Genomic DNA, 230,686 nt, shown 5'->3' with positions numbered 1-230,686 from the left:
TGACCGGCCAGCGGATGGTTGAAGTCCACGGTGATTGAATCGCCGGAGACTTCGCGGATCACGCCGGGCATTTCACTGCCGCCCATGCCGCTGAATAGCATAATCGCCCCGACTTCCGGCTCACCGGCGTCGATGAAATCACGGCGCGAGAAGTACTGAATCAGGTCTGGGCTACTGGCACCAAACGCATCTTCTGGCGCCAGGGTAAAGGTATGCTTATCGCCGGCCTGGCGACCGAGTAATTCCTGCTCAAGCGCGGCTGACAGGCTGCCATCTCCCAGACGGAACAGCGCTGGTTTGCCGTTGGCGCGCGTGGATTCGGCCGTTGAGCCATCTTCCAGCTTGAGAATAAAATGCACCAGCAACGCGCTGTCGCGCTGAACTAAGTCTGTCATTGATTACCCTTTCTCTTTAAACCTTGGGAGTGGCCTGTTTGCTTTTAGGGCTCAGGAAACCTTCCAGCACGATGAGCGCGGCCCCAATGCAAATGCCGCAGTCGGCGATGTTAAAGGTGGCAAAGTGCCAATTACCGACGTAGAAGTCGATAAAGTCCACCACAAAGCCGTGATAAGCGCGATCGAACAAATTGCCCAGCGCCCCGCCAATGATCAGCGCATAAGCGATATTGGTGAGCTTGTGACGCGCATCGTTGCGGTACATCATCGCCAGCAGCGACACCACAATCGCTACTGCTATGCCCGCAAAGAACCAGCGCTGCCAGCCGCCTTTGTCCGCCAGAAAGCTGAACGCTGCACCGTAGTTGTGCGCATAGAACAGATTCAGGAACGGCATCAGCGGCTGCGTTTCGTGCAGCTGCATATTGTTCATGACCCACTGCTTGCTGGCGAAATCGATGGCGATCACCACCAGCACCAGCCATATCCAGCGCAAGCCGGTTGAAAACAGTTTATTCATCAGGCAAATTTCCGCGTTTCACCGTCGCCGGCGACGTTGGTATAGCACCGTCCACACACCGCTGCGTGCTCCGGGTTCTGCCCCACATCGGTGGTGTAGTGCCAGCAGCGCGGGCACTTCTCACCGGCGGCTTTATGCAGCGCCACTTTCAGCCCTTTCAACAGCTCGCTTTGCTGCGCCTCTTCGCTGGCCAGCGCGTAATCCGCCACGCTGGCGCCGGAAGTCAGCAGAACGAAGCGCAGTTCATCGCCAAGGGCCTGCAGCTTCGCCGCCAGCTCTGCGTCGGCGTAGAGGGTGACGTTGGCCTCAAGTGCACCGCCGATGCGCTTGTCGCTGCGCGCCTGCTCGATCACTTTGTTCACTTCGCCACGCACTTTCAGCAGCGTTTCCCAGTAAGCATCATTCAGCGCTTCGTTGTCGGCAAGACCGAACAGGCCGGTGTACCACTCTTCGGTGAACACATACTTGGCGCGGTCGCCCGGCAGGTAGCCCCAAATTTCATCAGCGGTAAAGGACATGATCGGCGCCATCCAGCGAACCAGCGCTTCTGCAATGTGCCACAGCGCGGTCTGGCAGCTGCGACGCGCCAGGCTATCGCCTTTTGCCGTGTACTGACGATCTTTGATCACATCCAGATAGAACGAGCCCATCTCAATGGAGCAGAAGTGCATCAGGCGCTGCACCACTTCGTGGAAGTCGTAGTGCTCGTAAGAGGTAATGATATCTTGCTGCGCCGCCAGCGCACGCCCGACTGCCCAGCGGTCCACCACCACCATGTCATCCGGCTGAACGCAATCGGTGGCCGGGTTGAAGCCCGCCAGGTTTGCCAGCAAGAAACGCGCGGTGTTGCGGATGCGACGATAGCTGTCCGCTGCGCGTTTGAGAATTTCATCCGACACCGCCATCTCGCCGGAATAGTCAGTTGAGGCCACCCACAGGCGCAGAATGTCGGCGCCCAGTTTGTCCATCACATCCTGCGGTGCCACGGTATTGCCGATGGATTTCGACATTTTGCGGCCCTGACCGTCCACGGTGAAGCCATGGGTCAGTACCTGACGATAAGGCGCTTTGCCCTTCATCGCGGTAGAGATCATCAGCGAGGACATAAACCAGCCGCGGTGCTGATCCGAACCTTCCAGATACATATCCGGCGCGTGCCCGGCAAACTCAGGGCGGGCATCGACCACGGCGTAGCTGGTTGAGCCGGAATCGAACCATACATCAAGCGTATCGGGCACTTTGACATAGCGATCGGCGTCGTCGCCCATCAGATCGCGCGGGTCAAGATCCCACCACGCCTGAATGCCGTCCTGCTCGACGCGCTGCGCGACTTTCTCCATCAGTTCCAGCGTATCGGGATGCAGCTGCTCGGTCTCTTTATGGACGAACAGCGCCATCGGTACGCCCCAGGTACGCTGACGCGAAATGCACCAGTCTGGACGGTTAGCGACCATGGATTCAATGCGCGCCTGGCCCCAGTCTGGGATCCACTGCACGCCTTTGATCTCTTTCAGCGACTGCGCGCGCAGTCCCTTTTGGTCCATGCTGATGAACCACTGTGGCGTGGCACGGAAGATAATTGGCGTCTTGTGGCGCCAGCAGTGCGGATAGCTGTGCAGCAGCTTTTCAACGTGCAGCAGCGCGCCCTTTTCTTTCAGCAGCTCAACGACCTTGTCGTTGGCTTTGAATACGTTTACGCCATCCAGCGTGGGGTACGTCCCCGGCAGGTAAGCGCCGTCTGGCCCCACCGGATTGGCGGTTTCCAGACCGTACTTTTGGCCGATCACATAATCGTCCGGACCGTGGCCAGGCGCCGTGTGCACCGCACCGGTACCGGCATCGAGGGTCACGTGCTCGCCCAACACCACTTTGGACTGAATCTGCTCGAGGAAAGGATGCTGGAACAGCTGCAGCTCAAGCGCTGCGCCTTTGCACTCACCGAGCACGGTCCAGTCGCTAACACCGGCGCGCTTCATCACGCTCTCAACCAGATCTTTCGCGAGGATCACGCTGCGCCCGTCGAGTTGCAGCAGCTGATAGTCAAACTCGGGGTGAAGTGAGATGCCCCGGTTGGCCGGCAGGGTCCACGGCGTGGTGGTCCAGATGACCAGCGCCACCGGCCCTTCTGAGGACGCAACGCCAAATTTCGCGCGCACGGCATCCGCATCCACCGCATTGAACATCACATCAATGGAGGGCGAGGTTTTGTCGTAATATTCAACTTCCGCTTCGGCCAGCGCCGAACGGCAGTCCATGCACCAGTGCACGGGCTTGGCGCCTTTGTGCAGGTGCCCATTGCCAATGATTTTCCCCAGCGCGCGAATGATGTTGGCTTCGGTGGTGAAATCCATGGTGAGGTAGGGACGCTGCCAGTCACCCAGCACGCCCAAGCGGATAAAGTCCTTTTTCTGGCCTTCAACCTGCTCTGCCGCGTAGTTACGGCATGCCTCGCGGAACTCCGCGGCGCTCACTTTCTCGCCGGGCTTACCGATCATCTGCTCAACTTTGTGTTCGATCGGCAAGCCATGGCAGTCCCAACCCGGCACATAAGGCGAGTCAAAGCCCGCCATGCCTTTCGACTTAACGATAATGTCTTTCAGAATTTTATTAACGGAGTGACCAATATGAATGCTGCCGTTCGCATAGGGAGGGCCATCATGCAAAATAAAGGTTTTTTTCCCTTTTTTGGCTTCGCGGATGATGCCGTACAGGTTGTCATCATACCAACGTTGCAGCATTCCCGGTTCGCGTTTGGCCAGGTCGCCACGCATTGGGAACCCCGTTTCCGGCAAATTCAGGGTAGATTTATAGTCACTCATCAGATTATCGGTTCCGTATTTCGGTCATTACACCGGTGTTTTAAGCCCAAAAAATTGGCGGGCCGTTACCACATCTTTCGCAATTTGTTCTTTCAAGGCATCCAGCGACGCAAAACGCTGTTCGTCGCGGATCTTTTGCTTCAGCACCACATCAATGTGGCGCCCGTAGAGATTCATATGTGTGTCGAGCAGGTGGACTTCAAGCTGCTGACGCAAACCTTTCACCGTGGGCCGCGTGCCAATGTTGGCGACGCCAGGAACAGGCGTATCGCCTAGCCCCATGACCTCAACCGCGAAAACGCCTTTAACGGGCGTCACGGTGCGTCGCAGAGGAATATTCGCGGTAGGAAAACCAATGGTGCGCCCCAGGGCATCACCGTGCACCACGCGCCCTGAAATGCTGAACGGATGGCCCAGCAGCGCCTGCGCGTGCGCAAAATCGTCGTTTGCCAGCGCCTGGCGTACCGCCGTGCTGCTGATACGCTTACCACCGTCGCAATACGTTTGGGTGCTGATCACATCAAAGCCGTACTCCGCACCGGCCTTCTGTAATAGCAGGAAATCCCCGATGCGACCAGCGCCGAAGCGGAAATCATCCCCGACGGCCAGGAACTTCACATTGAGTTTCTTCACCAGCAAATCGGAGATAAAACCTTGCGCGGTATAGGCGGCGAAGCGGCGGTCAAAACGCACGCACAGCACCGCATCCACCCCCGCCTGCTCCAGCAGCTTCAGCTTCTCGCGCAAGCGCGTCAGGCGAGCCGGTGCTTTTTCACCGGCGAACAGCTCAAGCGGCTGCGGCTCGAACAACATCACGACCACCGGCAGATTGCGTTTGCGCCCTTCTGCAATCAATTCGGCCATCAGCGCCTGGTGCCCGCGATGTACGCCATCAAAATTACCAATGGTCAAGACGCAGCCACGATGCTGCTCGGTCAAATTATAAATACCGCGGATAAACTTCATGGCTGACTCAAACCGGTGGAAATCGGCGGATTATACCCTCGAATAGACCTGAGGTTAACCCGTCATGGCGTCTTTCCTGCCCCAGACGGGCAGTATTCTACGTCCCAGTCGCCGCCGGGGTCAGTTTGTAAGATTTTTATTGCGAAATACTGTATTCGAATCGGTGTTGCTGGTAGAATCTTGCGCCATCAATTACGTAAGCGGGTGTCGTGGTTAAAACGACGCTTATTTGCACAAATCCATTGACAAAAGAAGGCGCAAAAGGCATAGTCCTCGGCCTTTGATTTGTCCATATAGAACACATTTGGGAGTTGGACCTTGGCTAATATCAAATCAGCTAAGAAACGCGCCGTAACATCTGAGAAACGTCGCAAGCATAACGCGAGCAACCGTTCTATGATGCGTACTTTCATCAAGAAAGTATACGCGGCTATCGCAACCGGCGATAAAGCTGCTGCGCAGAACGCATTCAATGAAATGCAACCAATCGTGGACCGTCAGGCTGCTAAAGGTCTGATCCACAAAAACAAAGCTGCACGCCATAAAGCAAACTTGGTTGCACAGATCAACAAACTGGCTTAATTGCCTGTCTGTTTATCGCTTTGTTAAAAGAACCGGCGCTTAGCCGGTTTTTTTATGGGCGTTGTTCGGGATCGCTATCCCCTCTTCAGCCTAACGTGAAAAAGGAGGCCTTTGCCTCCTTTGTCGTTCTTGCTGGAACGTGAGTATTACCGCAGTTTAATGCGCAACAGCGTATAACCCAGCACGGCTGACAGCAGCGAACCGCTGAGGATCCCCAGCTTGGAGAACGTCACCAGCTGCTCGTGAGCGGCATCAAACGCCAGCGAGCTGATGAAGATCGACATGGTGAAGCCAATACCACACAGCACGCCAATCGCCATAATGTCCCGCAGCGTGGTGCCGCCAGGCAATGCTGCCAGCCTGAGTTTGACCGCCAGCCAGCAAAACAGCGTAATACCGAGCGGTTTACCGATCAGCAGGCCAAGAATAATGCCCAACGGCTCTGGCGATAAGACGTCACCGAAGGTGATGCCACTCAAAGAAATCCCGGCATTGGCAAAGGCGAACAGCGGCAGAATCAGCCAGTTTACCCACGGCATCAAACCGTGCGCCAAATGCTCCGCAGGTGAGTGCCCGTCTTTTTCTTCTAACGGTACGAAGAACCCCACAATCACGCCCGCCAGCGTTGCGTGCACGCCCGATTTCAGCACCGCTGTCCACAGCACTATGCCGACCAACATATACACAGCGATGTTACGTACGCCACAGCGATTCAGTATTGCCAACAGGACAATCGCGCCCGCCGCTACGCTGAGCGAAAGCAGCGACAGATCGCTGGTATAGAACAGCGCAATGATAACGATAGCGCCAAGGTCATCAATGATCGCCAGCGCCATCAGGAACACCTTCAGGGCCGCTGGCACGCGACTTCCGAGCAGCGCGAGTACGCCCAAGGCAAACGCGATATCCGTGGCGGTCGGGATCGCCCAACCGCTGCTGGCGATCGGATCGCCATGATTAAACAGCAGGAAAATCACCGCGGGGGCGGCCATGCCACCGAGCGCCGCAATAACCGGGAAAATGGCGCGATCGCGGCTCGCTAATTCACCGGTGATCAGCTCACGTTTCACTTCCAGACCAATCAGCAAAAAGAACAGCGCCATCATTGCGTCGTTGATCCACAGCAGCAGATTTTTACTGATGTCCAGTGCACCAAAACGGATCTGTACCGGTTCAGCCAACAGCGACTGATAGCCCTGCGCCGTCGTGGCACTGTTAGCCAAAATCATGGCTGCCACGGCCGCCAAAATCAGCACAACGCCGTTGCTGGCATCGCTGGCAATAAAGCTTTTAAGCAGACTCCGAATGTTACGAGGTTTCGTCATTACTCCTCCTGAGCAGAAAATCAAAGAGAGCAGTGTAACGGTACGGGCAGAGGGTGAGTAGCCGTTAATGTCTCGATCACGTCATAAAACGCGGCGCAGGCATCATGCCCGGAAGAGGTGCGGATGCAAATAGAAGTAGAGCATGTACCATGCCGCATACGCCGCCAGCAAAAACAGCGCCAGGGTGGTCACAAAGGCCAGGGTGCTGCCCCACGCTGTACGGCACAGCGGTACACGCCGCGGCACCAGCAGAATTGCTGTTAAGGGCACGATAAACAGAAAGTGGCCGATGAAATCGATCATACCAAAGGGGATCACCGCGCCGATGACAAAGAATGCCATCAGTCCGATTCCGGCATAGCCCGCAGCACGCCCGCTGAAAATGTGCCAGGCGCAGCAGAACTCGACAAAACCGGAAGCGCGGATAAAAAAGTCGGAATTCAATCCCATCGTCAGGTAGGGATAGTCCTTCAAAAGCTGATGAAATAGCGCTGGCTGCATGAATTTTTCAATGGCGCCCCATAAAAAAGAGTAGGCCAGTGTGAATCGCACCACTTCCATCGGCAAACCGCGAACCCGATTGCCGCAGAGCGTTTGTGAAATGAGATGAACGCCGACGCCAATAAACACCAGATAGTCCAGCATATGAAACGTGCCGTAGAGCTGCGTAGCGTAACTGTAGAGAAATAAAATCCCGGCGCCGGCAATTAAACTGGTTCGACGGTGTAAGGCCATCACGGCAATAATCGCATGAACATAGCGCATAGCCGGATTAGGGATCACTAACTCTGGCGTTAAAATAATATGCGGGAACCCGAGCGTGAGCGTGAGGAAAAAAAAGGCGGTGCCGTAACGTAACACCCCAGGCGCAAAGCGTTCTAACCTGATCAGTGCAGGCTGCCAGGCGCTGACATCCACGGGCGAGGGCAATTTTCTGTCGAGTATCGACGTAAAAAAAATCACGCCTGTCGCCAGCATCACCAGCGCCATAAAATCACCCGACTGCACTAAATGGAGCAGCGCCGCCGGGCGATGCTCCATGTTGTAATCCACAAACCATTTCACATGCGCGGCGGCGGCAAACGGCAATGACAGCATTCCCATGGCAAGAAATCGACGAACAAACATAATGCGACAACGCTCCACGCTTTCTCATGATATTTTTATTTATTGACGTCAGCGCGCAAAAAACGCGCAACATACATCCTTCGCTGTCAATATCCAGCAAAGGCGTATTATTCGGCGTCAAAAGAAAAAGTGAAGGCGATTAAAGAAGCATTAATGTTTTAAAGACAGGCGTAAGAAAAAAGCAAAAAAAAGCGGAGAATCAGGCTCTCCGCTTAGCATTAATAACGCACGATTAACGCGTTAGGTCGTCAAAGAATTTCTTCACACCGTCGAAGAAGCTCTTGGATCGAGGGCTGTTTTTCTCACCGCTGGGCCCACCGAAGCTCTCTTCCAGTTCACGCAGCAGCGATTTCTGTTTCTCGCTCAGGCTCACCGGCGTTTCGACCACCACGCGACAGAGCAGGTCGCCCACTGCGCCACCGCGCACGGACTTCACGCCCTTTCCGCGCATGCGGAACAGTTTGCCGGTCTGGGTTTCTGCAGGCACCTTAAGCTTCACACGGCCATCAAGGGTTGGCACTTCAATTTCGCCACCCAATGCAGCCATTGCAAAGTTGATCGGCACTTCACAGTACAGGTTATTGTCCTCACGCTCGAAGATCGGGTGCTTTTTCACCGACACTTGAACATAGAGATCGCCCGCCGGTGCGCCGTGCTCGCCCGCTTCACCCTCACCGCTCAGGCGAATACGATCGCCGGTATCCACGCCCGCCGGGATTTTCACCGACAGCGTTTTCTGACGCTCTACGCGGCCGTGTCCATGACAGGCATTGCACGGATCTTTGATCACCGAGCCACGCCCGTGACAGGTTGGACACGCCTGCTGCACGGTAAAGAACCCCTGCCGCATCTGTACCTGACCCGCACCGTGACAGGTTGGGCACGTTTGCGGCTGCGTGCCTGCTTTCGCCCCGCTGCCGTGGCAAACATCACACTCTTCTAACGTAGGAATGCGGATCTCTTTGGTCACGCCGCGAACCGCTTCTTCCAGCGTTAGCTCCATGTTGTAGCGTAAATCGGCACCGCGGGCAGCGCGCTGACGGCGGCCGCCTCCAAAAATATCGCCGAATACGTCGCCAAAGATATCGCTGAAGTCAGCACCGCCGCCGCCGAAGCCGCCGCCAAACCCACCGCCGCCGCCGCCTTGTTCAAAGGCTGCATGACCGTACTGATCGTAGGCCGCACGCTTTTGCGCATCGGTCAGAATCTCGTAGGCTTCCTTGACCTCTTTGAATTTGGCTTCCGCTTCTTTATCACCGGGATTACGGTCCGGGTGATATTTCATTGCAAGGCGCTTGTAGGCCTTTTTAATTTCGCGCTCATCTGCGGATTTTGAGACGCCTAAGATCTCGTAAAAATCACTCTTAGCCATTTTTCTCTGCCCTTAACATGATCGCACGGGCGTGGAGGAAACTCCTACGCCCGTGCTGGTTTCAACGGCTGTCAGGCCAGCCGTCGCGCCCGGTCAGGGGCAATTATTTTTTATCTTTAACTTCTTCGAATTCAGCGTCGACAACATCGTCCTCTTTCTTCGCAGAAGCGTCACCGGCATCGGCTGCGCCGCCTGCCTGAGCCTGCTGCTGCGCCAGCTCCATCAGTTTGCTTGACACTTCCATCAGCGCCTGCATTTTGGCTTCGATAGCGGCTTTGTCTTCGCCTTTCAGCGCTGTGTTCAGCTCGGTAAGTGCGGCTTCAATCGGTGCTTTATCCTCAGCGGAGAGTTTGTCACCGGCTTCATCCAGCTGCTTACGCGTGCTGTGCGCAATCTGGTCGCCTTGGTTACGCGTCTGCACCAGCTCTTCGAACTTACGGTCAGATTCAGCGTTTGCTTCTGCGTCACGCACCATTTTTTCGATCTCTTCCTCATTCAGGCCTGAAGAAGCTTTGATGGTGATTTTCTGCTCTTTACCGCTGTTCTTGTCTTTCGCAGACACGTGCAGGATACCGTCAGCATCGATATCGAAGGTAACTTCGATCTGCGGCATACCGCGCGGTGCCGGCTGAATACCGTCCAGGTTGAACTGACCCAGCGATTTGTTATCGCCAGCGCGTTTACGTTCACCCTGCAGAACGTGAATGGTCACGGCAGACTGATTGTCTTCAGCCGTTGAGAACACCTGGCTGTGCTTGGTTGGGATGGTGGTGTTCTTGGAAATCAGTGATGTCATGACACCGCCCATGGTTTCGATACCCAGCGACAGCGGGGTAACGTCCAGCAGCAGAACGTCTTTTACATCACCGGCCAACACACCGCCCTGCACCGCAGCGCCCACGGCAACCGCTTCGTCCGGGTTAACGTCTTTACGCGGCTCTTTGCCGAAGAACTCAGACACTTTCGCCTGCACCATTGGCATGCGCGTCTGTCCACCCACCAGAATCACGTCGTTGATGTCAGAAACAGACAGGCCTGCGTCCTGCAGTGCGACTTTCAGCGGCTCAATGGAGCGCGTAACCAGATCCTCAACCAGCGACTCCAGTTTTGCACGGGTCACTTTGATGTTCAGGTGTTTTGGACCGGTAGCGTCTGCTGTGATGTACGGCAGATTAACGTCGGTCTGCTGAGCAGAAGAGAGCTCAATTTTCGCTTTTTCTGCGGCTTCTTTCAGACGCTGCATCGCCAGCGGATCGTTGTGCAGATCGATGCCCTGGTCTTTCTTAAATTCCGCAACCAGATAGTTAATCAGACGGCTGTCGAAGTCTTCACCACCCAAGTGGGTGTCACCGTTGGTCGCCAGTACTTCGAAGGTTTTTTCGCCATCAACATCATCAATTTCGATGATTGAGATATCGAAGGTACCGCCACCCAGGTCATAGACGGCGATGGTGCGGTTGCCCTGACCTTTATCCAGACCGTAAGCCAGCGCGGCGGCGGTCGGTTCGTTGATGATACGCTTAACGTCCAGACCTGCGATACGACCGGCATCTTTGGTTGCCTGACGCTGTGCATCGTTGAAGTAGGCAGGCACGGTAATAACCGCTTCCGTCACCGGCTCACCCAAGTAATCTTCGGCAGTTTTCTTCATTTTTTTCAGCACTTCCGCAGAGATCTGCGGAGGCGCCATTTTCTGGCCTTTCACGTCCAGCCATGCGTCACCGTTGTCTGAGCCGATGATTTTGTAAGGCATGATTTTAATATCACGCTGAACTTCTTCATCCTGGAAACGGCGGCCAATCAGGCGCTTAATCGCGAACAGGGTGTTCTGCGGGTTCGTCACCGCCTGACGTTTAGCCGGTTGACCAACCAGAGTTTCGCCATCTTGCGTGTACGCAATGATTGACGGCGTGGTGCGATCGCCTTCGGCGTTTTCCAGCACGCGTGCTTTACCGCCATCCATGATTGCAACACAAGAGTTGGTTGTACCCAAGTCAATACCAATAATCTTACCCATCTAAACGTCTCCCACGTAAATTCTTTGCCAAGGTTGGTTGTGAAGCAGAAATGCGGTCAATCTGACGCTTTTCAACAGCCTTTGCAGGCTTTTTTTGCTGCCTCACAACGCTCGATGACAACTAGATGGGGCCGCTTCGCAGCGCATCAAGGGTTAAAACTAAAAAAAATTTCAATCTTTTCACGCTAGCGAGAACGAAGCGGCATTCTATACGGTTATGCGGCACCCGCAGCCCGTCAGGATGAGTGCAGCGAGACGTCGTACACGGCTTGCGGCTGGCGGCTATCGCGCCAGAGCACAAGGCCCACCAGCAGGCCCATTGCCGCCAGCGCCAGCACATACCAGGCGGGCGCCATCGGCGTCAGCTGCAGCATGAGCGTGACGGTAATCGGCGTTAGGCCGCCAAAAATGGCGTAGGCGACGTTGTAGGAAAAGGAGATGCCGGTAAACCGCACGGCGGCCGGAAAAGCGCGAACCATCACGCACGGCACCACGCCGACCACCCCGACGCATAACCCCGCGAGGGCATACCCGATAACGATCTCGCTGGTTGAGCCATCGAGCTGATGGAAAAAACGCCAGCTGAAAAACGCCAGCGGCACCGCGCCGCCCATTAGCACCCGCGCCGCGCCAACGCGATCCACCAACCAGCCTGCGCCCACGCAGCCAATCAGCAGCATCACGGTAGCCACACTGTTCGCCTGCAGGCTGATCGCGGCGGAAATGCCGTGCTGTTTTTGCATCAACGTGGGTGCCATTAAGATCACAACCACAATGCAGGCTGACAGTAGCCACGTCAGGAGCATCGACACCGCAATGGCGCGCTTGTGGTTGGCAAGAATCGTCCGTAACGGCATCTTGCCGGACAGCGCTTTGTGCTGCTGCATCTGCTGAAAAACGGGCGTTTCATGTAACCAGCGGCGCAGATACATGGCGAACAAGCCAAATACGCCGCCAAGGAAAAACGGAATACGCCAGCCGTAATCGCGGATGGCCGCCGGTGAAAGCGTGGTGTTCAACACCGTTGCCACCAGCGATCCCAGTAAAATCCCTGCGGTTAGACCTGCGGTGAGCGTGCCGCAGGCGAAGCCCACACGCTTGTGCGGGACGTGTTCGGCCACAAAGACCCACGCGCCCGGCACTTCCCCCCCAATCGCCGCCCCTTGCAGAACGCGCAGCAGCAGCATTAACAGCGGCGCGGCGATCCCCAACGTGGCATAGGTGGGCAGCATGCCCATTGCCAGCGTGGGTAAAGCCATAAGCAGAATGCTCAAGCTGAACATCTTTTTGCGGCCGACTTTGTCGCCAAAATGCGCCATCACGATGCCGCCAAGCGGCCGTGCCAAATACCCTGCCGCGAAGATGCCGAATGTTTGTACCTGACGCAGCCACTCGGGCATCTCCGCCGGGAAAAACAGCTCACCTATTGCTGCTGCAAAAAAAACGAAAATAATGAAGTCATAAAACTCCAGCGCGCCCCCCAGGGCGGCCAGAGAAAGGGTTTTATAATCTTGTCGCGTGAGGCGAGAGGCGGGCTGTGCGTCCATCATGAGGCAATATCCGGCGGCAAAAGGTACGGTTGTAAAGTTTGAATTACTATACCGTCAATAATTTGCCACACCAGCAGGGCTGGATTTTATGCCTGAAGTGTCAATTTTCAGGAGTTTGTCTCACGCCGCGCGCTTTTCGGGCGAAATGCTGCTACGACACTGCTGTGCGTCTCAATATACGGGCCTTCCAGCAGCTGAATACAATAAGGCACCGCGGCAAAAATTCCCGGCACGCTGACGGAGCCGTCTGCGTGCTTCACCCCTTCAAGCGTCTCTTTAATCGATTTGGGCTGCCCCGGCAGGTTTAGCACCAGCGACTGTTTGCGAATCACCCCGACCTGGCGCGATAGAATCGCCGTTGGCACAAACTGCAGGCTGATTTGACGCATCTGTTCACCGAAACCGGGCATTTCACGATCGGCGACCGCCAGCGTGGCATCCGGCGTCACATCGCGGCGCGCGGGGCCGGTGCCGCCGGTGGTGAGCACGAGGTGGCAAAACCGCTCATCCACCAGCTCACAAATGGCCTGCTCGATCAGCGGCTGTTCGTCGGGCACTAACCGGGTTTCAATCGAGAAGGGGGTGGCAAGCGCCGTGGTCAACCACGCTTCCAGCGCCGGAATGCCTAAATCCTGATAAAGGCCGTTGGCCGCACGATCCGAGACCGAAATAAGTCCAATACGCAAAGTATCCATGAAATTGTCACTGTGATTGCAGGCTATAAAGCGGGAATGCAAAAAGGATAATACAAACTGAGAGGGAAAAGTGAAACGCGTGGCAACGGGTGTCGCCACGCGGGGTGTGATTACAGCAACTCGGCAATCATCTTCTCAAGTTTGCCCTGGTCAACGGCAAAGTTACGAATGCCTTCGGCCAGTTTGGTCACGGCCATGGGATCCTGATTATGCTGCCACAGGAACTCGGCTTCCGTCATTTTTGCGGGGCGCGCTTTCACGTCACCGCTGTAGCTCAGCTTGCGCTCAACGCTGCCTTCGCTCTCCGCCAGCTCTTTCAGCAGCGCAGGTGAAATGGTCAGGCGATCGCAGCCCGCCAGCTCAATGATTTCGCCCACGTTACGGAAGCTTGCGCCCATGACCACGGTTTCATAACCGTGCTGCTTGTAGTAGTTGTAGATTTCAGACACGGAAACCACGCCTGGATCTTCGTGCGCCGCATACTCTTTTTTGTCGGTGTTCTGCTTGTACCAGTCCAGAATACGGCCAACAAACGGCGAAATCAGGAACACGCCCGCTTCAGCACACGCACGCGCCTGCGCGAAGGAGAACAGCAGCGTCAGGTTACAGTTGATGCCCTCTTTTTCCAGCTGTTCGGCGGCACGGATGCCCTGCCACGTGGAAGCCAGCTTGATCAAGATACGGTCATTGCTGATACCCGCATCGTTGTACAGTTTAATCAGGCTACGCGCTTTCGCGATGCTGGCTTCGGTGTCGTAAGAGAGACGCGCGTCGACTTCGGTAGAGATGCGGCCCGGGATCAGCTTAAGAATTTCCAGACCAATATTGACGGCGAGCTTGTCTGACACCAGAGCCAGCTGCTCTTCCTTGTTGCTGCTCTGCTGACGCGCCCACGTAATCGCTTCGTCGATCAGCTTACGGTATTCAGGAATTTGGGCAGCGTTGAGGATCAGAGAAGGGTTAGTGGTAGCATCTTGCGGCTGATAGAGTTTCATTGCCGCGATATCACCGGTGTCGGCAACCACGGTAGTCAGCTGACGCAAGGAAGTAAGTTTGTCCGTCATGGTTCTCTTTTCTCTTAAGTTGACTGTCAGGGTAAAAAAGGCTGGAGCGATAATATCACGCAGCCTCCGCTGCGCAACATCACCGGATGCGCTTAACGATAGCGCTAACAAATGGCAGTGATTTGCCGAAGCGTGCCGCTTTTTTGCTACACTCAGCGCGAAAATTTACGCCCTATTGCCCGTTTGAACGGGTGGCTCAACGAGGACCTAAAACGATGCTGATGGTTATTTCGCCCGCCAAGACGCTGGACTACGAAAGCCCGCTGGCAACTCAGCGCTTCACGCAGCCCGAACTGTTAGACCAGTCACAGAAGTTGATTGATGTGGCACGCGATCTGTCACCGGCGCAAATTGCCTCGCTCATGAGCATCAGCGATAAACTCGCCCACCTGAACGCCGAGCGGTTCAATCAATGGCAGCCGCCCTTCTCGCTCGACAATGCGCGTCAGGCGATTTTGGCCTTTAAAGGTGACGTGTATACCGGTCTGCAGGCCGAAACGCTGGATGAGGCCGATTTCGACTATGCGCAACAGCATTTGCGCATGCTCTCCGGTCTGTACGGCCTGCTGCGCCCGCTGGATTTAATGCAGCCTTATCGTCTTGAAATGGGCACCAAACTCACTCACCCGGCGGGTAAAGACCTCTACAGTTTCTGGGGCGATCTCCTCACCGAGAAACTCAACGAGGCGCTCGCGGAGCAAGGCGATGACGTCCTCATCAATCTGGCGTCGGATGAATATTTTAAGGCTATCAAGCCCAAGAAATTGCGCGGGGAGATCGTGAAGCCGGTGTTTCTTGACGAGAAAAACGGCACGTTCAAAGTGATCAGCTTTTACGCGAAAAAAGCGCGCGGTTTGATGAGTCGCTACGTGATTCAGCATCGCCTGCGCGATCCCGAGCAGCTTAAACGCTTCGACAGTGACGGCTACGTGTTCGCTGCCGCGGAAAGCAAAGGCAACGAGCTGGTGTTTAAACGTCGCGAGCAGAAGTAATGCGGGCCGCCCAGGGCGGCCCGTTTTTTTCCCGTTTACTTCAGCAGGAACTGACGCAGCGCGGCGAAATCCGCCGGCATAGTATGCGAAAGCAGCGGCAGTTCGGCCCGCTCAGCCAGTGCCGTCGGCAGCGGCAGCGTCTGTCCCAGAATTGACTCCACGCTCTCTTTAAACTTCGCCGGATGCGCAGTGCCCAGGAACAGACCGTACTCGCCGTCCTGCAGCTGATCGCGCAGCAGTCGGTAGGCGATCGCGGCATGCGGTTCCGATACGTAACCGATCTCTGCGAGTTCACGCATCGTGGACTCGGTGGTGGTATCCGACACTGCGCCATAAGCGAGGTCTGTCAGACGCCAGGTTTTACGGCGGAACAGCTCTTCCACGCGCGGCCAGTTGTTGGGCTGGCTTACGTCCATAGCATTCGATAACGTCGCCACGGTGAGGTTAGGCTGCCACTCTCCTTTTTCCAGGAAGCGCGGCACCGTATCGTTGGCATTGGTGGCCGCGATAAAACGTTTTACCGGCAGCCCCAGTGACTTAGCCAGCAGACCCGCCGTCAAATCGCCAAAGTTACCGCTGGGTACGGAGATCACCAGCTGATTACGTTTTTCCTGCGGCAGCTGAGCCACCGCTTCGAAGTAGTAGCAGATCTGTGCCAGTAAACGGCTAATGTTGATAGAGTTCGCCGAGTTCAGACCAATTTTTTTCTTCAGGTCTTCGTCGTCAAACGCCTGCTTTACCAGCGCCTGACAGGCATCAAAATCGCCGTCAATGGCCAGCGTTTCAATGTTGCCGCCCAAGGTGCAGAACAGCTTTTCCTGCAGCGGGCTGATTTTGCCCTGCGGATAGAGAATCACCACGCGCACGTTTTCCATGCCGTAGAAGGCGTGGGCAACCGCCGCACCGGTGTCACCTGAGGTCGCGGTGAGAATCGTGACCTGCTCATCGGCCCCCGATACGTACGCCAGCATTTGCGCCATAAAGCGCCCGCCAAAATCCTTAAACGCCAGCGTAGGCCCGTGGAACAGCTCCAGACAGGCCACATCCGCGCTCACGGACTGCACCGGCGCCGGGAAGGCAAACGCATTTTTTACCCGCTCATTTAGCTGATGCGGCGCGATTTCGTCGCCAATATATGCCGAGAGGATTTTGCTGCTGCGCGTGACAAAATCCATCTCCAGCATGGCGTCGATTTCAGTGAGTTCAAACTCAGGCAGTTCCAGCGGAAAAAACAGTCCCTGCTGCGAGCCAAGGCCCTGCTTGACCGCCTGCGCGAAGCTGACCTGTTCGTTGTGATCCTTGAGGTTGTAGAGTTTCATGCGTTATCCCAATTTACGTGCGCCAGCCGTGTCAAGACGGCAAATGTGGACGAAACCTTCATCGTTCTGCAGATAGTGCTGGCTCAGCCAGTCTGCCATCCGCTGTGCCGTTGCCATTTCATTGCACACGGCGAAAAGCGTGGGGCCGGAGCCCGAAATACCGCAGGCCAGTGCGCCAATATCCACCGCCGCCTGCCGGGCTTCAGCAAAGCCTGGCAGCAGTTTTGTCCGGTAGGGTTCGGCGATCACATCTTGCATCAGTTTAGCGGCCAGCTGCGGCTGGCGCGTGTGGCAGGCGTGTATGAAGCCCGCCAGTAAACGACCATGTTTGATCGCATCCTGCTTGCGGTACTGCGCTGGCAAAATAGCGCGCGCTTCCGCGGTGGACACCTTAATGCCCGGATAAGCCATCACCCACAGCCACTCATCAAAGCAAGGCACATGCTGGCTGATGATGCCATTTTCTTCAATCATCAACTGCACGCCCCCCAGGAAGCAGGGAGCCACGTTATCGTAATGCACGCTGCCGGAAATTCGCCCTTCCAGTTCCCCCATCAGCGCCAGCAATTCGGTGTCGCTGAGCGGCTTGCCACAAAATTCGTTCATGGCCATTAAGCCGGCGACAACCGAGCAGGCGCTGGAGCCGAGACCGGAGCCAATCGGCATATTTTTTTCCAGCGTCATTGCCACGGGTACCGACTTACCGATCGCCTGGCAGAAGCGCTCCCAGCACTGATAGACAATGTTTTCCTGCGGGTCAGTCGGCAGCTTGCTCACAAAGCGCCCTTTGTTTTGCAGGCTAAAGCTATCGGCGGCTTCCACCGAGACGCAATCGCCCAGCAGTGAACCGTCTATCGGCGAAACCGCCGCCCCCAGCACATCAAATCCAACGCTGACGTTGCCAATGGAGGCTGGCGCATAAATTTTTACCATCATTAAACTCCCAACTTCCATGACAGCGTGCGCAGCAGATCGGCAAATACGCCTGCCGCCGTCACATCATTTCCCGCGCCGTACCCACGCAGCACCAGCGGAATAGGCTGATAATAACGGCTGTAAAACGCCAGCGCATTCTCGCCGTTTTTCACTTTGTAGAGCGGATCGTTGCCGTCCACCGCCGCGATGCTTACTTTGCAGACGCCACCCTCTTCGATCGCGCCCACGAAGCGCAATACTTTACCTTGGTCCCGCGCACTGGCAACGCGCGTTGCCATCGCATCATCCAGCTCAGGCAAGCGGGCCATAAATTGCTCAACGTCATCGATCGCCGTCAGGCTTTCCGGCAGCAGAGGCTCAATGTCAATGTCGGCCATTTCAAGCTGATATCCCGCTTCACGCGCCAGAATCAACAGCTTGCGTGCCACATCGGTGCCAGCCAGATCCTCGCGCGGATCCGGTTCGGTAAAGCCCATATCGCGCGCCATGCGGGTGGCTTCTGATAGAGAGACGCCTTCGTCGAGCTTGCCAAAAATAAAGGAGAGCGAGCCGGAAAGGATGCCGGAGAATTTGATCAGCTCATCACCCGCATTCAGCAAATTTTGCAGGTTTTCAATCACCGGCAAACCGGCGCCGACGTTGGTGTCATAAAGGAATTTACGGCGCGATTTCACCGCGGCTGCACGCATCTGCTGATAATAGTTCCACGACGAGGTGTTGGCCTTCTTATTGGGCGTCACGACATGGAAGCCTTCGGCGAGAAAATCGGCATACTGGTCAGCCACAGCCTGGCTGGAGGTACAGTCTACGATCACCGGATTGAGCAAATGGTACTCTTTCACCAGGCGGATCAGCCGCCCAAGATTAAACGGCTCTTTTGCCTCGCCCAGCGCAGCTTTCCACTGATTAAGATCGATGCCGTGTACGTTGGTCAACAGCGCGCGCGAATTGGCGATACCGCACACGCGGAGATCGATATGCTTCTCTTTTAGCCACGCCTGCTGGCGATGAAGCTGATCCAGCAGTGCGCCGCCCACGCCGCCCACGCCTACCACAAATACCTCAATCACCTGGTCGGTGGCGAACAGCATCTGGTGCACCACGCGTACCCCAGTGGTGGCGTCATCGTTGCTCACCACCACTGAAATGGAACGCTCAGACGAGCCTTGCGCAATGGCGACAATATTGATGTTGGCGCGTGCCAGCGCCGAGAAGAATTTGGCTGAAATGCCGCGCAGAGTCCGCATGCCATCGCCCACGACGGAGATCACCGCCAGCTGCTCCAGCACATCCAGCGGATCAAGCAGGCCATCTTTCAGTTCAAGATAGAACTCTTCCTCGAGCACGCGGCGCGCGCGCGCCTGATCGCTCTGCGGTACGCAAAAGCTGATGCTGTATTCGGACGAGGATTGCGTGATCAATACCACGGAAATACCGCTGCGTGACATGGCGGCAAACACCCGCGCCGCCATCCCCACCATGCCTTTCATGCCAGGGCCGGAGACGTTAAACATCGCCATGTTATTAAGGTTAGTGATGCCTTTTACCGGATTTTCGTCGGGTTCGCCTTCGCCACCGATCAGCGTGCCGGGCGCCTGCGGGTTAGCGGTGTTTTTGATAAGGCAAGGAATTTGAAATTGGGCAATCGGAGAAATAGTACGGGGATGCAGCACTTTGGCGCCGAAGTAGGAGAGCTCCATCGCTTCCTGATAAGACATCGACTTCAGCAGCCGCGCGTCGGGTACTTGACGCGGATCGCAGGTGTAAACCCCGTCCACATCGGTCCAGATTTCACAGCAGTCCGCGCGCAAACACGCCGCCAGCACGGCAGCGGAGTAGTCGGAGCCGTTGCGGCCCAGCACCACCAGCTCGCCTTTTTCATTGCCGGCGGTAAAGCCCGCCATGAGAATCATATGATCGCCGGGAATTTGGCTGGCCGCAATGCGACGCGTAGACTCCGCAATATCCACAGTGGATTCCAGGTAATGACCAATCGCCAGCAGTTTCTCAACCGGATCAATCACTGTGACCTTGTGGCCGCGCGCCTGCAGCAGCGCATCCATGATCGCAATAGAGAGTTTTTCGCCGCGGCAGATGATACCGGCGTTGACCGCATCCGGGCACTGTCCCAGCAGGCTGATACCGTGCAACACCTGTTTAAGATGCGCAAATTCCAACGCCACGCGGGTCTTCATCCCGTCAAAATCGAAACCAGGCTGTGCGTCTTTCAGCCCTTGCAGCAGTTCGGCAAAAATACGCTCGGCATCGCTGATGTTTGGCAACGCATCCTGACCGCTGATGGTTTTTTCAATCATCGCCACCAAATGATTGGTGATTTTCGCTGGCGCAGAGAGCACGGTGGCAACCTGTCCCTGTTGCGCATTGCTTTCCAGAATATCCGCTACGCGGAGAAATCGTTCCGCATTAGCGACCGAGGTTCCACCGAATTTCAGCACTCGCATAATTAAAGCTCTCCTGAATTTTTGCCGAAAAAAAAGCCCGCACTGTCAAGGTGCGGGCTTTTTTCTTTGTTTTTCCTGTATGCGTCAGCCCGCACCGTTACCTGGGGTAATGGTGGTGGTAATAATAATTGTGTTGTTCAGGCTGTGTTTACGCATTGAGATTTTTTCTGTCTGTCTTTGTCTTGTCCGTCTGCTTTCCAGAAGTAAAGCAAAGCGCACGTTAAGTCAACGAATTTGTCCAGCGCAACCGCAAGCGGCGGCTGCGTGGTGCTGCGCTTCACATCTGAAAATCATATTGGGATCGTTCAACACCACGCCATAATGAACGATCAGTCACTACAAATCCGGCTATTTGCCGATTATTTATCTATAAGTTTTTTTTCTATGTCATGCAGCAATCGGTGCAACATGGCGCTGTCGCGCTGTTCCAACAGGCCAATGCGTTGATTGATCCAGTCTGCCATTTTGGCGTCGTCGCTGACCTCAAGTTTAATTAACAGCTGGTGCAAACGCTCGCGTAGCGCCTGAAGCTGATGCGCATTCGCCGTGTCCTGTCCCGCAGCAACCACCTGATTCAACGCCGAAAGCTGGTAGCAATACACCATGACCGCCTGCCCCAAATTCAGCGAGGGATAGTCGTTCGCCATAGGGATCCCGGTGAGCAAATCCACCTGCTCCAGCTCCTCATTGGTTAACCCGCTGTCTTCGCGACCAAATACCAGTGCGATGCGCCCAAGCCACTGGCGCTTTTCCTGCAAAATGGTTTCAACCTGCTGCGGCGTGGCGTAGTAGCGAAACTTCGCGCGGCTGCGCGCGGTGGTGGCGACGGAAAAATCGACGTCTGCCAGCGCCTGCTGCAGCGTGTCATAGGTTTTTACGCTGTCCAGAATCTCACCCGCGCCGTGCGCCACGCGCCGGGCTGCGGGGTCTTGCCAGGCATCGCTGGCGACGATGCGCAGTTCGCTAAATCCCATGGTTTTCATGGCGCGCGCCGCAGCGCCAATATTTTCAGGTCGGGCGGGTGAAACGAGAATCAAAGGAAAATGCATGTTTATTCCATCGAACGATTAACATCACGCGTATGTTGACATGCGCCCTTCAAAATACCAACCATTGCCGCCTCGTGATGGCAAGCTTGATCGTGTTAAAGGTGTTAAATAGCCGTCATCACGCTTAATGTTTTATATAAGGGAAATTTTGGCGCCTATTTAATTTAAAATCATTAAATTTCATAGTGATAAAATATCTTTATGCGACGATAGATAACGCGCTAACCTGCAGCATAAATGTAGCAAAAATGCTGCTTTATGTGAGCTAAGCTGGCAATCCTGGACAAGTTTTTAATAAAAAGGTTAACGTGCTACAATTGCATTTGATATAAGTCAACGAAGCGTTGTTTTTGTGCTTCTCGGTTGTTGTTGGTGCTGTTAGGTTGCTGTTAATACGGTTAGGATAAATGCCAGTCCGATATCCACAGGGCATACAAATATTCATCCTGCCTGGCTGAGCGAACACTGACGTTGACGTAGATGGATAGTGTATTCCTAAAAATATTTCGTGCATCGGTGCGCAGTCATCGCATTTTGGCGAAAAAATCCGCAACCGGCGCACGCCCTGTTTTCGATTTGTTGGCAAATTTTAGGTAGCGAAACATGCAGACCCCGCACATTCTTATCGTTGAAGACGAACTGGTCACGCGCAATACCCTCAAAAGTATTTTTGAAGCAGAGGGTTATGTGGTCTATGAGGCCACCGACGGTGCCGAAATGCATCAGGTATTGACAGAAAACGACGTCAACCTGGTGATCATGGATATCAACCTGCCAGGGAAAAATGGTTTGTTGCTGGCGCGTGAACTGCGCGAACAGGCGAACGTGGCGCTGATGTTTCTGACCGGACGCGATAACGAAGTGGATAAGATCCTCGGCCTGGAAATTGGGGCGGATGATTACATCACCAAGCCTTTCAATCCTCGCGAGCTGACGATCCGTGCGCGCAATCTCCTGTCACGCACCATGAATCTGGCGATGCCTACCGAAGAACGCCGCCAGGTTGAGCGCTATCGCTTCAACGGCTGGGAGTTGGACATCAATAGCCGCTCGCTGATCAGTCCGCAAGGCGATCAGTACAAGCTGCCGCGCAGTGAATTTCGCGCCATGCTCCACTTTTGTGAAAATCCCGGCAAAATTCAGACCCGTGCCGACCTGCTGAAGAAGATGACCGGCCGCGAACTGAAACCCCACGATCGCACCGTGGATGTGACCATTCGCCGCATCCGCAAACATTTCGAGTCCACCCCCGACACGCCGGAAATTATTGCCACCATTCATGGCGAAGGCTACCGTTTTTGCGGCGATCTCGCCGACTAAGCTTCGGTTGTGATAGGAAAGAAAAGGAGAGCCTGGCGTGCTCTCCTTTTTACATTGTGCGTCGCGGGCTTTTACACGCAAAAAACCGGGACACTGTCCCGGTTTGGTCTTCGTGGCGCAATCGGCCACCGTGATAAATTGAACTCAGGCCTCTTAAGAATTTTTCTCTTTATAACGTGATAGCGTCGTGTCATTACTCAAACGGCAGCAGGCTGCCGTTACGGCGTAGCAGGCGCGGTGTTCCACGGCATGATCGGCACCGCGCTCAGCGCGTTTTTCGGTGAGCCGTTGACCACTTTGTCGGAGTAGCTCAGGTAAACCAGCGCGTGGCGTTTCTGGTCGAAGAAACGCACTACCTGTAATTTTTTAAACACCAGCGAAGTGCGTTTACGGAATACCACCTCCCCCTGCGCCTTGCCTTGTGCAATTTTATCGCTAAGCTCTACGGGCCCCACCTGCTGGCAGGAAATGGCGGCGTCGGACGTATCTTCCGCTAGCCCCAATCCACCTTTGATCCCACCGGTTTTTGCTCGGCTGATGTAGCAGGTGACATTTTTGACGTCGGGATCGTCAAACGCTTCCACCACGATCTTGTGGTCAGGACCGAATATTTTGAATACCGTATCCACCGAACCGATCTCTTCAGCCTGCGCGCTGGCGCAGAAGGTGAAAGTTGCGAGCGTGATTATAAGAATGCGAGCTATTGTCATCGAGTTACCATTGCCAATTGAATAGATGAGAATGTAATGTATTGTCTATCAAATCAGGCACGCAACCTGACGTGACAGACCCTACCTTGATTAGCATAGCCGATGCCGTACCGCTCCCACGATTTTGTGCATTAAGTGCTATTATTCGACGACGCCGTCGTTGCGCCACCAGAGAGTTATGAGGATGTTTTATGGACCAAGCCGGTATCATTCGCGATTTGCTTGTCTGGCTGGAGAGCCATCTGGATCAGCCGCTTTCATTAGATAACGTTGCGCTGAAAGCAGGCTACTCCAAATGGCATTTGCAGCGTATGTTCAAAGAAGTGACAAGCCATGCGATCGGCGCCTATATTCGCGCCCGTCGGCTCTCAAAAGCGGCCGTCGCGCTGCGTCTGACCAGCCGCCCCATTCTCGATATTGCCCTGCAATACCGGTTTGACTCGCAGCAGACGTTTACCCGCGCGTTTAAAAAACAGTTTAATCAAACGCCCGCGTGGTATCGCCGCGCATCAGAATGGAACTCCTACGGGATCCGTCCGCCGATCCGCCTTGACGATCAGCCGCTGCCGCAGGCCGAGTTTGTTACGCTGCCTGAAACCGTGCTGGTAGGGCAAACGCAAAGCTATACCTGCACGCTGGAACAGATTTCGCGCTACCGCGACGAGATGCGCCTGCACTTCTGGAAGCAGTTCCTGCTGGAGACCGATACCGTACCGCCGGTGCTCTATGGCCTGCACCAGGTGCGCCCCAGTCAGGAAAAAGAGGATGAGCAGGAGATTCTCTATACCACGGCGGTGCCTGCCGATCAGCTGGCGAAAAGCATGCAGTCGAATCAAAGCGTGATTTTAGAAGCGGGCGAGTACGTGCAGTTTACTTACAACGGTCCGCGTAGCGCACTGCAGGACTTTATCCTGCTGCTCTACGGCACCTGTATGCCCACGCTGGGTCTGGTGCGACGCCAGGGCCAGGATATTGAGCGGTTCTACACGCACGGCGGCAAGAAGCGCAGCGAACCGCCGACGGAAATTCGCTGTGAATACCTGATTCCGATTCGCCCGGTGTAATCCGCACGAATAAAAATGCCGTCAGCAAGACGGCATTTTTTTTAGCGGTTTAGCGCTGCAACTCATCCAGCGCTGGCGCATCAAGGTGCGAGATATCCCCGGCCATTTCAACGATCCAGCCCGGTGCCAGCCAGGCGCTCTGTTGATAATCCACGCGCGACAGCGAGCAGTTACGCAAACGCAGGCGACGCTCAGCGTGTGCCGGCAGTCCCAGTAGGGTGCTGACCAGCGCGCCCAGCGCCATGCCGTGACTCACCAGCAGCGGACGGCTTCCTTCTGGCAGCGCCAGCAGCGCGTTCAGCGCGGCGTGCATGCGCGTCGCCAGCTCTTGCATGGATTCGCCGCCGGGGATACGCCCCCCTTCGGTGCCATCCACCAGCGCTTTACGCCAGCTCTCCTCTTCCGCGGTCAGTTTATCGAGCTCGCGCTGCTCCAGGCAGCCCATATCGAGTTCGCGCAGCCGCGCATCCAGCGTCACCTCGCAGCCACAGGCATCGGCGATGATTTCCGCCGTGCGGCGCGTGCGTCCCAAATCGCTGGCAATCACGTGGGTGATGCCCAGCGATTTAACCCGCTCGCCCACCTGATGGGCTTGCTGCTCACCTTTTTCCGTCAGCGGACTGTCGGACTGCCCCTGAATGCGTCGGGCCGCATTCCAAACCGTTTCACCGTGACGAACAAGATAGACCTGTAGCATGCTGAGTTTCCGTTATACTGCGACAAATTTGCCTTGAGGGTTCAAACAATTATGTACCAAGTTGTCGCAGCCACCATTAATCCGGCAAAAATTCGTGCCATTAGCCAGGCGTTCAACGACGTTTTCGGCGACGGATCCTGCCATATTCAAGGGGTCGAGGTCGAGAGCGGCGTGGCCGCACAGCCGTTAAGCGACAGCGAGACGCGTACCGGCGCACGCCAGCGCGTGGCGCATGCGCGCCAGCTGCGCCCGGCAGCGGATTTTTGGGTGGCGATTGAAGCGGGAATCGAGGGCGACAGTGCGTTTGCGTGGATGGTGATTGAGAATACCGCCCAGCGCGGTGAATCGCGCTCTGCCAGTTTCACGCTGCCGCCGGTGGTGATGGCTGGGCTTTCCGCGGGACGCGAGCTGGGGGACGAGATGGCGCGCCTGACTGGCGTCGACAATATCAAGCACAAAGGCGGGGCCATCGGCGCGTTTACGCAAGGCCGGCTCACCCGCGCCAGCGTCTATCATCAGGCGCTGATTCTGGCTTTATGCCCGTTTACGCATCCGCTCTATCACTCGTGATTGTCCGCCTGACCAAGCTGTGCCGTCAGCCAGCGTTTAAGCTCTGGCGGCGCCTCTTTGAGGCTGTTTGACCCGCGCGTGATGGTGGCAATGCCCACGCCCAGCGCATTTTTCAACTCCCGCTGGCTCATTTCGCCGTGCATTAGTTCCTCAATAATGCGCAAGCGCGTGCCAAATGCCTCCCGCTCGTCGGGCGTCATCATCAGCTGCAGCAGCGGCAGCGCAACGTCGTCGGCGAAGGCGTTTTGCATTAAGCGAACAAAACGTGGCCAGTTATCGTCACCGGACGAGTCCGACGCAATAGGGGCAGAAAGGGGATGCGGCATGAAGGGGCTTCCGTACTCATTAACGAGTACGGAAGCATAGCACAGCTAGTAGCGGCGATTCCACTCGCCGTCGGTCAGAATCTTATCCGGCTGGTCCATGAAATAGCGGTAGTAGGCATCATACGCCAACACGTTTTTCACGTAGCCGCGCGTTTCTGAGAACGGAATGGTTTCAATAAACGCCACCGGATCGAGCTTGCCCGCGCTGTTATTCAGCCAGCTGCGTACACGACCCGGCCCGGCATTATAGGCCGCTGACGAGAAGATACGGTTTTGGCCAAACTGCTGGAAGACATACTCCAGATACTGCGTACCGATCTGGATATTGGTCTGCGGATCCAGCAGTTGGCTACTGTTCACATAGCCGGGAATGTTGTACATCTTCACGGTATGCGTCGCCGTGGCAGGCATCACCTGCATCAGGCCGCTGGCTCCCACTGGCGAACGCGCTTTCGGGTTCCAGGCGCTCTCCTGGCGCGAAATCGCCATCGCGTAGCTGGGCGGGATGCTTTTATCACGCGTGTACTGCTGATAGAGGTTCTGCCACGCCAGCGGGAAGCGCTCTTTCAGGCTGTCCCACATTTTCGCGGTGATGGTGGCCTGCACGCTGAGATCCCACCAGTCTTGCTCATTGGCGTAACGCGCCAGCATCTGCTGCTGCGACAGGTTTTTACTGGCGATCAGATTGGCCCACTCGCTGCGCGCCAGGTTGTCCATGCCCCAGTACATCAGCTCGCGCACCCGCGCCATCTCCGGCCCTTGCACCACGCTGTTGTCCGCCGCAGGCGCCTTATCCACTTTCAGCGGATAGTCTACGCCCAGGCGCTGCGCGGCGACCATCGGATAAAAACCGCGCGCCTGCATCAGCTTCCGCAGCATCTCCTCGCCTTCTTCTTTACGCCCCTGCGACAGCAACAGGTCGGCCTGCCAGTATTGCCATTCATCTTTCTCTTTGGCTTCCACCGGCAACCGCGCGATCCAGGTATTCAACCCGCGGCGGTCGTTCTCACTGAGCGCCAGCCGCACGCGGCGCTCGACCAGCGCCGTAGAGTCGCTGTTCATGACGACCGCGTCACGCCAGCGCGCCTGCTCGGAAGTGAGATCGGCCCCCATCATGCGCCACACCACAATCTCTTTGAGATCCTGCTCTTCGGCCTGGCTCATTTTCTGCGCCTTCACCAGCTGCGGGATCATCATGCGCGCGTTGTCCATATCCTCCCGCGCCACGCGAGCGAACGCGTAGTTTGTCGCCATACGCGTAAAGTCCGTGGGGCCCAGCGTGCTGGCAAAGGTGGTCACGGTTTGCGGGTTTTGCTGCAAGGCAATCAGCGCGCTCGCGGTCGTTTGATAATCGGCTGGCAGCATCTTCGCCAGATAGTTCACCAGGCTGTCGTTGCCCGCCTTCATCGCCAGGCGAATACGCTCAAGGATGGTGATGGGCGAAAGTTGGCCGCTGGCCTGCCATACCGAAAACAGCCTGTCGCAATCGTTAGGCAACGCGGTGCCGCGCAGCCAAATCTGTTTGGCGCCGTCAAACGCCGCCTGCTGCTGCCCGGTGGCCCACTTCGCGTAATACCAGTTACAGCGCGCCTGCACCGGTTTGGGTTCCTGTTGGCTAAAGCTGATGATCCCTTGCCAATCCTGACGATGCGCCAGCACGTTCACAAACCGGGTGGAGAGCGAACGCGCAGGCGGCAGCGTCGGGTATTGCTGAATAAAGTTATTCACCGCCAGCGGCGTCTCTTGATCGAGATCCTGCGCCAGCAAGCGATATTGCAAATAAGGATAGAGCGGATAGTCCTGCAGGGTCGGCATGAGCTGCGCCACCTGGTCCATCTGATTGTTATCCCAGGCCTGCTTAATTTGCGCATAGCGCTGCCGCTGCTGATCCAGCGAGTCGGCCCATACGCTGCTGGCCGTGCTGACCAGGCAAACACCTATCATCCAGTTACGCCACTTCTCCACTACGCTCTCCTCTCAGTGCTGCGATCCGCTTATGCCAAACCCCTTTCATGCTAACCAGGGCCGCTCAGTGTTGCCATGTTCTTCACAAAATTTACCCAAACGCACCGCGATAGCACACGCTCTGCGCCGCACGTGTGCACGGAAACATAACAAAAACGTATTACTCATCATGGAGTTAAATCTAATCAGTGCGTTAGCGATTTGGCACGCGCTTTGCTCTGTTGAATGCCATCTTGTATACCAGCTGGAATTTTTTTATGGCACCCACCTTCGGTTACACCCTTCAGGCGTGGCAGCAGCGTTATCAACAGGACCCGCAGCAACTTCGTACGCTGCTGACCGCCCATCTCGACGCGCTTAACGCGCAAGACAATGCCTGGATCTACCTCGCGACACCCGCTCAGCTTGAGGCACAGATCGCCCCGCTGCTGGATCGCTACCAGCAGGATCCCACGGCGCTGCCGCTGTTCGGCGTGCCCTTTGCGGTCAAGGACAACATTGATGTGGCGGGTTGGCCCACCTCGGCCGCCTGCCCGGCGTTCACGTATACCGCGCAAGCCGATGCCACCGTAGTGGCGCGCCTGAAAGCGGCGGGCGCCGTGGTCGTGGGCAAAACCAATCTCGATCAATACGCCACCGGCCTGGTGGGAACCCGATCGCCGTTTGGCGCGGTGAGCAACACCTTTAACCCCGATTACGTGAGCGGCGGCTCCAGCTCCGGCTCGGCGTCGGTGCTGGCACGCGGGCTGGTGGCGTTCTCGCTCGGCACCGACACCGCAGGCTCCGGTCGCGTCCCGGCAGGGTTTAACAATATCATTGGGCTCAAACCCACCAAAGGCTGGCTCTCTGCGCGCGGCGTGGTGCCAGCCTGCCGCCTGAACGATACCGTGTCGGTATTTGCCTTAACGGTGGAGGATGCGTTCACCGTGGCCAACCTCGCCGCCGGGTATGACAAGGAAGATGCCTACTCGCGCATCTCGCCGCGCACTGCACCCGCCAGCCTCAATGCGCGTCCCCGCTTCGCCATTCCCGCTGCGGTGGAGTTTTTTGGCGATCGCCAGGCCGAGGACGCGTGGCTTGCCGCGCTGGCGCAACTTGAGGCGGAAGGAGCCACGCTGCATCCCATCGACTTTACCCCGTTCCACCAGCTTGCCGAGCAGCTCTATTACGGCCCGTGGGTAGCCGAACGCACCGTGGCGGTGGGCGAGATGATTCACCGCCCGCAGGAGATGGATCCGGTGGTGCACGGTATCGTCAGCAGCGGCCTGAAATACAGCGCGGTGGAGGCCTTCCAGGCAGAGTACCTGCGGGCAGAATACACGCGCCAGATTGCCGAGGCGCTGGCACCGTTCGACGCGCTGGTGGTGCCCACGTCGCCCACCATTCACACGCTGGACGAGATGAAACAGGAGCCGGTGCGCTACAACTCGCAGTTTGGCACTTACACCAACTTCACTAACCTCGCCGATTTAAGCGCGCTGGCGCTGCCCGGTCCCTTCCGCGCCGACGGCCTGCCCGCTGGCATTACGCTGATTGCTCCCGCCTGGCACGATCGCGCCCTCGCGGCGTTTGGTCTGCGCTGGCAGCACCGCCTGGCGCTGCCGCTGGGGGCCACCGGTGAGGCGCTGCCCGCCCAGCCTGCCGTGCTGCCGCCCTCAACGGCGCACGTGCGCGTGGCGGTGGTCGGCGCGCACCTCACCGGCATGCCGCTTAACCATCAGCTCACCTCGCGCGACGCGGTGCTGGTCACCGAGACGCACACCGCCGATAGCTACCGCCTGTTCGCCCTGCTGGACGGCCCCATCAAGAAACCGGGGCTGCTGCGCAGCGACCGCGGCGCCGCCATTACCGTTGAGCTGTGGGATATCCCGCTGGCGCGCTTTGGCGAGTTTGTCGCGGAGATCCCGGCCCCGCTGGGAATCGGATCGCTGACGCTGGCCGACGGCAGCAGCGTTAAAGGCTTTATTTGCGAGCCTGCGGCACTGACGCAGGCGCTGGAGATTACTGAATTTGGCGGCTGGCGTAACTGGCTCGCTGCGCAGGGGAGCAACTGATCATGTTCACAACTGTCCTGATTGCCAATCGTGGCGAGATTGCCTGTCGCGCCATTCGCACCCTCAAGCGCCTCGGCGTAAAAAGCGTGGCGGTCTATGCCGACGTCGATCGCAATGCCCAGCACGTTCGGGAGGCCGATATCGCCGTGGCGCTGGGCGGCGATAAAGCCAGCGACAGCTATCTGCGCATCGATAAAATTCTTGCGGCAGCGGAGGCAAGCGGCGCGCAGGCGATCTGGCCTGGCTACGGCTTCCTGTCGGAAAGCCTGCCCTTTGCCCACGCCTGCGAGCAGGCGGGCATGACGTTTATCGGCCCCACCGCCCAGCAGATCGGTGAGTTTGGTCTAAAACACCGCGCGCGCGAACTGGCGGCCGAAGCGGGCGTGCCGATGACGCCCGGCACGCCGCTGCTTGATACGCTGGATCAGGCGTTACAGGCGGCCGAGCGCATCGGCTATCCGGTGATGTTGAAAAGCACGGCGGGCGGTGGCGGCATCGGCCTGACGCGCTGCGCCGACGCTGCGGCACTGACCAGCGCCTGGGCGAGCGTGCGCCGCCTCGGCGAACAGTTCTTTAGCGATGCCGGGGTATTTCTGGAGCGCTGCATCGATCGCGCGCGCCACATTGAAGTGCAGATTTTTGGCGACGGGCGCGGCACCGTGGTGGCGCTGGGCGAGCGCGACTGTACATTGCAGCGCCGCAATCAAAAAGTGGTTGAAGAGACGCCCGCCCCCAACCTGCCGCAGGCCACGCGCGACGCCATGCTGGCGGCAGCGGTGCGCCTGGGCGAACGCGTAAACTACCGCAGCGCGGGCACGGTGGAGTACATCTACGATGCCGCGCAGGACGCCTTTTACTTTCTGGAGGTGAACACCCGCCTGCAGGTCGAGCATCCGATCACCGAGTGCGTCACCGGGCTGGATTTGGTGGAGTGCATGCTGAAGGTGGCCGCTGGCGAGGCGCTCGACTGGGCGCGCCTACAGCAGCCGCCACGGGGTGCCGCCATAGAAGTGCGGCTGTATGCCGAAGACCCGCTGAAAAACTTTCAGCCCAGCCCCGGCGTCCTCACCCACGTTGCGTTCCCGGGAGGCGTGCGCGTCGACAGCGGCGTCACCACCGGTAGCGAGGTCTCCGCCTTTTACGATCCGATGGTCGCCAAGCTGATCGTCCACGCCGAGACGCGCGACGCCGCGCTGGCCAACATGCAGCAGGCGCTGGCCGCAACGCAGCTGCACGGCATTGCCACCAACCTCGACTACCTGCGTCAGATTGTCGCCACCGAGGCGTTTCGCCACGCCGAGATGTGGACGCGCTTTCTGGACAGCTTTACTCCCGCCGCCAGCGCCATCGAAGTGCTGCAGCCCGGCACGTTTAGCAGCGTACAGGATTACCCTGGCCGTTTGGGCTATTGGGACATTGGCGTTCCGCCGTCCGGGCCGATGGACGATTACGCCTTTCGCCTGGCGAACCGCATAGTGGGCAACCACGACAGCGCCGCCGGGCTGGAATTCACGCTGCAAGGCCCGACGCTGCGCTTTCATGCCGCCGCCACGGTCGCACTGACCGGGGCAGACTGCCCGGCCGATCTGGATGGTGTACCGGTGGATTACTGGCAGCCCATTATGATCCGCGCCGGACAAACCCTGACGCTGGGCCGCGCGCGCAGCGGCTGCCGCACCTATCTGGCGGTGCGCAACGGCCTGGATGTGCCGGAATACCTCGGCAGCCGCGCCACCTTTACGCTGGGTCAGTTTGGCGGACACGCCGGGCGCACCCTGCGCGTGGCGGATATGCTGCCGATTGCGCAACCGGCGCTCGCTGCCTGCACCACGCCGGCGCCCGTCGATACCCCTTGCCCGCTCGACCCGGCGCGGGTGCCGCACTACGGCAGCGAATGGCGCATCGGCGTGCTCTATGGGCCGCACGGCGCGCCCGACTTCTTCACGCAAGCGGCCATCGACGAATTTTTTGCCAGCGACTGGCAGGTGCACTACAACTCCAACCGCCTTGGCGTGCGCCTGGTCGGCCCCAAACCGAGCTGGACCCGCGCCAACGGCGGCGAGGCCGGCTTGCATCCCTCTAACGTGCACGACTGCGAATACGCCATTGGCGCCGTGAACTTTACCGGCGATTTCCCGGTGATCCTGACGCACGACGGCCCGAGCCTGGGCGGTTTTGTCTGTCCGGTGACCATCGCCAAAGCCGAACTGTGGAAGGTGGGCCAGGTGAAGCCGGGCGATCGCATCCGCTTCTATCCCATCAGCGCGGAGGACGCGGTAGCGCGCGAGAAAGCGCAGACGCACAGCATCGCCACGCTGCGCCCAAGCCACGCGCCAGAGGCTGCGATGCCGTCGCTGGCCGCCACCGCCATGGGCTCCGCCACGCTGCTGGCCGCCCTGCCCGCCAGCGATACCACGCCAGCGGTGGCCTACCGCCAGGCGGGTGACAAATACGTCCTGATTGAATACGGCGACAACGTGCTGGACTTGGCGCTGCGCCTGCGCGTACACCTGCTGATGCAGGCGCTGCGCGCGCGTGCGGTGCCGGGGATTGCGGAGCTGTCACCGGGGGTGCGCTCGCTGCAGGTGCGCTATGACAGCCAGATACTGAGCCAGCCGCAGCTGATCGCGCTGCTGCTGGAACTGGAGGCGGAACTTGGCGATGTTAGCCAGCTAAAAGTGCCGTCGCGCACGGTATGGCTGCCGATGGCGTTCGAAGACAGCGCCACACTTGGCGCGGTGACGCGCTATCAAGAAACGGTGCGCGCCACCGCGCCGTGGCTGCCCAATAATGTCGACTTTATTCAACGCATCAACGGCCTGCCGAGCCGCGAGGCGGTGCGCGAGACGATTTTTTCCGCCAGCTATCTGATTCTGGGACTCGGCGACGTTTACCTCGGTGCGCCCTGCGCCGTGCCGATCGATCCCCGCCATCGCCTGCTGAGCTCCAAATACAGCCCGGCGCGCACCTTTACCGCCGAAGGCACGGTGGGTATCGGCGGCATGTACATGTGCATCTACGGCATGGATTCTCCCGGCGGCTACCAGCTGGTGGGTCGTACGCTGCCGATCTGGAACACGTTCTTGAAAAATGAGCAGTTTGCGGCGGGCCAGCCGTGGCTGTTGAAATTCTTTGATCAGGTGCGCTTCTATCCGGTGAGCGAAGCGGAGCTGACGCAGCTGCGCGACGATTTCCGCGAGGGGCGCGCCGCCATCCGCATTGAACACACCGAGTTTGATTTCGCCGCCCACCAGCACTTCCTCACCGAGCACGCCGCGTCCATTGCCGACTTCCGTCAGCGTCAGGCGGCAGCCTTTGAACAGGAGGTGGCCCACTGGGCGCACGAAGAGGAGAGCGCGCCGCCGATGCCGGAAGCCGCACCTGACGTGGGCGCGGAGGCGAGCGACGGCCACGCCGTGTGCGCCGACATGAACGGCAATATCTGGAAAGTGCTGGTGCAGCCTGGCGACGCGGTCGAGGCGGGCCAGACGCTGATCATCGTCGAAGCCATGAAAATGGAGCTGGCGATTGTGGCGCCGCAGTCGGGGGTGGTCGCACGCATTGCCTGTCAGGCGGGTCGCCCGGTCAGTCCCGGCGATACCCTGCTATGGCTGGCATAAACGGAGGCGCTATGGCGCAAAGCAGAAGTAAGCCGGAAGCGCTGGCGGAGAAAGTCTACCAGGCGCTCAAGCAGGATATTTTCGCCTTTCGCCTGATGCCGGGCGACCGCTTCAGCGAAAACGAAATCGCCGAGCGCCTCGGCGTGAGCCGCACGCCGGTCCGTCAGGCGCTGTTCTGGCTGGCCCGTGAGAACTACGTCGAGGTGTGGTTCCGCAGCGGCTGGCAGGTGCGTCCCTTTGATTTTGCCTATTTTGAGGAGCTGTACGATCTGCGCACCGTGCTGGAGCGCGAGGCAGTCAGGCGTCTGTGTGCGCTACCGCCGCTGGCCTGCGCCACCCAGCTCAACGCCCTGAAAGCGTTCTGGATGGACGCCGCCCCGCTCGATGAAGGCAAAGCGGTTTCTACCCACGATGAGGCGTTTCACATCGCACTGGTTGAGGCTGCGGGCAATCAGGAGATGACGCGCATTCACACGGAAATCACCGAGAAGATCCGCATTATCCGGCACCTCGATTTCACGCGGGAAGACCGCATTGCGGCCACCTATCGCGAACACGCGCTGATCCTGCGGGCCATTTTTCAGCAGCACACCGAGGAGGCGCAGCGCATTTTGACCGATCACATCGCCGTCAGTAAGGCGGAGGTCAGAAAGATCACCGTGCATATGTTACAGCAGGCTCGACTTCAACCAATTGAATGACAACATCCACACAGGCAGGGGTTTACTGATGAAGAGACGTTCATTGCTTAAGGTTTTTGCACTTTCCGCCACCGTGGTCGGCATGGGCCTCGCGTTTAGCGCGCAGGCCGCGGACACCATCAAAGTGGGCATCATGCATTCGCTCTCCGGCACCATGGCCATCTCTGAAACGCCGCTGAAGAACGTGGCGCTGATGACCATTGACGATATCAACGCCCACGGCGGTGTGCTGGGCAAAAAGCTGGAGCCGGTGGTGGTCGATCCCGCCTCTAACTGGCCGCTGTTCGCTGAGAAAGCGCGCCAGCTGCTGACGCAGGATAAGGTGGCGGTGGTGTTTGGCTGCTGGACGTCGGTGTCGCGTAAATCGGTGCTGCCGGTGTTTGAGGAGCTGAACGGCCTGCTGTTTTATCCGGTGCAGTACGAAGGCGAAGAGATGTCGCCCAACGTGTTTTATACCGGCGCGGCGCCGAATCAGCAGGCTATTCCGGCGGTGCAGTACCTGATGAGCGAAGACGGTGGCGCCGCCAAGCGCTTCTTCCTGCTGGGCACCGATTATGTCTATCCGCGCACCACCAATAAGATCCTGCGCGCCTTCCTGCACAGCAAAGGCGTGCAGGACAAGGATATCGAAGAGGTTTATACCCCGTTTGGCTACAGCGATTATCAAACCATTGTCGCCAACATCAAGAAGTTCTCCGCGGGCGGCAAAACCGCGGTGGTCTCCACCATTAACGGTGACTCCAACGTGCCGTTCTACAAAGAGCTGGCGAACCAGGGCATCACGGCCACCGATATTCCCGTCGTGGCGTTCTCGGTGGGCGAAGAAGAGCTGCGCGGCATCGATACCAAACCGCTGGTGGGGCAACTGGCGGCGTGGAACTACTTTGAGTCGGTGGACAACCCCACCAACGCCAAGTTTGTGGCGGATTACCGCGCCTGGGCTAAAGCGCATAACCTGCCGAAAGCCAACACCGTGGTCACCAACGATCCGATGGAAGCCACGTGGGTCGGCCTGCATATGTGGGCGCAGGCCGTGGAGAAAGCGGGCACCACCGACGTGGATAAAGTACGGGCGGCCATGGCGGGCCAGACCTTCAAGGCGCCGGACGGCTTCACGCTCACTATGGACCAAACCAACCACCATCTGCATAAGCCGGTGATGATTGGCGAAGTGGAAGACAACGGCCAATTTAACGTGGTGTGGCAAACCGATCAGCCGATTCGCGCGCAGCCGTGGAGCCCGTATATCGCCGGTAACGATAAAAAACCGGATCACCCGGTGAAGTCAGCGCCGTAACGCGGCGGCCCGCGCTATCGTCATCCCCGCACGACGGACGCGCCCGCTGGCGCCCCGTCGTGCCTACCTTTACAAGGTTCGAATCATGCGTGTGTATCACTCTTTTTTCAGCCTGCTGCTGGTGCTGCTGCCGTGGCTGGCGCAGGCGGGCGATGCCGCCGATTTCGTGGCCGCCAGCCGCAGCAACCAAGCCACGCTGCTGCAACAGTGGGCCGCCGCGCCGCAACCTGCTCGTCTGCCGCTGTTGCAGGCGCTGCGTGATGAAACGGTGGTGGTGGATACCCAGCACCAGCCGTTCAGCCGCCAGGCGGACCGTCTGGTGCCGCTTGACCAGGCGCAACAGCCCAGCGGCGACAGCAAAAAGCTGTTTATGAATAACCGCCTGCGCGTGTTGGTTGCCCGCGCCCTTGCCGCCCACCAGCTGGTGAGTGACCAGGCCGACGTGCGCCTGCACGCCGCGCAGCAGTTGCAAAACGCGGACAGCAGCGATCTGCTGCCGCTGCTGGAACAGCGGCTGGCCGTAGAAAAAGAGGCGACGGTCCACGCCGCGCTGGCGATGGCCGTCGCCACTGTGCAACTCAGTAGCCCCGAGCCCGCCGCGCGCCTGCGTGCCGTCACCCTGCTGGGCACCTCAGACGATCCGCTGATGCAGGCCAGCCTGACGCGCCTGACGCAGGCCAGCAATGAGCCGGACGCGCAGGTGCGTGCCGCCGCCGCCGCCAGTTTGCAGCAGATCAAACAGCGCCTGATGTGGGGCGATCTGCTCGGCCAAGCCTTTAGCGGCCTGTCTCTGGGGTCGATTCTGCTGCTGGCCGCGCTGGGCCTGGCGATCACCTACGGGCTGCTCGGGGTGATCAACATGGCGCACGGCGAAATGCTGATGCTGGGCGCCTATGCCACCTGGCTGGTGCAAAACCTGTTTCAGCAGTATGCCCCGCAGTGGCTGGCGTGGTATCCGCTGCTGGCGCTGCCGGTGGCGTTTTGCCTCACGGCCGCGATGGGCATGCTGCTGGAGCGCACCGTGATCCGCCACCTGTATGGCCGCCCGCTGGAGACGCTGCTGGCCACGTGGGGCATTAGCCTAATGCTGATTCAGCTGGTGCGCATGCTGTTTGGCACGCAGAACCTCGAGGTCGCCAACCCAAGCTGGCTCTCCGGCGGCTGGCAGATCCTGCCGAATCTTGTGCTGCCGTATAACCGGCTGGCGGTGATCCTGTTTGTGGTGGCCATTTTGGTGCTCACCTGGCTACTGCTGAACAAAACGCGGCTGGGCCTGAGCGTGCGCGCCGTGACGCAAAACCGCGCCATGGCGGACTGCTGCGGTGTGCCCACCGGGCGTATCGATATGCTGGCGTTTGGCCTGGGCTCTGGCATTGCCGGTCTCGGCGGCGTAGCGCTGTCGCAGTTGGGCAATGTCGGCCCAGAGCTGGGCCAGGGCTACATCATCGACTCGTTTTTGGTGGTGGTGCTGGGCGGCGTGGGCCAGCTGGCGGGCACCGTGGTCGCCGCGCTGGGGTTAGGCATTCTCAACAAGCTGCTGGAGCCGCAAATTGGCGCGGTGCTGGGCAAAATCTTGATTCTGGGACTGATTGTGTTGTTTATCCAAAAACGGCCGCAGGGGCTGTTTGCCGTGAAAGGGAGGGTGATTGACTGATGAGCTTACCCCTGACGTTACGCGCGGTGCGCCATGCGCCCCGCCTCTCGCTTGGCGCAGGCGCCATCGCCACCGCCCTGCTGCTGCTGCTGCCGTTCTGCGCGCTGCTGCCTGCCACGCACCCGCTGGCGGTATCAACCTATACGCTCACGCTGGTGGGCAAGATCCTCTGCTACGCCACCGTGGCGGTGGCGCTGGATTTGGTGTGGGGCTACGCCGGTTTACTGTCGCTGGGGCACGGTCTGTTTTTTGCGCTGGGCGGGTATGCCATGGGCATGTACCTGATGCGCCAGGCCGCCGGAGACGGGCTGCCGGCGTTTATGTCGTTTCTGTCGTGGCGCGCGCTGCCGTGGTTCTGGACCGGAACACAGCACTTTATGTGGGCACTGTGCCTGATTGTACTGGTGCCCGGCCTGCTGGCGCTGGTGTTTGGCTTCTTTGCCTTTCGTTCGAAAATCAAAGGCGTTTACTTCTCCATCATGACGCAGGCGTTAACCTGGGCAGGCATGCTGCTGTTCTTCCGCAATGAAACCGGCTTTGGCGGCAACAACGGCTTCACCGGCTTTACCACGCTGCTGGGCTTCAACGTGACCGCCACCGGCACGCGCATTGGGCTGTTTATCGCCACCGTGCTGCTGCTGCTGTTCAGCCTCGCGCTGGGGTTTGCGCTGGCGCGCAGCAAGTTTGGTCGCGTGCTTACCGCCGTGCGCGATGCGGAGAATCGCCTGCTGTTCATCGGCTACGATCCGCGCGGGTTTAAGCTGTTCGTCTGGACGCTTTCGGCGGTGCTGTGTGGCCTGGCCGGCGCGCTCTATGTGCCGCAGGTGGGCATCATCAATCCCAGCGAGATGTCCCCGACCAATTCCATTGAGGCGGCGATCTGGGTGGCGCTGGGCGGGCGCGGCACGCTGATTGGACCGCTACTGGGGGCCGGCATTGTCAACGGGGCCAAAAGCTGGTTTACCGTGGCCTTCCCGGAGTACTGGCTCTTTTTCCTCGGCCTGATGTTTATCCTCGTTACGCTGTTTTTGCCGCGCGGCGTAATCGGCTTATTACGCGGGAGGCGCCATGACTGACGCACTGTTTACCCAACCGCAAGCGGCCGATCGCCACCGCGTTCAAACCGATCCGGTGCTGCAACTGGAGGCGATCAGCGTTGCGTTCGACGGCTTTCGCGCCTTGACCGATCTGTCGTTACAGATAGGCGTCGGCGAACTGCGCTGTGTCATCGGCCCCAACGGCGCGGGAAAAACCACATTAATGGATGTGATCACTGGCAAAACCCGCCCTGACGCGGGCCGCGTTTTCTACGATCAGGACACCGATCTTACCGCGCTGTCGCCGGTGGCGATCGCCCGTGCCGGCATTGGCCGCAAGTTTCAAAAGCCCACGGTATTTGAAGCCCTCACGGTGTTTGAGAATCTGGAGATCGCCCTGAAAAATGACAAATCGGTGTGGGCCAGCCTGCGCGCGCGCTTAACCAGCGCGCAGCGCGATCGCATCGACGAAACCCTCACGCTGCTGCGGCTGGGCGGGGAACGCCAGCGCCCGGCCGGGCTGCTGTCGCACGGGCAAAAGCAGTTTTTGGAGATCGGCATGCTGCTGGTGCAAGACCCGCATTTGCTGCTACTGGACGAACCCGCAGCGGGCATGACCGACGCCGAGACCGCGTATACCGCCGAGCTGTTTCGCGGCCTCGCGGGCAAACACTCGTTGATGGTGGTGGAGCACGACATGGGCTTTGTGGAGAGCATCGCCGATCGCGTGACGGTACTGCACCAGGGCCAGGTGCTGGCGGAAGGATCGCTGCGCGAGGTGCAGGCCAACGAGCAGGTTATTGAGGTTTACTTGGGGCGCTAACATGTTACAGGTATCGGATCTGAATCAATATTATGGCGGCAGCCACATCTTGCGCGGCCTGTCGTTCGAGGCGCAGCCAGGGGAAATCACCTGTCTGCTGGGGCGTAACGGCGTTGGCAAGACCACGCTGTTAAAGTGCCTGATGGGCTTGATTCCGGCGAAGTCCGGCGAGATCCGCTGGCAGGGCCACCTGATCAACGGCCGACGGCCACACCAGCGCGTACAGGCGGGTATTGCCTATGTGCCGCAGGGGCGCGAAATTTTCCCCCGGCTCACCGTGGAAGAGAATCTGCTGCTGGGGCTGTCGCGCTTTCCCGCCGCGCAGGCTAACCGCGTCCCTGACGAGATTTACCAACTGTTTCCCGTGTTGCACCAGATGCGCACGCGACGCGGCGGCGATCTCTCCGGCGGCCAACAGCAGCAGTTGGCCATTGGCCGCGCGCTGGCGTGTCGGCCGCAGCTGCTGATTCTGGATGAGCCCACCGAAGGGATCCAACCCTCGGTGATCAAAGAGATCGGCGCGGTGATCCACCAGCTGGCACAGCGCGGTGACATGGCGATCCTGCTGGTAGAGCAGTTTTATGATTTCGCCGCCGAGCTGGCAGACCGCTATCTGGTGATGTCACGCGGCGAGATTGTGCAGCGCGGCGCGGGCAGCGACATGGAGACCGACGGCGTGCGTGGGCTTGTGGCGATTTGAGAGGCAAACGGACGGCAATTTAAGGTAAGATGACGTCCGCCCAGCGCAGGCGTGCTCAATCCCTTCATTTTTGTGAAGTTTGTCATGATCGCGCGCGTAAAGCGGCTGCACCGCTGCCGCCAGGGGCGACGTCAACATACCGCGGATGACACACCACAGAGAGACGCATGGAAACCCGGCGCGAAGAACGTATCAACAAGCTGGCGCAGGCGCTGAAACGCACCGATAAGCTGCACTTAAAAGAGGCGGCCCAGCTGCTGGGCGTCTCGGAGATGACGGTGCGCCGCGATCTCGCCGAGCCCGCCTCCACGGTGGTGCTGCTCGGCGGCTATATCGTGAGCGATCCGAAACACCACGCCGGGCGCTACTTTATCTCCGACCAGTACGGACAAAACGCCGTGCGCAAGCAGCGGCTGGCGCAGGCGGCCGTGACGCTTATCGACGAAAATGACACGGTGTTTTTCGACTGCGGCACCACCCTGCCCTACGTGATTGACGCACTGCCGGACACGCTGCGGTTTACCGCTATTTGCTGCGCCATGAATACTTTTCTGGCGCTGAAAGAGAAACCGGCGTGCACCGTGATTCTAAGCGGCGGCGAGTTTCATGCCGACAACGCGCTGTTTACGCCGGTGGGCGAACACGCCATCCTTGACCATCTCTGCCCGACGCTGGCGTTTATCTCGGCGGCGGGTATTGATGCCCAGCAGGGCGCCACCTGTTACAACCTCAACGAGGTTGCGATCAAGCACTACGCCATGCGGCGATCGCGCCGGCGCGTGCTGGTGGCCGACAGCAGTAAATATGGCAAGGTGCTGCCCGCGCGCATTGGGCCGTTGACCCAGTTCGATCTGCTGGTGAGCGACAGCGCGCCCGACGATGCGCTGCGCAGCTGGCTCCAGCAGCAAGCGCTGCCGCTGTGCCTGCCGTCCCCCTGACTGCTCTTGCCTTCGCTTGCTGAGGGCGTTTGCTGAATAAGAATCAGGCGGTTACTCACCGGCGTGCACGGCATCGCACGTTTCCCCGAGGAAGCGGCTGTGATTGCCGGGTGAAAACCGCTAAACTTCTGCCTTTGACGTTCCACCACTCACAGACCAAGAGGCTCATTCCAACGTGGCTCAATTCGTCTATAGCATGCATCGCGTCGGCAAAGTGGTTCCGCCGAAGCGTCACATTCTGAAGAACATCTCCCTTAGCTTCTTCCCCGGCGCCAAAATTGGCGTGCTCGGCCTGAACGGCGCGGGTAAATCTACCCTGCTGCGCATCATGGCGGGCATCGATAAAGATATCGAAGGGGAAGCACGCCCGCAGCCGGGCATTAAAGTGGGTTATCTGCCGCAGGAGCCGCAGCTCAATCCTGAACACACCGTGCGTGAATCGGTTGAAGAAGCCGTCTCCGAAGTGGTTGGCGCGCTGAAGCGCCTGGACGAGGTGTACGCGCTGTACGCCGATCCCGATGCCGACTTCGACAAACTGGCCGCTGAGCAAGGCCGTCTGGAAGAGGTTATCCAGGCGCACGACGGTCACAACCTGGAAACCCAGCTGAACCGCGCCGCCGACGCCATGCGTCTGCCGGAGTGGGATGCCAAGATCGGCACGCTGTCGGGCGGTGAACGCCGTCGCGTCGCGCTGTGTCGTCTGCTGCTGGAAAAGCCGGACATGCTGCTGCTCGACGAACCCACCAACCACCTGGATGCAGAATCCGTGGCGTGGCTGGAGCGCTTCCTGCATGACTTCGAAGGCACCGTGGTGGCGATCACCCACGACCGTTACTTCCTGGATAACGTCGCCGGCTGGATTCTGGAGCTGGACCGCGGTGAAGGTATTCCGTGGGAAGGCAACTACTCCTCGTGGCTGGAGCAGAAAGATCAGCGTCTGGCGCAGGAAGCGTCTCAGGAAGCGGCACGCCGTAAATCCATTGAGAAAGAGCTGGAGTGGGTGCGTCAGGGCACCAAAGGCCGTCAGTCCAAGGGCAAAGCCCGTCTGGCGCGCTTTGAAGAGCTGAACAACAGCGATTACCAGAAGCGTAACGAAACCAACGAACTGTTCATTCCACCTGGCGCGCGCCTCGGCGATAAAGTGCTGGAAGTGAAAAACCTGAGCAAGTCGTACGGCGATCGCGTGCTGATCGACGATCTCTCCTTCTCGCTGCCGAAAGGCGCGATCGTCGGCATCATCGGCCCCAACGGTGCGGGTAAATCCACGCTGTTCCGCATGATGTCGGGTCAGGAGCAGCCGGATTCCGGCACCATTGAGCTGGGTGAAACCGTTAAGCTGGCGTCGGTGGATCAGTTCCGTGACGCCATGGATAACGCGAAAACCGTGTGGGAAGAAGTATCCGGTGGTCAGGACATTATGCGCATCGGCAACACCGAGATGCCGAGCCGCGCCTATGTCGGCCGCTTTAACTTCAAAGGCACCGATCAGGGCAAACGCGTCGGCGAACTGTCGGGCGGTGAGCGCGGTCGTCTGCACCTGGCAAAACTGCTGCAGGTGGGCGGCAACTTGCTGCTGCTGGATGAACCGACCAACGACCTGGATATCGAAACCCTGCGCGCGCTGGAAAACGCCCTGCTGGAGTTCCCAGGCTGCGCGATGGTGATCTCGCACGACCGCTGGTTCCTCGACCGCATCGCCACCCACATCATCGATTATCAGGATGAGGGCAAGGTGGAGTTCTTCGAAGGTAACTTCACCGAATACGAAGAGTACAAAAAACGCACGCTGGGCGCGGAAGCGCTGGAGCCGAAGCGTATCAAGTACAAGCGTATGGCGAAGTAATCGCTACGATGAAAAAAGGCGCCGCAAGGCGCCTTTTTTATGTCGCGTTAGCTGCCCAGCATCTGCCGGACCAGCTCGACGCAGCGCAGGAAGCGCGTGTCATAGTCATCTTCTTTGACATGCACAAACGCGATGTTGTTTTCACGCAGCATGGTGATCAGCATCGACTGAAACTCACGGCGATCCATTGAACTGCCCAGGCTGCGTAAGCCGTCGGCCACCCACGGCACATTGTTCTCCAGCAGGATCACCAGATCGAAGCGATACTCATCCACCAGCGCCTGCACGAACGGGTGCTCGCGCCCCTCGTACTTCAGGCAAAACGCCTGCGTGGTAATAAAGTCGGTGTCGATAAACGCCACTTTATTGGCATATTTCACTGCAAAATCAATGTACTGCGCTTGGCCGAGCGCAATCTTGTCATAGTCAGAATATTGCAGCGCCATCTCATCGCCACCGAGGTGGGAAAACACATAATCGCGGCCATACTCCCAGGCGCTGGTGGTGTTGAAGATGTTGGCCAGCTTATTCACCAGCGTGGATTTGCCGCTGGATTCGCCGCCGAGCACCGCCACGGTGCGCACAAAGAACGGTTTCACTTCCGTGGGAATGTACTCCCAATAGCGGAAAGGATCTTCGCGGATCTGACTGCCGCTGATATTCATAAACGAGCGGCTGGGATCGATCACCACCGCCGGGATCCCCAGATGCTGTTGATACATCGGCGCATCCGGCGCCTCGCTGGTGTAGACGCAGTCCGGCTCAATGCCCTGATTGGCAAGGAACGCTTTTACCCCATTGCTCCACACATCCCAGCCGTGGGGATACGGCTCAATGCCCTCTTCATTGAAGGAGTGGATGCGGATATTTTTCTGATACTTAAACGTTTGCAGCAGCCAACGCAGACGATCGCTGACGGTGGGCTGCCGTGACATCGCGCTCTGCTCAAACAGCTCGCGGTCGCGCGGCTCATCATGGCCCATGATGATGTGCAGCTCGTCCACCTGGCTGCAGGCGCGCTGAATTAAGTAAATATGCCCGGTGTGCAGCGGGTAAAACTTACCGAACACCACGCCCACGGTTTTCTCACGGCGAGGAAACTCCAGCCCGAGGAAGCGGTGCAGCGCTTCGAGCTTTTGCGCGCTCGGGCTTTTGATCTTGGCGTTCAGCAGTTGGCTCAGATAGCCTTTGGTCATGCCGCTGGCGTCAGCCACCTGCTGCAACGTGTGTCCCTGCTGGCGAATGGCGGTTTTTAGGTAGTCGAACGAGGACATGATGAGCCTCCTGCGTAAAAAAGAAAGCGGCGAGCCAAACGCTTACAGCTCGTCCAGAATGGCCAGCGCATCCGCCAGTTTTTTGGCACTAAACACCTGCATGCCATCCATCGCTTTTTTGGGCGCGTTGCCCGCGGGCACGATCGCGCGTTTAAAGCCGTGCTTGGCCGCCTCAGAAATACGCTCCTGACCGCTGGGCACCGGACGGATCTCGCCTGCCAGCCCCACTTCGCCGAAGATCACCAGATCCTGCGGCAGCGGGCGATCGCGCAGGCTGGAGACCATCGCCAGCAGCAGCGCCAGATCGGCGCTGGTCTCGGTGACTTTCACCCCGCCGACCACATTCACGAACACGTCCTGATCCGCCATTTGTAAGCCGCCGTGACGGTGCAGCACCGCCAGCAGGATCGCCAGGCGGTTCTGCTCAAGCCCTACTGCCACGCGGCGCGGATTGCCCATCATGGAGTGATCCACCAGCGCCTGAATCTCCACAAGCAGCGGGCGCGTGCCTTCCCACACCACCATCACCGAGCTGCCGGCGGTGATTTCGTCGCCGCGCGACAGGAAAATCGCTGAGGGATTGCTGACTTCGCGCATGCCCTGCTCGGTCATGGCGAACACGCCTAACTCGTTGACTGCGCCAAAGCGGTTTTTGTGGCTGCGCAGGGTGCGGAAACGCGAATCGGCATCGCCGTCCAGCATCACCGAGCAGTCAATGCAGTGCTCCAGCACCTTTGGCCCCGCCAGCGAGCCATCTTTGGTGACGTGGCCGACCATCACGATGGCCACGCCGCGCGTTTTGGCGAAGCGCGTCAGGTAGGCGGCGGTTTCGCGCACCTGCGCCACGCTGCCCGGCGACGACTGGATATCCGCCATGTGCATCACCTGGATCGAGTCAATCACCATCAGCTTTGGCTGCTCTTGTTCGGCGATCTGGCAGATCTGCTCAATGCTGGTTTCCGACAGCATATTGAGATTGTCCGCAGGCAGCCCGAGGCGGTGCGCGCGCATCGCCACCTGCTGCAAAGACTCTTCGCCGGTGACGTAGAGGGTTTTCATGTCCTGCGCCAGCTTGCACATCACTTGCAGCAGCAGCGTAGATTTCCCCGCGCCCGGATTGCCGCCAATCAGAATGGCGCTGCCCGGGACGACACCGCCGCCCAGCACGCGGTCGAACTCTTTAAACCCGGTGGAGAAACGCGGCAGCGCTTCAAGGCTGATTTCCGACAGCTTCTGCACCCGGCTCGGGCCAGCGCTGCCGGCGTAGCCGCTCAGACGCTCGTTGCGCGCCACGGTTGGCGAGGCGGCAATGCGCACCTCGGTAATGGTGTTCCATGCGTGGCAGGCGCTGCATTGCCCCTGCCAGCGCGGATAATCTGCGCCACATTCGTTACAAACGAAGGCGCGTTTTGCCGCTTTGGCCAAATCAACTCCTCAGTTAACGCTCTTCGTGAATCAGACTGCCGGTGAGAATGCAGAACACGCCCATCAGGTCCGCATGGCGGATAGTGATGGCCGCCTGCTCGTTCACTTTAGGTTTAGCATGGTAGGCGATACCCAGCGCGGCGGCTTTGATCATCGGCAGATCGTTGGCGCCGTCGCCAATCGCCACGGTTTGCTCCGGGGCGATGTCAAAACGCTGGGCCAGCGCCGTCAGGGTATCGGCTTTATATTGCGCATCGACGATCTGGCCGATCACTTCGCCGGTCAGCTTGCCGTCGCGCATCGCTAATTCGTTGGCCACCGCTGCCGCCAGATGCAGCGTTTGCCGCAGGTGATCCGCGTAGTAGGTGAAGCCGCCGGAGGCGATGGCCACCTGCCAGCCCAGCGCCTGTAACTTATGCACCAGCGTGGTCAGGCCGGGCATCAGCGGCAGCGCATCACGCACCTGCTTCAGAATGTTGGCATCGGCGCCCGCCAGCTTGCTGACGCGCTCGCGCAGGCTGGCTTTGAAATCCAGCTCGCCGCGCATCGCGCGCTCCGTGACGTCAGCCACTTCGTCACCGCAGCCCGCCAGTTTGGCGATTTCATCAATACATTCGATCTGAATGGCGGTGGAGTCCATGTCCATCACCAGCAAGCCCGGCGTTTTGAGGTGCGGGATCTTGCCCAGCGGCGCGACGTCAAAGCCTGCCGCATGCGCCAACTTGGTGGCGCGCGGCGTGAGGGAGCCCGCCAGCCGAATCACGTGATAGTCATCGACGTTCCAGGCGCTGACGATCACCATCGCGGCGCCCAGCTGATGCTGGTAATCGGTGAGTTTCTGCTTGTCGAGTCCGCGCCCATACAGCAGCCAGCCCGTACGGCCAGCACGGTAGTCCAGCGGCATCACTTCATCCCCGCTGAGAGAAAGAGGTAAACCCGGCCAGAGAGAGACATCGGTGGGCAGGTCGCACCAGGTAAGACGATTTGGCATTACAGCTCCTGTAGGGACAACAAAACCACGCAAGAGGCTACCTTGTCTGCGTCGGTTCTGGCAACATAATTGCCAGCCTTTCTGCTGTTACGTCACACGGGTCTCTGATGGTCAAAACCGCACTGAAATTCCGCCTGCATCGCACGGTGATCGTTCTCATCTCAATGGCCCTGCTGGTGGTTCTGATGCAAGGCGCATCCTGGTTTAGCCTCGGCCATCAAATGGCGCGATCGGAACAGGTGGAAGAGCTGGCCCATACGCTGACGCGCCAGGTGGCGTTCAGCTTAAAGCCGCTAATGGACAACAGCGATGATAACCGCGCGCAGATCGGCGCCATTCTTAATCAGCTCACCGACAACAGCCGGATTTTGGATGCCTCTGTGTATGCCGATGATGGCAGCCTGGTGGCGCACAGCGGTGAAAGCATTAACGTGCGCGATCGCCTGGCGCTGGACGGCAAACGGGCGGGCAGCTACTTCAATCATCAAATCGTCCAGCCGCTGGAAGGCAAAGAGGGGCCGCAGGGATTTTTGCGCGTCACGCTGGACACGCACGTTCTGGTGACGGAGTCGCGCCAGGTGGATAACACCACCAACATTCTGCGCTTGATGATGCTGCTGGCGCTGGCCATCGGCATTATTCTGACCCGAACGCTGTTGCGTCACCGCCGCACCCGCTGGCAGCAGTCGCCGTTCTTGCTCACCGCGAGCCGCACGGTACAGGAAGATCGGGACGAGGACGCCAGCGCCGCGGAGCGCGAGGAAAAGCGCTAAGCGCGAATCAGCCCTGCGTGAGCAACGCGTGCAGCTCGGCGAGGTTTTTCACCTGCCAGTCGGGTTTGATCGCGTCGGGCAGTGGCCGCGTACCGTGATCGATCCAGCACGTTTTCACCCCGGCATTCATTCCGCCTAAAATATCGGACTCCGGCGTGTCGCCCACCATCAGCACCCGGCGGCGATCCGGGTTGCCCAGCCGCGCCAGCGTATGATCAAAAATGGCCGCGTCTGGCTTGGGCACACCCACCTGCTCGGAGATCACCACCGCGTCAAACACGTCGCGGAAACCGGTGCGTTCGAGGCGCGCCTGCTGCAGCGCGGTGAAGCCATTGGTGATAATGGCGAGCTTGACCTGCCCTTTCAACATCGCCAGCAGTTCGGCGGCGCCGTCCAGCGGCAGGCAGATCTCTGCCATGGCGTTCAGAAAATCGCTGTTAAGCGCTTCCGGCGCCACGCTGAGTTTTTCTCCCCACAGCGTAAAACGGCGCGTTTGCAATTGCAGCGCCGAGATGGTGCCGTTTTGGTAATCCACCCACAGCGGTTTGTTCACCGCCTGATAGTCGGCGTAGTCGCTGTCGGTAAAGTGCACGTCGTAGCGGGCAAATACGCGCTGCAACCCCGCATAGGCGTCGAAATGGAAAAGGGTATCGTCCGCATCAAACAGAATGCAGTCCCAATCGTTTAACATGATTATCCTCAGCGTTGATTACAGCGTGAGCGCCATGATAATGGCATCTTCACGCCCATGGGCGGTAGGGTAATAGTTGGGCCGGCGGCTGACCTGATGAAAATCCAGCTGCTCATACAGGGCGATGGCGGGCTGATTCGAGGCGCGCACTTCCAGCCACAGCGTCATGACGTCGCGTTTTTCCAACTCGGCGATCACCTGCTGCAACAGCTGGCGTCCGTAGCCGCGGCGCTGGAAGTCGGGATCGATAGCAATATTGAACAGGGACGCTTCATCCAGCACCACCTGCGTAATGGCAAAACCGGCGAGGCGGCCTTCCGCCTCCAGGCGGTAATTCATAAAGCGCTCACCCTGATTGCTGACGAACGTCTGTTCACTCCACGGAAAGGCGTGGGCGCGGCGTTCAATCGCCAGCAGCTGCGGCAGATCGTCAGGGGTGATGAAAGAGAAGGTTGTCATGGTCACACATCTGTTGCCACAGCGCGCGTTTTGCCGCGCCGCTGCTGATTAATTCATTGAAAACGGCGGTATGCAGCGCCACGCCGCTGAAGGGATGCGGGCTGTCGATGCCCAGTAACCATCCGACGCATTCAACCTTTTCGGGCAGCATCGGCAGCTGCTCTGGCGTCAGCGTCATCACCTGCTCCGGTTGAATCTGCAATACGCGCAGCACATCGCCAATTAGCGGTTCCTGTAACGCTGGCGCATGTTCAGCCACCATCACCAGACGCGTGCCGGGCGCCAGCGTCACGGCGATTTCCCCTTGCAGCACCCGCGGACGCCGCAGCTGGTACTGCGTAATCCCCATTTGCTGTAGAAGCCAGTCACGCCTTGTGCTCATGCCATTACCCGTTAAGCCATCTGAATGCGACGCTATGCTAGCAAACCCATCGAACATGCGCCAACAAAGCACTATAATCGCCGCTCTGATTTAACAGGAGCGTTCCATGTCTGCTTTTACCCCGGCCAGCGAAGTGATTCTGCGCCACAGTGATGAATTTACCGCCCGCCACGTACTGTTTGCTGGCGATCTGCAGGATGACCTGCCCGCCCAGCTAGAGACGGCATCCAGTCGCGTGCACACCCAGCAGTACCATCACTGGCAGAACCTGAGCCGTCGCCTCGGTGAACAGGCGACGTTTAGCCTGATTGCCCGCGCTGAAGATGTTGCCGGTTGCGATACGCTGGTTTACTACTGGCCCAAAAACAAACCCGAAGCGCAGTTCCAGCTGCAAAACGTGCTGTCGCTGCTGCCCGTGGGCTGCGATATTTTTGTCGTGGGTGAAAACCGCAGCGGCGTGCGCAGTGCGGAAGGCATGCTGGACGCGTGGGCGACGCTGGAGAAAATCGACAGCGCCCGGCGCTGTGGCCTGTACCACGGTCGCCTCGACACGCAGCCGAGTTTCGATCCCAGCCGCTTTGGCCACACCTATCCGCTGGACGATCTCACCATTCACACGCTGCCGGGCGTATTTAGCCGTGACGGCCTGGATATGGGGAGCGATTTACTGCTTTCAACGCTCACCCCCCACACCAAAGGCAAAGTGCTGGACGTCGGCTGCGGCAGCGGCGTGCTCGCCACCGTGCTGGCGCAGCACTCGCCAAAAGTGCGCCTGTGGCTGTGCGACGTGCACGCGGCGGCGCTGGAAGCCAGTAAAGCCACGCTGGCCGCCAACGGCCTGGAAGGGGAAGTGTTTGCCAGTAACGTCTTCTCGGATGTCACCGGGCGCTTTGATCTGATCCTCTCGAATCCGCCGTTCCACGATGGCATGCAAACCAGTCTGGATGCCGCTCAGGCCCTGATTCGCGGCGCGCTCAAGCACCTGAACAGCGGCGGCGAACTGCGTATCGTGGCCAACGCCTTCCTGCCGTATCCGCAAATCCTTGATGAGGCGTTCGGCAATCACGAAGTCCTGGCGCAGACCGGACGGTTCAAAGTCTATCGCGCGGTGTATGGCCGCGGTGCCAAAGCGCGCTAATCGCCCCGTCTGACGCGTCGCGGCGGTGAAACGTTGCTTTTTGCAGCGATCGTTTCACCGTCGTGAAATATGTGTTGACGCAATGAGTAAAATCTCTAAAATGCGCCTCCGTGGTTAGCAATACTGTGAAGTATTGTCGGTATGCGAAGGTGGCGGAATTGGTAGACGCGCTAGCTTCAGGTGTTAGTGTCCTTACGGACGTGAGGGTTCAAGTCCCTCTCTTCGCACCACTCTAATCACAAGGTTTATATCGCGTGCACTGCGCGAAGGTGGCGGAATTGGTAGACGCGCTAGCTTCAGGTGTTAGTGTTCTTACGGACGTGAGGGTTCAAGTCCCTCTCTTCGCACCATGCGGTGATATAAACAGACAACGACGATGCGAAGGTGGCGGAATTGGTAGACGCGCTAGCTTCAGGTGTTAGTGTTCTTACGGACGTGAGGGTTCAAGTCCCTCTCTTCGCACCACTGTTGTCTTCCCTCTCTTTGAGCGTTCCTTCCCGACCGTTTTACGCCACCACACGCACACTGCGTGATTTTTGCGTTTCTGCCATCTATTAAACCGCGTCACAGCAGCGGAAATTTCACCACAACCGCCGCCGCACCGCCCGCCAGCGCCAGGCACGAGGGCAGCAACAGATAGTGACGCAAGCGATGATGAAACAGCATCACCAGCGTAAGCAGCAGCGCCACGACCATCACGGCGCGCCACTGGCTGAAACTCGGCTCCCACAGAGCAAAAACAGGCAGGGCCGCGCAAGGCAGCAGGATGCCCCATCCGCTATCCAGCCGTTTCCCCCTCACCCAGCTTACGCCCCATAGCCCGCAGGCAACCCATATGGCCATCACCATCGCCAACCCCACATACAAATGAGAATCACTCAAATTATCATATGTTAATCATTCTCATTTTGCAGCGACTTTTTTCATCACTTGTTGCAGGGGTGCCAGATGACAGATTTACTGGAAAATGCTAAATTGCCGCCGATAACAACGTTAATAACACAGCAATAATATGCTCACTATCCGGTTAGAGGAGTTATTTCCTTCGGGTAGCGCTTTGATATTTCAGGGCTGTCACGAGTAATAATAATGAAATTACAATCTTATGATGCATTGAAACACAGTAAATATCGGCTTTCGCTGATGCTGTTTTTGTTTTTAAATGTTGCCGTTGCCCTTTTTTGCCTGTTGCCTTTTACGGGTTCCGATATTGCTAACCGCTCGCTGCCTGCGCTGCTGGTGATGGTGCTCAGCGCCACGCTGCTCTTCTTGCTGTTAAGCATGCCTAAAAAGCAATTACCGCTATTAAATCCTGTCTCTTTTCTATTAGGTGGATTATGGGCCTGGCATATTAACTATCGCTATCAGCAAATTTTTTTTTACGACGGCAGTTTCCTGATAATTAGTTTGTTGAGTGTCTTTTTTATCAGCGCCATTGCCCTCAGCGATTATTTGCCTGCCTTTTGCTTACACATCACGCCGCCGGTGCTCACGGTCCTGCTGCTGGATGATGGTCAGCATTTGCTGATGATCCTTTTCACCATCACCTTGCCGCTGATTGGCTTCTCGCTGCACCACCTGATGCGCCGTCGCTTCGATCACTTCACGCGCCGTCTGGTGAGTCAACTCTACGAAGAGCGAGAAAATTTTAGCGATCTGAGCATGCTCGATCCGCTCACCGGCCTGTATAACCGCCGCGGGCTGAAAAATCGGCTGGATGCCATTCTGGAAAATCACGCGGGCAGCCACTTTGTGCTGCTGCTGGATATCGACCACTTCAAGGCGTACAACGACCATTACGGTCATGCCATGGGCGACCAGGCGCTGGCGCGCGTCTCAGCGGCGATCCGTGATGCCGTGCGCTCGCGCGATGTGGTAACGCGCTACGGCGGCGAAGAGTTCCTGGTGTTAATGACCAATGTCAACGCGTCGATTGCCATGAAGCTGGCAGAGCGCATCCGTCAGTACGTGGTGAACCTCGATATCCCTCACCGCTTTAATGAAGAGGTTTCCACCCACGTCACCATCAGCGCCGGTATCGCGCCCATTTTTGCTGATGACTTCGACCAGGCGGTAGCCAATGCGGACCGCGCGCTCTACGTGGCGAAAAACCGGGGCAGAAACACCATTCTCGCCTGGGAAGATCTCCCTACCCTGCCGCAGGTCAGTCACGATTTAGCCTGAACCTTGTGCACCTGCTTGCTCACTTGAGTGTTAACGATTATCATTTGGTTTTGATAATCGTTATCACTCAAGGAATGGCATGGCAACGTTTTCGCAGCAGCACCCGCGTTCAAACACCCTTCCGCTGATCTTTATGCAGCACGATCGTAGCCTTGCGCGCGTGCTGGACGATCTGCTGCGCGATCAGCAGCCTGCCATGCTGGATTACTTTACGCTGACCCAACCGGCGCCCGCTCACGCGATGACCCTTGCGCAGTGGTCAACGCCCGCCACCTTCCAACGCGTCACGCAGCGCTATTGTGACTACCTCTATCGCCATCACCCTGACGTCGCGCCAGAAGCCAAGCCGGTGCAGTCGCTGTGGGCGCAGTGGTATTTTGGGCTGCTGCTGGCACCGCTGCTGCAAATGCTGCTGTGCGAGCCGCGCGCGCTTAAGTGCGATCCCCATCTGATTCACGTCGTCTTTCATGAAAACGGGCACCCGTGCGCGTTCTGGATGGACGTTGAAGAGGACGAAGCGGCACGCCATATGAACGCCCAGCAGCGCATTGAGCGCCTGATTCAACGCTGCCTTATTCCTGCGGTTCAGGGCATCACCCAGCACGGTGATATCAACGCCAGGCTGATTTGGAACAATATGGGTTTCTCGTTTTACTGGTTCCTCGGTGAGTTAAAAAAACAGCTGCCCGCCTTCACCGTACTGCAGCTGGAACAGGCGATTTTTTTCCGTAAAACCCTGTTAGATGGCAGCGACAATCCGCTGTATCGCACCATGATCCCGCGCGAAGGCGAGATGGTGCGCCGCAGCTGCTGCCAGCGCTATCGCATTCCCGATGTCGCGCGCTGCGGCAACTGCACGCTGAGTGCGGCCCCGCCCGCAGACAATCTGTAACAGATTGCGCCTTTCTCTCGTTTACACTTTTTTTGCCGTATGGCAGCTTTAGGCTCCTTTTTTTTCGGAGACGATTATGAGCCTGGAGTCGGTACGGCACTTCTTTGCCGAACATGCACCGGATATCGCCATCATTGAGATGCCGCAGAGCACTGCCACCGTGGAGCAGGCCGCGCGCGTACACGGCGTGACGCCGGGGCAAATCGCTAAAACGCTGTCGCTAAAAGTGAAAGGTAGCGTCGTGCTTATTGTTACGCGCGGCGACGCACGCCTCGATAACCGCAAGCTGAAAGCCGCGCTGGGCAGCAAAGCGCGGATGTTAAGCGTGGATGAGGTGGTGAATTGGACCGGGCATCCGGTCGGCGGCGTCTGCCCGTTTGGGTTGGAAACGCCGCTGACCGTCTACTGTGATGTTTCGCTGCGCCAGTTTGATGAAGTGCTGCCCGCCGCCGGCTCCATCTTCAGTGCGGTGCGCATTACGCCGCAGCGCATGGCCGACCTTACGGCGGCCACGTGGATTGACGTCTGTGAAACGCCTTAGCGCGTCTCGCGCGCGGCGGTACCGGTAAGGGTGATGCCGCGCGTCTCCCGCCCAAAGGCCACAAACACACTGATCAGCACCGCCACCGTGCCCGCCACGATGGCCATGCCCAAGCCGTAGTTCCCCCCATGCGCTTCGGCAATGCGTGACTGCAGAGTGGCGTTCACCGACGCCAGCAAATTCCCCAGCTGGTACACAAAGCCCGGCAGCACCGCGCGCGCATTGGCGGGCACCAGTTCGGTGAGATAGGTTGGCACCACGCCCCACGCGCCCTGCACCATGAACTGCATTAAAAAGGCGCCCAGGCCAATCATCCAGGAACCGCTGGAGAACGCCCACAGCGGCAGCACCGGCAGCGCCAACAGCGATGCCAGTATAATCGCGCGCTTGCGGCCAATGCGCTCCGACAGCGTGCCAAAGGTGATGCCCCCCAGCATGGCGGCGATGTTGTAGCTGATGGCGATAATGCTCACCGTGTGCGGGTCAAATTGATGCTGCACTTTCAAGAACGTGGGATAGAGATCCTGCGTGCCGTGGCTGAAGAAGTTAAAGCAGGCCATCAGCAGCACCATGTAAATGCATAATTTCCAGTGCTGTTTGATGATCGGCAGCAGCGCGCTGCTCTCTTTGCGCTCGCGCGCCGCCAGCCACACCGGTGACTCCGGCACTTTGAACCAGATAAACGGCAGCAGCAGGATCGGCAGCGCCCCAATCAAGAACATGCCGCGCCACCCGACGTGGGAGAAGAACAGCCCAAACACCACCGAGGCCAGCAGGTACCCGCAGGGATAGCCCGCCTGAAAAATACCGGACATCAGCCCGCGCGAGCGATCGGGAATGGTTTCCATCGCCAGCGAAGAGGCCACGCCCCAGATGCCGCCCATCGCCACGCCGTAAATGATGCGAAACGCGAGAAACGCGCTGAACGTCGGCGACCACGCCGACAGCAGCTCAAACAGCGAAAACATCACGATATTGAGCATTAAGATCGGGCGGCGACCGTATTTTTCGGCCAGCCGACCAAACAGCAGCGCGCCCAGCGGCCTGACCGCCAGCGTCAGCATAATCGCCACCGAGACGTCGGACACGCTGGTGGAGAAGTAGGTCGCTAAGTCACTGAGTACAAACACCAAAATAAAGAAGTCGAACGCATCCAGCGTCCAACTGGCGAAGCTGGCAAACGCCACGTTGCGCTGGGTTGAAGTCCAGTTGAGCATGGGGGGTTTCCTGTCTGAGGTGTCGGCGAGGATCCGGCACAAAGGGAACATTACCCAGCGAATGGTTACGCTGGTTATTATTTTGTTAACTCTTTGTATATAGCACGTTAGCGTCGGGAAGCGCGGCGGGAATTGTCAGCGAGTGATTCGGGCTGTAAGCAGGCGTGTCGCGGCACACGCCCGCAAGCGCAGGGTTAGCCCGTATAGTCGTTCAGCGCCTGTTCGATCAGCGACAGCAGCAGGGGATTATTGACGCATTGCATCACGTGTACCAGCGCGCCCGCGTCCGGGGGAATGCCCACGTCAAGGCGCAGCGGTGGACGATAGCGCCAACTTTTGCCGCGCGTGGCGCCAGGGCGCAGTTCAATATCGACACAGTAATCCACACCGTCTGCCACGCGCTGATTCAGCAGCCAGGCCACCACCAGCGCATCGTGGATCCAGCATCCCGGCAGATGGCGCGTGCGGATTGAATAGTCGATCCACGGTCGCAGCGTGTCGCGCACAAACTGCGACAGCGGATGATCGCTGACCGTCAGGCGCTGCAGGTCCTGATGCGTCATCAGCGTCTGCGTCGTGGCATCCATGGGCACCAGCGTAATGGTGGCGCCGCTGTGCAACACCTGATGCGCTGCCTCCGGATCCAGGCCAAAGTTGGTGTCTTTGATGTAATCATCCAGCGCAAACACACCGCCCATGATGACGATCTCCGCCACGGCGTCCGCCATCTGCGGATAGCGCTGCAGCGCCAGCGCCACGTTGGTCAGCGGGCCAATCGCCACCAGCGTAAACTCGCCGGGATGATCGCAAATGAGCTGCCCCATCGCGCCGGCCGCATCGTAGCCGTCCGCCGCCACGGGTTCAGGCTCACGCACCCCGCGCCACAGCGCGCTAAGCGAATCGTCAAGTACGCCATCGAGCCGCGCGCGCCAGGGGGCCGGATCTTCGCGCAGCGCCTGTAACGCGCCCTGCACCACCGGCACCGTGCAGCCAAGACGGCGAAACAGATCTTTTACCACCCGCACGCCCACGGCGCTCGGCGTATTGCCCGTCACGGTGGTGACCAGCTCGACGTTAAGTGAAGGCGCGGCCAGTGCCAGCGCCAACGCCAGGCCGTCATCGGTGTTCGCGCCGGGTATACCGTTGCCGGGATCGCAATCAATAATCAGTCTTTTCATTGTGTTATCGTTTTATTTTCGGCAGGCCGGCAGCCGCACGACTCGCCGATTTCCAGCTGATGCGGAAATTCAGCGACACGGGCGTCGCCACCGCTGTTTTTCAACATGTGGATCGCGCAGCGCGCCATGTCACGCAGCGGCTGACGCACGGTGGTGAGCCTCGGCACGTGAAAGCTCGACTGGTCGGTCCCGTTAAAACACACCAGCGCCACATCCTGCGGCACGCGTAAACCGTGTTCAGCCAGCGCCCGAATACAGCCAATCGCCTGCCCTTCATTGCTGGTAAACAGCGCGCGCGGCATGCGTCCGCTGGCGATCATGCGCTGGGCGGCATCGAAGCCGCCCTGACGCGAATAGCTGGCGGGGAAAATCAGCGCCTCATCCACCAGCAATCCGTACGCTGCCATGGCATCGCGCCAGCCGTGAATACGATCCTGCGCGTTGAACATGTGTGACGGTCCACTGATCATCCCCACCTGCTGATAGCCGTGGCTGAGCAAATGCGCGGTGACCTGCCGCGCCGCGTCGCGTTCATTCACCCGCAGCATACTGACGCCGGGACGCGGCTCCACGCGATCCAGCATCACCAGCGGCGTACCGCTGGCCTGAATCAGATCGATGTACGGGTGGCGATCCACGCTGGTATAGAACAGCCCGTCAACCTGACGGTTCAAAAGCCCTTGAATCAGCTCCAGCTCGCGCTGGCGGTCGTCGCCCGCATCGCCCAGCAGCATCACGTGACCGTGATTCAGTGACTCCTGCAGCAGCATATGGGCCATTGAGGCGACAAACGGATTGTTGATGTTCGGCACCACTAAGCCAAAGGTCTTGGTGCTGCCGGAAGCCAGGGCGCGCGCCACGGCGTTAGGCCGATAGCCGGTCTCTTTGATCGCCTCCAGCACACGCTGACGCGTGGCTTCTGCCACCGGGCGCGGGCCATTGTTGATCACATAGCTCACCACGGCCACTGACGTGCCAGCGAGCCTGGCAACATCGCTGCGCGTGACATTGCCGCTGGGGGATTTCGCCAATGCCTTTGCCTCCTGCTTGTGCATGGGGCCACCGGTCGAGCTGCGACCCGGTGGCGAGAATAAGTGTGGGCGCTGTGGCTTAAATCGCGTCTTCCGGCAGGTTTAAATCGCGCCCGCGCGTTTCCGGTGCCACAAATGTGGTCAAAAAACCGATGCTGGCCATCAGCGTGAAGTACACGGCGATAGCCCACCAGTGCCCGGTGTAGGCCAGGAGCGCCGAGGCCACCAGCGGTGCCGTGCCGCCAGAGAGGATCGATCCCAGCTCTTTCGCCACCGCCATTTTGGTGTAGCGGTGCTTCACGCCAAACATCTCTACGCCCCAGGCCGCCTGCACGCCAAAAATCCCCAGCGAGGCCAGCGCCATGCCGACCACCATCACGGCGATAACCGTGGTGGGATCGCGGCTGTCCATGAGCGAGAAGGCAGGCCAGGCGTAGATCATCAGCAGCAGGCAGAATCCCCGGTAGGTCACGCGGCGGCCGATACGGTCGGAGAGCCAACCGGCAAAAGGAATGATCAAAAAGCCCAGCAGCGAGGCAATAAATACCGCCGTGGTGGGCACCGACTTATCGATCATCAGCACCTTGGCGACATAACCCACAATAAAGCCCTGTGCCAAATAAGAGGGGCCATTTTCGCCAATGCGCAGGCCGACCATGGTCCAGAACGCGCGGCTGCGCTGCCAGAAACCGCGCGTGTCGTGCGCGCGCTGCGCCTCTTGCAGCGTGGCGCTGCGCGCCGCCTGCAATTCAGCCTGCTGACGCTCAAACACCGGCGTTTCGCGCAGATGACGGCGGATCCACAGCGCAACGGCCGCGATCAGCACGCTGCTGAGAAACGGGATGCGCCAGCCCCAGGCCAGCAGCGTGGTTTTATCCATCTGGATCACCGCGAGCCACACCAGCGAGGCGATCAGCGTGCCGCTGTTAGAACCGAGCGCAATCACCGAGGAAACCAGCCCGCGCCGTGCTACTGGCGCATATTCGCCCAGCATCACCGTGCCGCCGGAGAGTTCCGCCCCCGCGCCCAGCCCTTGGGTAAAGCGCAGCAGCACCAGGCACGCGGGTGCCCACACGCCGATTGTCGCGTAGGAAGGAATCAGGCCGATAAGCGTAGTGGAGGCGCCCATCAGGATGATGGTGCTGATCATCACCACTTTCCGCCCCTTGCGATCGCCGATCCAGCCAAACAGCAGCGCGCCGATTGGCCGCGCAATAAAGCCCACAGACCAGGTGGCAAAGCTGGAGAGCAGCGCCATTGCGGGAGTTGCATTGGGGAAAAAGACATCGCCGAAGATAATGCCTGCGGCCAGACCATAGAGGGCAAAATCCGCGTATTCCATCGCGGTACCGAGCCAGCAGGAGAAGGTGGCACGCCAAAAATCCTGGCGTCCGGCAGGTGTTTCGAGCCGCGCGTCGGCGGCGGAGGTGGCTGCAGCGTGTTGCGTAACGGAGCGTTGAACCGTCATAACCGTGTCCCTGAGAGAAGTAAATACAGTAAACGCCCATCCGTGGGTCGGTTCCCTCACAACAAGCGGAACTCCCCGGTGGCGACGTTCGTAAGGCAAACTGGATGAAGTTAATGAATTCCCTGGTGTTGGAATTCGCTGCTTTGCCGCTGTTTGTCGATGTTAAATTCATCGATCGCATTAACACGGCAAATGAAACTACGCCATCGCATGCCCGGTAACGTCTGTGGCACCGTGAGTTATCACTGTCCCTACAGTCTATCTACGCGCGTAGATAAATCAAGCAGGCGAGGCAAAATAATGCCTAATTTTTATGCGCAAATTACGCAGTTAAAAATAAAGACTTATTAATCAGTAGCCTAAATGAAATACACTGTTGATGGCGATTAGATGCGGGGTGTGACTAAGCAATAATACTTATCATTACCCCTTTCTGATGCGCAATCGCATCGCGCTTTTTTTGCCACACTGTGGTTAAGTTTTTATGACACGTGGACAACGCTGCGCCGGGTGGCCGGGCGCGACGCAGCGCAAAACGCCCGCGTCAGTGCAGGCTAAAGTAGCTCAGTGCGTCGCAGCCCGCGCCCGCCTGCGGTACCGCGATCACCTTCATCAGAGCGAGATCGACAACGCTCAGCGCGCCCGCCTCTTCATGGGCGATCAGCAGCGTGCGGTTGTCTTCACTGAAACAGCCTTCGCTGGGCGGGTTTGCCACCTCAACGTCGCCCAGCGGATTGAGCAGGTCGTCGAAGAGTGTGACCACGGGTTCACCGGCGCCGATCGCTACCAGCCGATCGCCGTTCGCGCTAAAGCGTACTTGGTGGCAGGGCTGCTGATGCCCCTTCAGCAAAATACGCTGGCGCACGCGGTGGCTTTGACGATCCACCACGTAGAGCTGCGGCGCATCTGCCGCACACGCCACCAAATAGGGATGCTTGGGCGAGGCGGCGATCCCGGCGATCGGCCCCGCCAGCAGAATGTTATCGATAATGCGCCCTTCCGCTTCGCACAGATCCAGCACCGTGATGCTGGCGTCTGCGTGATTTTCAGTAAACAGTTTGCGTCCGCTGGGCGAGAGGCTTAGCCGGTGCGCATGATGCGCGGGCAGCGGAATGATTTTTTCCAGCCGATCGGTCAGCGGATCGATCACGGCCACCGCTGCGCTGCCTTCACAGCAGAAATAGACTTTACCGTCGCGGCCTAGCTGGCCGCTGTGCGGCCCGCGCAGCGGCGTTAAATCGACAAATCCCACCACATCACGCGCGCGCAAATCGATAATGGCCAGACCGTGGCGCCCGGACGACGCGGCATGATGCGGATCATCATGCGTTAAGGTGACATAGGCCTTCTCCATCGCGGGCAGCATTAGCAACTGCTGCGGGCGCGGCGGCAGCGCGTTAAGCACCTGCTGAATAGCAAAGGTTTCTGGATGCAGAAACAAGACGCGATTGCCCTGCCGGTCTACCGCCAGTAAGCCACGATGAGGGTGCGACATAGTGCCTCCTTTTTCTGAATACGCAGGTTTAAGCGTAGCTAACCGCTGACAATGCGGCACGATCGGCTATCAGGCCAGCAAAAATTGCAGGATTGATTACGTCTGGCCGCCGCGGATTTTGCCGCGTAATACGCGTGCATACGCCGCTGTTAATCGTTTTATTAGGATTAATCCTGGCGGCTTAAAATAAAAACGTTAGCCGAATAACACGTTATTCCCATTTATTTTTATTCATAACGGTATCTTCATTATCCGGTTTATCTGAAAGCAACAAAAAGACATAGCCATGATGCACAGAATACATTATTAAGCTGTTGTCAGTCTGTATTACACACAGCCGCAAGGACAGACCCGGCGCGTTTGACGCCAGCATCAGGGAATTTGCCACCCTAATTACAATAATCAGGTGCAACATGAATAAAAATCGCCTCGAACCCGCGCGTGCGCTCTGGCACGGTTGGAAACGTCTCGCGTTTACAAGTCAGACCTTATTCCAAAGAAAGCAATATGTTACATGCTGTGCGCCCGAGTATGAGCCGGGCGAGGACGAGACCCTGGTGTTGTTCTGCGCGGAAAAAGCGCTGCCGCCAATCCCGCAGAAAATCTGGATGTATTGGGATAATGAATATTTGCCGATTTCGCTGCGATTAAATATTGAGAAGCTTCGCAAAGATAATGCCGACCACGACGTACACGTAATAAATCGCAGAACGGTAAAAGAAGTTCTGCCCGATTTTATTTTTACATCAAGCCAATTAACGCCGCAGCAAAAAAGTGAAGTGATTCGTCTGGAATTGTTATTGCGCTACGGCGGTATTGCGATTGACTGCCATACCTTATTGTTTGAAGACCTCGCGTGGGTGCATCGCGCGCACGCAGCTCGCGCCATGGATGTGATTGGTTATTACCACGCGCCTTTCACCGTAAATTATTTGGCGCCGGTAATGGAGAGTGGGTTTATTGCCGCCGCGCCGAATAATCCTTTTATTCGTGAATGGCAAAAGCACTACGCGCCCATTAAGCATCTGGGGGCGAAAAACTATTATCACGAACTGACCAAGCGCGACGACTTTGCCCTGCTAACGCAGCAGATCGCCGATCCGCAACGGCACCTTGGCGCGCTGGCGCAGCAGGTCGCCATGCGGGAATATCGCCGGGTGAATCTTTCTCTACGCAAAGGGGAAGCCAACGTCTGGCTTCATGCGCAGCAGAGCGGCGGGCACAGTGAAACGCTGGCCCGCGCCGTGCTGTTCAACCTGCGACCGGCCACACCGCCGTCGGCGATCGCGCTCAGCGGCGAGGATCGGCGTTATCTCGATTTCAACCTGCGCATCGGCAACTACAGCCGCCATAGCCTGCTAGGGGCGATGATGCAGGCGCAGCGCAACGCCATTAAAACCGGGATTACCCCTCCGCAAAGCGCGCGCGTAACCAGTGGATAAAGGTGGTCACCGCGCGGGGAACCTGCGCGGCGTAAGGCCGGATCACCCACAGCCGATCGGCAAAGGCATCCACCGCCTGCCACTGCGGCAGCACGCGCTGCAGCGTGCCTGCCGCCAGCGCCGCCTGGGCGCTGAAATCAGGCAGCATGGCGATGCCGATGCCCTGTAGCGCCGCATCGCGGATCGATTCGCTGTTGTTGGTGGCGAAGTTACCGGCGATGCGCACCTGCACGGTTTCACTGCTGCCGTTCACCCGGCTAAAACGCCACTGCGGCGCCTCCAGCCCGCGCGGGTAATACAGGCAGTTGTGCTGCGCCAGCGCCTCGGGCGTCTCCGGCATGCCGCACTGCGTAAGGTAAGCGGGTGACGCCACCAGCAGCGCGCGCGTCTCGCACAGCGGCAGCGCGACGTAGGTTTCGGGGAGATTCTGGCTGTGACGGATGGCAAGGTCGAAGCCCTCGCTGGCGGGCGACACCAGCCTGTCGGTGACGTCCAGCTGCAGCCGCACCTGCGGGTAGTCGCGCAGGAAATCGCCCAGCATCGGCACCAGCTGCTGCCGGGCAAAGGCCACCGGCGCGGTGACGCGCACCAGACCGCGCACCGGCCCGGCCTCGTCACGCACGCTGAAAAAACTCTGCGCGATGCGGGCGAACGGCTCGCGCAACTCTTCCACCAGTTTTTCGCCCGCCGAGGTCAACCGCACGCTGCGCGTGGTGCGTTGCACCAGCGACACGCCGGCCATCTCCTCCAGCTCTTTAATCTTTTGGCTCATTGCCGCCTTGCTCACGTCCAGGCGCTCTGCCGCGCGGGTAAAACTGCCCGCTTCGGCCAGTACGGTGAGCCAATGCAGATGCACCCACAGGGTATCGGTTTTCATCGTCGTCATCGCAATTGTTCAAAATAATAAATAATCAATTCAGCCTGCGCGCTTTTTCTTTATGGTCACAGGCGGCAGCATAGCGACATTGCACAGCACCCTACGAGGAAATGTCATGCCACTGCTCACGTTTGATCTTATCGAAGGGCGTTCGCCCGACCAGATCCGCACGCTGCTGGACGCCGCGCACCGCGCCGTCTTAACCGCCTTTAACGTCCCGGCACGCGATCGTTACCAAATTGTTCACGAAAACAAAGCTTACCAGATGGTGTTTCAGGATACAGGGCTGGGTTTCACGCGCAGTACCAATCTGGTGATGGTGCGGGTTTACACCAGCCCGCGCAGTGAGGCGCAGAAAACGCGCTTTATGGCCGAACTGGCGCGCGAACTGCACACGCACTGCGGCGTAGCGGGCAGCGATGTCATGATCAGCTTTATCACCAACGACAAAGGCGACTGGAGCTTTGCCGACGGTGAAGCGCAGTATCTGACCGGCGCGCTGTAAGCGCCGTTTCGCTCACGGGGCCGCGCCAGCAGGCGGTTGCGGCCAGGCAAAACGGGACTTTCCGCCAACGCGCAGGGTGCGCCGCGCGGGGTATCCGCACAAATGTGATCGGCTGTATTGCAGCCGTGTGACACTCCAGATAGATTGGCGCCAAAGAGGGCCGACGGCATCAGGACCGTGTCACCGCTAACTGTGAGGATCAACGTTGGAATTGCTTTCGGTTGTACTTTTTTTAGCCGCTATCGTGGTCTATTCCTGCAAAGCCGGGCGCAATACGTTCTGGTTTATCCTGATGCTGCTGCTGCTCACCCTGTTTATCGTGCTGAACGCCACGCTGTTTGCCAGCAACTACTTCACCGGCGACGGCATTAACGATGCGGTGCTGTATACCCTGACCAATAGCCTGACCGGCGCGGGCGTCAGTAAATATGTGGTACCCGCCATTGGCTTACTCCTCGGCTTGTTTCTGCTGTTTTGTCTGCTCTCGTGGCTGTTGCGTCGCCATAAGCGGCCGCATCACGTCGGCTGGAGCCTGCTGGCGGTGGCCTGCGCAGCGGGTTCAGTGCAGACCGCCCCCGCATTTCGTCAGGTACAGGCGCTGATTGCCTCGCATACGCAGCCGGGCGATGCCGATTTTGCACGCTACTTTAAGACGCCGCGCACGGCGATCGACCATCCCACACTCAACGTGGTGTGGATTTATGGCGAGAGCCTGGAGCGCACCTACTTTGACGAGCAAGCCTTTCCCGGCCTCGCGCCCGAGCTGAGCCGCGAAAAAGAGCAGAGCCTGGATTTCAGCGACACCGAACAGCTGCCCGGCACCGACTACACCATTGCGGGGATGGTGGCGTCACAGTGCGGTATTCCGCTGTTCGCGCCGTTTGACGGCAATGCGTCGGGCTCGCTCTCCAGCTTCTACCCGCAGAACGTTTGCCTCGGCGATATCCTCAAGCATTCCGGCTATGAAAACTGGTTTATACAGGGCGCCGATTTGCGCTTCGCCGGCAAAGACACCTTTTTGCTGTCGCACGGTTTTCAGGCCGAGCACATGTTCGGCTCGCAGGAGCTGAAAAACCGCGTCGCCGATCCCAACTACCGCAATAACTGGGGCTTTTACGACGACACGGTGATGGACGCGGTCTATGACCAGTTCGACACGCTGTCGCGCCAGAACAAGCGCTTTGCGCTGTTCACCCTGACGGTAGACACCCACCATCCGGATGGCTTTATCTCGCGCAGCTGCCAGCGCAAGCGCTACAGCTATGACGGCAAACCCAATCAGTCATTTAGCGCCGTGGCCTGCTCGCAGGAGCACGTGGCGCGGCTGATTACGCGCATTAAAGCCTCGCCGTGGTTTAAAAACACGGTAATTGTGGTGAGTTCGGATCACCTGGCGATGAACAACACCGCGCATCCCTACCTGATCAAACACCCGCGTCGCGATCTGTTTATGGTGATCCGCGGCGATCGGCCGCAGGCGGAGGTGATCGACGGCAAACGCAGCACGCTGGATAACGGCGCAACCCTGCTCGATCTGCTCGGCGGCGATAACGCCATCGGGCTGGGACGCAGCGGGCTGTCGTCCACTTCGCTGTCGAGCCTGTTTCCCGATATGGCGCAGAAGGTCAACGCGTGGAAGCCTGACATCATCCAGCTGTGGAAATTCCCCACCCGGCTAGAGACCTTTACCGTGGATCAGACGCAAAATACCCTTAGCTTCTCGGGCTCGACGTTTAAGCTGCCGATTCTGTTCCGCATCGCGAAAGATCGCGTTGAGCCGCTGCCGGAAGGGGAATACGCCGCCCCGCTGCGCTATCAGCTGGCGGATTTCACCGCCGGAGAGAAGTTTGTCTGGGTGGATCGCTGCTTTAAGCAGGGCCGCGTGTGGCAGCCCGCGCTGGCGCTCTCGACCGATCTCTGCGTGGCGATGGGTCAGCTGGGTGCGCAGCCCACGGTAACGCACATTGATAAACCGGTATGGAAAGGCCAGGCGCGCTTCCCACACGCCGCGATCAGCGCGGCGACCTATCAGCAGACGGTGCAGCAGATGCGCATTGAGGATAACGCGATTCGCTATCCCGCCGACCGCTTCCTGTTGACCGTGCCCGGCGCGCCGCAGAGCGTGAAGCAATTCAGCGGTATCTCACGCCCGGAACCCTGGGGACGCTGGTCGAATGCCAACCTGGCACCGGAAGTGAAGATTGAATATGTCGATCCGCTGCCTACGCGCTTTGCGCTGGTGATCACCGCGCGCGCCTATGGCCCTAACGCCCACCGTCCCATTCCGGTGCGGGTCGGCGATCAGGTGCAGTCGCTTAATCTGAGTGACGCGTTCTCGACCACCACGCTGCATTTCACCAATCCCACGGGCAGCCACACCCTGATTATTGCGCCGCCGGAGCCTCAGCTCTCGAACGTCGGCAATATCACCGGACAGGATCCGCGTAAGCTTGGCATTGGCATGGTGGATATTACGATTGTGCCGCAGGAGTAGCGGGCGGGAAGAGACGCAGGCGCAGCGGGTGCGCCTGCGGGTAGGCGGTTAGCCTTTGAAGAAGATGTCGCCGGATTTGCCCATCACGATTTTGCCGCTGTCGTCGGTAATCAGGATGTAGTTGGCATTGATGTAAGCCCAGTGTGCGCCGTCCTGCGGGGCAGGCAGATGACGCGCCTTCCAATCTACGATGGTGTACTGCTTTTTACGGTACTCATCCGGCACCACGTCGCCCACTTTGTACTCTTTGTAGTCGATGATGATGGGATTGAGATCGTAATTGTTTGCCGCTGAAGGGGCCGTCGCCGAGTTATCGGGGGCCGGACGCACGGGCGCCACATCGCCGCTGGACTCGGCTGGCTCACTGCTGGCCGGCGCATCCGCTGCGGGCGCATCCGGCGCGGCTTGCTGCACCTGCGGCGGCGTGGGAACGGTGTTGGCGGCTTCCCCTTCGGCCATCGCGGCAGAAGTCAGACTTAACGCGCCCAGAAAAATACCTGCTGAAACAAGAGAGATGTGTGTCCTGCGCATGGATGATGTCCACTCCAGTGAATTATTTATTGTCCATCTTACTGACAAGCGCAGCGCGCGGAAGGTTCCCGGCCCGCCTGAAAGCAACGTCGTCGCACAGCATACCGCAGCTTGTTGCCATCGCGGTGCAGCAAAATTGCAAAGATCCGTTAGCGTCATGCGCGCGCCCGCCCCCTATGCTTCGGCACGCCGAGGCGTTGCGTGTTCGACGGCGTGGAAAAAACCGCAAAACCCGATGCATCCCGCTATAATCGCGCCCATTACGTTTACTGAGCCCACACCGCAGGAGATGCCGCATGAATCAAGGCCCGTTAACCGAAAAAGAGCTGAACTGGCTGGACGATATGCTGGAGAAACACGGCAACGATGCCTCCGTGGTCGATACCTCCGAGCTGGACGGCATGCTCACGGCGCTGCTCTCAGGGCCGAACGACATCGAACTCAGCAGCTGGATGGTGGCGATTTGGGGCGGCGAGAAGCAGATCCCTAAGTGGGAGAACGCGCGCGAGCGGGATCGCTTTATGGCGCTGGTGATCCAGCATTTTAACGACATCGCCGAGCGCCTGGCCTCCTACCCCGAGCAGTTCGATCCGCTGTTTGGCTGGCAGGAGATGGAAGGCCAGGAGTTCAGCGTGGTGGAAGACTGGTGCTACGGCTATCTGCGCGGCATGGCGCTGGACGCCGACTGGTCGCTGCTGCCGCCGGAACAGCAGCCCGCGCTGGACGCCATTACCTTACACGGCAGCGAGGCGCACCTCGCCACGCGGGAAGCGTTTTCGCCCGACGCGTTTGAAGCGAGCATCGAGGCGATTCGCCCCGCCGCGCTGGCGCTGCATGACTATTGGCAGGAACAGCGTATGGCGCAGCCCGATCCTGAGCCCTACCGCGCCGGAGACAAAGTGGGCCGTAACGATCCCTGCCCGTGCGGCAGCGGTAAAAAGTTCAAGCAGTGCTGCGGTAAGTAAGATTGCACAGGGCGCCAGGCGGCGCCCTGTTTGGCCGAGTCAGGCGGCGGGTTTGACGTTCGTGACCAGCGTCGGCAGCGGCCATGCGCCGCCGGCGCGGATCGCCCGGCACATGCCGGTGGTGGCATCGCTACTTTGTACAAAGGTTTTGCCGTCCCACACCCACTCGGCGGTGCTCCAGCAGTCGCCGATGCCGCGCCCTTTCTGCGCTTCGGTGATCACCCCTTCGCTGTAGTCGGTGCCCGAGTCGGTGATCAGCGTCGGTTTTTCTTTGAACTGCGGGTCCGTTAACCAGAAGCCATACCCTTCGTTATAGGCCCCGCGCCAGCACAGCGCGGCGATCAGCACGTGGTTGGCATCCACCGGCGTCAGGGTGGGCGGCTCCGCCCCCTCTTCCGGCTGGTCGTCGGACGGCGCTAAGTTGTCGCAGCTGTCATCGTCCGTGAGCGCCGCAATCAGCCTCGGTTTGAGCAGCGTCAGTTCGCTCTCCGTCAGCGGGCGCGCGTCGGCTTTGGCCACGCGCACCTGATGAATCACCGGCATCGCCACTGCGGGCGGTACGCTGCTCTCAGGCTGATTGCCTTTGCGCACCAGCGCACCGGGCGTGTTGATGCGGCCCTGCGCGTCATCCATTTTCAGCAGCGTGGCGAACGCGCCGTTGCTGGAGAGCTCGAAAGGCTCCTCACCGCCGCGAAATTCCACTTTGCCGCTGCCTTTAATGGCGGCAACCAGCGCCAGGGTTTGAGCATCGGTTAGCGTCCACTCGTCGTTGTCCGCTTTCACCGCCTCCCCTTGCGCGTGGTCATCGATCCACAGCGCGAGGTGATCCACCTGCTTGGAGTCATCATCGCCGGTGTCCGCCAGCACCACGCGACCGTGCACCGGCGCGTTTGGGCCGCCCGCGCGCGTGATCAGCACCGAGCCGCCCGCGCCCTCTTCGGCGCTGTAGCCCGCCGCGCGGCAGGTTAAGGTGTTGTCGCAGGCGAGCTCCCAATCTTTGTGGCTAAACGAGACGCCATCCTCAGCCATCGCCGTTGCACTCAAGGTTGCGCACAGCGCCAGCGCGTGCAGCAATCGGGTATTCATGCCCTCTCTCCATCATGATGTAAGGCGGCTAGTGTGCTGACTTTTTGCCCGCGCGAGAAGTGAATTTTTTGTCACTTCGCGGACGGATAAGGCGGGCGCTATTCGTAGAGCCAGCGCCCCGCCTCTGCCGAGGCGATCAGCATCGCCAGCGTGAAATCCGGCACGATCGGCACGTCACGCTTGGCAAAGGGATTGAGGATGTTGAACAGCGACGGTTCGGTGGGATAGTAGGTTTCAATGGCGAATGCGCCGCGATCCACGTCGAACTCGGCGAAAAACTCCTCCATCAGCGCAGCGGCCTCTTCACGTTCGAAGTTGAGATCGCTGTCGATATCAATCTGCGGCGTCAGCGTTTTCTGCTTAAACAAGTAGACGCCGTCATAGCGCCGCACCAGCTCATAGATCCGCTGTTCAAGGGAGTGCGTCATGAAAAGTATCCGTAAAATTGACCGGCGCATAGTTTGCCACGTTACGCCGCCAGGCGGAACTACGGCGGCCTGGCGCGCGGGCATCGTGCTCTGCTTTTGCTGCTGTCATGCCGGTTCGGTTAGCGCGGGCTTTATTTCTCATTTATCGCGGAAATACGCGCTACAAAAAAATGGAGGCAGTCACAATAAAGGATTTGTGGTTTAATTGAAGATTAGGATTTTTCCGCTTTTCATATTCTGGCAAATTTGGCTTAGGGATGCTTTATGAAAGAGAAAATAGACCGCGCGATAAAAAAAGGGGAGCTGTTCTTTTTAGGCACCAAATTGCCAGAGGATTTTTACTGCGGCTTTTTAGAGTGGCAGGCATTAGCCGAGGCGAATCAAGATCCTAAAGCCTATTACAATATGGGTTATTGCTATCGCTATGGCGAAGGCATCGATAAAGATATGAGCGCCTCGGTTAAATGTTACCGCTCCGCATTAGATGGCGGCATCGAACGGGCCGCTGAGAAATTGTATGAGTGCTTTGGCACCGATCCGTTAAGTAAAGAGATAAAGCTATTTGATGCCGAGTCCTCATTAGAGGAAGCGGAGCAGTATCACAAATCCGCCGTGAACTTCCTGAAGCTGCTTAACGTGCTGGTGGAGAAAGGCTACAGCGACTTTCGCAGCAAGATCAAGGCGGCGCAGACGGTAGTGGATGTTATCGAGCTGCACATCGGCTTTCTGACCGATAAAGCGGATTTTGAAGACTGTGCTGAGCGTCTGCGTAAGAAAGGCCACGAGTGGGCGGTAGACCTCATGCACTTTATGGATTGCCACCTGCTCTATGTGTATAAATACACCGAAGAGCGAGAGCAGCATCGGGTGGTGCGCGACGGTAATTCTTCGTATGTGCCGGGCAAGAAATTCCACACGCTGGCCATCGATAAATATCTGGTGAATAGCAGCAAAAAAACCTGTAAGCGTTATTATCCGAAGCCCACCGAGATCCCGGCGAACAACAGTCTGCTTATTCACGAAGATAAAAACCCGTGGAAGGCCGCCATCAATTATGATTTCAGTCAAAATATCCAGGCCGACGACGTCGCGTTTATTGAATTAAGCGATATCAATGAGGAGTTGGGCATCGCCACGCCGATTAACCTCATCAAACCCAAATTACCCATTAAATATGAGATCAAAGAGAAAGCGCTGGGCATGCGACCGGGCAATATCGCTATGTTGATCGGTGCCGTCACGTTGGCGGGCCTGTGTTTTTATTTTGCGGTGCGTTGATATTATCAGGGCCGTTTAGGGCGGCCTTTGTTGTGCATTCTTTATTGACACAAAACGAGTGAGGTATACAACAGTCTTCTGCTTAAATGAAGCATACGTTTTGGTGCCGATTACATGTTAACCAGTGAATTCATTGCACGCCCTTGTAAATCCCTAATCCGATGAAACGATGAATAATATCATCCCAGCTGAAGTAGGATTTAACCCAGCCGATAACGTTTTAGTGTGAATGTGGTGAAGTCTACAAAAAGGATTTGAGATGCTGAATGCCATTCTACAAGGGAAGTCAGGCCGCGTTGTAAAAGATGGGATTTCGCAAAGCTGGCGCTCCGTTTTCAAGCACTATGAAGATATGCTCACCGCCGCCTTCTGGACGCGTATCAACTATTTATCTTCGGACGCGATGGATCGCTTTTTGGACTCACTGCTAGGGATCAACCGAGATGATTGGGGTGAATTTGAGTGCATGTTGTTTTGGCCCAAATACGACTTTCCACAAATCATACCGAACAATATCAAGTTGGCGCTTGACGGCGAAGCGCGTTATGCAGAGCCCGATGTGGTGATGAACTTTGAGCATGCGGCGCTCATCGTGGAAGTGAAACATCCCGGCGGTGGCTGGCAGACCCAGGATCAGTGGCACCGAGAACTCTATACCTATGCAAAGGATGATGGTGCGAAATCCCAGGTACATTTTATGGCGCTTGGAAATGTTCCCCAAGCCGCTGGTCAATGGTTCAGTGAATTAGCACAAGAGTTTTCCAGCGTTTATTTTTATAGCAAAGAGTGGGACGACGTTCGTCAGCAGCTGCAGCATGCGGAATGGGATACGCCGCAAGATAAGCGCATCGTTGCCGATTGTTTGAACGCGTTATCTCTTTATGGGATTCGCGAGCCGCTGCTTCCCTGGAAAGATTTTTACCCGTTTATCGCCCAGCATCCTTTATCCACCGATTTCTCTTTTGTTAAGGCACAATCATGACCCACGATCCTTTTGCGCAAGTTCGTCAGGCGCACCGCATCTGCGCAGCCTTTTATCAACAGATACTGCCGATGATTAATAGGGCCGCCCAGAACGTGGGTACCAACTTCCTTGTCTGGGACGCGTGGAGCTTTTGTAAGCCACCGGGCCGTAGGGTAAATCCTTTGGAGACGTGGGCATGGGATTATCTGCCGATGATGGATGTATCTTTTGTCTTCGCAACGCCGCAACAACCCGGCTCCGCGCTTACTACCGCCGATTTCGTCCTGGATTTTAAGTTAGTGACAGACAGCGAACTTGAAGCTGACCAGCGCGTGGCACACTACGGTAAAGAGCAAGAACCGTTGGCAACGCAGTTAAAAACCGCTGTCGAGTCATCACAAACTTACCTCAACATTTATCTCTTTGCGCCGGTCAGTAAGGATACCTATTCAGCAGCAGAACAGATGTGGAAGTGCTATGACGGCTACCCCGTTACTGACGGGATAGTCCATTTATCTAAAGATAAAACGATAAAGAGCATTGGGTTTTCCATGCCCATCGTGGACATCGCGCATGATGATGGGGTGAAGGTACTGGTTGAGAAGATTGAAGGGCTGAAAGGTATTTTGGTAGATGTGGATGCTAATAGTGAAAAACCGACGGTGCTCGCGGCTGAGTAATTAAAAGAGCCGTTAGATAGTCATTCAAAGCAGTTAATACAGACATACTCCCCGTTGATTAACACACCACGATGTTAGTCATGTCTTCATAAGCCACGTGAGAACACCTTCATAGTGACTGGCGAATGAGCGGCTTCCGCTTCTTCGCCCAGATGCGCCGAATCTGACATGGTCGATGGATTTTGTCATGGATGCACTTGCCAGCGGCCGCCGGATTAAGTGCCTGACTTGTTTGGATGATTTCACGAAGGCGTGTCTGACGATCACCGTTGCTTTCGGTATTTCAGGCGTTCAGGTCACGCGTATTCTGGAAAGCATCGCGCTCTTTCGGGGCTATCCGGCGACAATAAGAACCGATCAGGGTCCGGAATTCACCTGCCGCGCGCTCGATCAATGGGCCTTTGAGCATGGTATGGAGTTGCGACTTATCCAGCCAGTTAAGCCAATGCAGAATGGATTTGTTGAGAGTTTCAACGGTCGCTTTTAGGATGAATGCCTGAATGAACACGGCTTCAGCGATATTCATCATGCACGGAAAATCATTTATGACTGGCAGCAGGACTATAACGAGTCCAGACCTCATTCATCGCTGAATTTCTAGACGCTGGCTGAATATGCAGCAACCTGGAGAGATGAAAAATTAGAACGTAAACAAGCCGACATTACTAACTGAGCGTTGTATCTAATACTGGGGCAGGTCAATCGGTATTGATGATAGTATGGAATTGGTAGTTTCTTAACGAGTTAACGGCACCAAAATCTTCGAAAAGGTGTTATTGAAACTTGAGGAAAATCGCTTTAGCCTAAAAAGCGGGAGTATCAGTCGTTGGAACAGTTTGTGAAATGGCACCGTTGATAGGTTTTTAGGTCATAATAGTTAGTATTCAAAATTTTCACTCATGTTCGCATTCACACAAACATAAAAGGACGTGTTACATATGGCGAAAATGATTCCTTCTTTTGGGCCACAGGAAACACAAAGTTACGGAGAGCGGACGGTATATAGTTTACTGGCCGAAGGTTTATCTGATGAATTCACTATCATCCATAGCCTTCCCTGGCTAAGTGCTGCAGTCAGTGAGTTAGGTACGTTCACCCCTCCAACAGGAGAAATCGATTTTCTTATACTTCATAAAGAACTGGGCGTGTTAGCACTTGAAGTAAAAAGCGGAGCCTATAGTGTAAATGGTCATATCTTTGTATATTTGAAATCTAAGAAACCTGTAGATGTCATTCGCCAAACGAGAAATAACGTTCATGGACTGGCACGCTGGTTAGGTGGGGCAACAAAATTACGTTTAAGAATAGGTTATGGATTTATTTTCCCTGATAGCCTTTTTCATAATGAATTTATAAACACAGCAATGATGGACACATCTGTGGATCCGTGGCGTCGTATATTCATTGATAAAAAAGATATACCTTCTATTTCTGAACATATTATTGACATTATGCACTATTGGAAAGAATCGCTTAACAATGGTGAACTTGGAGAGCACAAATTAGATATTATAAAAAAAACGATATGCGCAGATTATGATGGAACACCAAGTTGGGGATCTAGAGTTATATTTGATAACAAATTGTGGTTAAGGCTCACGAGAGAGCAAACTAGCGTTATAGACCTGCTATCAAATAATCGCCGCTTTGTAGTGACAGGATGGCCGGGAACGGGGAAAACATTAATTGGCATCGAATATTCACGGCGACTTGGTTCGGTCGGACTGAAAACATTGATCATAACTTTCAATAGCCGACTATCAGAATATATCTCTCAACAGATAGATAAATCCTCATGTGATGTTTTTACTTGGCATAAATTATGTCATAAAGCTAGAAGTAAATTACGTTTAAATCCGAATGTACCTGATAACTGGTTCAATACTGGATGTTGTGAAGATCTTGTTGAAGCTCTTAAACAAGAAATGTTAGGTCAATACGATGCTTTAATTATTGATGAAGCCCAAGCTTTACAACCTCAGTGGTTAATCATTCTAAGCCAATGGTTTAACGAAAAAATAATTTTGACGTTTTGTGATGAATCGCAAATTTTCACTTATGAAAAAGGCACCAGTCATCATGAATTATGCCAAATAATTAATGCCCCAACCCCATTTAATTTAACAATTGTAATTAGAACGCCCAAGGCTGTGACAGATTATCTCATTGCCGTACGACCTTCAACATACCAGCTAATTTCTCCGCGAGCGGAAGAAGCTGATACACTAAGAGAACTTATCGTTAGCGATCCGATTGAAATATTAACTGGTGAAATAACCAAACTAAAAAGTAAAAACATAAGTTCAAGCGACATTTGTATACTGCTACCTTCTGATAAATTTAAATATGATTTAGAAGACGATCTTGATAAATTTGGCGTGCAGTTTGAAACTGTTTCCAGATTTAGAGGGTTAGAATCTCCAATTATTATAGCGCTATATGCATCCAATATGGATGATTCACAACTTTTCTGTGCTTACTCTCGCGCTACGACTGCATTTATCGCGATTTACGATTCAGAAGAACTGGCTTGGAATAATGATAATAAATTTACCCGCTTATTAATTAATGTAGAGAATAATAAAAAAACCATACATTTAGCGAAAGAAAAATCCATGACACAATCGTTAATGGCAAAACATTTTAATTCGGGGGTTATCTTAGATCTAAAAACAGTACATCTAACGTGGTCTAAAAAATTCTCAGCATGGTTAATGGAATTTAAAAACAAAAACCCTCCAGAAATAACATGGCTGGACTATTTATGCTCAAGTTATTCATGGCCAGCTTTATATTGGAGTGAATCATCACGCAGAGAGTTATCATTAATAAAGAAAACCAAAAAAGACAATGATAATTTCGGTGCTGGAATGATACTCAGAGTCGGACAATGTATGAGTTGCAAAGACATTTCACCTATTTATAAGAATCAAATATGCATATGCTGCAACCCTATATATCCCACTACCAACCAGACTCCTTTGCAAGATGAAATTGAAAAAATAAAACTATATGATGAAATTATTCATTCACATCAAAAAAACAAAGAAAAAATAAAAATATTACCCGTTGCTTTAGCTGCTGCTGGCGCGAGACAGTATGGTTTCATGCATGCAAAAAGAAATAGTATAATATCTGATGAACTTCCTAATGGAAGGCTATTGTACCGTTCAGCACTAGCATTTGTTCATTCTCGAATTGCATTTTTGAAGCCAGGAAGTATCATTGAACTTGATAAATTGACTGATGAACTTAGAGAGCGTTATATCCACATTAATGAAATAGACAGAAAAGTTTGGCGACATGCATTGGCTTGTGCATTTTCAACCTGTATCGGCAAAAATTACATTACAAAGGAAGATAAAGGCAAATATTCTATAATTGATAAATGAAAATATTCATATGATTATAAAAATGAAAATAAATAATTAATGAAAACTTATCTGACAACCGCCATTTTATTTATAGAAATGGCTACCACATAAAGGAGATACTTATTCTGATATATTCAAAATAATTCATATATTTTTGAGGTGATTTTATCAAGTGAATCGCCACAGGTTAACGGACACCTTTATTTAATTCATCTTAAATGACTCTGAGGTGTCTTTTAAATCCATGTAGATTCATTGATATAGATTGGATCAGGTTGATTTGCACCGAGTGGAGAGCGAGGAGAACCCTGCAGATACTAAACGCCAGACACAAAAAAAGCCGCTCTTGAGCGACTTATTTGCATCACGTGGTGCGAAGGCCGGAATCGAAAAGAAAAGCAAACACTTGAAATTAAAGAATTAAAAAAAACAATAAACCAGAAGATGCCCCCTTTTGTGCCCCCATGTTACTTTGCACACATCTGTTAAAAACCTCACACAATTGGATAAATTTCAATCTATTCTGAACCGGTTAGGCTCCGAATAGCGTATCCTGACTGGGTGTTTGCGTTCACTTTACTATCCATTTGCATTTCTCTTAATCATATCTAACTAAAAGTGCAGACAAAACCCTATTAAGTTGACAACCAGCTTTAAGCAGAAATCGGAAGTACGAGATTATTCAAACCACAGAGGACGCATTACAAAAATCGCAGTATTTTAATTATCGGGAGGCAGGTCATAATGGTGAAAGATAATGACCATTCTAAAAATAGCATCATGTCAAGTTTATTGAAAGCCAACAGTTGTTCATGCCTTGGACTTTATTATATTTTTCATAAATTTCTTAAGTGTATTTCTGTGGTATCTATGATCTTTCAATTTCAACAAAAACCGCGAATCATCATATTCCTTGTTGATAATTGACCTTTCAATTAATCTCTCTCCCCAGTAATCTATTCTCCAGTCTTTATTCCAATGCGTAGAACCACCTGAATAGAATCTAACGTGAGAACCCATTATTTTAGAACTCACCTCTTCAATTTTTTTTATGTTGAATTCTATTGCATCATCAACCTTACCTAGCCTATAGGCATATTTTGCATCTCGTATATGTAACATTGTGGAAATTTCATCTGAGTTCAACGGCAAAGCCTGCATTGCCCCTTCAAATCCAAATAAAAATCGATCATCTAGAGCATTTATGCAAAAAATGCAGTTCCGAAGAGAAATATAGAGCACATCACAGAGCCAGTAATATCCATGCAGGCTATTTGGAAACCAAATTATTTCATTTATAAATTTAATGGTGTCTATAAGTGTCATTTCTATAAGGTTTTTAGAGGGCCTATACCCACTAAAAACGCCTATAAGCTCTGAATCGCCCTCTAGATACTTGGAATCAACATCCAAATGAGTTAAGAAAAGCGATCCTTTATCTTTCATTCTTTTAATGCAACTCAAGGAATAGAATGATGTTTCACCATAATTTTTATTTATACTGTCATAAGGTGGTTTCTCACCATGCCATATGCATAAAACATCTCTATCACTATTATTGTTAGCATCACCTCGCGCTACTGATCCACATTCCAAAATTACATATGTCATTATTTAACAATCCGTTTGACAATAATTGCCGTAACCACTGCACACCACGCCATAGACAACAACAAAAAAAGTATTGTTATCAACATTGGAATAAATTCCAGCTCTGGAGATAAATCCCCATAGCCAACAGTTGTAAATGAAACAGCAGAGAAATACAAAGCATTAAAAAAATCATGATTCCCGAACTTCAAATGCCCTTTGATAAGAAAAGCGAAGGTTGATATAATAACAATGGTGACTGACAATGTATTTTTAATACCGTAACCATACCCTAACAAATAGTCATATAAAAAGCTTAATATAAACTTACCCAACTGAGGTTTTTGCCCTCGTAAATATTCATACCTCTTGTAAAATTGAAATCTCTTATCAGCAGTCATTGCAAACTTTTCTTGATGCATATCTTTTGAGTTTCTATACAACGTCTGGAAAAACCAGACATTTACATTCGGCCAATACCAGTACCACAATGAAGAAAACTTAAACGACGCTGGATCGATGTAGGTTCTGGTTATTTTTGCTTTATTAAAGCTACATTCTATAAATGTACACTTGTGGAACTCACAATCACTAATCTGCGCACCATTGAAAATGCAATCAACAAATGAACATTTATTAAAAGTGTATTTCTGAATAGTGGCTTTAGAAAAAATACACTTTGTAAATTCGATCCCTTCTATTTTTAATTTATCAAGATAACCTGTGTTTTCAGGGAAGTAAATGCGAGAGAGTGACACGCTACCACTCATTTTTTTTGTTAATTGCACTACATTCGTGATCTGCTCTTTTATAGTGGGAAGTGGAAGGTTATCACGCTTCTTCCAGTTCCAAGCCCGCGTCAAATTTTCTTTAATTTTTTTTAATATCATTTTTGTTTTGTTTTTCATTTTTATTTAGCTGACCCCGATCAATTTATTTTGATGAGCAAGATACAAATACCATAAGTCACGCTGGGATACATATAGTATCATAAACAGCTATGACCTATCTCTCGGCTCATTAACAGAGACTGTTATATCAAAGTCCGCTCCTGGTAAATAGCAGACGCTAAGACGAAACCCTTTCACCTTCAACCCTATACGGCCAGATTTTGTCATCGGTGATCAAGTAAAATGCAAATGGGTCGGCAAGACAGGTGTAATTAAGCATCTAACCAATGAAGCATTGGCGTAAAAAAAGATTTTATGGAAGATCCTTCACACTGTTCACCCTTCATTTTTATGCATATTTAACAGTTTGTTAGGTGGTGATGAATGGGTGACTGATGACGAATATCCTTCACCACTGGTGAAGCATGGGCGTAAAAAAACCGGCTTTCGCCGGTTCGGATGGTCAGGCTACTGCAGGGTCATCGCACTTTGGCAGCCAGTCGGTGCTGCTTTCTTCCGTCAAGTCAAGGTTGGTCTGCATCCCCAGTTTTGTCCGGCGTTTCATGTAGTGTTGTCCGTATTCCCGCATGATGCTCTCCAGCGACAGGCCAAACATCTTCATGCTGAGCGGATTCTTGTAGCCGTTGGCCTCCATATAGGCCAGATAGGCATGGTAAAGGTAACGCCTGGGCTGAAGCGGCCTGATGCTGGCGTTCCCCATGTAAAGCGCGTTTGGCTCCGGCGTGGTGAACAGGTAGCCGCAGAAGTCCACCATCGGGTCCGCATCACGCTTGATGCGCATCGCCTCGTCAGAGTTCTGCTGCGACTGAAGCAGCGATCGGGCCTGCTGCGGCTGGCTGAACTGCTGCATCAGCTGGCGCACGATAACGGCCAGCTCACCGCCGATTTTTTCCTTCAGCTGCGGGTTGCGCTCGTCTGCAGGGATGATCTCCGGGAAATGCAGTATCACCCGGCGGCGTGATACGCCCCCGCTGCGGTCGGTGAAGCGCATCGGATTATTGTTCACCGCCAGAATCACCGCCGGAATGTGCGTTGAATAGGCGTCGCGGTACTTCGGGTCCACGGATACCGCATCGCCGCCGGTAATCGCCTTGATGCCCGCGCCGTCGCCGCTCCATTTTTCCTGGTCGGGCAGGATAATCAGCGAATACCCAATCACCGCCGCGCGTTCGCGCGATGACTCCAGCGTTTCGATGGTTGCTGAAGTGGTGTTGTCCGTTCCGGCCAGCATGGTGGCGATTTCCGCCATGATGCTCTTGCCGCTGCCGCCGGGGCCGGTGACCTCCAGAAACAGCTGCCAGTCATAGCGGTTCGCCAGCACCATAAACAGCGCGGCCAGAATGATGTCACGTTTGGCCGGGTCACGTCCGGCGGCGCGGTCGAGCCACTGCCAGAAGTGCGGCGCATGGTCTGCCAGCGTTTCACCCTGAACGGGCTTTGTGTAGTCCACCTCGCTGACCGTGCGCAGCCAGAAGTCTTTACTGTGCGGGCTGAAGCCGCCGGTGCGGGTGTCCAGCACGCCGTTACGGAAGCCAATCAGGCGGCGCGCCGGGTCGGCCTGCTGCGGCAGCATCAGCTTCAGCGTCTCCACCACGCCCGAAATCTTGCCCGCCGAAAACGGCGCGCGCAGGCGCTGGAACAGCTTCGCCACGTCCCGCTCGAACTGCTTCCCGGAAATCACCTTCCACGCGCCGGAGCGGTAGCGGGACAGAATTTCTCCGCTGGCGTCCACGGCCAGCGCGCTGCGGTAGTGCTCCGCAACCCGCTCCGCCTTTTCACTGGCGCTCATGGCTGAAAACTCCGCCTCGCTCATCACGTCGAACGGACTGGCGACGGGCGGCGTGGCGGCTTCGGCCAGCGCCCGCCGGGTGGTTTCCTCACCGTGCTGCATAAAGGCGTCATTCCAGTCACCGAATACCGGCGGCAGGGCCACGGCGGCGCGGCTGGCTTCGGCTGCCTGCTTTGCTTTCTTCTGGCCGTCGCCGTTCAGGTCGCGGTCGGCGGCAATCAGCAGCGGCAGCGTGGCGTGCTTTTCACGGGCAAGGCCAGCCAGAGAAAGGAGGTTAACGGACGACAGGGCTATCCACACCTCGTCACCGGTCAGATTATGCACGGTCAGGCCGGTGGCGTAGCCCTCCGTCAGCCAGATGCGCGCTGCCGGTTTACCGGTGCTGAGAACGTGGCATGCGCCTTTTACCTGTCCGCCCTTCAGCGTGCGCTTTTCGCCCGCGGCGTTAATCAGCTGCACGTTCACCAGCTGGCCGCCCGTATCGTGCAGGGGAACGAGCAAATCACCGGCACGATAGACAGTGAGCGCGACTTTCAGCGGCTTTGCCAGCGTCAGGCAGGACTGCTCCGGCCAGCCTTTGCGGGACAGGTAGGCGTTGCCGGTTGTCTGCTGCGCGGTGCTGACCAGCTGCTGTGCCTGCTTCACGGCGGCGGCACGGGCTGCTTCGTCATCTTCGCCTGCGCTGGCGGCAGGCGTGTTGTCCACCTGTGGCAGGCTGCCGGTCAGGCCGCTTACCCGCGCAGCGGCTTCGGTCAGGCTCAGTGAGAGGGCCTTTTTCACCAGGTCCATGCCGTCACCGGCACCGCACTGATTACAAATCCACGTGCCGCGTCCCTCCTGGTCGTCAAAGCGGAAGCGGTCGGTTCCGCCGCACACAGGGCAGGAGGTATGGCGGTTCTTTACCACCTTCACGCCCAGCGCGGGCAGGATGCGGGGCCACTGGCCTCGCGCGGCCTTTGCCGCGTCTGATACGGTCATTTTCATTGTTCTTTTCTCCCTCAGTGCAGCACCGGCGCGTCTTTCAGACGCCCGCAGAGTTCATCCATCACCACCTGTCCCAGAAAGCTCAGGCACGGGGCCGACTTGAGCGGCCCGGCGGCAAGCAGGTCGTCGAGCAGCGCGCAGGCAATTTCCTGACCGCGCTGGCGTCCGTGCTGGCGCAGATAGAAGCCTTCCAGCTCGGTTTCAATGGCGTGTTCAAGGCGCGCCAGCGTCAGGCCGGGATAGCGATTCTGTTCGCGGCAGACGGTCAGCCAGGCGCAGGCCACCGCGCGGCGTGAAAGCGCGGAATGCAGTTCGGGGGAAAGGGTACGTGTGCTCATGGCTCAACCTCCCCATTCATCCAGCCGTCCTGACAGCGGTTTACCACTCCGTCCAGCTGCTCGGTGATGAGGAAAATCAGCGAGTTCAGCTGCGCCTGCTGTGTGGCCGGTGGCTGTTCGTGGCACTCCTGAAGCAGGGTCATGTCGCTGATAAAGCGCCCGGCGTTGCGCAGGTGTTCAAGGCGTAACAGGTCTGCGTGGGAAATGGTGGCGTGAGTCATGCGCACACCTCTCGTACCGGCAGGCGGGCGGCAAGTGACAGCACGTAATCGCGGGCCAGCGGCAGGCGGGCGGCGCGTTCGTCAGCGGCAACGGTGCGGAGCATGTGGATACGCTGCTGGCGTTCAGTACGGCGCACGGCGGCAAAGACGAAAACAAACTGAGGGCATGGGGAATTAAGGACGGTAACCATGATGGCAGTCTCCCTGAAGTAGCGGTTATCGCCACCACCGGAGTTCCTACGCTCACTGGTGGTGACCCGAACGGGGGTAGGAATACCGGCCTTCAAGGAAACCGGCCAGCCCGAAGGCTGCCCCGCCCGGGCCACCATTACACAGACGGCACAACGGATACAGAACCGTTGCCCGAGTAACGGGTGCACAGAGGCAAAGACACAAAAAAAGACGCATGGCGCGTCTGGTGTCGCCTTGAAGTAACTCGGGTTCCTACGCCCGGCTGCCGATTTTGCGACAGCAGAAAGACTGTACCAGGGAATGCCCCCGGCGCGCAAGCCGGGGGACACAGGAAAATGCAGCATGGCGTAAAATCTCAAGAGTTGGTGGAGATCATGCTGCACGTTCCTGACCGCGTGCTGCGATGCGTGCATTCATCCAGGCGCTGACCTCGCTGGCAAGCCACGCGACGTTCTTGCCGCCAAGCGATACCTGCGCCGGAAAAGCACTGCGGCTGATGAGGTCATAGATGGTTGAGCGGGACAGGCCGCAGACGTGGATCACTTCCGGCAGGCGCATAAAGCGCTCCTGAACCGGGAATGATACCGGCATGGCTGGTGCCGCCGGGGCGGATGAATGAGCGTTTAAAGTCGTGTGCATGAGCTACCTCTTATGTGTCCGTGAAGCGCCGCACAGGTGTGTACGGCATCGGGTAGCTCTTTATTTTGCGAATATTTTTGTCGGTGACAACAATAGAAATCTGCCTGACCGGTCGCACTAAAACCACATAAAGCATGGGTGTACGAGAATAGTGCTAAATAGTACTAAAGAGGGATAGTAAGGTTTTATCCAATAACTTTAAGTTTGCTTCAGTCGAATTTTAAAAACTACTCATTCTAAAGGGCGAATAAGGCCGGAATCCCGGCAATGAACAATGGTGAACAGAGGGTGAAGGATTACTTTTTCATTCTTCACCTCTTAATTTACTGTATTTACTATTTTTTTCTCTCTGGTGAAGAATAGTGAAGGATTTATATAAAACTGAAAGCTGATAACAGGCTTCAGTGAGACCTTTTCCTGGCTCGCCAGAAGTAATGCTTTTGTCTGGTCCGTCATACAACGCCCTCCGGTAGAAGCCCCTGTGCCAGACCCGGCACAATTGACTTACTGAAACCAGCCGACAGGAAACGAGATGGCCCTGAAATGTCCCGAATGTGGTCAGGTAGCCCACACCCGCACCAGCTCTTATGAAGCGCCCTCCGTAAAGCGTACCTGGTACCAGTGCCAGAACCTCGACTGCTCCTGCACCTTCACCGCGCTGGAAAGCGTCGAGAAAATCATCATGAAGCCGCAGAAGCCTGCGGAGTCAGAACCCGCAGCTGAACCACTGAGCACGGCGCGTCAGCCGCAGACGCTGGGCCGTTATGGCGACGCCTGCACCCGCCGCGACCGCCACGCACAGCCCTGACAGAGAGAAAAAAGCATGACACAGCAGAACATGACAGAAGAAGAGATGAAGACAATCGCTGAATTCGTTGGCTCGCTCGTGGCAAAAAGCCAGAAACCGCTGCAGGATGCGGGGTGGCTTCTGAAGCTGCCCGAGGCCGACGTTATCAGCCATACAACCAGGCTCGTGAAGGACCTTCCCGCAGGCTGGCAACCCCGCGTACAGGACCTCCAGTGCAAAATGCTGGCCTGGCTAGAGGCAAAACAGGCAGAAGCCGCCGCTGAGGACAGCATCAGCGCACTGCGCCAGCGTAAGGCCGAAACGGAGCAGACCAGCCAGGACAACCGGGCGCGCTTTCGTGAATTGCTTGAGCAGAACGGCGGCACCGTCACGCCGGAGATGAAGGCGCTGCGCGCAGAATATCTGGAGCAGCAGGAAACGGCATCTGACCTTGCCGGACTGATTGCAGAAAGGGAAAAACAGCTGCCCACGCTGGCCGACGCCACCGGACGCAAGGCAAATGCCTATGTGTTCTGCCATGAGGGAATCATGGAAGAGCGTATCGACACGCTTATTGATGAATTTTTTATCGTCCATGGTGTTGAACTTGGCAGTCTGCTCAGGATGAAGTACAGCCAGTTTGAGCGGAATGGCTCAGTCTATGCGCCGGGCGTTATCGAAGGTGCAAACGACGCGGACACGCTGTATCGAAAATTTGCAGTGAACCTTATTGAAGAGTGGACGCATAAAAAACTGCCGCTGATGTTCCGGGATAACGTCATCAGCCTGGCTGGCGCTTACCCATTCAGAGGGGCAAGAACCGACCGGCGCAAGCGCAAAATTTTCTGAGTCTCTGTTTAAAATCCCACAGATGCCCGGCAATGTGCCGGGCTTTTTTATGCCTGCTCACACCAGCGTGAGCGTGCATGTCTATGCTGCATGAAAACGCATGAGTCTCAGGCACCCAAAAGCGGTAGCAAAGGCCAGCAGCGGCGCGGCCCGAAGCCGATCATGCAGGTGCATGAAAACCGTTGCATAAAGCGGGCAGGCGTGGCGGGGCTACGAGCGCGCGCTGACTATCATAAGCGTGTAATGAATATCTCTATTGTTTAGAACTCTTAATGTAGTAAATTTATGTTCTTCAGTTCAATAAATCTTCAAAGGACAATGACTATGGCTACAACTCCAGATGGGCATATCTCATTTTTAAAGCCAGGTAGTAATGAATGGAAAGCATTAAATAACGTCTCATATATTTATTGGCGCGATGGTAAAGCTGATAGCGTGCTAAAAGAAGCTGGTGCCCCACTCCTTCCGCCGGAACCTTTATCAGACGCTGAAAAAAAAGAGTTGAAAGATAATCAGGTATATTTTCATGAACTATTACTAAAATCATTGCAGTTTCCGAATCTCTCCTTCTTTGCAGGTAGTGGCACTTCTCTTGGCGATGTTGGAGGCCCGAGCATGTGGGATCTATGGAGATGTGCAATGTGGGAAGATCCAACATTGATGGATGAAGGAAGGATTAAACCTGAAGCGCAAAAAGTTTGTGAAAAAGTAAAATACTTAGAAAGAACCAACCCCAATATTGAGCACTTCCTTTCAAATTGCGAAGCATATTTAGCGTTTCATGAAGAAGAAGATGTTAAGTTATTTTTAAATGAAGTAAAAGCAATTATTTTAGATAAATGCAGCTCATTTCTTAAAAGTGATAATAGTGACTTATCTGCCTATGTCAATCTACTGCAAAAGATGGGAAGAAGAAGAGTTAGAGATCCAAGGTTGAAGGTATTCACAACGAATTATGATTTAACGTTTGAGACCGCCGCCTCAGAGTTAGGTATGATGGTTGTTGACGGCCTTTCATATACAGGAACTAGACGGTTTGATGGTAAGTACTTCAATTACGATGTTGTGAATAGAGACGAGAACGAACATGAGTTTATAGAAGGGGTTTTCCACTTATTCAAGCTTCATGGTTCAGTCAGCTGGATGAGAAAAGACGGGCAAATATACGAAAATGAAAGCCCATCAGCAACAGATGCTTGTCTAATATACCCAGCAAAAGGTAAGTACCAACAATCCTTCATCCAGCCACATTTAGAATTGCTATCAAGACTTCTAGACTTTTTACGCAAGCAAAATAGTTGCCTAGTTATTTCAGGGTTTGGATTTAATGACGATCATTTAGCTGAACCTATTTACTCCGCAATAAAGTCTAATCCCAGCATGAGACTAATTATTGTAGATTTTAAATGCGAAGATCATTTAAAAGACAACAAAACTAGTAACTCCAGCAAATACTGGAGATTACTTAAAGAACTTTCTTTAGCAGGCTATGATATACATTTCTTAAATGCGTCCTTCAAAGATTTTATAAATTTAATCCCTAACCTTAGGGCTTTAACACCTGCTGAGCAATTAGCTAAGGCTATTAAAAGTGTGGGAGGTAATTCTTTAAAATGATTAACTCTATTTTGAAAACTGGAATTTTAAGAAACACTTTAAAGGTTGGCATGATCTCATCAGTTTTTGCTCAGACGGTTAGAGCTAACTTGATCTATGCTGGTGAGGTTAGTGGTTCATATTTAGAGGGCAATCGTTATGGAAAAGGCGAAGTTGGCGAAATACTATTAATTGAAGGACAACAATCTATTGTTTTAGGGCGCTTAATTGAAGTTAAGTTACCCGAAAGAGAACGTGGAGAAGTATCAAGAGAATCGCAGGGAAGCAGGAAGATTGATGCAATAGGGACTATACAACTTTTAGGTACAATTGATTCATCAAATTTGCGTATTGATTCTGGTATAAAATCTTACCCTCGATTGGGCGATAGGGTTTATTCCGCCCCATTAGATTTTATCTCAATGATTCCAGAACTAATTAATAAAAGTCTGGATGAAAATACCGAGAACAGGATAGGGATAGTATTAGGTAATATATCAGGTGGTTCTACCAGCATTGTTACTGTAGAACCAGATAAATTGTTTGGCAGGCATTGTGCGATACTAGGTGCAACTGGCGGCGGTAAGAGTTGGACAACAGCTAAAATTCTAGAAGAATGTTCAAATTATAAAAACTCTAAGACTATAATTATCGATGCAACAAGCGAATACAGATCATTCAACTCAGAACATTGCTCCCACTACCATCTAGGCTCCCCAATTAACAAGTCCAATGGTTCTCAAGAGTTTAGAATCCCTCCAACTGACTTTATGGAATCTGATTTTATTGCTATGTTCGATCCTTCTGGTAAAGTTCAGGGGCCTAAATTAAAAGAAGCCATTAAAAGCTTAAGATTAGTAGCTATCGATTCAACCATAGCTACAAATGGTGTTTTAAGAAAAATCAAACAGCCTAAAACTGATTATAGACGCGCTATGAACACAGGAGGCAACTCAAAACTAGTTGACAACCCATCACAACCTTTCGATGTAACTAAACTAATACCACAAATTGTACAAGAATGCTGTTTTGATAATGGTGACGATTCATGGGGTAATGCAGCCACTCAGGATCTTAGCTATTGCTCTTCTCTATTAACGAGAATCCAAGCAGTAACATATGCCAGTTCTCTGAAGCCAGTCTTCCATGGGGATGATAATCTATTGAAGCTAGGCGATATATTAGAGTCGTTCTTAAACTCAGAGAAAAGAGTTCTTCGTTTATGCCTTGGAGATGTCAGCTATGAATTTTTCGCAAGGGAAATATTAGCAAATGTTATTGGAAGAAAATTATTAACATTAGCAAGGCTCGAGAAGTTTAGGGAAAAGCCCTTATTAGTTATCGTCGATGAAGCACATAACTTCTTGGGAAAAAGAGTAGGCTCTGAAGACCATTCAGTAAAGCTTGATGCATTTGAAATGATTGCTAAAGAAGGAAGAAAGTATGGCCTAAATATTTGCTTAACAACCCAGAGGCCAAGAGATATAACTGAAGGAGTTCTTAGCCAAATAGGAACCTTATTAGTCCATAGATTGACTAATGATAGAGACCGTGATGTGGTAGAGAGGGCATGTGGCGAAATAGACAAGTCAGCAGCATCATTTCTCCCAAGTTTAAAACAAGGTGAAGTAGCGCTTGTCGGCGTAGATTTCCCTATTCCTATGACAATACAAATATCTCAACCCATATATCCACCAGAATCAGACTCTCCTGGATATCGCACAGTCTGGAAAAAGTAGAAAGCGGGGTCATTTAGACCCTGCTAATATTTTTTTAACCTAGCAAAATCATATGGTGCTAAATATTCATTGGAATTTGCAATTAAATAATCTGCCCACCACTGAACCATTAATCGACGCTCATCTAGGTGTTCGGATGTATGGATATAAGCTGCACGAACATTATTGCGTTCTGTATGGCTAAGCTGCCGTTCAATAGCATCATCACTCCATAATCCTGACTCCCCTAGAGCTCCCCGAGCCATTGTCCTAAAACCATGCCCGCAAACTTCGGTCTTCGTGTCATACCCCATAGCACGAAGGGCATTGTTAACTGTATTTTCGCTCATGACTTTTTTAGGATCGTGATCGCCGGGAAATAGCCTCTCATTGTCTCCACTTAACTGCTTCAGCTTCTCCAGGAGTGCTAAAACCTGGCGGCTTAGCGGTACAAGATGCTCCTCTTTCATCTTCATGCCACGATGAGAGTAACGAACCCCTTCTATCTCTTTGCGTTGTGCAGGGATCCGCCATAAGGCTCTTTCAAAATCGAACTCATCCCACCGGGCAAAGCGCAACTCACTGGAACGGACAAAAGTCAGTAGTGAAAGCTCTACAGCAATACGCGTCATAATTCGTCCACGATATGCGGCAAGACGTGTAAGAAACTCAGGAAAACGGCTGAAAGGTAATGCGGGGTAATGGCGAGCCTTTACCGTTGAAAGTGCCCCGGCCATATCAACAGCGGGATTAGATTCAATGTAATCGTTCTGCACGGCATAGCGCATTATTGCCGTAACGCGCTGCTGAAGGCGCTGAGCGACGTCATGCCTGCCACTGGCATCAACGGCCTTAATGGGGGCTAACAGCTGGCTGGTTTTCAGCTTACGAATATCTGCCAATCCAATATTAGGAAAGATATACAGCTCAAGGTAGCGCAGGATCCGTGAGCGATGATCATTACTCCATCGCTTGTTACTGGCATGCCATTCGCGGGCGATCCTTTCAAAAGTGTAGGCTCCCGCATTTTCAGCCTGGGCTTCTTTGTGTTCAGCTTTGGGGTCAATCCCCTGCCCTAACATCTTTTTGGCTTCGTCCCGCTTAGCACGTGCCTCAGCAAGCGTTACTGTCGGCCAGACGCCAAACGCAAGCCGGTCTTCTTTTCTATCGGCTGGCCGCCTGTACTTCATACGCCAGTACTTTGATCCTTTGGTCGTGACCTCAAGATACAAACCGCCACCATCAGCCATTTTATAGGTTTTTTCTTTAGGCTTTGCAGTGTCGACTTGGCGGGCATTCAGTTTCATTTTGGGGGCACATTTCTTATCGAAGTGGGAATGCCCCCAATTATGCCCCCAGCATGGTCTGGATTGCAACGGATGCGCCCGGACTATACAGGATGATAAAATCAGACTGAATGTTGATTTTAAAGGTTTTTTTGGACTTCCCCGGACGGGGATGGACAGGATACTGGTGCCGAAGGCCGGACTCGAACCGGCACGTATTTCTACGGTTGATTTTGAATCAACTGCGTCTACCGATTTCGCCACTTCGGCACTGAAGAGGATGCGGAAAACGTTGGCGATTATACCGTTACACACCGCCTGCGCAACTGGAATCAGCGGGGATGCGTGCTAAGCGTTGAAAAAAACAGCACTACTCTAACAACACGCGACGCTTCCCTCAAAAAACAGCGATTGAATCCATGCGCATCAGTGCCAGAATCCCCCCACAAAAATCCCAGCCCACTGACAAAATGCATACGCTTAAGCATAGCGGAGCGCAAATCAGCGCCGCCTCAATTTCACGAGCCTCTTAAGCGTTCAGGACGGCACTTGCTGCAGCCATACCCCTCCCAACGCCCCCGCCCCAAGACATCCCCCCAGAACACTCCCAAACTTTACCTTCCCGCCCTCGCCTTCGGAACTTTCTGTCTTATGGCCTCTCTTAACCAGCACAACGCGCATCAGACGCAGAATGACAACGAGGTCGAAATGAACAAAATAACGCAACGGGCTATGTGCGCCGGTGCCGTGGCAGTGATGCTGGCGGCGGGCAGTGCGTCGGCGGCGAGCTGGCAGGATCAGTTGAGCAGCGCGGCATCCCAGCTGTCGCAGCAGCAAAACAGCGGCAGTAATACGTCCACCAGCACGCAGCAGAACGGCGGCATGTCGATTGCATCGCTGGCGGGGCTGCTCAACGGCGGCGACAAAGCGGTGAGCGCCAACAGCATGACCAATGCGGCGGGCGTGATGGAGTACTGCGTGCAGCACAACGTGGTAGACAATAACGTCAAGTCGGTGAAAGAACAGGTGCTGAACAAACTGGGCCTGAGCAGCCCGACGGCGCAGACGCAAAAAACCGATTATCAGCAGGGGCTAATGGGCCTGCTGAACACTGGCAATGGCCAGCAGCTTAATCTGCAAAGCCTGAGCAACTCGCCGATGGGCGAGAAGCTGAAAACCAAAGCCTGCGACGTGGTGCTCAAGCAGGGCAAGAAATACGTCGGCATGTAAGGTTCAATCGGCGCGCGCTGTCCCGCGCGCCGTTTTCTGCACGCACACAGGCCCACTCTGATCCCTGCTCCCCGCCGCTCTCCTCCGCCACAATAAACCGTGCCCCTACGGATCGTGCTGATTTTTGCGCGTTTTTTACGCCAGCGCCGCAGGCTGCGGGCATAGTCATGTTCATCTGCGCTGCCTAACGCTATAGTGAGATTTTGCACTACACAGGACTGCGCGCATGAAAGGCACCCGCATTGCGATTTACTTCGATCCCGACCTGATCCGCCTTTGCGTCCATCAGGAGGATGACAGCTATCTCAGCCAGACCTTCAACTACGATGACAGCGTCATTGAGGAAGTTTATCAATGGCTTGAGCAATTTACGCCGAATCGCACGCACATCTGCCTGATCGAACACGACACCGCGGATCTCCTCGCCGATGAGCTGGTTGATAACGGCTACCACGTGCATCAGGTAAATCAGCACGCCCTGCTAAGCTGGTTCGCCAGCGAGCCGCCGTCAAAGCCGGATGGCTCACCGGTGCGCGCGCTGCTGCGCTATATGGAGACCGAAAGCCCGCCTGAATACCAGTCGCGCACGCCGCAGATTGAAGCGCTGATGGAGCTGCTGGACGAGCTGGACGATCTTGAAGGCGCCGAAGAGATCGATGACGAAGATAACCTGCCGGACGACGTGCTGCGCCTGATGAAAAAGAAAAAAATCAGCGCCAAAGCGGCGGCGGAAACGCTGCTGCCCGACGTCAACGAGCGCATCCGCGAGCACCTGATCAGCTATCCCGAGCTGATGACGCCAGAGCTGCTGGAAGACTTCTTCCCCGAGCTACTGGAAGCGCTGGATACGCCCAAGCATTAATCTCAAGGCCGCCTGCGCGGCCTTCTTTTTTGGGGACGCACGATGCTGGAACTGCTTAAAGCCGTGGGGCTGGGATTGGTGGTGATCCTGCCGCTGGCGAACCCGTTGACCACCGTGGCGCTGTTTTTAGGCCTGGCGGGCGACATGAATTTTCAGGAGCGCAACCGCCAGGCCCTGCAGGCGTCGCTGTATGTGTTTTTGATCATGATGGTGGCGTGGTACGCCGGCAACGCGGTGCTGCATACTTTTGGCATCTCGATTCCCGGCCTGCGCATGGCGGGTGGGTTGATCGTGGCGTTTATCGGCTTCCGCATGCTGTTTCCGGCCAAACCGGTGGGCCATTCGGTGGAAGCGGAACACAAGCAGGATGAGCTGGCCGCCAGCGATACGCCGCGAGAAAGCGTCAATATTGCCTTTGTGCCGCTGGCGATGCCGAGCACCGCCGGTCCGGGGACGATCGCGATGATCATCAGTTCTGCCTCTACCGTTAAAGCGGGCGTGGATTTTCCGGCATGGGTGGTGGCGATCGCACCGGTGCTCACCTTCTTCGTGGTGGCGCTGATCCTGTGGATCGCCCTGCGCAGTTCGGGCGCGATCATGAAATTGGTCGGCAAAAGCGGCATTGAGGCCATCTCAAGGCTAATGGGCTTTTTGCTGGTGTGCATGGGCGTGCAGTTTGTGATCAACGGCGTGCTGGAAGTGATCCGCACCTTCCATTAAACAGGGTGACCGACGGGTCACCCTGCCCTGTTCTTACTCTGGCTTGAGCGTTTTACGCACCTCCGTCACCTGATCGCCGGTGACGGCGGGCGCGTTATTGCTCCAGCCCTGGCGAATAAAGGTCGCCAGCTTGGCTACCTCGTCATCAGACAAGCGTTGATCAAAGCCCGGCATCGCCAGCGTTGACGGCGCCTTCGCGGTAGACGGCTGCTGCGCCCCCGCGAGGATCGTGTGGATCAGCCCGGTGGGATCCTGCGCGTTGACAATGCTCGCCTGATCCAGCGCCGGGAACACGCCTGGCGCCCCTTTACCGGTGACAAAATGGCACGCGCCGCAGTTATCAAGATAGAGCCGCTCGCCTTCCGAGAGGTTTTTCGCGGCGGTGAGCGTCGCTTCCGTGGCCTGCTGCTTCTGCACATTGGCCACCTGCAGCGGCGGATTACCGCCGAGGAACTTCAGGTACGCCGCGATGGCGTGCAGATCGGCGTCGGTCATGTGTGAACTGGAGTGTTCCACCACCGACGTCATCTCACCGCCCACCGCCGCCTGGTCGTTGCGCCCGGTTTGCAGGTAATCCACGATCTCCTGCGTGCTCCAGCGCGGCAGCCCGCGCAACGACGGCACATCCCAGTGATTGAGGCTGCCGCCCGCGAGGAACTGCGCATCGCTGCTGTCCAGCGCCTTCTCGTTCATGCCAAAGCCGCGCGGCGTGTGGCAGCTGCCGCAGTGCCCAAGACTCTCCACAATGTAGGCCCCGCGGTTGATCTCCGCTGAAGCACCGCCAATCGGCTGGAACGGCTTCTCATCGGTAAACGCCCAGTTCCAAAGACGCATGCCCCAGCGCTGGCTAAACGGGAAGCGCAGGTCGGTCTTCTGCGGCTGTGCGCTGCTGGGCTGCACGCCTTTCATGAAATAGACATACAGCGCGTGCAGATCGGCGTCGCTGATTTTGGCGTAGTCCGGGTACGGCATCGCCGGATAAAGGCGTGAACCGTCGGGCAGCACGCCTTTACGCACCGCGTCAGAGAACTGCTGTTCGCTGTAGCGCCCGATGCCATGCTCCACGTCCGGCGTAATGTTGGTGGAGTAAATGGTGCCGAGATTCGATTCAATGGCCAGCCCACCCGCGTAATCGGGTTTGCCCGCCACCGAGTGGCATGCCATGCAGTCGCCCAGGCGCGACAAATACTCCCCGCGCTTGATCAGCTGCGCGTCATCTTCCGCATGAGCCTGCAAGGCCAGGCTTCCCAGCATCAGCGCGGGGGCGATTAACAAAGGTTTGATGTTCATCGAGTTATGCCTGTACCAGTGGGCCGGGGTTTTTCACGTACTGTTCTTTGATCGCCTGCGCCGCCATCAGCGTGATCGCCCCGATGGTGTCGGTGGGGTTCGCCTGGAAGTTCTGCGGGAAGGCGTTGCCACCCGGCACAAACACGTTATGCACGTCCCAGCTTTGCAGGTACTTGTTCAGCGCCGAGGTTTTCGGGTTATCGCCCATCACCGCGCCGCCCACGTTGTGGGTCGAGACGTATTTGGTGAGATCAAAATCCGCGCCCATCGGCAGGAAGCTCATGCTCATGCTGTCCGGGTTGAGCTCTTTGGCGATATCACCGACGATGCCTTTAAGATGCTGCTGTAACTTCAGTTCGTTGGCTTTCCAGTTAAACGTCATGCGCAGCAGCGGCTGGCCGCGATGGTCGGTGTAGTGCGGATCGAGGTCCAGATAAATGTCGCGGTACGACTGGCACGTGGTGGTGATGCTGATCTTCATCGAATGGTTGTACCACTGCTCCAGCCCCTCTTTATAGCCCATGCCCCAGCTGGGCGTGCCTTTCGGCAGCGCTGTGGCAATCGGCGTACCGGTGGCCTGCGAACTGTGGATCTTCGCGCCGCCGAGGAAGCCGAGGCCAGGGCCATCGAAGTTGCCCGGCGAGATATCGTTAAACATCTGGCCGGTAGCGCCCGCGGTAGCAAAAGAGTTGAAGTTTTTGTCTTTGAAAAACAGCGTCGCGCCGCCGTTGGACAGGAACGCATAGTTACGCCCGACCACGCCCTCTTCGGTAATCGGGTTATACGGCTTGCCAATGCCGGAAAGCAGCATCAAGCGCACGTTATAAAGCTGGAAGCTCGACAGCACCACGATCTTCGCCGGCTGGAACACTTCATTACCGTCCGCATCGTAATAGAGCACGCCTTTGGCGGTTTTTTGATCGTCGTGTAACACCACTTTGAATACTTCCGCATTCACTTCATAGGAGAAGTTGGGCAGGCGTTTCAGCGCATCCATCACCGCCGTTTGCGGTGAGGCTTTGGAGTAGTTCAGGCACGGATACTTCGAGCAGTAACCGCAGTAGTTACACGGCGCGATCTGGTTGCCGTAGGGGTTTTTCCACGCGCGCGAGACGCAGGCGGAGGGATTGGGGAACGGATGGTAGCCCAGCTTTTTCGCCGCCTCTTTGAACATCACGTTGTTCAGCGTGTCGTCAAGCGCGGGCAGCGGATAAGGTTCGGAGCGCGGCCCTTCAAAGGGATCGCCGCCTTCCAGAATCTGACCGCGCAGGTTGCCGGTGTTACCGGACTGACCGCAGATCAGCTCAAACTTATAAAAATAGGGTTCGATTTCATCCCAGGTGAACGGGAAGTCCATCACGCGCATGTCGTCTTGCAAAATGCCGGGTTGGTACGCCTGGTCAACGTAGGTTTTCAGCTTGATGTCGGTGGGCGTTGGACGAATCAACACCGCCGTCCAGTGCATGCCCGCGCCGCCGACGCCGGTGCCCGGCGCAAACGCGCCCCATTTGCGGGTAGGCAGCGCCGTCTGGTCCATGTTGTAGCGCACGGTAACCGCCACTTCTTTGGGCGTGGCGAAGACTTTGTTACGCACGTTATAGGCGTATTCATCCGCCGGTTTCGGGTAGGCGAAATCGGGGTAGTCGCGCTCGCCGCCGCGCTCCAGCGCGCGCACTTCCAGCCCGGCCAGCGCCAGTTCGATGCTCATCAGCGAGCCGGCCCAGCCGAGGCCGCACACAACGACATCGACGTCTTTCTTAGTGATCTGTGCCATGTTTTTCCTGCGTTAAATTGCCGATACGGGGGATCAGGCGCGCTCGCCTGACAGGCTAACCGGACCCAGCGGATACGGGACGTTGTGCTGCTTCACCCACTCGGTAAAACTGGCGCGCGCGCCGGGGAAGCCGATGGCAATCCAGGCTTTCATGCCTTTGTTGCCGCCGTACATGGGATCGGCGAGGTAGCCGTGTTTGGTATCGGAAAGCAGTTGGCTAAAGAACTGCGACGCTTTGAGGTTCGGTTCGCCCAGCGCGGCAAAATCGATGCCGTCATTTTTATTCACTTTGGTGAGCACGGCATCTTTCTGCTCCACCGTTAGCGCATGGAAAGGCTTTTGGTAGGTCGCCTGCGTCCACTGCTCCACCAGCCGGATGCCGGTTTGATACATCTGCTGCGGCGTAAACGGAACTTGGTAACCCATGGTAGCGGGTGCGTGTACGTCAAACGGGCCCTGCAGATAGATCTCTGCGCCAAACTCCGGGCTGTGCAGCTGCTGATCGATAAAAATCGGCACGTTGGTTTCCAACGCGCCCGGCGCTTTGCCGCTGCCGCCCGCCGGGATCAGGCGATCGGTGGCGGCCAAAATAAATTGCCACTCTGACGCGCTGAAAAAGATCGGCTGATAGGCGGCCAAATCAGGGGCGGCCATTTCTGCCGCCTGCGCCGCAGTTAATCCCCTGAGCACCAGGTCACTTAACGGCAAAGCCAGTAACGACCCCAGTAAAAATTTACGTCGGGTTGTGGGTTTTTGTAGAAGCATGGCGCGGCGGCTCTCACTTTCCAGGAAAGATAATTGTGTGGGATGGCTTAATTAATCGGTAAATACCCCGGCGATGTTAGGGATATAAATGTGTCTGGATGTAAAAATTAAATTAAAGATGTATTTATTTCACGCCGCATTATTTCTTTGAAGCGCGAAAGAGGAATGAAAGCAGCGGATTACATTGTTAATTTCACATTAACCGTGAGATAACGCTGAGGGATGGCGGGCAGCATGGTGTAAGCGTTGGTTATTGATCGCAAGCGGAAATTGTCGCGCCGTGGAATCAAGAAAAATAAATCATCAGTTCTATGAGCGCATCGCTTCATTTTATATCACCTTATTTCGTCACTCACCGCGAGGTTACCCAGGTTTATTTCTTGCGTGTGACAAAACGCGCAAAAAATCGGCTAAATAGTCTCTCACGGTGCGTAATGGTTATTTCCGGCACAGCTCAGAACAAAGCGGCATTTTGACTTTGACGTTTCAACGATAAATTTATCTCTCCCGATTTCAGAGAGAAAAATAATGCGACTGTGGATATTACTCGTGGCGCTGTGCAGCAGCGTCCTGACGGCGCAGGCCGCCACGCCCAAAGATACCTTGGTAGTGGCCGTGCCGCTGGACGGCATTATCAGCTTTGATCCCGCCGAAAGTTTCGAGACCGTCAGCAACAGCGTGCAGCGTAATCTTTATCAAACGCTGGTCGAGGCAGACCGCAACACGCCGCAGCGGCTCGCCCCGCTGCTGGCCAGCGCGTGGCGCCCCGGCTCGTCCCCCCACAGTCTGGTGTTTACCCTCAATCCGGCGGCGCGCTTTGTCAGCGGCAATCCCGTGACGGCGCAGGATGTGATCTTCTCGCTGACGCGCGCGGTCAAACTCAATAAAGCCCCCGCCTTTATTCTCGCGGAGTTTGGTTGGACGGCAGATAACATCGCCGCACAGTTTACCGCGCACAGTGACACCGAGCTGGAGATCCGCTGGCCCGCCGCCATTGGCGCGGATCTCGCGCTGCGGTTGCTGAGCGCGCCGGTGGCGTCGGTTGTGGACAGCCAAACCGTGCAGCAGCACGCCGTGAATAACGATCTTGGCAACGGCTGGCTGCATACGCAATCGGCGGGCAGCGGCGCGTTTCGTATCCAGCAGTATGTGCCGCAGCAGGCCTTGGTGCTGAGCGCCAACCCCCATGCAACGCCGCAGCCGCATCTCACCCGCATCCTGCTCAAGGGCGTGGCGGATGCCGCCACCCGCCGCCTGCTGATTCAGCAAGGTGATGTGGATATCGCTTATCAGCTTGGCCCGGATCAAATCGATGCCCTGAAGCAGGACAGCCGCGTGCGCATTGCGGCGTTTCCCTCAAGCCTGATCTACTACCTCGGCTTCAACACCCAAAGCCAGGCGCAGCCCGCGCTGGGCAATCCCGCCTTTTGGCACGCCGCGCGCTGGCTGGTCAACTACCAGGCCATTTCGCAGCAGCTGCTGAAAGGGCAGTATCAGATCCACCAAAGTTTTCTGCCGCAGGGATTTGATGGTGCGCTGAGGGATCAACCGTTTCACTACGACGTTGAGAAAGCGAAAACCCTGCTGGCGGCGGGGGGCATCAAGCCCGGCACGCGCGTGGTGCTGACGGTCGTGAATCAGCCGCCTTACAGTGATATTGCGCAGGCGCTGCAGGCGGGCTTTGCCCAGGCCGGCATCGACATTGTCTTGCAGCCAGTGGCGGAGTCAGAGCTGTGGAGCAAAATGCGCGGCCGTGATTTCCAGGCGATTCTCAGCTACTGGGGCGCGGATTACGTCGATCCCAACAGCAACGCCAGCGCCTTTGCGCTAAACGTGCCGGGCGGCGCCAAAACGTTGGCGTGGCGCGTGGGTTGGTCGATCCCCGAACTGAGCGCCAAGACGCGGGCCGCCGCCGGCGAGAGCGATGCGGCAGCGCGCCGGGCGCTCTACGGCGAATTACAGAAAACGATCCAGCATGATTCGCCGTTTGTGGTGATGCTGCAGGGCGCACAGCAGGTAGCGATACGCAGCAACGTGAGCCACGTGCAGCAGGGCATCGGCGTCAGCCTGCTGTTTTTTGATGCGGTAGAGAAGCATTAACGGCGCAGGTGGCCTCGCGCCTTGGCGAGGCCACCACGCAGGCAGAGAGCCTCGCACGCGGCTGGGTGGTCGCCGGGCATCCGCCTCCTCTGCTAACATAAGTAAATGGACAAATATCAACAACTCAAACGTACCAAACGGCTGGCGCTGGCGCTGCTGCTGATCGCTGCCGGCACCTTTCTTGTGACGCTGTTTTTACCGCCCAACATCTGGGTGCTGGGCGTGAAAGCCATTGCCGAAGCGGCCATGGTCGGTGCGCTCGCCGATTGGTTTGCCGTGGTGGCGCTGTTCCGCCGCGTGCCGCTGCCGTTTATCTCGCGCCATACGGCGATCATTCCGCGCAATAAAGATCGTATCGGGGATAATCTCGGGCGCTTTGTGCAGGAGAAATTTCTCGATACCGACTCGCTGCTGGCGCTGATTCGCCGTCACGATCCGTCGCAGATGCTGGCGCAGTGGCTGAATACGCCGGGCAACGCCGACCGCATTGGTCGTCATCTTTTACAGGTGATGCGCGGCTTTCTCGATCTCACCGACGACGCGCGCATTCAGCGCTTTCTGCGCAGCGCCGTGCACCGCGCGCTCGACAAGGTGGATCTCACCCAGTCCAGCGCGCTGATCCTCGACAGCCTGACCAAAGATAACCGCCATCAGGCGCTGTTGGATGCCGCAGTGGAGCAGCTGCTGCGCCTGCTGCATAAACCCAGCACGCGTGATTTCATCGCCATGCAGATTGTGCGCTGGCTCAAGCGCGAGCATCCCATCAAGGCCAAAGTGTTGCCCACCGAGTGGCTGGGTGAACACAGCGCAGAGCTGGTCTCCAACGCGGTTAACTCGCTGCTGGATGACGTGGCGCGCGATCAAGGCCATGAGTTTCGTCAGGGGTTTAATCGCGCGGTACAGCGCCTGATTGAACGGCTGAAAACCGATCCGGAGATGGCGCAGCGGGCGGAAAACATCAAAAGCTGGATCAAAGAAGACGCATCGCTGAATCGCTATATCGGTGAGCTGTGGCATGACATGCGCACCTGGCTGAAAACCGATCTGGCCAGCGAGGACTCACGCGTGCAGGAGCGGGTACGCCAGGCCGCGCTGTGGTTCGGCGAAACGCTGCTGGCGGATGAAGCGCTGCGCAGCTCAATGAATCAGCACCTTGAAGATGCCGCGCGCAGCGTGGCGCCGGAGTTTGCCCACTTTCTCACGCGTCACATCAGCGACACGGTCAAAAGCTGGGATGCACGGGATATGTCGCAGCAAATAGAACTGAATATCGGCCGCGACCTGCAGTTCATTCGCATCAACGGCACGCTGGTCGGCGGTTCGATTGGGCTGGTGCTGTATCTGCTTTCACAGCTGCCGCTGCTGCTGGAGACCCTGCACTAAAACAAAAAGGGCGGTCATGGTGACCGCCCTTCGCCATTGCTACGTTTGACGCGCAGCTAGCTGCGTTTGACCAGCAAATAGAGGCTGATGGCAAAGAACGCGGCGCTGGGCAGAATCGCCCCCAGCACCGGCGGAATGCCATAGACAAGACTCAGCGGACCGAAGATCTGATCCAGCACGTAGAACAGGAAGCCAAAGCTGATGCCGGTCACCACGCGCACGCCCATCGACACGCTGCGCAGCGGTCCAAAGATAAAGGAGAGCGCCATCAGCATCATCACCGCCACCGACACCGGCTGGAAAATTTTGCTCCACATGTTCAGCTGATAGCGGCCGGAGACCTGCCCGCTCTGCTTGAGGTACTTACTGTAGTTATACAGGCCGCTGATCGAGAGCGCGTCGGGATCCAGCGCCACCACGCCAAGCTTATCGGGCGTGAGGTTGGTTTTCCACTCGCCGCTCAGGCTCTGCGAACCGGTGATTTGCTTGGGATCGGTCAGGTTCGATTCATCGATCTGCGACAGCGCCCACGCCTTTTTCTCCGCGTTCCAGGTGGCCGTTGCGGCGTAACGGACGCTTACCAGGCGGCGCGCATCGTCAAACTTATAGATGCTGACGCCATCGATGACGTTATCGCCTTTTAAGCGCTCAATGAAGATAAAGTTGTTGCCGTCTTTCGCCCACAGGCCGCCTTGGGTGGACATCAGCGAGCCACCGTACAGCTGCTGCGCACGGAAGTTACGCGCCATCTGCTCACCCTGCGGCGCGACAAACTCGCCCACGGCCATGGTCAACAGCACCAGCGGAATCGCGGTTTTCATTACCGCCAACGCCACCTGCATGCGGGTAAAGCCCGACGCCTGCATCACCACCAGCTCGCTGCGCTGCGCCAGCGTGCCCAGACCGAGCAGGGCACCCAACAGGGCGGCCATCGGGAAGAAGATCTCGATATCTTTCGGCACGCTCAGCAGGGTGTAGTAGCCCGCATCCAGCGCGGTATACGCGCCCTGCCCGGTTTTACGCAGCTGATCAACGAACTTGATGATGCCCGAGAGCGACACCAGCATAAACAGCGTGGTCATGATGGTGTTAAAGATGGTTTTGCCGATATAGCGGTCAAGGACCTTAAACATCACAGCGATCCTCCACGGCTAAAACGTCCACGTAGGCGCCGCATCGGCACCGTATCCCACAGGTTGAGCAGCACGGCCAGCCCCAGATAGGCCACGTTCACCGCCCACATCCACAGCGCAGGATCGAGCCGCCCTTTCGCACCGTTGGAGCGCAGCGAGCTTTGCAGCAGGAAAAAGATTAAATACAGCAGCATCGCCGGCAGCATCGACAGCACGCGGCCCTGACGCGGGTTCACCACGCTAAGCGGCACCACCATCAGCGCCATGATCAGCACCGAGAAGATCAGCGTCAGACGCCAGTGGAACTCAGCCTGGAAGGTCGGCGTCTTGTTCTGATAAAGGGTGCTGATGTCCGCCTGATCCGCATCGTTGGGATCGAGCGTGGCCTCTTTGTATCCCACAATCGCCTGATAATTTACAAAATCAGTGATGCGGAAATCGCGCAGCAGCGCGGTGCCTTCAAAGCGGGTGCCTTTATCCAGCGTGACCACCTGCGAACCGTCCTGGCGCTGCTCCATATGACCGCTGTCGGCCACGACCACGGACGGACGCGCGTTGCCTTTTGGACGCAGCTGCGCAAGGAACACGTGGCCGAACTGGTTGCCTTTCACGTTCTCAACGAACAGCACGGTGTTGCCGTCGCTGGAGGTCTTGAACTGGCCGGCCGCCAGCGCAGCGGCGCCGGGGTTGGCTTTGGCGTTTTGCGTGACTTCATCCTGATAGCGGGATGACCACGGGCCAAGCCAGATGACATTGACCGCCGCCACCGCGGAGGTCAGCAACATCAAAATCATCGCGGCTTTCACCAGCACGCTTTTGCCCAGCCCACAGGCGTGCATCACCGTAATCTCGCTTTCGGTGTACAGCCGTCCCAGGGTCATCAAAATCGCCAGAAACAAGCTTAGGGGCAGGATAAGTTGTGCCATTTCGGGCACGCCGAGTCCTAACAGGGTCAGAACAAGATTTGTTGGGATTTCGCCATCCACCGCGGCACCTAAAATCCGTACTAACTTCTGGCAAAAGAAGATCAGTAGCAGGATAAAGAGGATAGCCAGCTGGCTTTTGAGCGTTTCCCGAACCAGATATCTAATGATGATCACGCTTAGTACGCCTGTGATAACTTGTCTTTTTGCAGGAAAATCGCTAGTTTCAACGCTTATCGACCATTTTTCTTCATCAATGGCCGTTAGCGTAGCTAAAATTGTATGACGAACGCGTTAGGGTGGTGGAAAAACAACACATTGCCACCCCCATCTCATTATGACTGTCGGCGATGAAATGTCATCCACCGCAACAAATTAATGGGTAACGAACGCGCTACATTCTAACGACAGCAAAGGCCGTTGTCTTTAAGATTCAGGAGAGTGCATGGAGTTCAGTGTAAAAAGCGGTAGCCCGGAAAAACAGCGCAGCGCGTGCATTGTTGTCGGTGTTTTTGAGCCGCGCCGTTTATCCCCGATTGCTGAGCAGTTAGACAAAATCAGCGACGGCTACATCAGCGCCCTGCTGCGCCGCGGTGAGCTGGAAGGTAAAGTGGGCCAGACCCTGCTGCTGCACCATGTGCCTAATATTCTCTCTGAACGCATTCTGCTGATTGGCTGCGGTAAAGAACGGGAATTGGATGAGCGCCAGTATAAGCAGGTGATCCAAAAAACCATCAATACCCTCAATGACACGGGCTCGATGGAGGCCGTCTGCTTCCTGACCGAACTGCACGTTAAAGGGCGGAATACCTACTGGAAAGTGCGCCAGGCGGTGGAAACCTCAAAAGAGGCGCTCTACAACTTCGATCAGCTGAAAAGCAATAAAGTGGAGCCGCGTCGTCCGCTGCGCAAGCTGGTGTTTAACGTGCCGACGCGCCGTGAGCTGACCAGCGGCGAGCGCGCCATTCAGCACGGCCTCGCCGTGGCCGCCGGTGTCAAAGCCGCGAAAGATCTCGGCAATATGCCACCTAATATCTGTAATGCCGCTTACCTCGCCTCGCAGGCGCGTCAGCTCGCCGATGCCTACAGCAAAAGCGTCACCACGCGCGTGATTGGCGAACAGCAAATGAAAGAGTTAGGGATGAACGCTTACCTGGCAGTAGGCGCGGGTTCGCACAATGAATCGCTGATGTCGGTGATTGAGTACAAAGGCAGCAGCGATCCGGAAGCGCGCCCGATTGTGCTGGTCGGCAAAGGCCTGACCTTCGATTCCGGCGGTATCTCCATCAAGCCGGCGGAAAGCATGGATGAGATGAAGTACGACATGTGCGGCGCCGCATCGGTGTACGGCGTCATGCGCATGGTGGCGGAATTGAATCTGCCGCTCAACGTGGTCGGCGTGCTGGTGGGCTGCGAAAACATGCCGGATGGCCGCGCGATGCGTCCCGGCGATGTGCTGACCACCATGTCCGGGCAAACCGTAGAAGTGCTTAACACCGATGCCGAAGGCCGTTTGGTGCTGTGCGACGCGCTGACGTACGTTGAACGCTTCGAGCCGGAAGTGGTGATTGACGTTGCCACGCTGACCGGTGCCTGCGTGATTGCGCTGGGTCATCACGTGAGCGGCTTGCTCTCTAACCACAATCCGCTGGCGCACGAGCTGATCAGCGCCTCTGAGCAGTCTGGCGATCGCGCCTGGCGCTTGCCGATGGCCGATGAGTATCAGGAGCAGCTGGAGTCGAACTTCGCCGATATGGCGAATATCGGCGGCCGTCCCGGTGGGGCCATCACCGCCGCGTGCTTCCTGGCACGCTTCGCGCGTAAATATAACTGGGCGCACCTGGACATCGCGGGCACCGCATGGCGCTCCGGCAAAGCCAAAGGCGCCACCGGCCGTCCGGTGCCGCTGCTGTCGCAGTTCCTGTTGAACCGCGCGGGCCTGAACGGCGACGATTAATCGCCGTTCAAAATAGACACACGTACTCATGGGGCGCACAATGCGCCCCACTGTCATTGATGGAAACCACTCAGCCATGAAAAATGCCACGTTCTACGTCATGGAATCGGCAAGCGCCAGCGACGGCCTGACGGCCATTGAAGCGCTGGTGTGCGATTTAGCGGAAACGCGCTGGCGTGAAGGCAAACGCATTTTGATCGCCTGCGAAGATGAAGCGCAGGCCAACCGCCTTGATGAAGCCCTGTGGCAGCGACCGGCTAACGCCTTTGTGCCGCATAATCTGGCGGGCGAAGGTCCGCGCTACGGCGCCCCGGTAGAGCTGGCCTGGCCGCAGCGTCGCGGCAGCGCGCCGCGCGATCTGCTGATCAGTCTGCTGCCCCACTTCGCAGATTTTGCTACTGGTTTCCATGAAGTGATAGACTTCGTTCCTTACGAAGAATCCCTGAAACAACTGGCGCGCGACCGCTATAAAGCGTACCGCAGCGTTGGTTTCCAATTGAATACGGCGACGCCTCCGCCGCCGCAAACGACATAGCAGACATGGAAAAGACATATAACCCGCAAGATATCGAGCAGCCGCTCTACGAGCACTGGGAACAGCAGGGCTACTTCAAACCGAATGGCGATACCAGCCAGGAAAGCTTTTGCATCATGATCCCGCCGCCGAACGTCACCGGCAGCTTGCATATGGGTCACGCCTTCCAGCAAACCATCATGGATACCCTGATTCGCTACCAGCGCATGCAGGGGAAAAATACCCTGTGGCAGGCGGGTACCGACCACGCGGGCATCGCCACCCAGATGGTCGTTGAGCGTAAAATCGCCGCAGAAGAAGGCAAAACGCGCCAGGATTACGGCCGTGAAGCGTTTATCGACAAAATCTGGCAGTGGAAGGCGGAATCGGGCGGCACCATTACCCGCCAGATGCGCCGTCTCGGCAACTCCGTGGACTGGGAGCGCGAACGCTTCACCATGGATGAAGGCCTGTCCAATGCGGTGCGCGAAGTGTTCGTGCGCCTCTACAAAGAGAACCTGATTTACCGCGGCAAGCGCCTGGTGAACTGGGATCCCAAGCTGCGCACGGCGATCTCCGACCTGGAAGTTGAAAACCGCGAGAGCAAAGGCTCGATGTGGCACATCCGCTATCCGCTGGCCGATGGCGTGAAGACCGCAGAAGGTCACGATTATCTGGTGGTCGCGACCACGCGTCCGGAAACCCTGCTGGGCGATACCGGCGTGGCGGTGAACCCGAACGATCCACGCTACAAAGATCTGATCGGCAAAGACGTGATCCTGCCGCTGGTGAACCGCCGCATTCCGATCGTGGGTGATGAACACGCCGACATGGAAAAAGGCACTGGCTGCGTGAAGATCACCCCCGCGCACGACTTCAACGACTATGAAGTCGGACGCCGCCACAAGCTGCCGATGATCAACATTCTGACCTTTGATGGCGACATCCGCGAGCGTGCGGAAGTGTTCGACACCAACGGTGAAGCAAGCAGCGCCTGCGCCGATGACATCCCGGCCGCGTTCCAGAAGCTGGAGCGTTTCGCCGCGCGTAAAGCCATTGTCGCCGCGGTGGACGCGCTCGGACTGCTGGAGGAGATCAAACCGCACGATCTGACCGTGCCTTACGGCGATCGCGGCGGCGTGGTCATTGAACCGATGCTGACGGACCAATGGTACGTGCGCACCGCACCGCTGGCGAAAGTGGCGGTAGAAGCGGTGGAAAACGGCGATATCCAGTTTGTGCCTAAGCAGTACGAAAACATGTACTTCTCCTGGATGCGCGATATTCAAGACTGGTGTATTTCACGCCAGCTGTGGTGGGGACACCGCATTCCGGCCTGGTACGACGACGCGGGCAACGTGTACGTGGGCCGCAGCGAAGATGAAGTGCGTCAGGAAAACAACCTCGCCGCTGATGTCGCACTGCGCCAGGACGATGACGTGCTGGATACCTGGTTCTCATCAGGCCTGTGGACCTTCTCCACGCTGGGCTGGCCTGAGAACACCGAGGCGCTGCGCACCTTCCACCCGACCAGCGTGCTGGTGAGTGGCTTCGACATCATCTTCTTCTGGATTGCGCGCATGATCATGCTGACCATGCACTTCATCAAAGATGAAAACGGCAAGCCGCAGGTGCCGTTTAAAACCGTTTATATGACCGGTTTGATTCGCGATGAAGAAGGCCAGAAGATGTCAAAATCTAAAGGTAACGTCATCGATCCGCTGGATATGGTCGACGGTATTTCGCTGGAAGACCTGCTGGAGAAGCGCACCGGTAACATGATGCAGCCGCAGCTGGCGGAAAAAATCCGCAAGCGCACCGAGAAGCAATTCCCGGACGGTATCGTGCCTTCTGGTACCGACGCGCTGCGCTTCACGCTAGCGGCGCTGGCCTCCACCGGACGCGATATCAACTGGGATATGAAGCGTCTGGAAGGCTATCGCAACTTCTGTAACAAGCTGTGGAACGCCAGCCGCTTTGTGCTGATGAACACCGAAGATCAGGATTGCGGCCAGAACGGCGGCGAGATGAAGCTGTCGCTGGCCGACCGCTGGATCCTCACGGAATTCAACGGCACGGTCAAAGCCTACCGCGAGGCGCTCGATAGCTATCGCTTTGATATCGCTGCTAACATTCTGTATGACTTCACCTGGAACCAGTTCTGTGACTGGTATCTGGAGCTGACCAAGCCGGTGATGAACAGCGGCAGTGAAGCGGAGCTGCGCGGCACGCGCCATACGCTGGTGACGGTGCTGGAAGCGCTGCTGCGTCTGGCGCACCCAATCATTCCGTTTATCACGGAAACCATCTGGCAGCGCGTGAAAGTCCTGAAAAACATCAGCGACGACACCATCATGCTGCAGCCTTTCCCGCAGTTTGACGCCGCGAAAGAAGATGCCGCCGCGCAGGCGGATATCGAGTGGATGAAGCAGGCGATCATTGCGGTGCGTAACATCCGCGCCGAAATGAACATCTCGCCGGCGAAGCCGCTGGATGTGCTGCTGCGTGACTGCTCGCCGGCCGCACAGCGTCGCGTTGAGGAGAACCGCAACTTCCTGTCGCGCCTCGCGCGTCTGGAAAGCCTGACCATTCTGCCTGCGGGCGAGAAAGGTCCAGTGTCGGTCACCAAGATTGTGGAAGGCGCCGAGCTGCTGATCCCGATGGCCGATCTGGTCAACAAAGACGCCGAGCTGGAGCGTCTGGCCAAAGAGCTGGCGAAGCTGGAAATCGAGATCGAGAAAATTCAGGTCAAACTGGCGAACGAAGGCTTTGTGGCACGCGCACCGGAAGCGGTGGTGGCCAAAGAGCGCGAGCGCGTGGTGGAGCTTGAGCAGTCGAAAGCAAAACTGATTGAACAGCAGGGCGTGATTGCGGCATTGTAAGCGCTGACGTCGACCTGCTTAACCAAGCCGGGCACTGCCCGGCTTTTTTACACCGGAAATTTACCATGCGTACCCTCATGCCACGCGATTTGCAGCTTCGGCCCATTGCGGCTGCCGATAACCCGCTGATTGCCAAGGTCATTCGCGATGTGTCCGCCGAATTTGGCCTGACGGCCGATAAAGGCTATACCGTCTCCGATCCCCAGCTCGATCAGCTGTTTGCCCTTTATAGCCAGCCGAACAGCGCTTACTGGATTGTGGAACACGGCGGTGAGGTGGTCGGCGGCGGCGGGATCGCGCCCCTTGCCTGCGGCGCGCCGGACGTATGTGAACTGCAAAAAATGTATTTTCTGCCGCAGGTGCGCGGAATGGGGCTGGCGCGCGAGTTAGCCCTGCGCGCGCTGGACTTCGCGCGTCAGCAGGGGTTTGCGCGCTGCTATCTGGAAACCACCGGCAGCCTGAGCCGCGCCATTACGCTCTATGAATCGCTGGGGTTCACGCGCATTGACCATGCGATGGGCTGCACCGGCCACGGCGATTGTGAAGTGCGTATGCTAAAAGCGCTGTAAGCACCGGTTTAGGCCGCCGGGACGCCGCTGTGAAAACGCAGCGACGTGTCCGGCTCGCTGATTAACCGCGCTTCAGCCGCCCCGATCGCCTGCACGCGTGGCGTAATGTCTTTGGCGGAAATCTGCTGCGCCAGCGTCAGGTAATCCTGATAGTGGCGCGCTTCGGAACGCAACAGCGAGAGATAAAACTTCTGCAGCGGTTCGTCGAGAAACGGTGCCAAGCTGGCAAAGCGTTCGCACGAGCGCGCTTCGATGTAAGCGCCGCAAATCAGCTTATCCACCAGCGCATCCGGCTCAAAGGTGCTGATCTCACGAATCAGCCCTTTGGCGTAGCGGCTGGCGGTGATCTTACGGTACGGCAAACCGCGCGCCTGCATGATTTCCCACACCTGATAAAAATGGTGCAGCTCCTCTTTGATCAGCAGCACCATCATCTCCACCAGATCGTCAGCCCACGGCAGCGCGTTGCGCACGACAATGCTTTTGCTGAGGTGCTTATGGGCACGGATAAAATCGCTGTCCGGCTGCTCGCGGTAGATAAAATCTTCGTAGGGCTTCAACCAGGTTAAGATTGCCTGGCCGCTGGGTTTGTCCGCCACGTATTTACGAATGATCAACACGGCCGTTTGCGCCGCTTTCAGTTCGCACACCAGGTGGTCGGTCAGCAGCAGCGTGAGGTTTTCCGGCTTGCGCGCCTCCTCAATCCACGCCTGGGGCGTGCGGCAGTGCAAAAAATGGTGGATGGGTTCTAACAATGCAGCGTAATTCATGGATGTTCTTGCTTGCGGAGAAAGGGAATGCAGGACGGCGAGCGCCGTCCCTCAGAACTCAGTGACGGACGCCCGTGTCGTCTTCGTCGTCGATGATATCGCCGTCGTCGTCTTCATCGTCATCTTGCGCGTCCGGATCTTCAAAGTAGGTGCCCCAGCCATCGTAATCCACATTGAATTTACCGGCCAGATTCACCAGCTGCTCAACCTGCGCATCAATCAGCTCGGCCTTGAGTGCGCCTTCGCTCAGGATATCGACGCACATCACGGTGCCGCCCTCTTCCAGCTCCAGCTCTTCCGGCTCACTGACTTCATAACCCAGCTTGAATGCCTCAACCGCCACCTTTTCCAGCGAGTCAAAGTTGTTGCAGGAAAGGTGGTGTTCGATGGTGTAAAGCGCGTCCGGATCGCTGCCGTCTTCCAGCAGTTCTTCGATGATCAGGCGTGTTTCTTCGCGCTGCTCTTCCAGCAATGCTTCGTATGCCATGGTCGGGTCCTCAAATAATGGGCTGTCAATGCCAGTATTTTCCCATACTGCCCCGCGCGCCACTACACAAAACACAAAGTTTATTCTCGTCAGGGTTGAAAATGAATATTCATACCGTTAAATTGAATTTTAATTCAATTAACACCTTATCTGGAGCGCGCCATGCGTCAGCTTAATTCGAGACATTTCCTGAGATTGCTGGATTTCACGCCAGCCGAGATCGCCCATTTATTGCATTTGGCCGGTGAATTAAAACTCGCCAGGAAAAACGGCACTGAAACCCAACACCTGAAAGGCAAAAACATCGCGCTCATCTTCGAAAAAGACTCGACTCGCACCCGATGCTCTTTCGAAGTTGCCGCTTACGATCAGGGTGCCAACGTCACCTACCTTGGCCCGAGTGGCAGCCAGATTGGCCATAAAGAGTCAATCAAAGACACCGCGCGCGTACTGGGCCGTCTGTATGACGGCATTCAGTACCGCGGCTACGGCCAGGCGCTGGTGGAGACGCTGGCAGAGCATGCCGGCGTGCCGGTGTGGAACGGCTTAACCACCGAGTTCCATCCCACCCAGCTGCTGGCTGACCTGCTCACCATGCAGGAGCATTTACCGGGCAAATCCCTGCATGAGATGACGCTGGTGTACGTCGGCGACGCGCGCAACAACATGGGTAATACCATGCTGGAAGCTGCCGCGCAGGTCGGACTGGATTTGCGCCTTGTGGCGCCGAAAAGCTGCTGGCCTGAGGCCCAGCTGGTCGAAACCTGCCGCGCCGCCGCGCAGCAAACCGGCGGCAAAATCACCCTGACCGAAGAGATTGCGGAGGGCGTGCAGGGTGCCGATTTCATCTACACCGATGTCTGGGTCTCCATGGGGGAAGACAAAGCGGTGTGGGAAGAGCGCATTGCCCTGCTGCGGCCGTATCAAGTTAACCACGCCATGCTGGCGCTGACCGGCAATCCGCAGGTGAAGTTTCTGCACTGCCTGCCGGCCTTCCATGACGATGAAACGGTGTTAGGCCGTCAGATGGCGGAGCAGTATGGCCTGCACGACGGCATGGAAGTGAGCGACGCGGTGTTCGAATCGGCGCACAGCATCGTTTTCGATCAGGCGGAAAACCGCATGCATACCATCAAAGCGGTGATGGTCGCCACGCTGGGCACGCCGTAATACGCAGCGCAAACGATTACGCAGCGCGCGATTTCTCCTTGCCCGAATGCGCTGAGTGCGTATAATGCGCCACAATTTGCCGGAGGAAACATGCTACAGCGCAGCGCACAATTTGCCGCTCTCCCTCGCCTGAACGCAGGCGACGCGCCCGTTTCTTTCCGTCATCCCCGATCGCAAAACAAGCCCCTTAAGCAGGGGCTTTTTTTTGTCCGCTAGCCGGCAGCGCCCAGGAGAGAACTATGGCTAATCCGCTTTATCATCGACATATTATTTCCATCAACGATCTCAACCGCGATGAGCTGGAGCGGGTGCTGCACACCGCAGCCCAGTTAAAAGCCCAGCCGCAGCCCGAGCTGTTGAAGCACAAAGTGATTGCCAGCTGCTTCTTCGAAGCCTCCACCCGCACGCGCCTGTCGTTTGAGACGGCGATGCACCGCCTGGGCGCATCCGTGGTGGGATTTGCCGACGGCGGCAATACGTCGCTGGGCAAAAAAGGCGAGACGCTGGCGGATACCGTTTCGGTGATTGGCACCTATGTCGATGCCATCGTGATGCGCCATCCGCAGGAAGGCGCCGCGCGCCTCGCCACCGAATTTTCCGGCGGCGTACCGATCCTCAACGCGGGCGACGGCGCTAACCAGCATCCTACGCAGACGCTGCTGGATCTCTTCACATTGCATGAAACGCAGGGGCGCCTCGACAACCTCAACGTCGCGATGGTGGGCGATTTGAAATATGGCCGCACCGTGCACTCACTGACGCAGGCGCTGGCGAAATTCAGCGGCAACCGCTTTTACTTTATCGCTCCGGACGCGCTGGCCATGCCGAGCTACATCACGGACATGCTCGACGAGCGCCAGTTGGCCTGGTCGCGGCATAGCAGCATTGAAGAGGTGATGCCGGAGTTGGATATCCTGTACATGACGCGCGTGCAGAAAGAGCGCCTCGATCCTTCAGAGTATGCCAACGTTAAAGCGCAGTTTATTCTACGTGCCGCCGATCTGATCGGGGCGCGTGCGAACATGAAGGTGCTGCATCCGCTGCCGCGCGTGGACGAGATCGCTACCGATGTCGACAGCACGCCACACGCCTGGTACTTCCAGCAGGCGGGCAACGGTATTTATGCGCGCCAGGCGCTGCTGGCGCTGGTCCTGAATCGCGAACTGGTACTGTAAGGAGCCCCCCTCATGACGCATGACAATAAACTGCAGGTTGAAGCCATTAAGCGCGGCACCGTGATTGACCATATCCCGGCGCAGGTCGGCTTTAAACTGTTGTCCCTGTTCCGCCTGACCGAAACGGACCAGCGCATCACGATTGGGCTGAACCTGCCTTCCGGCGAGATGGGCCGCAAGGATCTGATCAAGATTGAAAATACCTTTCTCACCGACGATCAAATCAATCAGCTGGCCGTTTACGCCCCGCTGGCAACGGTGAACCGCATTGATAATTATGACGTGGTCGCCAAGATCGCCCCCGCGCTGCCCGAACGTATCGAGCGCGTTCTGACCTGCCCTAACAGCAACTGCATCAGCCGCAGCGAGCCGGTGTTTTCCAGCTTTGCCGTCCGCCAGCGGGCGGACGACGTGCAGCTCACCTGCAAATATTGTGAGAAGACGTTTGCGCGCCACGTGGTGCTGGGTCACTGGTAATACACGCCCTCACCCCTATAATGTGGCGACCATTTTGCGGTAAACCGCCGTTTGCCGCGCATTTTTAAGGAGAAAGCATGTCTCGCGAAATCAGTACCACAAACGCACCTGCCGCGATTGGCCCTTACGTTCAGGGCGTGGATCTGGGCAGCATGATCATTACCTCCGGCCAGATCCCCGTCGATCCAGCAACGGGCGCCGTGGCGGACGATGTGGCCGCGCAGGCGCGCCAGTCGCTGGAAAACGTCAAGGCCATCGTCGAAGCGGCGGGCTTGAAAGTGGGCGACATCGTTAAAACCACCGTGTTCGTTAAAGATCTCAACGATTTCGCCACCGTAAACGCCACTTACGAAGCGTTTTTCACCGAGCATCAGGCCAGCTTCCCCGCACGCTCCTGCGTGGAAGTGGCGCGACTGCCTAAAGACGTGAAAATTGAAATCGAGGCGATTGCCGTTCGTCGTTAACCCCATGACGAGGGCGGCGCGGCTAACGTTCCAGTGCGCGCCGCCGTTGATTCCCCCTCTCCCTCTCTATCTCGTCACTTCACCTGCCGATGCCTTCCTTGCGGCATATCAACATACCCGCGATTAATCCTCAGCAAAACGCAATATATAGCGCTTACAATTCACTCAACACCTATATGTAGATAATGAGGATGATATGGCACCGGTAGTAACGAAGCGCGATGGCAGCCGCGTCGCGTTTGATGCGCAGCGCATTAAAGCGGCGGTGGCGGCAGCGGCCAGGGCGGCGAAGGTAGAGGATGCCCCCTGGTGTGACGAGGTGGCGGCGCGGGTCAGTGCGCGGTTTGCAGCACAGGCAAGCGTAGATATTCACGAGATTCAGTGCGCGGTAGAAGAGGTGCTGATGCGAGGCCGTTGGCCCCAGCTGGCGCGCCGCTATATTGAATACCGCCATGACCGCGATCGCGCCCGCGAAGCGCGGAGCGCACTGCACCAGGCCATTCGCGGACTGGTTGAGCAAACCGACATGGCGTTGATGCACGAGAACGCCAACAAAGACGGTAAAGTGATCCCCACCCAGCGCGACCTGCTGGCGGGCATTGTCGCCAAACACTATGCACAGCAGATGCTGCCGCCCGACATCATGCAGGCCCACCAGCGCGGTGAGATCCATTATCACGATCTCGACTACGCCCCGTTTTTCCCCATGTTTAACTGCATGCTGATCGATCTGCGCGGCATGCTGAGCAAAGGGTTCAGGATGGGCAATGCCGAGATTGAACCCCCGAAATCCATTGCGACGGCAACTGCCGTCACGGCGCAAATCATCGCGCAGGTTGCCAGCCATATTTACGGCGGCACCACGCTGGATCGCCTTGATGAAGTGCTGGCCCCTTACGTGATGGCAAGCTACGAGAAAGCGCGCGCCGACGCGCAGCGCTGGCAGATCCCGGCGGCGGACGCATGGGCGCGGGCCCACACCGAAAAAGCCTGCTACGACGCTTTTCAGTCGCTGGAGTACGAGGTCAATACGCTGCACACTGCCAACGGACAGACGCCGTTTGTGACCTTTGGGTTTGGCTTGGGCACCAGTTGGGCGGCGCGACTTATCCAGCAGTCTATCCTGCGTAACCGCCTGGCGGGCTTGGGAAAAAACCACAGAACCGCCGTGTTTCCTAAATTGGTGTTTGCCATTCGCGAGGGCATTAACCGGCGTCCGGGCGACGTGAATTATGACATTAAACAACTGGCCCTGCGCTGCGCCAGTCAGCGCATGTATCCCGATATTCTCAACTATGACCAGGTGGTGGCTGTCACTGGCTCGTTTAAAACGCCGATGGGCTGCCGCAGTTTTCTCGACCTTTTCGAGGAGAATGGCGAGCCGGTGCACGACGGGCGCTGCAATCTGGGCGTCGTCAGCCTCAACTTGCCGCGTATTGCGCTGGAGGCGCGGGGCGATGAGGCGCGCTTCTGGTCCCTGCTGGATGCGCGGCTGGTGGTGGCGAAGCAGGCGCTGATGACGCGCATTGCGCGGCTGGAAAAGACGCCCGCCCGCGTCGCGCCGATTCTCTACATAGCGGGTGCCTGCGGCGTGCGGCTCAATGCGGACGAGGAAATAGGCAGGATTTTCCGCCTGGGCCGCGCCTCGATTTCGCTCGGTTTTATTGGGCTGCATGAAACGTTAATGGCGCTCAGCCCCCAGCAGGTTCACCCGTTTGATTCGCCAAGGTTACAGGCGAAAGGCGTGGCGATCGTGCAACATCTGCGCCGCGCCGTAGACGCGTGGAAAGCGGAAACCGGCTATGGATTTAGCCTTTACAGCACCCCCAGCGAAAACCTGTGCGATCGGTTTTGTCGCCTTGATGCGGCGGCGTTTGGGGTAGTGCCAGGCGTGACCGACAAAGGTTATTACACCAACAGCTTCCATCTGGACGTGGCGAAAAAAGCCAATCCCTACGAGAAAATTGATTTCGAAGCGCCCTATCCGCCCCTCACCCGCGGCGGTTTCATCTGCTACGGTGAATACCCCAACATGCAGCACAACCTGCGGGCACTGGAAGACGTGTGGGATTACAGCTATGACCGCGTGCCCTATTACGGCACCAATACGCCCATTGATGAGTGCTACGCCTGCGGCTACACCGGCGAGTTCAGCTGCACCAGCAAAGGCTTTACCTGCCCGCACTGTGGCAACCACGATCCGGCGCGCGTCTCGGTGACGCGCCGCGTGTGCGGCTATCTTGGCAGTCCGGATGCGCGTCCCTTCAACGCCGGAAAGCAAGCAGAAGTGCAGCGGCGCGTGAAGCATTTGCCCGGCGGACCGCTGGCATGATGCGCATTCACGCTTATTATCCCGTGGATGTGGTCAACGGGCCGGGTACGCGCTGCACGCTGTTTGTGGCGGGCTGCGAGCACCAGTGCTGCGGCTGCTATAACCAGCGCACCTGGCGGCTGGATTCCGGCGTGCCTTTCACACTGGCGATGGAGGAGCAGCTGCTGGCCGATCTTAACGACACGCGTGTTCCGCGTCAGGGATTGTCGCTGAGCGGCGGCGATCCGCTGCATCCACACAACGTGCCGCATATCCGTCGGCTGGTGAAGCGCGTACGCCAAGCGTGCCCGGATAAAGACATCTGGCTGTGGACCGGCTATGAGATGGCTACGCTGACTTCCGCCCAGCGCGCCGTGGTGGCGGAACTGGATGTGTTAATCGACGGGCGTTTTATTGAGGCGGAAAAAACCTCGACGCTGCCGTGGCGCGGCAGCCGCAATCAAACCCTGTGGTGGATACGGCCACCCCGGCCAGCGCCGCGGTAAAAATTCCGAGAGTCGTCGCGCTTGCGCCGACTGGCTTGCTTTCTCCGTGACGTCGACCAGGCTTGAAAGGGTAAAGATGTGACACCCCAAGCAAGGAGGAACCCCATGAGCAAGAAGATAGCGGTACTGATTACCGATGATTTTGAGGACTCAGAGTTTACCTCGCCCGCCGAGGCCTACGCCAAAGCTGGCCACGACGTGGTCACCATTGAGATGCAAGCGGGCAAAACGGTCAAGGGGAAACAGGGCAAGGCGGAAGTGAAGATCGACAAAGATATCGATCACGTCAGCGCAGCAGAATTTGATGCCCTGCTGCTGCCCGGCGGCCATTCACCTGATGCCCTGCGCGGTGACGATCGCTTTGTGAATTTCACTAAAGAGTTCGTGGCCAGCGGCAAGCCTATCTTCGCCATCTGTCACGGTCCGCAACTGCTGATCAGCGCCAACGGCGTGCGCGGTCGCAAGATGACCTGCGTGAAAGCCATTGCGATCGATCTGCGCAACGCCGGTGCGGATTTCTACGATAAAGAAGTGGTGGTTGACGACGATAAGTTGGTCACCAGCCGTACGCCAGAGGATCTGCCCGCGTTCAATCGGGAATCGCTGCGCATTCTCAGCGCCGCCTGAGTGCGGTGCTGCTGCGGACGCCTTTAGGGGCGTCCCAGCTCTTCCTGCTCTTCACGCCGCCACACAATCTTGTGGCCGAAACCCAGCGCGTTATCCGTCATTTTTAGCTCATCTAACGCGATTTCCCACAGCGGTGCGCTCACTTTTTTTGCCACCGGAAAACGTTTTTGATAGGCCTGTAGCGCTTCCGCCGCGCGCGCCTCGCTAAGACGGTGAATGCGGCCACGGTATTGCACGCCCTTGATCAACAGTATGCTTTTCGGCTGACCACTGATGGTGCCCGCGACGTGCGTTTGCATGAGCATCAACGTGCCGTGGCGCGTGTCGGTCTCGGTCATCAGCCAAAAAGCCATACGCGCCTCGTTGAACACGTAATAGCAGTTGGCGCACCAGAGATCCTCGCCCGAGCCGGTACACACCGACAGCACATGTTGCTTTTTGAGGTAGCGAATCAAATGGTCACGATCGGACACCGGTAAAACTCCCTGAGAGTATTCGCGGCAGCGCATCAAGCGCGTTACACTGCCTGCCTTGACGATGGGGGAAGCTGTATGGAACAGCGCTGGCAACTGTATATGCTGCAAACCGCGGCTGGCATGCTTTATACCGGTATTACTACCGACGTTCAACGGCGGCTGCACCAGCATGCGTCTGGACGTGGCGCGCGCGCGCTGCGCGGCAAAGGGCCGCTGACGCTGGTGTATCACTGTGAAGCAGGCGATCGCGCCGACGCCTCACGCCTTGAGTATCAGGTCAAGCAGCTGAGCCGCCCGCAGAAGCTGCTGCTGGTGGCCCAGCAGCCGCCTTGCCTGCGCGGGTGGTTTAGTCAAAGCGCGTAAACGGCGGGGCGAAATCAATCAGGCCCTCGGCACCGACAAAAGCATCGTCTGCCAGCTTATAGACCTGAAACGTCGCTTCGCTGCCGGTCCAGCGACAGTGCAATCCGTGTCCTGCCGCCGGTACGAAGCCCAGTGGTGTGAAAAAGGTCGGCTCGCCCAGCACCACGACCGCGCTGTAGCCGAACTCATTCAGCGCGTCGAGCCCTTCATAGACCAGCTGTTTGGCAATCCCCTGCTTACGCACCGATGCATCCACCGCCAGCGGTGCCAGCGCGACCCAGTTGCGGTCCTCTCCTTGCAGCGTCACCGGGCTGAAGGCGGCATAGCCGAGCACCTGCCCCTCCTCATCCGTTGCGACGACACCCAGCGTAAGCAGACCATCTTCGCGCAGCTGTTGCACCAGCTCCGCTTCCGCTGCAGTCGCGAAACTGCGCTTTAACAAACTGTCGATGCCCGCCGCATCCACACCAATTTCAGTACGAATCAACATGAGTTCTCCGCGCGCGCCATACCGGCCTTCGCGTTCTGGGTCATTCCAGCCTTCATGCAGGCAGCAAGCCGCTGCACTCCCCTGCGAAAGGTTCCAGGCATGGCGTCAAGTTCAATGGCATCCATCACGTGCTTCACTTCTCGGCTTCGCGCCGCGGGCCGTCAATCATTGGCTGGCGCTGAAAACCGCTATCAGGTCCGACGTGGAGGCGTGCCATCGGCAATCATTCATTCGCTTCGCCGCGCAACATAACATCCGCTGTCGCGTGAGGCGAAATGCTCAGGCGCGCCTGCTCCAACGTGGTTGCCCTGCGAAGATTGATGTCGAGAACGTCAATCTCAGGGCGCGCCCTTGCAGAAAGTCTAACTCACCTTGCACCAAAGTATGACGAAATTGCCAGTTTAGGCGTTATTGCAGCCTGGATTTCACCCTTACCCACGGCGATAAGATAAGGGATAATGAAATGATTAATGGTGCTTTTTCACCGATAAAGCGGCATATCCGCGTAAATATCGCGCATTTTTCCTTGAGAAAATTTTATCTATCTTGCTGGCCGACGTCTGGCCGCTGGTCAAGGTTTGTGAACAGGTGCGGCCGTTGGGACTGGTTACGAGCACCGACTCCCCCGGTGAGCATGACTCGCCGCCCGCAGTAGATAGCGGATGCGTGAGACGCGGCGATGAGGCGATACGCCAGCGCAATGAACAAAGGCACATTCCGGCTATATTCCTGCCCTTATTAGCAGTTTTAATATGGGCAGTGATAGGTAATACTGGTCTGCGCAGATGCCGTCCCTCTGCGCCGTTCACCTCTGGAGTACCTCATGTCTGAGAAAAAAACTGTTCGCCTGTCCGTGCTGGATCTGGCACCTGTCCCGCAGGGATCAACGCCGCGCGATGCGTTCCACAATTCGCTGGCGCTGGCACGTCAGGCGGAAGCGCTGGGTTTTCATCGCTATTGGCTGGCCGAGCACCATAACATGACCGGCATTGCCAGTGCGGCAACCGCGGTGCTGATTGGCTATTTGGCCGCCAATACCCAAACGCTGCGCCTGGGCTCTGGCGGCATCATGCTGCCTAACCATGCTCCGCTGGTGATCGCCGAACAGTTTGGCACGCTGGATGCCCTTTATCCTGGCCGCATTGACTTGGGATTGGGCCGCGCGCCGGGCTCCGATCAGCGCACCATGATGGCGCTGCGCCGCAACCTCTCGGGCATTCAGGCGGACACGTTCCCCGACGATGTCGCCGAGCTTATCCGCTGGTTCGACGCGCAAGAAGACGACTGCCCACCGGTGCAGCCGGTGCCCGGTTTAGGATCGAATATTCCCGTGTGGCTGCTGGGTTCCAGCCTCTATAGCGCCCAGCTGGCGGCACAGATGGGTCTGCCGTTTGCCTTTGCCTCGCATTTTGCACCCGATCTGCTGTTCCAGGCGCTGCAGGTGTACCGTGAGAAATTCAAACCGTCAGCGCGTCTCGATAAACCTTATGCCATGGTTTGCGTCAACGTGGTGGCGGCAGACACGGAGCGTGACGCACGTTTCCTGTTTACTTCCATGCAGCAGCAGTTTATTAATCTGCGCCGCGGTAAACCCGGCCCGCTGCCTGCACCCGTGGAGAATATGGATGCGCTGTGGTCGCCTTCCGAGCAGTACGGCGTGCAGCAGGCGTTGAGCATGTCGGTGGTGGGTGACAGCGAAAAAGTGCGTCAGGGGCTGGCCGCGTTGCAGCGTGAGACGCAGGCGGATGAGATCATGGTTAACGGCCAAATCTTCGATCCCCAGGCGCGCCTGCGTTCGTTTGCCCTGGCCATGGAGGCTGCGCGTTCACTGTAAATCATGCTGCGGTGGCGGGAGCCGCTCTTGCCCCGCTGCCATACGCCTGACGTCCCGCGCCGGTGAGCGTCCCCAAAAACGGCTGTATTCGCGGCTGAACTGCGAGGCGCTCTGATAACCTACCCGATATCCCGCCGTTCCGGCATCCAACTGCTCCATCACCATTAGCCGCCGTGCTTCATTTAGCCGCAGCTGTTTTTGATACTGCATCGGCGTCATGGCGGTGACCGCTTTGAAGTGATGGTGGAGCGACGAGATGCTCATGCCGACCGTGCTAGCCAACTGATCCATTTTTAGCGGCTGCTGGAAATTCTCCCGCAGCCAGCGTGCCGCGCGGGCCACTTTGTTGCCGGGCCGCTCACTCAGCGCCATGTTAAGAATACGCGGCCCTTCTGGCCCGGTGAGCAGCCGGTAGAAAATCTCTTGTTCAATCAGCGGCGCAATGGCGGGGATATCCTGCGGCTGATCCAGCAAGTGCACCAGCCTGATGACGGCATCCACCAGCGTCGGCGCCACGCTGTGTACCGTGATGCCACGCTGGCTGGTGCCGGTGGCACCCAGCAGCGCTTGGGGAAAATGCTCCAGATAGCGCATCAGACGGACTTCATCAATGGTGATCCCCACGCCCAGATTGGGTTTCTCTGGTGTGGCTTCGACCACGCAGGATTGCACCGCCATATCCAGCGTCACTAACAGCAAATCTCCGGGTCCGTAATGCAGGACGTCATCGCCCATGCGCAGCGATTTTTTCCCCTGCGCCACCAGCGCAAAGCTCGCCCAGGTGGTGACGTGCGTCAGCGAGGTGGGCGTTGCGCTGCGGCCAAACGAGAGAAAATCAATCGCACTGCGGTGGCGTCCATCGGTCGCCGCGTGGCGATCGATCATGGCCACTAGCTGCTGCCACTGTGCTTGATGAATCATGTGTGACGGCACTCCAGAATGATAAAACAACGGTGACGCTATTCTCACCTACCGCACGTTTTCCGCACAGAGGGGCAGCGCGACATTTGCAGGATTGTGCAAAAAGCTTGCAGGATTGCGCTACCGCCTGCCAGCTGGCACGGCGCATGCTTTATGCTCCCAACAGCTCAGGTGGAGAGACGTGATGAAAGCACTTGAAGGTAAGATTGCGTTGGTGACGGGCGCTTCGAAAGGCATTGGTGCCGCTATTGCCATGACTTTCGCGGCGGCCGGTGCCCGCGTGATAGTGAATTATTGTCAGGACGAAGCGGGCGCCGCAGATGTGGTGACCGATATTTGCGCATTGGGCAGCGATGCGATTGCCGTACAGGCTGATATCGCGCGCGCAGGTGACGTAGAGCGCCTGTTCGCGCGCAGCATTGAGCAGTTTGGCCGACCCGATATCGTGGTTAACAATGCAGGGCGTTTTCATCATGGTGCCTTTGAGGCACTCAGCCTGCCCGAGATGCAGCAGCAGCTCAATGTTAATGTGCTGGGCACGCTGCTGATCTGCCAGCAGGCGGTGAAGCACTTTCCCCAGCAGGGCGGCGTCATCATCAACCTGAGCGCGCTCGATAGTCAGCAGAGTACTCCCGGCTCCGTGCTATGGGCGGCGACCAAAGGCGCTATTGATACCCTGACTCAGGGCCTGGCGCGTGAACTGGGGCCGCGCAACATTCGCGTCAACGCGCTGGCGCCCGGCATCATTTTGACGGAAGGGTTGCTGGCAGCGAAAAAAATGAGTCCGGACGTCAAAGCTAGCCTGATTGCCGCGACGCCGCTGGGGCGCTTTGGTTTACCGGAAGATGTCGCGCAGGTAGCGCTGTTTCTGGCCTCCGACGAGGCGGCCTACGTGAGCGGTGAACGCGTGTTGATCGCCGGTGGCGCCTGATTTTACCGGGCGACAGGCAAAAAAAAGGGACGCTTGCGCGTCCCTGTTTTAGTTTACTGATGCTCTCGCTTACGCGTCACGACGACGGGGTGCTGAAGCACCGTCTTCACGACGAGGGCCGCGACCGCCTTCACGGCTAAAGCGCCCAGCGCCGCCTTCACGACGCTCAGAGAAGCGACGACCGCCTTCAGCACCGCGTGGTGCACCGGTACCGCGACCGCCAGGGCGACGCTCACCGCGCTCGCTTGGCTGTGCATCACCCAACAGCTGCATGTTCATCGGCTTGTTCAGGATGCGCGTGCGCGTGAAGTGCTGCAGCACTTCACCCGGCATGCCTTTTGGCAGCTCAATGGTGGAGTGCGTACCGAACAGCTTGATGTTACCAATGTAGCGGCTGCTGATATCGCCTTCGTTGGCAATGGCGCCCACGATGTGACGCACTTCAACACCGTCATCACGGCCTACTTCAATGCGGTACAGCTGCATTTCACCGACGTCACGACGCTCACGGCGTGGACGATCGCCATCACGGCTGTCACGCGGCGCACGGCTGTCACGACGGTCATCACGCTCGCGGAACTCACGACGCGGTGGACGCGGTGCTTCCGGTGGCAGAATCAGCGGACGTTCGCCCTGCGCCATTTTCAGCAGTGCAGCGGCCAGCGTTTCGAGATCCAGATCTTCACCCGGCTGCAGTTTGCTCAGCAGCGCGCGATACATATCCAGATCGCTGCTTTCCAGCTGCTGCTGTACTTTCGCGGCGAACTTAGCCAGACGACGCTCGCTCAGCAGTTCAGCATTCGGCAGCTCAACTTCTGGGATGGTCAGCTTCATGGTGCGCTCGATGTTACGCAGCAGGCGACGCTCACGGTTCTCAACGAACAGCAGCGCACGACCAGCACGACCCGCACGACCGGTACGGCCAATGCGGTGCACGTAAGATTCAGCATCCATAGGGATGTCGTAGTTGACGACCAGGCTGATACGCTCAACGTCAAGGCCGCGGGCCGCAACGTCAGTGGCAATCAGGATATCCAGACGGCCATCTTTTAAACGCTCCAGCGTCTGCTCACGCAGCGCCTGGTTCATGTCACCGTTCAGTGCTGCGCTGTTGTAACCGCTACGCTCCAGCGCTTCGGCCACTTCCAGCGTGGCATTTTTGGTGCGCACGAAGATAATAGCGGCATCAAAATCTTCCGCTTCCAGGAAGCGCACCAGCGCGTCTGTTTTACGGCCGTAAGCGGTCCAGTAAGACTGTGAAATATCCGGACGCGTAGTCAGGCTAGACTGGATGCGCACTTCCTGCGGATCTTTCATGAAACGCTTCGTGATGCGACGGATGGCTTCAGGCATGGTCGCAGAGAACAGCGCTGTCTGATGACCTTCCGGGATCTGCGCCATAATGGTTTCAACGTCTTCGATGAAGCCCATACGCAGCATTTCATCCGCTTCGTCCAGCACCAGGCCGCGCAGATTAGAGAGATCCAGCGTGCCGCGCTTCAGGTGGTCCAGCAGACGACCTGGCGTACCGACAACAACCTGAGGTCCCTGACGCAGTGCACGCAGCTGCACGTCGTAACGCTGGCCGCCGTACAGGGCCACCACGTTCACGCCGCGCATATGTTTGGAGAATTCCGTCATGGCTTCAGCAACCTGAACAGCGAGTTCGCGGGTTGGCGCCAGCACCAGGATTTGCGGTGCGCGGACAGTTGTATCAATGTTGTGTAACAGGGGCAGCGAGAATGCCGCCGTTTTACCACTCCCGGTCTGTGCCATACCCAGCACGTCACGGCCCGCCAGCAGGTGAGGAATACACTCAGCCTGGATTGGGGATGGCTTAACATAGCCCATGCCGTTCAGTGATTCGAGGATGTCAGCGTTCAGGCCAAGGTCAGAAAAAGTGGTTTGAATATCAGTCATGTAGTACACGTGCCTCTTAGATTGCGGCGGCCAGTCTACATAACTCGTCGTGAAAACTTTCAGTCATTTTCATCAAAAAGTGTGAACCGGCTCAAATTAGAAGTTTTGACGAACAACAAAGCCCTCATCCGGAAGATGATGACTTTACAGAAATTCAGGCAATGAAAATTCGTCAGCTATTGCTGGTCAGATTCTGATAAATCGTCTTGTGTCTGGCCGAGTTGCGCCAGTTCCAACAATGCGTATCGGTGCTCAACAAAGTTGTTAACGTTGTTGGCCACCGCCAGTTTGAACAACGCTTTCGCGTCGTCCTTCTCCCCCAGACTTAGGTAGTACTTACCTAAATAGAAGTTGGTTTCACTGAGATGTTCAGCGAGCGAGGTGTTATCCGTTGCGTCCGCCTTGAGACGTTCCATCAGCGTTTTTTCACTGATGTCGCCAAGGTAGAACTCGACAATGTTCCATCCCCATTGGTCCCGGACCGCTTTGTCATGGCGCTGTTGTAGCGCAACTTTTGCCTTGTCGGCGTCCATTTCGCGTTCCACGAGATAGAGCCAAAGGCTGCGGAAAGGATCGTTAGGATCGTCTTGATAAAACGCCAGCAGATCATCTTGCGCTAACTTGTATCGACCACCGTAATAGAGGGCGATACCACGATTTAAATGCGCATAGTTGTAAGTTGGATCAAGCTCAAGTACAGAATCAAACGCTTCATAGGCAGCATCAAAATTGCCTGCCTGAGTTAAATATATGCCGAGATAGTTAAACACTTCCGGCATATCTGGTCTTATAGACAGCGCTTGCGAAAAATCGTTCCGCGCTAATGCCCTCAGACCCAAACTATCATACAACACTCCGCGCTCATATAACAGCTGTGCGCGTTCATCATCGGTCAGGGCTCGACTGGCAAGAATTTGTTCCATTCGCGCCAGAATCACCTCTTGCTGCAGTGTGGGCTGCAAAGGTACCGCCAGAACTTCGTTCTTACGCCAATTGGAGTTGCTGCATCCTGCCAGCGTGAGAGCTGTCGCAACAAAACACCAGCGCAAAAAAGGCTTCATTTCCCACTCCCGAATACAAACATTGGGACAACCATCCTGTCATCCGCCTGCTGTGCACAAGGATTCCCGCCCTCGCGATGATCCATATACCTCTCCCCGCAAAGCAGGGAGAGGCCAATCGGTAAACGCTTACTCGGCGTCAGATGCATTCGTTGCAGCAGCGGCTTCTTCTGCTGGTTTCTGCTCTGTCGCTTCTTTGATGCTCAGACGGACGCGGCCTTGACGATCCACTTCCATGACCTTCACAGGTACTTCCTGGCCCATCTGCAGATAGTCCGTCACTTTCTCAACGCGCTTATCCGCGATTTGTGAAATGTGCACCAGACCTTCTTTTCCGCCGCCGATAGCAACAAAGGCACCGAAATCAACGATACGCGTGACTTTACCTGCGTAGACGCGGCCCACTTCGATTTCAGCGGTGATCTCTTCGATACGGCGAATCGCTTCTTTGGCTTTCAGGCCGTCTGTCGCTGCGATTTTCACGGTACCATCATCTTCGATTTCGATGGTGGTGCCGGTCTCTTCCGTCAGCGCACGGATAACCGAGCCGCCTTTACCGATCACATCTTTGATCTTGTCAGAATTGATCTTGATGGTGTAAATGCGCGGTGCAAACTCAGAGATTTCCTGACGTGGCGTGCTGATCGCCTGCTCCATCACGCTCAGGATGTGCAAACGCGCACCTTTCGCCTGATTCAGCGCAACCTGCATGATCTCACGGGTGATGCCTTCAATTTTGATATCCATCTGCAGCGCAGTGATACCGTCGCGGCTTCCCGCTACTTTGAAGTCCATGTCGCCGAGGTGATCTTCGTCGCCCAGAATGTCAGACAGAACCACAAAGTTCTCTTCTTCTTTGACCAGACCCATCGCGATACCGGCTACGGCAGCTTTGATCGGTACGCCCGCATCCATCAGCGCCAGAGAAGCGCCACAGACGGAAGCCATTGAAGATGAGCCGTTAGATTCGGTGATTTCTGACACCACACGCACGGTGTACGGGAAGGCGTCTTGCTTAGGCATAACCGCCATCACACCGCGCTTCGCCAGGCGACCGTGACCGATTTCACGACGCTTCGGTGAGCCAACCATACCGGTTTCGCCCACGGAGTACGGAGGGAAGTTATAGTGGAACAGGAAACTGTCGGTGCGCTCGCCCATCAGCTCATCCAGGTTCTGTGCATCACGTGCGGTACCCAGCGTGGCCGCAACCAGCGCCTGCGTTTCACCGCGGGTGAACAGCGCAGAACCGTGGGTACGAGGCAGCACGCCAGTGCGCACATCCAGCCCACGAACCATGTCTTTTTCGCGCCCGTCAATGCGTGGCTCACCACGGATGATGCGGCTACGCACAACGCTTTTCTCGAGATCGTGAACGATGTCAGCGATTTCATTGGCGTCCAGCGTTTCGTCTTCCGCCTGCAGCGCAGCAATGGTGGCATCTTTCACAGCGCCAACCTGCGTGTAACGCTCTTGCTTATCCGTGATGCGGTACGCATCGCTGATGCCCGCTTCAGCCAGCGCAGCAACGCGCGCAATCAGCGCTTCGTTTGCGGGCTCTGGCTGCCAATCCCAGCGCGGTTTGCCTGCTTCAGCCACCAGAGAATTGATGTTCTCAATAACAACCTGCTGCTGATCGTGGCCGAATACCACCGCGCCCAGCATTTGATCTTCGGTCAGGATATCCGCTTCGGACTCTACCATCAGGACAGCATTCTGCGTACCGGCTACCACCAGATCAAGGCGAGACTGTTTGACTTCGTCCGCCGTGGGGTTCAGCACATACTGGTCGTTGATGTAACCCACGCGTGCCGCGCCGATTGGGCCATTGAACGGCATGCCGGACAGTGACAGCGCCGCTGAGGCACCGATCATGGCCACGATATCCGGGTTAACCTGCGGGTTAACGGAAACCACAGTGGCGATGACCTGAACTTCGTTAACAAAACCTTCTGGGAACAGCGGACGTACCGGACGGTCAATCAGACGAGAAATCAGCGTTTCGCCTTCGCTTGGGCGGCCTTCACGACGGAAGAAGCTGCCTGGGATACGGCCTGCTGCGTAGGTACGTTCTTGATAGTTAACGGTCAGCGGGAAGAAATCCTGGCCTGGCTTCGCTTTTTTCTGGCCAACAACGGTCACGAATACGGCCGTGTCATCCATGCTTACCATAACTGCGGCAGTGGCCTGGCGCGCCATCATGCCGGTTTCCAGCGTGACGGTATGCTGACCATATTGGAATTTGCGTACGATCGGGTTCAGCAAAATTTACAATCCTTAATTTCGTGGCAGGGCGTCATCTCGCCTGCCTGGGGTTACCGATCTCTCGTTGCATCCTCGCGACTAATGACAACCTTTAACCGTCTTTGCGGTAAAGCCTCTCATTAGCCGCGCGAACCTCTGCAAACAGAGATCATTCATAGCAACAATACATGAGTTTGGTCCGGATTGCTGCGCATTGCTCGAAAAAAGGGGCCGTAAAGGCCCCCTTTTCGCGAAACTCGCACAAATCTGATCGTCAGACGCAGTTTTTTGCATAATGCCTGCGCTACATCCTTGATCAGATTCTTCAGACTTAGCGACGCAGACCCAGGCTTTCGATCAGGCTGGTGTAGCGCGCAACGTCTTTACGCTTCAGGTAGTCCAGCAGCTTACGACGCTGAGATACCATGCGCAGCAGACCGCGACGGCTGTGGTGATCTTTTTTGTGCTCAGAGAAGTGACCCTGCAGGTGATTGATCTGAGCAGTCAGCAGAGCAACCTGAACTTCAGTTGAACCGCTGTCGTTAGCACCACGACCGTATTTAGCAACGATCTCTGCTTTAGCTTCTACGCTTAGAGACATAATAAACTCCAATATAAAATGAATGTATGGGTGCCGATCTCTAATTCAGCAGCCCGCTTTTAAAGCCGCACTATTCTACTCTTCGCCTGAAAGCAACGCAAACGCGCCGTAACAGAGAGTGGTGCTTTTACGTCAGACGGGAAACTCCACCACCAAACGACGCGGTGCCACGCGCCCATCAGTGGCAATTTCCGCCATGCCGATAAATTTATGCGCTTCTCCTTCGGTCACGCGCACCAACCCATTTTCTGGCGCGTTCGCCACCTGTACCGGCATGCCCTGTTTGAAATAGGCTGCCACCGCAGGCAACAGATTGACGACAGGGAAGGCCTCTGCCGGGCTGTCCATCGGCAGAAGCAGGGCATCGAGCGCCGCGTAATCGGCCGTCTCTGTAGCATTAGCTTCCGCAGCGAGGGTATGCAGCTGCTCAAGCGTCAGCATGCGCGCAACGGGATAGCGAGCCACCTGCAAGCGGCGCAGCATGATAACGTGCGCTCCGCAGCCGAGTTTTTCGCCTAAATCATCAATAATGGTACGAATGTAGGTGCCTTTGGAAACGTGAATTTCCAGTTCCAGCTCATTACCTTCCCAGCGAATAAACTGTAATTCATACACCGTCACCGGTCGGGCTTCACGCGGGACGGTAATGCCTTCACGCGCATATTCGTACAGTTTACGTCCCTGATATTTCAGCGCGGAGAACATGGTCGGCACCTGCATGATGTCGCCACGGAACTGCGCCAGCGCCTCATCCAGCATCGCTTGGGTAAAGGTGACGGGCCGCGTCTCGATAACATTGCCATCCGCATCCGAAGTATCGGTACGCTCTCCGAGCCGGGCAATGACGCGATAGCGTTTGTCGGCATCAAGCAAAAATTGCGAGAATTTCGTGGCTTCACCGAGGCAGATAGGCAACATGCCGGTCGCCAGAGGATCCAGTGCGCCGGTGTGGCCCGCTTTGTTGGCGTTGAAAAGGCGCTTAACTTTTTGCAGCACATCGTTGGAGGAGGCTCCCTGCTGCTTATCCAGCAGGAACACACCGTGGACGTCGCGACCGCGACGACGAGGACGACTCATCAGTCCTCCTTGTCGTCTTCCGCCGGGTCATCACCGCGACGCTCGGCATCATTGCGAATCACGTTGCTGACCAGATTCGACATGCGCATGCCTTCAATAAGGGAATTGTCATAGAAGAACGTCAGGTCCGGCACGATACGCAGACGCATTGCTTTACCCAGCAGGATGCGGATATAGCCTGACGCTTCTTTCAGGGCTTTGAGGCCGTTTTTAACGGCTTCTTCATCCTGATCGTTCAGGAAGGTCACGAACACTTTGGCGTAAGCCAGGTCGCGTGAAACTTCGACGCCCGATACTGTCACCATCATGCCCAAGCGCGGATCTTTGATTTCGCGCTGCAGGATGATAGCAATCTCTTTTTGTAGCTCCTGCGCTACGCGCTGTGGGCGGCCAAATTCTTTTGCCATTATGCTTTCTCCCAAATAATTCGGGAGGCCAGTGGCCTCCCAAATTGCAACACATCAGATGATGATCACTCGATGGTGCGTTTAATTTCAATAACTTCGAACACTTCGATCATGTCGCCAACGCGAACGTCGTTGTAGTTCTTCACGCCGATACCACATTCCATACCGTTACGCACTTCGTTAACGTCATCTTTAAAGCGACGCAGAGATTCCAGCTCGCCTTCATAGATAACCACGTTGTCGCGCAGTACGCGGATTGGGTTGTGACGCTTGATGTTGCCTTCCGTCACCATACAGCCAGCGATCGCGCCAAACTTCGGTGATTTGAACACATCACGGACTTCGGCCAGACCAATGATCTGCTGTTTGAACTCCGGTGCCAGCATCCCGCTCATTGCTGCTTTAACTTCGTCGATCAGATTATAGATGACGGAGTAGTAGCGCAGGTCAACGTTTTCAGCATCGATGACGCGGCGTGCAGAAGCATCCGCACGTACGTTGAAGCCAAGGATGATGGCGTTAGAAGCCGCAGCCAGCGTCGCGTCGGTTTCGGTAATCCCGCCCACGCCAGAACCGATGATCTTCACCTTCACTTCGTCGGTGGAGAGCTTCAGCAGCGAGTCGGAGATCGCTTCCACAGAACCCTGTACGTCGGACTTCAGCACGATATTAAGCTCGGACACTTCGCCTTCGGTCATGTTGGCAAACATGTTCTCCAGCTTCGACTTCTGCTGACGCGCCAGTTTCACTTCGCGGAATTTACCCTGACGATACAGCGCAACTTCACGGGCTTTCTTCTCGTCACGCACCACGGTCGCTTCATCACCCGCTGCCGGTACGCCGGACAGACCGAGGATTTCCACCGGAATGGATGGACCCGCTTCCTGAACTTCGCGACCCAGTTCGTCACGCATTGCACGCACGCGGCCGTATTCAAAGCCGCACAGCACGATATCGCCTTTGTTCAGCGTACCTTCACGTACCAGCACGGTGGCAACTGGACCACGACCTTTGTCGAGGAAGGATTCGATCACGACGCCGCTTGCCATACCTTCACGAATCGCCGTCAGCTCCAGCACTTCCGCCTGCAGCAGAATCGCATTCAGCAGATCGTCGATACCGGTACCGGCTTTTGCAGAGACGCTAACGAACATGTTCTCGCCGCCCCACTCTTCCGGAATGATACCGTACTGAGTGAGTTCATTTTTAACGCGATCGGCATCCGCTTCTGGCTTATCGATTTTGTTCACGGCAACCACAACCGGCACACCTGCAGCTTTCGCATGCTGGATCGCTTCGATAGTCTGAGGCATCACGCCGTCGTCAGCAGCCACGACCAGAATAACGATGTCTGTCGCCTGTGCACCACGCGCACGCATCGCGGTAAACGCGGCGTGGCCCGGGGTATCCAGGAAGGTGATCATACCGTTGTCGGTTTCGACGTGATAAGCACCGATGTGCTGCGTAATACCGCCGGCTTCGCCCGAAGCGACTTTCGTCGAGCGGATATAATCCAGCAGTGACGTTTTACCGTGGTCAACGTGACCCATGATGGTTACCACTGGCGCACGTGCTTCTTGCGCAGCATCGGTATCGCGATCGACCATTACCGCTTCTTCCAGCTCGTTCTCACGGCGCAGGATCACTTTGTGACCCATCTCTTCCGCAACCAGCTGGGCAGTTTCCTGGTCAATAACCTGGTTAATGGTCGCCATGGCGCCCATTTTCATCATCGCTTTGATAACCAGCGAGCCTTTTACCGCCATTTTGTTTGCCAGTTCGGCAACGGTAATGGTTTCGCCAATAATGACGTCACGGTTAACGGCTTGAGCAGGTTTGTTGAAGCCCTGCTGCAGTGTGCTCGGCTTACGGTGTTTACCACCTTTGCCGCCGCGGAACTGCGCACGCGCTTCTTCGCGATCGGTTTTCGCTTCTGAATGCTTATTGCCTTTCTTCGCTGGACGCGCTGCTTTGGTGGTACGCGCGCGTCCACGTCCGCCTTCGACCTGACGATCGTTCTCGTCTTCAGCCTGGCGAGCGTGCGTAGACGTGGTGACGTGATAGTCGCCCTTGTCTTCTTCTTCGGGTTTTTCCCATTCAGCTGATTTTTCTTCAGCAAGACGGCGAGCTTCTTCCGCAACACGGCGAGCGTCTTCTTCAAGCTTACGGCGCGCTTCTTCTTCGGCTTTACGCTTCAGTTCTGCTGCTTCGGCTTCACGACGGGCTTTGTCAGATTGCGCAGCCTTGGTTACTTCGTCGGTAGGTTGATTTGTCACTTTATCTTTTTCCGCTGCTTCACGCTTAGCCTTTTCAGCGGCTTCGCGCTTGGCTTTCTCTTCGGCTTCACGTTGCGCTTTTTGTTCAGCTTCGCGACGGGCTTGATCTTCCGCCTCGCGACGCGCCTGCTCTTCCGCTTCACGCTGCGCCTCAGCTTCCGCTTCTGTCTGAGCTTGCTCAGAATCAGCGTCACCTTTCACGTATGTGCGTTTTTTGCGGACTTCGATTTGCACCGATTTACTTTTACCCCCGGTGCCTGGAATATTCAAGGTGCTGCGCGTTTTGCGCTGCAGTGTCAGTTTACCCGAACCGGTCTGACCGTGTTCACGATTCAGGTGGGACAGTAATGTCTCTTTTTCTTGCTGGGATACCGCGTCGTTTTCAGATTTGCGGATACCGGCGTCAGCAAATTGCTGTACCAGACGATCGACCGGAGTCTGAATTTCGGCGGCCAGCGATTTTACGGTTACATCTGTCATGCTGTTCCTTCCTGTTATTACGCGTCATCGCCGAACCAGCAGATATTACGTGCAGCCATAATCAGCGCACCGGCTTTCTCATCATCCAGCCCTTCAATATCTGTCAGATCGTCAACACCTTGCTCAGCGAGATCTTCCAGCGTACAAACGCCTCGAGACGCCAGGCGATATGCCAGCGCACGATCCAAGCCTTCGAGATTCAACAGGTCCTCTGCGGGCTCCTGATTACCAAGGCTCTCTTCTTTCGCTAATGCCAGGGTGGTTAACGCATTTTTTGCTCGTTCACGCAGGGCTTCGATCGTCTCTTCATCGAGGCCGTCGATTTCCAGCAGCTCGTTGATTGGCACATATGCCAACTCTTCAAGCGAAGAGAAGCCCTCTTCCACCAGAACGGTGGCGAACTCTTCGTCGATATCGAGATGTTTAGTGAACATATCGATTGCTGCATGCGCTTCAGCCTGATGCTTCGCCTGCAGATCATCGACAGTCATCACGTTAAGCTCCCAACCACTTAGCTGGGAAGCCAGACGCACGTTTTGGCCATTACGGCCGATCGCCTGTGCCAGGTTTCCGGCTTCAACGGCGATATCCATGGTGTGGTTGTCTTCATCCACCACAATTGACGCCACATCGGCAGGCGCCATGGCGTTAATAACAAACTGCGCAGGGTTATCATCCCACAGCACAATATCGATACGCTCACCGCCCAGCTCACTGGAAACGGCCTGAACGCGTGCACCACGCATGCCGACGCAGGCACCCACTGGATCGATACGCTTATCGTTGGTTTTCACCGCGATTTTAGCGCGTGAACCCGGATCGCGTGCAGCAGCTTTGATCTCAATCACTTCTTCGCCAATTTCTGGCACCTCAATGCGGAACAGTTCGATCAGCATTTCTGGTTTAGAGCGCGTGACAAACAGTTGCGCGCCACGCGCTTCTGGACGCACGGCGTACAGCACGCCGCGAATGCGGTCGCCCGGACGGAAGTTTTCACGCGGCAGCATATCTTCACGCACAATGACGGCTTCAGCATTGTTGCCTAAATCAAGCGTGATATTGTCGCGATTCACTTTTTTAACCACGCCGGTGATGATCTCACCTTCTTGCTCGCGGAACTGATCGACCACCATCGCACGCTCAGCTTCACGTACTTTCTGCACGATAACCTGCTTCGCGGTTTGGGTGGTGATGCGGTCAAAGGTGACCGATTCGATCTGATCTTCAACGTAATCGCCCAGATTGAGCGTTTCATCTTCGAAACGTGCGGCGTCCAGCGTGATCTCGCGCGTCGGCTGTGTGACTTCATCGACAATCACCCAGCGACGGAACGTATCGAAATCACCGCTACGGCGATCGATACTGACGCGTACGTCAATTTCCTGTTCGTACTTCTTCTTGGTCGCAGTGGCCAAAGCGCTCTCCAGCGCTTCGAAGATTTTCTCACGCGGCAGGGCTTTTTCGTTAGAAACGGCTTCTACAACAGCTAAGATCTCTTTATTCATCCTGGTTAGCCTCAATCCGGACTTTTAAAAGTGGGGGACCAGGTTCGCTTTCTGAATGTTGCTCAGTGCGAACACTTCGTCGTTACCCTCAACGGTCACCGTGATCATCTCACCTTCCACAGATTTGATGATGCCCTGCCATTTGCGGCGGTTTTGAACGGCCATGCGCAGTACCACACTAACTTCTTCACCCACGAAGCGAGCGTAATGCTCGGCGGTGAACAGCGGTCGATCGAGGCCTGGTGAGGAAACTTCAAGGTTGTAAGCCACTGTAATCGGATCTTCCACATCCATTACAGCGCTAACCTGGTGGCTGACATCGGCGCAATCATCAACATTGATACCCTCTTCACTATCAATATAGATGCGCAACGTTGATGTGCGACCACGAACGAATTCAATACCGACCAATTCGTAGCCAAGCGCTTCTACCGGTGCAGAGATCAACTCTGTCAATTTTTGCTCTAATGTGGACAAGCCCACCCCCAAGACATAAAAAAAGGGCCTAAAGCCCAGTATTGCGATTTCCTGATAACAAAAAACCCCGAAAATTCGGGGCTTTTTGTGACTGGACCCTGTATGCCGCATAGCGGCTTCGGCGCACAATCCAAAGAATTTTTTTCAAAACTCACTGAAAAAAGCATCCGTCGATGCATGCAGTATATTTGAAAAAGAACTCTAAGGGAAAGTGGTTGCGGGGGCCGGATTTGAACCGACGACCTTCGGGTTATGAGCCCGACGAGCTACCAGGCTGCTCCACCCCGCGTCCGAAAACGTGGCGAATATTACGCCGAACTTGCCTAAAAAGCAAGTGATACTGAGATTTGGTACCGAGGACGGGACTTGAACCCGTAAGCCCTTTCGAGCACTACCACCTCAAGGTAGCGTGTCTACCAATTTCACCACCTCGGTACATCACTGACTGCGACGCTGTTACGCCGCTTAAGCGCTGACGAACTTACTGCGGGATATCATTGCCCGGCGTAGCCGGTTTGGCAGGCTGCGTCTGTTTTTCAGACTGAGCCGGCGCAGTGAGGTTTTCCCACTCGCTTCCTTTGGAAGTCTTGTTACTGTTCAGGTTGCCCAGAATCAGACTGATAACGAAGAACAGCGTAGCCAGTACCGCGGTCATACGTGTCATGAAGTTACCTGACCCGTTAGAACCAAACAGCGTACCAGAAGCGCCTGCACCGAATGATGCTCCCATATCAGCGCCTTTACCTTGCTGCAGCATAACCATCCCAATAAGGGCGATTGCGACAATAAGGAAAATAACTAACAGAGCTTCGTACATAATCAACCTGTTTCCTTGCGCGTTACCGCACAGTTAAGCTTCAACCAATAGAGATGGGCAGTCTCGTCATCACCCATCAGAAGCGGGTGTGAATACTAACCAAAGGTGCATACCTCTGCAAGCCCAATTTTCACTAACTTTTCTGATTGAAGAAAAAAACGCCATCATGGTGATTTTACAGGCGGAAAGCAAAAATTCTCTCCGCCTGTCGGCCACTTATACTGCCTGGACTGCGTCCGCAATTTTGTGCGCCAGCTCGTTAACCTGCGCCTCGTCTTCCCCTTCAACCATCACGCGGATAAGCGGTTCAGTGCCGGATTTACGCAGCAGCACGCGCCCACGCCCCGCCAACGTTTTTTCAACCTCCGCACTGACGGCTTTCACGCTGCTGTCTTCCAAGGGATCGTGACTGCCGCTAAAGCGCACATTGACCAGCACCTGCGGCAGCATTTTCATGCCGCTGCAAAGATCGTGCAGGCTCATGTGATTGCGCGCCATCGCAGTAAGCACTTGCAAACTTGCCACAATGCCATCACCGGTGCTGATTTTATCCAAAAGAATAACGTGGCCGGAGTTTTCCGCCCCTAATCGCCACCCTTTCTCCTGCATTTTTTCCAGGACATAGCGGTCGCCGACTTTGGCGCGCGTAAAGGGGATCCCAAGCTGTTTAAGCGCCAGTTCCAGTCCCATGTTGCTCATTAACGTGCCGACCACCCCGCCGCGTAGCTGACCCTGACGCAACGCCTCGCGTGCAATGATGTAAAGAATCTGGTCCCCGTCCACTTTGTGGCCAAGATGATCCACCATCATGATGCGGTCGCCGTCACCGTCGTAGGCCAAGCCGATATCCGCTTTCTCATCCAGCACCCGCTGCTGCAGCTGGCGTAAGTCGGTTGCGCCACACTCTTTATTGATGTTCATGCCATCAGGTTGAATGCCGATCGCCACCACTTTCGCCCCCAGCTCGCGCAGTACGTTAGGCGCAATGTGGTACGTCGCGCCGTTGGCACAATCCACAACAATTTTCAGCCCGTTGAGGCTGAGTTCACTGGGAAAGGTGCCTTTGCAAAACTCAATATAGCGCCCCGCTGCATCGACGATACGACTCGCACGGCCCAGCTCGGCGGATTCAACGCAGGTGAGCGGCTTTTCGAGTTCGCGCTCTATCGCTTCTTCGACTTCATCCGGCAGTTTCGTGCCTTCGGCTGAAAAGAATTTAATGCCATTATCGTCGAACGGATTATGCGAAGCAGAAATTACAATGCCCGCCTCAGCGCGGAAAGTGCGCGTAAGGTAAGCGATAGCTGGGGTTGGCATGGGGCCAGTAAAGGCTGCGGAGAGCCCTGCGGCGGCAAGCCCGGCTTCCAGCGCCGATTCAAGCATATAGCCGGAAATGCGCGTGTCTTTGCCAATCACGACCTTTTTTGAACCCGAGCGCGCCAGAACTTTACCTGCCGCAAAACCCAGCTTTAGCACAAAGTCGGGCGTTATCGGTGCTTCACCGACTTTGCCGCGAATGCCATCAGTGCCAAAATATTTACGATTACTCATGCCTTTATCCTTTTGCTCTCCGTGTCGCTTCGACGACCCGCATCGCCTCAACGGTCTCTTTCACGTCATGAACGCGAATAATTTGTGCCCCTTGCATCGCCGCAATCACTGCGCAGCTCAGGCTGCCGGTGAGTCGCTGTGAGGGGCCGACGTTCAACAGCTGGCCAATCATCGACTTTCGCGACATGCCAACGAGTAGAGGCAGCTGATGATGATGGAAGTGGCTTAAATGGGCCAGCAGTTGGTAGTTGTGGCTGAGATTTTTACCGAAACCGAAGCCAGGGTCGAGCAACAGATTCGCTTTTTTAATGCCAGCAGACTCGCAGCGCGCAATTTGATTAACGAAGTAAGCATCCACTTCGCTCACAACATCTTGATATTCGGGCGCTTGCTGCATGGTACGCGGTTCGCCTTGCATATGCATGAGACATACAGGCAGCCCTGTTTCTGCCGCCGCCTCGCGCGCGCCAGGTTCAGAGAGCGAGCGAATATCGTTAATAATGTGAGCACCCACTCGCGCGGCTTCCCTTATGACCGCAGGTTTTGAGGTATCAACAGAGATCCACACTTCAAAACGCTGAGCAATAGCCTCTACCACCGGAATCACGCGAGCCAATTCCTCTTCAACGCTCACCTCCTCAGCGCCGGGCCGCGTTGATTCGCCGCCCACGTCGATGATAGTGGCTCCCGCGTTGACCATGTCATTGGTGTGGGTTAGCGCGTCAACCAGCGTATTATGAGCGCCGCCATCTGAGAAGGAGTCCGGCGTGACATTCAATATGCCCATCACATGTGGAAACGAGAGATCGAGATGGGAATCACGAGCGTACAACTTCATGGCGTAATCTCCTTGAGAAATGAGTGAAGCGTTGAATGTAAAAAACCCCGGACCAGCCGGGGTTTTTGATGAGGCTAAAACCAGACCTCTTATTTGTTGAACTGCTCCGACATGGTATTGCCAGGGTTCGGTGTACGAGGTTCATCCACCGGACGCGGTGCTTTAGGCGTACCGTTATTGTCTGAGTTGCTGCTGCCGGGATCTTCCCAGCCCGCTGGCGGGCGCACTTCGCGGCGTGCCATGAGGTCATCAATCTGAGGAGCATCAATGGTTTCATACTTCATCAGCGCGTCTTTCATCGCATGAAGGATATCCATATTCTCACCCAGAATACGACGTGCACGCTGGTAGTTGCTGTCAATCAGGTGTTTCACTTCCTGATCAATAATGCGCGCCGTTTCATCTGACATGTGCTTGGCTTTGGCCACCGAGCGGCCAAGGAACACCTCGCCCTCTTCTTCAGCGTACAGCAGAGGACCTAATTTTTCCGAGAAGCCCCACTGCGTCACCATGTTACGAGCCAAATTAGTCGCAACCTTGATGTCATTAGACGCACCGGTTGAAACGTGCTCTGGCCCGTAAATGATCTCTTCAGCAAGACGACCACCGTAAAGCGTAGAGATCTGGCTTTCCAGCTTCTGACGGCTGGCGCTGATCGCGTCGCCCTCTGGCAGGAAGAAGGTCACACCTAGCGCACGGCCGCGCGGAATAATTGTTACTTTGTGCACCGGATCGTGCTCAGGCACAAGGCGTCCAATAATCGCATGGCCAGCTTCGTGGTAAGCCGTTGATTCTTTTTGCGCTTCCGTCATCACCATGGAGCGGCGTTCTGCCCCCATCATGATTTTGTCTTTCGCTTTCTCGAATTCAACCATCGATACCACACGCTTGTTACCGCGTGCAGCAAACAGGGCAGCCTCGTTCACCAGGTTAGCCAAATCGGCACCTGAGAAGCCCGGCGTTCCACGCGCAATGATGGCAGCATCGATATCAGTCGCCAGCGGTACGCGGCGCATATGCACTTTCAAAATCTGCTCACGGCCACGCACGTCCGGCAGCCCCACCACCACTTGGCGGTCAAAGCGGCCCGGACGCAGCAGCGCGGGATCAAGCACGTCAGGACGGTTGGTTGCGGCAATCACGATAATGCCTTCATTGCCTTCAAAGCCATCCATCTCAACCAGCATCTGGTTCAAGGTTTGCTCACGCTCGTCGTGACCACCACCCAGACCTGCACCACGCTGACGGCCGACCGCATCAATTTCATCAATAAAGATGATGCATGGCGCCGCTTTTTTCGCCTGTTCAAACATGTCGCGAACGCGTGATGCGCCGACACCCACGAACATTTCTACGAAGTCAGAACCAGAGATGGTAAAGAAGGGAACCTTCGCCTCACCCGCGATGGCTTTCGCCAACAGCGTTTTACCGGTACCGGGAGGGCCAACCATCAGCACGCCTTTGGGGATTTTACCGCCCAATTTTTGGAAACGGCTCGGCTCACGCAGGTATTCTACCAGCTCGCCCACTTCTTCTTTCGCTTCGTCACAGCCCGCAACGTCAGCGAAGGTCGTCTTGATCTGATCTTCAGTCAGCATGCGGGCTTTGCTTTTGCCAAAGGACATTGCGCCTTTGCCACCGCCGCCCTGCATTTGCCGCATAAAGAAGATCCACACGCCAATCAGAAGCAGCATCGGGAACCATGAAATGAAAATCGACGCCAGCAGGCTAGGCTCTTCCGGTGGTTCACCCACAACTTTGACGTTTTTAGTCAACAGGTTATCGAGCAACTTGGGATCGTTGACAGGAATGTAGGTTGTATATTTATTACTGTCTTTTTTGGTTACGTTAATTTCACGCCCGTTAATACGTGCCTCGCGGACCTGATCCTGGTTCACTTCCGACAGGAAGGTTGAATAATCAACCCTACGGCCATTCGACTCGCTGGGCCCAAAGCTCTGGAAGACAGACATCAGCACGACCGCGATGACTAACCAGAGAATCAGGTTTTTCGCCATGTCACTCAAGGGATTAACCTCATATTACAACGGTGTTAACAGACAGCGTAGGGTACTATATATCCTTCATACCTGGAATCGCAGCACGGATGATTTTGCTTGTTTACACCGAAACTCAGAATTACACATCAGAGTAAACGCACGAGTCTTCTAGCCTTGAGCCTGGTAATCAGAGCTACATTTTTCGCCCTGTCGCCACAATGTACACTTCACGCGAACGTAATCGTGAAGCATCCGGCTTACGAATTTTCACTTTCGTAAACAGGGAGCGAATTTCCCGCAGGTATTCATCGAAGCCATCTCCCTGAAACACTTTCACTACAAAACTTCCGCCAGGTGCCAGGATATCCCGACACATTTCCAGCGCTAATTCAACCAAATACATTGAACGAGGAATATCAACCGCTGGCGTACCACTCATGTTGGGGGCCATATCAGACATGACAACTTGTACTTTCTGGTCGCCGACGCGCTCCAGTAACGCTTTGAGTACCGCTTCGTCACGAAAATCGCCCTGCAAAAAATCGACGCCAACGATAGGATCCATAGGCAAGAGATCGCAGGCAATAATACGCCCATTTGAGCCAATCTGTTGTACCACATACTGCGACCAACCGCCGGGTGCTGCGCCGAGATCGACGACGGTCATCCCCGGCTTAAAGAGCTTGTCACCCTGCTGAATTTCATCCAGTTTAAACCAGGCGCGCGAACGCAACCCTTTTTTCTGTGCTTGCAGCACATATTTATCGCTAAAGTGTTCCTGAAGCCAGCGACTGGAACTGGCTGAACGCTTTTTACCCGTCATAATTTTTCCAGTTAAATCGTCATCGTAGCGATAAATCCGCACGCAATGGGTTGCGTTGATTTGGCGATATACCCGAGATGGCGGTAGAATGACCCGTTTTCAATCCCTGAGTAAGCAAATAATACGATGAATCTGAGTACCAAACAAAAACAGCACCTCAAAGGCCTTGCCCATCCACTGAAACCGGTGGTTATGCTGGGCGGCAATGGCCTGACTGAAGGCGTGCTCGCCGAAATCGAACTGGCGCTCGAACATCACGAATTGATCAAGGTAAAAATTGCCTCTGAAGATCGTGAAACCAAGCAGCTGATCGTTGACGCTATCGTTCGCGAGACTAAGGCCTGCAACGTTCAGGTCATCGGCAACACGCTGGTACTGTATCGCCCTGCCAAAGAGCGCAAAATTACTCTGCCACGCTAATCACGCCATCAGGCGAGGATAAAGGGCAGAGAAAGTGCCATGCTCCTGCATGGGATAAAAGGCCGCATAGCGGCCTTTTTCCTTTCTTTACAATATGCCGCTGCGCATTTCAAAGCGTAGCAACATCTTAGATGTATTCCACCTTAAGGATCTCGTACTCAACATCTCCGCCTGGCGTTTTGACGATAGCCACGTCGTCTGCTTCTTTTCCTACCAGACCGCGCGCCATCGGTGAATTTACCGAGATCAGATTTTGCTTAAAGTCTGCTTCATCATCGCCTACGATGCGATAAGTGAACTCTTCATCCGTATCAACGTTCAGTACCGTCACGGTCGCCCCAAAAATGACGCGGCCTGTTTTCGGCATAGTGGTAACGTCAATCACCTGCGCATTCGACAGCTTGGCTTCAATCTCCTGAATGCGACCTTCACAAAAGCCCTGCTCTTCACGTGCAGCATGGTATTCTGCATTTTCTTTTAAATCGCCGTGCTCACGCGCTTCAGCGATGGAGGCGATGATACGCGGACGCTTAACGGTCTTCAGCTCGTTCAGCTCTTCACGCAGTTTCTCAGCGCCTTTCAACGTCATCGGAATCTGATTCATATTGGCTCCTCGTCATCTATCCTGGTTAACGGCGTCATCCTGACCGGTGACAGCAGAAAACAGCTTCTGCGGCGCGTTACCTCTTTTAACAAGCAAAAAGAAGCCTGACCCAGAAAGCTTTCCGGGTCAGGATCGATTTTGCATTTTGATACGCATTTTACCCCAGAGTTCCCTGTGGGTCATCGTTTACTTTACACCATGCGGGGACGTAGTATTGGCGCCTTCACCCGTCAGTTAGCGCGAGATTATGCGATTTTCACGACTTGTTACCGGATTAACCTGTGCGTTTATGCTGCAGGCACAAGCAGCCCCTGTTGAAGAATACATGCAGTATTTACCCGACGGCGCAAACCTGGCGCTGATGGTACAAAAAGTGGGCGCAACCACGCCGATAATCGACTATCACGGTAAACAGATGGCGCTTCCTGCCAGTACCATGAAGGTGATTACTGCGCTGGCGGCGCTGCTTGAGCTGGGCCCGGATTTTCGCTTTCAGACCACGCTGGAAACCAAAGGCGCCATAAGTAACGATACGCTTAACGGCGATCTTGTTGCGCGCTTTGGCGGCGATCCTACGCTTGGCCGTCAAGACCTGCGGAATATGGTGGCGCAGCTTAAAAAGCAGGGGATCACCCATATTAAAGGCAATCTGGTGATCGATACGTCGGTGTTCGCCAGCCACGATATGGCCCCCGGCTGGCCGTGGAACGATCTCACTCAGTGTTTCAGCGCCCCGCCCGCGGCCGCCATCGTGGATAAAAACTGTTTCTCTGTTTCGCTCTACAGCGCCAATACGCCGGGTGAAAATGCGTTCGTGCGTATAGCTTCTTACTATCCGGCGCACATGTTCAGTCAGGTGCGCACCCTGGGTCGTAACAGTGGTGAAGGCCAATATTGCGAGCTGGACGTGGTACCCGGTGAACTCAATCGCTATACGCTTACGGGCTGTATGCGCCAGCGTTCTGAGCCACTGCCGCTGGCGTTTGCGGTTCAGGACGGTGCGGCTTGGGCCGGTGAGATTCTGAAAGCTGAACTGCGCGCCGCGAACATTGATTACAGCGGCCACTTGATGAGACAAACGCAAGTCACGTCTCCGGCTACCGTGCTCGCCACAACGCAATCTGCGCCGCTGCAAACCTTGCTTCGCATGATGCTAAAGAAATCGGACAACATGATTGCCGATACTGTTTTCCGCACCATCGGCCACCACTATTTTAATGTACCTGGCACCTTCCGCGCCGGTTCTGACGCGGTGCGCCGCATCTTGCGAGAAAAAGCCGGCGTCGATATGGGCAACAGTATCCAGGTCGATGGCTCTGGGCTATCGCGTCATGATTTGATCTCCCCTGAAACCATGATGCAAGTGTTACAGTACATTGCCAAAAATGACGCTACGCTAAACTATATTTCTATGTTACCTCTGGCAGGCTACGACGGGACGCTGCAATACCGTGGTGGTCTGCACGAAGCCGGGCTGGATGGCAAAGTTTCCGCGAAAACCGGTTCACTGCAGGGCGTCTATAACCTTGCCGGTTTTATTACCACCGCAAGTGGATCGCGCGTTGCCTTTGTTCAATTCCTGTCAGGCTACGCCGTGCCGCCGGAAGATCAGAAAACGCGGCGCATTCCTCTGGTACGATTTGAGAGCCGACTCTATACGGACATTAATAAGAATTATTGATGAAATTATTGATCGTTGAAGATGATGCCCTGCTGCAATCCGGCCTGATGCAGGCGCTGACCGCACAAGGCTACGCCGTCGACTGCGCCAGCACCGCCGCCGAAAGCACCGCGCTGCTGCGCCACGGACAATATAGCCTGATTGTATTGGATCTTGGCCTGCCGGATCGCGACGGCGCTTCGCTGCTGCGCCAGTGGCGACGCGACGGTATGAATACTCCGGTATTAATTCTTACTGCGCGCGACGCGCTGGAGGATCGCGTTGAAGGGCTTGATGCGGGCGCTGACGATTACCTGGTGAAGCCGTTTGCCTTGGTCGAGCTTCAGGCGCGCGTTCGCGCCTTGATTCGCCGCTATCAAGGCCACAGTGATAATTTGGTACAGCAAGGCGATCTGACCCTCAATCTCAGTTCGCAGCAAGTCCTGCTGGAAAACAGACCGCTGGAAGTGACTCCCAAAGAGTTCGCGTTGCTAACACGTCTGTTAATGCGCGTGGGCCAGAACGTTCATCGGGAAACGCTGCAGCAGGATCTTTATAGCTGGAACGACGATCCCGGCTCCAATACGTTGGAAGTCCATATCCACAATCTGCGCCGTAAGCTGGGAAAGGATCGCATCAAAACCGTGCGCGGCGTTGGCTACCGTCTGGAAATACGTGAATGAACAGTATGCGTCAGCGACTACTGATCATGCTGGCGCTGATTCTTTTCACCTGCCAGGTGATGAGCGCCGTGTGGTTGTGGCACGAAAGCCGCGAACAGATCAGCTTTCTGGTGAATGAAACCTTGTCCGCGCAGGCGCGCAATGATCATGTGGAAGGGGAAATCCGCGAAGCCATTGCCTCGCTTTTACTGCCCTCTTTGGTAATGATTGCCCTGACGCTACTGCTCTCTTTCTGGGCGATCAACTGGATCATCCGCCCGCTGCGCCTTCTGCAGAACAGCCTCGCCCATCGCTCTGCCGACAACCTTACGCCACTGCCAATCTATTCCGAAATGGATGAAGTCGTGGCTGTTACCTCCTCAATTAATCAGCTTTTCTTGCGTCTTGATCATACGCTGCAGCAGGAGCGCCTGTTTACCGCCGATGCCGCGCACGAGCTACGCACGCCGCTCGCCGGATTACGGCTTCATCTGGAATTACTGCATCAGCAGCAGGTGCCGCAGAGTGCCATGCTGATTGAACGTATCGACCAGCTCATGCACACCGTAGAGCAGCTGCTCATGCTGTCGCGTGCAGGACAAGCGCTGGCGGGCGGTCACTATCAGCAGGTGCGATGGCAAAAGGACATTATGCATCCCCTGAAACCGGAGATGAGTGAGCTGTACCAACAGCGCCAGCAGCATTTACATTTGCCGCACGGTAATGACATTTCACAGCAGGGTGAAGCCATGCTGCTGCGTCTGATGCTGCGTAATCTGTTGGAGAACGCGTCACGTTACAGCCCGGAAGGCAGCGAAGTGACGATAAAATTGGCACAGGACGATCAGCACATCACGCTGGAGGTCTGGGATCAGGGGCCGGGAATCGACCCGGAAGCCGCCGAGGAGTTAACGCAGGCGTTTCGCCGTCGCGATCAGCGTTACGGCGGCAGCGGGCTGGGGCTGAATATTGTGCTGCGCATTGTGCAGATGCACCATGGCACCTTAACTTTAGTCAACCGCACTGACCGTAGCGGATTGATTGCTCGCTGCTGTTTACCCCAGCAGCTTATCGGCTAAGCGTCTGTTACAGGCTTATTTAACGCTGTAGAACAGATCGTCACTGCGCTTGCCGTTGACGAGTTACGCACGATGTCGCCGCTTCGGCCCTATAAAAAAGCGGCCCTCGGGCCGCTTTCTTGTCTGCGATTAACGCTGGTAGATAATTTCGACGCCTTCGTCGTCGTCCTCATCCCAGTCATCATCCCAGTCATCATCTTCTTCCACTTCCTGTGCGGTTTCCATGGCTTCACGGTGATAGTCATCCCACATGAAGGCCACTTTTTCTGGCTGCTGCGCTTCTTCCTCGGCCTCTTTCGGATTGGCAATGATGAAGTGCATCACATCCCAGCACAGTTCATTAACGCCATCACGGCTTGCCGCCGAAATCAGATAGTATTTGTCATCCCAGCCCAGCGCTTCGGCAATGGCTTTGGCGCGACTTTCCGCTTCTTCACGGCTTAGCAGGTCCGTTTTGTTAAACACTAACCAGCGCGGCTTCTGGTACAGCTTATCGCTGTATTTTTCCAGCTCACCCAGAATGATGCGGGCATTTTCAATCGGATCGGATTCATCGATTGGCGCGATATCAATCAGGTGTAGCAGTACGCGGCAACGTTCAAGGTGCTTCAGGAAGCGAATGCCGAGGCCGGCCCCTTCCGCTGCGCCTTCGATCAGACCTGGGATATCAGCGACCACAAAGCTCTTTTCACTGTCCATGCGCACCACGCCGAGGCTCGGAACCAGGGTGGTAAACGGATAGTCAGCGACCTTTGGCTTGGCAGCGGATACGGCGCGAATAAACGTTGATTTACCGGCATTTGGCAGACCGAGCATGCCCACATCTGCCAGCAGCATCAGTTCCAGCAGCAAATCACGTTTCTCACCGGGCGTACCCATGGTTTTCTGACGCGGCGTACGGTTAACCGACGATTTAAAACGGGTGTTGCCAAGGCCGTGCCAGCCGCCTTTGGCGACCATCAGCTTCTGCTCATGGCGCGTCATGTCGCCCAGCGTCTCGCCAGTGCCTTGATCAATCACACGCGTGCCCACCGGCACTTTAATGATGATGTCTTTGCCACGCTTGCCGGTGCAATCACGACTCTGGCCATTCTGGCCACGCTCGGCGCGGAAAGATTTTTCAAAGCGGTAGTCGATCAGGGTATTCAGGTTTTCATCCGCCAGCAGATAGACGTCACCGCCGTCACCGCCATCACCGCCGTCCGGGCCCCCTTTGGGGATATATTTTTCACGACGGAAGCTTACGCAGCCATTACCGCCATCACCGGCGACCGCAAGGATCGTCGCTTCATCAACAAACTTCATTTTTTTTCTCCGTCACACTGTCGTTCACAGCAGCAGGCGCTGCAAACGGGTCCGCCAGGGTCTTCTGCGCTGACCGGCGGCGGATAATGCTAAATTAGCTAAGCAATGCGTACATAAAGTGTACAACAGCGATGCAGTAACGTCGCAGCGAATCGCTGTATCGTGCTGCAGAATGTAAAAAGCCCCGCAAAGCTGCGGGGCCTTCCATTCGTATGTTCAGACGCAAAGCGTCTGAGGAACGACAACCTTACTCAGCAACGATGCTGATGTACTTACGGTTGTTCGGACCTTTAACTTCGAATTTAACTTTGCCATCTGCGGTAGCAAACAGGGTGTGGTCACGACCACAGCCTACGTTGGTACCGGCATGGAACTTGGTGCCGCGCTGACGAACGATGATGCTACCTGCCAGAACAGATTCACCACCAAAACGCTTAACACCCAGACGTTTTGCGTTGGAGTCGCGACCGTTACGAGTCGAGCCACCAGCCTTTTTATGTGCCATTTGTCAGATCTCCTCTTACGCGCTGATCGCAGTGATTTTCACATCAGTGAACCACTGACGGTGACCAGCTTGCTTACGGTAGTGTTTACGACGACGAAACTTAACGATTTTAATTTTCTCGCCACGACCGTGAGCAACAACTTCTGCCTTGATCACACCGCCTGAAACCAGTGGCGCGCCGATTTTCACGTCTTCGCCATTAGCGATCATCAGAACCTGGTCGAACTCAATGCTTTCGCCGGTTGCGATGTCCAGCTTTTCCAGGCGAACGGTCTGACCTTCGCTTACTCGGTGTTGTTTACCACCACTTTGGAAAACCGCGTACATATAAAACTCCGCTTCTGCGCATGCCTTTCTTGATCATCAGGCGGCGCGATAAATATTCATAATAGGGCGCGAATATTACGCAAATCTCCAACAGAAGACAAGAGCACTTTGCACTCTCTTGCAGAAAAAAAGCGCAGAACGCATGCAAACGTTTCTCAACCCAATTTTTCAAGTACAATCAGTAACAGATTACCTGAACTCACGCTGGGTAAAAGCGCTTAGCATGCAAAAAACGAGTCAAAGCTGAACAGACGAATGAACCTAGAACAGATTAACGAATTAACCGCGCAAGACATGGCGGCCGTCAACCAGACCATCCTCGACCAGCTGAATTCAGATGTCTCCCTGATTAACCAGTTGGGTTACTACATCATCAGCGGTGGAGGCAAACGCATTCGTCCCATGATTGCTGTGCTGTCGGCACGTGCGCTGAACTATCAAGGATCGCTGCATATCACCAACGCGGCGCTGATCGAATTTATCCACACCGCCACGCTCTTGCATGATGATGTGGTGGATGAATCCGATATGCGCCGTGGAAAAGCCACCGCCAATGCGGCGTTTGGTAATGCGGCCAGCGTGCTGGTGGGTGATTTTATTTACACCCGTGCATTCCAGATGATGACCAGCATGGGATCCTTGAAGATCCTCGCGCTGATGTCGGAAGCCGTGAATGTGATCGCGGAAGGCGAAGTGTTGCAGTTAATGAATTGCAACGATCCGGATATCACCGAAGAGAGCTATATGCGGGTGATTTACAGCAAAACCGCACGCCTGTTTGAGGCCGCTTCGCAGGCCTCCGCTATTTTGGCAGACGCCTCGCCCGCCCAAGAAAAGGCGCTGCAGGATTACGGACGTTATCTGGGTACCGCTTTCCAGTTAATTGACGACCTGCTGGACTACAGTGCAGATGGCCAAACGCTGGGTAAAAACACCGGCGATGACCTGAGTGAAGGAAAGCCCACGCTGCCGCTTTTGCATGCCATGCACAACGGTACGCCTGAACAGGCCGCAATGATACGTAGCGCCATTCAAGAGGGCAATGGGCGGCATCTGCTGACTCCCGTCCTTGCCGCCATGGAGCAAACCGGATCGCTGGCCTGGACGCGTCAACGTGCAGAAGAAGAGGCGGATAAAGCCATCTCTGCCCTGCAAGCCCTGCCTGAATCGCCCTGGCGCAGCGCGCTCGAAGCGCTGGCGCACATGTCGGTGCAGCGCGACTTCTGATGGATACCGTAACGGGGCCTTCCGGCCTCGTTAGCCTCTCTCCCCTTTCGTCTTTTCCCGTCTTAGCACTGCTTGCATAACTTTTGCGAAATGATACGCAAAAATGCGTCACCACAAAACAATTACTGGAAACTTATGGAAGTTATTTGCTATAAACCTTCTGTTTTTTCCAATTAACACAGCCCGGCAGTCGCCCCGGCGCAGACGCAATAACACAGACAAGGAGAGCACGTGTTAGACGAGAGAAAGCAAGATTGGCATACCGCAGATATTATTGCCGCACTACGTAAAAGAGGAACAACGCTGGCAGCACTCTCGCGCAAATCGGGCCTGAGTTCTTCCACGTTGGCCAACGCTCTGTCCCGCCCGTGGCCCAAAGGCGAGTGGCTTATTGCCAATGCGATCAATGTGCATCCGTCGGAGATCTGGCCAAGCCGCTACTACGATCCCGTGACGCAGACGTTACTGGATCGCAAAAGGCGCATTCGATCGGGCAACGATCGCCGCAAGCTTTAAAGATCGAAAAAAAAACCAGCCGCGTCGCCGGGGCTGGTTTTTGCTGCATAAACGTGCCGGTTATTCGCCGCTTACGCGCTCAATATTTGCACCCATCGCTCTGAGCTTATCTTCAATGTGCTCGTAACCGCGATCGATATGGTAAATACGATCAACCAGCGTGGTCCCTTCTGCAATACAGCCGGCCAGCACCAGACTTGCGGACGCGCGCAAGTCCGTTGCCATGACCTGCGCGCCGGAAAGCTGTTCGGTGCCGTAACAAATCGCCGTATTACTCTCGATTTCCGCGTGCGCGCCCATGCGAATCAGCTCAGGGATATGCATAAAACGGTTTTCAAAGATGGTTTCCGTAATTACGCCAGTGCCCTCTGCCAGCAGATTCAGCAGCGTGAACTGTGCTTGCATATCGGTAGGGAAGCCCGGATGTGGCGCGGTACGCACGTTGACCGCCTTGGGGCGCTTGCCGTGCATATCAAGGCTGATCCAGTCGTCGCCGATTTCAATGTCTGCCCCTGCGTCACGCAGTTTTGCGAGTACCGCATCCAGCGTATCAGGCTGGGTATTACGGCACAGCACCTTACCGCGTGAGATCGCCGCGGCGACCAGGAAGGTGCCAGTTTCGATGCGATCCGGCAATACGCGGTGCACACCGCCACCCAGACGTTCAACGCCTTCAATGGTGATCTTGTCTGTCCCCGCACCGCTGATTTTTGCACCCAGCGTATTGAGGAAATTCGCGGTATCCACAATTTCTGGCTCGCGCGCGGCGTTTTCAATAATGGTGGTGCCGGTGGCCAGGGTAGCGGCACTCATGATCGTCACGGTTGCGCCAACGCTAACCTTGTCCATCACGATGTGCGCCCCTTTAAGACGCCCGTTCACCGACGCTTTCACATAGCCTTCTTCGAGCTTAATCTCGGCGCCGAGCTGCTCAAGGCCGGTGATGTGCAGATCAACCGGACGCGCCCCGATCGCGCACCCGCCAGGCAGGGAGACCTGGCCTTGGCCAAAACGCGCCACCAGCGGACCCAGCGCCCAGATAGACGCGCGCATGGTTTTTACCAGATCGTAAGGCGCACTGAAGACGTTAACTTCGCGCGCATCCACATGAACCGAACCATTACGCTCAACGCGGGCGCCCAGCAAATTGAGCAGCTTGATGGTGGTATCGATATCACGCAGCTTTGGCACATTCTGAATTTCTACTGGCTCTTCAGCCAACAGCGCAGCAAACAGAATGGGCAGTGCAGCATTCTTTGCCCCGGAGATGGTCACTTCACCGCTGAGGCGAGTGGGGCCTTGCACACGAAATTTGTCCATTAACACGGCTCTCAATTATGAATCAAAAAACGGCCTGTCAGGCGCTTAAAAACCGTTGAGTTTACGGTCGCGCGCCCATTCGGCGGGGGTGTAAGTTTTAATGGAAACCGCGTGAATGCGGTTATCCGCAATGTATTCCATCAGCGGCGCGTATACAGCCTGCTGTTTTTTAACGCGGCTCAGTTCGCCGAACATGTCACCCACGGCGATCACCTGAAAATGGCTACCGTCGTTGCTGATGACGTGGACTTCTTCGAGTGGCAACGCCTGCATGAGTACCGCTTGAACTTCACTATTTTCCATTGCTCGTCACTTCACTTGATAATAATAAGGCGGATATCTTAGAGGAAAGCGCCTGACTCTTAAATATGCAAAAGCCCCTGAATCAATCAGGGGCTTTCAGATGGCTTCCTGCGATCAGGCGCTTTTTTCAGCAGAAACAATAATCTGCTGGAGGTTATACAGTGTGATCAACGAGTGCAGTTTGTCAGTGACGCCGCTGAATAGCGGCGTGTGTCCTTGAGCGCGAGCAATCTCACGCAGATGCACCAGCAGCGCCAAGCCTGATGTGTCAACGCGTTCAAGCGCAGAAACATCAATAGTCGCCACTTCCGCCATGACCGTTTCCCGCTGCTCCCATAATAACCGCAGCGTATCGCGATCCAGCTTGCCGCTGAGCGTTAGCGTGCCGGCCGTTCGCTGCCAGCGTAACGGTTCACTCATTATTGCTGTTTATCCAGAGAAATGGGCTGGGCGGCATAGGTTTTAAGCTGGGCCGTCAAGCCATCAATGCCTTTGGTGCGCAGCAGATCGCTCCACTCATTCTGCTTGGTGGTGATCATACTGATCCCTTCAGCGATCATGTCATACGCCTGCCAGTTACCAGTTTGGGTATTTTTACGCCACTGGAAGTCGAGGCGAACCGGCGGACGGCCATTGGGATCCACAATCGTGACGCGAATGGCAACGATTTTGGCATCACCCAGCGGCTGCGCCGGCTGAATTTGGTATGTTTGGCCGTGGTAAAGTGCCAGCGCCTGACCATAGGCTTGCGCAAGGTAATCACCAAAGGCGCTAAAGTAGGCTTCACGCTGTGCTGGCGTGGCATCGCGATAATAACGGCCTAAAACTAAGGCGCCAGCATATTTGATCTGCACGTACGGCAGCAGTTCCTGGCGCACGATTTGACGCAGATAGTTAGGATCTTGCTTGATTTTTGGTTGCTCATTTTTCAGGCGCGTGAAGGTTTTTTCCGCCGCCTCGTTCATGAGCTTATACGGATCGCTTTGGTCAGCCGCGTTAGCCGCCAGCGGTACAATCGCCAGCATGGCAACCATCAGTAAGCGTTTAAACATCGTGTTTTACCTCTCTGAGTTATTCCGTTGCAGCAGGGGCAGGCGCGCTCTCGGCACCCTGTTTCTGAGCGTCGTTTTTGTTGTCGCCGCTCTTGTAAAGGAACTGTCCAATGAGATCCTCCAGCACCAGCGCCGATTTGGTGTCGCGCAGCGTTCCGCCATCTTTCAACATAGCGGAGCCCAGCTCAGGATCGTCAAAGCCTAAATTCAACGCCAAAAACTGTTCGCCGAGCAGGCCTTGCGTACGTATGGCCAGCGAGCTGGTATCCGGAATTTTATCCGCGTACCGATCGCTGATCGCCATTGTGACACGCGGTGACAGCGTTTTCTCATCCAGCGAAATATCGGTGACGCGGCCAATAAGCACACCGCCAATTTTGACCGGCGAACTGATTTTTAACCCGCCGATATTGTCGAAGGTGGCGTACAGCTTCCAGGTGGGTTCGGTGCCGAGCGTTTTAAGATCGGCCACGCGCAGAGCAAGGAACAGCAGCGCAATCAACGCCGCCAGCATGAATACCCCTACCCAGATTTCGTTTTTCTTGCTTTGCATTGCATCAATTCCCAAACATCAGTGCTGTGAGCACAAAATCCAAACCGAGTACCGCCAGTGAAGCGTGCACGACAGTACGCGTCGTCGCACGGCTAATCCCTTCTGAAGTCGGCGTGGCGTCGTAGCCGTTGAAAAGCGCAATCCAGGTTACGGTCACGGCAAACACCGCACTCTTGATCACGCAGTTAAGCACGTCAGTGCGAAAATCCACGGCGTTCTGCATGGCGGACCAGAAAAAGCCAGAATCAATGCCTTTCCAGCCCACACCCACCAGCGCGCCGCCCGCCACACCTACCGCGGTAAAGATCAGCGCCAGCAATGGCATGCTAATAAAGCCGGCCCAAAAGCGCGGCGATACCACGCGACGTAAAGGATCAACCGCCATCATTTCCATGCTGGAGAGCTGCTCCGTGGCTTTCATCAAACCAATTTCGGCCGTGAGCGCCGAACCGGCGCGTCCGGCAAACAGCAGCGCCGTCACAACCGGTCCCAATTCACGCAGCAGCGAAAGGGCAACCAGCATGCCGAGACTGGTTTCCGCATTGTAGGTGGTAAGGACCAAATAGCCCTGCAAGCCTAGCACCATGCCAATGAACAGGCCGGAAACCACAATGATTAACAGTGAGAGTACGCCCACGCTGTAGAGCTGCTTAATAAGCAGCGGCGCATGTCGGCGGAACGCCGGTTTGCCTACCAGCGCATGAAACAACATAAGACCTGCGCGTCCAAAGGCGGCGCAGGTATTGATCCCCTGACGCCCCAGAGACGCCAGCGCGTTTAACAACATCAGCCTAGGTTCTCCCTGTACGGGTCAGATCGCTGAGATAATCCCCGGCGGCAAAGCGGAACGGCACGGGGCCGTCCGCATGACCCTCAATAAACTGGCGCACGCGCGGGTCGGGATTTTCCCGAAGCGCTGGCGCGCTACCTTGCGCAATAATTTTTTGTCCGGCAACAATATAGGCATGATCGGCAATGCTCAAGACCTCTGGCACGTCGTGTGAAACCACAATGCAGGTCACGCCCAACGAATGATTGAGCTCATCAATGAGTTTTACCAGTACGCCCATGGTAATGGGATCTTGGCCCACAAACGGCTCATCAAACATAATCAGGTCGGGCTCCAGCGCAATGGCGCGGGCGAGCGCAGCGCGGCGCGCCATGCCTCCCGACAATTCAGCTGGCATAAGTTTAGCTGCCCCGCGTAAACCCACCGCTTCCAGTTTCATCATCACGGTACTGTGCAGCAGCGCAGGCGGCAGTTGGGTATGCTCACGCAGCGGCCATGCCACGTTATCGAACACATTGAGATCGGTAAACAAGGCGCCTGACTGGAACAGCATGCTCATCTTTTTTCGCGCTTCGTATAACTTACCGCGGGAAAGCGTGGGAATATTCTGGTCACGAAACCAGATTTCACCTTTATCCGGCTGAAGCTGCCCGCCAATCAGGCGCAGCAGCGTGGTTTTGCCGATGCCGGAAGGGCCCATAATGGCCGTAACTTTACCTTCCGGTACGGTAAGAGAAATATCGTCGAAAATGGTGCGGTCTCCGCGCGTGAAGCTGACGCCACGAACCTCCACCAGATTCGTTTGTTGTTGAACCATTTCTACCTCTGTTTTGCGAATCGGGCGCGAATGACGTCGGGGATGGTAGCTCGTTAGCCCGCAATGCACGATAGTTTTACAGAAACTTACCCTGATGATGTGGCGAAAACGGCCTTAAAATTTACTTTTGCCGCTCAGACGTTCAAAATCAGCGCCTGTTTCGCGCGCGTAATGCTTTTCCCTGTCGGACAAGGTTCGCCGACACTCTATCCATCAAGGATTTTTCATGTTCGTAGCCACTGCCCTGCTGTTTATCGGATTGCTGTTACTGGCGTACGGTGCTGACCGTCTGGTATTCAGTGCCGCAATCCTGTGTCGATCTTTTGGTATTCCGCCATTGATCATCGGCATGACAGTGGTCAGCATCGGTACCTCGTTACCCGAACTGATCGTGTCGTTTTCGGCCGCACAGCATGGTCAGATGGATCTCGCCGTCGGCACCGCCTTGGGCTCGAACATCACCAACATACTCTTAATTTTGGGCAGCGCAGCGCTGCTGCATCCGCTCACGCTGCACTCCAATTTGATACGCCGCGAATTGCCGTTAATGCTGCTGATTTCACTGCTGAGCGGTATCATGCTGTTCGATAATCACCTTAGTCGGCTTGACGGCGTTGCGCTGCTTTTCATTGCGCTTACCTACCTGTTTGCAGTGATTCGCATCGCGCGGCGCGCGGAGCGTGACAACAACGATACGCTGACCCGTGAACAGCTGGCCGAACTGCCGCGCGATGAAACCGGCAATACCGTTGCCTTTCTCTGGCTGGCCGTCGCGCTGATTATTCTCCCTATGTCGACGCGTATGGTGATCGACAATGCCACCGTGTTTGCTGACTATTTTGGCGTCAGTGAGTTAGTGATGGGCCTGACGCTGATTTCCGTGGGGACCAGCCTGCCAGAGCTCGCCACGGTAGTGGCGGGCGCGCTTAAGGGGGAAGATGATATCGCCATTGGTAACCTGATTGGCGCGAATATCTTTAATTTAGCCATTGTGCTCGGCCTGCCCGCCCTGCTCCATCCCGGCAGTGTCGATCCGCACGCGTTTGCGCGCGATTACTGGGTGATGTTGGGCGTAAGTGTTTTATTCGCCCTGCTTTGCCTGTTACGCAAACGGCGTATTGGCCGGACGGCAGGCACGCTGCTCGTGAGCGGATTTATCCTGTGGGTGCTGTGGCTGTGGTTTAGCCCCGCATTTATCGCCAGTTATTAAGGACAGAGTAACCATGTCATCTCAGCAATCGGATTTCGATTATCAGCAGGCCGGAAAAGCGGTGCTGCGAATAGAGCGTGAAGGCCTGGAGCAGCTTGATCAGTACATTAACGCCGACTTCAGCCGGGCGTGCGAGACCATTCTCGCCTGCCGTGGGAAAGTGGTGGTAATGGGCATGGGTAAATCGGGACATATCGGCGCCAAGATGGCCGCGACATTTGCCAGTACCGGCACGCCGGCTTTCTTTGTGCATCCTGGAGAAGCGAGCCACGGCGATCTCGGCATGGTAAGCCGTGACGATGTGGTGATTGCCATCTCTAATAGCGGCGAGTCCAATGAGATCCTGGCGCTGATTCCGGTGTTGAAGCGCCAGCATATCACGCTCATTTGTCTCACGAGCCGACCCGAGAGCGCCATGGGACGCGCAGCCGATATTCACCTGTGCGTAAAAGTGCCGCAAGAGGCCTGCCCATTAGGACTGGCACCCACCTCTAGCACCACCGCGACGTTGGTGATGGGCGACGCGCTGGCTGTGGCGCTGTTGGAAGCGCGCGGCTTTACGCAGGAAGATTTTGCCTTATCCCACCCTGGCGGCGCGCTAGGCCGTAAGCTGCTGCTGCACGTCAGCGATATCATGCACAGCGGTGATGAGATTCCCCGCGTGAGCCGTGACGCGTCGTTGCGCGATGCGCTGCTGGAGATCACCCGTAAGAATCTTGGCCTGACGGTGATTGTAGATGATTCAATGAAAATTGAAGGCATTTTCACCGACGGTGACTTACGCCGCATTTTTGATATGGGCATCGATTTTCAAGCAGCAAAAATTCAGGACGTAATGACGCGTGGTGGCATTCGGGTTCGCCCAAATACGCTGGCAGTTGACGCGCTTAATCTTATGCAAAACAAAAACATTACTGCTTTACTGGTGGCCGATGACGAGCGCCTGCTGGGTGTGGTACATATGCATGACATGCTGCGCGCTGGCGTAGTCTGAACAGGAACGAAAAATGAGTGCTGATACAGCCATGGTTGACACCTGCTACGGCCCGGTCCACGCCGATGTGATGGCGCGCGCAGCCAGGATACGTCTGCTGATTTGTGACGTCGATGGCGTGATGTCGGACGGGTTAATCTACATGGGCAACAGCGGCGAAGAGCTGAAAGCGTTCAATGTACGTGACGGCTACGGCATCCGCTGTTTGCTGACCTCTGGCACCGAAGTCGCTATTATTACCGGCCGCAAAGCAAAATTGCTGGAAGATCGCTGTGAAACGCTGGGCATTACGCATCTTTACCAAGGGCAGTCAGATAAGCTTTTGGCCTGGCGCGAACTCTTGGATAAACTGTCTCTGTCTGCCGATCAGGTAGCCTATATTGGTGATGACTTGATTGACTGGCCGGTGATGGCGCAGTCTGGACTCAGCGTGGCCGTTGCCGATGCTCACCCCGTGTTACTGACGCGCGCGCATTATGTCACCCGCATCGCTGGCGGACGCGGCGCCGTTCGTGAGCTGTGCGATCTCATTTTGATCGCGCAGAATAAATTTGAGGATGCCAAAGGGCAATCAGTATGAGTAAGAGCAGGCGTTGGATAACGCTGATTCTGGGCTTGATCGCACTAGTGCTGATTGGCTGGAATCTCACCAACCAGGATGACACAAAGCTTCCTGTTAACACCAACGATCAGGAACCAACCTATACCAGCGAACAATCCAATACGGTGGTGTACAACCCAACGGGCGCGCTGGCCTATAAGCTTATCTCGGATAAAGTGACCTATTTTTCTGCCGAACAGGTAAGCTGGTTTGATCATCCGGTCATGACCACCTACGACGAAAACAAGGTACCGACATGGTCAGTGCGGGCCGATAAAGCGAAACTCACCAACGACCGTATGCTCTATTTGTACGGTAACGTTCAAGTGAATACGCTGACTCAAGATTCACAGCTTGAGCGCATTCTCACTGATAACGCTCAGGTCAATTTGGTCACACAAGATGTGACGTCTGACGATCAGGTCACCCTTTTTGGCCGCAGTTTCAATTCCACTGGCATGAAAATGCGCGGCAACTTACGGACAAAAAATGCTGAGCTGCTTGAAAAGGTCAAAACTTCCTATGAAATCCAAAATGAACAAAAACAGCCTTAAGTTGTTACTGGTAAGCGGCTTACTGGCGGCGAGCCTGCCTGCGTTAGCGCTCACGGGCGATTCCGATAAGCCGGTCAATATCGATTCGACCAATCAGGCGCTGGATCTGCAGGGCAACGTCGCCACGTTCACCGGCAACGTGATTGTCACGCAGGGATCGATCAAGATAACCGCAGACAAAGTCGTGGTTACGCGTCCAGGCGGCGACAGCAAAAAAACCATCGTTGACGCCTACGGTGCGCCCGCCACGTTCTATCAGATGCAGGACAGCGGCAAACCCGTAGAAGGCCATGCTTCTAAACTGCATTATGAACTGGCGAACGATTTCGTTGAGCTGACCGGTAACGCTTATATCCAGCAGTTGGACAGCAACATCAAAGGCGATCGCATCACCTATTTGGTGAAAGAGCAGAAAATGCAGGCGTATAGTCAAGGCGAAAGCAAGCGCGTGACCACGGTGCTGGTTCCATCGCAGTTGCAGGATAAAAACGGTTCATCTACGCCCTCCAAAAAGAGTAACTGATAGCTATGGCCACTTTAATCGCTGAAAACCTGGCAAAAGCCTACAAAGGTCGCCGCGTAGTTGAGGATGTGAGCCTGCAGGTCAAATCCGGTGAGATTGTCGGGCTGCTCGGTCCAAACGGGGCGGGTAAAACCACCACCTTTTACATGGTGGTAGGCATTGTGCCGCGCGATGCCGGGCGCATTGTTATTGATGAAGAAGACATCAGTATTCTGCCGCTGCACGCGCGCGCGCGTCGCGGAATCGGTTATTTACCGCAGGAAGCGTCTATTTTCCGCCGGTTGAGCGTGTACGACAACTTAATGGCTGTGCTGCAGGTGCGGGAAGATTTAACCGAAGAACAACGGCAAGACCGCGCCAATGAACTGATGGAAGAGTTTCACATTCAGCATCTGCGCGACAGCATGGGTCAAGCGCTGTCAGGTGGCGAACGCCGTCGCGTTGAGATTGCCCGCGCGCTGGCCGCCAACCCCAAATTTATTCTGCTGGATGAGCCTTTTGCGGGCGTCGACCCCATTTCGGTTATCGATATCAAAAAGATCATCGAACATCTGCGCGACAGCGGGCTTGGCGTCTTGATCACCGACCATAACGTGCGAGAAACCCTCGCGGTGTGTGAGCGCGCGTATATTGTGAGCCAAGGCCATTTGATCGCGCACGGCACGCCAGACGAAATACTGGCAGATGAGCAGGTTAAGCGGGTTTATTTGGGTGAAGAGTTCAGACTCTGATAAGGTGTTCCCACACCCGACGTTTGCTTAGGATACTCAAGCCGGATTATGAAGCAAGGTTTGCAACTCAGGTTCAGCCAACAGCTGGCGATGACGCCCCAGTTGCAGCAGGCAATCCGCTTGCTGCAACTCTCTACGCTTGAACTTCAGCAGGAACTCCAGCTGGCGCTGGAAAGCAATCCACTGCTTGAACAAACCGATCTGCATGACGAGATTGACACGCACGAAAATAAAGACAGTGATGCGTTAGACACGCGGGAAGCGCTTGAACAAAAAGAGATGCCCGATGAGCTGCCGCTCGATGCCACGTGGGATGAGATCTATACCGCAGGCACCCCTTCTGGCACCGGCACTGATTATCAGGACGACGAGCTGCCGATATATCAGGGTGAAACCACCCAGTCACTGCAGGATTACCTGATGTGGCAAGTGGAGCTCACGCCGTTCACCGACACCGACCGCGCTATCGCGACCTCGATCGTGGATGCCATTGACGAAACGGGCTACCTCACCGTCACGTTACAAGAGATTTGTGACAGTATTGGCGATGAAGCGTTAACGCTTGATGAAGTGGAAGCGGTGCTGAAGCGCGTGCAGCGCTTCGATCCGGTTGGCGTCGGCGCGCGCGATCTGCGTGACTGCCTGCTGGTACAGCTGTCGCAGTATGCCAGTGATGCCCCCATGCTGACTGAAGCACGCTTGATCGTCAGCGAACACCTCGATTTACTGGCCAACCACGATTTTCGCAGCCTGATGCGCGTGACGCGTCTCAAAGAAGATGTGCTCAAAGAGGCGATGCTGCTGATTCAGTCGCTTGACCCACGTCCCGGCCAGTCCGTGAACACCAGCGAACCGGAATATGTGATCCCGGATGTATTGGTGCGGAAGAATGGTAAGCGCTGGGCCGTTGAGCTTAATGCCGACAGTCTGCCTCGTTTGAAGATCAACCAGCACTACGCTGCCATGGGCGGGACAACGCGCAGCGACAGCGACAACCAGTTTATTCGCAGTAATTTACAAGAAGCCCGCTGGCTTATTAAAAGTTTGGAAAGCCGCAATGACACGCTGCTGAAAGTCACTCGCTGCATTGTCGAACAACAGCAGGCGTTTTTCGAACAGGGCGAAGAATTTATGCGTCCCATGGTGCTGGCGGATATCGCGCAAGCGGTGGATATGCATGAATCGACCATTTCACGCGTAACCACCCAAAAATATTTGCACAGTCCGCGTGGCATCTTTGAGCTGAAATATTTTTTCTCCAGCCACGTCAATACCGAAGGCGGAGGTGAAGCTTCCTCAACGGCGATACGCGCGCTGGTGAAAAAATTGATCTCTGCGGAAAATCCCGCAAAACCCTTGAGCGACAGCAAACTGACCTCCATGTTATCCGAACAGGGCATCATGGTGGCACGCCGCACCGTTGCTAAATATCGCGAGTCTTTGTCTATACCGCCCTCGAACCAGCGTAAACAGTTGGTTTGAACGAATGAAGAAGGAAGACCTATGCAGCTAAACCTTACCGGCCTTAATGTTGAAATCACCGAACCACTGCGTGAATTTGTAAATACCAAATTTGCCAAACTGGAACACTATTTTGATCGTATCAATCAGGTTTATATTGTTCTGAAGGTGGAAAAGGTCACGCAGATTGCGGAGGCAACACTGCACGTCAACGGCGGGGAGCTGCACGCCACATCGGAAGCGGAAGACATGTACGCGGCCATTGACGGGTTGATTGATAAACTGGCCCGTCAGCTGACCAAGCACAAAGATAAACTGAAAAAACACTAACCTTCACGCTTGCAGGGTGCCGACAGGATCGACACTTAGAGCATTAATGGGGCGGGCTTTCCGCCCCGTTTTGTCATCTGCGCAAGCGCCAAGGAGCATGCTCAATCAGGCGTTTCTGCTCAAGGGTATGCTCCGCGGCTCTGTGAACTCGCAAGTGAAACGATGATGAACAACGATCTAACACTGGAATTGAGCTCGGTCCTGGCACTGGACTGCACCCGCAGCGGCGTACACTGCCAAAGCAAAAAGCGCGCGCTGGAAATTATCAGTGAACTGGCTGCGAAGCAGCTGAATCTGCCCCACCAGATACTGTTTGATGCCATTCTGACCCGCGAACGCATGGGCAGTACCGGCATCGGAAATGGTATTGCTATTCCACACGGTAAATTGGAAGAGGATACCCTGCGCGCCGTGGGCGTCTTTATCAGCCTTGACCAGCCAATTGCATTTGATGCCGTCGATAATCAACCCGTTGATTTGCTGTTCGCGCTGCTCGTACCAGCCGATCAGTGTAAAACCCATTTGCACACGCTCTCGCTGGTGGCAAAACGCCTGGCCGATAAAACGGTGTGCCGACGCCTGCGCGCGGCCCAGAGCGACGAAGAGCTCTACGCCATCATCACAGACGCTCAGGAAGATCACGCTTAAGCATCAAACACTTTTACCGGCCCTGGTGCCGGTTTAAAACGGGAGAAATGGAATGGTGCTGATGATCGTTAGCGGTCGATCAGGCTCAGGAAAATCCGTTGCGCTGCGCGCCCTGGAAGATATGGGTTTCTACTGTGTCGATAATCTGCCGGTCGTGCTATTACCGGAGCTGGCGCATGCCTTAACCGAGCGAAACATCTCGGCAGCGGTCAGCATTGATGTGCGTAACATGCCGGAATCGCCGGAAATTTTTGAAAACGCACTGAATAATTTGCCTGACTCCTTTTCACCGCAGCTGCTGTTTCTTGATGCCGATCGCAACACCTTGATTCGCCGCTACAGCGATACGCGTCGCCTGCACCCGCTCTCCAGCAAAAATTTGTCGCTGGAAAGCGCCATTGATGAAGAGAACGATCTGCTGGAACCCCTGCGTTCACGTGCCGATCTGATCATCGATACCTCGGAGATGTCGGTGCATGAACTGGCCGAGATGCTGCGCACGCGCCTGCTGGGTAAGCGTGAGCGCGAGCTTACCATGGTGTTTGAGTCCTTTGGCTTTAAGCACGGTATTCCGATTGACGCTGATTACGTGTTTGACGTGCGTTTTCTGCCAAACCCGCACTGGGATCCCAAGTTGCGCCCGATGACCGGTCTGGATCGCCCGGTTGCCGCTTTCCTCGATCGCCATACTGAAGTGCATAATTTCATCTACCAGACGCGCAGCTACCTGGAACTGTGGTTGCCTATGCTGGAAACGAACAACCGCAGTTACCTCACGGTCGCGATTGGTTGCACGGGCGGTAAACACCGTTCCGTTTACATTGCCGAGCAGTTAGCGGATTACTTCCGCTCTCGTGGAAAAAACGTACAGTCTCGCCATCGCACGCTGGAAAAACGCAAATCATGACTGTGAAACAAACCGTAGAGATCCGCAATAAATTAGGGATGCACGCGCGCCCTGCGATGAAGCTGTTTGAATTGGTGCAAAGCTTTGACGCAGAGGTATTGTTACGCAACGAAGCCGGTACAGAAGCGGAAGCCAGCAGCGTAATTGCTCTGCTGATGCTCGACTCCGCGAAAGGCGGGCATATCGAAATTGAGGCCAGCGGCCCGCAGGAAGCGCAGGCGCTGGCCGCCGTCATTGAGCTGTTTGAAGCCGGTTTTGACGAAGATTAGGCCGTTCAGTGCAGCTTATAGCGCGCCAGAAATCCCTCGCCGCCTAGCTGACGCATCTGGCGCATAATCCACTGCTGGCGCTGGCGAACGTAGCCTGAAGGCGCATCGGCACGGAAGCGAATCGGGTTGGGCAACACGGCGGCTAACAGCGCCGCATCCGCAATCGTGAGACGGCTGGCTGGCTTATGGAAATAGCGCTGCGAGGCTTCCTCAACGCCAAATACGCCATTGCCAAACTCAGCGATATTCAGATAGACCGTTAAGATACGGCGCTTAGTCCATACCGTTTCCAGACCCACCGTCAGTCCAGCCTCGAGCCCTTTTCGCACCCAGCTGCGGCCATCCCAGAGAAACAGGTTTTTTGCCGTCTGCTGCGAAAGCGTGGACGCGCCACGCAGTCGCTCTCCCTCCTCGCTATCCAATACTTGTTGAATAGCGTTGACGTCAAAGCCCCAATGCTCAGGGAATTTTTGATCTTCGGAGGCAATGACCGCTAACGCCATCCACGGAGAAATTTCATCCATGCTGACCCAATCCGAGTGGGCAACGTATCCAATATCGCCACTGAGCCAGGCGCCCAGCTGGCGCTCCATCATCACCGCTGAGAATGGCACCGGTAAAAAGGCGAACAGCACCAACGCGGTGAGCCATACTCCCAGCACCACCAGCGCACTCTTCACGACGACGCGTTTAACTCGCTGCCTTAACTTCCCTTTGTTCTTTCGCATCACCTTTTCTCTTACCTGTCGCCGCATTAATCAATCACACAGGTCACAATCACCTGAAGTTGGGCCAGTACGATAAATTCGCTCACTTACTTTACAATGACGTAAAGTGAATTCGATTATCTCATCCAAGTCGTTTCTCTATTAGAGCTATTAACATCAAGCACTTCCGTAGTTAGGGAATCGGTTCCATGGCTAGGAATTAATCATTTTAAGCGGTATAGCATACTTAACTATAAGTGATAGCTATCACAAAGAAGCTTTCGCAAACCTTAACTATTACCTCATGAAACTCTGGTTTAAGGCCGGGTTTCCCCTTTCCTACAGGCAAAGGTATTCACTAAAGCAATGAAGAAACCCGCGCCGGGTGCAAAACAGCGGCTCCTGACGAAGCCTATTTTAAGCTAATCGCAGCGCTTGATAAGGACTTTGAAGGCGCACTTTCCAAAACGTTTTGGGCGAAACGGCTTGCATGGTGTTATTTTCTTTTTAAATCAGCTTATTAAAATCACATTTTTGCGGCGCGCGCTGCGGCAGCGTCGGAACAACAATGAGGCAGTTTTTCATGCTTGTGTTTGCGGTAAAACCAGGCTGATTTCAGAATTTTTGATCAAAAACAGTGCAATTTGGCCAAGAAATTAATTCCCTGCTTGACTGTGTTGGCAAATTAATGTTTTCTGTATTTAAACGCTGCTCAACATCACACTCTTTAATGAATTTTGTCGCAACCGCAGATGGATTTGTTAAAGTGATACGAAAGCGTAAACCAATACCACACTGTTGCTCTTGTATACGTCTTCTCATAACAGCAACCGTGCCTTTTTCCCTGGTGTTGGCGCAGTATTCGCGCACCCCGGTTTCGACTGGGGTCATTTTTTTTCTGCTCCCCTTATTTTTTCTTAGCATCTACCCAGTCACGTAATACGTTCACATCATGCTGCCAGGCATGCTTTAGCTCATCAATCCACTCCTGCACGTTGTCCCACCACGCGGGCAATTCGGGTGACTGAATCTGTTTCGCCAACTTTTGCAGATGGAGCAGCCCAACAGAACCTGCGGCGCCTTTAATTTTATGCCCCTCTTCTGCAATGCCTTTTTGATCGCGCGCCATCATGTTGGACTCCAGCACATCCAGATAGCCAGGCATCATCTGTTCAAACATCGTCAGGCTCTGCGTAATCAAGCCTGGGCCCACTAATTCGATATACTGTTCCAGCATCTCCACGTCCAGCAAACCGCGCGAGGTGTCTTCTGAGGGCACGTTCGGAAGTGCTGCTGGCTCCGGCTGTTCATCCCAAAACTTTTTGATCATGGCGGTTAGCGCGGGCACCGCCAGCGGCTTACTCAGCACATCATCCATGCCCGCATCGAGATACTCTTTTTTATCTTTCAGCACATTTGCGGTCAGCGCCACCAGCGGCGGCAGCGCTGTGCCGGCGTGACGTTGATGAATGGCACGTGACACGTCCAAACCGGTCATGTCCGGCAACTGAATATCCAGCAACACCAGATCGAACTCATGCGGATCGAACATCGCCAGTGCCTCTCCGCCCGTCATCGCCACCTCGACGCTGCAGCCTAGCTTTTCCAGCACGGAGCGGGCGACGATCACGTTCAACTCAATGTCTTCAACCAGCAGCACGTGCAGCGCGGGCAGCGGCATATCGTTGTCCAGGTCCTCGTCTTCAATTTCATCGGCGACGCGCGGTGCGTTGATCTCCAGCGTAAAGCAGGAGCCTTGACCCGGTGCGCTGCTCACGGTGATATCGCCGCCCATTGCCTGCGCCAGACGCCGCGAGACCGCCAGGCCAATCCCGGTTCCGGTGGCGGGTTTCCCACCATGCTGATCCTTCACCTGGTAATACATGGCAAAAATTTTGTCCTGCTCTTCCTGTGGGATCCCCATACCGGAATCCTGCACCTCAAAATGCAGCGTTTCATCTTGACGATAAGCCACGCGGACAACGATTTCGCCCTGCTGGGTAAACTTCACGGCATTGCCGATCAGATTCCACAGAATCTGACGCAGGCGGGTGCCGTCAGCGGTGATTTTATGCGGCAGAGGCAACTCAGGTGCCATCACGAACTTCAGCCCTTTAGGCTGTGCCAGCAGGCCCGATAAATTCTCGAGATCGGCCAGAAAGCCGGTGAAATCCAGCGGCTGGTTATCAAGCTGCACCTTACGCCGCTCGATTTTGTCCACTTCAATCACATCGTTGAAGATATTGCCCAGCGTGATGGCTGACACGTGTATGGTCTTCAGGTACTTCAACTGCTCCTGATTTAAGTCGGTATCGAGGAGAATACGGCTCAATCCAACGATGCCATTGAGCGGCGTACGCAGCTCGTGGCTGATGGTAGAGATAAACGTGGTTTTCTCGCGACTGGCGTTCTCCAGCGCGTCCTGATAGCGCTTACGCTCGGTAATGTCACGTCCAAAGCCCATCAGGCCGCTGCGCTTACCTACACGGTCATAATACGGGACTTTGCGGATTTCAAAACAGGCTTTGCGTCCGTCAGGATATTGTAGCCATTGCTCATAGGTCAGCGAGACGTTGTGGCGGAAAACCTTCTCATCGGTTTCCAGTACCTTGGAGGCCGCCTCTTCATCGTAAATATCACGCGGCGTCAGGCCAATGAGCTGCTTCTCGCTCATGCCTGTTAATAGCTCCATGGCGCGATTACAGCCGGAGAACTCTTTGTCGATGTTGCGATAAAACACCAGATCGGGCGAGGCATCGAGAAAAGAGCGCAGGAAAGAGGATTGCTGCTCTAGCTCGATCTGCGCCTGCTCGCGGCGCGCCATCTCTTCACGCAGCTTATCCATCACCTGCTCACGCGCCTGCTCCGCTTTAATACGATCGGCAATCTCCTGATTAAGCTGCGTGATGGTCTCTTTCATCTGCTGATTCAGCTCCAGATCCCGCGTGCGCATCTCTTCCAGTTTATCAACCAGCCTCGACAGCCGCTGGCGTGACTCTTCCAGCTGATCGACCACGACAGAGAGGAAATAGACGGCCCACGGCGTGATTAACAAGCCAAAAAAGACCGAGCGCACGACGTCGATACTTTCAACGTGACCGCGCAGCACCATGGTAACGGCCATTTGAACCACCATGGCCAGCACAACCAGCGCGGAAGCCAACAACAGGGAGAAGCGCACCAGCCCCAGCTTAACCATCAGGTCAACGTAGTATTGTGCGAGCAGACGAATTTGTTTCATGACGAGCCCTCTGGACGAAATCAGGCTCATCATATCGTAAATATCCCTTTATCGCGCCGTAACATGCTGAGTTTGCTCCATTATGGTGCAAAACCCTTGAATTTCGCCGACGTTTCCCGCGTTATGCGCAAAGCGCTTGACTAATTCCGCTAACTGAATAATCTGAAAGGCCGCCCCGCCGCCGCCCGTTTCAAAACAACGGGGCTTATCAATCTTCTTCTCTGCCTTTTCCACAAATGGTTTCACACCGTTATTGCATATCCATTCAAATTTACTGCCTGCTTATCTAAAATCACGCTGATTAATTTTGCTAATGCCAACGGTTTTTTGATTCAAAAAGCGCGCCATAAGAAAAACAGATACATGCTGCGCATGAACCGACACCAACAGAATTTCGTGCTGTTTAATCATTCCTTATCAGCATTGTTTGGATATATGCGGCCTTCCTCACAGTGAGACGACTTACACCCCCAGGGCGCACCACTCCAGCCAGATTGACATAAATTTTCTTATTAACCTTTTATAAATTATATGATTATATCAATTAACTGCTTATTACATGCCCTAAGACAGGCTATTTGACCTCTGTTCGCTTTCCCGATAAGTTGGAATGCCGCTGGAGGTGCTCCAGCTGGAACTGAGTCTCGGCATATCTATGCAGCAAGAAACTCCCTCTGGATGCAAGTTATCTCCCATAAGAGACCGGAAGTAAGAGCAGCTCATCAAGGACGTGAAGCGTAATTCCTGAGAGCCTTTGCTCAGTGTTGCGACGCCCGCGGTTAGCGCGCGAAAAGAATTGATAAAGCACGCAGCTGTGCGCGGTGCTCGAACGAATGCAGGTAATGTCTAAAGCAGTTTAAGGAGACCCTCAATGTCCACTCAAAAACCTCATCCCTATGGTTTGTATGATCCCTCAGCCGGAAGTGATAGCTGTGGTGTAGGTTTCATTACGCGAAAGGACGGCGAGCAGACCCATGAAATTCTGCGTATGGCGCACAGTGCCTTATGCACGGTACCGCATCGCGGCGGTATGTCTGCGGAGGGTGTCGGCGATGGCGCCGGCGTTAACGTTGACCTTTCTCTGCGCTTTTTCCGTAAAATCACCGGTCAGCCGCTGGAAGCGGGTCGCTTTGGCGTGGGTAACTTCTTTGTGCCAAAAGATGCCGAGCTGCGCGCCAATGCCGAGCGTTTGGTCGAGCAAACCCTGGCGGCGCATAACCTGCCGATGCTAATGAAGCGCGACATGCCGCTGGATAACAGCGTCACCCGTGCGGCGGCAGTAAAGTACCAGCTGCCGATTGTGCAGTGGATCTTCGCGGCCCCGCAGGAGATTGGCGATCAAAATGAGTTTGAGCGCCACATCTACCGCGCGCTGCTGGATATCGAAGCGCGGGCGTTTACCGAGCAGGAGTTTGGCGGTTTGTATCCGCTGTCGCTCTCCTCGCGCACCCAAGTATTTAAAGCGCGCCTGAACTCAAATGAAGTGATTCCCTATTTCAAAGATCTCACCGACGAAGATCATCAGGTACGCGGGCTGTTTTTCCATACCCGTTTTTCCACCAACACCGATCCGCACACGACCATGGCGCAGCCGTTCCGCCTGATGGCCCATAACGGTGAGCTCAATACCGATCGTAAAAACCGCATTGCGGAAGCCGCCCTGATGCTGGCGCGCGGCAAAAAGATCGTGCGTCCAAAAGGTCAATCAGACAGTTCACGCCTCGACCAGAGCATTCACAGCCGGTTGATGGAAGATAATCTCGACTTGATCAACGCGGTGGTTTCGATGATGCCACCCGCCTGGGAAAATGACACCTCGCTCTCCGGCGACGTGCGCGCCATGTTGGAGTATTTCTCGCTTTACGAAGAGAAGAACGACGGCCCGGCAGCGTTGATTTTTGGCAATGGCGAAGTCATAGGCGCACGCCTGGACCGCCTGGGTCTCCGTCCGCTGCGTTCCGTGGAAACGGCCGACTATATTGGTGCGATGTCTGAAGCGGGCCAGATTGCCTTCCCGCCGGAAAGCGTGCTGCGCCGTGGACGTATCGAAGCCGGCGGTATGCTGTATTACGATCACCGCGAAAAACGCGCCTATACCACGGTAGAAGCGCTGGAAAAACTGGCCGCCGAGAAAGATTATCCTGCCCTGCTGCGCGCAGCCCGCGTTGAGCTGCAGGATCTGCCGGAAGTGCCTGCGGAGAAACTCGGCTCGCCGCTGCGCTATCGCGGCGATCTCAAAACCTACCAGCGGTTTGTGGCTTACTACTACAACCAAGAAAGCTTTAAATTCATGATGGACCCGATGCTGCAAACCGGCGCAGAGAAGATCTCCGCAATGGGTTACGGCAACGCCATCAACGGCCTGTCCGACCACGAAGGCGGTATGGCGCACTACTTCTCACAGCGCTTTGCGCAAGTGACCAACCCGCCGCTGGATTCGATCCGTGAAGCTGATGGCATGACGCTGCGCGTGGCGCTGGGCGCTAAACCGCATCTTGGCCGCAGCAAAGGCCAACAGATCATCGTGCCAAGCCCGATCCTCACGCATCTGGATATGCTGCGCCTGCGTGAACAGACCGTGGCGCCTTATGCGCGTTTTGACATGCTATATCAGCCGGTCACCGGCAAAGATATCGTCAGCCGTGCTGCCAACGCCGATGCGCTGGAAGCGGCTATCGATAACCTGGCGCAGCAGGTGGTGGATTTTGCGCGTCAGCAAGGCGGTATCGCGGTGATCACCGACCGCCACATCTCTTCGACGCACGCGGCGATCCCGATGCTGCTGATGGTCTCCGCCATTAACCAGCGCCTGGTGCAGGAAGGTTTGCGTCTGGATGTGTCGCTGGTGGTAGAGAGCGGACAAAGCATCTCTTCACACCACATTGCCGCCACGCTCGGCTTTGGTGCCTCGGCGGTCTATCCGCTTGGCGTGCAGATGCGTGCCGAAGAGAAGTTTGGTGAAGGTGAAGAGGGTAACAAGGCCTTTAAGCGCTATGCCAAAGCCGCTGAAAAAGCGCTGATGAAAACCATGGGCAAAGTGGGCCTGTGCACCGTGGAAAGCTACAGCTGCGGTGAGTTCTTCGAGCCCAACTTCCTGGATACCGACGATCCGGTGCTGAAAAAGTATTTCCCAAATATCAAAACGCCGGTGGGCGGCGCCGGGTTCCCGGCTATCGCCCAGATGGCGGTCGACTGGCACCAGAGCGCCCTGAAAATTCAGGGTGAAGCGGAAGTGCCGCTGCTGGGGCTGTTCAAAGAGCGCGCCGAAGGGGCGGGTCACTCTTACGGTACCATCGCCGTGCGCACCTTTATCGACATGACGGAACAGCCAATTCGCTTCGCCGACAAAGCGCGCGAAGAAGATAACTTTATCCGCCTGATGACGCTGGCCAAGCTGGATAATGCGTTCAACATCAACGCCGATGCCTTCAAGGACAGTAGCTTTGAGCGCATTCCCAATGCGGTCATTGATAGCTTCACCATTACGCCGGACTACCGTCAGTTCTCCAGCCTGATGCACGCCGAGCGCAAACGTCGTCCTGCGGCGCTGCGCGATATTCTCGCCCTGCCCTGTGATTTAACGCACGTGGACAGCGAAGCGGAGTTTGGCCGCAAGCTGGGTCGCTATTCGTTGATCAACAACGGCTTCGCGACGCGCGGTCTGGCCTGCAAGGCCACGGATGGCAGCCTCAATCAGTTTGAACTGCGGTTGATCGACGCGATCGCGGGCCTTAAGCCCGAAGAGGAGCGCCTGAACGCGCTGGCGCGGGCGCTGAAAACCCGCTTCAACGACGAGATTGAGCGTAGCCACGTTGAGGCCGGTGCGCTGCATATCACCGCCTACGGCAAAGCGGCCGATTACCTGTCGAAAATCTTCACCGCACAGCCTTCGCTGCCGCTGGATGAAATCCAGCCTGCGCACGAAATCACCCGCACCTTCGCCTCCGGCGCGATGAGCCACGGCGCGCTGGTGGCCCCGGCCCACGAAGCGGTGGCGCACGGCACCAATATGGTAGGTGGCATGAGCAACTGCGGTGAAGGTGGCGAGCACTACTCGCGCCACGGCACCCTGCGCGCCTCACGTATCAAGCAGCTGGCGTCTGGCCGCTTCGGCGTCTGGGCCGCCTACCTGGCCGATCCGATGCTGGAAGAGCTGGAGATCAAAATTGGTCAGGGCGCGAAACCCGGTGAAGGCGGACAGCTGCCTGCGCCGAAAGTCACCGTGGAGATCGCGGCGGCGCGCGGCGGTACGCCGGGCGTCGAGCTGGTATCGCCGCCGCCACACCATGACACGTACTCCATCGAAGATTTGGCGCAGCTGATCCATGACTGTAAGGCCGCGCGCGTGCGCGTGGTGGTGAAGCTGGTTTCCTCTGAAGGTATCGGCACCATCGCCGTGGGCGTGGCTAAAGCCGGTGCGGATGTGATCAATGTGGCTGGCAACACCGGCGGCACCGGTGCGGCCTCCGTTACCAGCCTGAAATATACCGGTCGCGTGGCGGAAATCGGCATCGCCGAAGTGCATCAGGCGCTGTGTGCCAACGGCCTGCGCGACAAAGTGCAGCTGCGCTGCTCAGGCGCGCAGCAGACCGGCAGCGACGTGATTAAGTCTGCTCTGCTGGGGGGCGACAGCTTCGAGTTCGGTACCACCGCGCTGATGATGCTGAAATGCGTCATGGCGAAGAACTGCAACGTGAAGTGCCCGGCCGGCTTAACCACCAATGCCGAAGCCTTTGACGGCGACCCGCGTCAGCTGGCGCAATATTTCATTAACGTGGCACAAGAAGTGCGCGAATTCCTGGCGCGACTGGGCTTGCGTTCGCTGCGTGAAGCGCGCGGGCGCTCCGATCTGCTGCACTTGATGGATCACCCGCTTGAAGTCGGCAAACTGGATCTGCGCGCCATGCTGACCGTGGTTCCCGAACAGAAAGTCGAGCAGCCGGTGTATCTGGAAAAAGACTTTACGCTCGACGACGACTGGCTTGATACCGTGAAGGCGACATTGATTGACGCGGCGGGACGTGAAGTGGCACTGGGCGACGGCATTGTGCTGAATAACCGTAACAAAAGCGTGGGCGGCCAATTGGCGATCGATATCGAACGCATGCTGAATCACACGCTGCCTGCCGCACAGCGCGCTGCGCTGCCCGCGGTATTGAAAGACGATCGTGGCCGCCACTACCTTGCGCCTCGCACCGTGAATATTCACACCACCGGTGCCGCAGGACAGTCCTTCGGGGCGTTCTGCAACGACGGTATGCTGATGAAACACTATGGCACCTGCAACGACGGCGTGGGCAAAGGCCAATGCGGCGGTGAGCTGGTGGTGATGTCTCCCGGCGGCGGTGCGCAGGATAGCGATGGCAACGTATTAATCGGTAACTTCGCGCTGTTCGGTGCGACGGGTGGGCGTCTGTTTGTGCAGGGCCAGGCAGGCGATCGCTTTGCCGTGCGCAACTCCGGCGCCACTGCCGTGGTTGAGGGCGTGGGCGATTTCTGCTGCGAATACATGACCAACGGCGCCATTCTCAACCTCGGTACCTTCGGCAAAGGCTTCGGCAACGGCATGAGCGGCGGCTTCGCCTATCAGTACGATCCCTACGGCTCGCTGGCGGCGCACGCGGCAGGTGACTCGGTGTTGTTTGGCTCTATTGCCGACGCCGATGAAATGGCGCAGGTCCACAAGCAAGCCGTGCTGACCCTACTGCACTGGCATCTGGAAGCGACACAGTCGCCGCGTGCGGCTTGGCTGCTGGATAATTGGGAAACCGAATGCCAGCACTTTGTGTACGTGATGCCGCGTTCACTGCTGCTTTATCAAGACGGCGCTGAAATTCTGAAAGCCAAATCGCGCAAAGATTTGCTGGAAGAGCTGTCAACCTCGCTCGCCGCACATCAGGTGGCGAAGTTCAAATCAGCGTGGCGCACCGGCAAAACCATCGCAGACGGCGCAGTCCCGGCCTACGGCGCTACCGATACGCAGGAAATGTTTGTCCTGCTGAACAACTACACCGTGCTGAGCTTTGCGCAGCAGCTGGCGCTGGGTAAATTGCCAAAAGGCACTTCGGTAGAAGATCCCGCGGTGGAAAAAGCGGTGCGTAATTTGCTGATGACGGAAGATTTCACGCTGGTGAGCAAGCTGCAACGCCACGCCCGTGCCGCTATCGAGAGCTACAGCGATGACGAGTTGGCGAGCCTAATCGCCGCCAAGCGTATGGCCGATTACAAGGCCGCCCTGACGCAGCGTAACATTCGCTCGATGGATAGCCTGGCCACCTATGGCTGGATCATTTATCAGGATGCGCGCAACCGTGAGGTACTCGGTCATCTGCCTGATTTTGAAGAGCTGTTTGCACGTGCCGCGCTGCCAGAAATCGCGGCGGCAGTGGGCAAACTCGCCTGAGTGTACCGCGAGAAATGGACGAAGGCCCGGTGACGGTGTTCCGGGCTATGACGACGAATTCGATGAACCGGTTTGAGTACTGATATCCATGAAGATTCCTTACATTCCTGAAGATGCCCCGTTTAACGGCGAACAGAAATATTGGCTGGCAGGTTTTCTCGCGGGGCTCCATTCGCGCCTGCTGGTATTAGAAGACAAGCAAACTGCGCCGGCAGCCGGCGCTAGCGCGAATACCCAACTGCATATTTTGTATGGCTCACAAACCGGTAACGCGGAAGCGCTGGCGCACACCGCAGCCAAAGCCGCGCGGGCGAAAGGATTGGTGCCAGTAGTACAGGCGCTGGGTGAAGTGGATCTGGATGTGTTTGCCACCATGCGCCACGTGCTGATCGTCACCTCCACCTACGGTGAAGGTGAGATGCCCGACAATGCGCAGCTGTTCTGGCAGGCGCTCTCGGCCAGCACCGCGCCTCGCCTGGAGCAGATGCATTTTGCCGTGCTGGCGATTGGCGACACCGGCTATGACGGCTTTTGTCAGGCGGGCAAATTCTTTGATATGCGACTTGAGCAGCTTGGTGCGAAACGCGTGGTTGATCGTATCGACTGTGATATCGACTTTGAAGAGCCCTCCAGCGAATGGATCGGCAGCGCCATGCCTCAGTTCGCCGCCAGCGCGGGCAGCAGCGGCACCGCGTTAGAAAGCGCGCCGGAAGCACCGGTGATCCCGGGTAGCAACAAGCAAAACCCGTATGCCGCCGCGCTGATCACCAATAAGCGCCTGTCGAGTGACGCCTCGGCAAAAGATATCCGCCACTTTGAATTTGATCTCACCGACAGCGGCCTGAAATATGAAGCCGGGGATGCGCTGGGCGTGATCCCGGTTAACGACGCTGCGCTGGTGAGCCTGCTGCTGGCCGAACTCAAAGCTGATTACGAAACGCCGGTTTCCGGCTATGAGCGTAGCCTCGGCGATTTGCTGACGCACCAGTTTGAGATCTCTGAGCCGTCGCGCAAACTGATTGAGTGGGTAGGCCAAAACACCGCCAACCAAGAGTTGCTGCACGTATTACAGCACGACGACAAAGACACGCTTGCGAACTGGCTGTGGGGCAAAGACACGCTGGACCTGCTGCAGCTTGAGCTGAAACGCAGCCTCTCTGTGCCGGAATTTGTTGCCATGCTGCGTCCACTGCAGCACCGCGCTTACTCCATCTCCTCCAGCGCGAAAGCCCACCCGAATCAGGTGCATCTCACCATCGCCTCTGTGCGTTATCACAGCAACGGGCGCGAGCGTAAAGGCGTGTGCTCAAGCTATCTGGCTGAGCGCGTGCGCCGCGGCGAGAAACCGGCGATCTTTATTTCACCCAATAAAGCGTTTCGCGTGCCCGCCAACCCGGATGCGCCGCTGATCATGGTGGGGCCGGGTACCGGCATCGCGCCGTTCCGCGCCTTCCTGCAGGAGCGTCAGGCCACCGGCGCAGCGGGAAAAAACTGGCTGTTCTTTGGCGATCAGCACCAGGCGCACGATTTCATCTATCAGGATGAACTGAGCGCGTGGCAGCAGAGCGGGCTGTTAACTCACCTCGATCTGGCCTTCTCGCGCGATCAGGAAGAGAAAATTTACGTGCAAAATCGCATGCTGGAAAAAGGTGCCGAGCTTTATGCCTGGCTGCAGGAAGGCGCCTATTTTTACGTGTGTGGGGATGCGTCGCGCATGGCGAAAGACGTTGATGCAGCGCTGTATGAAGTGGTGCGCCAGTTTGGCGGCCTCTCCAGTGAACGTGCGGCGGCCTATGTCGACCAGTTGAAGAAAGATAAACGCTACCTGCGCGACGTCTACTAAATCGCGCGTAGTACTCAAAAGGGGCGAGTATATCTCGCCCCTTTTTCTTTTCCACGGGTTATACAGGCGAAAAAAAACGGGCTGTGCTAGCCCGTTTTTTACGACCTCATGAAAACGGCCGGCGTTATTTCACCACGCGCAGCGAAGGACGCCCCCCGCGCGGCGGCGGCTCATCATCCGGCGTGTGATCTTCATCCTGCGCGTTGTCAGGACGATCGCCATCAATCACCGACATCATGGTCTCTTCCTGGCCTTCCAGCTCATCCGTTGCCAGTTCATAAGCAGGCTCAGGCTCAAACATGGTGCCCGCACCGTTTTCACGTGCATAGATAGCCAGCACCGCCGCCATCGGCACGGTGACCTGGCGTGGCACGCCGCCGAAACGCGCGTTGAAACGCACTTCGTCGTTGGCGAGATCCAGGTTGCCCACCGCGCGCGGGGCAATGTTCAGGACAATCTGACCGTCACGCGCGTATTCAAGCGGCACTTGTACGCCCGGCAAATTAATGTCCACCACCAGATGCGGCGTCAGCTGGTTGTCCAGCAACCAGTCGTAAAACGCACGCAGCAGATAGGGACGACGGGCAGTAAGCTGTGACATCTCCATAGGTTAGCCCCGTGATTGCAGGCGCATTTCACGTTCTGCTTCGGTCAGAGAAGCGAGGAAAGAGTCACGCTCGAACACGCGAGTCATGTAGCCTTTCAGCTCCTTGGAACCGGCGCCCGATAAATCCACGCCCATTTGCGGCAAACGCCACAGCAGCGGTGCCAGGTAGCAATCCACCAGGCTGAACTCCTCGCTCATAAAGAATGGCGTGCGTGAGAACAGCGGTGCAATGGCCAGCAGCTCTTCACGCAGCTGCTTGCGCGCGGCATCCGCTTCGGCATCGTTGCCGCTTTCGATCTTGCGCATCAGCGTATACCAGTCATTCTCGATGCGGTGCATCATCAAACGGCTCTCGCCACGCGCTACCGGGTAAACCGGCATCAACGGCGGATGTGGGAAGCGCTCGTCAAGGTACTCCATGATGATGCGTGATTCGTACAGCGTCAGTTCACGGTCGACCAGCGTAGGTAAAGTGCGATAGGGGTTGAGGTCAATCAGATCCTGCGGCAGGTTATCCATTTCGACCTGCTCGATCTCGACGCTAACGCCCTTTTCAGCCAGTACGATACGCACTTGATGGCTAAAAATGTCAGTCGGACCGGAAAACAGCGTCATTACCGAACGTTTGTTGGCAGCGACAGCCATGAAAACCTCCAAGTTTGTTCACAAAAAAATACTGCGAATAGCCAACCACGCGGCGACTCACCTGCTCATCAGATTCGCTCTCAGCCAGCGTTTGCGCTCTAGAGGTCATGAAGGCACACAACAGAGACATAACGCGCCGGGCCACGGGCGCAAAGTGTCAGTCAGTTTACCAGATTTTAGACAGCGTGTGGGGCAGGTATAATGAATTGCGGGCAAAATGCGGGGAAAGTTCGCGTGTTTGGTCTAAAAAAGCAGAAAAAATGCCAATAAAAAACCCGCCGAAGCGGGTTTTTTTGCCAACTGCCGCTGCCGAAGCAGCCACAATTAACGCTTGGAGAACTGCGGACGACGACGTGCTTTACGCAGGCCGACTTTCTTACGTTCAACCTGACGCGCATCACGGGTAACGAAGCCCGCTTTACGCAGTTCAGAACGCAGAGACTCGTCGTATTCCATCAGAGCGCGGGTGATACCGTGACGGATCGCACCAGCCTGACCAGAAATACCACCACCTTTAACGGTGATGTACAGGTCCAATTTACCAACCATATCAACCAGCTCCAGCGGCTGACGCACGACCATGCGTGCAGTCTCGCGACCGAAGTACTGCTCCAGAGAGCGCTGGTTAATGACGATGTTACCGCTACCCGGCTTGATGAAGACGCGAGCGGCAGAGCTTTTGCGGCGACCAGTGCCGTAGTTTTGAGTTTCAGCCATTGCCTATAATCCCGATTAAATGTCAAGAACTTGCGGTTGCTGCGCCGCGTGGTTGTGCTCGTTGCCTGCGTAAACTTTCAGTTTACGGTACATAGCACGACCCAGTGGGCCTTTTGGCAGCATGCCTTTAACCGCGATTTCAATCACACGCTCAGGACGGCGTTCGATCATCTCTGCAAAGGTCGCTTGCTTGATACCGCCGATGTGGCCGGTGTGGTGATAGTAAATCTTGTCAGAACGCTTGTTGCCGGTTACGGCCACTTTTTCTGCGTTCAGAACGATGATGTAATCACCGGTATCAACGTGCGGAGTGTATTCCGCTTTATGCTTACCACGCAGACGGCGCGCCAGTTCAGTCGCCAGGCGACCCAAGGTTTTGCCGGTTGCGTCAACAACATACCAGTCACGCTGTACGGTTTCTGGTTTAGCTGTAAAAGTTTTCATTGAAAAGCTTACCCAAATAAAAAGTTACACGTTGGTGAAATCCCAAACGCTAAGTAAACGAATGAGGCTCACACGACCATTTTGCCCAGCAAGCCACCCCTTCAAGTGAGTTACTGGATCACATCGAGTTCTGGGAAAGAAAACCGATGCTGTAACGTGGGGTCGCAAGATTATAGAGAAGTCGAACTCAAAGATCGAACCTTTTTGCACCTATTTCCTGCGATTTCTCCCACGCGCTCAGGGGAGATGCGGCAGACGCAAATACTCTTCGCTTTGCATCTCCTGCAAACGCGACAGGCAGCGCTGATACTCAAACTTCAAGCGCGTCCCCTGATAAATTTCAAACAGCGACGTTTCAGCCGCCACCACCAACTTCACGTGGCGTTCATAGAACTCGTCCACCAGCGCGAGAAAACGGCGCGCCTGATCCTCGGTCTTGTAAATCATTACCGGCACATCGTACAGCAGCACGCTGTGGAAGCGGCGCGACAGGGCGATGTAATCGTGCTGGCTGCGACCAGCCCCGCATAGCGTGAGAAAATCAATCGCCAGTACGCCTTCGTGCACCCCTCGCGTTGCCATCTGACGGTGATTGATTTCCAACACGGGCGCGTCTTCGCGCGGCTTGCCTGACAGCGCCTTGAACATTCTCTCCATCTCCGCGTGCGTCGCGTCGTTTAGCGGGAAGTTCCACAGGTGAGCCGAGGTGAGCGTCCGCAGTCGGTAGTCAATGCCCGCGTCCACGTTCATGACATCGCAGTGCTGTTTTATCTGCTCAATGGCGGGCAGAAAGCGCGCGCGCTGTAAGCCATTGCGGTACAGATCATCCGGCGGAATATTGGAGGTGGCAACCAGCGAGATGCCGCGCGCAAACAGCGCTTCCATCAGCGTGCCCAACAGCATGGCATCGGTAATGTCCGAGACAAAAAACTCATCAAAGCAGAGAATATCGGTTTCAGCTTTGAATCGGTCCGCAACAATCAACAGCGGATCGCTCTGGCCCTGCAGCGCAGTGAGCTCTTCGTGTACGCGCAGCATAAAGCGGTGGAAGTGCAGACGCAGTTTGCGCTCGCCAGGAATAGACTGAAAAAACAGGTCCATCACCCAGGTTTTGCCGCGCCCCACGCCGCCCCACATGTACAGACCGCGCACCGGCGTTTCCTGCCGCGATGTCTCTTTTCCCATCAGCTTTGACAGCCGACCCAATAGCCCGGTGGCGGCCGGCTCCGCGCGATGCGTGCGCGCAACCAACCCTTGTTGAATCACGTCTAGCCGGGTAATCGCTTCACGTTGTACGTCATCCGGACGAAACTCGCCCTGCGACAGCGCCTGCTCGTAGCGGGCAAGCGGAGATGAGGTTTGCATGGTTCTCTCAGAATCCCTGAAAAAGTCCGATTCACGTTTCGGTTGCTGAAAATTAGGCCGCTATACACTAAGCGATGCAGGCCAGGAGTTCCACTTCCAATAGATTAACGGGTATAGTGGCTACTATTGAAGTTGAAACAGAAGCAGAAGCACTGCCCTACGAAACAACGGAAATTACACGGGAGTCATTATGACCTGGGAATACGGGCTGATTGGATTAGTCGTTGGTATTATTGTCGGCGCGGTAGTCATGCGTTTTGGCAACAAAAAGCTGCGTGAACAGCGCAGTATGCAGTATGAACTGGAAAAATCTCGGGCTGAGCTGGCCGATTATCGTGAAGAGCTCACCAACCATTTTGCACGCAGCGCGGAGCTGCTGGACAACATGGCGCATGATTACCGCCAGCTGTATCAGCACATGGCCAAAGGATCGAACGATCTGCTGCCCAACCTGCCTGGCGAGAAAAACCCGTTTGCTTATCAGCTGACGGAAGCCGAGGCCGACAACGATCAGGCGCCGGTGCAAATCCCGCGTGATTACTCTGAAGGTGCCTCTGGCCTGCTGCGCGGCGGCGACCGCACCGCGCAAAAATAATCCTTTTGGGGCACAGCTTAGCTGTGCCCTTTTTGTTTTCCGCGCACGCCAGCACACTACTGTCACACGTTTATCCCCTTATTCGCAGCGAGAGCATTTTGGCAATGAAAAAACAAACACGATTTTTAAGCGCATTAGCCTTAAGCATTGGGATGAGTCTGGCTGCCACGCCTGGCGCTATGGCAACCCTACCCGCGCAAATTCAGGGACAAGCCCTGCCAAGTCTGGCGCCGATGTTGGAAAAGGTGCTGCCTGCGGTGGTCAGCGTACACGTTGAGGGTACGGATAGCGGTCAGCAGGCGCAGGACATCCCTGAACCGCTGAAACGCTTCTTTGGCCAAGCGCCTGGACAGTCGCAACCCCAACCGTTTGAAGGATTGGGTTCGGGCGTCATCATCGATGCAGCCAAAGGTTATATCCTCACCAACAATCACGTGGTCAACGGCGCAGACAAAATCAGCGTGCAAATGGCTGACGGCAACGAGTATGACGCCAAACTGATCGGCCACGATGAGCAGACCGACATTGCGCTGATTCAGGTTGAAGGCGCGAAAAATTTAACCCAGGTAAAAATCGCCGACTCCGATGCGCTGAAGGTCGGTGACTTTGCTGTCGCCATCGGCAACCCGTTTGGTTTGGGACAGACCGCGACATCAGGCATTATCTCCGCACTGGGCCGCAGCGGGCTGAATCTGGAAGGTCTGGAAAACTTCATTCAAACCGATGCGGCGATTAACCGCGGTAACTCTGGCGGCGCATTGGTTAACCTGAACGGCGAATTAATTGGTATTAATACCGCCATTCTTGCCTCCAGCGGCGGCAATATCGGCATCGGCTTCGCCATCCCCAGCAATATGGCCATGAACCTTGCGCAGCAGCTGATTCAGTTCGGCGAAGTGAAGCGCGGCCAGTTGGGCATTAAAGGCACGGAAATGACGGCAGATATCGCCAAAGCCTTCAACGTTGACGCGCAGCGCGGTGCCTTTGTGTCCGAAGTGCTGCCGAAATCCGCCGCCGAGAAAGCGGGCATCAAATCCGGCGATATCATTGTCTCAATTAACGATAAACCGATCACCAGCTTTGCTGAGCTGCGCGTCAAAGTCGGCACTACGCCGCCGGGCCAGCAGGTCAAAATCGGCCTCCTGCGTGAGGGCAAGCCGGTGACTGTGAGTGTGACGCTTGAGCAAAGCGCGCAAACCACCGCCAGCGCACAGCTGATGTCACCGGCCTTACAGGGTGCGACATTGAGCGACGGCGCCACCAAAACCGGCGACAAAGGCGTGAAAGTGGACAGCATTGCCAAAGGGACGCCTGCCGAGCAAGTGGGGCTGCAGAAGGACGATATTATCGTTGGCGTTAACCGCACGCGCGTAGAGTCACTGGCCGCGATGCGCAAAGTGTTGGAGAGCAAGCCGCCGGTGCTGGCCTTAAACGTAATGCGCGGTGAGGAGAGTATTTACCTGCTGTTGCGTTAATCTTCACGCTGGGCGGACAAGCAGGTGATTGTCCGCCCACACTCATGATATTCTGCCCTCCGATCTTCCCTGGCGTGAAATAACACCATGTTTCTTAAACTCTTGCGTTCTGTGATCATGGGCCTGATTGTGGCGGGCTTACTGCTTGTTGCGATCCCTGCGCTGCGCATGGGGAGCAGCGTCACCTTTGACCACGACAATAGCGATGATGAAGCGCCGGTCAGCTTCAATCCTGGCGTGCGTCGCGCCGTGCCTGCGGTCGTGAATGTTTATAATCGCAGCGCCCATGGCAATAACAACCGCGGCATTACCACGCTGGGTTCTGGCGTCATCATGAACGGCAAAGGGTACATTCTTACCAATAAGCACGTGATCAATAATGCCGACCAGATTATCGTTGCACTGCAGGATGGCCGCTTTTTTGAGGCAACGCTGGTGGGCTCGGATACCATGACCGATCTGGCGGTGCTGAAAATCAGTGCATCCAACCTGCCGGTGATCCCCATCAACCCCAAACGCATTGCGCATATCGGCGATGTGGTCATGGCGATCGGCAATCCGTACAACCTCGGCCAGACGGTTACGCAAGGCATCATTAGCGCCACCGGTCGCATTGGCCTGAGCTCATCAGGACGTCAGAACTTTTTACAGACCGACGCCTCGATCAACCAAGGCAACTCCGGCGGTGCGCTGATTAACTCACTGGGCGAACTGATGGGCATCAACACCCTGACGTTTGATAAAAGCAGCGACGGCGAAACGCCAGAAGGTATTGGGTTTGCCATTCCCACCGCGCTGGCCACGCGCATCATGGAGAAACTGATTCGCGACGGGCGCGTCATCCGTGGCTACATCGGAATTACCGGGCGCGAACTGCCGCCGCTGCACGGCCAAGGCAACAACCTCGATCGCGTACAGGGCATTATTGTCAATGAGGTGACGCCGGGCGGACCGGCGGATCGCGCGGGCATTGAGGCCAATGACGTCTTGCTGCAGGTCAACGGCAAACCGGCGCTATCGGCCCAGGAAACCATGGATCAGGTGGCAGAAATACGGCCTGGCTCAGTGATTGAGGTGCAGGTGCTGCGCAACGATCGCAAGATGACGCTGCCGGTCACTATTCAGGAATTCCCGGAAACACGCAGCCCCGTAACGACACCACAATAAGGGCGCAGCCGCGCCCTTATTGTCTTAACTGCGCTCAACCGGGAAGGCGATCACGTCACTCAGCGCGTCAGCTTTCAGCGCCAGCATAATCAACCGATCAACGCCCAGCGCGACGCCGGAACAGGCCGGCATGCCGTGCGCTAACGCATCCAGCAACAAGGTATCAATGGGATGCTGTGGCAACCCGCGCGCGGCCCGACGGCGGTTATCCTGTTCAAAGCGCTGGCGCTGTTCGCGGCTGTCGGTCAGCTCGCGGAAACCGTTGGCCAGCTCGACGCCTTTGTAGTAAACCTCAAAGCGCTCCGCCACGCGGTGGTCTTCGGTGCTGATCTCCGCCAGCGCAGCCTGACTCGCGGGGAAATGGTAAATAAAGCACGGCTTGTCATTGCCGATTTTGGGCTCCACGCCCAGCATAAACAGCAGCTGCAAAAGCGTATCACGATCCTCTTCGCGCTGCGCCAGCTCCCCTTCCCCCAGCTTTGTCGCCGCCTCGCGCAGCTGCGTTTTATCTGCAGATAGCGGATCGAGTTCAAGATGGCGAATAAACGCCTGCTGGTACGAGAGGGATTCTGCGCTGTCGCACTCCAGCACCTGCTGCATCAGATCATCGACTTCGTTCATCAGCCGATACATATCATAGTGCGGGCGATACCACTCCAGCATGGTGAATTCCGGATTATGGTGGCGGCCAGCTTCTTCATTGCGGAAACAGCGGCCCATCTGATAAATCGGTCCGCTGCCCGCGGCGAGCAGGCGCTTCATGTGGTATTCGGGACTGGTCATCAGCCACAGATCGCGTCCTTCCGCCGCGCCAGGCCCAACAAAACGCGTCTGGAACGGCACCAGATGAATGTCGGTTACGGTGGCCTGACTCATCGCGGGTGTGTCCACTTCCAACACGCCACGATCGGCAAAGAAACGGCGAATTTCCGCTAAGATTGCGGCGCGTTTCAACAAATTGGCGATAGAGGCGCTTGGCTGCCAGCTTGCTGTTTCGCTCATGGTGATGACTCCTGGAACAGATTGGGGAGGGAAGTCTACCCGCAATAATCGCAGCAAACAACGGCACAGCGCGCAGGACGGTTTTCATGAAAGACGGCACAGGCGGGAACCGCAGAAGCCGGTACGAAGGGTTCGTACCGGCTTAAACGCTTACTGCGTGGTGCGCTGAATCGCCTTGCCGCCGGCTTCGACATCTTCGCCTACGCCACGCGTGGTATTGCAGGCTGATAGCAAGGTAGAAAGCACCAATACGGAGAAAATTGCGACAATACTTTTCTTTAACATAGCCATGTCCTTTTTTTAGTTGCAGTAAAAGTACAGCTTTAAAAGCATAGTCGGAATATGCCCTGCTGGCGCTCGGCCCCCGTGCGCGACGCGCAATTATTTATGCACAGCGGGATTTCCGTGGCACTAAAACAAAAAAGGCGCATCAAAGATGCGCCTGATTCAGGATGCTGCACTTATTTTACGCGAGAAACGTATTCGCCAGAGCGGGTATCCACTTTTACCACTTCGCCGATCTGCACGAACAGTGGCACTTTGATGACCGCGCCAGTAGAGAGCGTCGCTGGCTTACCGCCGGTACCCGCCGTATCGCCTTTCAGGCCTGGGTCGGTTTCGGTGATTTCCGCTTCGATGAAGTTCGGCGGCTGCACGGCGATAGGTTTATCGTTCCACAGGGTTACGATACACTCCGCGTTGTCCTGCAGCCACTTGGTGACATCATCCAGCACTTTGGCTTCAACCTGATACTGTTCGAAAGATTCAGGGTGCATGAAGTAGAAGAAGTCGCCGTCGTTGTAAGAGTACTGCAGCGTCATATCCCGTACGTCTGCGCCTTCGGCAGAGTCCGTGGATTTGAAGGTTTTCTCAACGCGAGAACCGGTCAGCAGGCGGCGCATTTTTACACGTGCGAATGCCTGGCCTTTACCCGGTTTTACGAATTCACTCGATTCGATGGCGTACGGTTCGCCTTCGAACATGATTTTAAGACCGGAACGAAAATCGTTGCTAAGATACGTCGCCATAAAGGCCCTCTGTAGATATTAACTGGTAATAGCCAAAAAAATGGCACACATTGTAACCCTAAATCCCCCCGCCAGAGAAGATTGGTTGCAGCAACTTGCTGATGTTGTCACCGATCCCGCTGAATTACTGCAACTTTTAGCGCTCGAAAATCACGCTGATTACGCGGAAGGCAGCGCTGCGCGCACGCTTTTCGCGCTGCGCGTGCCGCGAGCCTTCATTCAACGTATGCGGCGCGGCGACGCGCACGACCCGCTCTTGCTGCAGGTGTTGACCCGTCGCCAGGAATTTATGGATGCGCCAGGATACAGCACCGACCCGCTGGATGAGCAAAGCAGTGCGGTGCCGGGCTTGTTGCATAAGTATAGAAACCGCGCGCTCTTATTGGTAAAAGGCGGCTGCGCCGTCAACTGCCGCTACTGCTTCCGTCGCCACTTTCCTTATCAGGATAATCAGGGTAACAAGCGTAACTGGCAGGCCGCGATCGATTACATCGCCCGTCATGAAGAGCTGGACGAAATCATCTTCTCCGGCGGCGACCCGCTGATGGCGAAAGATCGCGAGCTGGCCTGGCTGATTGACGCGCTAGAAAAGATCCCCCATCTCAAGCGCCTGCGTATTCATAGCCGCTTGCCGGTGGTGATCCCTGCGCGCATCACCGACGCGCTCTGTGAGAGGCTGGCCAACACCCGCCTACAGGTGCTGATGGTGACGCACATCAATCACGCGCAGGAAATCGATGATGACCTGCGTGAGGCGATGCAGCGCTTGAAGCGCGCGGGCGTCACGCTGCTGAACCAGAGCGTGCTGCTGCGCGGTGTCAACGACAGCGCAACAACGCTGGCAAACCTGAGCAACGCGCTGTTTGACGCCGGAATCCTGCCCTATTACCTGCACGTACTGGACAAAGTCCAGGGCGCGGCACATTTCTTTGTTTCCGATGACGAGGCGCGTGAGATAGTGCGCGCGCTGCTGAGCCGCGTTTCAGGCTATCTGGTGCCGAAACTGGCGCGTGAAATTGGCGGCGAGCCGAGCAAAACGCCGCTGGATTTGCAGCTGCGCCAGGAATAGCGTTGCCGATAGCTGTAAAAAAAGCCGCATGCGCGGCTTTTTTTATGCTGTCGATGCCATCAAGGGCATTTGTAAACCTGGCCGCTCATTTTGCTGTCGAGCGGCGCGAAGGCCGAGAGCAGGTTCTGCGTTGGGCTGGTGGCACCATAAATCACGTTGCCGCCCATCTCTGCCGCGCGGTTACGCAGGTCGTTGGCCGCACCACGCAGCGAGCTGCCTTCACCGCCCGATCCGCTCAACCAATTGCTCTGCGAACCGGTGACATTGCCCAACAGCTGGCATTGGCTGCCCGGCTGCTGATCGACGAAGGTTACGCGCTCGCCGCCGGCACTCAGTTGATTAGAGCTGCTACAGCCTGCCAGAAGCGCGGTGCTCACTGCCAGTCCGAGTAAGAGGTTAATCCGCATTGTAATCCCCATTTATTATCATCATTGTCGGGCGGCAGCGTAGCAGAAAAGCGCACATTTTTTCTGAACATTCATTGCCCTAAACCCGCAAAGCCGAAGTCTTGCGCCCTTACTTATACCTTGTTCGTGACCAAAAGAAAAACCCCCGACCGTTTCCGATCGGGGGTTCTCAGAGGCTTAAGCTGCCTGGGGCAATTACATCATGCCGCCCATGCCGCCCATACCACCCATGCCGCCTGCGCCAGCACCTAAATCAGGCGCGTCGCTTTTTGGCAGGTCAGTGACCATGCACTCGGTGGTGATCATCAGACCCGCAACAGAGGCCGCGTACTGCAGAGCAGAACGGGTCACTTTGGTTGGATCCAGGATACCGAAGTCGATCATGTTGCCGTACTCTTCGGTCTGCGCGTTGTAACCGTAGTTACCGTCACCCGCTTTCACGTTGTTCGCCACAACAGAAGGCTCTTCGCCTGCGTTAGAAACGATCTGACGCAGAGGCGCTTCCATCGCGCGCAGCGCAACTTTGATACCCACGTTCTGATCTTCGTTCTGGCCTTTCAGGTCAGCGATTTTGGCTGCTACGCGAACCAGCGCAACGCCACCACCGGCTACCACGCCTTCTTCGACCGCAGCACGGGTTGCGTGCAGCGCATCTTCAACGCGGGCTTTCTTCTCTTTCATTTCAACTTCAGTGGCTGCGCCTACTTTCAGAACGGCAACGCCGCCTGCCAGTTTCGCTACGCGCTCCTGCAGTTTCTCTTTATCGTAGTCAGAGGTCGCTTCTTCGATCTGCTGACGAATCTGCGTAACGCGGCCAGAGATAGCACCCTGATCGCCCACACCATCGATGATGGTGGTGGTGTCTTTGTTGATCACCACACGCTTCGCCTGACCCAGATCTTCCAGGGTGGCTTTTTCCAGCTCCATACCGATCTCTTCGGAGATCACGGTACCGCCGGTCAGGATAGCGATATCCTGCAGCATTGCTTTACGACGGTCGCCGAAACCAGGTGCTTTAACCGCAGCCACTTTCACGATACCGCGCATGGTGTTCACTACCAGCGTTGCCAGAGCTTCACCTTCCACATCTTCCGCGATGATCAGCAGAGGCTTGCTCGCTTTAGCGACAGCTTCCAGCACCGGCAGCATTTCGCGGATGTTGGAGATTTTCTTATCAGCCAGCAGGATGAACGGGCTTTCCAGCTCAACGGCGCCAGTTTCTGGCTTGTTGATGAAGTAAGGAGACAGGTAGCCGCGGTCAAACTGCATACCTTCAACCACGTCCAGCTCGTCTTGCAGACCGGTGCCTTCTTCAACGGTGATCACGCCTTCTTTACCCACTTTATCCATCGCCTGGGCGATCAGGGTGCCGACGCTCTCATCGGAGTTCGCAGAAATGGTACCAACCTGCGCGATAGCACGGCTATCCTGGCAAGGTACAGACAGCGCTTTCAGCTCTTCAACCGCCGCGATAACCGCTTTGTCGATACCGCGCTTCAGGTCCATTGGGTTCATGCCCGCCGCAACGGCTTTCAGGCCTTCGTTGACGATAGATTGCGCCAGTACAGTTGCCGTGGTGGTGCCGTCGCCCGCAGCGTCGTTCGCTTTAGAGGCCACTTCTTTGACCATCTGTGCGCCCATGTTTTCGAACTTGTCTTCCAGCTCGATTTCACGCGCAACGGACACGCCATCTTTCGTGATGGTCGGTGCACCAAAAGATTTATCCAGGACAACGTTACGGCCTTTCGGGCCCAGGGTAACTTTTACTGCATCTGCCAGTACGTTCACGCCACGCAGCATTTTTACGCGTGCGTCATTACCGAATTTTACGTCTTTAGCTGCCATTTCAAATATCCCTTAAATTCGTTTCGTTCAGTGAATTACGCTTCAACAATCGCAAGAATGTCGCTTTCAGAGATGATCAGAACTTCTTCGTTGTCGATCTTCTCGGTTTTCGCGCCGTAACCTTCGCTGAAGATCACCAGATCGCCCACTTTCACATCCAGCGGCTTCACGTCGCCGTTATCCAGGATGCGACCATTGCCAACGGCCAGTACTTCACCGCGAGTGGATTTGCCTGCTGCAGAGCCGGTCAGAACGATACCGCCAGCAGATTTGGCTTCAACTTCTTTACGCTTGACGATAACGCGATCGTGCAACGGACGAATTTTCATTTGATAGCTCTCCTTTGAGAAGTCCAATCATTCATTTTGGGGTTGAACGCCGGGCTTGAGGGTTCCGGCCTCGTGGTGAGAGAAATAGGGGCATTAAAAACGCTTTCAAGGGCAAAAAATAAAAAAATTTATCTTGCGCGCAGAACTGCGGTAAAAGGCAGCAAAAAGGCGGCTGTTGCCGCCTTGCTTAACGATCGCGATCGTTATCGTGTCCGATACGGTCCTGATCTTTGCGCTCGAACTCACCGTCCATGGTGTAGCCGCTGTCCGGTCCGGCACCCGGTCCACGCCACACGCGCAGGTGCGGCATCAGCTTCAGCGTCAGGTGTTTCTGCACCGGCGGCAACAGTAAAAGCAGGCCCAGGAAATCGGTGAAGAAGCCCGGCAGTAACAGCAGAAAACCTGAAATAATCAGCGACACGCTTTTGATCATCTCGGCCGCCGGACTTTCGTTACGCGCCAGCTTCTCCTGCATCAGCATGAAGTTTTTCATGCCCTGATTTTTCACCAGCGAGACGCCAATGCACGAGGTGAAAATCACCAACAGCATGGTGAGCAGTACGCCCAGCGCATGCGCGACCTGAATAAAGAGTGTGATTTCAATCCAGGCCAGAACAAAAAAAATCACGAACGGTAACCAGCGCACCGATATCTCCTGTGAGTTGGGTTGCCTTGCACGGAGCAAGGCAACAAAAAGAGGAGGCCCTATGGCCATACAGCAAGAAATGGTCATCCCAGAAGGGGATTTCAACCGGCCACGGCAAATTTTTCCCACTGACTTAAAAATGCGAAGTACATCACATATCGTTATTACCACGGGACCAGTAAATGCCCGTAAAGTGATCTGTGCACAAACAATTTTGTAACAACAGAATATGATCGTGCCCGCCAGCCCGAAGATGGATAAAATGTCGGCACTGGCATTCCACGACAATATAATTGCTTCACCTGCACGCTACTGTCGCACGCTCATTCTGGGCGCGCGCGAGCAACGCAGAAATAATAAGAAGGTAATCATGGCGAACAACATTCGTATCGAAGAAGACCTGTTAGGCATGCGCGAAGTTCCGGCAGACGCTTACTACGGTGTTCATACTCTGCGTGCGATTGAGAACTTTTACATTAGTAATAGTAAAATCAGCGATATACCTGAATTTGTCCGCGGCATGGTGATGGTGAAAAAAGCCGCTGCGCTCGCCAACAAAGAGCTGCAAACCATTCCGCGTCATATCGCGAACACCATTATTCAGGCCTGTGACGAAGTGCTGAATAACGGTAAATGCATGGATCAGTTTCCGGTTGACGTCTATCAGGGCGGCGCAGGCACCTCGGTGAACATGAACACCAACGAAGTGCTGGCGAACATTGGCCTGGAGCTGATGGGCCATCAGAAAGGCGAATACCAGTATCTTAACCCTAACGATCACGTGAATAAGTGTCAGTCTACCAACGACGCTTATCCCACCGGTTTCCGCATCGCCGTTTACGCTTCGATCCTGAAGCTGCTGGACGCCATCGGCCAGCTGAGCGAAGGGTTCCAGCGTAAAGCGGTGGAGTTCGAAACCATCCTCAAAATGGGGCGCACCCAGCTACAGGATGCGGTTCCGATGACGCTGGGCCAGGAATTCCACGCCTTCAACGTGCTGTTGAATGAAGAGACGCGCAGCATTCTGCGCACTGCTGAACTGCTGCTTGAGGTGAACCTCGGCGCAACGGCCATCGGTACGCGCCTGAATACGCCAGACGGCTATCAGCAGCTGGCGGTACAGCGCCTGGCGGAAGTCAGTAACCTGCCGGTGGTGCCCGCCGAAGATCTGATCGAAGCCACCTCAGACTGCGGCGCCTACGTGATGGTGCATTCGGCGCTGAAACGCCTGGCGGTGAAGCTGTCGAAAATCTGTAATGACCTGCGTCTGCTCTCCTCCGGCCCGCGCGCTGGCCTGAATGAAATCAACCTGCCAGAACTGCAGGCGGGCTCGTCCATCATGCCAGCGAAAGTCAACCCGGTCGTGCCAGAAGTGGTGAATCAGGTGTGCTTCAAAGTGATCGGCAATGACACCACCCTGACCATGGCTGCCGAAGCGGGCCAGCTGCAGCTCAACGTGATGGAGCCGGTGATTGGCCAGGCGCTGTTTGAGTCCATCAGCATCCTGACCAACGCCTGCTACAACCTGCTGGAGAAGTGCGTCAACGGCATCACCGCCAACAAAGCGGTGTGCGAAGCCTACGTGTTTAACTCCATCGGTATCGTGACCTACCTGAACCCGTACATCGGCCATCACAACGGCGATATCGTCGGTAAAATTTGTGCCGAAACCGGTAAAAGCGTGCGCGAAGTGGTGCTGGAGCGCGGCCTGCTTACAGAAGCGGAGCTGGACGACATCTTCTCTGTACAAAACCTGATGCACCCGGCTTATAAAGCCAAACGCTATACGGACGAAAACGAACAGTAAGCCTGTTGCGTTATCGCCACGTACCGAGCACGCCAGGGATTAACCTGGCGTGCTTTTTTTTTACCTCGTAGCCGTCGGCCAGGCGCGCATTCGCGCTGAACCATCCCACGGGAAAAGGGTGCGTGGTATCATCGCGGCTCTTTTGCTTGTGGAGCTGAATATTTCGTCATGGCCGTCATCCTACTTCGCCTGATGGGCTTTTGTCTGGCGCTGCTGATCAGCGTATCCGCGCAGGCCGCTCTCTTTAGCCCCAACCACAACGCCAATGGCTTTGTCCCGCTCGATCAAGCCTTTGCCTTTGATTTCAGCCAGCAGGGCAATCAGGTGACGTTGAGTTGGAAGGTGAAACCGGGCTATTACCTTTATCGCCAGCAGTTTCACCTAATGCCACAGCGGGCGCAGATAGCGCCGATACAGCTGCCGTCAGGCGAGCCGCATGAAGATGAGTTTTTCGGCAAAAGCGAGATCTATCCGCAGGACGTCACGCTGCCTGTCACGCTGCTTCACGCGGAGAAAAACGCCACCCTCAGCGTGACCTGGCAAGGCTGCGCCGCCGCGGGATTTTGCTATCCCCCGGAAACCCGCAGCGTCCCGCTCAGCGCCGTGGCTGCGGCCGCGACGCCTGCCGCGCCTTCCGTGGCTTCACAGCCTGCTGCCCCGCCTCCCGCGCTGCCCTTCTCGCCGCTGTGGGCGCTGCTGATCGGCATCGGCGTGGCCTTTACGCCCTGCGTGTTGCCGATGTACCCGCTGATCGCCAGCCTGATTTTGGGCAGCTCGCAGCGCTATAGCAGGGGGCGCCTGCTGGCCCTGTCGCTGGTCTATGTTCAGGGCATGGCCCTAACGTACACGCTGCTGGGCGTGGTGGTGGCCGCGGCGGGCCTGCGCTTTCAGGCGGCGCTGCAGCATCCTTACGTACTGATCGGCCTCTCCGCGCTGTTTGTGGTGCTGGCGCTCTCCATGTTTGGGCTGTTTTCGCTCCAGCTTCCCGCCAGCCTGCAGACGCGGCTTACGCTGTGGAGTAATCGTCAGCAAGGCGGCTCGCTGCCCGGCGTGTTTCTTATGGGGGCGCTGGCCGGATTGATCTGCTCGCCCTGCACCACCGCGCCGCTGAGCGCGATCCTGCTCTACATTGCGCAGAGCGGTAACCTGTGGGCCGGTGCGGGCACGCTGTGGCTCTACGCGCTGGGCATGGGCCTGCCGCTGATTGCCGTGACGCTGTTCGGCAATCAGCTACTGCCGAAGCGCGGCGCGTGGATGCAGCATGTCAAAGAGGGCTTTGGCTTTGTGATTCTGGCGCTGCCGGTGTTTCTGCTGACGCGCCTGATTGGCGATGTCTGGGGGCTGCGTTTGTGGAGCCTGCTCGGCGTGGCCTTCTTTGGCTGGGCATTCAGTTTGAGCCTGGCCGCGCGCGGCAAATGGCGCATCGTGCCGGTGGCGATGCTGGCCGCGGCGCTGGTGGTGGCGCGTCCGTTACAGGATTGGGCGTTTGGCAGCAGCAGCACTACGCAAAGCGCGTCGGCGCTGCCGTTCCAGCCCGTCGCCAACGTGCAGCAGTTGGATCGCGCCCTTCAGCAGGCGCAGGGCCGCATCACGATAGTGGATCTTTACGCCGACTGGTGCGTGGCCTGTAAAGAGTTTGAGAAGTACACCTTCCGCGATGCCGGGGTACGCGACGCGCTCCAGCCGATGCAGCGCCTGCAAGCAAATGTGACCGCCAACAGCGCCGCAGACAACGCGCTGTTGCAGCATCTCAACGTCCTGGGCTTGCCGACCCTGCTGTTCTTTGATGCGCAAGGTCATGAGATCCCCCACTCGCGCGTCACCGGTTTTCTGGATGCGGCGGCGTTTCAGGCACATTTGCAGAAACTGGCGCGGTAAACGACACTGGGGGTCATCACTTTGCCCGCGGCGTCTTCCGCGGGCCGCACGCACGAGGAGAGTCATTTGCAACGCGAACACGTTCTTGAGCATGCGCTAAATGTGCTTGAGCAAAACGGCCTGGCGGCCACCACATCCCTGCAACAGCTGGCGGGTGAAACCGACCTGCCCCCCGAGCAGCTTAGCCACTTCTGGCCCGACCGCGATGCCCTGCTCTATGACGCCCTGCAGCACCACGCACAGCAAATTGATCGCTGGCGGCAGCAGGTCCAGCACGATCCGCAGCGCTCGCCGCGCCAGAAGCTGCTTGCGCGCTATGACGTGCTGCACGACCACGTGGGCAAAGGCCGTTTTCCCGGCTGTCTGTTTATCGCCGCCTGCAGTTTCTATCCACAGCCGGAGCAGCCAGTGCATCAGCTGGCAAAGCAGCAAAAGCGTAACGCCTGGCAGTTTACCCATGAAATTCTGGTTGAGCTGGCGCTGGATAACCCAACGATGGTCGCCGACCAGCTGGAGCTGATTCTTGAGGGCTGTTTAAGCAAGCTGCTGATTTCGCGCAATGTGCACGATGTCGCCACCGCACGGCGCCTGGCGGAAGATGTGCTGAGCATTGCGCTGTGTCGGCAAAACGGCGCGCTGGCCTAAGCACCGCAGCGCCTTGTGTTGGATAAGCATTATTTTTGCCCAGCCTGCCTGAAAAGCAGGCAATCAATCACGATTGCGACGGTTTTTTTTACGAAACCCGTTGACGACCGAAAGCCATTAGGGTTTAATGCGCCCCGTTGCCCGGATAGCTCAGTCGGTAGAGCAGGGGATTGAAAATCCCCGTGTCCGTGGTTCGATTCCGCGTCCGGGCACCATTAATTGAAGCGCACTGGTTAGAAGTGAGATCTCTAACGGGTGTCTAAACGAAGATGGTGTTCAAAGCAACGGTGACTGCATTTGCAGATGCATCATCCAAGGTTGAACATAAAAATCTTCAAGAAAGGGTATCAGTTCGTGCTGATGCCCTTTTCTCGTTGGCGTAAATAATTGCAATCATTGTCGCATCTGTCAATAAAACTCAAGTTTCAATGGGTTTATTCTCCCTCACATAATTAATAATTGCAGTCACCCATTCAAAACATGACTTAGCCCTTTATTTCATCTGGCTTCTCATACCATCCGCCCACTGATTACCTACGAGCTTAGAGATGACTACTGAAGCTGTGGTGATAAAATTAACAACACATTGATTTTAAAGGAAAATATAAAAATGATAGGATGTAATGCTATTTACCTTAATTCCCCATAGGAAGTGTGATTGGGGGGTTAATCAATGATGAATTTGGTTTATAATCCGCGCAATCTCAATTTTAAATCGGTGCATTAGAAACTATGAGTACACTGGTGCCAAGATCCATGCGGTCTGGTGATCCTAAAAGCAATGCAAGGAAACCCCGCACTAAAGCGGAAGCACTTGGGCAAGTATTTACCAGTGTAGAATTGGCAAATCAGATGGTTAGGGGCTTAGGTATCTCTGAGAATGAGGTTCGCCAGCGGCTACTTGATCCTTGTGTTGGACCAGCAACATTTCCTCAAGCTATCGAACGTTTAATATCGAGAGATTGCAAGGTAGAGATTGATGCTATTGATCTTGATGAAGATATGGTGAAATTGACTACAAATTGGTCAATCTCGAGTCATAGACCTATTAACATTAACGATGCCGATTATTTGGAGTATAACGTTGATTGTCTATATGATTTCGCCATACTTAATCCCCCTTATGTTAGGCAGGAGTGGATTACAAAAAAGCATCAGTATAAATCCTTATTTAAGGAGCGCTATGGTGTAAGCGTTCCCGGGACAGCGAATCTCTATGTTTACTTTATTGTCAAGGTCATTGCCGATCTTAAACTAGGCGGTAAAATGGCATGTATTGTTTATGATTCATGGCAAACAACTAGATTCGGACAATGGTTGAAAAGTTATTTAAACGAAAATTGTTCTTGGGTTAAAGTGGAAACGATTCCGGATTTACCATTTGATGGAAGATTGATCGATGCGACAATTATCTATGCCAAAAAAGGCTTTTCCAATGGGGATTTATTTCAAGATCATAAAAATTCCTTACTCCATGGTGTGCACGGATTAAGTGCACTCGAAAATCTTTTTGATACACGGCGAGGGCTTCGGTTAAAGCAGTCTAACTTCTTTATGACCAAATTAGTTAATGCCGAAAATGAGGGTTCTAGTCCATTTGTCAAGAAGGTTGCTCTAATTCCAGGTTTTGTTGTTCCAGACAACCATCCTGAAGCTGCACTTTTAGTAACCTCGACAAAAGTAAATGATAGAGCACTGGAAACGCTTGAAAGAAGGCTAGAGCTGGCTTTAATCTCCCCGCATGATAATGTTTCAATTCTGACTTGGCGAAAAGAACGGCCAGAAACTTGGGCAGTACATCGTAATGCTCAGTGGGCTCCACTATTATTTAATTATTATTTACGAAAACGCCCTCGACATATTTTCAATCCAAATAGAATCTATTCGGATAATTTCTATGGGCTTACTCCTCGTTCTGAAATCCCGACTCAGGCATGGTTGGCTGCACTTAATTCAACGGTAAGTTCTATTGGTATACTTGAACAGGCTCGAAATCAAGGTTCTGGGCTTGCTAAGCTTCAATTGTTTGAATATAGAGCTGCATCAATTATCGATTTGACTATTTGGCCACAAAAGGACATTGAAAAACTCACTTTTTTGGGGCAATTATTGATTGATGGTCGAGAAGATATTACCAAACTCCTATTAAAAATCGACGAATTGGTAGCAAATGTTCTTGCTGATGATCGACTAAAGCCTCATTCAATAAACGAGATACTTTTAGAAGTTGAGCTGAATGCTCGGCGACCAAAAAAATAAGGAAATTTTATGCCTTGGCTTGATTATAACAATGATGAGGTTCGCCAATTTCACCCTGAATTTAAGAGTGTTGCTGATAATGTGCTCGTAAGTATGGGGATATCTTCTGGATATCATTGGGAGCATCATCCAAGTTCTTATGGAGTCCAAGTTATCCCAGACTTTGTTTTGGTTGAAAGTGCTACAAACAGATGGGTTTTGGTAGTCGAAATTAAGCGAACTAAAGCAGCAGTTTTTTCGGAGCGAAATCAAGTCCAAGCAAAAGGGTATGCTGAAGCGAATCGATTACTTTATTCTCCAGGTAAGCCTGGTTACTTCTGTGTTACAAATATGGAAGTGACCTTGTTGTTTGCATTAAACGAAAGCAATCCACCAAAAGATTGTCGAATCCTTGGTATGACATTTGATTCTGGTAACTTTGTTTCTGAAAGCTCTACTACACACAGAAAACAGTTTGCTCATCACCTAAGTCAGATCATCAACCATGTGATAAATACACATGTACCTGTGTTCGAATTAGTTTGGCCAAGAATTGTTCGTTCAATGATCAGCTATTCTGAAGGTTTGCCCTATGATTTGGAAATTAACCTGAGTGGGGGAAAGGTTCCTCAAGTTGTGGCTAATTATTTCTCTGGAGGGCCATCTGAGGCTCCTCGTAGAGAGCTTCTGTTGAGATGTTTATCAGTTGAATATTTCAAGGGAGTACTTGAGAAATTTCATCATCCCTTAGCAAATCAGGTTCCGTCTTTAAAAGGGAGCGTAAGCCAAGTTGGAAATGCGATTGATGAATTGCGCCGTATAGACTTTTCTGGTGTATTTGAATCTGAAGCTGCCTCCCTTTACCGAAAATTAGAGCAGAAAAGTGATTATAAGTCTACCATTGAACTATTTATTAAAGAAATAAGAAAAGCGCACATTAGTAGATTGGCGGCTACTCGTGCTGATGTTCTTGAATTTCCAGATATCCTTATATCTGAGTCATATTCTTTAACAGTTCAGGATGCAAGAGGTAAGGCTCAAACGGATCCTGATTTATCTGCACTGCTTGCTGCACTTGCGATTAGTGATGCTAATAAAACAGTATTTGATCCTGGTTGTGGTGATGGCAGCCTTCTCTCTGCTGCTTATGATTTATTGAGATTATTTGGTTTAAGTCATGCTGACGTTCTTTCTCGGATTCATGGAATTGATGCCGATGCACTTGCGACGAAAATTGCAGCGATTAGGTTAGTTTTGAAAGAACCTTATGTGCTTTCACGTCAAGACCCATGTAATATTTCTGCCGCTGATATGTTTTCGTCTGCTCAGGCGTTTAATGGGATTAATGTTGTTCTCATGAACCCCCCATTCAAGAGGTATGAGGCACAAGATCAAAATCCAATTCCTCAAGATCTCAGAGAATATTTCTATAATTGTATTGATTGTTTGGGTGGCATCACAGAAACAGCTGCTGGCCAAGCAAATTTATATAATTTATATGTAGAGTTTGTTATTAAAGCGTGTGATGAAGGCACTACTCTTGGTATAATTTTAGACAATCGTTGGTATCACAATAGTATTTCAATACCGCTCCGCTCTTTGATTTTACGTGAATGTACTATCTTGGCATTAGTCGAATATCCGCACAAAAACTATTTTTCTGCTTGGACCATTGCAACTTCAATTCTAGTTATTAGCAAAGGAACAGCCCCTACTGGGCATAATGTTCAATTTTTACGTAGTTTTGATCCAATGCGTGCAGATTTTATGACTGTAGGAGCTGCGCTTCGAGGCCAATGTGCTTACCCATCTGATTGGAGTGTACAATATGTAAGTCAGCAAATATTGGAAGCTAAAACTAGCTGGAAAGCATATTTTTCTCCTGATTTACAGCAGGAATATAGATCCTCAGATTGGCCGAATCTTGAGCAATTATTCGCTAGTAATAGACGTGGTAGTTTGGCAAAAGAAGGTGGAGGTATTGCTATATATGAATTTCCCTTTGATCGTACAAATTATGGACCTCGCCGTTCCAGCAATCCAAATCGCAAAAGGTACGAAACTACAAAGGGAGCCCCACTAACAAAAGCGGAACAAGTGCAATTAAGACATTCAGCATCACAAATACCCCAGAAATATCGTGGATATGCTCTACAAAACTCTGACCATTTGTCAGGTTATCGCTTAACTATCAAGGATGTAATATTTGATGAGACTTTAGAAGCGCCTCTTCAGCGTGAGACAGCTATCCAAGCTAGCTATTGGGGCGATGGGCGACGTGTATGGGATGCTGACCTTGATTCTGCGTTGGCGGAGTTTAAAGCAAATGTTAGCGTTGCTAAATATATACACGAGATTGAACAGATTGTAGGGTTGGATGAAACTGTATTACCTTCAAACTTGCTTTGGAACGCATTACGTGAGCCATTTGCTGGGGAGCTAATTGTTCCGCGAAAATTGCGTAAGGGACATCGTGTGCATATTAACCCATTTCCTTTCACGCCACACGATCGTCAGGTCAGACTTTCTAGTAATTTTTTGTCATATGGTGATTGCCAAGCGACTGATGTCACAACAGGTTTGACTCGAGAGATTGCTGTTGAGTTAATTGCTGCTTTTTTGATGTCTAGTTTTGGTTGGTTACAATGTGAAATTGTATCAGTTAATAGAGAAGGGGTTCGTTCCTTGGAGCAATCTCATGTGCGAAATATTAGAATCTTTGATCCACGATGGGTCCGTTCGGCAAATCGAGCTGCGATTATAAAAGCAGCACATTCTCTTCAATATCCACTGCGTACAGATTGTTCTCCATTTTCTCAGCCTGATTTGCAGGCACTTGATAATTTATTTGCGGAGGAAATAGTGGCCCGTAATCCGGCATTACAGACAAATGCTTTACTTCAGGAAACATGGCAAGCATTATCCGAGTGGCTAGAGGCACGTAACCCTTGAAAAAAAAACGTTATACAGTTGCTTCACTTTTTTGTGGAATCGGTGGGCTTGATTTGGGCTTTGAGTGGGCTGGATTTGAAATAATATGGGCAAACGATATTGCGAAGGCAGCTATTGATTCTTACCCGCATAATTTTAATCGAACTGCCCTTCTAGGCGATATAAATGAATTATCAATTGATGCAATCCCGGACACTGATGTAATTATCGGGGGGCCACCTTGCCAATCATTCTCTTTAGTTGGTCAACGAAGGCCAGATGACCAACGTGGACAACTTGTTTATCGTTTTTTAGAAATAATCCGAGCAAAAAAACCACGTGCATTTGTTATGGAAAATGTACCTGGAATGGCAGCATCCAAGATTAATGGCAAAAGGCTCACTGACATTCTTGTTGAAGAATTTATGTCGCAGGGATACACCGTATCAGTGATGAAGCTTGATGCTTCTGACTATCTTGTGCCTCAAAAACGACGCAGAATTTTCTTGGTCGGGGTAATTGATGCAAAATTTTCAATGCCAAATCCCAGCGAGTTTGCTCAGAAATGCTATCAAATCGATATTTCCAATTTTGATAATGGTGCAGCAGCAGCAATAGGCGACTTAGGCGCCCCTGTTTCTAAGGGAGCGCTTGCTAATTATCTGGAGAGAATTCCTTCGGAATTTGCCAAAATAATGAGAAGCTCAGGGTTGCAGCAGGTTTCACTCCATGAATCTCCTCGTATGTCAGATACTGATTTGCGGCTATTAAGCTTTATACCTCCCGGAGGGAATTACCAAAACGTCCCGGATGAGTATGCAACAGGAAGAATTCTTAATTTTAAGAAGAGTGGAGGACGTACTACAACATATTCCCGACTTCACCCTGAAAAACCCTCTTATACTGTTAATACCTACTTTCGGAGACCCAATGTAGGCTCGAATTTTCATTATGAGCATAACCGGCTTATAACAGCACGAGAAGCTATGCGCTTTCAGTCTATTCCAGATCATTTTGTTGCTGTATATAGTTCGCAAGATGCACGAAATACGCTAATTGGTAATGCCGTTCCCCCATTATTAGCGCAAGCCGTTGCGTGGGGGCTAAAAAACACACTTGAACGTATGCCATCTTAGATTATTTTATGTAAGCAACTATTTCTATATTGTATAAGAAGGTTAAGATTACTTCTTTAATCGTATTTTTATACCCTATCTGCGAAGGCCTTTTTTTAAAAGGCCTTACGAGTATATTGGCCGTAACTGAAGCTCTGAACAGCTCTGCAGCCTCAATGAGTCTTTGTTGTCATAATGCCAGAAAAGTTTGCATTACGTTGTATCGAAAACCTCTAGAGCGAAAACTGCACTGAACGATTTTTCCGGTCCTCAGCCCGAAGTAACTTTCCTTCTCGCTTAGGCTGTGTGAAAACACTAGCTAGAAATTGTAGAACGTGCGTATACGCGCAAGTTGCGTTTATTCCGTAATGCTCTTAGATTCAATATTAATTTACTCGCTTCTTTTCTAATCGGAATTTTATATCCAACTCAGCCGGTTTTCATACCGCATGTTCTTAAGGCGGGCGTGCATATCATCCAATTTTAGCATTTATTAGTAAGGTTTATTAAGCGATGAAACTTAATTTCACTATGTAACATCGCTATTTTTTATTAAACTTAATTCTTATCTAAATACAAACCCAGCTCAGACTCTAATGTTCTACATGTCACATCCAAATTAATATCAATATATCCCATCGTTGTTGTAATACTCCTATGTCCCAACAAGCCTTTAACCATTTGCAAGTTCCGATCAGGTGATTTCATTAATTCAGTTGCTAATGTATGTCTGAAACGATGAGGAGAAACAGCAAAGCCGCATTCTTTAGATAGCCTTCGAAAAAATGATTTAACTGGCTGCAAGGTGGCAACTGGTGGAAGATTTTCCCTCTCCTTCTCTGTCCAAAGAAACCTATTTACATCAAAAACAGCGCTAACTGATTCGGCACCATTGTCGATTGCACGGCTAATTAGTTGTTGAAGCTGAGGTTTTAATGGCCCAACGATGGGAACGCGCCATTCTCTATGCGTTTTACTGCCGTCAAGGCGCAACTCGATCCAGTTCTCATCGAGATTAATATCCATCAACCTCACATGCATCAATTGGTTCACGCGCATGCCGGTATAACGCAAAGTGTCTAAAACGGTGATCCAGAACCATGCCGGATGCAATGCGCAGCGCTTCATCTCAGCTATGGAGAGATCAGTGTCCAAATCAACGTGCTGCTGCATCAGCAGATAGACTTGGGTCAATTGAGGTTTAGATAATGTCTTTTTACGCTTGTTATCAGCTCGGACTAAAACTTCATTGAACGGGTTTTCAGTCTGAGGGATGAGATTCGCTTTCATGGCATAATTTACGATGGCGCGCATATGCGCCACTTTGTTATTCCATGTGACCGCAGACGAGCATTCGACGTTGATAACATGCCGTCGCCATTCCTGGACATCACGGCGGGTTATCTCACTGAGCTTCCTATCAAGCCCAAAGTATTTTCTGAAACCATTGACTACTTTTCGGTAACTCCATTCCGTGTGAGGGCGAAGAAATTTTACGAAAAAATATTCATCCAACAACGAATCCCAGCTTGTATCGATATCAACCTGACTCATAACCCTTCCTTTAATCAGCAAGTAAAATGCCACCCTTTAGGCAGCAGCTCTCCTCCATACACCTTCCAGAAAAGCGTCAGGGAACCACAAGAAACTGACTGTCATCCGGCACATCAGAACTTCGGATGATCATCGTGGATTTGACCAGATAGCCTTTCACACGTTTATAAGGGCCGTTACGGTCGGCACTGTTGTAGAGAGTGGCAAATGTAAAACGCTTGCCGTTGTTACGCCGATGCCGGTTAAGTCTTTCAAACCATGCCTGAACGTTTTCGCGTTCATCAGCAGACTGACCGGTTTGCTTCAGATATTGATAAAAAATGCCCGGTACAAGCAGGAAAACAAAACCAGCGACCAGTTGCACGCGTGAATCTGCCTCATTGCACGCTATCGTTCCATTTTCGAGACCCTCAACCAGCCAAGACCAAAATGTCTCGCCGATCTGTTTCTTAGATATTTGTGAGGTAGTCTCAGGTGTGACAGGGATCGATTCTGGATCAAGCCGCTGAATTTGATAACCATTGTTGACGTATTTTTGATCACTTTCGGAAGATCCGTAGGTCGGTATTTCAACACAATCAGAATTATTCGCAGTGATTCGACTACCATTCTGGATGTGAAATTCATTTATATCAGTGCCATGATGGCTTTTCTTTAAATCGTTAGTGTTGATTTCGATTTCACCATTAGCTAAATGGCTATTTTTTATAACATCACATTGACTGAAGTATTGTTCGTAAATGGCATCGTCATACTGTTCTGTAGGGATTTCGGCGGGAAACTCACTCACCTTTTTCGGATGTAAATTTGGACTCATTTGCTCCAAATTTTGGATGTCATTTAATTCGGCTGATAATAATTGCGCCTGCATTTTGTTGAGTAATGCATGGATCTGTTTTTCTGTTGAATTGATTCCGGCCAGTTCAAGAAACAGGCAATCTCGTGCGTTGGGCTGTTTTTCCAACCAATTCAACGCGATTTTAGGCAACATGGAGACAGTGAATGCCAGTCTAATAACACTTTCTTTAGCTGCTCCTTCGGAATGACGGGTCACTCTGAATCGATATTGCTGATCCGGCGCGTTCGAAATTGGCTGCCAGATATGCCCATCTTCCAGTTCCGCTTCGATGTAGAGCAACTCGGGAACGTGCCAGTAAAGCGCAAGCCAGAACACCACACAGTTCCAATGACTGGACTGCGTAGCCTGATCTTCAGGTGCAGCATTGGCTGGAAGCACCATCCCTTTAGATAACTGCAGCATAGTAACGGTGTGATGCAGAGTGAGATCCAGCAATCCGCCGACGTTGTTCCAGCCGGTGATCCGCGCGGCAGGTAAGTTTTGGAAACGCTCCGCAAGGTTTTGCAGTGGTTCCAGGCAGAATTCTACGTATGCAGATTTCGACAGCAACGAGCTCTGCCAGATCTTCTTGAGCAGTGCCTGGCGTGTTGACGTGCCGAGAAAACCCTGATGATTTTGCGGTGTGAAGTAGCCTTCTCGTTTAGCCGGTAATGAAGGCTGAAAATTGCTGCGTCTGAACTTGTTTTGTAATTTTGGGAACATGATTCACCTCCAGATCGGAGGCACTATCGTTCCAGGCTGCAAGTAATCACAGCGTAAAATCATTTTTGAAAAATGCGATTAAATTGCCCAGCAAAAAGAAACCATCCCCGGAAGGAGATGGTTTGGTTTCAGGCTGCGTCTTCTTCAGCTGCTTCATGAAGCGGTTTAAGCAAGTGTTCTGAAGCTTCACGCGCCATACGGCAGGCGCGGAACAACGCTTTCTTATCGGACTTCAGTATCTTCAGCCAGTGATCGATATAGCTATCGTGCTGCACCTCGCCATATACACCTAAATGCGCGCAAAGGAAGGCATTGCCCAGCTCAGCAACCAACTCTTCAAAGGCATAAACCGGATCGCCAAACTTACGCGATGTCGATGTGATGCCTTCCCGATCCAGTCGGCTGTGATGGCCGGTTGCATGCACAAGCTCATGCAACAAGGTCGAACAAAAGTCTGCTTCGGTAAAAAACTGCTTACGCAGCGGCAAGACGATTTGATCCTTCATAGAGTCGTAGTAAGCCCGGTTTTGCTCGGAGTAACTGACGCGAACGCCAGATTCACCTGCAATGGTCACAATGTCATTGAAGACTGGCGCGCTCAACGTATCAACGGATTCATCATCCAGAATCTTAGGCACAGAACCGATGTTTTTTTCCGGTAGTCCTTCGCATTGCTCGATATTGAACAGCATTATGCTGCGCAACATGATGCGTTGCTCCATAACCGTTTCACCTTGTGCGTTGATGCGTGGTTGGCCAGCCTTGTCGGTGGATTCAACCTCAAACGGCTTGAAGAACACCGCGACAGTTGCTTTCTCGCCTTTGCGAACGTTGCCACCGGCTGCTTGTGCCTGCTTCCACGTTAGCCAGCGATTGGAATTGAACCCTTGATCCTCTGCTGACAGCCACAGCAGCATGATGTTGACGCCGTTGTAGTGCCGACCGGTCGATGCATTGGATGGTATTGGTGATTCAGCGAAACGCTTGCTGTCTCGCCACGGTTTACGCCAGGGTAAAACACCGCGCTCGATCGACGCGACGATTTTGTCGGTGACTTGCTGGTAGAGATCAACTTGGTTGGTTTGAGATTTACGGGATTTGCGTTTGGTAGGCATGGGATACTCCTTACGTGGCGTATCCCTCCCCGTAATGGCGAAGTGATACGCCACTGGGCAGGTTGAAATTGAGGGTGATTACTCGGGGTTATTGAGGATTGCTTCGGGTATTGGCCATTGGCCACCTAAGTGCTTCGTTAGCCACTCCTGAACATCAAGCCATTCTGCAAGAGTGCCATCCGATGAGATGTCATAGCAGCCGATGCAAAATCGATGTGCCAGTAGTAGCGTGGCTTTCACCATGAAGTCATAAGGCCGGTCTGGTGACCAGTTAAACGATGTCTTGCAGAATTCACTGCCAGACGAATGTTGGCCAAGGAAAAAACTTTCATACTCAAGATTTTCCTTCTCTTCGCCGTTAAAAGAGATAGCGGGTTGTCGAATACCGCTTTGTACGATCAGATCTGCGGGCTGCAGCAGTGGATAGCGGCCATCGCTGGTGCAAAGCACCAATGGTTGCTTATAGCCTGGAACATGCCGGTTTTGTATTATCAAAAACACGTTTGATAGCTGTACGGTTAAGAGTAACCACTGATCGTTAGGAACAGATTTCAGTTGGGTGTAGCAATGGCAATAGCCCATAGGTAAATCCTCCAGATGTGAAAAAAGGGGATTTATCCGCTAACGGGAGTAAATCCCCGTCAGGGTGGGTAATGCGTGCCGTAAGGCGAGGTGATGAGAGAACCTTAACCATCGTAGATGGCACCCGCTCTAAAGGTGTTCGGGTATGGGGACCGCCAGATGGCGCTTCTTTCAGGTCCGTGAAGTTTTATTGCTGTTTTCACTATGGATGGTTAGCGAGATAATTGCAAACGTCCATTTAATGGGTTTAATAAGCTATCTTCCTTATCAGAATTAGAATAGCCATCAAAATTCTCAAGCTCTAAAACGCCTAATGTATAGTCATAGCCTTCAGTGGCAATGAAAACATGCTCAATTAAAGTCAATCCTTCAGGTTCATTAGGGAACCAAATTCTTGCTGGTTGAGTTTTAATGTCACTTAAAGTGTTAGGTGAAAGAGAGGACATTAGAGAGTTTTCTGGCAAAGATACAGGAGGAACCCCTTTAGTCTTTATATATGCGCCGCTTTTATATGCTTTTTCATTTGGTGCTGCCCAGAGCAACATTCCATCTCTGGCTGCAACAACTACAATTCTTTTAGGGATTATTTCCTTTAATTTTAGAGCTGCCGCCATTAAAGAAACCCCATACCTGCTAGCACAATGAATTAATAATTCAATACTGAATTTCTGGTCAGTTAATTGCTTCCTAAAATCGTCAAGTGGCATTAATAGATATGAAGCAAAGGTGTCAGCTTCATTTTCAACATCCTTTGGTGCTGAACTCTTTTCACCAGCTATTGATGAACATAAAAACTCATTCATTTCAGCGCGATGAAGTATGTAGTGTCCAAACTCATGAGCGATAGTAAATCTACGCCTACCGTCAGATTTTATATTTTCATTATAAAGTATTTTCCATTTCGTTCCACTTGGATGCCGAACCAATGCCCCCTCAATACCCTCAAAGACTTCAGATTTAACTTTTGATATTCTGTCATTAGGTGAGGTTTGCTGTGAATACTCCAAAGCTAATTTCTCAATATCAACAGGAAATCGATCATTACCCAAAACAAGATTCAGCATTTTTGATATTTTATTAGCTTCAGCCTTAGGTTTCAAATCCATTCTAATCCTCGTCATCCCATACATCTATCAGTTTTCGCATCTTCTTCTTATCGTTATCAGATAGCCCTTTATATTTCCTGAAAAAAGCCTCATCTATAACTTCTTCATCTGGATTTTCGACTTTACTTTCTAATAGGAATTGGGATGTAACGCTTAAGGCTTTTGCAATACTTTCAATCTTTTCAGCAGACGGATTTGGATTCTCTCTATTTTCTAATTCCCAAATATAACTTTTACTTGTACCTGATAACTCAGCAAGCTTATCTATACTAAGTTTTAAGTCCCTGCGCCTTGCATTTATTTTATTCCCAAGTATTGAAGTCATATTTTCCTCCTCAAAGCCCTCTTGTTTCAATAAGTTTGATTTTTCCCGCTTCATCCAGGAATTCTATGAACAGTATATCGAACAATTTTGTACTTTTACATAGTAAATCCTGTGCTAAAAATCAACAAATGATCGATACATAGAACTTAAAAATTCGCTTGACCGAACGGGTGGCATTGATCAATAGTTGACCTCAAGTTCGGTAGGTCGAACGAAATAGTACGTTACATCCATAGAGTCTGAGCCAAAGGCCAGGGAGTCTAAATGAAAAGTAAAATGATAAAAATCAACGATAAACTTGTTGAAATTGATGATACCACTCCAACTGGGGCTCAGATTTTGCTCGCCTCGGGCGTTAGAGATATCGTCGAGTATGTTCTGTTTCAAAAACTGAAGAATGGCTTACTCGAAGAGATTCGCCCTGAAGAATCAACCCAGTTAGACAAAGACAGCATTGAGACATTCCTGTTGTTCAAGTCCGACCGGACTTATCGGTTCACTCTTGATGGAAAAACATTTGATTGGGGAGCCCCGAACATCACTGGAGCCACAATTAAATCTTTAGCTAATATTGAACTATCTAGTAATGATGTTTGGCTTGAGCTACAAAATGAAAAAGATAGACTAATTTCTGATCATGAATATGTAGACCTCACATCACAAGGTGTTGAACGTCTTTACACACAAGAGACATGTATTGAAATTATAGTCAATGCCAGAGCAAAGAATGTAAACCATCGAATCTTGAGTTACTGGCAGGTAGTAAAACTCGCCTTCGAACATGCTGAGAATACTGAAAGTTCGATTTACTCGATCGATTATGCTAATGGCCCAATTGTGAACCCTGAGGGGGCCATGGTTGATGGTCAACATGTACAATTAACTAACGGGATGGTGTTTTATGTCACTCAAACTGATAAGTCTTAATCCATGCTTAAAGAAACTGCATGATGAAGGCTTCGAGATTGAAGTTCGTGACGGTTTACTTTTGATTCATTCTGTACCTTACGTTAATTCGAAAAAAGAGGTCCTGAGAGGGACCTTGATTACCAATTTAGTTTTAAATTCGCCAGATGTTGTAGGCATTCCTAACACACATCAAATGTATTTTAGTGGTGAACATCCCTGTCGCCCTGATGGCAGTATCTTGTCTGCAATTCAGCACAGTTCACCAAACAAAGCTCTTGCAAATGGTGTTACTGGTGATCATCACTTCTCAAATAAGCCGCCATCTGGCAGCTATGAAAACTATTATCATCAGGTTACAAGCTATGTGCGAGTAATTGAGAACCAAGCAAAGTTTATTGATGAAACTATAAGTGCTCGAACCTTTTTGAGGCACTATACATCCAGTAATGATGATATTTTTCTTTACCAAGACACTGCTTCAGCTAGAATCGGTACAGTTCAACTTAATGATGTATTTTCGACTCAAAAGGTTGCTATTATCGGTATGGGGGGGACTGGTTCATATATTTTAGATATGATTTCTAAAACTAAAGTTAAAGAAATTCATCTGTACGATAAGGATCATTTTCAACAACACAATGCTTTCCGTGCACCTGGCGCAGCATCGATAGATGACCTAAATAATTCCATTTCAAAATGTGATTATTATCATGGTATATATAAAAAGTTAAGGGGAGGTGTATTTCCTCACAATGAGATGATATCGGAACAAAATGTCGATGAAATATTAGAATTTGATTTTGTTTTCATTTGCGTGGACAGTTCTCAATCAAGGAAATTCATTTCTACCTCTCTCATGACTAAGAATGTACCGTTCATCGATGTTGGCATGGGGTTAAGTTTCACAGATGATAAAGGGAGCATATTTGGAACATGCAGAACAACATTATTCACTGAGCGAACAGGTGTTGCCCCACTAAAGACACTACCTACAGAGTCTCATGTTGAAGATATTTATAAATCAAACATTCAGCTAGTTGAACTTAATTGCTTAAATGCTGCCTTTGCTGTTATTCAGTGGAAAAAGGAATTTGGATTCTATTGTGATGATATGGGGTCATTTGAAATGACATATAGCTTGGGGATTAATAAAATAGCCAATAAAAGGACAGGGAATGAGGGTTGAATTTTTTGATTTGGTAATTTCCGATCTCATTCCAGAGAGAATGGAAATGGGTAAGTTATATGTATCTATGAAATACTCTACTCTTGCGCATTTATGTGCCTGTGGGTGCGAAAATGAAGTGATAACCCCACTGTCACCTTTGGATTGGAGTATGACATATAATGGAAAAGACATATCTCTTCACCCATCAATAGGAAACTGGGGTTTTCCTTGTCGCTCGCATTATTGGATAAGGAAAAATAAAATATCGTGGGCGGGTGATATGAATGACGATGTCATAAAAATCAATAGGGAAAGAAATCTATCACTCAAATTATCAACTTATAAAGATGATCAATGTGAGGTCAATGTTGCGCCTACATTATCAAAAAAGGAAAATGTTAAGATAAGTTTTATCGGTATATTATTTAATGGTTTAAAAAAATGGTTCAAAGGCTAATTGTTGTAAACTTTAAAAACATAACTACCTCTTCCGTCACCGTGCCCCAAATCCATCGAAACCATCGCCTCAGCTTCATTTTTGCTGAGGCCATTTTTAATATGCCACTCAGTAGCCTCGCGCGAATATGCATATCTCAAACTGTGTGGTGCTTCTTTTCCTGAAAATCCTGCATCCTTAGCCACATTTCGGTAGCGATCGATCGCGCTCCTGAGGCCAGCTTTATCAATCAACTTGCCGCCATGTTGCGCCGTATACGCCACTGCTGCATTCAAACTGCACACCAGCTCATCGCGTCTGACGACTGTTGTGTCTCTCGGTCTGCCGCCTTTTGTACCAAACACCACGCGCAACCGTTCATCCCCGCGCGCCAGCGCCTGCTGCCACGTCTTAAGTGATTTCGCCGACTGCACCGCTTCTTCCGTTCGCAATCCAAGATAACGCGCAATCTCCATCGCCAACGCAACGCCTTCGTCTTTACTGCGTACGAGGGCGAGCGCCTCGTGAAAGCGCTCGTCCGTAATTGCCGTCTTTGATCCAGCTCGACTGGCACCAGACAGGTTGAGAGCATCGTTACTCAACTTCTCATGCTTCGGGTCGGCCAGTTTTGTTCTGCCTGCAGTGGCCAGAATCGCGCGCAGCGCCGCCATTTCGTTCTGTAGCGTGCGTTTTGAAATTTCCTCCGCCAGGCGGCTACGCACGTAATGCTCGATGTGTTGAGTCTTAATATGGTTCACATCCCTGATCTGGATGTTGAGTTTCAGCATCTGCTCAGCCAGCCGTGCTGCTATTCGCGAGCGATCAGCTACGGTTTTAAAACTGCCGCCAGATTGTCTGGCCAACGTCACCAACTGCTTGCTGAATTGCTTGTTTCCGCGTGACATACATCCTCCAAAACATCTCTACCCCGACGGCACGGTTTCAGGTTGCGCTTCCTGCGTCTCAGCGGATATCTGTGCATCGGGGCGGCGAAATGTTGAGTTGTTGCGAGGTCCCCACAGCTCTCAGAGCTGATCGCGGCTAATGCCGGTTCCTGATTTCTCAGGACGCCTCCGTCCGTCAGGTTCGCTGACGTCGCCTTGATATCGCGTCGATTTCCTCCTCAGATAAGTTGCCAACGTTCACTGAATGTTGGGGCGGTTGATGGTTGTAATAACGGACTACGTGTTGGTCAGACGGTAAGCGTCGTCGCAGAAGGCCGTATTACGTGGTGTTGACGTATACGCGCTGCGCGCGTCACTTGGTTGTTGCTACGCGCCAACGCAAGTGACGCCGCGCTGCTTCTGCCTGTATTTGCGAGGTCCGTTCGTCGCCAAATGTTCCAAATGGCGGAAACGATCACGCGAACTGGCCGTGCGCAGTAGCTTGTATCGATGAGATGAAGTTGATTGAACCGTAGTGATGTAGTGGAAACCTTGGGCGTTGCTTTTGCCCGCTACTTGCAAAGGTTGAGTAGCTTTGCCGGTTATCTCGGATGCAGCCGCCATATGGCGTTTCTCACAGGCCGCTGAAACTTTCGCTGATGACCGCCGCTGGGGGGCCCCTTTCAGGTCATGAGGGCTTTGTTGGTTGCGTAAACAACTAAGGCAACAAGCCCAAACTATCAACATTGGATTTGACGGTCAACAGGCGATATAGGTTGCATCATCAAGTATTGGGATTAAACTTTGAGATATACATTCTGGAATTGAGGCAATCGTGCGCATTCAAAATTGGCATTTCAGAGGTAAACTTAAAACGATTAAGAGTAAACTTCCTGCTTCGACTAGCAGTAAAGTTCTCCTCGCCTGTCTTATTTTGGCTTTTGCTCTTTTTCTTTTCTACTATCTTTCAGGAATTATATTAATTGTCGCAGCTATTGTTCTCGGCGCTTTAATTTACGGTAATACTGAAAACCACGTTACGGATCACAATAGTACCGTTTTTGACGATGACGATGAGCCGCGAGGGGATGGATATCGTGATGGGCCAGAAGGATATGGATATTATTCTGGTGGCGTGAGAGATGATGATTGAGATTAACTTATTAATGCAGCGTAAATTATCGCGTTGCATTTATCGTTTTGATTAGCCCAAGGTTAATTCGGCGCATCCGTTGCGCCTTTCATTTTCATCCTATTCTACCACCTATTTTTTCTCCGACTTTACCAGCAGCAGACTGAGTTGATTTCACACCTGAACTCATTGCATCGGCCAAACCGCCAACTCTAATTCCTGCCCAAGAGAATGCAGTCACCCACAGCATGGGTAAGAAAATAAACATCGCCCCCATAACAAAGTTCATAATCAAATCATCAGAGCTATTCTGGAAACCCGCTGCATTCCAGCGGCTATGCGTATCAGAACTATAAAGTGCTTCCATTAGCCAGCTGTCCAGCCAACGCGCCAATTCCCACCAGAACGTCAGGAAATTAAGCGCAAACACCACAAAGCTGACGGTAATAACGGTTTTGAACTCATAACTCCCAAACGCCAATATCAGTGGCAGCATCACGTATATCGCCATCAGCAATAATGCCTGCACCATCGGTAATGCCTGGCGCATCGCATCAAATGCCGGGAACGCTGCCAGACTACCTAATGACATTCCCGCAATACCGCCAATGCGGGTGGCGGAGTTATCCAGTGTGAAGTCGGCATTACCACCATAACCGGCATAGGTCCGTCCATTCTGCGAGACGGTCAAACTTTCCGGGCTCACCAGGCGGCGAACAATGCTCTCTTTATATTCAGCGTTGTCCTTGCCCATCATTTTTAGTGCGGCAGACATCCGCAGCCACATGCCGGGTGATGCCTGATCGACTACACGCGCCTCAAGACCGGTATCGGCACTGGACCACCATTCGCGGCAGGTTGGATAGCCACCGCGCCCGGTATCTGGTCTACCGCTGTCGCGGCCCTCGTTCCACGGGAATGAGGCGCGTGGCGTCTTGGATTGCAGTTGATCGTAATAACCGCTGCCGTTCAAAAAGGTGCTGCTACCCAGCCATTCAACATCGCGCAGCGCGTCTTCCTCTTTCGTTTGCCCCTGATCCTGCTGCTTCCACAGGTATAGCGCCAGCGCATAACAATCGTTGGTGAAGTCCTGCAACTCGGCGGCGAGCGCCGGATTACTGATGCGAGTGTGCTGTACTTCAAAGCGCAGCTGACGTAAATCCGGGCGGCAGGGAATTGTGGCCACAGCTGCCTGAGTGATGCCTTTAGATAGTTTATGCATCAGCACCCACCAAATTGGCGCAGCTGCTGTTTGCCCGTCCATGCTGCTAATGATCGTTGAATAGCCGCTTTCATCTGGCGCTTTTGCTGTCCAGGTGCCGCAGCTCTTGGAACGAGATTCATCGTATTGAATGCTGTCGAGGCTGACATTGATGATCGGCAGGCAACAAACCAGCATCACAAAAAACGCGCTATAGAGCGCGTTCTCGATACGCGGCAGTGACAGCTTGCCTTTGTTGCCCTCGTCATCGCCTTCTTCGCGCACCTTGAGCCAGATCCCCACGACTTTGAATACTAGCGGTAGCGCGAACAGGCCGGTGGCGATCAGCAGATTCCAGATGCCGTTATTGATGATCCAGCCCAGCAACGTGAGGAAAAATTCCAGATAGCTGTTCGTTGTCATTAGTGACCTCCCGTTGAGGCATAAAGCACCCACTCCATAATGGCGATATAGAGCGCACCAATACCGCCAATGCGCAGAATGGCACGTCGCCACACAGGATCTGATTTCTTACGCTGCCAGCACTGGAAGGTGAAGTAAGCCGTCACCGCATAAATAATCAGTCGCCATGCCAGCCAGAGCACCCATGTTTTCTCAAACCAACGCATCAGCAGTGCCGGTGCATCTGGTGACTGGCTGACAGACAGTAACGTCGCGATCACCACGCAGAAAATGGCAGTGAACGACACCATACAGGCGAGTACCTTGAGGAATTTACGCATCTCACTCCTCCCCGGATGGTGCGGAAAGCTGGTTGAAGCGCGAATCGGTGTTTTCATGCGGCTGGCGCTGCGGGTTCGTTGTAGCGCGATTGTTCTCACGGTCAATGATGGTCAGCACGGAGTTACGCGCCAGTTCGCGCTTCAGTTCCATTTCATTCTTGAGAGCATTGATTTCCCGATCGAGCGATTCAACGCGGCGATCGCCTTCCTGCAGCGCTTCAGGCATTGCCGCTGCATTCGGTTCCGATTGGCCGGTCACAATCATGCGACGCATCAGCAGCGCGGTTTCAACCGTATCGGCCATCGCCAGTTCACCCGCCAGACGGCCAACCAGCGCCGCGTTGTCCGGGTCACGTTGCAGCGCTTTGATCACGCCACTGGTGATCGCCAGGCTGCCGGTACGCAGTTTTGCCAGGTTCTCGGCGTTGGGTTTCTCCGCGCCATTAACCAGCTTCACCAGTTGCTCGCCGTTGATGCGCGTGGCTTCTTCCAGCATCGGTGAAAAGCCGGTTCCGGCGACACTGGCGCCAGGTTGCTGATCGATATCGCCATCGGTGCATTGCGCGGCATCTTTGCAGGTGCGAATTGAGCGATCGCCAAGCACTTTAACCACCGCAGCTGCCGCTTCTTCGGAGCTGGAAAACTTCCCGCAGCTGCCGCCCGTACAGCTGTCGCCGCTGACGCTGCCGGTACTGTTTACCGGCAGATTATTCATCATGTTATAGCCAGCGGCAGACAGGTCATGAGTCGGGCGAATCGCGCGCTGGCCGCGACCACCGCGCTTTTCACCGCCAACCCAGTTGCTGCCGGATTCGCCCGTCACTTTTTCCCCGGCATCGTTCACGCGTACCGCATCCGCGTCGCCGCTGTTGACCAGCTTTTTGTACTCGTCCATCGCCGCCTGCTGCGTCCATTTGCTGGAGTCCGAGAAATCCACCATGCGTTTGGCCATGTTCTGGCAGTTGAGCTGAGCCTTGTCGAACGCCACATTGGCCTGCAGCACGCCGTTGGTGAGCATTTCATACAGGCCGGGATTAGCGCGCTGGATCACCATCGCGGGCAAACTTGCCACCGCGCCGGTTGCGCCCTGAACCACATCGCCCATCAGGTTTTTGAAACCGTTGGTCATGCCGTTGAGCTGATTGCCGACGGTGGTTTTCAGGTCGAAGTTGCCGCATTGCAGATCCGAGCTCCAGCCAACGTCCAGCCCAAGCTTCTGCATGTTGCTGCGCGTGGCGGGCTGCGAAATTACCGAGCCGCCACCAAGGGTATAAAACAGCTTGTCGGACACCGCGCCGTTGGCGCTTTTGCCGTAGCCCATACTGCTGTCCTGAACCTGCGGCAGTGAAACGTCAAACGCCTCGGCGCTGGTTGCCAGTAGCAACACTGACGCTGTAAACCAGATGCGCGGGATCATGATTCACCTCCAAAATCGGTGCTGTAAAGGAAGGTCTGGCCGCGACGCTTGCAGCAGCTGTAAGGTTGCCAGAGCGCGAAGGCTTCATTGCCATCAACGGCTGCAGTGAAGTTGCCATCCGGGAACACGGCGCAGGTTTCGCTGAGCTGCGGAGACAGCCGCTGCCATTTGTGGTTTTTGAATCCTGTGTTTTCCTCGACCGGACCGGGCGGCCAGTAGCCAGGAGAAGGATTGCCTTTGAGTGTTTGATAGACGTGCGGCTGGTCGGTGCGGGTGATGATATCGGCGACGCGCTGCGCCACCACGGCGGCGGCTTTGTCGTCATCGGTCTGCGTGACGAAGCCCGATCGCGGATAGACGTTACTCCACATATTGGCAGTTGCCTGACTGCCAATCTCTCGCATGCCTAGCACCAGTGCTTCCGGGTAAAGCGATTCCGGTATGCCGCTGCGCCATGCCAGCGTATCCAGCGTGCTGAGGAAGTAAGGATTCAGCGGCGTTGCCGCGCTCTCGCAGGAATAGCCAGAGATGCTGCCGCCGATCAGCGATGTGGCCGGATGGCCAATCGCATCGGCATATTTGAAATGCAGATTGGTTTTACGCTTACCCGGTGCTTTAAGCTCCTCGTTACCGCCACCGGCTGGCACGCCGTACATGCCATTTTCGAGCCCGCCAGCCGTCTGGCTGACGAATGCCATCTCCTTCCAGGGATTCGCGCCGGGTTGGGCATAAGCCGATACCACGGCTTCCGGTATGAAATGCGTCACCTTGACCGATGTACGAACCTTGCAGCCCCATGGCGTGCAGAACAACCAGTAACAGATGCCGCTGACACGCCAGCTTATGCAGGAAGGCGACACCGCGCTCGCTATGATCTGCGCGCTGGTGATCGCCGATTCAGCTGCCGGTTGCATCGAGGCAAACAACAGCGCGGTCGTCGCCAGCTTCGCGCGCGTCATTGATGACCACCTTGCGCCCGGATGTTTTTTGCCAGAACCACATCGGTCGTGCCGTACACCACATCCACGTCGTCGAAGACTACTGCAGGATATTTTTCAATTCCCAGCTTCCAGGCTGCGATGACGCCACGCCATGCTTCAACCAGCTGCTGTTGCTGTTCAGCGCTTATTTGCTGCAGGCCACTTTTGGCAGCCTGCGCAGCGGCTTCAGGATTATTGCTGAGCTGGCCAAACATCGCATTTTGCTGCTGGTCAGGTGCATCGAGAAACACCATGCGCGTATCGGCGTCAGCATTAATGGCCGGATGGCCAACCGTAGTGAAAACGGTAACGGCGGCAAAACCGGGAGATATTGAGCAAAGGAAAAAGAGTGGGATCAGCGACTTCATCAGACTTACTCCACAAAATGAGAGAAGCCCTAACGGTGCGCTGGATGCGAGTCGAGTACAGCAAACAACTCTGTGTCGGTTTGCGGGAATTAAATATCCCCGACCCGAAGGGGTGCAGAACAACTACGCCAGGTAGGTGTAACCTTTGGGTCGGGGACGGTGCAGACTATGCAAATTTTGGTACAGCTTCACAAGCGAGAGATCTCTGAATCAGGCGTCATTTCGTGTGCTTTGCTGAAAGTTTATGCGCCAGGTAAAGCTGAAGATAAAGCAGGTCAGCTGCATCCACTACGGTCATGTACCAGCGCGGGTGATGGTAGTCATCTTCAGTTGGCCAACTCAGGTGACTATTCACTGTAATCAGTAAATCAATCGAGCTGCAGAGCTTGCCTTTGAAGTTAAGCGCGAGGCATGAATGACTGCCAACACGTTGCGGATGGCTGGTGATCTGCACGGGAGGATTCACGCGCGTACGGATTTCATCGCAAAGCCTGTCAAGTAAACCCAGATCGCTGCTCAGGATTTCAGGTTCACCCTGCGGCATTAAAGTAAAAAGCGTGCGCGCAGCCTGGCGGGAAATCGTCGTGGTGATGCGGGGTACGGGATATTTTAGTTTTAACATACGGCTCCCTGATTATGCGGTGGCAGACTTGAGGCCACGCGCCGCATCGAGCTGGCGCGCAACGATCACTGCAGCTTCCAGCTCACTACAGCTATGCTCTTTCATCAACTTACGACGCTCGGCTTTTTCCTCTTTTTCGGTCATGCCAAGAGCAAGGTAGAGGCTGGGCGGCACGGCCCGGAACAGCGCTTCGGTTTTCTTCGACAACACCACGCCTTCGGTGTAACAACGCGGCAGCTTACTGGCGGAGAGAAGCACGGACTTTTGCTCATCGCTCAGCTTCTTAAAGCGCGCGATTTGCTCCACTTCATCAGGCGGCATCGTCAGGCACAGCCACCATTCGGCCATATTGAGCATCTTCTCTGCGATGTCCGGGTAATCCGCCAGGTTCTGCGTCGCCATCCACAGCCAGGCACCGAGCTTACGCCACATTTTGACCACCTTGGTCATATACGGAGACAGCAGCGGATTGGTGGTGGTGATGTGCGCTTCATCGATGGTGAAGACAATTTCGCGGTCCAGATACTGGTCGCGTTCGGCGATGTTGTTGATGGTGTTTACCAGTGAAACCATCGCCAGCGCCATCTGCGCACCGTAGTTCTCTCGCGCCAGCGTACCCAAATCGATAAGCGTGACATCGGCTTCCGGCCACGGCGTGCCGGGACGGTTGAACAACTCGCCTTCAAAGCCGCTGGTGAACATCGACATCGCACCGGCCATTTCATCGGCGCGCGCGCGGCGGCGTTCGGTCAGCAAAGGCTGGCCGCTGCTATCTACACTGTTATCGCGCGCGATGGCAAACAACGCGGTTTGCAGATCTTGAGCAATCATCTGGCGCGACTCGTTGTAGCTGGTCTGCGCCGCCATCATAATGGCTTCACGGATCAGGCCACGGTCAGAGCGCGTTAACCGTTCCTCTTCGCGCTTTTCGCCGCCGGTAATCATCATGCGCGCGGCGATCTCCATTTCACCGAGGATGTCGCGCTGTTCATCGCCATCATCTTCATCGGCATCCGGGATGTCGGCTTCGTTGAGCTGCAGCTGTTCCGGTTTGAGGTCGAGCAACTGATGCGCGTCGGCGAACAGCGCCAGACTGACGCCGCAGCCGGGACGAATGCTGATTTTATTCACCGTCAGGCCAAGGCTTTCGCAATAGTCGGCATACAGGCCAAATGAGTTACCGGCTTCAGCGATAAACAGACGCGGGCGGTGAATGGCCATTAGCTGAGAGAGTGCGGCGCACAACGTGGCCGACTTACCCGCACCGGTTGGGCCGAACAGCAGCATATGTGCATTCTGCGTGCGATCCTGCTTATTCATAGGGTCGAAAGTCAGCGGTTCGCCGCCGCGATTAAAGAAGCTGAAACCGGGATGACCGCTACCGGTCGCGCGGCCAGTCACCGGTAATAAACCCGCCAGATGCTGCACCCACGTCAGGCGCGTATACCAGTGACGACGATCTTTCTGTGGGTTGAAGCACATCGGCAGCGCGCGCAGCCAGGTATTCAGCGGTGAGACGTTGTATTCCGGGCGCACCGGCTGCAGGCCAGCGGTCAGCAGCACCGCCGACATGTTTTGCTGGCGTCGATTGAGGTCGGCCAGATCGTTGCCGCGCAGCATGAAAGTAAGCGCCCCGCGATACAGCTTGTGACGGCGGCCAAGATACTCTTTCACTTCGCGCACATCCTCGCGCACGCGCCCGGATTCGGTGTTTTCACCCACGGCGTTTTTGGCCAGCTTAATGAAGTCGTTTTCCAGCACATCCTGCGGCTGGGAAACGATGGTTAGTGAAACTACCGTGCATTCGGGCAGCAAATCCATCAGCGCGTTGATGTGCTCGCCGCGTGCCACTTCGCCGGTCAGCATGCCGGGTTCGGGCGGACGGCGCAGACGCTCGATAGCAATTGCACGATGAGGCTTATTGTCGAACCACCACACACCGTTTTCCATGTCGGAACGCGGCGGCGTGTACCACAGCGTTTCGGCAAAATCGTTGGTCATCGGTAGCTCACCAGCTTCTACATCGTGATGCTTCGCTGCGGCGTAAAACGCTTCTTTACTCAAGCCATGCTGCGGATCGGGATTAAACAGACGCAACAGCCATTCATGGATCTTCGCGCCGGTTTGCCGCTGGCAGGCAACGCCCGACGCGCCGAGCGATGCCGCCAGTCGGTCACAAACCTGATTCAACATCGTAACGGGCGGCAGCGCGTGAACGTCTTTCACACCTTTGGCAGCGCCTGGCACCCAGCGATAAACCACCATGCGCGTGCGGCGCTGCTGCCCGCGCCACGGCTGACCAGTGACCAGCGTGTCGCGGAACAAGCCTGTTGGAATGGCAATGTTCCGCAAATGGCGCTCGGTTTCACCCAGCCAGGCATTGGTAAAATCTGTGCCGCGCGCCCAGGGTTTCACATATTCTTTGACCGTGTGCAGATAGGCGGCAGGATCGTCTTCATCCTGGCAGAAGAACTGCACCACCCACGGCGAGATGTCGTCTTCTTCCAGACTGTCCTGCAGCGCATCTTCAACCTGATCGCGAATTTCCTCCAGGCGCGCGGCGGTGCGCCCCTCGGACGAAATCGGCGTGATGGTATAAACCGCGCCGACCGAAATGCCGTCATCAAGCAGCAGGCATTTATCTTCCGGCAGATATTCGGCCCACGGCAGGTAATCAATGATGGAAGGTTTGGCGTGATACAGCGCCGCTTCATCCTGCACCGTCATTTTGCCGGGGCGCGGCAGTGGCTGCGGCTGGCTGCTTGCAGAAATCTGCTCGGTGACTGAGGCAGGCTTTTTAAACAGGGAAAACATCATTACAGATCCTCCGTGCGCTCACCCGGCAAGGCGTATTGCACCTGGCTGTAAAACGGGAATACCGTGCTGTAACCGGGAACCGGCGAATTGCCACCGGCAAGATGCGGAAACACATACATCACCATGTCAGGGTTAGGCAGGCGCGGGAACTGCTGTGTGATCTCGCTTTCCTGCGTGCGGCTGTAAGAATGGTCGAGTTTGTCGGCGCGCTGATCTTCTGTTTCACTCAGAGGACGGCGCAGCGCTTCACGTCCCTGCGCGCCACGCTGAGCTGAACCGCTCGCACCTTTGCCTTGCCACAGCTCCAGCATGCTGCTGTCGCCTGCAGGCAGCATCTCTTCTTTTGAGGTACTGCAGCCTGAAATGACCGAAACCAGCGCGGCGAGCGCGATCGGCATAAATGCTCTGTTCATTCGCTATCCCCTTAGTCCAGCCCGATGCGCGCGGCATTACCCGGTACGCTGAAGTTGTAACGCACCTTGCGACCTTTATCTTCGTAATCGATCGCCAGCTGCTGCGTGATGTGAACAGCCAGATTCGCGCCTGGTGGCACATAAACCGCATCGAAGGTTTGCCCGTAACGCTGTTTCACCCATTCGGAAACATCACCAACGCCACCGGCAATCGCTTTGCCCATCGCAGCTTGACCGGCATCGCCGGTGAGCGTGGAAGTCACGCCGCCATAAGCATTGGTTTGCCCGGTACGCTGATTTTCGTTGAGCGCTTCACCCGCAGCGGCTGCGCCGGAAAGAGCGAAGAGGGTCGGCAGGTAAGTTGATGCGTTGGATTTGCGCGTGCCGCTGATGCAGGGAATCCCGGCTTCATCCGAAATCCAGCCAATGCCGCCGTCCTGCTTTTTGCCGCCATCCTGGCCGTTGCTCTTGCCGTTGTTATCAGGGCGCGGCAGCGTGCGCACCCGGCCATTGCTAAAGACGAAGGTGATAGAGTTCACCTGTCCGCGCACGCAGGAGAGCGTCCAGTCGCCGGATGCGGTGCCGGAAACAATCGCGCCTTCAACATCGGGTAAATCGATGCCGTTGGCTGTCAGGTTGTCGCGGCCAATCAGTACTTTGAATGGATAAGGATCGGTGACGGTGCCATTGATTGGAACGCGTCCCAGCAGCGCGGTCATGCCTTTGCTGCCAATTAACGTGGAGTTTTCCGGCAGCGTATACACCGGTTCGGTGCTTTCCTCCTCTTTCTGGCTGTTGGAGTAGCCTTTTACCTTCTGTTCGTAGTTGCTTTTGCTCTTACTCAACGCGTTATCACCGAGGAACGAGGTCGGGAATCCACCGATTACTGATTTGCCATCGCTGGATGTTGTGCCCGCTTCCGTGCCGCTGCGCTGATCGCTGGGTGAAACCCACATCACGCCATCATTAGTGTTGCCACTGGCAACATCATCCAGACCGAGCCCCAGAGGAATATCGCTGTTGCTCTGATCCTGCTTCTCGGACGCCATGCGCTTGGCCAGCTGATTACTCAGCTCCTGTACTTTACTGGTCAGCGATTGCTGTTCCTGTTGCAGCTGCTGGCGGCGATCTTCGGCAACTTTTTGATAGTTCGATACCGCTTCGTTTACCTGTCCGGCAACGTTCTGATTACGCGTACGCAGCCGCTCGTTCTCTTTAACCAGGTCGAGATTCTGGCGGTCGAGCGTTTCCTGCTTACCGCGAATGGTTTTGAGCGTGCCGACCAGCGTGCGTAGCGTATCTTCTGGCGTATCACCTTCGACGCCCAGCGCCTTAAGTTCGGCAGGCGTCAGATCGGCCAGCGCTTTGGGCTTTTCTGGCGTGGCGCTGGTTTTCTCCGCCTCACTTTTTATGCTGCAACTTTTTATGCCCACCGCAACGCCCGCGAGAAGAAAGACCGGCACCAGCACTTTGACCAGCGTGTTCGATTTAATCTGCATGCTGTTTACCTCGCGCTTTGCGGCTTACCTTCGCTTCAGGAATCAATGCGTTTTCGGGGCGCGAATCCATTACCAGATAGAGCATGGTGGTGTCTTCAGGCGTGCCGACTAAACCGAGGAAACGATGCTGGAAAGTAGCGGAGACAAACTTGCCCTGCAGTGAGCGCGGATCGAGAATGATTTTGCGGCTGGTCATGTTGCGAACGCGAAATGCCACCACGTTCTGATTTTGTACCGCCCACGCCGCGATGGGCTGGATCTTTAATGGTTCGGCGGGATAGAGCGTAGTAATGCGGCTGGGTAAATGCAGCGGCAGCGAACGTACACCGGGAACCGGCTCTACCGTGCGCAGCGGCGCATACAATCGCTGCGACGCGTAACGTGTTAGCAGGACCGGTAATGGCGCAGAGTAGCTGACTTTCTTCTCTTCTTTGGCAGCTTCAGCTTGCCCAAGGTTTGTATCGGCTTCGCTGTCGCCATCTTCATAAACCAGCTTCACCGGCTCGGCTGAACCCTTCGCACCTGCGGTGACATCGAGCATGATGATCTCGCCGTTCTCGACATCCTGCAGCTGGATGCGGGTCTGGGAAAACGCTTCGTTCGCTTTCAGGTAAACCGCGCCGCCTGTGCTTTGCACACGCAGCTTGCTCTTTAGCGCAGGTGCGATGCCGACGCGCACGTTTTTATCGACGAACACCACGCGCTCCTGACCAACCTTTAACGTGACCTGCAGCGGGATGCGCTCCCACTTCATTAATTCAACCGCCTGAACCGTATTCGGCACAAGTGTTGCCACTGGCAACACCGCCAACATCAGCCTGCAGGCAACATGCAATCTGGTGAGCGTCATCATTCAAACATCCCCTTATGCTCAGGCTTCGGCTGCGGTGGTGCGGCTTCGAGTCTTTGTGGTACGCCGTCGTAGCAATCCAGCGCCAGACCAAACTGATTGGTTTCGGGATCGCCATTCCAGCGGGTGACTTTCATCGGATATCGCACCATCGCGCGCTTAACCGGCTCGGTATGGAAATACTCATCAGCGACTAGATCCAGACGCGCCACCCAGTTATCACGGTCTCGCACCGAGACACTTTTACTGCTGTAACCACGCTCGGGGATTTCGTACACCACACGCACACGGTCAATCAGCTCGTTGCGGTTGGTGCGCTCGGTGGCATCTCTTTCCAGGAAGTCTTTGCAGGCCGGGGTCAGGTAAGCAGATAACGCGCGGATCTTGGTGGGATAATCAGTTTCACCATTTTTTGGCCAGGAGTTGAGCTGCTGAAATATATAGAAGGCAAAGGCGTAAACCGATGATGGCGGCACTTCCCACCACGGGCGCGTGCTGCCGGTGCGCAAATCTGGCGGGTTATGAATGGTCATGCTGCGAGGGGCGAGCATCCAGCCAGTTGAGGTGATCAGCACCAACAGAACAAGGAAAGCACAAGCGATGCGCAGCGATTTGATGTGCTGATCGCTGCGTTGAATAGCATTGCGGAACTGGCTCATTTTCCGGCTCCCTTCGGTGTACGGCGCAGAGACCAGCTGTGTGAGCTGATGATGAGAGAGCGATCGCCGTAGCCCATGCGACGTTTCTTCTCCTCCAGCCGCTGCCAGATATAGTTTTCTGGCTTGCCGCGTTTAAGGCGGGCCATCCAGCGCCCGCCAAACGCAATGAGTAGTAACGGCATGAGCAGCATTCCCGTAGGGATGATGACCCAGCCAAGCAGTGGAAAAAACGGCAGACACACCACACCTCCAACCGCTAATCCCATCAATGCCGCCAGCCCCAATTCCGGCGTGGTGAAACCACGAAATACGACAGGTTCGGCATTCAGTCGATCGGGCAGGAAACGGATGGTCTGCATGCGTATCCCCTTACAGAATGATTTCGGCAGACTGACCGAGCAGCCAGATCGTCGCGACCAGTAACACGACGCCGGTTGCTACGATGGAGCCAAACTTGGTCCAGGTGGCGCGCTCGTTACGCACTTCAACGAACGTATGCACCGCACTGGTTGCAACGTTGATAAATGCCACTGCACAAACCAGCAGACCCGCGAACACGATGAAGTCTTGAGCGTAACCTTTGATCTGGCCCATCAATCCGGTACCGCCGCTGGACTCTGGCGCTTCAACGGTAGGCAGATCGGCCAGCGCCGGTTTGCAAGACAACCAGGCCAGAATCAACCCGGAACCCAGACGCATGACCTGACGGTCTTTGAAATGAGACAAGCGAACTAACTTTGATTTCATGGAACATTCCTCTTTGACGGGTAAAGGCACTTCGAAAATGTCTACGTTAGCTGGCGAACATCCAGATGCAGACGATCAGTAAAGCCATAGAACGGATAACAAATCGGGCAAGCGCGGCATCCCGAACTTTGGTATTTGCCCAGCCATGCCAGACATCCACCGCCGCCCATGCTGCCCAGAGAAACAGCACGCACAGTAGTAGCCCAACGGACACCAGATACAGAACGCTAATATCGATGTTGCCGGATGCCGTTTTAAAAGCGTTGATCTGCGCGGCAGTCATCGCCATAGCGGACGGCCTCGCGTGTAATCGCCGCTGACCTTGCCATAATCCAGCGGTTGCGCACGTGAAGGCTGCGTGTAGCGGTCGATGCCTGCACGCATGGTGTTGAGGTCTTCATTGGCTTTCTTGTAATCGAACAGGTAACGGCGGCGGTTGTTGGGATCGGACTGCGCGGCGACGGTGCGGGCCCGGTCAAGGGAGAGCTGGACTTGGTCGAGCAGGCGTTGGGTGGTGGCGAGTTCGTCTAATTCTGAAGCACGAGATAATAACGGGATAATTAAAATCAGAGATATCAGTAATCGATTATTTTTACCCAAAAAAAGAACTTTTTTCATATCGGCACCTCCAAAGTTTGTGCTGTTGATTGTTCTTAATAAAATCATATGTATCCAATGTTTAATCGTTATGTTAACTTTAAATTTAACCTACCACCTGAAATAGCCTTGTGACTAAAATGTTTAATTTAGATTGGTTGAATGGATACGAAATTGTTTATGCGAGTGAACTAAATTCGGAAGTATTTATAAATGAAAAAGGCAATTGCAGATTTTGCAAAAGAAATGAACCAGAAGTTTCCTTTCGCAAGTTGGCTCATGTCGTGCCTGATTTTCTTGGTAATAAATATCTATTTTCAGTTGATGAGTGCGATGCGTGCAATCAGAAGTTTGGTAATACTATAGAAACTGACTTGGCGAATTTCATAGGCATTCACAGAACATTAACAGTTATTGAGGGTAAAAAAGGAGTACCTAAAAAACACTTTCAGAAGGAAAGGGAGAGGGTATATTTAGGGAAGAGTAATGTTTTGGAGTTTGTATCAAGAGAAAGTGGCTCATCGATATCTCTTGATAAGGAAAACAAAACCGTGACTGTAAGATCTAAAAAAGAACCCTACTATCCTTTTGGTGTATTTAAGGCTTTAATGAAAGTAGCTCTAAATATAATCCCAAAGGAGTATCTAAGTGAATATTCCGAAGCATTGGAATGGGTGCAAGAGGCACATTCCAACCCTATATTCATACATCCAGATCTTATTCAGGGCTTCTACACTTTCATTCCCGGCTTCAATCCATTTCCAGATATAAATATTTTAATAATTAAGAGATTGGATTTCGTCCATGACATGCCTTACATGATATTCAGGATTTGTTTTAAAAATTTCATATACCAAATCCCTCTATGGCGTGGCACCAAGGATATCCCGTTAATAGGAGAGCGCCACGGAAAAATCTCAATGAAGTTAATTCCAAATTACCATGACTACTGTGGACGAAAACAGTTATTTGGATCTTCCAGAAGCAAGCTTATTAAACTTGGAGGGCATGAGAAAATTTTCTCAGAAGAAGAGAGTTTTGAGTTCTCATTCGATGAAATGCAACCAGTGGAGATCAATGGGATGACAATAAATAATAAAGACGAAGTTGAGTATGGGAAAATTTCCAAAATAAACAATAAATACTGATGAATTTTATTGACAACATTTAGGCTTCGTGTATATTTCTAAACGTTACTGAGACACCCTTCTTCAGCATTAATCGCCGTTGGCAATTTGTCCATTGGGGATAAATGCCTGATAGAGGGTATTTAATATGTCATTCACTAAAAAAAATAACGTCGTTCCTGTTCGCCAGTACCAACGTTATCGTTTTGACAAATGGGAAACGGTTTGTAAGCACACCCGCTCCTATCCAAAGCGTTAGTAATTTCGGTGTCTCAGTAACCCCTTCCTGTTGTAACAATGTAAATCTGAACTTAATTTTTTAAGTTTAGCTTGATGTTCCATCTATGCATTCATATAACCAAAGGAATAAACCGTTTATTTCTCTGATGGATTTAATTAGATAAGCCGCTGAAATGGTAATGTTATCTTTTTTTAGAGAAAGTTCCGGTTCATTATTTACGATAGTTTGTAATTTGTCAGTTGAAGTCATTTTATTAATGTCTCCATTGGCATGAACTATGCAGTTCCTCACTTTGTTAAATTCGGTAATGAATTGCCACTCTTGTGATTGCCCAAAGTCTATGCCCATTAATTTTGTTAAATATTTTTTTGCTTTGTGAATGCCATCACCATTAAAGTCGGCAACTGATATGTTCGTTCCTTTCATTTTTTGACAGAGATTGCAAAAATCATTTAGGTTATGTTCTAGGGATGAGTACAATGAAACTAAAGTGGATTTATTAAATATATTTGGCTGTATTTCAATTAAGAAATTGTACTGTTCGGAGTAATAATCATCTAAGTATTCAATGTAATCACTTTGAGCATCCTTTTTTTCATCTTCATAGGCTTTTTGTAAATTTAATAAATCAACTGCTTGCCGGGGAGGTGTTTGGTTAATATATTTCTCAAAGTCATCGAGTTGTGCTTGAAGTGAATGTTTTGATAATTGTGCCAAGAGTTTATTTTTATTCATAAAGATTTCATCCAATTGAAAGGGCTATAAAAATTCGTCATGCATTCAATCACAGGCCATAAAAATCAAGTTTTTCACTCATATGTTATAGCAGGCCATGATTCAATAATATTGAATGTAACTTATTCACTCAAAGCAGTCATTCGATTCATCGCATTAATATTAAACTCTTTATGTCCTTGGGCTACGGGGAGCTCTCCAACGTGGACGGAGTTTACCGCTTACAATGTAATATTTTCTTGGTATACCGTGAATCTGCCGCGCCGCATTCGCGGCTTGCCTGCTAACGACAGCGCACAAAGTCGAGCTTTGCACGCTGTCGTCCAGCTCATAAATACTTCTTGAACGAAGCTGTCAGCACCGCCAGTGCCATTCCCAGCATCAGCGCGGCAGGCAGCAACAACAGATTTGGATACACAGCCGATGGCCACGAGAGATACACCATGCAGGGCACATAGAACGCGGGTTTAACGAAGCGTTTAGCATGGTGATAAACAAAGCTGGATTCATATGCCGCGCCATAACGTCGCAAATCTCGCCGCCCCAGTCCATCAACCACCGCGACCAGCACTACCATCAGAAACAGCGGTATTGAAAGCACCAAAATCGTCACACGAATCAGCGTCACCACCGCGACATAAACCGTAGCCAACAGATATTCCTGCAGTGCCAATGCCAGCCAGCGGCTACCGGCACTCAAACCGGCAGCAACTGCATTACCACCGCTTTCCATTGCCTGATTCTGCTGCGCGATCCATCCCTGCAAACCGCTATCGACAACTAGCCACTGGTAAACTTGTGTTACCCAGGCAGTGACCGTAACCGTTGGCTGTGACAGCAGCAGGCTGCGCGTGAACTCAGTGGAGAGATAGCCGCTCTCGATCTGCATCACCTGCTGGCTATGCGCCGCACCTTGATCTGGCCAGAAGAATGCAATGCCGATGTACTCCATTACCAAGCTGAAGAACAGCGAAGCCAGCAGCATACCAATCAGCTTCCACGGCCATCCCCAAAGCAGATTAAACAGAAAACCATGTTCTTTGGGCTGCTGAACGCGAGCTGGCGGTGCTGAAGTGTTTGGTGGTGGCATCATTCACCTCCCGGCGGTTCTGTGCCAGCAGCACCAGACCACCAGGCTTCACTGGTGCGGTAATTACGGCGCATCTCAGCAGCGATCTTCTGCAGGCTTTCCGGCATTAAATCGGTTTTATCAGCGGCAGGCAGCGGCATGCGAATCTTCCATAGCTGGCCGCCTTCCAGCAGTGCGAACGCCTGGCCTTTGGGCAGATTGATGATGTCAGCCGGAGTGAGCATCGGCGTTTTAACCATGCTCACACGGTCCTGCGTGTTGGAGGTGAAATCGGTGCCTTGCTCCTGATTGGTAATATCGGTGTAACCAGAAACCAGCGTTTTGGAATACACATCCACTTCAGGCAGCTGGCTGGTTAGCAGCTCGGCGGTGCGGTTCTCACGCACCCGCAGCATGATCAGCGTGTTAAAGTTGCCCGTGACCTGCGCGGCTTTGGCGCTGCTGCCAATGCGCGCTTCAATATCAGAAATCGTTTGGGTATAAGCCGTCACCTCGATGCCTGCGCCGCCGCCTTTGTTAATCAGCGGAATGAACTCATCACCCATCAGTTCATTGAACTCGTCACAGTGCAGGCTGATCGGCAACTTGCCGTCGCCATTTTCCGGCAGGCCGTCATTGATGCCGTGCTTGTAGATATGCCCCGCGATACTCACCAAATCAGCGAACATGCTGTTTCCAACGGCAGCGCCGACTTCACTGTCAGAGAGCGCATCCAGACCGACATAAACGATGCCGCGCTGGCGAATCACCTGTTGCCAGTCGAAAATGGGGCGCGGATCATCGAGGTCTTCATAGTCTGGAGAAAGCAGCGCCGCCGTTTTGCCGGTGGTGAGTTTTTCCAGTAGCGGCAGCAGTGAGGCGACGATTTTATCGAAATAGGTTCGGTCATAACGCACTGCGGAGCGCAACCCTTCAAGGATAGGATCATAGAGCTTTTTACCGGCTTCAGAACTCAGCGCCAGCTCCATTGCCCAGATACGCGTGGCGTTTGATTGCCCCTGCATATTACGCGGCAGATCCTTCTCCTTCAGCACATTGCTGCCATTCTCGATTTTGCTGCGTAGCTCTGGCAGATGCTTATCAACCAGATGTTCCACGTAGCGCTGATAGAGCTCGCCGATGTTGGTGACGTAGCGAAGAATCAGCGAGTAATCGGGGCGCTGGCCAAGTGCAACAAGCGCGCGTGTCACGATGTTGACGAACCGCCAGGCAAACTCGCGAAACGCGGCGCTGTTACCTTCAGCGCCTAATTGACCTGCAATGCGCGAAGCCACTTCCGACACGCGCCCAAACCGGCCAACCGCGTTGTAACGTGCTGAGATCTCTGGCCAGCCAAGATGGAAAACGTGGAAGTCATCCTGACGACCGGCGCGGTGCGCTTCAGCCCACATGCGTTTTAGCAAATCGGCATCGCCTTTGGGGTCGAAGACGATGGTGATATTGCCGCGCCGAATATCCTGCGTGACCAGCAACTCTTCCAGCCGGGTTTTGCCCACGCGCGTGGTGCCAACGACTAAGGTATGCCCAATGCGCTCGCGGAGATCCATCGATACATCGCGCTCATTCGGTTCGATGCCGTGCAGCGCCGGATTGCCGCCAACCGGTGGCAACGGACGAACCGGATTCAGCGGCGTATCTGCTGAAATCAGCGAAGGCAGCCAGGGCAGAGAATGTTCGCACGCACGCTCAAGCCTACGTGCGTACTGATAGATCTTCGCTGGCTGCACATACTTCTCGACTTCTGGCCGACGCGTATCGAGCAGGCGCTGAGTGTGTTTCTGCTGCCACAGAAAACCTTTGCCCAGGAACAGCAGGTGATTGCTTACTGGAACCTGGCGGCTGGTCATCACATAGCGCGGCAATCGGCGCAGGTTTCTGCGATATCTTATCACCTGACATCCCTGACGGGCACGAACGGCGGCCAGCACCGCAAAGCCGGTTGCGGTGACATAACTGACAGAAGGCGACAATGCGACAGCCCAGGGCGCTGCCACGCAAACATAGCTGGCGGTGGCAGCTACCAATGTGGTATTGAACTCAACTGCGGGACGTAATAGCGCTTCAATAACATAGCGATCGCTCATAACAGTGACTCACTTTTGGCAGGATTCCGGCATGCTGCGCGTGGGGTGAGGCAGATTGCGCCAGCACCAGTAAGCGCGCAGCAGGGCCATAGAAAGGATGAAGAATAGTGGAAGGAGCATCAGCGATGCATGGGACATTCCATGCAATCCGGCGAATCCCATCACTGGGCTGAAACCTGCTGGCTTAGTGAGTGCTCAGTGATCAGCACCGGGTAATGTTCCAGCTTGAGGCGGTGCGCCAAATCGCTACCTGATACTGGTGCAAGCTGCAGAGCAGGCGCAATCTGACGCAGCTGCTGCAACGATGCAGAGCTGCTGACGTTTACCACCATCCCAACCGCTCCACGACGGCTAAGCAGTGCAGCATTTCGCGAAAGCCATTCCTGCGATTGAGCATCATCGCCAACCAGAAACAGCGCACCAATTCCTGGCAGTTTCAGCGTGCGCGGCTCAATAATGCCTGGAGTGAGTTCAGGTGTTGCCACTGGCAACACTGAACCTTCACTGTAATCAGCTTGGATTGATTGCTGTTGTGGCTGAGGCTTAGCGTTGATTCCTTCATAGAACGTAGTTGCCGATTGACCGCCGAGATCAGCGATAACGTTGAGTTCCGCATTTGAGAGAAATGGCAACGCGGCGATCGCGCCAGCCAGCATCAATTTTTTCATTGCTGCCTCCGGGGTTCTGTCCAGATGATTTCGGTTGAAGGTGTTTGGTTACTCGCGAGGTTAGCGGGAGCCTGTGTTGCGATTGGACGAGGTGGAGCAGGTGTTAGTGAAGCCAGCTTTTGGCTGACAATCTGCCGATAGCGCGCTGCAGGTTTACCGCCAGCCGGATGGTGATAGCAGCCAGCGGCTTTTAACCAACTGCCTGGGCTGCGTTCCCAGCACTCGCGAAGAATGCGCGCCGCTGCGTTCAGGTTGATGTAAGGATCAAACGCATCCCACGTTGAGCTGAAGCGGTGCCCATTCCAGCCAAGATTGACTTGCGCGATGCCGACATCGATTCTCTTCAGCGGATGGCCTTTCATAAACTGCTGTAGCGCCTGCCAGGCTGCTTGTCTGCTTTCGTAGCGGTAACCTTTTCCTGCGACGTTGATTGTCCAGGGCCAAGGTCGCGTTCCGTGTGGTAGCTGCCGAGATGATTCAGCCAACGCCAGCGAGTAAAGTGATTCAGCGGGAACGCCATGCTGCAGCGCAACTTTCTGATAGCCCGATGGCACGCTTTGCATGTTGGTTGACGCCACTGAGCTGGCGGCAATCAACAATAAAGCGATGGTTAGAACGCTGCGATATGCCATCCGCTTTCCCCCTGCTGGAGAAGAACCGGCATGATGCCGTTGCCGTAACGCATCCAGCGGCCTGCATCGTGGTTTAGGGTGATGCGGCGCTCGCGAACCTGTTCGGCGGGAATGCGATGTTGCTGCGCCCAGCGGCGGAGTTTCTGATCGCTGCCTTCACTATCGACAAGGTAGATATCAACGGGGCGTTTATCCGCGAGAACGGCGGAGAGTCGGGCATCGCAGCGCTGGCAATCGGCTTCGCGCACGAACAGCGCGAGTCGGCCACCGGAATCATGTGCGATACCTGCGGCGTTACCCATGTTGACCGGCAGCATGTTGGGCATCAAGCGCTTCCAGGCAGCATCAACTTCGCGCTGGAATTTGAGCTCCTTTTCCGTGCGCTCGTATTCTTGTTTAACCCAGAGTTCGGCGTAGTGGCGGCGTTCGGTGTCGTTGCGGGCTTCAATTCCGAGAGAGCTTAAAGGATCTAAATTTGGTGATTGATAACCTCTAGGGCCAGATTTTAATAATTGATAGCGTGTGTACTCTTCATTATTTATCCCCCATAGTGCGTTAACTTTAGATTCTTTTGTTTCTGTGTGTTTATAAGGAGTGGCAAAAGCACCCTCTGACATTATTGCTAGAGATAGTGCTGCAGTGATTGTTAAGTTCAGGGTGTTCATTACTTCCTTCCTAATCAATACTTGATAAACGACACGGTATTAAATGGCAAGGGAGTGTGGAAATATAAAATAAATTTAGATATGGGTAATTAAAGGCAATCATCATCTCAATGAGTAAATGATTGCCTTTTAAAATTAAACTCTCGATGTTTTCTTAAAATAGTTTGCGCTAATCTTATCTTCAATTGATTGATAACTATCAATAAACTGGATGTCGACGTGATTTCTATACTTTGTAGCGAATTCTTCCGCTTTACCATCAGTTTTTTTTCTGTCGGCAGTTGCAAAGAAGAATTTATGGTATCTTCGGGGCGAGACACCTTCGAACTGAATAAAAGAAACTTTATCGGGATTGACACTATTCGAATCGTTTATTGCATCATCATGGAGATCTAACGCAAGACTTTTTTCATAAGGCTCAATATAAATCACCTCTTTAATCCCAGCGGCAACAATATGTCTAGCACAGTTATGGCAAGGGAATGTGGTCGTAAACATCAGCTTGCCACTTGTTGATGAATCGCCTGTTCTCGCTAATGTTGTGATTGCATCCATTTCTGCATGTATGGCGCGAGAATACTCGATTAATGATCCAATTGGTGTGTTGTCAAAAATCTCTTCAGTTATTTTATCATACAATCCTTCAATTGGTAATCTATTGAAAATCTTGCTTTTTGAAATTTTATGAGTTGAAAGGAAATTCAAGACTTCCTTTCTAAGTTCACGAGTTATACCTTCTTTTATCTTGTTTTTATGGAGATCATTATAGCAGCGGCCACCTTTATGAATGCACCTGTAATCATTTTCTTCATCTTCATAGGTATATAATCCCCCTCCAGACTTAGGAACATCATTCCTACCCGTAGAAATTATATTCCCATGCTTATCTAATATTGCAGCTCCAACTTGCCTAGAAAGGCAGGCTGATTGTAGAGAGGCTGAGAATGCGACAAACATCCCTTTCTCTTGGAATGTAGGGGATATACCATTCTTTCCATGAATTAAATTAATGAAACGACTTATCTTTGAATCTAAGTTGGTTCTATGACTATGATTGTTTTTAACAAATAGATCCGCATCAAGTATGGTTTTTTCAACTTGCTGACCAAGTTTCCCACCAGATTTTCTATCCAAGTGTATCAATTCATCAATTTGCTCAGGTTTAACTGATTCATCTCTTAGATTTCTTTTTCTTTCCGACTCATTTCTTAATACACCGATTAGATAGAAATTATGCTGATATACCATTCTGAGTAGTTCGACTTCAGATGGATTTTTAAGCTGATCGACGAGATAAGCAATTTTTCCTTTAAATGCAGCCCCTTCGGGCTCATTAAGTTTACTCTTTATTTTTTCTTTAATTAATTTTATTTCAGAAATTGCAGCTTCGGCCAATATTTGTGGTGAATATTGCTTGCGCAAATCATTGCCTTGTTGCTGTCTTTTTTTATAGCGATCATACGGCCCATTGATAGTTGCTGGTTGGCTACTTATTGAATCCATAATTTTACTAAGCAAAATATGATGTACTTCATAACCAGATTTTATTAGATTGGTCTCAAATGATTCTCTAATTGATTTAATTCCTGCCCCGATCGGTCCGCAAAAGGCAATTATCAACTCATTAGACTGGCGTCCAGTGAGCATAGTGATGGAATCGGTGTTGTCTTGATTTGAACTGGTTGTTCCAGATTGCAGATTAGGAAGGTTTTTTGCTGTGTTTGAAGTCATAATGGTACTTCCGCTCACTTAAAAGCACCACTATATATAAGATTCTTTGAAGAGTGTTACTACTATTTACCAATTCAAATTTTCAGCACGAGTAATGATAGATTGTATGATCTTTTCTTCATCAGATGCTGATTTAGACTTAAAGCTAACAACTCCTTCAAAGTTATCTTTATGATTTGAAGGTTTTTTTTCTTCTTCTTTTTTTGTTGTAAGTTTAAATTCAACAATCATTAGACGCCCCTCGCAAAAAGTCCGGACATTCTACCCTTGACTAACATATCGTCAACCTCTAAAACCATCATCCGTACACTATAACGATAGTAATGCAAAGTACAGGGTTTTCAAGATTGTGCAATCCATTCGATTAACCGCATGATTTATAATGAAAAAGAAACACCCCTCGTGAGGGGTGTTAAGAATCTAAAATGAGTTATTAACGTAACTCTTAGTTTTTTGCGAATTTTTTGGTGGCTGAGTCTCACTCTTGTCAGCCTTAAAAACCATCGCCTGACCAATCTTGATCCAATCGACCTTTATAAGTCTGGCTTTCAAGCTAACCCGTTGTTCGCCTGCGTGGTCACCTTTGTTGAGCGTGAAAATGTCAGACGTCAGATTGCTGAGAGTAAACCCAAGCAGCACTTTCTGGTCCTCGTCTACGGCTTTCTGGCAGCGACTTATAAGCGACCGTGGCATCAAAGCGCACGTAGGTAGGGTTGTCAGTGGGGCCGCTTAGCGCATTAATCACCACGCTAAGGAAGCCGCCAGTGAGGGTTTCAATTCTGCGAATGTTGCTCAGATAACCCAGGCCCTTGATGTTGAGATTGAAATATTCAGTTTTGGTAGAAGCGGTGTTGGTGTTGTTTGCAGCGTTGTTGGTAGTGGTAGCAGTCATGATGTTTACTCCAGGAGTGGGAAATAGTGACGGAGAAACATTCATCCCTGACGGATAAATGCTTTCCGTCAGGAAGCGCGGATAGCTATGCCGCGCTGGCTGGTTAGTGCAAAGAACCTCATCACACAGGTGATATCCGCATTAAGAGGTTGAGCGGATCGACCACTGCAAAAGCAGCACTTCTCTCAGGTCATGAAGTTTTAGATGGCAACCGCGTAAGCGTTTCTCTCAGGCTGCTGAAACATTGGCTGGTTGTTGAGACAACAACAATAATGCCGTTCCAGTGTCCTGCCGCTAAAAGCGGATGTCAGCGATAAAGTAGTTTTGCGGAGATAAAAATAAAAAAGCGCCAGCAATTGCCAGCGCTCAGGGCCTGCACGCAGACCGGTAGTTTATTCGTTACTCCGGGAGAGGAAACTCCGGCGCGGTTTTCACGGAGGGCGTGCGCCTTACAGACCAAATCGGATGTGCGGTGATTTGCCTGCCGGACTGATGATTTTCTGTCCCCGTAAAAGACATCCAACCATCCCGCAGTCACGGGGTGCTACATCGAAGCCTGTTAACCTTATCAGCATCGCTGAGGACATAAAAGGCTTTGCTGAAGCGCCAGAAAGTTATTCAGAAGCTTCACTATTTTCCGCCAGCTTTTTCATGTTCGGTGAAAAGGTGGAGAGCATTTTTCCCGTCATCACCTCCAGATCAACATCGCCCAGCAGCTTGACGGCTTCGCTGGCAATCACTGTCTTCTGCTCCAGATCGGCGCGCGTTACGGCGAACGAACGATAGTGCTGCGCCACGCCATACACTTTACGCACCAGATGGCCGCCATTGCTGAGCATTTCATCGCGCTCTTTGCCGCTGATCAAGCCGTAATGGGATGCCTGAAACACCTTCATCGCCAGTTGATCGTAACCAACCAGCAGCCAGACACAGCGATACCCCAGCGGCGTGCGGCTGAACACGCCAATATTGAGCGGCGACACCGACGATACATCCGTCAGTGAGATCCGCGCGGGGATAGCTTTGAGCGTCGCCTCCAGCTCATCTACTAATTTCTGAATCTCTGTAGTCGCCAAATCCAGCGCGTTCTCCAGCTTCAGCAGCGCCATATCTGCATAAGGATTGTCGCCCTCAGCGTCACGGCTCATCAAACTGGCGCGCTGAATTACACGCGGCATACTGAGGATTTGTGGCCTGCCACGTTCACGCAGATCATCAGGTTGGCGTCTGCGGCCTTCCCATAATCGAATCGCATAATGCGAGTGCAGTTCAATGGTCAAAGAGGAGCGTAACGCGCCCGCTTTGGCCGTATCGGTTTCGTTCTTTTCTTCAGCCATTTCCCACTCCATATAATTGATGATGCTTCGCCAGTTTTCAGGAGCGTTGAGGCAACATCTATCGTAAAACCATTCACACAACTGCCAGTTATCTGGCTCGTCAGCTGTTAAGGCGTTGGCGTATCGATTGCACGATCCCGGCGATGTCAGCGGCGGAGCGGGATGCTCTCGTCGCTGGTTCAGGTTGTGACTGTTTGGTCGGTGCGGTGACTGGCGGCGAATCCGCAACGTGAGTGAACTGCCCGATTCTCACTTTTTTGATAATCGCCAGCAGCCAGCCGGTTGGATTCTGGATTGAACCGGCATCGAGATTCTGGCCAAGTTGGTGAAGCAGCTGCTGCGACTGCTCAGTGGGCAACGCAGCCAGCCGGTGTTCAAGCATGGCGAGATCTTCCTGGGTGAAACGCTGGCGGTAGCGTTCGGGGATGATTTCAGAAGCTGGCGCAGCCGGTGTATACGTGTTTTTTTTCACACCTTGTGTAAAACAACGTACGTTACCGTTCGGATTCCGAACTCCGGGCCGAAGCCTTGGTATCAGCGAGGGTTCGGAAACCGAACTCAGTGAATTTGAATGCGCCGCTATGCTGGGTTCGGCTTCCGAACTCGGCGTTTTTATACCCGGTTCGGAAACCGAATCCGGGGAGATGAGCTTCCTGGCTGCGGCCATTTCCTGTGGCGTTTGTGGCTTGCCCAGGCGACTTTCGATCTGGCTAATATGGCTTTTGCAGTGGCGCATCTGCGGGTCATTTTTGATTTCATCAAGCACCTGCAACGCGGTTTGCTTGATGGTTTTATTGCCATTGCGACACGCTTCAGCGACGGTATCGAGCCAGGCCGGGTCCATTATTTCGGCGTCACAGCAGGTTAGCGGCTCGTCGTGCTGCGCATAGATATTGCCGCGCACGCGGCCTTGATCGTCGCGAACGCGCTTGCACAGGCTGAGCCAGCCGGTTAGTCGCAGCATAAGCAGCACGCGGCTGACCGTTTCGCGCGACGCCTTACCTTTATGCGGGGAAGCGAGCTGGAGCTGCAGCTCGTCATAGCTGGGGAACACTGCGCCATGATTCTGCTGCGCGTAAAGACGGATCATCATCCACGCCATTTTATCGAGCGGTGAGAGTCGCGTATCAAGCAGCAGCTGGCGCGGGTACGCATCCTGTACATTGCCGAGATACAGCAAACCGCTGCGCAGCTGCGAGACGCCATCGTCACTGGCTTTTTCCGCCAGGCGCGCCTGCATTTTTTCCATCGTGAAAGCGATTAGGCTGTCAGAGGGGAGATTCATGTCATTTCCTTTTGCCGCCGATCGCCACATGCCATCGGGTGAATGCTGTTATTGCTGCACCCCGCGCGGGATACAGAGTGACAACACTCGCTATTTCCAGATCGCCTTGCTGTATCTCTCATGCGTCATCAGCTCCCAGTCTTTACCGCTGTTTTTACCCAGCAGCCGCCAGAACAGGCCAATGTCAATCTTGAGATAGTCCGATCCATTCGCTTTGATGCGCGTGAAGTTGTTCTTGCCACACCGGAACAGCGTCAGTTGCCTCACCGCTTTGCGACGGCAGGGCTCTGGCACGTTGACCGGTGCGACAAGTCCTTCTGTCAGCGTCTGGTTGCGTTGGCTCATGCCATCTTCCGCATTGCTGCGGGCTCAGGCTTTTTATTGCTGTGCCAGCCATGTACAGCGTGCCAGATAGCGGTGAGTGACAAATCCATCTGCTCAGCACACAGCATCATCACGTCGAGGCCATCGGCGCTGTCAGGATCGCCAATGCTGGCTTTCTGCCACTTGCGCCAGATCTCGGCGTTATCCTCATCGTTGAGCACCACGCCGCGCCCCTTGCGCACTTCGATACCGGCCATGCGGCGGCGTGCGGCGACTTCCACAGTGGACAGGCCGAAGTAATGCTGCATTAGCTCGATCG

General features: G+C 54.5%; 215 protein-coding genes, 7 tRNA genes, 2 pseudogenes and 1 other annotated feature (2 of these 225 only partly in view). Of the genes and pseudogenes, 90 read left to right on the top strand and 134 right to left on the bottom strand.

Annotation, left to right across the window (positions count from 1 at the left end):
- The 4 genes in view from fkpB to ribF are tightly spaced (at most 27 nt apart) and all read right to left on the bottom strand, a layout consistent with a single transcriptional unit that may run on beyond the window.
- Positions 1-395 carry the 5' portion of an FKBP-type peptidyl-prolyl cis-trans isomerase gene (gene fkpB / locus LU196_RS10695; RefSeq protein WP_232759265.1) on the bottom strand. 76 nt of this gene lie to the left of the window's left edge, so 395 of the gene's 471 nt are visible here — the first part of the coding sequence; its start codon is at positions 393-395; its stop codon lies beyond the left edge, outside the window.
- 16 nt (positions 396-411) lie between these two features.
- Positions 412-915, bottom strand: coding sequence for a signal peptidase II (lspA, locus tag LU196_RS10690; RefSeq protein ID WP_232759264.1), 504 nt, complete (start codon positions 913-915; stop codon positions 412-414).
- The gene (gene ileS / locus LU196_RS10685) at positions 915-3,734 is read right to left on the bottom strand and encodes an isoleucine--tRNA ligase (RefSeq protein ID WP_232759263.1); all 2,820 of its coding nucleotides are present in this window, start codon (positions 3,732-3,734) and stop codon (positions 915-917) included. The genes lspA and ileS overlap by 1 nt, the downstream gene beginning before the upstream one ends.
- A gap of 27 nt (positions 3,735-3,761) precedes the next feature.
- Entirely contained in the window at positions 3,762-4,700 is a 939-nt protein-coding gene (gene ribF, locus LU196_RS10680; RefSeq protein WP_232759262.1) for a bifunctional riboflavin kinase/FAD synthetase, read from the bottom strand.
- 318 nt (positions 4,701-5,018) lie between these two features.
- On the opposite strand from ribF, the gene rpsT reads away from it, so the two are divergent.
- Positions 5,019-5,282, top strand: a complete 264-nt coding sequence (rpsT, locus tag LU196_RS10675) for a 30S ribosomal protein S20 (RefSeq protein WP_039382484.1) — start codon at positions 5,019-5,021, stop codon at positions 5,280-5,282.
- A gap of 146 nt (positions 5,283-5,428) precedes the next feature.
- Here rpsT and nhaA read toward each other — a convergent pair whose 3' ends face one another.
- The 7 genes from nhaA to tal form a co-directional block, all read right to left on the bottom strand.
- Positions 5,429-6,607 carry a Na+/H+ antiporter NhaA gene (gene nhaA / locus LU196_RS10670; protein WP_232759261.1) on the bottom strand — a complete coding sequence of 393 codons (1,179 nt, stop codon included), beginning with the start codon at positions 6,605-6,607 and terminating at the stop codon, positions 5,429-5,431.
- 102 nt (positions 6,608-6,709) lie between these two features.
- Complete coding sequence (locus tag LU196_RS10665; protein ID WP_232759260.1) at positions 6,710-7,735, bottom strand: MauE/DoxX family redox-associated membrane protein; 1,026 nt, start codon at positions 7,733-7,735, stop codon at positions 6,710-6,712.
- 232 nt (positions 7,736-7,967) lie between these two features.
- Positions 7,968-9,107 (bottom strand): molecular chaperone DnaJ, encoded by a 1,140-nt coding sequence (dnaJ, locus tag LU196_RS10660; protein WP_232759259.1) that lies wholly within the window; start codon positions 9,105-9,107, stop codon positions 7,968-7,970.
- A gap of 103 nt (positions 9,108-9,210) precedes the next feature.
- The gene (gene dnaK, locus LU196_RS10655; RefSeq protein WP_232759258.1) at positions 9,211-11,124 is read right to left on the bottom strand and encodes a molecular chaperone DnaK; all 1,914 of its coding nucleotides are present in this window, start codon (positions 11,122-11,124) and stop codon (positions 9,211-9,213) included.
- Between the two features lie 236 nt (positions 11,125-11,360).
- On the bottom strand, positions 11,361-12,671 hold the full coding sequence (locus LU196_RS10650; RefSeq protein WP_232759403.1) for an MFS transporter: 1,311 nt from the start codon (positions 12,669-12,671) through the stop codon (positions 11,361-11,363).
- Positions 12,672-12,781: 110 nt separating this feature from the next.
- Positions 12,782-13,369 carry a molybdopterin adenylyltransferase gene (gene mog, locus LU196_RS10645; RefSeq protein WP_232759257.1) on the bottom strand — a complete coding sequence of 196 codons (588 nt, stop codon included), beginning with the start codon at positions 13,367-13,369 and terminating at the stop codon, positions 12,782-12,784.
- 110 nt (positions 13,370-13,479) lie between these two features.
- Positions 13,480-14,433, bottom strand: coding sequence for a transaldolase (gene tal / locus LU196_RS10640; RefSeq protein WP_232759256.1), 954 nt, complete (start codon positions 14,431-14,433; stop codon positions 13,480-13,482).
- Between the two features lie 215 nt (positions 14,434-14,648).
- Here tal and yaaA point away from each other — a divergent pair, with 215 nt between their 5' ends.
- Positions 14,649-15,425, top strand: a complete 777-nt coding sequence (gene yaaA, locus LU196_RS10635; RefSeq protein WP_232759255.1) for a peroxide stress protein YaaA — start codon at positions 14,649-14,651, stop codon at positions 15,423-15,425.
- 35 nt (positions 15,426-15,460) lie between these two features.
- On the opposite strand, the gene thrC is transcribed toward yaaA, so the two are convergent.
- The 5 genes from thrC to LU196_RS10615 all read right to left on the bottom strand — a co-directional run bounded on the left by thrC (position 15,461) and on the right by LU196_RS10615 (position 21,191).
- Positions 15,461-16,744 (bottom strand): threonine synthase, encoded by a 1,284-nt coding sequence (gene thrC, locus LU196_RS10630; RefSeq protein ID WP_232759254.1) that lies wholly within the window; start codon positions 16,742-16,744, stop codon positions 15,461-15,463.
- Positions 16,745-16,747: 3 nt separating this feature from the next.
- A complete protein-coding gene (gene thrB / locus LU196_RS10625; RefSeq protein WP_232759402.1) occupies positions 16,748-17,677 on the bottom strand; it encodes a homoserine kinase in 930 nt (309 codons plus the stop codon).
- 2 nt (positions 17,678-17,679) lie between these two features.
- Positions 17,680-20,142 carry a bifunctional aspartate kinase/homoserine dehydrogenase I gene (gene thrA, locus LU196_RS10620; protein WP_232759253.1) on the bottom strand — a complete coding sequence of 821 codons (2,463 nt, stop codon included), beginning with the start codon at positions 20,140-20,142 and terminating at the stop codon, positions 17,680-17,682.
- Positions 20,143-20,168: 26 nt separating this feature from the next.
- Positions 20,169-20,291: a sequence feature (Thr leader region), on the bottom strand.
- The gene (gene thrL / locus LU196_RS20415) at positions 20,227-20,298 is read right to left on the bottom strand and encodes a thr operon leader peptide (RefSeq protein WP_370640985.1); all 72 of its coding nucleotides are present in this window, start codon (positions 20,296-20,298) and stop codon (positions 20,227-20,229) included. It overlaps the preceding feature by 65 nt.
- 203 nt (positions 20,299-20,501) lie before the next feature.
- Positions 20,502-21,191 carry a tRNA/rRNA methyltransferase gene (locus tag LU196_RS10615; RefSeq protein ID WP_232759252.1) on the bottom strand — a complete coding sequence of 230 codons (690 nt, stop codon included), beginning with the start codon at positions 21,189-21,191 and terminating at the stop codon, positions 20,502-20,504.
- Positions 21,192-21,794: 603 nt separating this feature from the next.
- Between LU196_RS10615 and arcA the strand changes: the two genes are divergently transcribed.
- Positions 21,795-22,511 carry a two-component system response regulator ArcA gene (gene arcA / locus LU196_RS10610; protein WP_232759251.1) on the top strand — a complete coding sequence of 239 codons (717 nt, stop codon included), beginning with the start codon at positions 21,795-21,797 and terminating at the stop codon, positions 22,509-22,511.
- Between the two features lie 218 nt (positions 22,512-22,729).
- On the opposite strand, the gene creA is transcribed toward arcA, so the two are convergent.
- Positions 22,730-23,221 carry a protein CreA gene (creA, locus tag LU196_RS10605; RefSeq protein WP_232759250.1) on the bottom strand — a complete coding sequence of 164 codons (492 nt, stop codon included), beginning with the start codon at positions 23,219-23,221 and terminating at the stop codon, positions 22,730-22,732.
- A 191-nt stretch (positions 23,222-23,412) separates the two neighbouring features.
- Here creA and robA point away from each other — a divergent pair, with 191 nt between their 5' ends.
- Complete coding sequence (gene robA, locus LU196_RS10600) at positions 23,413-24,285, top strand: MDR efflux pump AcrAB transcriptional activator RobA (protein WP_232759249.1); 873 nt, start codon at positions 23,413-23,415, stop codon at positions 24,283-24,285.
- Between the two features lie 49 nt (positions 24,286-24,334).
- Here the strand turns inward: robA and gpmB are convergent, their stop codons facing one another.
- Positions 24,335-24,982 carry a 2,3-diphosphoglycerate-dependent phosphoglycerate mutase GpmB gene (gene gpmB / locus LU196_RS10595; protein ID WP_232759248.1) on the bottom strand — a complete coding sequence of 216 codons (648 nt, stop codon included), beginning with the start codon at positions 24,980-24,982 and terminating at the stop codon, positions 24,335-24,337.
- A 51-nt stretch (positions 24,983-25,033) separates the two neighbouring features.
- Between gpmB and yjjX the strand changes: the two genes are divergently transcribed.
- Positions 25,034-25,552 (top strand): inosine/xanthosine triphosphatase, encoded by a 519-nt coding sequence (yjjX, locus tag LU196_RS10590; protein ID WP_232759247.1) that lies wholly within the window; start codon positions 25,034-25,036, stop codon positions 25,550-25,552.
- On the opposite strand, the gene trpR is transcribed toward yjjX, so the two are convergent.
- Both trpR and sltY read right to left on the bottom strand, forming a co-directional pair.
- Entirely contained in the window at positions 25,543-25,878 is a 336-nt protein-coding gene (gene trpR / locus LU196_RS10585) for a trp operon repressor (protein ID WP_232759246.1), read from the bottom strand. The two genes, yjjX and trpR, sit on opposite strands and share 10 nt — an antisense overlap.
- Positions 25,879-25,923: 45 nt before the next feature.
- Entirely contained in the window at positions 25,924-27,843 is a 1,920-nt protein-coding gene (sltY, locus tag LU196_RS10580) for a murein transglycosylase (protein WP_232759245.1), read from the bottom strand.
- Between the two features lie 257 nt (positions 27,844-28,100).
- Between sltY and atzF the strand changes: the two genes are divergently transcribed.
- The 10 genes from atzF (at position 28,101) to ettA (ending at position 42,510) form a co-directional block, all read left to right on the top strand.
- Positions 28,101-29,897 carry an allophanate hydrolase gene (gene atzF / locus LU196_RS10575; protein ID WP_232759244.1) on the top strand — a complete coding sequence of 599 codons (1,797 nt, stop codon included), beginning with the start codon at positions 28,101-28,103 and terminating at the stop codon, positions 29,895-29,897.
- A 2-nt stretch (positions 29,898-29,899) separates the two neighbouring features.
- Positions 29,900-33,517: an urea carboxylase gene (gene uca / locus LU196_RS10570; protein ID WP_232759243.1), complete on the top strand. Its 3,618-nt coding sequence runs from the start codon at positions 29,900-29,902 to the stop codon at positions 33,515-33,517.
- An 11-nt stretch (positions 33,518-33,528) separates the two neighbouring features.
- Positions 33,529-34,218, top strand: a complete 690-nt coding sequence (locus LU196_RS10565; RefSeq protein WP_232759242.1) for a GntR family transcriptional regulator — start codon at positions 33,529-33,531, stop codon at positions 34,216-34,218.
- Between the two features lie 28 nt (positions 34,219-34,246).
- Positions 34,247-35,515, top strand: coding sequence for an urea ABC transporter substrate-binding protein (gene urtA, locus LU196_RS10560; RefSeq protein ID WP_232759241.1), 1,269 nt, complete (start codon positions 34,247-34,249; stop codon positions 35,513-35,515).
- An 85-nt stretch (positions 35,516-35,600) separates the two neighbouring features.
- The gene (urtB, locus tag LU196_RS10555; protein WP_232759240.1) at positions 35,601-37,169 is read left to right on the top strand and encodes an urea ABC transporter permease subunit UrtB; all 1,569 of its coding nucleotides are present in this window, start codon (positions 35,601-35,603) and stop codon (positions 37,167-37,169) included.
- Positions 37,169-38,245 (top strand): urea ABC transporter permease subunit UrtC, encoded by a 1,077-nt coding sequence (gene urtC / locus LU196_RS10550; protein ID WP_232759239.1) that lies wholly within the window; start codon positions 37,169-37,171, stop codon positions 38,243-38,245. The genes urtB and urtC overlap by 1 nt, the downstream gene beginning before the upstream one ends.
- Entirely contained in the window at positions 38,238-39,029 is a 792-nt protein-coding gene (gene urtD, locus LU196_RS10545; protein WP_232759238.1) for an urea ABC transporter ATP-binding protein UrtD, read from the top strand. Before urtC ends, urtD begins: the two co-directional genes overlap by 8 nt.
- A gap of 1 nt (position 39,030) precedes the next feature.
- Positions 39,031-39,729, top strand: coding sequence for an urea ABC transporter ATP-binding subunit UrtE (gene urtE / locus LU196_RS10540; RefSeq protein WP_232759237.1), 699 nt, complete (start codon positions 39,031-39,033; stop codon positions 39,727-39,729).
- 167 nt (positions 39,730-39,896) lie between these two features.
- Positions 39,897-40,667: a DNA-binding transcriptional repressor DeoR gene (deoR, locus tag LU196_RS10535; RefSeq protein WP_232759236.1), complete on the top strand. Its 771-nt coding sequence runs from the start codon at positions 39,897-39,899 to the stop codon at positions 40,665-40,667.
- A 175-nt stretch (positions 40,668-40,842) separates the two neighbouring features.
- Entirely contained in the window at positions 40,843-42,510 is a 1,668-nt protein-coding gene (gene ettA, locus LU196_RS10530) for an energy-dependent translational throttle protein EttA (protein ID WP_232759235.1), read from the top strand.
- 47 nt (positions 42,511-42,557) lie between these two features.
- On the opposite strand, the gene nadR is transcribed toward ettA, so the two are convergent.
- From nadR to serB, 3 genes are read right to left on the bottom strand one after another with little or no spacing between them, the layout of a single operon-like run.
- Positions 42,558-43,784: a multifunctional transcriptional regulator/nicotinamide-nucleotide adenylyltransferase/ribosylnicotinamide kinase NadR gene (nadR, locus tag LU196_RS10525; RefSeq protein ID WP_232759234.1), complete on the bottom strand. Its 1,227-nt coding sequence runs from the start codon at positions 43,782-43,784 to the stop codon at positions 42,558-42,560.
- A 42-nt stretch (positions 43,785-43,826) separates the two neighbouring features.
- Positions 43,827-45,209 (bottom strand): DNA repair protein RadA, encoded by a 1,383-nt coding sequence (gene radA, locus LU196_RS10520; RefSeq protein WP_232759233.1) that lies wholly within the window; start codon positions 45,207-45,209, stop codon positions 43,827-43,829.
- 13 nt (positions 45,210-45,222) lie between these two features.
- Positions 45,223-46,200, bottom strand: a complete 978-nt coding sequence (gene serB, locus LU196_RS10515; protein WP_232759232.1) for a phosphoserine phosphatase — start codon at positions 46,198-46,200, stop codon at positions 45,223-45,225.
- 107 nt (positions 46,201-46,307) lie between these two features.
- Here serB and LU196_RS10510 point away from each other — a divergent pair, with 107 nt between their 5' ends.
- Entirely contained in the window at positions 46,308-46,973 is a 666-nt protein-coding gene (locus LU196_RS10510) for a YtjB family periplasmic protein (RefSeq protein ID WP_232759231.1), read from the top strand.
- Positions 46,974-46,980: 7 nt separating this feature from the next.
- Here LU196_RS10510 and yjjG read toward each other — a convergent pair whose 3' ends face one another.
- Genes yjjG through LU196_RS10495 form a run of 3 tightly spaced genes read right to left on the bottom strand, consistent with a single transcriptional unit; the run spans position 46,981 to position 48,505 of the window.
- The gene (yjjG, locus tag LU196_RS10505) at positions 46,981-47,664 is read right to left on the bottom strand and encodes a pyrimidine 5'-nucleotidase (protein ID WP_232759230.1); all 684 of its coding nucleotides are present in this window, start codon (positions 47,662-47,664) and stop codon (positions 46,981-46,983) included.
- Positions 47,665-47,682: 18 nt separating this feature from the next.
- Complete coding sequence (gene rimI, locus LU196_RS10500) at positions 47,683-48,123, bottom strand: ribosomal protein S18-alanine N-acetyltransferase (protein ID WP_232759229.1); 441 nt, start codon at positions 48,121-48,123, stop codon at positions 47,683-47,685.
- Positions 48,095-48,505, bottom strand: a complete 411-nt coding sequence (locus LU196_RS10495; protein WP_232759228.1) for a DNA polymerase III subunit psi — start codon at positions 48,503-48,505, stop codon at positions 48,095-48,097. The genes rimI and LU196_RS10495 overlap by 29 nt, the downstream gene beginning before the upstream one ends.
- A 106-nt stretch (positions 48,506-48,611) precedes the next feature.
- Here LU196_RS10495 and rsmC point away from each other — a divergent pair, with 106 nt between their 5' ends.
- The 4 genes from rsmC (at position 48,612) to LU196_RS10475 (ending at position 50,108) form a co-directional block, all read left to right on the top strand.
- On the top strand, positions 48,612-49,643 hold the full coding sequence (gene rsmC / locus LU196_RS10490; RefSeq protein WP_232759227.1) for a 16S rRNA (guanine(1207)-N(2))-methyltransferase RsmC: 1,032 nt from the start codon (positions 48,612-48,614) through the stop codon (positions 49,641-49,643).
- Between the two features lie 143 nt (positions 49,644-49,786).
- Positions 49,787-49,873, top strand: a tRNA-Leu gene (locus tag LU196_RS10485).
- Positions 49,874-49,906: 33 nt separating this feature from the next.
- A tRNA-Leu gene (locus LU196_RS10480) sits at positions 49,907-49,993 on the top strand.
- 28 nt (positions 49,994-50,021) lie between these two features.
- Positions 50,022-50,108, top strand: a tRNA-Leu gene (locus tag LU196_RS10475).
- 99 nt (positions 50,109-50,207) lie between these two features.
- On the opposite strand, the gene LU196_RS10470 is transcribed toward LU196_RS10475, so the two are convergent.
- Positions 50,208-50,492 carry a DUF1435 domain-containing protein gene (locus tag LU196_RS10470; RefSeq protein ID WP_232759401.1) on the bottom strand — a complete coding sequence of 95 codons (285 nt, stop codon included), beginning with the start codon at positions 50,490-50,492 and terminating at the stop codon, positions 50,208-50,210.
- Positions 50,493-50,732: 240 nt separating this feature from the next.
- On the opposite strand from LU196_RS10470, the gene LU196_RS10465 reads away from it, so the two are divergent.
- The 3 genes from LU196_RS10465 (at position 50,733) to LU196_RS10455 (ending at position 53,260) form a co-directional block, all read left to right on the top strand.
- Positions 50,733-51,827 carry a GGDEF domain-containing protein gene (locus LU196_RS10465; protein WP_232759226.1) on the top strand — a complete coding sequence of 365 codons (1,095 nt, stop codon included), beginning with the start codon at positions 50,733-50,735 and terminating at the stop codon, positions 51,825-51,827.
- A 79-nt stretch (positions 51,828-51,906) separates the two neighbouring features.
- Positions 51,907-52,719, top strand: coding sequence for a siderophore-iron reductase FhuF (gene fhuF / locus LU196_RS10460; RefSeq protein ID WP_232759225.1), 813 nt, complete (start codon positions 51,907-51,909; stop codon positions 52,717-52,719).
- 76 nt (positions 52,720-52,795) lie between these two features.
- Positions 52,796-53,260, top strand: a complete 465-nt coding sequence (locus tag LU196_RS10455) for a YbaK/EbsC family protein (RefSeq protein WP_232759224.1) — start codon at positions 52,796-52,798, stop codon at positions 53,258-53,260.
- Here the strand turns inward: LU196_RS10455 and LU196_RS10450 are convergent.
- The 5 genes from LU196_RS10450 to LU196_RS10430 form a co-directional block, all read right to left on the bottom strand.
- Positions 53,257-54,477 (bottom strand): MFS transporter, encoded by a 1,221-nt coding sequence (locus LU196_RS10450; RefSeq protein ID WP_232759223.1) that lies wholly within the window; start codon positions 54,475-54,477, stop codon positions 53,257-53,259. The two genes, LU196_RS10455 and LU196_RS10450, sit on opposite strands and share 4 nt — an antisense overlap.
- Before the next feature lie 194 nt (positions 54,478-54,671).
- The gene (locus tag LU196_RS10445; protein WP_232759222.1) at positions 54,672-55,655 is read right to left on the bottom strand and encodes a nucleoside hydrolase; all 984 of its coding nucleotides are present in this window, start codon (positions 55,653-55,655) and stop codon (positions 54,672-54,674) included.
- Complete coding sequence (locus tag LU196_RS10440; protein ID WP_232759400.1) at positions 55,652-56,686, bottom strand: LacI family DNA-binding transcriptional regulator; 1,035 nt, start codon at positions 56,684-56,686, stop codon at positions 55,652-55,654. Before LU196_RS10440 ends, LU196_RS10445 begins: the two co-directional genes overlap by 4 nt.
- A gap of 79 nt (positions 56,687-56,765) precedes the next feature.
- The gene (locus LU196_RS10435; protein ID WP_232759221.1) at positions 56,766-58,154 is read right to left on the bottom strand and encodes an MFS transporter; all 1,389 of its coding nucleotides are present in this window, start codon (positions 58,152-58,154) and stop codon (positions 56,766-56,768) included.
- 544 nt (positions 58,155-58,698) lie between these two features.
- Positions 58,699-59,649 carry a WD40 repeat domain-containing protein gene (locus tag LU196_RS10430; RefSeq protein ID WP_232759220.1) on the bottom strand — a complete coding sequence of 317 codons (951 nt, stop codon included), beginning with the start codon at positions 59,647-59,649 and terminating at the stop codon, positions 58,699-58,701.
- A 413-nt stretch (positions 59,650-60,062) separates the two neighbouring features.
- On the opposite strand from LU196_RS10430, the gene LU196_RS10425 reads away from it, so the two are divergent.
- Positions 60,063-61,091 carry a glycosyltransferase family 32 protein gene (locus LU196_RS10425; protein ID WP_232759219.1) on the top strand — a complete coding sequence of 343 codons (1,029 nt, stop codon included), beginning with the start codon at positions 60,063-60,065 and terminating at the stop codon, positions 61,089-61,091.
- Here LU196_RS10425 and LU196_RS10420 read toward each other — a convergent pair.
- Entirely contained in the window at positions 61,054-61,977 is a 924-nt protein-coding gene (locus LU196_RS10420; protein WP_232759218.1) for a LysR family transcriptional regulator, read from the bottom strand. The two genes, LU196_RS10425 and LU196_RS10420, sit on opposite strands and share 38 nt — an antisense overlap.
- Positions 61,978-62,083: 106 nt before the next feature.
- Here LU196_RS10420 and LU196_RS10415 point away from each other — a divergent pair, with 106 nt between their 5' ends.
- Together LU196_RS10415 and opgB are read left to right on the top strand one after the other, a co-directional pair.
- Positions 62,084-62,473 (top strand): tautomerase family protein, encoded by a 390-nt coding sequence (locus tag LU196_RS10415; RefSeq protein WP_232759217.1) that lies wholly within the window; start codon positions 62,084-62,086, stop codon positions 62,471-62,473.
- Positions 62,474-62,678: 205 nt separating this feature from the next.
- On the top strand, positions 62,679-64,967 hold the full coding sequence (gene opgB, locus LU196_RS10410) for a phosphatidylglycerol--membrane-oligosaccharide glycerophosphotransferase (protein ID WP_232759216.1): 2,289 nt from the start codon (positions 62,679-62,681) through the stop codon (positions 64,965-64,967).
- Between the two features lie 48 nt (positions 64,968-65,015).
- Here the strand turns inward: opgB and LU196_RS10405 are convergent, their stop codons facing one another.
- A complete protein-coding gene (locus LU196_RS10405; RefSeq protein ID WP_232759215.1) occupies positions 65,016-65,498 on the bottom strand; it encodes an RcnB family protein in 483 nt (160 codons plus the stop codon).
- A gap of 296 nt (positions 65,499-65,794) precedes the next feature.
- Between LU196_RS10405 and LU196_RS10400 the strand changes: the two genes are divergently transcribed.
- Positions 65,795-66,463 carry a YecA family protein gene (locus LU196_RS10400; protein WP_232759214.1) on the top strand — a complete coding sequence of 223 codons (669 nt, stop codon included), beginning with the start codon at positions 65,795-65,797 and terminating at the stop codon, positions 66,461-66,463.
- Between the two features lie 39 nt (positions 66,464-66,502).
- Here LU196_RS10400 and LU196_RS10395 read toward each other — a convergent pair whose 3' ends face one another.
- Both LU196_RS10395 and LU196_RS10390 read right to left on the bottom strand, forming a co-directional pair.
- Positions 66,503-67,549, bottom strand: a complete 1,047-nt coding sequence (locus LU196_RS10395) for a DUF1176 domain-containing protein (RefSeq protein WP_232759213.1) — start codon at positions 67,547-67,549, stop codon at positions 66,503-66,505.
- Positions 67,550-67,647: 98 nt separating this feature from the next.
- Positions 67,648-67,977, bottom strand: coding sequence for a DUF1493 family protein (locus LU196_RS10390; RefSeq protein WP_232759212.1), 330 nt, complete (start codon positions 67,975-67,977; stop codon positions 67,648-67,650).
- A gap of 264 nt (positions 67,978-68,241) precedes the next feature.
- On the opposite strand from LU196_RS10390, the gene LU196_RS10385 reads away from it, so the two are divergent.
- From LU196_RS10385 to LU196_RS10365, 5 genes and pseudogenes are all read left to right on the top strand, one after another.
- Complete coding sequence (locus tag LU196_RS10385; protein WP_232759211.1) at positions 68,242-69,255, top strand: SEL1-like repeat protein; 1,014 nt, start codon at positions 68,242-68,244, stop codon at positions 69,253-69,255.
- A 259-nt stretch (positions 69,256-69,514) separates the two neighbouring features.
- A complete protein-coding gene (locus LU196_RS10380) occupies positions 69,515-70,237 on the top strand; it encodes a hypothetical protein (RefSeq protein ID WP_232759210.1) in 723 nt (240 codons plus the stop codon).
- Entirely contained in the window at positions 70,234-70,899 is a 666-nt protein-coding gene (locus LU196_RS10375) for a hypothetical protein (protein WP_232759209.1), read from the top strand. The genes LU196_RS10380 and LU196_RS10375 overlap by 4 nt, the downstream gene beginning before the upstream one ends.
- A gap of 118 nt (positions 70,900-71,017) precedes the next feature.
- A pseudogene (locus tag LU196_RS10370) lies at positions 71,018-71,572 on the top strand (integrase core domain-containing protein); the annotation flags it as partial.
- A 265-nt stretch (positions 71,573-71,837) separates the two neighbouring features.
- Positions 71,838-74,291: a nuclease-related domain-containing DEAD/DEAH box helicase gene (locus tag LU196_RS10365; protein ID WP_232759208.1), complete on the top strand. Its 2,454-nt coding sequence runs from the start codon at positions 71,838-71,840 to the stop codon at positions 74,289-74,291.
- Between the two features lie 792 nt (positions 74,292-75,083).
- Here LU196_RS10365 and LU196_RS10360 read toward each other — a convergent pair.
- The 7 genes from LU196_RS10360 to LU196_RS10330 all read right to left on the bottom strand — a co-directional run bounded on the left by LU196_RS10360 (position 75,084) and on the right by LU196_RS10330 (position 80,937).
- Positions 75,084-75,884 (bottom strand): hypothetical protein, encoded by an 801-nt coding sequence (locus LU196_RS10360; protein ID WP_232759207.1) that lies wholly within the window; start codon positions 75,882-75,884, stop codon positions 75,084-75,086.
- On the bottom strand, positions 75,884-76,771 hold the full coding sequence (locus tag LU196_RS10355) for an ion channel (protein ID WP_232759206.1): 888 nt from the start codon (positions 76,769-76,771) through the stop codon (positions 75,884-75,886). The genes LU196_RS10360 and LU196_RS10355 overlap by 1 nt, the downstream gene beginning before the upstream one ends.
- 445 nt (positions 76,772-77,216) lie before the next feature.
- Positions 77,217-79,547 (bottom strand): phage/plasmid primase, P4 family, encoded by a 2,331-nt coding sequence (locus tag LU196_RS10350; RefSeq protein ID WP_232759205.1) that lies wholly within the window; start codon positions 79,545-79,547, stop codon positions 77,217-77,219.
- A gap of 14 nt (positions 79,548-79,561) precedes the next feature.
- Entirely contained in the window at positions 79,562-79,885 is a 324-nt protein-coding gene (locus LU196_RS10345; RefSeq protein ID WP_232759204.1) for a DUF5375 domain-containing protein, read from the bottom strand.
- Complete coding sequence (locus tag LU196_RS10340; protein WP_010257714.1) at positions 79,882-80,106, bottom strand: hypothetical protein; 225 nt, start codon at positions 80,104-80,106, stop codon at positions 79,882-79,884. Before LU196_RS10340 ends, LU196_RS10345 begins: the two co-directional genes overlap by 4 nt.
- Positions 80,103-80,642 (bottom strand): host cell division inhibitor Icd-like protein, encoded by a 540-nt coding sequence (locus LU196_RS10335; RefSeq protein WP_232759203.1) that lies wholly within the window; start codon positions 80,640-80,642, stop codon positions 80,103-80,105. Before LU196_RS10335 ends, LU196_RS10340 begins: the two co-directional genes overlap by 4 nt.
- Positions 80,643-80,670: 28 nt before the next feature.
- A complete protein-coding gene (locus LU196_RS10330; protein ID WP_090958525.1) occupies positions 80,671-80,937 on the bottom strand; it encodes an AlpA family transcriptional regulator in 267 nt (88 codons plus the stop codon).
- Between the two features lie 532 nt (positions 80,938-81,469).
- Here LU196_RS10330 and LU196_RS10325 point away from each other — a divergent pair.
- From LU196_RS10325 to LU196_RS10310, 4 genes are all read left to right on the top strand, one after another.
- The gene (locus tag LU196_RS10325; protein ID WP_232759202.1) at positions 81,470-81,745 is read left to right on the top strand and encodes an ogr/Delta-like zinc finger family protein; all 276 of its coding nucleotides are present in this window, start codon (positions 81,470-81,472) and stop codon (positions 81,743-81,745) included.
- A 15-nt stretch (positions 81,746-81,760) separates the two neighbouring features.
- Entirely contained in the window at positions 81,761-82,573 is an 813-nt protein-coding gene (locus LU196_RS10320; protein ID WP_232759201.1) for a hypothetical protein, read from the top strand.
- A gap of 324 nt (positions 82,574-82,897) precedes the next feature.
- Complete coding sequence (locus LU196_RS10315) at positions 82,898-84,190, top strand: SIR2 family protein (protein ID WP_163763136.1); 1,293 nt, start codon at positions 82,898-82,900, stop codon at positions 84,188-84,190.
- Positions 84,187-85,908, top strand: coding sequence for an ATP-binding protein (locus tag LU196_RS10310; protein ID WP_163763137.1), 1,722 nt, complete (start codon positions 84,187-84,189; stop codon positions 85,906-85,908). Before LU196_RS10315 ends, LU196_RS10310 begins: the two co-directional genes overlap by 4 nt.
- A 23-nt stretch (positions 85,909-85,931) precedes the next feature.
- Here the strand turns inward: LU196_RS10310 and LU196_RS10305 are convergent, their stop codons facing one another.
- Both LU196_RS10305 and LU196_RS10300 read right to left on the bottom strand, forming a co-directional pair.
- Entirely contained in the window at positions 85,932-87,194 is a 1,263-nt protein-coding gene (locus LU196_RS10305; RefSeq protein ID WP_163763138.1) for an integrase arm-type DNA-binding domain-containing protein, read from the bottom strand.
- Between the two features lie 164 nt (positions 87,195-87,358).
- Positions 87,359-87,443: transfer RNA gene (locus LU196_RS10300), tRNA-Leu, on the bottom strand.
- A 438-nt stretch (positions 87,444-87,881) separates the two neighbouring features.
- On the opposite strand from LU196_RS10300, the gene LU196_RS10295 reads away from it, so the two are divergent.
- From LU196_RS10295 to LU196_RS10285, 3 genes are all read left to right on the top strand, one after another.
- Complete coding sequence (locus tag LU196_RS10295) at positions 87,882-88,403, top strand: DUF2501 domain-containing protein (protein WP_232759200.1); 522 nt, start codon at positions 87,882-87,884, stop codon at positions 88,401-88,403.
- 226 nt (positions 88,404-88,629) lie between these two features.
- Positions 88,630-89,265, top strand: coding sequence for a hypothetical protein (locus tag LU196_RS10290; RefSeq protein WP_232759199.1), 636 nt, complete (start codon positions 88,630-88,632; stop codon positions 89,263-89,265).
- A gap of 42 nt (positions 89,266-89,307) precedes the next feature.
- Entirely contained in the window at positions 89,308-89,985 is a 678-nt protein-coding gene (locus tag LU196_RS10285; RefSeq protein WP_232759198.1) for a MarC family NAAT transporter, read from the top strand.
- Positions 89,986-90,018: 33 nt separating this feature from the next.
- On the opposite strand, the gene LU196_RS10280 is transcribed toward LU196_RS10285, so the two are convergent.
- The 3 genes from LU196_RS10280 to LU196_RS10270 are packed head-to-tail and all read right to left on the bottom strand — an operon-like array spanning position 90,019 to position 93,814.
- Complete coding sequence (locus LU196_RS10280; protein ID WP_232759197.1) at positions 90,019-91,275, bottom strand: cytochrome c; 1,257 nt, start codon at positions 91,273-91,275, stop codon at positions 90,019-90,021.
- Between the two features lie 4 nt (positions 91,276-91,279).
- Complete coding sequence (locus LU196_RS10275) at positions 91,280-93,049, bottom strand: GMC family oxidoreductase (RefSeq protein ID WP_232759196.1); 1,770 nt, start codon at positions 93,047-93,049, stop codon at positions 91,280-91,282.
- Positions 93,050-93,082: 33 nt separating this feature from the next.
- Complete coding sequence (locus LU196_RS10270; protein ID WP_232759195.1) at positions 93,083-93,814, bottom strand: gluconate 2-dehydrogenase subunit 3 family protein; 732 nt, start codon at positions 93,812-93,814, stop codon at positions 93,083-93,085.
- Positions 93,815-94,342: 528 nt separating this feature from the next.
- Here LU196_RS10270 and LU196_RS10265 point away from each other — a divergent pair.
- The gene (locus LU196_RS10265) at positions 94,343-95,914 is read left to right on the top strand and encodes an ABC transporter substrate-binding protein (protein ID WP_232759194.1); all 1,572 of its coding nucleotides are present in this window, start codon (positions 94,343-94,345) and stop codon (positions 95,912-95,914) included.
- 105 nt (positions 95,915-96,019) lie between these two features.
- A complete protein-coding gene (locus tag LU196_RS10260) occupies positions 96,020-97,297 on the top strand; it encodes a DUF445 domain-containing protein (protein WP_232759193.1) in 1,278 nt (425 codons plus the stop codon).
- A gap of 56 nt (positions 97,298-97,353) precedes the next feature.
- Here LU196_RS10260 and lptG read toward each other — a convergent pair whose 3' ends face one another.
- Positions 97,354-98,430, bottom strand: a complete 1,077-nt coding sequence (gene lptG / locus LU196_RS10255) for an LPS export ABC transporter permease LptG (RefSeq protein WP_232759192.1) — start codon at positions 98,428-98,430, stop codon at positions 97,354-97,356.
- Positions 98,430-99,530 (bottom strand): LPS export ABC transporter permease LptF, encoded by a 1,101-nt coding sequence (lptF, locus tag LU196_RS10250; RefSeq protein WP_232759191.1) that lies wholly within the window; start codon positions 99,528-99,530, stop codon positions 98,430-98,432. Before lptF ends, lptG begins: the two co-directional genes overlap by 1 nt.
- A 268-nt stretch (positions 99,531-99,798) precedes the next feature.
- Here lptF and pepA point away from each other — a divergent pair, with 268 nt between their 5' ends.
- From pepA to LU196_RS10230, 4 genes are all read left to right on the top strand, one after another.
- The gene (gene pepA, locus LU196_RS10245; RefSeq protein WP_232759190.1) at positions 99,799-101,310 is read left to right on the top strand and encodes a leucyl aminopeptidase; all 1,512 of its coding nucleotides are present in this window, start codon (positions 99,799-99,801) and stop codon (positions 101,308-101,310) included.
- A gap of 76 nt (positions 101,311-101,386) precedes the next feature.
- Positions 101,387-101,845 (top strand): DNA polymerase III subunit chi, encoded by a 459-nt coding sequence (locus tag LU196_RS10240; RefSeq protein ID WP_232759189.1) that lies wholly within the window; start codon positions 101,387-101,389, stop codon positions 101,843-101,845.
- A 5-nt stretch (positions 101,846-101,850) separates the two neighbouring features.
- On the top strand, positions 101,851-104,706 hold the full coding sequence (locus LU196_RS10235; protein ID WP_232759188.1) for a valine--tRNA ligase: 2,856 nt from the start codon (positions 101,851-101,853) through the stop codon (positions 104,704-104,706).
- Positions 104,707-104,771: 65 nt separating this feature from the next.
- Positions 104,772-105,275, top strand: a complete 504-nt coding sequence (locus LU196_RS10230) for a GNAT family N-acetyltransferase (protein ID WP_232759187.1) — start codon at positions 104,772-104,774, stop codon at positions 105,273-105,275.
- An 8-nt stretch (positions 105,276-105,283) separates the two neighbouring features.
- Here the strand turns inward: LU196_RS10230 and miaE are convergent, their stop codons facing one another.
- Positions 105,284-106,045 (bottom strand): tRNA isopentenyl-2-thiomethyl-A-37 hydroxylase MiaE, encoded by a 762-nt coding sequence (miaE, locus tag LU196_RS10225; protein ID WP_232759186.1) that lies wholly within the window; start codon positions 106,043-106,045, stop codon positions 105,284-105,286.
- 58 nt (positions 106,046-106,103) lie between these two features.
- The gene (gene rraB / locus LU196_RS10220; RefSeq protein WP_232759185.1) at positions 106,104-106,532 is read right to left on the bottom strand and encodes a ribonuclease E inhibitor RraB; all 429 of its coding nucleotides are present in this window, start codon (positions 106,530-106,532) and stop codon (positions 106,104-106,106) included.
- A 162-nt stretch (positions 106,533-106,694) separates the two neighbouring features.
- Between rraB and argF the strand changes: the two genes are divergently transcribed.
- The 7 genes from argF to LU196_RS10185 all read left to right on the top strand — a co-directional run bounded on the left by argF (position 106,695) and on the right by LU196_RS10185 (position 113,262).
- Complete coding sequence (gene argF / locus LU196_RS10215) at positions 106,695-107,702, top strand: ornithine carbamoyltransferase (RefSeq protein ID WP_232759184.1); 1,008 nt, start codon at positions 106,695-106,697, stop codon at positions 107,700-107,702.
- Between the two features lie 239 nt (positions 107,703-107,941).
- Entirely contained in the window at positions 107,942-108,877 is a 936-nt protein-coding gene (gene pyrB, locus LU196_RS10210; RefSeq protein WP_232759183.1) for an aspartate carbamoyltransferase, read from the top strand.
- A 12-nt stretch (positions 108,878-108,889) separates the two neighbouring features.
- Positions 108,890-109,354: an aspartate carbamoyltransferase regulatory subunit gene (pyrI, locus tag LU196_RS10205; protein ID WP_232759182.1), complete on the top strand. Its 465-nt coding sequence runs from the start codon at positions 108,890-108,892 to the stop codon at positions 109,352-109,354.
- A 77-nt stretch (positions 109,355-109,431) separates the two neighbouring features.
- Entirely contained in the window at positions 109,432-109,818 is a 387-nt protein-coding gene (ridA, locus tag LU196_RS10200) for a 2-iminobutanoate/2-iminopropanoate deaminase (protein WP_232759181.1), read from the top strand.
- 196 nt (positions 109,819-110,014) lie between these two features.
- Positions 110,015-112,150, top strand: coding sequence for an anaerobic ribonucleoside-triphosphate reductase (gene nrdD, locus LU196_RS10195; protein WP_232759180.1), 2,136 nt, complete (start codon positions 110,015-110,017; stop codon positions 112,148-112,150).
- Positions 112,147-112,635, top strand: coding sequence for an anaerobic ribonucleoside-triphosphate reductase-activating protein (gene nrdG, locus LU196_RS10190; RefSeq protein ID WP_232759179.1), 489 nt, complete (start codon positions 112,147-112,149; stop codon positions 112,633-112,635). Before nrdD ends, nrdG begins: the two co-directional genes overlap by 4 nt.
- A 105-nt stretch (positions 112,636-112,740) precedes the next feature.
- Complete coding sequence (locus tag LU196_RS10185; protein ID WP_232759178.1) at positions 112,741-113,262, top strand: type 1 glutamine amidotransferase domain-containing protein; 522 nt, start codon at positions 112,741-112,743, stop codon at positions 113,260-113,262.
- A 23-nt stretch (positions 113,263-113,285) separates the two neighbouring features.
- Here the strand turns inward: LU196_RS10185 and LU196_RS10180 are convergent, their stop codons facing one another.
- Positions 113,286-113,735 (bottom strand): YhbP family protein, encoded by a 450-nt coding sequence (locus tag LU196_RS10180; protein WP_232759177.1) that lies wholly within the window; start codon positions 113,733-113,735, stop codon positions 113,286-113,288.
- Positions 113,736-113,813: 78 nt separating this feature from the next.
- Between LU196_RS10180 and LU196_RS10175 the strand changes: the two genes are divergently transcribed.
- Complete coding sequence (locus tag LU196_RS10175; protein WP_232759176.1) at positions 113,814-114,101, top strand: GIY-YIG nuclease family protein; 288 nt, start codon at positions 113,814-113,816, stop codon at positions 114,099-114,101.
- Here the strand turns inward: LU196_RS10175 and LU196_RS10170 are convergent.
- Positions 114,085-114,591, bottom strand: coding sequence for a GNAT family N-acetyltransferase (locus tag LU196_RS10170; protein WP_232759175.1), 507 nt, complete (start codon positions 114,589-114,591; stop codon positions 114,085-114,087). The genes LU196_RS10175 and LU196_RS10170 overlap by 17 nt on opposite strands.
- Before the next feature lie 823 nt (positions 114,592-115,414).
- On the opposite strand from LU196_RS10170, the gene LU196_RS10165 reads away from it, so the two are divergent.
- The gene (locus LU196_RS10165; protein ID WP_232759174.1) at positions 115,415-116,425 is read left to right on the top strand and encodes a luciferase-like monooxygenase; all 1,011 of its coding nucleotides are present in this window, start codon (positions 115,415-115,417) and stop codon (positions 116,423-116,425) included.
- On the opposite strand, the gene LU196_RS10160 is transcribed toward LU196_RS10165, so the two are convergent.
- A complete protein-coding gene (locus LU196_RS10160; RefSeq protein ID WP_232759173.1) occupies positions 116,417-117,346 on the bottom strand; it encodes an AraC family transcriptional regulator in 930 nt (309 codons plus the stop codon). The two genes, LU196_RS10165 and LU196_RS10160, sit on opposite strands and share 9 nt — an antisense overlap.
- A gap of 184 nt (positions 117,347-117,530) precedes the next feature.
- Here LU196_RS10160 and LU196_RS10155 point away from each other — a divergent pair, with 184 nt between their 5' ends.
- Entirely contained in the window at positions 117,531-118,277 is a 747-nt protein-coding gene (locus tag LU196_RS10155) for an SDR family NAD(P)-dependent oxidoreductase (protein ID WP_232759172.1), read from the top strand.
- Between the two features lie 69 nt (positions 118,278-118,346).
- On the opposite strand, the gene LU196_RS10150 is transcribed toward LU196_RS10155, so the two are convergent.
- From LU196_RS10150 to rlmE, 17 genes are all read right to left on the bottom strand, one after another.
- The gene (locus tag LU196_RS10150) at positions 118,347-120,197 is read right to left on the bottom strand and encodes a DEAD/DEAH family ATP-dependent RNA helicase (protein ID WP_232759171.1); all 1,851 of its coding nucleotides are present in this window, start codon (positions 120,195-120,197) and stop codon (positions 118,347-118,349) included.
- A gap of 16 nt (positions 120,198-120,213) precedes the next feature.
- The gene (yrbN, locus tag LU196_RS20410; RefSeq protein WP_098053093.1) at positions 120,214-120,270 is read right to left on the bottom strand and encodes a protein YrbN; all 57 of its coding nucleotides are present in this window, start codon (positions 120,268-120,270) and stop codon (positions 120,214-120,216) included.
- A 103-nt stretch (positions 120,271-120,373) separates the two neighbouring features.
- Positions 120,374-121,258: a lipoprotein NlpI gene (nlpI, locus tag LU196_RS10145; protein ID WP_232759170.1), complete on the bottom strand. Its 885-nt coding sequence runs from the start codon at positions 121,256-121,258 to the stop codon at positions 120,374-120,376.
- Positions 121,259-121,387: 129 nt separating this feature from the next.
- Complete coding sequence (gene pnp / locus LU196_RS10140) at positions 121,388-123,523, bottom strand: polyribonucleotide nucleotidyltransferase (protein WP_232759169.1); 2,136 nt, start codon at positions 123,521-123,523, stop codon at positions 121,388-121,390.
- Positions 123,524-123,833: 310 nt separating this feature from the next.
- On the bottom strand, positions 123,834-124,103 hold the full coding sequence (gene rpsO, locus LU196_RS10135; RefSeq protein ID WP_010615981.1) for a 30S ribosomal protein S15: 270 nt from the start codon (positions 124,101-124,103) through the stop codon (positions 123,834-123,836).
- Positions 124,104-124,235: 132 nt separating this feature from the next.
- Entirely contained in the window at positions 124,236-125,180 is a 945-nt protein-coding gene (gene truB, locus LU196_RS10130; RefSeq protein ID WP_232759168.1) for a tRNA pseudouridine(55) synthase TruB, read from the bottom strand.
- Positions 125,180-125,587: a 30S ribosome-binding factor RbfA gene (rbfA, locus tag LU196_RS10125; protein ID WP_232759167.1), complete on the bottom strand. Its 408-nt coding sequence runs from the start codon at positions 125,585-125,587 to the stop codon at positions 125,180-125,182. Before rbfA ends, truB begins: the two co-directional genes overlap by 1 nt.
- A 65-nt stretch (positions 125,588-125,652) precedes the next feature.
- Entirely contained in the window at positions 125,653-128,343 is a 2,691-nt protein-coding gene (infB, locus tag LU196_RS10120; RefSeq protein ID WP_232759166.1) for a translation initiation factor IF-2, read from the bottom strand.
- 17 nt (positions 128,344-128,360) lie between these two features.
- Positions 128,361-129,848, bottom strand: coding sequence for a transcription termination factor NusA (gene nusA / locus LU196_RS10115; protein WP_232759165.1), 1,488 nt, complete (start codon positions 129,846-129,848; stop codon positions 128,361-128,363).
- A gap of 24 nt (positions 129,849-129,872) precedes the next feature.
- Positions 129,873-130,325, bottom strand: a complete 453-nt coding sequence (rimP, locus tag LU196_RS10110; protein ID WP_232759164.1) for a ribosome maturation factor RimP — start codon at positions 130,323-130,325, stop codon at positions 129,873-129,875.
- A 212-nt stretch (positions 130,326-130,537) separates the two neighbouring features.
- Positions 130,538-130,614, bottom strand: a tRNA-Met gene (locus LU196_RS10105).
- A 59-nt stretch (positions 130,615-130,673) separates the two neighbouring features.
- A tRNA-Leu gene (locus tag LU196_RS10100) sits at positions 130,674-130,760 on the bottom strand.
- Positions 130,761-130,806: 46 nt separating this feature from the next.
- Entirely contained in the window at positions 130,807-131,142 is a 336-nt protein-coding gene (gene secG, locus LU196_RS10095; RefSeq protein WP_232759163.1) for a preprotein translocase subunit SecG, read from the bottom strand.
- A gap of 216 nt (positions 131,143-131,358) precedes the next feature.
- Complete coding sequence (gene glmM, locus LU196_RS10090; protein WP_232759162.1) at positions 131,359-132,693, bottom strand: phosphoglucosamine mutase; 1,335 nt, start codon at positions 132,691-132,693, stop codon at positions 131,359-131,361.
- Between the two features lie 4 nt (positions 132,694-132,697).
- Positions 132,698-133,531, bottom strand: coding sequence for a dihydropteroate synthase (gene folP, locus LU196_RS10085; RefSeq protein WP_232759161.1), 834 nt, complete (start codon positions 133,529-133,531; stop codon positions 132,698-132,700).
- A gap of 89 nt (positions 133,532-133,620) precedes the next feature.
- A complete protein-coding gene (gene ftsH, locus LU196_RS10080) occupies positions 133,621-135,549 on the bottom strand; it encodes an ATP-dependent zinc metalloprotease FtsH (RefSeq protein WP_232759160.1) in 1,929 nt (642 codons plus the stop codon).
- 175 nt (positions 135,550-135,724) lie between these two features.
- Positions 135,725-136,354, bottom strand: coding sequence for a 23S rRNA (uridine(2552)-2'-O)-methyltransferase RlmE (gene rlmE, locus LU196_RS10075; RefSeq protein ID WP_232759159.1), 630 nt, complete (start codon positions 136,352-136,354; stop codon positions 135,725-135,727).
- 126 nt (positions 136,355-136,480) lie between these two features.
- On the opposite strand from rlmE, the gene yhbY reads away from it, so the two are divergent.
- Positions 136,481-136,774 (top strand): ribosome assembly RNA-binding protein YhbY, encoded by a 294-nt coding sequence (yhbY, locus tag LU196_RS10070; RefSeq protein WP_034826542.1) that lies wholly within the window; start codon positions 136,481-136,483, stop codon positions 136,772-136,774.
- Between the two features lie 127 nt (positions 136,775-136,901).
- Here the strand turns inward: yhbY and greA are convergent, their stop codons facing one another.
- Entirely contained in the window at positions 136,902-137,378 is a 477-nt protein-coding gene (greA, locus tag LU196_RS10065; RefSeq protein WP_232759158.1) for a transcription elongation factor GreA, read from the bottom strand.
- Between the two features lie 247 nt (positions 137,379-137,625).
- Between greA and dacB the strand changes: the two genes are divergently transcribed.
- From dacB to pmrB, 3 genes are read left to right on the top strand one after another with little or no spacing between them, the layout of a single operon-like run.
- On the top strand, positions 137,626-139,059 hold the full coding sequence (gene dacB, locus LU196_RS10060) for a serine-type D-Ala-D-Ala carboxypeptidase (protein WP_232759157.1): 1,434 nt from the start codon (positions 137,626-137,628) through the stop codon (positions 139,057-139,059).
- The gene (pmrA, locus tag LU196_RS10055) at positions 139,059-139,721 is read left to right on the top strand and encodes a two-component system response regulator PmrA (RefSeq protein WP_232759156.1); all 663 of its coding nucleotides are present in this window, start codon (positions 139,059-139,061) and stop codon (positions 139,719-139,721) included. Before dacB ends, pmrA begins: the two co-directional genes overlap by 1 nt.
- Positions 139,718-140,779, top strand: a complete 1,062-nt coding sequence (gene pmrB / locus LU196_RS10050; protein ID WP_232759155.1) for a two-component system sensor histidine kinase PmrB — start codon at positions 139,718-139,720, stop codon at positions 140,777-140,779. The genes pmrA and pmrB overlap by 4 nt, the downstream gene beginning before the upstream one ends.
- Positions 140,780-140,908: 129 nt before the next feature.
- Here pmrB and cgtA read toward each other — a convergent pair whose 3' ends face one another.
- The 3 genes from cgtA to rplU all read right to left on the bottom strand — a co-directional run bounded on the left by cgtA (position 140,909) and on the right by rplU (position 142,916).
- Complete coding sequence (gene cgtA / locus LU196_RS10045; RefSeq protein ID WP_232759154.1) at positions 140,909-142,084, bottom strand: Obg family GTPase CgtA; 1,176 nt, start codon at positions 142,082-142,084, stop codon at positions 140,909-140,911.
- A 247-nt stretch (positions 142,085-142,331) separates the two neighbouring features.
- The gene (gene rpmA, locus LU196_RS10040) at positions 142,332-142,589 is read right to left on the bottom strand and encodes a 50S ribosomal protein L27 (protein WP_017349604.1); all 258 of its coding nucleotides are present in this window, start codon (positions 142,587-142,589) and stop codon (positions 142,332-142,334) included.
- A gap of 15 nt (positions 142,590-142,604) precedes the next feature.
- Positions 142,605-142,916, bottom strand: a complete 312-nt coding sequence (gene rplU, locus LU196_RS10035) for a 50S ribosomal protein L21 (RefSeq protein WP_232759153.1) — start codon at positions 142,914-142,916, stop codon at positions 142,605-142,607.
- A 255-nt stretch (positions 142,917-143,171) separates the two neighbouring features.
- On the opposite strand from rplU, the gene ispB reads away from it, so the two are divergent.
- Positions 143,172-144,143 carry an octaprenyl diphosphate synthase gene (ispB, locus tag LU196_RS10030; protein WP_232759152.1) on the top strand — a complete coding sequence of 324 codons (972 nt, stop codon included), beginning with the start codon at positions 143,172-143,174 and terminating at the stop codon, positions 144,141-144,143.
- A 231-nt stretch (positions 144,144-144,374) separates the two neighbouring features.
- The gene (locus LU196_RS10025) at positions 144,375-144,659 is read left to right on the top strand and encodes a helix-turn-helix transcriptional regulator (RefSeq protein ID WP_232759151.1); all 285 of its coding nucleotides are present in this window, start codon (positions 144,375-144,377) and stop codon (positions 144,657-144,659) included.
- A gap of 60 nt (positions 144,660-144,719) precedes the next feature.
- On the opposite strand, the gene murA is transcribed toward LU196_RS10025, so the two are convergent.
- The 7 genes from murA to mlaF all read right to left on the bottom strand — a co-directional run bounded on the left by murA (position 144,720) and on the right by mlaF (position 149,494).
- Positions 144,720-145,979, bottom strand: a complete 1,260-nt coding sequence (gene murA / locus LU196_RS10020; RefSeq protein ID WP_232759150.1) for a UDP-N-acetylglucosamine 1-carboxyvinyltransferase — start codon at positions 145,977-145,979, stop codon at positions 144,720-144,722.
- 45 nt (positions 145,980-146,024) lie between these two features.
- A complete protein-coding gene (gene ibaG, locus LU196_RS10015; protein WP_232759149.1) occupies positions 146,025-146,282 on the bottom strand; it encodes a BolA family iron metabolism protein IbaG in 258 nt (85 codons plus the stop codon).
- A gap of 114 nt (positions 146,283-146,396) precedes the next feature.
- Complete coding sequence (mlaB, locus tag LU196_RS10010) at positions 146,397-146,702, bottom strand: lipid asymmetry maintenance protein MlaB (RefSeq protein ID WP_232759148.1); 306 nt, start codon at positions 146,700-146,702, stop codon at positions 146,397-146,399.
- Positions 146,702-147,334, bottom strand: a complete 633-nt coding sequence (gene mlaC / locus LU196_RS10005; RefSeq protein WP_232759147.1) for a phospholipid-binding protein MlaC — start codon at positions 147,332-147,334, stop codon at positions 146,702-146,704. Before mlaC ends, mlaB begins: the two co-directional genes overlap by 1 nt.
- A gap of 19 nt (positions 147,335-147,353) precedes the next feature.
- Complete coding sequence (gene mlaD / locus LU196_RS10000; protein ID WP_232759146.1) at positions 147,354-147,887, bottom strand: outer membrane lipid asymmetry maintenance protein MlaD; 534 nt, start codon at positions 147,885-147,887, stop codon at positions 147,354-147,356.
- A gap of 4 nt (positions 147,888-147,891) precedes the next feature.
- Positions 147,892-148,674, bottom strand: a complete 783-nt coding sequence (mlaE, locus tag LU196_RS09995) for a lipid asymmetry maintenance ABC transporter permease subunit MlaE (protein WP_232759145.1) — start codon at positions 148,672-148,674, stop codon at positions 147,892-147,894.
- 4 nt (positions 148,675-148,678) lie between these two features.
- The gene (gene mlaF, locus LU196_RS09990; RefSeq protein ID WP_232759144.1) at positions 148,679-149,494 is read right to left on the bottom strand and encodes a phospholipid ABC transporter ATP-binding protein MlaF; all 816 of its coding nucleotides are present in this window, start codon (positions 149,492-149,494) and stop codon (positions 148,679-148,681) included.
- Positions 149,495-149,720: 226 nt separating this feature from the next.
- On the opposite strand from mlaF, the gene LU196_RS09985 reads away from it, so the two are divergent.
- From LU196_RS09985 to npr, 11 genes are all read left to right on the top strand, one after another.
- Positions 149,721-150,704: a calcium/sodium antiporter gene (locus LU196_RS09985; RefSeq protein WP_232759143.1), complete on the top strand. Its 984-nt coding sequence runs from the start codon at positions 149,721-149,723 to the stop codon at positions 150,702-150,704.
- A gap of 13 nt (positions 150,705-150,717) precedes the next feature.
- Complete coding sequence (kdsD, locus tag LU196_RS09980) at positions 150,718-151,698, top strand: arabinose-5-phosphate isomerase KdsD (protein ID WP_232759142.1); 981 nt, start codon at positions 150,718-150,720, stop codon at positions 151,696-151,698.
- A gap of 13 nt (positions 151,699-151,711) precedes the next feature.
- On the top strand, positions 151,712-152,278 hold the full coding sequence (gene kdsC, locus LU196_RS09975; protein WP_232759141.1) for a 3-deoxy-manno-octulosonate-8-phosphatase KdsC: 567 nt from the start codon (positions 151,712-151,714) through the stop codon (positions 152,276-152,278).
- A complete protein-coding gene (lptC, locus tag LU196_RS09970) occupies positions 152,275-152,853 on the top strand; it encodes an LPS export ABC transporter periplasmic protein LptC (RefSeq protein WP_232759140.1) in 579 nt (192 codons plus the stop codon). The genes kdsC and lptC overlap by 4 nt, the downstream gene beginning before the upstream one ends.
- Positions 152,822-153,376 (top strand): lipopolysaccharide ABC transporter substrate-binding protein LptA, encoded by a 555-nt coding sequence (gene lptA, locus LU196_RS09965; protein WP_232759139.1) that lies wholly within the window; start codon positions 152,822-152,824, stop codon positions 153,374-153,376. The genes lptC and lptA overlap by 32 nt, the downstream gene beginning before the upstream one ends.
- A gap of 5 nt (positions 153,377-153,381) precedes the next feature.
- Positions 153,382-154,107 (top strand): LPS export ABC transporter ATP-binding protein, encoded by a 726-nt coding sequence (gene lptB, locus LU196_RS09960; protein ID WP_232759138.1) that lies wholly within the window; start codon positions 153,382-153,384, stop codon positions 154,105-154,107.
- 48 nt (positions 154,108-154,155) lie between these two features.
- Complete coding sequence (rpoN, locus tag LU196_RS09955) at positions 154,156-155,589, top strand: RNA polymerase factor sigma-54 (protein ID WP_232759137.1); 1,434 nt, start codon at positions 154,156-154,158, stop codon at positions 155,587-155,589.
- A gap of 21 nt (positions 155,590-155,610) precedes the next feature.
- The gene (gene hpf / locus LU196_RS09950) at positions 155,611-155,898 is read left to right on the top strand and encodes a ribosome hibernation promoting factor (RefSeq protein WP_232759136.1); all 288 of its coding nucleotides are present in this window, start codon (positions 155,611-155,613) and stop codon (positions 155,896-155,898) included.
- Positions 155,899-156,063: 165 nt separating this feature from the next.
- Positions 156,064-156,546, top strand: a complete 483-nt coding sequence (ptsN, locus tag LU196_RS09945; RefSeq protein ID WP_232759399.1) for a PTS IIA-like nitrogen regulatory protein PtsN — start codon at positions 156,064-156,066, stop codon at positions 156,544-156,546.
- A 52-nt stretch (positions 156,547-156,598) separates the two neighbouring features.
- Positions 156,599-157,453, top strand: coding sequence for an RNase adapter RapZ (gene rapZ / locus LU196_RS09940; RefSeq protein ID WP_232759135.1), 855 nt, complete (start codon positions 156,599-156,601; stop codon positions 157,451-157,453).
- Positions 157,450-157,722 (top strand): PTS phosphocarrier protein NPr, encoded by a 273-nt coding sequence (npr, locus tag LU196_RS09935; RefSeq protein ID WP_232759134.1) that lies wholly within the window; start codon positions 157,450-157,452, stop codon positions 157,720-157,722. Before rapZ ends, npr begins: the two co-directional genes overlap by 4 nt.
- 5 nt (positions 157,723-157,727) lie before the next feature.
- Here npr and mtgA read toward each other — a convergent pair whose 3' ends face one another.
- The 4 genes from mtgA to LU196_RS09915 all read right to left on the bottom strand — a co-directional run bounded on the left by mtgA (position 157,728) and on the right by LU196_RS09915 (position 161,916).
- Positions 157,728-158,450 carry a monofunctional biosynthetic peptidoglycan transglycosylase gene (gene mtgA, locus LU196_RS09930; protein WP_232759133.1) on the bottom strand — a complete coding sequence of 241 codons (723 nt, stop codon included), beginning with the start codon at positions 158,448-158,450 and terminating at the stop codon, positions 157,728-157,730.
- A 594-nt stretch (positions 158,451-159,044) separates the two neighbouring features.
- The gene (locus LU196_RS09925; RefSeq protein ID WP_232759132.1) at positions 159,045-159,320 is read right to left on the bottom strand and encodes a hypothetical protein; all 276 of its coding nucleotides are present in this window, start codon (positions 159,318-159,320) and stop codon (positions 159,045-159,047) included.
- A gap of 16 nt (positions 159,321-159,336) precedes the next feature.
- On the bottom strand, positions 159,337-161,670 hold the full coding sequence (gene arcB / locus LU196_RS09920; RefSeq protein ID WP_232759131.1) for an aerobic respiration two-component sensor histidine kinase ArcB: 2,334 nt from the start codon (positions 161,668-161,670) through the stop codon (positions 159,337-159,339).
- A gap of 48 nt (positions 161,671-161,718) precedes the next feature.
- Positions 161,719-161,916, bottom strand: a complete 198-nt coding sequence (locus LU196_RS09915) for a hypothetical protein (RefSeq protein ID WP_232759130.1) — start codon at positions 161,914-161,916, stop codon at positions 161,719-161,721.
- A gap of 625 nt (positions 161,917-162,541) precedes the next feature.
- Between LU196_RS09915 and LU196_RS09910 the strand changes: the two genes are divergently transcribed.
- Both LU196_RS09910 and LU196_RS09905 read left to right on the top strand, forming a co-directional pair.
- Positions 162,542-168,073: a glutamate synthase-related protein gene (locus LU196_RS09910; RefSeq protein ID WP_232759129.1), complete on the top strand. Its 5,532-nt coding sequence runs from the start codon at positions 162,542-162,544 to the stop codon at positions 168,071-168,073.
- Positions 168,074-168,161: 88 nt separating this feature from the next.
- Entirely contained in the window at positions 168,162-169,916 is a 1,755-nt protein-coding gene (locus LU196_RS09905; RefSeq protein ID WP_232759128.1) for a sulfite reductase subunit alpha, read from the top strand.
- Between the two features lie 124 nt (positions 169,917-170,040).
- On the opposite strand, the gene sspB is transcribed toward LU196_RS09905, so the two are convergent.
- From sspB to zapE, 5 genes are all read right to left on the bottom strand, one after another.
- Positions 170,041-170,523, bottom strand: a complete 483-nt coding sequence (sspB, locus tag LU196_RS09900) for a ClpXP protease specificity-enhancing factor (protein ID WP_232759127.1) — start codon at positions 170,521-170,523, stop codon at positions 170,041-170,043.
- A gap of 3 nt (positions 170,524-170,526) precedes the next feature.
- Positions 170,527-171,168: a stringent starvation protein SspA gene (gene sspA / locus LU196_RS09895; RefSeq protein WP_232759126.1), complete on the bottom strand. Its 642-nt coding sequence runs from the start codon at positions 171,166-171,168 to the stop codon at positions 170,527-170,529.
- A gap of 324 nt (positions 171,169-171,492) precedes the next feature.
- The gene (gene rpsI / locus LU196_RS09890) at positions 171,493-171,885 is read right to left on the bottom strand and encodes a 30S ribosomal protein S9 (protein WP_021507754.1); all 393 of its coding nucleotides are present in this window, start codon (positions 171,883-171,885) and stop codon (positions 171,493-171,495) included.
- A gap of 15 nt (positions 171,886-171,900) precedes the next feature.
- Positions 171,901-172,329, bottom strand: coding sequence for a 50S ribosomal protein L13 (rplM, locus tag LU196_RS09885; RefSeq protein ID WP_232759125.1), 429 nt, complete (start codon positions 172,327-172,329; stop codon positions 171,901-171,903).
- A 237-nt stretch (positions 172,330-172,566) separates the two neighbouring features.
- On the bottom strand, positions 172,567-173,694 hold the full coding sequence (gene zapE / locus LU196_RS09880) for a cell division protein ZapE (protein WP_232759124.1): 1,128 nt from the start codon (positions 173,692-173,694) through the stop codon (positions 172,567-172,569).
- 190 nt (positions 173,695-173,884) lie between these two features.
- On the opposite strand from zapE, the gene zapG reads away from it, so the two are divergent.
- From zapG to degS, 3 genes are all read left to right on the top strand, one after another.
- On the top strand, positions 173,885-174,289 hold the full coding sequence (zapG, locus tag LU196_RS09875; RefSeq protein WP_232759123.1) for a Z-ring associated protein ZapG: 405 nt from the start codon (positions 173,885-173,887) through the stop codon (positions 174,287-174,289).
- Between the two features lie 104 nt (positions 174,290-174,393).
- Positions 174,394-175,764, top strand: coding sequence for a serine endoprotease DegQ (gene degQ / locus LU196_RS09870; RefSeq protein WP_232759122.1), 1,371 nt, complete (start codon positions 174,394-174,396; stop codon positions 175,762-175,764).
- 87 nt (positions 175,765-175,851) lie between these two features.
- Complete coding sequence (gene degS / locus LU196_RS09865) at positions 175,852-176,931, top strand: outer membrane-stress sensor serine endopeptidase DegS (protein ID WP_232759121.1); 1,080 nt, start codon at positions 175,852-175,854, stop codon at positions 176,929-176,931.
- A gap of 24 nt (positions 176,932-176,955) precedes the next feature.
- Here degS and epmA read toward each other — a convergent pair whose 3' ends face one another.
- The 3 genes from epmA to efp all read right to left on the bottom strand — a co-directional run bounded on the left by epmA (position 176,956) and on the right by efp (position 178,961).
- A complete protein-coding gene (gene epmA / locus LU196_RS09860; protein WP_232759120.1) occupies positions 176,956-177,933 on the bottom strand; it encodes an elongation factor P--(R)-beta-lysine ligase in 978 nt (325 codons plus the stop codon).
- A 150-nt stretch (positions 177,934-178,083) separates the two neighbouring features.
- Positions 178,084-178,218, bottom strand: coding sequence for an entericidin A/B family lipoprotein (locus LU196_RS09855; RefSeq protein WP_232759119.1), 135 nt, complete (start codon positions 178,216-178,218; stop codon positions 178,084-178,086).
- A gap of 176 nt (positions 178,219-178,394) precedes the next feature.
- Positions 178,395-178,961, bottom strand: a complete 567-nt coding sequence (efp, locus tag LU196_RS09850) for an elongation factor P (protein WP_039382139.1) — start codon at positions 178,959-178,961, stop codon at positions 178,395-178,397.
- Positions 178,962-179,001: 40 nt separating this feature from the next.
- Between efp and epmB the strand changes: the two genes are divergently transcribed.
- Entirely contained in the window at positions 179,002-180,030 is a 1,029-nt protein-coding gene (gene epmB / locus LU196_RS09845; protein WP_232759118.1) for an EF-P beta-lysylation protein EpmB, read from the top strand.
- 59 nt (positions 180,031-180,089) lie between these two features.
- Here the strand turns inward: epmB and LU196_RS09840 are convergent, their stop codons facing one another.
- The 4 genes from LU196_RS09840 to LU196_RS09825 form a co-directional block, all read right to left on the bottom strand.
- Positions 180,090-180,437, bottom strand: coding sequence for a DUF4156 domain-containing protein (locus LU196_RS09840; RefSeq protein WP_232759117.1), 348 nt, complete (start codon positions 180,435-180,437; stop codon positions 180,090-180,092).
- 195 nt (positions 180,438-180,632) lie between these two features.
- Complete coding sequence (gene groL / locus LU196_RS09835; RefSeq protein ID WP_232759116.1) at positions 180,633-182,282, bottom strand: chaperonin GroEL; 1,650 nt, start codon at positions 182,280-182,282, stop codon at positions 180,633-180,635.
- Between the two features lie 35 nt (positions 182,283-182,317).
- Positions 182,318-182,611 (bottom strand): co-chaperone GroES, encoded by a 294-nt coding sequence (locus LU196_RS09830; protein WP_232759115.1) that lies wholly within the window; start codon positions 182,609-182,611, stop codon positions 182,318-182,320.
- Between the two features lie 187 nt (positions 182,612-182,798).
- On the bottom strand, positions 182,799-183,257 hold the full coding sequence (locus LU196_RS09825) for an FxsA family protein (RefSeq protein ID WP_232759114.1): 459 nt from the start codon (positions 183,255-183,257) through the stop codon (positions 182,799-182,801).
- A 370-nt stretch (positions 183,258-183,627) separates the two neighbouring features.
- Between LU196_RS09825 and aspA the strand changes: the two genes are divergently transcribed.
- The 7 genes from aspA (at position 183,628) to LU196_RS09790 (ending at position 193,892) form a co-directional block, all read left to right on the top strand.
- Positions 183,628-185,064 carry an aspartate ammonia-lyase gene (gene aspA / locus LU196_RS09820; RefSeq protein ID WP_232759113.1) on the top strand — a complete coding sequence of 479 codons (1,437 nt, stop codon included), beginning with the start codon at positions 183,628-183,630 and terminating at the stop codon, positions 185,062-185,064.
- A 168-nt stretch (positions 185,065-185,232) separates the two neighbouring features.
- On the top strand, positions 185,233-186,942 hold the full coding sequence (locus LU196_RS09815; protein ID WP_232759112.1) for a protein-disulfide reductase DsbD: 1,710 nt from the start codon (positions 185,233-185,235) through the stop codon (positions 186,940-186,942).
- A 66-nt stretch (positions 186,943-187,008) separates the two neighbouring features.
- Complete coding sequence (locus LU196_RS09810; protein WP_232759111.1) at positions 187,009-187,587, top strand: transcriptional regulator; 579 nt, start codon at positions 187,009-187,011, stop codon at positions 187,585-187,587.
- Between the two features lie 139 nt (positions 187,588-187,726).
- Positions 187,727-187,802 (top strand) — tRNA-Phe (locus LU196_RS09805).
- Positions 187,803-188,319: 517 nt separating this feature from the next.
- Entirely contained in the window at positions 188,320-189,846 is a 1,527-nt protein-coding gene (locus LU196_RS09800) for an Eco57I restriction-modification methylase domain-containing protein (RefSeq protein ID WP_232759110.1), read from the top strand.
- Between the two features lie 9 nt (positions 189,847-189,855).
- On the top strand, positions 189,856-192,777 hold the full coding sequence (locus LU196_RS09795; RefSeq protein WP_232759109.1) for a BpuSI family type II restriction endonuclease: 2,922 nt from the start codon (positions 189,856-189,858) through the stop codon (positions 192,775-192,777).
- Positions 192,774-193,892 (top strand): DNA cytosine methyltransferase, encoded by a 1,119-nt coding sequence (locus LU196_RS09790; protein ID WP_232759108.1) that lies wholly within the window; start codon positions 192,774-192,776, stop codon positions 193,890-193,892. Before LU196_RS09795 ends, LU196_RS09790 begins: the two co-directional genes overlap by 4 nt.
- Before the next feature lie 537 nt (positions 193,893-194,429).
- On the opposite strand, the gene LU196_RS09785 is transcribed toward LU196_RS09790, so the two are convergent.
- The 6 genes from LU196_RS09785 to LU196_RS09760 form a co-directional block, all read right to left on the bottom strand.
- The gene (locus LU196_RS09785; RefSeq protein ID WP_232759107.1) at positions 194,430-195,425 is read right to left on the bottom strand and encodes a site-specific integrase; all 996 of its coding nucleotides are present in this window, start codon (positions 195,423-195,425) and stop codon (positions 194,430-194,432) included.
- 76 nt (positions 195,426-195,501) lie between these two features.
- Positions 195,502-196,986 (bottom strand): TraI domain-containing protein, encoded by a 1,485-nt coding sequence (locus LU196_RS09780; protein WP_232759106.1) that lies wholly within the window; start codon positions 196,984-196,986, stop codon positions 195,502-195,504.
- 128 nt (positions 196,987-197,114) lie between these two features.
- Positions 197,115-198,101, bottom strand: a complete 987-nt coding sequence (locus LU196_RS09775; protein ID WP_232759105.1) for an ArdC family protein — start codon at positions 198,099-198,101, stop codon at positions 197,115-197,117.
- Positions 198,102-198,179: 78 nt separating this feature from the next.
- Positions 198,180-198,683 (bottom strand): hypothetical protein, encoded by a 504-nt coding sequence (locus LU196_RS09770; protein ID WP_232759104.1) that lies wholly within the window; start codon positions 198,681-198,683, stop codon positions 198,180-198,182.
- Positions 198,684-198,895: 212 nt separating this feature from the next.
- Positions 198,896-199,789 (bottom strand): ImmA/IrrE family metallo-endopeptidase, encoded by an 894-nt coding sequence (locus LU196_RS09765; protein WP_232759103.1) that lies wholly within the window; start codon positions 199,787-199,789, stop codon positions 198,896-198,898.
- Between the two features lies 1 nt (position 199,790).
- Positions 199,791-200,114, bottom strand: coding sequence for a helix-turn-helix domain-containing protein (locus LU196_RS09760; protein ID WP_232759102.1), 324 nt, complete (start codon positions 200,112-200,114; stop codon positions 199,791-199,793).
- 264 nt (positions 200,115-200,378) lie between these two features.
- On the opposite strand from LU196_RS09760, the gene LU196_RS09755 reads away from it, so the two are divergent.
- From LU196_RS09755 to LU196_RS09745, 3 genes are read left to right on the top strand one after another with little or no spacing between them, the layout of a single operon-like run.
- Positions 200,379-201,041 (top strand): multiubiquitin domain-containing protein, encoded by a 663-nt coding sequence (locus LU196_RS09755; RefSeq protein WP_232759101.1) that lies wholly within the window; start codon positions 200,379-200,381, stop codon positions 201,039-201,041.
- The gene (locus LU196_RS09750; protein WP_232759100.1) at positions 201,016-202,209 is read left to right on the top strand and encodes a ThiF family adenylyltransferase; all 1,194 of its coding nucleotides are present in this window, start codon (positions 201,016-201,018) and stop codon (positions 202,207-202,209) included. The genes LU196_RS09755 and LU196_RS09750 overlap by 26 nt, the downstream gene beginning before the upstream one ends.
- A complete protein-coding gene (locus LU196_RS09745; RefSeq protein WP_232759099.1) occupies positions 202,199-202,648 on the top strand; it encodes a DUF6527 family protein in 450 nt (149 codons plus the stop codon). The genes LU196_RS09750 and LU196_RS09745 overlap by 11 nt, the downstream gene beginning before the upstream one ends.
- On the opposite strand, the gene LU196_RS09740 is transcribed toward LU196_RS09745, so the two are convergent.
- Positions 202,645-203,532, bottom strand: a complete 888-nt coding sequence (locus LU196_RS09740; protein ID WP_232759098.1) for an integrase domain-containing protein — start codon at positions 203,530-203,532, stop codon at positions 202,645-202,647. The genes LU196_RS09745 and LU196_RS09740 overlap by 4 nt on opposite strands.
- Before the next feature lie 814 nt (positions 203,533-204,346).
- Between LU196_RS09740 and LU196_RS09735 the strand changes: the two genes are divergently transcribed.
- The gene (locus LU196_RS09735) at positions 204,347-204,664 is read left to right on the top strand and encodes a DUF3742 family protein (RefSeq protein WP_232759097.1); all 318 of its coding nucleotides are present in this window, start codon (positions 204,347-204,349) and stop codon (positions 204,662-204,664) included.
- Positions 204,665-204,758: 94 nt separating this feature from the next.
- Here LU196_RS09735 and LU196_RS09730 read toward each other — a convergent pair whose 3' ends face one another.
- The 15 genes from LU196_RS09730 to LU196_RS09660 all read right to left on the bottom strand — a co-directional run bounded on the left by LU196_RS09730 (position 204,759) and on the right by LU196_RS09660 (position 217,577).
- The gene (locus tag LU196_RS09730; protein ID WP_232759096.1) at positions 204,759-206,267 is read right to left on the bottom strand and encodes a conjugal transfer protein TraG N-terminal domain-containing protein; all 1,509 of its coding nucleotides are present in this window, start codon (positions 206,265-206,267) and stop codon (positions 204,759-204,761) included.
- Entirely contained in the window at positions 206,267-206,587 is a 321-nt protein-coding gene (locus LU196_RS09725; RefSeq protein ID WP_232759095.1) for a hypothetical protein, read from the bottom strand. Before LU196_RS09725 ends, LU196_RS09730 begins: the two co-directional genes overlap by 1 nt.
- A gap of 1 nt (position 206,588) precedes the next feature.
- Positions 206,589-208,004, bottom strand: coding sequence for an integrating conjugative element protein (locus tag LU196_RS09720; protein ID WP_232759094.1), 1,416 nt, complete (start codon positions 208,002-208,004; stop codon positions 206,589-206,591).
- On the bottom strand, positions 208,001-208,963 hold the full coding sequence (locus LU196_RS09715) for a TIGR03756 family integrating conjugative element protein (protein ID WP_232759093.1): 963 nt from the start codon (positions 208,961-208,963) through the stop codon (positions 208,001-208,003). The genes LU196_RS09720 and LU196_RS09715 overlap by 4 nt, the downstream gene beginning before the upstream one ends.
- Positions 208,960-209,352: a TIGR03757 family integrating conjugative element protein gene (locus LU196_RS09710; protein WP_232759092.1), complete on the bottom strand. Its 393-nt coding sequence runs from the start codon at positions 209,350-209,352 to the stop codon at positions 208,960-208,962. The genes LU196_RS09715 and LU196_RS09710 overlap by 4 nt, the downstream gene beginning before the upstream one ends.
- 217 nt (positions 209,353-209,569) lie before the next feature.
- Positions 209,570-209,974, bottom strand: coding sequence for a hypothetical protein (locus tag LU196_RS09705; RefSeq protein WP_232759091.1), 405 nt, complete (start codon positions 209,972-209,974; stop codon positions 209,570-209,572).
- Between the two features lie 12 nt (positions 209,975-209,986).
- Positions 209,987-212,791, bottom strand: a complete 2,805-nt coding sequence (locus LU196_RS09700; protein ID WP_370640984.1) for a conjugative transfer ATPase — start codon at positions 212,789-212,791, stop codon at positions 209,987-209,989.
- The gene (locus LU196_RS09695; RefSeq protein WP_232759090.1) at positions 212,791-213,204 is read right to left on the bottom strand and encodes a TIGR03751 family conjugal transfer lipoprotein; all 414 of its coding nucleotides are present in this window, start codon (positions 213,202-213,204) and stop codon (positions 212,791-212,793) included. The genes LU196_RS09700 and LU196_RS09695 overlap by 1 nt, the downstream gene beginning before the upstream one ends.
- Before the next feature lie 11 nt (positions 213,205-213,215).
- Positions 213,216-214,703 (bottom strand): TIGR03752 family integrating conjugative element protein, encoded by a 1,488-nt coding sequence (locus LU196_RS09690; protein ID WP_232759089.1) that lies wholly within the window; start codon positions 214,701-214,703, stop codon positions 213,216-213,218.
- The gene (locus tag LU196_RS09685; protein WP_370640983.1) at positions 214,693-215,556 is read right to left on the bottom strand and encodes a TIGR03749 family integrating conjugative element protein; all 864 of its coding nucleotides are present in this window, start codon (positions 215,554-215,556) and stop codon (positions 214,693-214,695) included. Before LU196_RS09685 ends, LU196_RS09690 begins: the two co-directional genes overlap by 11 nt.
- Positions 215,553-216,212 carry a PFL_4703 family integrating conjugative element protein gene (locus LU196_RS09680; RefSeq protein ID WP_232759088.1) on the bottom strand — a complete coding sequence of 220 codons (660 nt, stop codon included), beginning with the start codon at positions 216,210-216,212 and terminating at the stop codon, positions 215,553-215,555. The genes LU196_RS09685 and LU196_RS09680 overlap by 4 nt, the downstream gene beginning before the upstream one ends.
- Complete coding sequence (locus LU196_RS09675) at positions 216,209-216,571, bottom strand: TIGR03750 family conjugal transfer protein (RefSeq protein ID WP_232759087.1); 363 nt, start codon at positions 216,569-216,571, stop codon at positions 216,209-216,211. Before LU196_RS09675 ends, LU196_RS09680 begins: the two co-directional genes overlap by 4 nt.
- 10 nt (positions 216,572-216,581) lie before the next feature.
- Positions 216,582-216,959 (bottom strand): TIGR03745 family integrating conjugative element membrane protein, encoded by a 378-nt coding sequence (locus tag LU196_RS09670; RefSeq protein WP_232759086.1) that lies wholly within the window; start codon positions 216,957-216,959, stop codon positions 216,582-216,584.
- Between the two features lie 46 nt (positions 216,960-217,005).
- Entirely contained in the window at positions 217,006-217,248 is a 243-nt protein-coding gene (locus LU196_RS09665) for a TIGR03758 family integrating conjugative element protein (protein WP_232759085.1), read from the bottom strand.
- Positions 217,239-217,577, bottom strand: coding sequence for an RAQPRD family integrative conjugative element protein (locus LU196_RS09660; RefSeq protein ID WP_232759084.1), 339 nt, complete (start codon positions 217,575-217,577; stop codon positions 217,239-217,241). The genes LU196_RS09665 and LU196_RS09660 overlap by 10 nt, the downstream gene beginning before the upstream one ends.
- 119 nt (positions 217,578-217,696) lie before the next feature.
- On the opposite strand from LU196_RS09660, the gene LU196_RS09655 reads away from it, so the two are divergent.
- A complete protein-coding gene (locus tag LU196_RS09655) occupies positions 217,697-218,704 on the top strand; it encodes an HNH endonuclease (RefSeq protein ID WP_232759083.1) in 1,008 nt (335 codons plus the stop codon).
- A gap of 304 nt (positions 218,705-219,008) precedes the next feature.
- On the opposite strand, the gene LU196_RS09650 is transcribed toward LU196_RS09655, so the two are convergent.
- The 13 genes and pseudogenes from LU196_RS09650 to LU196_RS09590 form a co-directional block, all read right to left on the bottom strand.
- Positions 219,009-219,659 carry a hypothetical protein gene (locus LU196_RS09650; RefSeq protein WP_232759082.1) on the bottom strand — a complete coding sequence of 217 codons (651 nt, stop codon included), beginning with the start codon at positions 219,657-219,659 and terminating at the stop codon, positions 219,009-219,011.
- Positions 219,660-219,987: 328 nt separating this feature from the next.
- Positions 219,988-220,749 carry a TIGR03747 family integrating conjugative element membrane protein gene (locus tag LU196_RS09645; RefSeq protein ID WP_232759396.1) on the bottom strand — a complete coding sequence of 254 codons (762 nt, stop codon included), beginning with the start codon at positions 220,747-220,749 and terminating at the stop codon, positions 219,988-219,990.
- Positions 220,749-222,833 carry a type IV conjugative transfer system coupling protein TraD gene (traD, locus tag LU196_RS09640; protein ID WP_232759081.1) on the bottom strand — a complete coding sequence of 695 codons (2,085 nt, stop codon included), beginning with the start codon at positions 222,831-222,833 and terminating at the stop codon, positions 220,749-220,751. The genes LU196_RS09645 and traD overlap by 1 nt, the downstream gene beginning before the upstream one ends.
- 161 nt (positions 222,834-222,994) lie before the next feature.
- Positions 222,995-223,501, bottom strand: coding sequence for an integrating conjugative element protein (locus LU196_RS09635; protein ID WP_232759080.1), 507 nt, complete (start codon positions 223,499-223,501; stop codon positions 222,995-222,997).
- The gene (locus tag LU196_RS09630; protein WP_232759079.1) at positions 223,498-224,133 is read right to left on the bottom strand and encodes a transglycosylase SLT domain-containing protein; all 636 of its coding nucleotides are present in this window, start codon (positions 224,131-224,133) and stop codon (positions 223,498-223,500) included. The genes LU196_RS09635 and LU196_RS09630 overlap by 4 nt, the downstream gene beginning before the upstream one ends.
- On the bottom strand, positions 224,112-224,798 hold the full coding sequence (locus LU196_RS09625) for a TIGR03759 family integrating conjugative element protein (RefSeq protein WP_232759078.1): 687 nt from the start codon (positions 224,796-224,798) through the stop codon (positions 224,112-224,114). The genes LU196_RS09630 and LU196_RS09625 overlap by 22 nt, the downstream gene beginning before the upstream one ends.
- Before the next feature lie 135 nt (positions 224,799-224,933).
- Entirely contained in the window at positions 224,934-226,529 is a 1,596-nt protein-coding gene (locus tag LU196_RS09620) for an anti-phage dCTP deaminase (RefSeq protein WP_232759077.1), read from the bottom strand.
- A 66-nt stretch (positions 226,530-226,595) separates the two neighbouring features.
- Positions 226,596-226,760, bottom strand: coding sequence for a hypothetical protein (locus LU196_RS09615; protein ID WP_232759076.1), 165 nt, complete (start codon positions 226,758-226,760; stop codon positions 226,596-226,598).
- Between the two features lie 189 nt (positions 226,761-226,949).
- Positions 226,950-227,421 (bottom strand): annotated as a pseudogene (locus LU196_RS09610) (STY4534 family ICE replication protein).
- Positions 227,422-228,035: 614 nt separating this feature from the next.
- Positions 228,036-228,758, bottom strand: a complete 723-nt coding sequence (locus LU196_RS09605; RefSeq protein WP_232759075.1) for a PFL_4669 family integrating conjugative element protein — start codon at positions 228,756-228,758, stop codon at positions 228,036-228,038.
- A gap of 100 nt (positions 228,759-228,858) precedes the next feature.
- Positions 228,859-230,043: an STY4528 family pathogenicity island replication protein gene (locus LU196_RS09600; protein WP_232759074.1), complete on the bottom strand. Its 1,185-nt coding sequence runs from the start codon at positions 230,041-230,043 to the stop codon at positions 228,859-228,861.
- 90 nt (positions 230,044-230,133) lie between these two features.
- On the bottom strand, positions 230,134-230,388 hold the full coding sequence (locus LU196_RS09595; protein WP_232759073.1) for a hypothetical protein: 255 nt from the start codon (positions 230,386-230,388) through the stop codon (positions 230,134-230,136).
- Positions 230,385-230,686 carry the 3' portion of a DUF2857 domain-containing protein gene (locus tag LU196_RS09590; protein ID WP_232759395.1) on the bottom strand. It continues 283 nt past the right edge of the window, so only the last 302 of its 585 coding nucleotides appear in the window; its start codon lies off the right edge, out of view; the stop codon is at positions 230,385-230,387. The genes LU196_RS09595 and LU196_RS09590 overlap by 4 nt, the downstream gene beginning before the upstream one ends.

Origin of the sequence: Pantoea sp. Mb-10 (assembly GCF_021272205.1) — a bacterium.
Taxonomy (GTDB): Bacteria; Pseudomonadota; Gammaproteobacteria; order Enterobacterales; family Enterobacteriaceae; genus Pantoea.
The sequence above is the reverse complement of the archived record's forward strand: the minus strand, read 5'-3'. Positions and strand labels throughout refer to the sequence as shown.

Coding starts and splice junctions, on each gene's coding strand:
- lptA (WP_232759139.1), top strand. CDS start 152,822: ATGAAATCCAAAATGAACAAAAACAGCCTTAAGTTGTTACTGGTAAGC.
- LU196_RS10415 (WP_232759217.1), top strand. CDS start 62,084: ATGCCACTGCTCACGTTTGATCTTATCGAAGGGCGTTCGCCCGACCAG.
- LU196_RS09775 (WP_232759105.1), bottom strand. CDS start 198,101: ATGCCTACCAAACGCAAATCCCGTAAATCTCAAACCAACCAAGTTGAT.
- rimI (WP_232759229.1), bottom strand. CDS start 48,123: ATGACAACCTTCTCTTTCATCACCCCTGACGATCTGCCGCAGCTGCTG.
- LU196_RS10425 (WP_232759219.1), top strand. CDS start 60,063: ATGAATAAAAATCGCCTCGAACCCGCGCGTGCGCTCTGGCACGGTTGG.
- rpsO (WP_010615981.1), bottom strand. CDS start 124,103: ATGTCTCTAAGCGTAGAAGCTAAAGCAGAGATCGTTGCTAAATACGGT.
- serB (WP_232759232.1), bottom strand. CDS start 46,200: ATGCCAAATCGTCTTACCTGGTGCGACCTGCCCACCGATGTCTCTCTC.
- ptsN (WP_232759399.1), top strand. CDS start 156,064: ATGAACAACGATCTAACACTGGAATTGAGCTCGGTCCTGGCACTGGAC.
- zapE (WP_232759124.1), bottom strand. CDS start 173,694: ATGCAAACCTCATCTCCGCTTGCCCGCTACGAGCAGGCGCTGTCGCAG.
- pyrI (WP_232759182.1), top strand. CDS start 108,890: ATGACGCATGACAATAAACTGCAGGTTGAAGCCATTAAGCGCGGCACC.
- LU196_RS09655 (WP_232759083.1), top strand. CDS start 217,697: ATGTTTAATTTAGATTGGTTGAATGGATACGAAATTGTTTATGCGAGT.
- LU196_RS09695 (WP_232759090.1), bottom strand. CDS start 213,204: ATGAACAGAGCATTTATGCCGATCGCGCTCGCCGCGCTGGTTTCGGTC.
- rplU (WP_232759153.1), bottom strand. CDS start 142,916: ATGTACGCGGTTTTCCAAAGTGGTGGTAAACAACACCGAGTAAGCGAA.
- yjjX (WP_232759247.1), top strand. CDS start 25,034: ATGTACCAAGTTGTCGCAGCCACCATTAATCCGGCAAAAATTCGTGCC.
- sspA (WP_232759126.1), bottom strand. CDS start 171,168: ATGGCTGTCGCTGCCAACAAACGTTCGGTAATGACGCTGTTTTCCGGT.
- nusA (WP_232759165.1), bottom strand. CDS start 129,848: ATGAATAAAGAGATCTTAGCTGTTGTAGAAGCCGTTTCTAACGAAAAA.
- epmA (WP_232759120.1), bottom strand. CDS start 177,933: ATGAGCGAAACAGCAAGCTGGCAGCCAAGCGCCTCTATCGCCAATTTG.
- LU196_RS10320 (WP_232759201.1), top strand. CDS start 81,761: ATGACACAGCAGAACATGACAGAAGAAGAGATGAAGACAATCGCTGAA.
- robA (WP_232759249.1), top strand. CDS start 23,413: ATGGACCAAGCCGGTATCATTCGCGATTTGCTTGTCTGGCTGGAGAGC.
- LU196_RS10450 (WP_232759223.1), bottom strand. CDS start 54,477: ATGCTCAACTGGACTTCAACCCAGCGCAACGTGGCGTTTGCCAGCTTC.
- LU196_RS09785 (WP_232759107.1), bottom strand. CDS start 195,425: ATGAGTCAGGTTGATATCGATACAAGCTGGGATTCGTTGTTGGATGAA.
- LU196_RS10290 (WP_232759199.1), top strand. CDS start 88,630: ATGAAAGGCACCCGCATTGCGATTTACTTCGATCCCGACCTGATCCGC.
- LU196_RS09730 (WP_232759096.1), bottom strand. CDS start 206,267: ATGACAACGAACAGCTATCTGGAATTTTTCCTCACGTTGCTGGGCTGG.
- LU196_RS10615 (WP_232759252.1), bottom strand. CDS start 21,191: ATGCATTTTCCTTTGATTCTCGTTTCACCCGCCCGACCTGAAAATATT.
- ileS (WP_232759263.1), bottom strand. CDS start 3,734: ATGAGTGACTATAAATCTACCCTGAATTTGCCGGAAACGGGGTTCCCA.
- LU196_RS09660 (WP_232759084.1), bottom strand. CDS start 217,577: ATGAAAAAAGTTCTTTTTTTGGGTAAAAATAATCGATTACTGATATCT.
- LU196_RS10185 (WP_232759178.1), top strand. CDS start 112,741: ATGAGCAAGAAGATAGCGGTACTGATTACCGATGATTTTGAGGACTCA.
- LU196_RS09710 (WP_232759092.1), bottom strand. CDS start 209,352: ATGAAGTCGCTGATCCCACTCTTTTTCCTTTGCTCAATATCTCCCGGT.
- tal (WP_232759256.1), bottom strand. CDS start 14,433: ATGACGGACAAACTTACTTCCTTGCGTCAGCTGACTACCGTGGTTGCC.
- thrB (WP_232759402.1), bottom strand. CDS start 17,677: ATGGTAAAAATTTATGCGCCAGCCTCCATTGGCAACGTCAGCGTTGGA.
- deoR (WP_232759236.1), top strand. CDS start 39,897: ATGGAAACCCGGCGCGAAGAACGTATCAACAAGCTGGCGCAGGCGCTG.
- LU196_RS10430 (WP_232759220.1), bottom strand. CDS start 59,649: ATGTCGCACCCTCATCGTGGCTTACTGGCGGTAGACCGGCAGGGCAAT.
- pepA (WP_232759190.1), top strand. CDS start 99,799: ATGGAGTTCAGTGTAAAAAGCGGTAGCCCGGAAAAACAGCGCAGCGCG.
- LU196_RS10260 (WP_232759193.1), top strand. CDS start 96,020: ATGGACAAATATCAACAACTCAAACGTACCAAACGGCTGGCGCTGGCG.
- dnaK (WP_232759258.1), bottom strand. CDS start 11,124: ATGGGTAAGATTATTGGTATTGACTTGGGTACAACCAACTCTTGTGTT.
- LU196_RS10230 (WP_232759187.1), top strand. CDS start 104,772: ATGCGTACCCTCATGCCACGCGATTTGCAGCTTCGGCCCATTGCGGCT.
- LU196_RS09670 (WP_232759086.1), bottom strand. CDS start 216,959: ATGAAATCAAAGTTAGTTCGCTTGTCTCATTTCAAAGACCGTCAGGTC.
- rlmE (WP_232759159.1), bottom strand. CDS start 136,354: ATGACGGGTAAAAAGCGTTCAGCCAGTTCCAGTCGCTGGCTTCAGGAA.
- kdsC (WP_232759141.1), top strand. CDS start 151,712: ATGAGTGCTGATACAGCCATGGTTGACACCTGCTACGGCCCGGTCCAC.
- urtB (WP_232759240.1), top strand. CDS start 35,601: ATGCGTGTGTATCACTCTTTTTTCAGCCTGCTGCTGGTGCTGCTGCCG.
- LU196_RS09925 (WP_232759132.1), bottom strand. CDS start 159,320: ATGACCCCAGTCGAAACCGGGGTGCGCGAATACTGCGCCAACACCAGG.
- LU196_RS10325 (WP_232759202.1), top strand. CDS start 81,470: ATGGCCCTGAAATGTCCCGAATGTGGTCAGGTAGCCCACACCCGCACC.
- LU196_RS10375 (WP_232759209.1), top strand. CDS start 70,234: ATGACCCACGATCCTTTTGCGCAAGTTCGTCAGGCGCACCGCATCTGC.
- lptG (WP_232759192.1), bottom strand. CDS start 98,430: ATGTTTAAGGTCCTTGACCGCTATATCGGCAAAACCATCTTTAACACC.
- LU196_RS10355 (WP_232759206.1), bottom strand. CDS start 76,771: ATGAAAAACAAAACAAAAATGATATTAAAAAAAATTAAAGAAAATTTG.
- glmM (WP_232759162.1), bottom strand. CDS start 132,693: ATGAGTAATCGTAAATATTTTGGCACTGATGGCATTCGCGGCAAAGTC.
- arcB (WP_232759131.1), bottom strand. CDS start 161,670: ATGAAACAAATTCGTCTGCTCGCACAATACTACGTTGACCTGATGGTT.
- mlaD (WP_232759146.1), bottom strand. CDS start 147,887: ATGCAAAGCAAGAAAAACGAAATCTGGGTAGGGGTATTCATGCTGGCG.
- LU196_RS09615 (WP_232759076.1), bottom strand. CDS start 226,760: ATGATTGTTGAATTTAAACTTACAACAAAAAAAGAAGAAGAAAAAAAA.
- LU196_RS09985 (WP_232759143.1), top strand. CDS start 149,721: ATGTTCGTAGCCACTGCCCTGCTGTTTATCGGATTGCTGTTACTGGCG.
- LU196_RS09625 (WP_232759078.1), bottom strand. CDS start 224,798: ATGAACACCCTGAACTTAACAATCACTGCAGCACTATCTCTAGCAATA.
- aspA (WP_232759113.1), top strand. CDS start 183,628: ATGGCGAACAACATTCGTATCGAAGAAGACCTGTTAGGCATGCGCGAA.
- degS (WP_232759121.1), top strand. CDS start 175,852: ATGTTTCTTAAACTCTTGCGTTCTGTGATCATGGGCCTGATTGTGGCG.
- infB (WP_232759166.1), bottom strand. CDS start 128,343: ATGACAGATGTAACCGTAAAATCGCTGGCCGCCGAAATTCAGACTCCG.
- LU196_RS10385 (WP_232759211.1), top strand. CDS start 68,242: ATGAAAGAGAAAATAGACCGCGCGATAAAAAAAGGGGAGCTGTTCTTT.
- LU196_RS10165 (WP_232759174.1), top strand. CDS start 115,415: ATGTCTGAGAAAAAAACTGTTCGCCTGTCCGTGCTGGATCTGGCACCT.
- LU196_RS10150 (WP_232759171.1), bottom strand. CDS start 120,197: ATGACTGATATTCAAACCACTTTTTCTGACCTTGGCCTGAACGCTGAC.
- LU196_RS10565 (WP_232759242.1), top strand. CDS start 33,529: ATGGCGCAAAGCAGAAGTAAGCCGGAAGCGCTGGCGGAGAAAGTCTAC.
- urtE (WP_232759237.1), top strand. CDS start 39,031: ATGTTACAGGTATCGGATCTGAATCAATATTATGGCGGCAGCCACATC.
- LU196_RS10495 (WP_232759228.1), bottom strand. CDS start 48,505: ATGAGCACAAGGCGTGACTGGCTTCTACAGCAAATGGGGATTACGCAG.
- rapZ (WP_232759135.1), top strand. CDS start 156,599: ATGGTGCTGATGATCGTTAGCGGTCGATCAGGCTCAGGAAAATCCGTT.
- LU196_RS10310 (WP_163763137.1), top strand. CDS start 84,187: ATGATTAACTCTATTTTGAAAACTGGAATTTTAAGAAACACTTTAAAG.
- npr (WP_232759134.1), top strand. CDS start 157,450: ATGACTGTGAAACAAACCGTAGAGATCCGCAATAAATTAGGGATGCAC.
- LU196_RS10330 (WP_090958525.1), bottom strand. CDS start 80,937: ATGCACACGACTTTAAACGCTCATTCATCCGCCCCGGCGGCACCAGCC.
- nrdD (WP_232759180.1), top strand. CDS start 110,015: ATGGCACCGGTAGTAACGAAGCGCGATGGCAGCCGCGTCGCGTTTGAT.
- LU196_RS10665 (WP_232759260.1), bottom strand. CDS start 7,735: ATGTTTGTTCGTCGATTTCTTGCCATGGGAATGCTGTCATTGCCGTTT.
- gpmB (WP_232759248.1), bottom strand. CDS start 24,982: ATGCTACAGGTCTATCTTGTTCGTCACGGTGAAACGGTTTGGAATGCG.
- LU196_RS10340 (WP_010257714.1), bottom strand. CDS start 80,106: ATGACTCACGCCACCATTTCCCACGCAGACCTGTTACGCCTTGAACAC.
- LU196_RS10395 (WP_232759213.1), bottom strand. CDS start 67,549: ATGAATACCCGATTGCTGCACGCGCTGGCGCTGTGCGCAACCTTGAGT.
- LU196_RS09635 (WP_232759080.1), bottom strand. CDS start 223,501: ATGAAAAAATTGATGCTGGCTGGCGCGATCGCCGCGTTGCCATTTCTC.
- pyrB (WP_232759183.1), top strand. CDS start 107,942: ATGGCTAATCCGCTTTATCATCGACATATTATTTCCATCAACGATCTC.
- yaaA (WP_232759255.1), top strand. CDS start 14,649: ATGCTGATGGTTATTTCGCCCGCCAAGACGCTGGACTACGAAAGCCCG.
- LU196_RS10160 (WP_232759173.1), bottom strand. CDS start 117,346: ATGATTCATCAAGCACAGTGGCAGCAGCTAGTGGCCATGATCGATCGC.
- mlaF (WP_232759144.1), bottom strand. CDS start 149,494: ATGGTTCAACAACAAACGAATCTGGTGGAGGTTCGTGGCGTCAGCTTC.
- secG (WP_232759163.1), bottom strand. CDS start 131,142: ATGTACGAAGCTCTGTTAGTTATTTTCCTTATTGTCGCAATCGCCCTT.
- LU196_RS10390 (WP_232759212.1), bottom strand. CDS start 67,977: ATGACGCACTCCCTTGAACAGCGGATCTATGAGCTGGTGCGGCGCTAT.
- LU196_RS10350 (WP_232759205.1), bottom strand. CDS start 79,547: ATGAAAATGACCGTATCAGACGCGGCAAAGGCCGCGCGAGGCCAGTGG.
- nadR (WP_232759234.1), bottom strand. CDS start 43,784: ATGTCCTCGTTCGACTACCTAAAAACCGCCATTCGCCAGCAGGGACAC.
- urtC (WP_232759239.1), top strand. CDS start 37,169: ATGAGCTTACCCCTGACGTTACGCGCGGTGCGCCATGCGCCCCGCCTC.
- LU196_RS10315 (WP_163763136.1), top strand. CDS start 82,898: ATGGCTACAACTCCAGATGGGCATATCTCATTTTTAAAGCCAGGTAGT.
- LU196_RS10270 (WP_232759195.1), bottom strand. CDS start 93,814: ATGCTTCTACAAAAACCCACAACCCGACGTAAATTTTTACTGGGGTCG.
- LU196_RS10470 (WP_232759401.1), bottom strand. CDS start 50,492: ATGGTGATGGCCATATGGGTTGCCTGCGGGCTATGGGGCGTAAGCTGG.
- creA (WP_232759250.1), bottom strand. CDS start 23,221: ATGACAATAGCTCGCATTCTTATAATCACGCTCGCAACTTTCACCTTC.
- LU196_RS09725 (WP_232759095.1), bottom strand. CDS start 206,587: ATGCGTAAATTCCTCAAGGTACTCGCCTGTATGGTGTCGTTCACTGCC.
- LU196_RS09620 (WP_232759077.1), bottom strand. CDS start 226,529: ATGACTTCAAACACAGCAAAAAACCTTCCTAATCTGCAATCTGGAACA.
- lptB (WP_232759138.1), top strand. CDS start 153,382: ATGGCCACTTTAATCGCTGAAAACCTGGCAAAAGCCTACAAAGGTCGC.
- lptC (WP_232759140.1), top strand. CDS start 152,275: ATGAGTAAGAGCAGGCGTTGGATAACGCTGATTCTGGGCTTGATCGCA.
- sspB (WP_232759127.1), bottom strand. CDS start 170,523: ATGGAGATGTCACAGCTTACTGCCCGTCGTCCCTATCTGCTGCGTGCG.
- urtA (WP_232759241.1), top strand. CDS start 34,247: ATGAAGAGACGTTCATTGCTTAAGGTTTTTGCACTTTCCGCCACCGTG.
- traD (WP_232759081.1), bottom strand. CDS start 222,833: ATGAGCGATCGCTATGTTATTGAAGCGCTATTACGTCCCGCAGTTGAG.
- LU196_RS09755 (WP_232759101.1), top strand. CDS start 200,379: ATGAAAAGTAAAATGATAAAAATCAACGATAAACTTGTTGAAATTGAT.
- LU196_RS10420 (WP_232759218.1), bottom strand. CDS start 61,977: ATGACGACGATGAAAACCGATACCCTGTGGGTGCATCTGCATTGGCTC.
- LU196_RS10360 (WP_232759207.1), bottom strand. CDS start 75,884: ATGACATATGTAATTTTGGAATGTGGATCAGTAGCGCGAGGTGATGCT.
- cgtA (WP_232759154.1), bottom strand. CDS start 142,084: ATGAAGTTTGTTGATGAAGCGACGATCCTTGCGGTCGCCGGTGATGGC.
- truB (WP_232759168.1), bottom strand. CDS start 125,180: ATGAGTCGTCCTCGTCGTCGCGGTCGCGACGTCCACGGTGTGTTCCTG.
- rpsI (WP_021507754.1), bottom strand. CDS start 171,885: ATGGCTGAAACTCAAAACTACGGCACTGGTCGCCGCAAAAGCTCTGCC.
- LU196_RS09665 (WP_232759085.1), bottom strand. CDS start 217,248: ATGGCGATGACTGCCGCGCAGATCAACGCTTTTAAAACGGCATCCGGC.
- LU196_RS10240 (WP_232759189.1), top strand. CDS start 101,387: ATGAAAAATGCCACGTTCTACGTCATGGAATCGGCAAGCGCCAGCGAC.
- folP (WP_232759161.1), bottom strand. CDS start 133,531: ATGAAGTTGTACGCTCGTGATTCCCATCTCGATCTCTCGTTTCCACAT.
- LU196_RS10345 (WP_232759204.1), bottom strand. CDS start 79,885: ATGAGCACACGTACCCTTTCCCCCGAACTGCATTCCGCGCTTTCACGC.
- ribF (WP_232759262.1), bottom strand. CDS start 4,700: ATGAAGTTTATCCGCGGTATTTATAATTTGACCGAGCAGCATCGTGGC.
- LU196_RS09760 (WP_232759102.1), bottom strand. CDS start 200,114: ATGACTTCAATACTTGGGAATAAAATAAATGCAAGGCGCAGGGACTTA.
- rpoN (WP_232759137.1), top strand. CDS start 154,156: ATGAAGCAAGGTTTGCAACTCAGGTTCAGCCAACAGCTGGCGATGACG.
- ridA (WP_232759181.1), top strand. CDS start 109,432: ATGTCTCGCGAAATCAGTACCACAAACGCACCTGCCGCGATTGGCCCT.
- LU196_RS10170 (WP_232759175.1), bottom strand. CDS start 114,591: ATGTTGATTCGTACTGAAATTGGTGTGGATGCGGCGGGCATCGACAGT.
- LU196_RS09685 (WP_370640983.1), bottom strand. CDS start 215,556: ATGATGACGCTCACCAGATTGCATGTTGCCTGCAGGCTGATGTTGGCG.
- LU196_RS10510 (WP_232759231.1), top strand. CDS start 46,308: ATGGTCAAAACCGCACTGAAATTCCGCCTGCATCGCACGGTGATCGTT.
- mlaE (WP_232759145.1), bottom strand. CDS start 148,674: ATGTTGTTAAACGCGCTGGCGTCTCTGGGGCGTCAGGGGATCAATACC.
- efp (WP_039382139.1), bottom strand. CDS start 178,961: ATGGCGACGTATCTTAGCAACGATTTTCGTTCCGGTCTTAAAATCATG.
- pmrB (WP_232759155.1), top strand. CDS start 139,718: ATGAACAGTATGCGTCAGCGACTACTGATCATGCTGGCGCTGATTCTT.
- LU196_RS09715 (WP_232759093.1), bottom strand. CDS start 208,963: ATGACGCGCGCGAAGCTGGCGACGACCGCGCTGTTGTTTGCCTCGATG.
- LU196_RS09840 (WP_232759117.1), bottom strand. CDS start 180,437: ATGCGGATTAACCTCTTACTCGGACTGGCAGTGAGCACCGCGCTTCTG.
- LU196_RS10400 (WP_232759214.1), top strand. CDS start 65,795: ATGAATCAAGGCCCGTTAACCGAAAAAGAGCTGAACTGGCTGGACGAT.
- nlpI (WP_232759170.1), bottom strand. CDS start 121,258: ATGAAGCCTTTTTTGCGCTGGTGTTTTGTTGCGACAGCTCTCACGCTG.
- murA (WP_232759150.1), bottom strand. CDS start 145,979: ATGGACAAATTTCGTGTGCAAGGCCCCACTCGCCTCAGCGGTGAAGTG.
- LU196_RS10335 (WP_232759203.1), bottom strand. CDS start 80,642: ATGCTGCATTTTCCTGTGTCCCCCGGCTTGCGCGCCGGGGGCATTCCC.
- mlaB (WP_232759148.1), bottom strand. CDS start 146,702: ATGAGTGAACCGTTACGCTGGCAGCGAACGGCCGGCACGCTAACGCTC.
- ispB (WP_232759152.1), top strand. CDS start 143,172: ATGAACCTAGAACAGATTAACGAATTAACCGCGCAAGACATGGCGGCC.
- uca (WP_232759243.1), top strand. CDS start 29,900: ATGTTCACAACTGTCCTGATTGCCAATCGTGGCGAGATTGCCTGTCGC.
- arcA (WP_232759251.1), top strand. CDS start 21,795: ATGCAGACCCCGCACATTCTTATCGTTGAAGACGAACTGGTCACGCGC.
- kdsD (WP_232759142.1), top strand. CDS start 150,718: ATGTCATCTCAGCAATCGGATTTCGATTATCAGCAGGCCGGAAAAGCG.
- LU196_RS09740 (WP_232759098.1), bottom strand. CDS start 203,532: ATGTCACGCGGAAACAAGCAATTCAGCAAGCAGTTGGTGACGTTGGCC.
- LU196_RS09855 (WP_232759119.1), bottom strand. CDS start 178,218: ATGTTAAAGAAAAGTATTGTCGCAATTTTCTCCGTATTGGTGCTTTCT.
- LU196_RS09720 (WP_232759094.1), bottom strand. CDS start 208,004: ATGATCCCGCGCATCTGGTTTACAGCGTCAGTGTTGCTACTGGCAACC.
- argF (WP_232759184.1), top strand. CDS start 106,695: ATGCGTCAGCTTAATTCGAGACATTTCCTGAGATTGCTGGATTTCACG.
- LU196_RS10365 (WP_232759208.1), top strand. CDS start 71,838: ATGGCGAAAATGATTCCTTCTTTTGGGCCACAGGAAACACAAAGTTAC.
- miaE (WP_232759186.1), bottom strand. CDS start 106,045: ATGAATTACGCTGCATTGTTAGAACCCATCCACCATTTTTTGCACTGC.
- LU196_RS10435 (WP_232759221.1), bottom strand. CDS start 58,154: ATGACGGTTCAACGCTCCGTTACGCAACACGCTGCAGCCACCTCCGCC.
- LU196_RS09700 (WP_370640984.1), bottom strand. CDS start 212,791: ATGATGTTTTCCCTGTTTAAAAAGCCTGCCTCAGTCACCGAGCAGATT.
- LU196_RS09910 (WP_232759129.1), top strand. CDS start 162,542: ATGTCCACTCAAAAACCTCATCCCTATGGTTTGTATGATCCCTCAGCC.
- LU196_RS10265 (WP_232759194.1), top strand. CDS start 94,343: ATGCGACTGTGGATATTACTCGTGGCGCTGTGCAGCAGCGTCCTGACG.
- dacB (WP_232759157.1), top strand. CDS start 137,626: ATGCGATTTTCACGACTTGTTACCGGATTAACCTGTGCGTTTATGCTG.
- LU196_RS09770 (WP_232759104.1), bottom strand. CDS start 198,683: ATGGGCTATTGCCATTGCTACACCCAACTGAAATCTGTTCCTAACGAT.
- LU196_RS10380 (WP_232759210.1), top strand. CDS start 69,515: ATGCTGAATGCCATTCTACAAGGGAAGTCAGGCCGCGTTGTAAAAGAT.
- rbfA (WP_232759167.1), bottom strand. CDS start 125,587: ATGGCAAAAGAATTTGGCCGCCCACAGCGCGTAGCGCAGGAGCTACAA.
- LU196_RS10445 (WP_232759222.1), bottom strand. CDS start 55,655: ATGAAAAGACTGATTATTGATTGCGATCCCGGCAACGGTATACCCGGC.
- LU196_RS10650 (WP_232759403.1), bottom strand. CDS start 12,671: ATGGACGCACAGCCCGCCTCTCGCCTCACGCGACAAGATTATAAAACC.
- LU196_RS09600 (WP_232759074.1), bottom strand. CDS start 230,043: ATGAATCTCCCCTCTGACAGCCTAATCGCTTTCACGATGGAAAAAATG.
- epmB (WP_232759118.1), top strand. CDS start 179,002: ATGGCACACATTGTAACCCTAAATCCCCCCGCCAGAGAAGATTGGTTG.
- atzF (WP_232759244.1), top strand. CDS start 28,101: ATGGCACCCACCTTCGGTTACACCCTTCAGGCGTGGCAGCAGCGTTAT.
- LU196_RS09750 (WP_232759100.1), top strand. CDS start 201,016: ATGTCACTCAAACTGATAAGTCTTAATCCATGCTTAAAGAAACTGCAT.
- ftsH (WP_232759160.1), bottom strand. CDS start 135,549: ATGGCGAAAAACCTGATTCTCTGGTTAGTCATCGCGGTCGTGCTGATG.
- LU196_RS10285 (WP_232759198.1), top strand. CDS start 89,308: ATGCTGGAACTGCTTAAAGCCGTGGGGCTGGGATTGGTGGTGATCCTG.
- trpR (WP_232759246.1), bottom strand. CDS start 25,878: ATGCCGCATCCCCTTTCTGCCCCTATTGCGTCGGACTCGTCCGGTGAC.
- LU196_RS09705 (WP_232759091.1), bottom strand. CDS start 209,974: ATGTTAAAACTAAAATATCCCGTACCCCGCATCACCACGACGATTTCC.
- mtgA (WP_232759133.1), bottom strand. CDS start 158,450: ATGCGAAAGAACAAAGGGAAGTTAAGGCAGCGAGTTAAACGCGTCGTC.
- LU196_RS10405 (WP_232759215.1), bottom strand. CDS start 65,498: ATGCGCAGGACACACATCTCTCTTGTTTCAGCAGGTATTTTTCTGGGC.
- LU196_RS09645 (WP_232759396.1), bottom strand. CDS start 220,749: ATGCCACCACCAAACACTTCAGCACCGCCAGCTCGCGTTCAGCAGCCC.
- yhbY (WP_034826542.1), top strand. CDS start 136,481: ATGAATCTGAGTACCAAACAAAAACAGCACCTCAAAGGCCTTGCCCAT.
- nhaA (WP_232759261.1), bottom strand. CDS start 6,607: ATGACGAAACCTCGTAACATTCGGAGTCTGCTTAAAAGCTTTATTGCC.
- urtD (WP_232759238.1), top strand. CDS start 38,238: ATGACTGACGCACTGTTTACCCAACCGCAAGCGGCCGATCGCCACCGC.
- zapG (WP_232759123.1), top strand. CDS start 173,885: ATGACCTGGGAATACGGGCTGATTGGATTAGTCGTTGGTATTATTGTC.
- LU196_RS10465 (WP_232759226.1), top strand. CDS start 50,733: ATGAAATTACAATCTTATGATGCATTGAAACACAGTAAATATCGGCTT.
- LU196_RS10235 (WP_232759188.1), top strand. CDS start 101,851: ATGGAAAAGACATATAACCCGCAAGATATCGAGCAGCCGCTCTACGAG.
- degQ (WP_232759122.1), top strand. CDS start 174,394: ATGAAAAAACAAACACGATTTTTAAGCGCATTAGCCTTAAGCATTGGG.
- LU196_RS09745 (WP_232759099.1), top strand. CDS start 202,199: ATGAGGGTTGAATTTTTTGATTTGGTAATTTCCGATCTCATTCCAGAG.
- LU196_RS10305 (WP_163763138.1), bottom strand. CDS start 87,194: ATGAAACTGAATGCCCGCCAAGTCGACACTGCAAAGCCTAAAGAAAAA.
- thrA (WP_232759253.1), bottom strand. CDS start 20,142: ATGCGAGTGCTGAAATTCGGTGGAACCTCGGTCGCTAATGCGGAACGA.
- yjjG (WP_232759230.1), bottom strand. CDS start 47,664: ATGTTAAACGATTGGGACTGCATTCTGTTTGATGCGGACGATACCCTT.
- lspA (WP_232759264.1), bottom strand. CDS start 915: ATGAATAAACTGTTTTCAACCGGCTTGCGCTGGATATGGCTGGTGCTG.
- groL (WP_232759116.1), bottom strand. CDS start 182,282: ATGGCAGCTAAAGACGTAAAATTCGGTAATGACGCACGCGTAAAAATG.
- rraB (WP_232759185.1), bottom strand. CDS start 106,532: ATGGCATACGAAGCATTGCTGGAAGAGCAGCGCGAAGAAACACGCCTG.
- pmrA (WP_232759156.1), top strand. CDS start 139,059: ATGAAATTATTGATCGTTGAAGATGATGCCCTGCTGCAATCCGGCCTG.
- hpf (WP_232759136.1), top strand. CDS start 155,611: ATGCAGCTAAACCTTACCGGCCTTAATGTTGAAATCACCGAACCACTG.
- LU196_RS09650 (WP_232759082.1), bottom strand. CDS start 219,659: ATGAATAAAAATAAACTCTTGGCACAATTATCAAAACATTCACTTCAA.
- LU196_RS09690 (WP_232759089.1), bottom strand. CDS start 214,703: ATGCAGATTAAATCGAACACGCTGGTCAAAGTGCTGGTGCCGGTCTTT.
- ibaG (WP_232759149.1), bottom strand. CDS start 146,282: ATGGAAAATAGTGAAGTTCAAGCGGTACTCATGCAGGCGTTGCCACTC.
- LU196_RS10155 (WP_232759172.1), top strand. CDS start 117,531: ATGAAAGCACTTGAAGGTAAGATTGCGTTGGTGACGGGCGCTTCGAAA.
- rplM (WP_232759125.1), bottom strand. CDS start 172,329: ATGAAAACTTTTACAGCTAAACCAGAAACCGTACAGCGTGACTGGTAT.
- mlaC (WP_232759147.1), bottom strand. CDS start 147,334: ATGTTTAAACGCTTACTGATGGTTGCCATGCTGGCGATTGTACCGCTG.
- LU196_RS09675 (WP_232759087.1), bottom strand. CDS start 216,571: ATGCAGACCATCCGTTTCCTGCCCGATCGACTGAATGCCGAACCTGTC.
- LU196_RS10295 (WP_232759200.1), top strand. CDS start 87,882: ATGAACAAAATAACGCAACGGGCTATGTGCGCCGGTGCCGTGGCAGTG.
- rsmC (WP_232759227.1), top strand. CDS start 48,612: ATGTCTGCTTTTACCCCGGCCAGCGAAGTGATTCTGCGCCACAGTGAT.
- LU196_RS09815 (WP_232759112.1), top strand. CDS start 185,233: ATGGCCGTCATCCTACTTCGCCTGATGGGCTTTTGTCTGGCGCTGCTG.
- LU196_RS09800 (WP_232759110.1), top strand. CDS start 188,320: ATGAGTACACTGGTGCCAAGATCCATGCGGTCTGGTGATCCTAAAAGC.
- LU196_RS09905 (WP_232759128.1), top strand. CDS start 168,162: ATGAAGATTCCTTACATTCCTGAAGATGCCCCGTTTAACGGCGAACAG.
- LU196_RS09605 (WP_232759075.1), bottom strand. CDS start 228,758: ATGGCTGAAGAAAAGAACGAAACCGATACGGCCAAAGCGGGCGCGTTA.
- nrdG (WP_232759179.1), top strand. CDS start 112,147: ATGATGCGCATTCACGCTTATTATCCCGTGGATGTGGTCAACGGGCCG.
- greA (WP_232759158.1), bottom strand. CDS start 137,378: ATGAATCAGATTCCGATGACGTTGAAAGGCGCTGAGAAACTGCGTGAA.
- LU196_RS10175 (WP_232759176.1), top strand. CDS start 113,814: ATGGAACAGCGCTGGCAACTGTATATGCTGCAAACCGCGGCTGGCATG.
- LU196_RS09765 (WP_232759103.1), bottom strand. CDS start 199,789: ATGGATTTGAAACCTAAGGCTGAAGCTAATAAAATATCAAAAATGCTG.
- mog (WP_232759257.1), bottom strand. CDS start 13,369: ATGGATACTTTGCGTATTGGACTTATTTCGGTCTCGGATCGTGCGGCC.
- LU196_RS09780 (WP_232759106.1), bottom strand. CDS start 196,986: ATGTTCCCAAAATTACAAAACAAGTTCAGACGCAGCAATTTTCAGCCT.
- LU196_RS09795 (WP_232759109.1), top strand. CDS start 189,856: ATGCCTTGGCTTGATTATAACAATGATGAGGTTCGCCAATTTCACCCT.
- fhuF (WP_232759225.1), top strand. CDS start 51,907: ATGGCAACGTTTTCGCAGCAGCACCCGCGTTCAAACACCCTTCCGCTG.
- thrC (WP_232759254.1), bottom strand. CDS start 16,744: ATGAAACTCTACAACCTCAAGGATCACAACGAACAGGTCAGCTTCGCG.
- dnaJ (WP_232759259.1), bottom strand. CDS start 9,107: ATGGCTAAGAGTGATTTTTACGAGATCTTAGGCGTCTCAAAATCCGCA.
- LU196_RS10275 (WP_232759196.1), bottom strand. CDS start 93,049: ATGGCACAGATCACTAAGAAAGACGTCGATGTCGTTGTGTGCGGCCTC.
- LU196_RS09680 (WP_232759088.1), bottom strand. CDS start 216,212: ATGAGCCAGTTCCGCAATGCTATTCAACGCAGCGATCAGCACATCAAA.
- LU196_RS10280 (WP_232759197.1), bottom strand. CDS start 91,275: ATGAACATCAAACCTTTGTTAATCGCCCCCGCGCTGATGCTGGGAAGC.
- rpmA (WP_017349604.1), bottom strand. CDS start 142,589: ATGGCACATAAAAAGGCTGGTGGCTCGACTCGTAACGGTCGCGACTCC.
- LU196_RS09830 (WP_232759115.1), bottom strand. CDS start 182,611: ATGAAAATTCGTCCGTTGCACGATCGCGTTATCGTCAAGCGTAAAGAA.
- LU196_RS10455 (WP_232759224.1), top strand. CDS start 52,796: ATGAGCCTGGAGTCGGTACGGCACTTCTTTGCCGAACATGCACCGGAT.
- LU196_RS09630 (WP_232759079.1), bottom strand. CDS start 224,133: ATGGCATATCGCAGCGTTCTAACCATCGCTTTATTGTTGATTGCCGCC.
- LU196_RS09595 (WP_232759073.1), bottom strand. CDS start 230,388: ATGAGCCAACGCAACCAGACGCTGACAGAAGGACTTGTCGCACCGGTC.